A 230,686-nucleotide genomic window follows, 5' to 3' on the forward strand; every position below is an offset into this window, starting at 1 on the left:
GCGATGGCAATGTCTACCAGATCCCGCTGGAAGACCTCTATTCGCGCACCGAACTGCAGAACCTCAACCTGATCTCTGACGATTCGATCTTTGTCGACACCGACTATGACCTGGACCGCGCCGAGCGTTACTTTGCCCAGCAGATCGCCCTGCGCGAGACCGTGCTGGAAGGTCGCCAGACCGCCCTGCAGGAACTGAACACCGCCGTCACCCTGCGCCGCGACGATCTGAATGAACGCCGCGACAATTTCGTCCAGTCCATCGAGCTGGATGCCGTCGACCGCGACTATGTCTACCTGTCCGGCGAAGTGCGCACTCAGGGCCGCTATGCCCTGCCGTTCAACCAGACCGCCACCCTGGCCGACGCGCTCTTTGACACAGGCGGCGGTGTGGCCAAGGAAACCGGCGACGCCTCCGAGGTTTACGTCCTGCGCGCCGCAAACGACCCCCGCGAACTCGGTGCCGTCACCGCATGGCACCTCGACACCCGAAACGCCGCGCATCTCACACTCGCCGCACAGTTCCAACTGCGATCAAACGACATCATCTTCATCGCAGAAAACCCCGTCACAAAATGGGGCAGAACAATCTCTCAAATCACTCCTTCACTCATAACAACACCCATAAACGCAGCCGTGAATTAAGACCGCCTTCACGTCTTTCAAAAGTTCATCAGACACCAAAAACACGATTACGGTCACACCTGGTATGTGCACCGTGTTTAAACAAGGAACAGTGGTATGAAGATTGCAATTGCCGGGATTGGGTATGTTGGCTTGTCCAACGCAGTGCTGCTGGCGCAAAACCACGACGTTGTTGCGCTGGATGTGTCCGCGGATCGCGTGGACATGGTCAATCGGCGCGAAAGCCCGATCCAGGATGCCGATATCACTGATTTCCTGACCAACCGAGCGCTGAGCCTGACCGCCACCACTGATGCCGAAGCCGCGTTTGATGGGGCGGATTTTGTCGTTGTGGCTACCCCGACCAACTATGATCCACGCAGCAATTATTTTGACACCAGCTCGGTCGATGCGGTGATTGAACAGGTCACCAGGCTGAACCCCGATGCGGTCATCGTGATCAAATCCACCATCCCCGTGGGCTTCGTCACCAATGCCCGCGCGCAGTTTGACACCGACAACGTGATCTTCTCGCCGGAGTTTCTGCGCGAGGGTCAGGCGCTGTACGACAACCTGCATCCCAGCCGGATCATCGTCGGCGAACGCTCTGACAGGGCCAAAGCCATTGCCGATCTGCTGCTGGAAGGCGCTGTAACCAAGGATGCGCCGGTGCTGTTCACCGACCCGGACGAGGCCGAGGCGATCAAACTGTTCGCCAATACCTATCTTGCAATGCGCGTGGCCTTTTTTAACGAGCTCGACAGCTATTCGTTGGCCGGGGGGATGGATTCGCGCCAGATCATCGAAGGGGTCAGCCTGGACCCGCGGATCGGCGCGCATTACAACAACCCCTCCTTCGGCTATGGCGGCTATTGCCTGCCCAAGGATACCAAACAGCTGCTGGCCAATTACAACCATGTACCGCAAAACCTGATCCGCGCCATCGTCGATGCCAATCGCACCCGTAAGGATTTCCTCAGCGACCAGATCCTGATGAAAGGGCCGAAAACAGTCGGCATCTACCGGCTGGTAATGAAAGAGGGCAGCGACAATTTCCGCCAGAGCTCGGTTCAGGGCATCATGAAACGGATCAAAGCCAAGGGTATTCAGGTCATCGTCTATGAGCCGGCACTAACTGAAGACCATTTCTTTCACTCGCCAGTGATCAGCGATCTTACGGCATTCAAGCAGCAGGCCGACCTGATCGTCGCTAACCGGCTTTCCGACGAAATACGCGATGTCAGCGCCAAGGTCTTCACCCGTGACTTATTTGGTGCCGATTGAGAGTGCAAAGAATACCTTTTGAATACAAAAAACCCTCCGCCTGAATTCCAGCGAAAGGGCCGGGGCGCTGTAGAGATTTGTTGTCTTAGGCCAATAAAAAAGCATGAATGCCCGACGCCATTGCACCTCTGTCAAGTACACGCGCTGCGCCAAACCGCATCATTCACCTCGACACGAAACGCTGGTCCACTATTCTGTGCAACAGGGTCGTGCGAAACGTTCTGTTAAGCCTGAGATGGGAAGGACATCAAGAAAATATCAACGGCCAGATACAGCAGATTGCAATGCATCGTTGTAAATTTCGACGACTATCCTTTCATCGAACACCGTTTCCGCAATTTGTCGAGACCGTGCACCCATCCTGTTTTTCTCGTCGTCGTCGAGTTCCAGGAAATTCCTCATGGCGTCCGCCAAGGATTCTATCGATCTGGGCGCGCAAAGAAATCCGCTATTTCCGTGATCAACTACGTCTTTGCAGCCTGGCTGGGTCGTCGTAATGATCGGTCGTCCCATTGCTGCGGCCTCAAGTAGCGATCGGGGCGTACCTTCGCGATAGAAAGAAGGCAATACGACGCAATCAGCGGATGCGACAACTGGGCGAACGTCCTTGACCGCCTGATGGTATTCGACAACGCCATCATTCGTCAGGGCGTTGATTTCAGGTTCATCCAATCCGCCAGCTTTGCCGCCTCCGTATGGGCCGAGAAGCACAAATCGTGCGTCGGGAAAATCTGGCGCAATCGCGCGCGCAGCCTCAACGAATTCGATGACCCCTTTTTCACGCAGCATTCGTGCAACAAGCGTGAAGCATCGGCTTTGACCGGTCCCAGGCAAAGGGGTCGCCGAAAATGCCTTAAGATCCACACCGGATCCAGGTAAAAGACAGGCCTGTTCCCGTGCAATTAGCTTGTTGTCGACAAAAGTGGCCATGTCCTCGGGGTTCTGCAGAAACACCCGCGGACAACGTCGGAAAGCCGTACGGTAGAGGAATTTGACAACCCGGGACAGCAGAGTGTCGTTGTCAAAGACGCTTCCAAGGCCGGTCACGTTTGGCAGAAAGGGAATACCCAACATCCGGGCCGAAAGAGCGCCATAGATATTAGGCTTAATGGTATAGCCCAAAATGGCATCGGGCCGGTGCTGGCGGATGATCCCAAAGACCCTTGCCAATAGCGCGAATTCGGCAGGAACTGAGGTGCCGGTAGCGCTCATTTTCAGGTCCACAAACCGGACGCCCATCTGCTGAAAATCCTGGGTGTAATCGTCCCGGGGTGCCACCGCGATCAGGTCATGCCCCTGTGCGACCAGCTCGCGGATCAGGGTCCCCCGGAAGTTGATCAGTTTGAAACTGGAATTGGCGAGAAGGAGGATTTTCATTAGAAGCCGACCATTTTGTAAGGCACCCAGAAGTTCTGAGCCAGGTCGCTTTTTGCGAGCCAGTAAACCTGTGTGAACATTAGATAAGAGACTATGAGAAGGGCCACGGCAGCACGTGCTACTGCTCCGTAAAACATTGTAACAAAATACGAAAAGAAAAAAATCTGAACCGGCAAAAAGTACTTCCCGATCCGGTCAACTACAACAGTTGATGGTGACAGTGGCATCGCAACAAAACAAATGACCGCTGCCCACGCCATTAATACCAGGACTTTTCGTAATTGAGGGCTGATATTGAGCCTATTTTGGATCACCAAAAAACCTGCTGCTGGCAAGGCATTCAAAAAAAGGCGCAAAAGTGCTCCACGCGAACCCGCCTCTGACTCGAGGTACCTAGAAGAATAAATATCCAACCTATCTGACAGCATGTATTGGATGACAATAGCTGCGATGGCCAAGAAGGTGGGATAGAGTAAAGCTCGGTTCTTTGACACGAGGACAACTCCAAATCCCATAAGAATAATAGCCGTGCGATGAAAAAGGGCAGCCAGAACGATGCAAGCGAGAAAAGTCCAGACTTTCCGGCGGTCAAGATACGCGAGCCCAATTAGGATAATCCCCAAGGCAGTGGCTTGCCTGACGTGATCCATTGCCATCACAGTCACAATATGCGGCATAGTTGCCGCTACGGCGATCCAAGGGTAGGGCGTTCGCAATGCGAACATCACAATCCCAACGGCCAAAACGATGGCGCAAAACAAAAAAACGCCGGCAATTCCAAAACCGATTTGGTACGATAACCAGTTTATCAGAGAGTATCCAAGATCGGTTACTCCGACAGCTTGGATGAAGGGTTCGTCTGAGATTACCTCGTAGAGGTAATTGTATTGCACCCAATCTTTGCCGACTTCAAACCGCAGGCCGATGAAAAGGCTTAAAACCATCCCAAAGAAGACAAGCATCGCCAAGCCTACTTGGGATGGTCTTCGGCCCAAAGCGGAAATAACTCCACCTGTGTACGCAATGGAGCTAACTGCAAAGTAAGCGAACATGGGCGGTTAATCTGCCTGTAAAGATGTTAAAGTATTTGGCATGATGCGTTTTCAGGCCAGTGACCGCGATTGAATGACCTCGCCAAGCCGCCGGTCCCCATGTTCGGGCTGGAATTTTTCGGCACCGTTTCCAGGGAAGAAAGTCATTTCTCCCAGTTTCAGGCCTTCTGGCATAAAATAGAAGTCTACCCGCACGAAGCCAAAACCACTCGACAATTCTCGCGCGGTTTCCAGCGCCTCGGACAGTTGGTCGGGCGCAGACATGACCTCGGGTTTGCGGGGATAGCACATAGAATAGTCCATGAGCTGCCAATTCGTCGAATAGAGTTGCCGGGTATGTTCGGTATAGCGCCCGTGGTCGACCTGAATGGCGAAAGGTTCTCCTCCGGCGCAAAAGAACTTGAAATCCTTGGGTGGATTGCCGGTTTCATCGCGCAAAAGCGGCTCGACTATGATTCGTTTCGGGATGCCTTTGTAGTTCGGCTCACGGCTGCGCTGATAGTAGTCTTCCTGAAGCCAAGCGCGAAAGGTTTGCAAATCCTCTGGGCAGAAAGCCACGCCCGCCTCGGCGGTTCGAATGATGGCTTCGCCGCTACCATGGGTCGATTTCGCGATGACTTCGCCCTCGAAGTGGAACGCCGCGATTTCTTCGACGCTATCGAAAACACCAATGGTTGGAACAACGAGATGCTCCATCCCCAGTTCTGCCAACCACTCTTTGACCTGCGCCTTTTCAGTGATGCGACGCGCCAGATTCAGATCACCCCTGAACGCCCATTTCTGTGCCAGGATATGTTCATTGAAGGTTTTTGGCCGGCGGATATTCGGGAAATAGCCCAAACGCTTGCGGGCGTTCAGCACGGACAGCGCATTGTCCCAGATATGTCCGGTCGGGATGTAGTTTTGTAGCTTCATCGGATCAACCGCTTGTAGGAGTAGTGTGCAGGGTTCTGCTTGAAAAAGCCCAGAATGACAAATTCCAAGTGCGGCAAGCCAGCAGACGCAGACCCAAAGACCACAAGACTATGGCACCTGAGGTCGCAAGGGCGGCACCGGTCATGCCGAGCAGAGGAATAAGGGTCAGATTGGCGATCACGGAACAGACGCCGGCCCCGGCGAAAATACAGGCGGTCGTGCGTTGGTGACCCTGCATATAAAGGGCCTGCATCGTTGCCCCATTGGCCGCGACCGCCAGATTGGCTGCACAAAGGATCAGCATGATCGGGTAGCCGGGCAAGTATTCAGGACCCGCCAGAATACTGATGATCTGTTCCCCCCACACAGTCAGACCGACCAAAGCGGATCCGCCAAACCCCAGAGAAAACAAAACGCTCTTGCGCAGGTACCCCGAGACGTTCTCTGATGTGCTGTTGCCGTCTGCGGCGGCGAGGTAGGGCGCGTATAAATGCCCGATGGCCTGCACCCCGAAAGTGACCAGAACGGCGGCTTGCGCTGCTATGCGATAGATGCCGGCCTCGGCCTCACCCGCCAGAATGCCCAGTAGAATGACGTCGATCTGCCGATTGAAAACCAACAATCCGGTCACAAGTGCAAACGGAGCTACATGCGCTATCCAGTCTGCGTCGCTCATCTGGCTGGCCTTAGCAGCCAAACCGCGAAGATCGTTCCGGATCAGAAACAAGCTGAGAAAACAGGTGGTCGCAGCTGAGGCCACATAAAACCCTGTTGCGATGCGCCAGTTCTGGAATTGAGAAACTGACTCAAAGGCAATTGTCAGCCCCAGCACCAACAGCGGAATTAAAATGGTGCCAACCAGAATGGCAGAGTTTGGCCGGAAACTGCCGCGCATGACGCCTTCCGCCAGACCGATGGCGCATAGAAACGGCAGCGCGAATGAGAAGCAGGCAACGCTGGTAAGAAATGCCTCACTGCCCGGCTGCAGCCAAACTGCAACCCAAAGCCCAGCAATCAGAAGGCCCGAATAAAGCGCAGAAAGCCGAAAGCCGGCTACCAGCAGACCACCCGCCAGACGCGGATCGCTGTCCTGCCGGGCGATTGCGACGTGTTTGGTAACAAGGGTCGAGGCACCATTTTTGATTGGAATGACCAGCAAAGTGATGGTCGCAAGCCCAAACGCAAACACTCCGAATTGCATCGGCCCCAACAGACGGGCCAGTACAATTGTCATGGTTGCGCCAATCAGCGCCTCAAGCCCCTTTAGGCCAAGGACAATGAGCCCTCGTCGTGCCTTGAGGATACGGGAGATCAATTTTTGGGCACCTGATAGTAGTCGCAATACCAGTCGACAAAGCGGGCAACACCGTCTTTGATATCCGTTTTTGGGGTATAGCCGGTCAAGTTCCGGAGAAGGGTGGCCTCTGCCCAGGTGGCCGGAACATCGCCAGGTTGCATGTCCATATAGTTGCGCACGGCCTTGCGCCCGACGGCTGTTTCAATGGCGTCGATGAAATCGGTGAGCTGCTCGGACTTCGAGTTTCCAATGTTGATAACGCGATGGGGCGCGACTGGTGACAGACTATCGCCCTGCCTGATGTCAGAGCTGTCGGCCGGGCGTTCTGGAGCCGTATCAAGCAACAGACGAATGGCTTCGACCAGATCTTCGACATACGTAAAGTCGCGCTTCATGTTGCCGTGGTTGTAGACGTCGATTGGATTGCCTTCGAATATCGCCTTGACGAATTTGAACAACGCCATGTCAGGCCGACCCCAGGGGCCATAGACAGTAAAGAACCGGAACATGGTAATTGGCAAATCAAATAGATGCGAATAGGAATGGGCCATATTCTCATTTGACTTCTTGGTTGCCGCATAAAACGACATCTGGTGATCGGCGCGTTGCGTTTCCTGATATGGCATCTCTGTATTTGCGCCATAGGCTGAAGATGTTGATGCAAGCAACATGTGACGCGGCGGATATGCGCGCGCTGCTTCCAGAATCTCAAACGTTCCGATCAGGTTGCTCTCCAGATAAGAACGTGGATTTTCAATAGAATATCGCACTCCGGCCTGAGCCGCGAGGTGAACGACATAGTCAGGAGTATACGTACGGAATAGTTCAAGAACGAGGCCGGGATCTTCAAGTTTGCCGATTACCGGAATAAAGTTATTTCCGTTAAGCGCCTGTGCCAGCAAATTGTGGCGATCTTTTTTCAGAGCAACGTCATAATAGTCGCTCAGGCAATCCAATCCTACAACGCGGTAGCCTTGCGCTAAAAGGAGGTTGCAAAGGTGGTATCCGATAAAGCCAGCTGATCCAGTCACAAGAACAGTTTGCACGCGTGCTACCTTTCAAAAAATTGCAATTCAAACATCTTTGATCAAGTCATCGGCCAATCCCTTGCCGACGGCGTCCGCATGCCCTTTAGCCATGCATCTGTCAATGCCAAGATGGATGTTGTTTTGAAACATTCAGCCTGAAATTGGACGACCTGTCGCTCAATTCTCGTATTACTTTCGAAGCGCCAGCGAACAACGTGCCTGCAAGGGTCTAGACTAGTCGACGCCACGCCGCTGATCCGATGAAAGCGTAACGCTATTGGGTATCGGCCGCGCTTGAATGTGTGGCCAGGATGATCTTTGAGCCGGCGCACTTCATTGATACGCAGCTTCTAACGAATCTCTGCATTGTGGCAACGCTTCAGGCACTTGTGCGGTTGCACCGTCCAGGCGCGACGGGCCTGATTCACAAATGTGATAAGTCCGTCGCTAGCAAGGAAGCTTATGTGCGTCACGCTGATGCTTTCGATTTCACCTCAAGAAACTTCGTCAAAGACGCGGTTTCTGGTTCGGACAACCCACGATCGATAATGCCATACGCATAAAGGCGCGTGCTACCTGGTAGTTCCCTGTGTCCTGCGCCGATTGTCTGCCCTCTTATGATCGTTATGCCCGCCTCATTTGCCCAAAATTCAGTAACGTCCGATCCTAGGTCAGGCAGGGTGACACCAAGCCCGCCGGCAATCTGATCGAAGGAGAAATACCACAAATCTCGCTGGCCAGCTTCGATAATGTCGTACTGATTGTCGCGTTGTTGGTAGGGGGTCACAATTGTTCCCGCCTCGTGCTGCGGCCGCCAGACGTCCACCACACGCGCTGTCGCACCGGCCCACGTGCTGATGTTGTATGATGTTAAAACGTCTCCTGAAACGGCTCCGCTAATCTGCTGCCAATCGCCGTTGAACATGTGGGTGAATTCACCACCCCCACTTAAACGGCACCGGAGTGTTTCACCGGAAACGCCCTTGACCCACATACTCCCGACGTAGGTGCCCGACGGGAGGTCCAGCGGCTGCGAAAAAATCTGGTTTTCAGCGCTAAAGGTCAGGCGCGCAGCGGTCCAGGTGCCATCGGGCGCGATTGTAGCGTTCGCCTCAATTGTATTCGCCCCCGAACCGGAGCCGCCAAAAGCGAAACCAGAAAGATCAGAAGTTCCATTCAGGTTCTGACGCAACCCGCTTGCCGGATGCCGCGCAAGCGTAGGGGTGTTTGCACCACTTACTGTTTCGACCGCGTGATAGCCATGCCCGCTTTTGTCGACCGCATTGGCAACTGGCTGCCCCGCGCCTGTCACGGGCACTGTGCCCGCCGCATCCTGGAACAATGTACGCAGATCAGAGGGGTCGAACCAAACCCTTGGGTTCAAGCCGCCGATCCCACGTTGGTTTTTTTGCATTGCAAGCGATGTGATGCCGAGACCAATCTCAATCATTTTCTTCAACCTTTCGAATGGCGCCACCCGGTCGTTTTATCAATTGTTCGACGTAGCCCGGACCAGTCTCGCAAGTGCTTTCGCTTTGGAACATGTTCATGCGTCTCCATATTTTTGCTTATTGCGATACCGCAGATTGGGCCTGGGCGCGGACACCTGAGTTTTTTGAGGATAGAATTTTGGAACTCTGGTGCTTTGTGATACCCAGCCGCACTTGATGAAGTTGCATGGTCTTCGGGCTCCAGTTCTGGAATTGATTTACTTGGCACCGGAGAAGATTGTCGAAGTTCGTTAACTTCATGTTAGGCAACAGTTCGGCTTAACAACCAAAGACATGCGACACATCATTGATACCGGCGTAGCGTGGTTTGCTATCCTCGGAACGTCGGTCTGGGCAGGGTTGTTACAGCCGATACATCATCGCCTGGAAGCTTTGTACGACGATAAAGGCCGAGGATGACGAGATCTTGTCCGCCATTGGTCCGAGGACAATGGTCGAGTGATGCATTGGGGATCTGTTGCAAAGTTCCTTATTGAACGAAGAGCTGGCACCGAACCCGCGACTTACGATATCGCATTTCAAGTTGGGAAGTAGCGCCATCGCCGCCCCTGCAACAAAACCGCATACCAGAAAAAAACCAACTTCGTTGTTCTCGTCCTTAACCTCGCCTGATTGCCGTTATTAGGATGTATGGACGCGGAAAACCGCAAGCCTCTTTAGACACAGAACCTGAATGCTCACGTCTTGAGGGCGCACTTCGGTCTTAACTGCAGCAGGTCGCGAAACGCATATTCCGGACGTTCACAGTCCAGTGTCAGATGGCCGAAGCGCGGACAATGCTGCCATTGGAGGCTGCAGATTCAATGAATTTTCACTGCCCAAATCCGCGATCGGCAAACACATGCAAACAAACAACTACTGTCGCGTCTCTTTTCGTATCAACTCGCGGTCAATAGCTGGGCCGTTTTTCTGATGAGTCTGAAGGTCCGTCCAAGTCCAGAACCGTGGGGTCGATGTTGCGCTTGTTTGCGCTCATCTTGACAGACTTCCGCATGGCCTCACTTCGCCGAAGCAATCGTCGGAAACGCACTTCGTCGAGTACAAGCAGTGTCGAGGGTGATAACGCCCGCACGCTAACGCGACGGGGCTGTTTCGACAGCATAGCCAATTGCCCAAACATTTCGCCACGACCCAACCGAGACGTATGCCTGCCAAACTCCACTTCGACCGCCCCGGAAGCGATGAAAAACACACTCCGGGCGAATTCATCTTTGGAAATAATAGTATCGCCCGCGTTGGCATGTCGTGTCCGCAGCGCTCTGCTGAGTTTCCGCAGTGAAGCTTTGTCGAGATCAGAAAAGAGCGGAAACTGCCGGACCAGATCCCGCCCTTTGAGCGCGATGTCCAGCACTGGACGCCCTTCAGACATAGCACGTCGGGCCGCCACTTCCTGCATCAATACCGAATACAGCTCTTCACCCACCAAGCCGTCTTCGCGCATGACCGTGTATTCGCGCTCTTCCAGTCGCAGCGCCGTCCGCCGGATAAACCGCCGCTCCAGCTTTTCGGCATAGCCAGGATACTGTAGCCGCAGACCGTCAAGCGCGGTTTCAACCGCATCGAAACGACGCGCCAACAAATCATCAAGCAGTTCCGCAACCCGGCGGCCGTGGATGCGGCGTATGCGGCCACGGACGAACCCATCAAGATCCTTCAGGATTAGGCGCTGCATGAGCAACCTTTCAAACCGATCCGTTGTAAGACGTGTGAGCGGGAACGAGATTCGAAGGCGGTTGTTCAAAAACACGGCGATCCGAAAAGACTTGCCGTAAACGACGGAGCGGTTGGATGCGCGATGATACCCAATCCGCCCTCCGGTCCGTGCCCCTTCGATGAGCCGATCAGTGTCAGACAGAATCTTCTCACTCAGAACCGACGACATGGTGCGCTCTCGCATCCGGGCCAAGACCGAGTCCCGCTCGGCACCGGCCAGCGCAATAAGGCCAAGCGTAATCCTGTCACGATCAAGAATCTCTGCGCTGTCTTCGGCGTCCCTAACAGCCTCGTCGAGGCGTTCACTGAACCTTTTGGCTTCGTTTCTGACGATTTCGTGGTTCAAGTCGTAGTTTTCTGCCGTGCGGGCCACGTCTTCGCGAACGGATTGCAAGGCAACCGCAACCACCTGACGCGATAGCGCCGTATCAAGCGGAGAGAGCTTGTCGAGCCCTAGTTTTGTGATCACCGTGCGCAAGGTTGTTCCCTGAACAACCAGTGTGAACAGCGTAAACCCAGTGGCCAGAATGCCGACCAGGCGCTTGGTCTCGAGCGGGATATGCGTGCTTTCCGTGACTGCCAGTGCCAGCGCCAGTGTCACGGCACCCCGCAGCCCACCCCACAGCATCGCGGTGCGATAGGGGCGTTCAACTGCTGGCGACACGCCGATTGTCGTAAGTAGGGGCAACAAGCCAAACAGAACCGCTGCCCGCGCCAGCGTTGCAGCGAGAACCACCACAGCCAACAGGCCAAGGTCAGACGGCTGCACCCCTTCCAACAATCTCGGTATCAACAGTGCTGCAAGAATAAAGATCAGCGCCCCGGCCCAATGCGCCAGAAGGTCCCATACCTCTTGCAAATTTGCCCATGCAACCGGCGACAATCGACCGGGGCCGGTTAGGTTGAGCGTAAGGCCTGCAGCCACCACAGCGATGACACCCGAAGCCCCAACGCTTTGTTCTGCAACGATATAGGCAAGATACGGCAACGCAACCGAGATTGAAACCTGTGCCATTTCCCAGCGATCTACGAAGGCCATAAGCCAAACAGTCATGCGCGCTGTGAGCAAACCGGTCAGTACTCCGCCCACGATCAACAGCGGAAATTGCCCCAAGGCTTCACTCAGTAAAGGGTTGGGTCTTCCGAGCATGACAAAGCTCATGAATAGTCCAAAAAGCGCGATGGCTGCGGCATCGTTAAGAAGGCTTTCGCCTTCGATAATTCGCGAAAGCCTGCGTGGTGCGGAAATCGATCTAAAAATGCTGACAACCGCCGAGGGATCTGTCGTCGACACTATAGACCCGATCAAGAGGCAAGCGACCAGCGGTAGCGTACTTACCCAACTCAGCGCGTAGCCAATGGAAAGTGTCGCTACAATCACTGCGACAATGGCCATCATCAGGATAGGCATCCAGTCGTCCAGCATCCTGCGAAGGTTCATGCCGAGTGTCGCTTGAAAAAGCAGCGTTGGCAGGAAAACGTAGAGGAATACGTCAGATCGTATCGGCAGATCAATGATCGCCTGCGCCCCCGGGTTCAGCGCATCCGTTAGATCAGTGTCGAGAAAAAATGTCGCGCCAAGCCCGATCACTATTCCCAGGAGCGCGAGAATAACGCTGAAAGGCAGGCGCAACCGCGCGGCCAATGGTTCCGCCACGCCGATTACTACAAAGAGAGAAGTTATGATGGTCGTAATAACGACGATGTCCATAAACAATGTCTAACTGAGAACTTGAATTTATGGAATCCAACTTTTTTGGACTTGATCGCCCTCACGGGCTCCTAGGTTCAATGTAAGCCGTCTGGGCGCCAACCCGCCCGTAGCTGACAGACCATCCAGCCTCTCTCAGCAGCGCAGCAAACCTGTGATAGCCACATCGGCCGCATTGTCGGGCCAATTCGATCATGTCGCAAACCAGGCGGTCTTCGTCTGCGCGAAAAACGAACAATAATAGTCATATATCTCCGACAAGAGCTCTCTTCCTTTGGGTGACATTCTCCTGGCCCATCTCCTAACGGTTTACTGCCTTTCGGAGCGGTGCAGCAAACGCCTTGGGGGCCGATCCTGCCGATGAAGATCAGCCGTTAGACAATCTGGCTGCGCCAGTCTGTGCGTCTGGCGAAGGCGCTTTGATCCTCAGACGACCCCATGTTCGGTTACTTGCAGCGGATGAGATTCCGCCCAATCGGCAAGAAAGGCGGACATCTCGGGAGCAGTTGCGAATTGTGAGGCCTTACGCGGAAGTGCCACACCGTTCTCGAGCGCCAGGCGCGCGCATTCGATGTGGTGGCGATGTGCCTTTTGCGGACAGTGTTCGGACCCGTGAATGATCGTGGAAAGCAGTGTCCCTCCATAAGCATTTGTGTGGTCAAGGTCCGGGTTCTGGCCAAGAAAATAGGACATGACTTCGGGCATACCCTCCCAACCGGCAAGGTGCAGGGGCGGCATGCCCATCTCGTCCGGCAGATTTGGGTCCAGGCCAATGTCGACCAGGCGCTGCATGTGGGGCAGGGTTCCTTCGCGCCAGACAAGGCGGCACAGGAGAAATTTCATCTCTTCCGACAGGGCGTTTGTGTCGATCTGATCGTCCACCTTTGAGGTGGCGTCCGCTGCCCGGGCAAGTTGCTCTTCGGTCGATGTCAACTGCGTGGATGCACCTGCCGCTTCCAGAACTGACGCGACATCCCGGTTTCCGAATATGCGGGCAAAGGCATAGGGCGTGTGGCCGCGACTGACAGCATTTGGGTTTGCGCCGTGGTTCAGCAAAAGCTGCGCGATCTCACCCGAAGCCAACCGCCGGGCCGCCTGATGCAAGGCGGGGATTACCAAGGAAGGTTCACCCGACGGATGAGGGTTTATGCCTTCGTTGGGATCAGCACCGTGTTCCAGCAACAGCCGAACAGCATCGGTGCTGTTGAAGTCAATCGCTCTGGGCAATGCATTTGTGCCCTTCGGGTTTGCCCCATGTTCCAGCAACAAACGAAGACCTTGGGTATGACCGAGTTCGGTGGAATGATAGAGGGATTCATTGTCGTCAGGATTTGCCCCATGTTCCAACAACCACCTGGCCAAAGCCATGTTGTCTGCATGGCCGATGGCCCCGTAAAGCGCGGACAAGCGGTGATCTGTCTCGGGGTCTAAGGCAAAACTGTCATTCACATCGGCGCCGTGTTCGACAAGCAATTCCGCCATGGCGAGCATCTCGGGTTCTTTTTCAGGCTCTGTCTTGATGTATCTCGAAAATGCCAGATGGCACATTGGTCTTCGCGGCGGGTATTCGCGCGTTGCGGCACCGGCATCCCGCTCTAGGATCTTGCGCATCGCGGATACGTCATAGAGCGCGACGAGAAGAGGCACCTGACCGTCGGCGAGGTCGGGCTCATCCGCAAGCAGATGTGCGATCGTCTCGTTTGAGCCGTTATACAGCGCCCAACGTAGCCGTCCCTGTTTCTGCGCGCGATCCATGCCTTGCGTTTCAACGGCAAGTTTCAGTGCCGGCCACGAGGCGTAACCAGTCTCTCGCGCAATGACATGCAGACAATCGGCGTGCTTGTAGACCCCGTTTGCGGGGGGTGCGACAATTCCGTGTACGCGCAGCATTGCGCCTTTGTCGCCTTCCGTCAGAGCTTTGCCCAAAGCCTTGGCATCACGGCGCAGTTGATCGAGTGATTTGGTCATCGGTCTTCCCTCCACTGCCCGACGGTCCGCTAATCCGGGCTGAGAAACCGATGTGGTTTTCACACATTTTGTGCGAGGTGCCGATGACAGCTTTCCGCGGACCAGGGGGCCGCCTCGAAACGGCCTGTGGCCACAGTAGCTATTGCGAACATGTCTCGCAAGCGGGATCACTCTGGCTATATTAGCGCAACGAATGGCTGCCATATGGCTTGCGACTGCAGCATTTTGGTTTGCAAATAGCTGTCGGGTTTTAGCTAGCCGTCACGGTACAACCAGTCGATTCTTGAGAGCGTCTTTGGGACTAGCGCCAAGTGTTTGCCGAAACATGTAGCTGAACGCGCTCGTCGACTCATATCCCATGTCGAACGCAACCGAAGTTACACTTGCACCCGAAGCAAGCAGCGAGACGGCATGCAAGACCCGAGCGTGTCGCAACCATTTCGACGGTGGCATACCTGTTTCAGCAATGAAAAGTCGTTCGATGGTCTTTCGACTTGCAGGTATATCTGACAGCCATTCCACCACCGAACGAACACTACCAGGATCATCAAGGGCAGCTTGAGCGGCGCTCTGAAGGCGAGCGTCTTTGGGCAAAACCAGAGTGAGCGGCACGTCTTTCGCGGCGAGCATCTCGTGTCTGAGAAGGGTATGCAGCGCTGCGTTGTGATTGGCCGTACGTGTATTTGTGGCCTCTGGCATCGCGGCAACAAACAGTTCATTTAGAAGCGGCGTCATTGCCACGACCCGGCAGTCTGGTCCAAGTCGCTCTGCCTCGTCGCGATTGACATCAACGTAGTGCATTATGTTGTTCGACCCGTACCTCATCCAGTGTTGCAGATCCGGAGGAACCCACATCGCCATGGCCGGACTAAGAAGCAGGACGCGGTCAGGGGTTCCCACGTACATCGAGCCTGACGCCGCAGAGATGATTTGACCAAAATCGTGGCAATGCCAATCGTAGCTTTCGCCGGACGCTGGCCTGATCGTCTCACCAAGAAATCGGGGGCGATCCTGTTGGAAAATTCCGCTGTCCGTCATTGACGAATCCTCGATGATAACTGGCTCGCTTTCGACAGACAGACATACCACGATTGGCTAGATATCGCCAATCCATCGGGCCTTGGGTGCGATGTGTCGATCTGAACGGAAAAGCAACCATGACTAACCGAACCTTGATGGCCTGGTTCGCCGTGGGCCACTTTGCGAACGATTGGCCAATTGCAGCGCTGTGGCTGATCGTGCCCGCTGCCGGGCTTGCAATGACCCTTTCGCCTGCCGAAGTCGGTTTGCTTTTCACGCTGCTCAGTGTTGGTGGAGCGCTGGCCTATGTGCCTGCAGGTCTGCTGGCGGACCGTGCCCTTAGCCCGCGCTACCTTCTTGTCGGCACCTTCTTCTGGGTTGCTATCGGATACGCCCTTGCGGCACTGGCCCCGGGCTTTTGGAGCTTGGCCGTGCTTTTGGCGATTGCGGGGATGGGCAACGCGGCTTGGCATCCAATTGCGACTGGTGTGCTGACGCGCACCAACAGGAAAACGCGCGCTCGTGCCCTGGGTATACATGCGGTAGGCGGCTCGGTCGCCGAAGTCTTGGCTCCACTGACGGTTGGGCTACTTTTATCTACCGTCGATTGGCGTGTCGCTCTGACCGTTTCGGTGCTGCCGACAGTATTTGTCGGTCTTTGCTTTGTGATTGTGGTTCAGGCAATCCCACCTGAAAAAAGTCCGCGTGTGAACCGACAAGAGCTTACAGAGCTGGTGCGGACGTGGCGCAGCCGAAACGGGTTGCGCATCGTCGCAACTGTTTCACTCTATAACATGGCGCTGATCGGATTGCTGAGCATGATGCCGCTCTATCTGGCGACGGCTCATGGCTTTGCACCAGGAACCATCGGGATCGCTTTTGCAGCCATTCTGGTAACCGGTGCGCTGGCTCAGCCGTGGGTTGGATCGATTTCCGACAGGTTCGGCCGCATGCCGGTACTTGCTAGCGGCAATGGGCTTGGGGCATTTTCAATTGCGACACTGACGTTCGACCCTCCGTTCTGGTTCATGATTGCCATGATGGCGGTCGGGGTCGCGTCGCTGGACGCAGTTCGAGCGGCAATGCTAGCAGCCGCCGTAGATCACTCTGATCGCAGTGAAAGCACGACGTTGGGTTTCGCGTTTGCCCTTTTGGATGGGGTAGGTGCGCTTGGTGCGGTGTTGGCAGGAGTGGTAGCGGGCTTCTCTTGGGGCGCTATGTTTGGCCTCTGCGCCGCCCTTGCAATCGGTGCAGCCATTCTGAGTGCTAGAGGCTTTTGCAGATCCGGCAAACCCGCCCTGGTCACGCCTACCACAAGACACGGCATGACCATCAAAGAAGCCAAAGCTGAGCATGCTCGGCGGTATTGGTTCATCTAGGCAAACAGCTTGGCTGCGCAAAGTATGATGAGACGAAGTTCGAAACTATGTCCGCCTTTGGAGGAACTCAGACGATGATTGCATATATTTCAGTGGGCGCTGATGACATGAAACTTGCGGAACGCTTTTACTCTGCATTCTTGCCCGATCTCGGGTATCATTTGGAGTATTATCACGGTGATCTGAGCTTTGCGCTGCCTGCGAAATCGGGACATGCAGCAAACCAGCCGGAGTTCTACGTGAAGTCCCCCTTCAATGGGTTGTCGGCTTCGGCGGGGAACGGGACAATGGTCGCCTTCCAGGCACGCAATCAACAACAGGTTCGTGACCTACATTCCGCAGCAATCGCGGCGGGAGGGTCCGACGAAGGCGCGCCTGGCTTCCGAGAATACTACGGGCCGAACTTCTTCGTCGGATACCTGCGCGACCCTCAAGGCAACAAGATCGCATTATTCTCCAGCGATCCGAGCGAAGCGGAACGCAATGGATGACAGAGACCCTTTGGGCACGAGGGAGGCCTGAATGCTGTTCAGTGCCTTTTGCCATGGCCTGAATAACGGGACTTGACCTGCAAGACTCGACGGGCCTTTTCCACAATCGGCAGATCGATCATCTTGTTGCCCAGTGATACCGCGCCCAAACCATCAGACATCGATCTTTCGTAGGCGTCGACTATCCTTTTTGCCTGCGTTGCGGCATCGTCTGACGGAGTGAAGGCGGAATTTAGCGGATTGATTTGCGACGGGTGGATCGCGAAGCCACCTTCAAAACCCAGTTTTGCCGATCTTTCCGCGGTTTCGCTAAAGCTGCCGATATCATGGTATTGCGCGATACTTCCGGCATATCCCAACGGGATTATGCCTGCAGACCGGGCTGCTGTCACAACCTGTTGGCTTGGAAATAGCAGCCCGTCCCATTCAGGCTCCATACCCATTTCCAGGCAAAAGTCTTCGGTCCCCAGATTCAGGGCAACCAGATTTTCATGGGCTGCAGCTATGGCGGGTGCATTCAGCAGCCCTTTGGGGTTTTCGATCAAAGCGATGAGGGGCAGGTCACCACACCCTGCAGATCGACCGAAGTCGGCAACTTCTTTTACAAATTCAGGGTCTTCCACCTTGGGCAGGATCAGCACATCAGCACCAGCATCAATGGCTGCTTTCAGGTCTTCCTCGAGCAGCGGGTCGGCGTTGTTCACCCGTACCGCTACTGACTTTTCACATGTGTGAAGGTATCTCGCAGCGCCACGCAGCGATTGACGCGCCTTTTCCTTCTGTGAGGGGGGCACAGCGTCCTCAAGGTCCAAGATGACGACATCTGCCTCGGTCTTTGCGGCCTTGGCAACGAAGGCCTCGACATGAGCCGGAATGTAGAGCAGCGATCTGAACGCGCGATAGATCATTCTGCGCATGCCATCATTGCGGGCGATACCTGATCGAGCAATCCGGTATCCATGAGAGGCGTATCGCCATCTGCCGAGAGATACGCCTTGGCCAGTTCGATTGAGCAACCGCAGGCAACGACCTTTCGCATCAAATCGTCCTCGGCCATGGGCAATGTCGCGCCACCAGGAACAAAGGTCATTTCTTCGCTGATTACCCGACCGCTCTTAAGGCCGATGGTTATCCGTTCCGGGGTTGTTGGGCCAATATCACTCGTATCGCCTTTTGGCAGATCGTAAAGATCCAAATCAATCGATGCGGCAAGTTCCCGACGTGCGGGATTGTTGAACCCTTCTGCCATGAAGTCTTTCGGTGTTACCCGACCTTCAAGCAAACCAACCGCGATGCAGTACCGGACCGAAAAGCGTGCTTCGGCATCGTTGTTGGGCACACCAAAGCCTGCGACACGGTGGAAGGGGGCGGGCATGCGGACCTTGATCGATGCGATGTCACTTGGCCGCTGAATGTGTTTGCTCAGTTCAATCGCACCGTGGATGGGGCGCTGGGTGTAGGCGCAACTGGGCCAGAGCTTGCGGATGACCGGGTATTGCTTAACAGCTTGCCCCAGCTCCATCGTTTTCATCATTTCACGAAATCCTATGGATTCCGGGGTGCCGTACACTTTGGTAAAGCCAAACTCGGAATCCCAAAGGTTGCAGTTTCCCGTGGCATCCGCGCGGCCCAGCAATGCCGCACGCAGCCCGGCCTCGGCTGCCAATCCGGTGTGAAGCGCCTTGGCGTCATAGCCGATCTGGGTCAGCAGGCCGGACGATGACGATGCCGCAAGCGCCATAGCGTTGGACATCTGACGCGCCGACAATCCAAGTGCTTTCGAGACGGCTGCCGCAGTTCCAATCGGCCCCAGTGTGGATGTTGAATGCCATCCAATGTCGTAATGGCCATATCCCAGCGCCTTGCCCATCCATATGATGGTCTCGTACCCCACAATCCAGGCGTCGCTGATCTGGTCAATCGTCATCGGCACCTTGTGCGCAAGGCTCAGAAGCGCGCTAAGCACCGGTGCGCTGGCGTGGCTTGATCCCGACAGTTCGTAGTCGTCGAAATCCAGCGCTGCAGCCCGCGCGCCATTGGCCAGCGCCGCACCGGTGATCGAGAGCATCTCTCCACCGCCGACTGGAGGGACCGAGCCCTGTCTCAGGCCAAACAACATTGCATCGGACGCCGCAACTGCCTGCCGTTCTGGGGTGCCCAAAACCATGCAGGACAACGTATCGATGAGCGTGAAACGCGCTTGTTCTCTTACGTATTCGTCAACGCCAAGATCGGCCTGAGTGGCCCATTCCGCGAGCCGCTCAGAAAAGTTTAGCACATTGGGTTTTGCCATGGCTTGATCCGCCTCGAGTTTCAGTTGCATGGGCTCAGACCTTAAAATGTTGCTGTGGCCTGCATGGCTTTGGCCCCGTCATGTCGGCGGGCCCAAAGTTGCATGGTGTCGTTTTTGCAGGTGCCCTCAAGATGGAAGGGGTCCATCCCAGCCAAAGGGGCCAGTCCACGGAATTCGAATGTTCTAGGTGCCTGACCTACGGTGCGCTGGGCAAGGTCGATCAGCAGAGTCGCGGTGAGCGGCCCATGAAAGACCAAACCGTCATACCCTTCGACCGAGCGCGCATAGTCTACGTCATAATGGACGCGGTGCCCGTTGAAGGTCAGCGCCGAATAGCGGAACAGCATCACCTGCGACGGCGATACCATTTCCGAGACTTCGGCGTTGCTCGGTGCCGGGGCAGGGACGGGTTTGGGTGCATCAGGATGCGGGTCTTCCCGATAAACGATGTCGTGCTCTTCGGTCAGGGCAAGCGTGCCGTCCTCGAGAAAAAGCTCATGCAGAACCGTTACAAAACACAAGGCCCCGGTGCGACCACTCTTTTCGGCTATGTGTTTGATAGTCGAACGTTTCTTAGCGCGACTGCCCAGTGGAATGGGGGCCTTGAACGCGAACCTGCCACCCGCCCACATCCGGCGGGGCAGGGCGACCGGAGGCAGAAAGCCGCCTTTCTTTGGGTGACCATCACGACCCAATTCGCCAAGTGGCTTTGCTTCGAGAAAATACAGCCAATGCCACAGCGGTGGCAGTATGTCCCCTGACTGCAATGTCGGCTCGCGGCCAATCGTGGCTTGCATGAATCGCGCAGGTTCAGTGCGCAATGTGTCGGAATGGGCTTCTGAGCGCCCGATCCAAGAGTTTACTTTTTGCAACATCTGTACGGAACCTCTTCCCTCGGTCAGGAGAACTCTGCGCGCAACGCTGCGCCGTGTTGGTCGATTGCAGGGGCCGCGCCGAGCGGGCTGGTTTCTTCGATATCCAACCAACGGATCGGAGGAGCCGGGATCGCGATAGTTTCGTTCCCTTCGGTCGTCACATCCCGGCGCCGCAAGGCTGGGTGGTCGCCCAGTTCAGCGACGCTGTTGACAGCACCGTATGCGATGTTCGCCGTAGCCAGCCGTGCACGGAATTCCTGCAGGGTCAATTCGCGGGAAACCCCCGAGATTAAGTCCTCCAGAGCGTCGCGGTTGGCGACCCTGTCGTTATTTGAGGCAAACCGCGTGTCCGAGCCCGCCGTGTTCGATCGCAGCACTTCCTGGCAGAACCGTTGCCATTCACGTTCATTTTGAATTGCGATCAGCGTCAGACCGCCATCGCTGGTTTCAAACGCGCCATAAGGGGCCATGCTGGGATGGCGCAGGCCAACTCGCTTGGGGGCACCTTTGCCATATTCGCTGTGGATCAGGGGGACGCTCATCCAGTCGGCTGCGACGTCGAACAACGAAACGGCCAGTGCTGCACCTTCACCTGTCATTTCCCGGCGCATCAGCGCCTCGAGGACCGCCGCGTGACAGGTCATGCCGGCCCCAATATCGCAGATGGACACACCGATCCGCCCCATTTCATCCACACCGCCGCTGATCCCGGTGAGGCCGGACTCGGCCTGGATCAGAAAATCATAAGCCTTGAGGCGCTTGACCGCATCGCTTTCCCCATACCCTGTGATGTCAACGGTGACGAGATGGGGGTATTTCTTACGCAACTCTGTGGCGCCAAACCCGGCGCGCGCCATGGCACCCGGAGCAAGGTTCTGAATGAACACGTCAGCCTGTGCAATGATCCGCTCCAACAGTGCAGCATCCTCGGCAGTTCGGAAATCAAGGGCCAGTGATTCCTTCCCCTGATTGGTCCATGCAAAATATGAGCTGGTTCCGTTGGCAGCGTCGTCATATCCACGAGCGAAGTCGCCTTCTGCGCGTTCTATCTTGATCACGCGCGCTCCGGCTTCGGCCAACCGCGCAGTGCAAAGTGGTGCGGCCAGTGCCTGTTCGATCGAGACCACAAGAATGTCTTTTAACGGTTTCATTTGGTGCCCTTACCTCGGCCATTGCCAGTTGAGGGTAGAGACTCAATTCTCGAAAGAAAATTTATTGATTATGTGTTTTTTGTTTAGGTATTTTTAACAGTATGGCGACTCACAAACTCCCTCCACTACACGCGCTCCATGTGTTTGAAACCGTAGCCCGACTTGGGGGTGTGCGGGCCGCGGCCGCTGAATTGAACGTTACTCCGCCTGCTGTCAGTCACCAGTTGGACAAGCTTGAAGGATACCTTGGTGCGCCCTTGTTTATTCGCCGAGGACGCAATCTGGTTCTGACAGAAGGGGCGCATGACTATCTGACCGAAATCCGCCCGGGCCTTGAGGCGATAGGGCGCGCGACTTCTGTTGCCACGCAGCGATCGCAGCGCGAGGTTTTGACAATTGCCGCGCCCCCGACGTTGACGACAATGTGGTTGATGCCCAAGCTGCACAGTTTTTCCAGCCTCTACCCGGACTACGATATTCGCCTTTTGGACAGGATGACATTCAATCCGGACGAGCGTGGCGTTGATGTCGCCATTGAATATCGTTTTGAGGCCGATCCGGATTTGGTGTCGGTGCAAGTTCTGCCGGATGAACTCGTCGCTTTGACCAGCACCAATTATGCCGAAAGGTTTGGAATTCGCAGCGTAGAGGACCTGAAGGGTGCGACGCTGATTGAAACCGAAAGACGTCTGACATCTTGGAAAAAGGTGTTGGCCGGGCAGTCGTGGCTGCGGCGTCAGCGGTTCTTTTCGGTCAGTTATTCCCTGCATGCCTTTGAAGCTGCGGCACGCGGGATCGGCGTGGCGCTTGGCAATCGGGCCAATGCTGAACGAATGTTGGCAGAAGGTCTTTTGTGCATTCCATTCGAGCTGCCGCCTGAAACGGTTCCTCCCGCGCCACGCTACTTTCTGAGTGCGGTGTCCCATCGCCAACGCCAGCCTAGGGTGCGCGCATTTTGGGATTGGCTCGTTGAAGAGGCGGCGCTTTGATCTGAGTTTCAACCATCGAATGCGCCGGACCATTTTCAACCGTGCTTTGCTGCGACAAATCGGTCGGCCGTTGGGCGTTCACCAAATCTTTTCCGATAGGCCTTTGAAAAATTGTCGATGCTGGAAAACCCTGTTGCAACAGCAACATCAATGATCGACAGGTCGGTTCCTTGCAATAGAACCCGCGCGCGGTCCAGCCGAAGGTTGCGGTAATATCGGGATGGGCTGGTATTCAAGTGTTTGTTGAACAAACGTTCGATCTGCCGCCTCGATATCTTTTCATCTTCAAGAAGTTCATCGACCGGGAGTGGATCCTGCAATGAGTGCTCCATCTTCTTGAGGATGTTCAGGAAAGCGGGGTTTCGCGTTCCGATCATTTTCGACAGTGTTTGACGCTGCGACCTGGTTCTGTGGCAGTCAAAGTCGTGCACGCAATGATCCGCGGCCTTCTGAGCCGTGGCATTGTCAAAATCGGCTTCGATAACAGAAAGCGTTAAGTCGAGGCTTGCCGTGCCCCCAGCGCTTGAGGCCACATTTGCATCGGGCAGAACTCGGGCTGACAGGCAATCCAGTCTCGGAAACATCTCTTCAAAAACCGGGGCCAAGGACCAATGCAATGTCATTTGGGCTTCGTTTGTCAGACCCGCACGCGCCAAGGTGAATGCGCCGGTCCCAATCGCTGCGAGTCGACCACCAAATCTTGAGTGCCGACGCAGCCATTGCAATGTTTCCGGACGGGCGTCTAGGTATCCTGTGTTCCCGGAACATATGACGACGTAATCCGAATGCCGCGTGGCGCAAAGGCCAGTCTGCGCAGGGATGTCAATTCCGTTGGAACAGGTCACAGGCTCACCGGTCTCGGTTATGACCGACCATGTATAGGCCGTTATTCCTGTCACGGTATTGGTCGTCCGCAAGGGTTCTATTGCTGCGGAGAAGTCGAGCATGTTTGAGCCCGGAAGCAGCAGAAAATAAAAGTGACGCTTCTGGGCAGTGATTTCAGAATGCCCGGCAGCGCTTGGGTTTTCGCCCCCCCGGCACCGGGTGATGGGTTTAGACTCAAGATACATACGCTGCCGTGCCTTTCCTCAGACTTTAAGAAGTGATTTGAGATCGGTTTCGGTATCCGCGACCATCTCGGGGTGCGGGGATTTTCCGGATTCGATCAGCCGTTTCGCGACCATGTAGGCGCGCGGGTCGTTCATCGCGTCAGCGGCGATAAGCTGCGCATCGCGGTAGTACCAGACAGACGACGCTCCGTCGTCACCCTGACGCGATACGATCTGATCATAGCCAGTATTCAATCCTGCGATCTGCAACTTGACGTGATACTGATCCGACCAGAACCAGGGTTTCGCCTTGTAAGGTTTAGAGGCGCCCATGATGTTTTCGGCAACAGCCTCGGCCTGATCAATGGCATTGCCGACACTTTCCAAACGGATCTGATCGTTCCCGTGGGGAAACGTCGCACAATCTCCCGCAGCCCAGATACACGGGTTCGAGGTGCGGCCCCACGCATCGGTTTTGATCCCGTTTTCGACAGCAACCCCGGCTGCTTCGGCAAGTACCGTATTCGGAGTGATACCAATTCCGAAAACAACAAAATCCGCAGGGATCATGTCACCATTGGCAAGTTCGACACCGTCCGCGTGGTCCTCTCCGGTGACGCGCGCGATCTTGGTATCTTCAAGAATTCGGACGTTGTTGGCACCGTGCAGCTCGCGGAAAAACTGGGCGGTTTCCGAGGCCGCAACGCGTTGCAAAATGCGTGGCGCGGCTTCGATCAGAGTGACATCCAGATCCAACTTCGCCGCAACAGCAGCAACTTCTAGACCGATGTAGCCCCCGCCTATGATGACAATCTTTCGACCTGGTTTGAATTCCGGTGCGATTGCGTCAATATCGGCGATCCCACGGATCGTAAAGGTGCCGGGCAGGGTGCCACCCATGCTCGCGGGCAAACGATTGGGGGTTGAGCCGGTCGCGAGGACCAGGTGCTCAAAGGCCAGAGTTTGAGCGCCGCAGACAAGTGTCTGATCGTCCGCAGAAATGTCCGTTACCCGCTGGTTCAGGTGCAAGTCAATCTGATGCTCATCAAAGAAACTCTCGGGCCTCAGGAACAAGCGGTCCCGAGGCAACTCGCCCAACAAATACGCTTTGGACAGGGGCGGGCGCTGATAGGGCGGGTGCGCCTCCTCCCCGATCAGGGCGATTGGCCTGTCATAACCCAGATTGCGCAGTTTAACAGCGGCAGAGCAACCAGCTTGCCCCGCCCCCACAACAATGACGGCATAATTGGTCATATCATTGACCTCACACTCAAACACATTCGCGGTCTGCGATGTCGAGGGTCCGATCCAGGATTTCCAGACCCGTCATCAGATCCTCTTCGCTGATGTTCAGCGGCGGGGTCAGGCGAACGACGTTCGAGTAGAACGACAGATACAGCCCCTCATTCATCGCAAAGCCCATCATATCCGACATTGGTTTTGCATCCGGGCCTTTCGCGGCAAACGGAACCAGCGGCTCGCGCGTTTCGCGGTTCTTGACCAGTTCAATGCCGTTGAACATGCCCTTGCCGCGGATGTCACCGATGCTGGGGTGCTTTTCGGCCATCTTAGCCAACTCAGCCCGCATCTTCTCACCCATGGCGGAGGCATTCTCCAACGCGCCTTCGTCCTGCATGGCGCGGATCGCGGCGATGCCCGAGGCGCAGGCCAGCGGGTGACCGGCGTAGGTCAGACCGCCCGGCATCGGGGTGTCGCGCAGCCAGTTGTGCAGCTCGGTCGAGACCGACATCGTACCCAGCGGAACATAGCCAGAGTTGATGCCTTTGGCGCTGGTGATGATGTCGGGCTGCACGCCCCAGTGATCAACCGCGAACCACTTGCCGGTCCGGCCAAAGCCTGCCATGACCTCGTCCGCGATCAGCAGGATGCCGTATTTCTCGCAGGTTTCCTTGATCGACTGCAGATACCCATCCGGGGGAACGATGATGCCGTTGGTGCCCACGATCGGCTCCAGAATGACGGCGGCCACTGTGTTGGGGTTTTCGTACATCAGGATCTCTTCCAGATGCGGGCCACCCTGTGCCACCGGGCATTTGGCCGGGTCGGTGTGACCGGTCGGCAAGCGATAGACGTATGGGTCCAGCATCCGCACCACGCCGGGCATATCAGCGCGGGTCAGGTGGTGGCGCGGGTCGCCTGTCAGCGATAGCGTGCCACCAGTTGCCCCGTGATACGAGCGATAGCGTGCGACGATCTTGGTCCTGCCCGTATAGTGCCGCGCCAGCCGGATCGCGGTTTCGTTCGCCGCCGAACCGCCGGTGGTGAAGAATGTTGAGGTGATGTTCTCGGGCGTGATCTCATTCATGATCGCCGCCATTTCCGAGCGCACATCCGAGCCCATCGCCGGGCCGATGTAACAAAGCTTGTCGGCCTGATCCTTGATCGCCTGAACGATCTTGGGGTGCTGGTGCCCCATATTGGCGTTCACCAGCTGGCTTTGAAAGTCCAGATAGCGTTTGCTATCGCTGTCCCAGAACCAGCTGCCTTGCGCGCCTGTGATGACACGTGGGCGGCTGCCTTGTTTCGACCAGCTTTGCAGATAGTGATCTGCATGCACGTCTTTGACCCATTCGGGATCATGTGAGGGGTAGGCGTTGCTAAAATCTTCCATAACAGGTCTCTCGGCGGGCTGGGGGTTGGATCAATCGATAACGGTGACGGGCTGGCCCAAAGCATCGGCATCGGGCGTTACACCCAAACCGGGCCCTTCGGGCGGAGTGATGCGACCGTTCTCGCGCACGGGGCCATCTGGGGCCAGGCGCGGGCCGACATAGTGGCTCAGGTCGCAGGTGTTCATGATGCCACGCGCAGGCGTAGAGGCGGCCAGATGCAGCAATGCAGCGGTGGTGATGTCACTGCCCCAAGTGTCCTCGATGCACATCTGGGTGCCCAGCGTCAGGCATAGATCCCGGATCTGCCGCATTGCTGACAGACCGCCCATTTTGGACAGTTTCAGCGCCGCGGCCTGCATGCATCCGGCCTGATGTCCGGCGATGATCGACGCAATGTCATTCGCGTTTTCGTCAATCTTCATCGGAAGGCCGGTGGCGCGCTGGACATGGGCGCATTCCTCAAGCGTGGCGCACGGCTGTTCCAGCATGACATCCAGATGGGCTGCGGCGCGACCAACCCGGATCGCGGTCAGCGCATCACTGCCGCAGTTCCAGTCGCCATAGACCAGCGGGCCTGGACCTACGGCTTCACGCACCTTGGCAAACCGTTCGACATCCGTTTGCCAGTCGCCATCAGCGCCCAGCTTGACCTGGAACTGACGCATCCCCTTTTCGTAAGCCTCACGCGCCATGCGGGCCATCTCGTCTGGGGCCACGCAGGTGATCGAGTGATAAAGCGGCATGTCTTTGACCTGCCGCCCACCCAGCAGACGATGCACCGGCAAACCGGCTGCATGCCCGGTCAGGTCCCATAGCGCCATATCAATCGCGGATTTTGCGTAGCCATGGCCGTGAAGATACCTGTTGGCCTGCTCCATGACAGTTTCCGGCCCTACCGGATCAGCACCGATCAGCACCGGAGCAAGTTCCGCAACGGCGGGGATCACGCCCTTGGCATAGGCGGGCAGGTAATGCGGGATCGGGCACACCTCGCCCCAGCCGGACAAACCTGTATCCGTGTCGAGACGCAAAACCACCGAGGTGGTCGTATCGCAGGTTTTCCCATCTGCCATGTAATAGGTTTCATGGCTGGTCAGCGGGACTTCCCACGCGGCAATGCGGGTAATCTTCATGGCTTCACCACAATGTTTCCGACATGTTTTTTCTGCATGAACGCCTCTTGCGCCTGTGCCAGGTCAGAAAGCGGGTATGTCTCAGCAAGAAGGGGTTTGAGCGCGCCGGTTTCGATCATCCCCACCACGCGCTGCATCGTGCCGGCCGGGCAGATCGTGGCGCCGGTCAGTTGCAGGTCCTTGTAGACAAGCTGGCGCAGATCGAACTCGGCCATCTGACCTGCGATACAGCCCGACGTGGAGTAACGCCCGCCCTGCCGCAGCGCGTTGATCAGCGGCATGAACATCGGTGCCCCAACCACATCCAGCGCGATGTCCACCGGACCGCCTGCCGCATCCCGAATGGCCGCTTCCAGATCGGGGGTGTTGCGGTCGATCACATGGGTCGCGCCCAAATCATGCAGCAGATCAGCCTTGGACGGGCTGGCAATCGCGATCACCTTGCACCCGCGCAGTCGGCACAGTTGGATCGCGGCCGATCCTACACCGCCCGAGGCCCCGGTGATCACCACGACCTCGCCCGGGCGCGGCGCGGTGCGCTGCACCAGGTTTTCCGCCGTTGTATAAGCGCAAGGAAAGGTGGCCAATTCCTCGTCGCTCAGGTCGCTGTTCACCGGCACCGCGTTGGCGGCGCGTACTTTGGTGTACTCGGCATAACCGCCATCCGCCTCGGACCCGAAATAGCCCGAGTTTTCAGGGTTCAGCCAATCCCCGTGGCTCAGCAGCCAAGGATCTATCATTACGCGTTCACCAATGCGCACGGGATCAACCCCTTCGCCGACGGCTACGACTTCACCGGCCACATCCGCGCCCTGGATGACCGGAAAGTTTAATGAACCGCTGCCCCAGGTACCATCGTCGCCGCTGGCTTCGTCAAAGCCTTCTGCGGCTCCGCTGCCCAGATCGGCATCGACCTTTTTGGAGTACCAAGCCGTGCGTGTATTGATGTCGGTATTGTTCAGACCACAGGCCCCGACTTTGATCAGTACCTCGCCCTTTTCGGGTGTCGGTGTGGGCATGTCACGGTATTCCAGCATGTCCAACCCGCCATGACCATTCAGTACAACGGCTTTCATCGTTTCGGGGATCATCCGGTCAGAATCCTGATCTGAGTTGTCTGTATTTGGCGGCGGGCACCCGATCAGATGCCCGCCGGTCTTAGCTTATGCCGGGACCGCGGCAGGCGCGTCGGTGCGCGGCAGTTTGCTCTGCGGGTCGTAGGCGGCTTCGCCCAGGATGCGACCCTTGCGGGGTTCACCTGCGACGATCACTTCGATCTCCTGACCCGGCACATTGGCGTGCGGCTTAATGTAAGCAAAGGCCAGGATCTTGCCGACGGTATGACCATAAGCGACCGACGCTGTCGCGCCGACAACTTCGCCGTTCACCTTGATCGCTTCGCCGCCATGACCGTCCTCGATCCCGTCGGGTTCGATTTCCAGATAGGCGCAGACCCAAGGCATCTGGCCTTTTTCGGCCTGTTCCGCACTGACGCGCGTGGCTTCGACGCCCAGATACTCTTTGTCCAGCTTGAAGAAGCGGCCCACATTTGCCTCAGGCAGCGTGACCTCGTTGGTCAACTCGCCCGCGCCGGGGAAGGCTTTCTCCATCCGCATCGCGTTCATGGCGAAGGAACCGTAGTTGACGATGCCATGTGGCTCGCCTGCGGCCCACAGAGCGTTGTAGACATCCACACAGGCCTCATCTGGCATGTGGAATTCCCAACCCAGTTCACCGGCATAGGACATGCGGAACGCCCAGACCTTGTGACCGGCAACGGTGATTTCCTGCGCCGACAGCCAGCGGAAACCGGCGTTGGACAGATCCGCATCGGTGCATTGCGCCAGAACATCGCGCGATTTCGGACCGTTCAGCGACAGGGCCGACCAGCCAGCGGACAGGGGCGTGATGGTCACGTTCTCATCCGCACGGTTGTGGTTCAGGTGATCCAGCAGACGCTGTTCGAAGAAGGCCGCGCAGACCAGGTAGAAGCGGTCATCCGCCATCCGGACCAGTGTGGTCTCCAATTCGATCCGACCCCGGCGGTTCAGCATGTGGGTCAGCGTGATCGAACCGGTTTTCTGCGGCATCTTGTTCGCAGTCAGACGATCCAGCAGTGCGTAAGCGTCCGGGCCCGAAACCTCGACCTTGGTGAAGGCGGTCACATCCATGATGCCAACGCTGTCGCGGACGGCTTTGACCTCGGCACCAACCACGTCATGCACCACGTTGCGGCGGAAACTGTAATGGTCGCGCTGCTCGACCCCTTCAGGCGCAAACCAGCGGGGGCGTTCGAAGCCGTAGACTTCTTCGTAGACCGCGCCTTTGTCTTTGAGGATTTCGTACAGCGGCGACGGCTTGATCGGGCGACCTTCCAGACGGTTGAAATGCGGGAAGGGAATCTCGTGGCGCAGTTTGTAGTCTTCATGCGCCTTGATGACCTGCCAGTCTTTCTTGGCATAGGCACCAAAGCGGCGCGGGTCGTAGTCGCGCATCGAAATGTCAGCCGCTCCGTAGACCATCCACTTGGCCAGCTCGCGGGTCAGGCCGGGGCCCCAACCGATACCGATTTGGGTACCACAGCAGCACCAGTAGTTCTTGACGCCCGGAGCCGGGCCAACCATCGGGTTGCCATCCGGCGGGTGGCTGATTGCGCCGTGCACTTCGCGGGTGATGCCCAGCTCGGCAAAGATCGGCATCCGCTCCAGCGAGTTTTCCAGCCAGGGCATGACGCGGTCATAATCGGCCTCGAACAGCCAGTTCTCGTATTCCCAGGGGCATTCGTCATGCCAGACCGAGTTCGAGTTCTCTTTTTCGTAAATCCCGATCAGACCCTTTTTCTGCTCCATCCGGATATAGCCCGAGACCTGTTTGTCATCACGGATCACCGGCAGTTCGGTGTCCAGATCCTGAAACTCAGGGACATTCTCGGTCACGAAGTAATGGTGCGTCATCGAGGTCATCGGCAGTTGCAGGCCGGACCATTCGCCCATCTGGCGCGCATAGGTGCCGCCTGCATTGACGACGTGTTCGCAAACAACCGTGCCTTTTTCGGTCTCGACAACCCACTCACCTGCATCGTTCTGGGTGATGTTGGTGGCGCGGCAGTGACGGAAGATCTTCACGCCTTTCTGACGCGCACCAGTGGCCATCGCCATGGTCACGTTCGAGGGGTCCACATGACCATCATCCGGGGTGTACAGAGCGCCCAGAACGCCGTCCAGATTATAGAACGGGTGCTTTTCGGCGATAAACTCCAGCCCAACCAGTTCGATGTTGAAGCCCAGCGACCGACCCACCGACAGGGTGTGGCGCAGCCAGTCCATCTCATCCTCGGTATAGGCCAGACGGAACGAACCGCAGCCATGCCAGGTGACGGCTTGGCCGGTCTCTTCCTCAAGCGTCTTGGAATACAGGCCGATGTTGTAGTCCACCATGCGTCCCAACCCGTAGGAGCTGGTGGAATGGGTGATCTGACCGGCTGCGTGCCAGGTCGAGCCGCTGGTCAGTTCGGCCTTTTCCAAAAGGATGGTCTCATCCCCCCAGCCTTCATGGCCCAGGTGGTAAGCTAGACCACACCCCATGACGCCACCACCGACGATGACGACCTTGGCGCGTTCGGGCAGTTCTTTTTTGGACATCGCAAAAATTCCTGTTCGAGAGTCGCAGATTTCTGTGGACTTCCTAATGCTACAAATGTACCAGCGTCAATAATTAATGGCACAAATGTACATACCGAGATTCACAATGAATGGTACAGATGTTTCAAGCGAGGTTCTGGAGCGCCTGACCGAAGAGCTTGCTGTTTTGACGCCAGAAGCGCGCAAAGCCGCACGCTACGTTCTGGAAAACCCAAGAGAAGTCGGTGTTTCAACAGTTCGTGAGATCGCAGAGGCGGCTCGGGTCAAGCCAAACACGGTTGTGCGCATGGCGCGGCAGATAGGGTTTGAAGGGTACGGTGACTTCCGTGAACCATTTCGGGATGACATTCGCCGAAATGATGTTTCTTTTCCCGATCGCGCCCGTTGGTTGCAGGGAATCAGACACTCGGGGGATCTCGGGGGGCTTTATGCAGATTTGCTGGGCGCAGCCATTCGAAATATCGAAGAAACATTTGCTGAAATTGATGCAGATCAGCTTCAATCTGCTGCGGAGGCCGTTTGGTCTGCGCGATCCGTTTATACACTGGGTGTTGGCGTCAACAATTCAAACGCTTCGAACTTCACCTACCTTGCCCGCACGGGTATGACCGATTTTCACGCGATACCTCGGCCAGGCTCCACGGCCACTGATGACTTGGCCTGGGCGGATCAGCGGGACGTTCTGATCGCGATCACTTGCCGCCCTTACCGAACTGAGGTCGTAGAGGCGGTAAATACAGCGCGAAAGCAAGGCGTGACCGTAGTTGGAATCTCTGACTCGCCCGCGAGCCCTATCATTCTGCCGGCACAGCACAGCTTTGTTCTGTCGGTGGATACGCCGCAATTCTTCCCTTCATCCGTGTCCACAATTGCCTTGCTGGAAACGCTGCTTAGTTTCATCGTCGCAGTGTCCAGTGATGAGATCGTCGAGCGGGTCGAGAAGTTTCACAAACGCCGTCATCAGCTTGGCCTTTATCAGGAGGAACAAATATGAATGCCCCGCTGACCCATTCGCTGGACGCCAGCTACTACACCGATCCTGAAATCTTTGAAAAAGAGATGAACGGCCTTCTGATGCGGACCTGGCAATATGCGGGTCACGCCAATGATATCCCCAATGTCGGGGACTATTTCGCATTCGAAATCGCGGGTCAGAACCTGTTTGCCATTCGTGGCCGCGACAATGTTGTCCGTACCTTCTACAACGTGTGCCAGCACCGCGCGCATGAAATGGTCACAGGCACCGGCAACACCCGCGTGGTGGTGTGCCCCTACCACCAGTGGTCTTATGAACTGACCGGCGGTTTGCGCGCAGGCCCCAACGTCAAGAACGTACCTGGTTTTCAACGCGAAAAGATCTGCCTGACCGAGGTCCGTACCGAAGACTTCCTGGGTTTCATCTTTGTTAATCTCGACAAGGATGCCGCGCCAATGGACGAATGGTATCCGGGCGTACGCGAGGAAATCGCAGAATTTGTGCCTCATATCGATACGTTGGCGCCGCTGGAATGGGTCGAGATTCCCGAAAATTGCAATTGGAAAGTGTCGATCGAGAACTATTCCGAATGCTACCACTGCCCGTCGAACCACCCCACATTTGCCGAAGGGGTCGTCAAACCAGAAACCTATGACATTCAGCCCGATGCAGGCGGTGGCTATGTGCTGCGCCACACCACCGAATGTCAGGCGCTGGACAAGATGACCTATCCGGTCGATCTGGACAGCAACGAGCACGCGGGCGACTACCAGTCGTGGTTCCTGTGGCCCATGTTCTCGTTCCAGTGCTACCCGGGCAACGTCCTGAACACATATCATTGGCGCGCAAACACCGTGGACACCTGCACCGTTTGGCGTGGCTGGTACACCGAAGGTGGCTATGAAAGCGACGTGATCCGAGGGTTGGCCGTGCAGGACCGCCAGACCACGGTCGAGGAAGACATTCGCCTTGTTGAATCTGTCCATCGTGGTCTGAAATCCAAAGGTTATGTTCCGGGCCCGTTGGTTCTGGACCCCGCCTGTGGCGTCATGAGCGAGCATTCCGTTGCCAAGCTTCAGCAATGGATGCGTGAGGCTGTGGAATAAAACCAACCAAACAAACCAATTTTACCTCGGAGGGTAAATCTTACCCACCGAAGCCTTGGAGATGCGCGACATGCAAGACGTGAAGCCGTATTGGCAGAATTACGTGGACGGCACTTGGATCGACGGCGGTGCTGGCCGGCTCGATGTGTTGAACCCGGGGACAGGCGAAAAGCTGGCCGAACAGGCTTTGGCGGATGCCGGTGACGTGGATCGTGCCGTCATGGCCGCACGACGGGTTCACCTGTCCGGGGCCCTTAGCGATCTGCGCCCTGTGGAACGAGGCCGAATGGTTCAGGCCATAGGCCGCTACCTGCTCGATAACATAGACGAGATTGCCACGGTCCTGACCTTGGAACAGGGTAAACCCCTTTGGGAAGCACGCGTTGAGATCGAAGGCGCGGCCCGGTACTTCGAATATTATGGCAATCAGGCAGAAACGGTCGAAGGGCGGTCCATCCCGCTTGGCGCCAACTACTTCGATTTTACCACCTACGAACCATACGGGGTTTCGGCACAAATCATCCCTTGGAACTACCCGGTTGAAATGACTGCGCGTTCCCTGTCGGCTGCGCTGGCGACCGGCAATACCGTAGTGATCAAGACCCCGGAACTGACACCGCTGACCAATGCCTGGTTTGCCCACGCGGCCGAAGCCGTTGGCCTGCCCAATGGGGCCGTCAACATTCTGTGTGGTCTGGGCCACGAAGCAGGCGCGGCGCTGTCGGCGCATCCGCATGTCAATCAGATTGTCTTTACCGGGTCGGTGCCTACCGGCGTGGCGATTGCAAGTGCGGCCGCGCGCAATGTGGTTCCATGTGTTTTAGAGCTTGGCGGGAAGTCTGCGGCCATCGTGCATGATGATGCGGATCTGGAGGCTTTTGAAAATGATGTGCGTTGGGGCATCTATTTCAACGCTGGTCAGGTGTGTTCGGCCATGAGCCGTGTAATCGTACACGAGAGCCGCCATGACGAGTTGGTGGAGCGAATCTCGAACGTCGCAAGCAATCTCTCGGTCGGTCCTGGCATCGAGCGCGGTGAATTTGGCCCGAATATGGGTTCGATGGTCAGCGAGGCACAGCGTGACCGAGGGGCTGGTATGGTGTCTGAGGCGATTGCCGCCGGGGCAACAGCGGCCACAGGTGGGCGCAAAATGAACATCCCTGGTGCTTTCCTGGAGCCCACCATACTGACCAACGTCACCCCAGACATGAACATCGCGAACGAAGAAGCCTTCGCACCCGTTCTTTCGGTTCTGAAGTTCCGTGACGATGCTCAGGCGGTCGAGATCGCAAACGGCACGCCCTACGGGCTTGTTGGCGGTGTGTTCACCCGTGACATCGACCGCGCCACACAGGCCGCACGGCAACTCCGCGCCGGCCAGGTTTTCGTCAACGAATGGTACGCAGGTGGCGTTGAAACACCGTTCGGTGGCTACGGAAAATCCGGCTACGGGCGTGAAAAGGGGCGGGAGGCGCTCTGGAACTATGTCCAGACAAAAAACGTAGCCATTCGGCTGCGCAGCTAATCCAACAATTTTGACAAAACACGGGGACATCCATTGTCCATGAAACCATCGGTAACGGAGTTGTCGATCAAGACGGCAGAAAGTGGCTTCTACCGAGGTTTCACGAAAGATGTGGCGATCACCGCCAAAGTATTGATTGGTGCACTTGTCGTCTGGGCTGTGGCCTTTCCAGACAATGCCGCCGCGGTTCTGTCGGGAATGAACTCGTTGATCCTGGCATCGTGCAATTTCTGGTACGTCTATGTGATGGCCTTCTTCTTCGTGACCTGCATCGTCCTGGCGGTGTTGCCGGTTTCAGGTCGCATGAAGCTGGGGCGTCCCGAGGATAAATCGGAATTTTCAAGGTTCTCGTGGTTCTCGATGATGTTTGGGGCAGGGATTGGAATCGGTATGCTGACATACGCAACCGGTGAGCCGATTTTTCACTTTCAGACCAACCCTGACATCATCCTGGGCCTGGCCGAAGGGTCAAGTGAAGAGGCCGTGCACTTGGCCTATAAATGGTCGTTCTCGCACTGGGGGCTGCATGCTTGGACCAGCTACTCGAACGTTGGTCTGTCGCTTGCCTTTTTCCTGTTCTTCGGGTCGACCTTCTTCGGCTTGCAGGCTCTTTTCGTCGGCATTTTCGACTACCTTGTGGGAACACCCGCATTGTTGTTTACCGTTTGGAGCAGCGGCGGAGTAGAAGGATCTGTATCTAGCCAGCTGGCCGGATGGCAAGGTAGCTGGACTGTCTTCTACTGGGCGTGGTGGATCGCATTTGCGCCGTTCGTCGGTGTGTTCCTCGCGCGCATTTCCAAGGGCAGAACCATCCGCGAATACGTGCTGGGCGCAGCCATCGTGCCTTCGGTGATATACTTTGTCTGGTTCGCTCTGGTGGGCGGAACTGCGATTGATCTGGAACTTTCCGGTGTTGCGGACAATGCGATCATCGGCACCGGCTTGTCGGACCAGTTGTTCGCTACGCTTTCAGTCATGCTGAGTGAAACCATGGCATGGATCTTTGCGATCATGGTGGTCGTTTTGTTGCTTACTAATCTGGTGACGTCGGCTGAGTCGGCTGTTCTGATTATCAACACCATAAACGCAGCTGGCGATGAGGGTCCCAAAGCACGGCCCCACATCCTGTTCTGGGGCGCAGCTTTGGCGTTGGTCGTGGGCGCGTTGCTTATGATTGGCGGCCTCGGCGCAATTCAGACCGCAATGATCATCGGTGCCCTGCCGTTCAACGCCGTCATGGTGCTGATGGGCGTGTCGGTCCTCAAAGCAATCTGGCGGGATAGCCAACGCGAAAAAATGTGCCTACCAGTCTTCGACGAAGAAAACGCCGATGCAGTCCCCGTGGAATAGTCAATCAACTCGGGTCGGTTACGGTTTCAGCCGGCCCGTTTATCAATGGAGAGAAAGATGGACGACAACCTTTTCGAACATGGCCTGAAGCAGCGTAAATCAACGCTGGGCGCTGAATATGTCGAGAAAAACCTGGCGGCGGCGGATGGCTTTACCCGTCCGTTTCAGGAAGCGATGACCGCATGGTGCTGGGGTTTTGGTTGGGGTGATAACACCATCGATCACAAAACCCGCTCGATGATGAACCTGGCCATGCTCGGTGCGCTTGGGAAAATGCATGAATGGGAAATTCACTGCAAAGGCGCGTTGAACAACGGCGTTACCAAGGAAGAAATCCAGTCGATCATTCACGTGATCGGAATTTACTGCGGCGTACCGCAGTCCCTGGAGTGTTTCCGCGTTGCGCGCAAAGTGCTTGAAGAGCGCGACCTGCTTTAATCCCGTTTCGACGAAACGACCGATTGGTGATCCCGAGAGTGTTTCGGGATCACTGCACTTAAAACAGCCCGTTTCTCTTCGTCATTTGTCTCGGCCTGGTCCTCGGTTTTCTGAATATAGCAGTGGACCAGTTCAGGCGGGGGACACACTGTATTTTTGTTGATCTATTTTGCCAGCTAACATAGTGAAAATCGAATAATTGCAAAGTGGATAACGTTCTTGAGCGTCTGCATAGTGGCGCGACATTAACTTAAGTATCCTTTGCAGTTATAAGCATCAAATTCCCGTAAAGAAGCCGAAAAACCACTCTGTAAGAGTTGATTTTTCAACTTTGACAACCTAAATCCTGCACACTCACGGAATGAGGGCGATATGGATATCTGGTTTTTTGTCGGTCTCGGCTTACTGCTCTGGGCTCTGAGGGATTTGATTGCAGGCTCGACATATCTGTTGGAGCGAGTCACTCGCTCGGAAAATCCGGGAAAATACTGGTTTGGTGTGATGCTCTGGTTGGTTGTTGCGCTCGCAGTAGTGTTTCTTTCGCCAACCACTAACTACCTACTCTACTACTGACGCGGATTGCGGGATTGCCTCAGGCTCAGAGCGAACTATCCCCCAAAGATATCATCCATCGCCGGACAGTCTTGTAAAACGCATCAATCCCGCGCTGCAAAAGCGTCTCTGTGACTTTGCGCAAACGTCAGACTGCAGCGGGCGTACGGCCACTTCGTGTGTGCAATGATCTTATGGGGAAATCGGTGGCGCTTGTAACTGATTACAATGACGTCATCGATACCACCAACGTCAATTTACGGGCACAGGCTTCCGAACCACTGTCAACGCAGCAAACCGGCGCGTTCGCCAATTGAGCGCAAAAATATGCAAAACGACCACGTTAACTAGCGCTATTCAAAAGGAAAACTGTCCAGCCGTTCAGCCCCGGATTCAGTGACCAGAACCTGGGTTTCAAGCTTGACGCTTTCCGAGCCTTCTTCGGCGATAAGGCTTTCGACACAGACAACTTGGCCTGGCTCAAAACAACCTGTCATGGCACCGGGCCCCCAATCTAAATGCAAAGGAACCACAGGCCATTCATCAGCCATGCCAACGCCATGGACCGCCAGTGAATAACGGTAGGGAACATGGCGCTCGGGAATGCGCCAGCTTTTGGTGTTGAATTCATCAAAACTTACGCCGGGGCGCACCAAGTCCAGATTGTGATGAATCTGTTCAAGCGCGGTATCGTAGAGTCGTCTTTGCTGATCATTCATCTTGCCGTAGCCGCAGATCCATGAACGCGAAAGGTCTGCGCAATAGCCGTAGGGGCCGATCATGTCTGTATCGAACGAGATCATTTCGCCCGCCTGACACACGCGGTCCGAACACTCCTGATACCAGGGGTTCGTGCGCGGGCCGCAGGTGAGAAGTTTGGTTTCCAACCAGTCTCCGCCAGAGCGGGCGTTCTCGAAGTGCAGATGTGCCCAAAGTTCGCGCTCGGTGACGCCGGGGTGGGAGTGGTCGTAGATCCGTGCCATGCCTGCCTCGCAGACGCGGATTGTCCAGCGCATCAATTCGATCTCGTCGGCAGATTTGATCGACCGGGCCATTTCTGTCAGTTGCGTGCCTTCGACATATGTAAGTCCTCGCGCCTCAAGCGCATGAACACCGCTGCCATTTAGCGTGTCACAGGCGATGCGCGTGTTCCCGCCGCCATGTTCCCGGATCAGATCGGCAATCTCATCGGCCCAAGTCTCGGTCGCGGCACCAACTTTGTCGCCCGAAGCCATGAACATCCAAGTCTTGGAGACACGGATTTCATCTATGCCCGGCAGGCCCTCGCTTTGGTGCAGGCAGCCCTTGAATTCGAACATGATCGCCGGCCCGCCGGCAAGGATAAGCGCATAGCGCATAGGGTTGTGCAACGTCCAGACCTGCATGTTCGAGCAGTCAAAAGCATAGCGGATATTGCACGGATCATAGAGCAGCAGCGCTGCACAGTCTGACCGGTTCAGAGCGTCGCGCAAGCGACCCAGACGATAGGCGCGTGCACGATCAAGAACATCATCGCTGACGGGACTCTTTAGCGGTTTCTCTGCGCCCTCGGCGTTCAGATAAGTGAGCTTGCGATCATCCTTGAAGGCAGTGTCCAAGCTCATGCAGCACGTCCGTAAAAGCCTATACGTTCCTGCTCTGAGAACTGCACGCCGGGGCGTTCATAATAGGAAAAGACAGCGATGATCCGATCCTGATCACCCTGCACAGGGGTAACGCGGTGCGCAGTGTTCTTGCCCTTGAAGATATTCAGGGTACCCGGCTCCAGCACGATGCGCGTGGGGGTACGGCGCCCCTCTAGCAGGTCGGCCACACCGTCGTAGTTCGGGTCATCGTCGCTGCGCAAGTCTTGATCATACTCAAAATCACCGCCAACTTCTGGTGCTTGCAGCAGTAGAGTTGTGGTGAACTCAGATCGGTCGAAATGCCAGTTCAGCGCCTGTCCTTCGTGATACCCCATGACGTTTACGCGCGCCAACGGGTCCTGCATGGTAAAGAGTTTGGGTTTGCCCATAACAGCGGCCAGGAATTGCGCGAAGGGAGCCCATTCATAGAGCCGGATCACAGCGGTTTCGCCCATCTGATCGGCGCAGATTGTTCGGTTTGACGTCTCAAACTCGGTCAGCGCGGGATGATCTGCAGGCAGGTCTCCGATCTCTTTTTTGAAATAGATGTTGTGTTTGCGCGCATGTGTGAATGAGCCATCTGCCAGTACCGGTTTCAGTTCGGCCACGGCCTTGGTCAGTGCATCAGCGTTGATAAACCCTGCCAGGTTGAACAGGCCATCCTCGGCCAGCTTGGATTTGCAGTCCTCAAGTAGGGCAAGCCAGCCTGTGCTGCCAGGTTGATCCAAGGGGTAATCTTGCAGATTGATCAGATCGCGCATTACAGTCCTCCTCTTGCCTGGCAACAGGGTTATGTTGCGTGCTCTGTCCAATCAACAGTATTTCTATTTATGATGGATAAGGAAATCTTAAGGTTGCACCATGAAGCTCAACGCCCCCATGAACGCTCTCAAAGCCTTTGAAGCTGCGGCTAGAACCGGGTCATTCACCGCGGCCGCGGCCGAACTGGGTGTGAGTTCGCCAGCCGTCAGCCAACAGGTAAAGCTGCTGGAAGACTTTTGGCAGCAAGCGTTGTTCATTCGCCAGGGCAACCGGCTGTCGTTAACGGATGCGGGGCAAACAGCTTATCCGCAGCTTGCCCAGGCCATGGCCAGCCTGGCGGCCCTATCGGCGAAAATGCAAAGCGAGCAGATCAGAAAAACCCGACTGGTGCTGAGCGCGCCTCATTCGGTGGTGGAAACCTGGCTGCCTGGCAAACTTGCACCGCTGATGCGTGCAGAGGAATACACGCCCATTGATGTGCGTGTGGATGAAGACCCAATCGACTTTGCCCGCGATAAAATCGATATGAGGATATTCTTTGGCCATGATCTGTACGGCGACTTTCAGGTCCACAGTCTTTTCGCAGATCACCTGATCGCAGTTGCCAGTCCGGATTTCATCCGCCAATTCGGCGCGCATCTGCAGGATATGCCGGATAAATTTCTGATCCACACCCATTGGGGCAGTGGGTTTACTTCATCCCCGAATTGGGAAGCCGCGTTGCCTGTCGGTAAAACCATCAATCGCGATCTGGGTATGTCGGTGCGCACCAGCAGCGTCGCGTTGGTTTTTGCACGCCATGGCTTTGGCGTAGCATTGGTCCCGGCGGCAATGGCGGCTGATGATCTATATGCGGAAAGGCTTGTGCAATTGGACAGCCCTTACTTGGAATTGCCACGTAGCTATCGTTTGGCTTACCCAAAACGACTGCAGTCCCACCCGACAATTGTGCGCGTGCTGGGTGCTTTGTCACACTGGGCGGACCAATCGAAGCGATAGACACTCCTTTCGTTCACTATGTCTCCGCAGCTGCGATTTCGGAACCACAAGCAGCGCTTGGCGGCCATTCTGGTTAGGTTCGAACCTATTTTGCCTTGTCAGATCTGCAGGTTTGGAAGATGTCTGTCGAGTGGGTGGGATGATCAAATGACACGCAGTGCCAACTTCAATGAAACAACGGCAATCGATGTAGAACTCGCTGGTGACATTCTTCGGGTGGCTATTGCCGGGTTGCCCGAAATTGCGTCACGCAACGCAACGAAGGCCCTGGCGGAACTGCGTTTGAATCATGAACCGTTTCGGGACTTTCTGAATTTACCGCCGAATGGAAACCCTCGCATCAATTCCTGCCTCCTGTATCCACCATTTGAACCGAGCGCGGACGGCACGCTTTTTCTGGCCTCCCGTTTTGCCTACGCACCGTATGCCGGAACCGCGCTTATGGCTGCGGCAACGGTTCTTGCAGAAATGCGGAACTTGAAAAGAGCCGCTGGTCAATGTCGCGTTAAGTTACTGACCGCACACGGTGTGATGAGTGTTGAACTAAACCGGACAGGCAATTTCGTTACGCAAGCCAAATGGTTTACGGCCCCTCCTGTGATGTTGATCGCCGAAGCGGAATTGCTCATGAACGCAGGTGATGCAATCCCGGTCTCGTTGGTGGATGCGGGCCTGCCATATTTGATTGTGGGTGCAGACGAGATGGGTTTGTCGCTGGGTGATTATTCCAGCCTGTCAAACGCGGCAATCGAGCTGAGCGCGGCAGCCGGCAAGCAGTACCCTCTGTCCCGATTAGGCAATGTCGAGAGTTACGACACCTACTTGGTCATGTTCTTTTCCCAAATCGCGGACGATCACATCAAAACTGTTTGGGTTTCCGACAAAGGGGAGGTTGCCAATTCAGCGGGCGGCACTGGTGCTCTGTCCGTTCTGGCGGCGTGTGAAAACAGTGGAAGGGTGGCCCCGGGACAATCAACCCGTGTCGAAGCGCCGGGCGGTGTTTTCGAGTGCCAGATTGAAGGGGCCCAAGCCACGGTCGCTTCGGACGTTAGGATCATTGCAGAACATAAATTTCGATTGGGTCATCCAACGCTGTGTCAGTGATATTGCCAAGGTCCGCTCGGCCCACTTCGCGTTGGATGCTGAGGAAAGAACTTGCTGGGCACACCTAAAGAACGACAATGCAGAGTCGCCGTTCACGTGAGCAGCCTTATCGCGCCGGTCCAATTGGATTGCTAATGCATCATCGCCCTGGTTTGTTTTGCATTTGGTGCATTCCGACCCATCAGTCGTAGAATTCGTTATCCTTTAGCGCGCTTAAATGCCCCTTCTTCCTGGTCCCGGTTCTGAGTTGTCGAGTTCTCACGATAAAGAGCATCCAAACGAAGCCCAATGGTTTCTGGAACCAAGCTTCCGGCACGACGAAGCCCATCAAAGCGGGCGCGCATGTTCCGCTTTTTGGCAACCTGATGGGGTTGGGTCTTGTTCATGAATTCAATATCGACCGGCCCGCCATCTTCAAGAAACCCGGCCGCCGTCGCAGCCTCCAACAACTCGGCCCCGCGCCGTGTACGTGCAATGATCGAATTGGTGCCCGGGTCTGTGGCCGAGGCTTCTCGGTCCGGCGAAGCGGCGGGCCAAGTGTCTGCCGCTGCGATGTCGGCCCCTTCACCGATGCCATCCGGACAGATCTTGCAGCGAAATGGCAGCGACCAGCTGCTTTCATCTTCCCCCCAAAAATCGAGGTAATGAAAATCCCGTCGCGTCCCATCCGTCGTTTCAATCGTGGTGGGCCCCGGGCAACCGCGCCCGCGGTATCGCAGAGAGGAAACCTGGTTCCGGTCAATTCCGTTATCGGACAGGAAACGTCCCATTGCCTCATCGGGCATAAACCCGCCGCAGACCGGGGTCAGCATATAGCGGATCAGCCGGTCAACTCTGGCGTCCTGATGCGCAAGGTTGCGGATGGCGTTTAGATCGCAGGGCTTTGCCACTACGGCAAATGGTTGTTCACGGTCCAAAGCCGCAATCAGATTGATCAGCGGGGCCGTGGGGCCATAACGGGATCCGGCCCCTGCCATAACCTCATCAACTGTCCCGGAAATCGTGGCTGCCCCAAAGCTTGGCGCATCCTCGGATGCCTTGACATGCAGAACAAAGGCGACCCGGCCGGATTTTAGCAGGAAACGGGCGAGCGCTGTTAGCACCCCACCCGTTGACCCTTCGAAGCGAACCTCGGGCTCGCCAGCCCAGCCAAGCGTGAGGCTGTGATAAGGGCCCCAGACCAAGTCGTGATAGGGCGCAGCCGAAATCTCAGCTTCGGGGATCGCCTCACATCGGGTGCCCGGGCAGGTGGCATAAACGAGATCAACGTCAGCCTCATCTAACGTGGACTGAATGCGGGGTCTCAGCTCACCACTTTCATCCTTGTTTATACGTACCTTTTCAGGGCCCAGGAGCGAGGCGCACAGCCCGCACCCGATGCATAACCCATCCGTTACAATCCGTTCAAAACGCGCGTTGGTATCCGTGGCGGTCATCTGTTCCATGTAAACTTGTTCGTTAAGTTGGGTTCAACTGTCCCCACGCAATGAAGGCGCCATTGCGATAGTCCGGCTTTCCAAACGTGAATTCGCTGTTGTCCGGATTGGTGACGCGGCCACCTGCTGCGGCCAGAACCGCGTGGCCTGCGCCGGTATCCCATTCCATGGTCGGACCAAACCGGGGATAGACATCCGCCTCGCCCGCCGCCACCAGGCAGAATTTGAGCGAAGACCCGATTGAAGTGGTCTGGTCGATGCCGTGATCGTTCAGCCAGGCGTCCGTTTCCGCATCGCGGTGAGAGGCGCTGGCGACAGCGACAGGGCCAGAGTACGGAACATCGCGGACGCGGATTGGTCGAGACACGCCTCCACTGGATTCTTCGGCTTGCTGACCGACCACGCCGACAAACATCCGGTCCAGCGCTGGCGCATAGACGATCCCGAACACCGGTCGGCCCTTGTCAATCAGCGCGATATTCACCGTGAAACTGCCCTTTCCATCGCGTTTCAGAAACTCTTTGGTTCCGTCCAGCGGATCGACCAGAAAAAACGTCTCGGGGGCGGCCAGTGCATGACTGGCCGCGTTTTCCTCTGAGATGACAGTGACGCTTGGGGCGGCGGCGTGAAGCGCGGGGAGAATTATCGCCTCCGCCGCCGCGTCCGCTTCTGTGACCGGAGAGCCATCGCCCTTGAATTCGGCCTCAGCGGGTTTTTCATAGACCTCCATGATCTTGGCACCAGCTTCGCGGGCAACGGGGATCAAAGCAGCCTTTAGTGCGTCAAAGTCCATAGCTTGTCCTTTCACCAGTTGCCCGAGATCAGGCCCATTTGTTCCAGCTTCAGGATCACCTGATGGGCGCAATTATCCACGTCGGTGCCTTGTGTCTCGATGCGAAGTTCCGGGTTTTCAGGCACATCATAGGGGTCAGAGATGCCGGTGAATTCCTTGATCTTGCCTTCACGGGCCAGCTTGTACAGCCCCTTGCGGTCGCGTCGCTCACATTCCTCAATGCTGGTGGCAACGTGAATCTCGACAAAGGCACCAAAGGCTTGGATGTCTTCGCGCACGGCGCGACGAGTCGTAGCATAGGGTGCGATAGGCGCGCAGATGGCGATTCCACCATTCTTGGTGATCTCACTGGCCACATACCCGATACGGCGGATGTTCAGGTCGCGATGCTCTTTCGAGAAACCCAGTTCGGAGCTGAGGTTCTTACGCACCAGATCGCCATCCAACAGGGTCACGGGACGCCCGCCCATCTCCATCAGCTTGACCATCAGCGCGTTGGCGATGGTGGATTTGCCGCTGCCCGAGAAGCCGGTGAAGAACACGGTGAAGCCTTGTTCAGCCCGAGGCGGTTTGGTCTTGCGCAACTCGGCGACCACTTCGGGGAAGCTGAACCATTCCGGGATTTCCAGACCTTCGGCCAAACGGCGGCGCAGTTCGGTCCCCGAGATATTCAGGATAGTCACCTTGTCCTTGTCTGCGATCTCGTCATTGGGTTCGTACTGGGCGCGTTCCTGCACATACACCATGTGCTTGAAGTCGACCATTTCACAACCGATCTCGCCCTGATGCGCACGGTACATTTCTTGTGCGTCGTAAGGACCGTAGAAGTCCTCACCCTGGCTGTTTTTGCCCGGGCCCGCGTGGTCGCGACCGACGATAAAGTGCGTACAGCCGTGATTGGCACGGATCAGCCCATGCCAGACTGCCTCGCGGGGGCCAGCCATCCGCATGGCCAGGTTCAAAAGACTCATCGAGGTGGTCGAGGCCGGGTATTTGTCCAGCACCGCCTCGTAACAGCGCACGCGCGTAAAATGGTCTACGTCACCCGGTTTGGTCAGGCCTACAACCGGATGGATCAGCAGGTTGGCTTGCGCCTCTTTGGCGGCGCGGAAGGTGAGTTCCTGATGCGCGCGGTGCAGCGGGTTGCGCGTTTGGAAGGCAACAACTTTCTGCCAACCGACTTTGCGGAAATAAGCGCGCAACTCGTTTGGTGTATCTCGCCGTGCTTTGAAATCGTAGTGCACGGGTGTCTGGATGCCGGTCACCGGGCCACCCAGATAAACCTTGCCAGCAACATTGTGCAGGTAGTTGACGGCCGGGTGAGCCTGATCATCGGCGCCAAACACCTTCTCGGCTTCACGCGCCTTGTCCGGGGTCCAGCGGTCAGTCACGGTCATGGTCGCCAGAATGACGCCTTCCTGATCGCGCAGGGCAATGTCCTGACCCAGCTCGATGCTATCGGCAAAGTCTTCGCTGACATCCAAGGTGATCGGCATCGGCCAAAGAGTGCCGTCAGCCAAACGCATGTTTTCGACCACGCCATCATAATCGGCCTCGGTCAGGAAGCCTTTCAGCGGGTTAAACCCGCCATTCATAAGCAGTTCCAGATCGCAGATCTGACGCGGGCTCAGGTCATGGCTGGTCAACTCGGCTGCTTCGAGCTTCAGCTTCGCGGCCGACTCAAAGGATACATAAAGCTCTGGGATCGGGCCATAAGGCATCACTTTAGCAGGGCGCGGAACCGCCGCTGTTTTGACTTGTTTGTTCATTTTGCAATCTTCTCAGACAGTTTCCGACACGCGGATGCGGTGCTTGTACAGGTGGTCGTAGTGGGGTTTCATCCGGCGGTGCACACGGCGCACGCGTTCGGGGGCATCGGCCACTTCGATATATTTGCGTTTCTGAGGTTTAAGACCGGTCGACTGGGCCAGGTTGGCATGGAAAGATCCACCGTCCCACCAGCTGTGCTCGGACGGGTCGCCACCAGCTTCCCATGTCAGCGCCTCTTCTATGAAGGGGATGCCGACAGAAGCGCAGAACGCTGCAGTGACACCCTTGGGGTCTTCCAGCAAATCGTCGCTGTCGATAACCGGGGGCGTTTTGCCGCCGTCCAGCGCAGTCAAAAGGTCAAAGAGCGCGCGCTGTTCGGGGAAGCCGACCTCAAGCTCATCAAAATCCGGCCACTTGTTGTACATCGACGAAATGGTCTTGGCGGGGTCACGGATCAGGAACGCATGGGTGAAATGCGACAGGAATTCCGGATTCCACATGTGGTTGATGTAGTGGGGGAAGTCCTTGATAAAAACCGGGCCTTTTTCAGCGCGCGCTTTGATGTCGTCCCACACGCTTTCCAGGGTCAGGCCGGGGGTCGTGACCTCCCCCTCTTTGAAACGCGGCCACATCGGGTCCTCGCCTTGGTACCAGGCTTCGCCAAAGGGCTCATGCAGACAATCCAGATCACCGCGCTGGCGCATCATCCATTCAAACGCGGTCGAGGTGGAACGGGGAATCCCCCAAACAGCTACAATCTTGTGCATGTCTTATTCTTTCAGTGAAGAGAGCAGGCTGCCCTGCTGGGTTTCCGGGGCCAGGCCTAGGGTTTTGAAAATGCGCCAGTAGAGCGCGGTGTCATGACCGATGACCGGCTTGCCGAGGCGTTCTTCCAGCTCGAATTCATAGTGAACCGGGCGCTGGGCGATTCCGTCGGACGGGCGGCGATAGTTGCTCATCCCGTTGATCAGATAGGCATCTACGTCAGGGGCTTTGTCGGCGGTGTAGTCGAAGGATTTGTAAATCAGCTCTTCGTCAAAGCACCAAATGCATTCATCGACCGCTTCCTGACTGTCGAACCACCCTTGGTTGAAAAAGTTTCCGGCCCAGACCACATCAAACCCGGCTTCTTTCAGAAAACCCACGGTGCCCTGATACCAGGTGTCTCTGTGGTAGCAGGCGTTGAGTGCGACCTTCTCGACATTCTGATCGCGGAGCGCCTCGACCATGGCATAGCCTGCCATATGGAATGGGGTTTCGTATTTGTCGCTGAGCATCTCGCAGTGCTGGCGGATGCCTTCAACGCCCAAACCGCTGGCATGGACCCAGTTCGATCCGACCTGCCCGCAGACATCGGCACCGTTGTTGGCCATACACTCCATAAAGTCTTCGAGCATGCCGAAGTTCTTTTTGCGCTGATCCAGCCGATGGGCATAGTCCGGCACATGCAGCATCCAGCCATGCGCGCCCACGCTGCGCGGGGCCATGCGCAGGAAATCGGACGGGGCCGCATCAAAATCATGCGGAGGGCAGGTAAACCCTACTTGGTGGGGGAAAAGTTTGACCTTGGTATCGGCCCATTTCGGGGGCTTCGTATAGTCTTTCACGGCTTACCCTATCAGCTTCAGGATTCGAGTTCTGCAGGTGAAGATGGCGGCGAAGGCATGCTTTTTCCATTGCTTTCACGTGCTCACAGCCATATCAAAAATGATATGGTAAATCGCAGATACAGTATCCCGTCGCTAAGCTCGCTTGTCGCATTCGAAGCGGTTGCTCGGCTGAGGGGCTTTGCGCGTGCCGCAGAAGAGTTGAATACATCGCAACCGGCAATCAGCCGCCATATCCGAAATTTGGAGATCAGGTATGGTGTCGCGTTCTTTCATCGCGACAAGAGTCCCGTAACGCTTACCTCCAAGGGCAGTCAGTTCTACGCCGGAGTCGTCCAGGGCTTTGATGCATTGCAAAGCGCGGTCCAAGAATTGAAACAAGTAGACAATCGGGTCACGCTGGTTTGTTCGCACTCTGTCTCGCACCTGTTGTTGATGCCTCGATACGGCGATCTTCGGAACGCTTTGGGAAATGAGGCCGAACTGCGGGTCATGACGGCTGAATACAACCTGGTTCAGGCTGCTATCGATTCCGGTGGCGATATTGTGTTCGGGTATTCAGAAACAGCGCCCGATACGGAACATGTAGTGGTTTGCGCAGAGCAGATCAAACCGGTTGGCACGCCTGAAATGGTCCAGCAAGCAGTCGACGCTTTGTCGGGAAAATGTGAAGCGCCACCCCTTCTTAGGCTGCAAAAGGAAAACTATGGCTGGATGGACTGGATGGACTGGTGGCGGGCGCATCCAGAATATGCTGATTGGCCGATTTCTGAAGAGTTCGACAGTTATGTCTATCTGTTGGAAGCCGCAGCTTCGGGTAAGGGATTGGGTTTGGGATGGCGAAGCTTCGTCGACCCCTATCTAGCGCGTGGCGATTTGGTAGAGATGCCCGTTGAGTGGCATTCGACATCCACAAAGGTCTATGCTCGGCTAACGCATTTTGGACAAAAAAACCTTGCGGCAAAGAAATGCCTGTCTTTGTTGGCCAATCTTCAATGAAGGTGATCGCGAAACCTATCTGGTGGTTCAGCGTGAAAACAATTCACAAAAAACCGAAAATAATGGAATTGAGCTAATAATGTGCCCTTCATAAGATGCGCGGGAAAAGACATCACTGGGGACGCGCTCATGCGGCGAACACGAACAAAACGGGCGGCAACATCCGCCACGCCACAGATGACGTTGCCGCCGGTTGGTGGCCGTTTCATGCCGCTGGACGACAACAAGCTGACGCATATCACTGATACGGCCTTCGACATTCTCGAACGGATTGGTGTGTCAGGCGCGCCGGACGATATTCGCAAACTGGCGCTGGAAAACGGGGCGACTTCGCGGGAAGACGGGCGCATTACTTTCCCGCGTGCCTTGGTCGAGGATGTGATCGCCAAAGCTTGCAAACGAGTTGAACTGCCGGGATTTGTCCGCGATCACGGCATCGAGATCGGTGGAGGTCGAGTGCATATCGGAACCGGTGGTGCCGCCGTCCAGATTCTGGATGCTGCGACGAACACGTTTCGAGACAGCACCCTGCAGGACCTCTATGGCCTGATGCGGATTGTGGATGCCAGTGACAGCATCCATTACTCCCTACGTCCGGTGGTGGCACGCGACTTGGAAGACCCTCTGACGCTGGATATCAACACCGCCTTCGCGGCAATGAAGGCGACCTCGAAACCCATTGGCACCAGTTTTTTTGAACCGGCCAACGTTGCGCCGGTGATCAAAATGTTTGATGAGGCTCTGGGCGGTGAGGGGGCGTTTCGGGCGCAGCCTTTCTGTTTTGCATCGGTCTGTCATGTGGTGCCGCCGCTGACTTTGGCCGAAGAAGCATGTGGCGTGATGCAGGAATGTGTACGCTTGGGGATGCCGTTGCAAATCTGTTCGGCAGCACAGGCGGGCGCAACCAGCCCCGCCTCACTGGCGGGGGCTTTGGCGCAAGGGCTGGCCGAGTCGCTGGCCGGTTTGGTTCTGGTCAACATGATGCAACCTGGATTTCCGTGCATCCTTGCCTTCCTGCCTTTCATTTCCGATCTGCGCACCGGCGCCATGACCGGCGGCTCGGGCGAGGCTGCGGTAGCCAATGCCGCCGCCGCGCAATTGCTGCTGAATCTGGGTCTGCCTTCGACCGTTTCGGCGGGGATGACCGATGCCAAGACAGCAGACGCCCAATCGGGTTACGAGAAAGGCTATACCATCGCGCTGGCCGCGCAGGGTGGGGCGGATATGATCAACCTGTCCGTGGGAATGCTTGGGTCGATCATGGCCGCCAGTAAAGAGGCGCTGGTCATCGACAACGATATGTGCGGGGCAATTCTGCGCACCGTGCGCGGGGTCGAAATGTTCGAAGGTTCCATCGACCTGGGTATCATCGAAGAGGTTGTGACCGGTGAAGGCCATTTCCTTGGCACAGCCCAGACACTGGACCTGATGACCAAGGAATATGTCTACCCCTCGCTTGGCGACCGTCAGAGCGTCAACGACTGGCTGGAAAGCGGGGCGCAAACGGTCTGGGACCGCGCCATCGCCCGTGTTGCCGAGATCGAGGCGCAGCCCGCTCCGTCCCACCTGCCTGCCGAGGTCGAGGCCGCCCTGCGCACCCGTCTGCCCATTCATCTGCCTGAATTCCCGAAAGACTGAACCCATGAAAAGCCAAGCCAAAGTTGTGATCATCGGGGGCGGTGCGGTTGGTGTCTCGACCCTCTACCATCTGGCCAAAGCCGGTGTGACCGACACCCTGCTGATCGAAAAGAACGAGTTGACCAGCGGCTCGACCTGGCACGCGGCGGGCAATATCCCGACCTATGCCAATAGCTGGGGAGGGATGCGTGCGGGCAACTATGCGTGGCGGCTGTATAAGGACCTGGCCGAACAGGTCGATTACCCGATTACCTACCGCCACACAGGTGCCTTCTGGCCCGCCCATACGCCGGAACGCATGGACCTGTTCCGCCACCTCGTCGGAATCTCGAAGGGCTTGGGCTATGACATGGCGATGCTCACCCCGTCTGAATTGGACGAGATGCATCCCTATTTCCGTTCGGGCGACAGCATCATCGGCGGGATTTTCGACCCCTATGAGGGCGACGTTGACCCCTCGCAACTGACCCAGGCGCTGGCCAAAGGCGCGCGGGATCAGGGCGCGGCGATCGCGCGGTTTACCACGGTCACCGGCATCAGACGCCGCGCTTCCGGCGAGTGGGAGGTGCAGACCGACAAGGGCGACGTACTCTGTGACATCGTGATCAACGCCGGAGGCTATTATGGTCGGCAGGTTGGCGAGATGGTCGGTCAAAAATTGCCCGTAGTCACGCTGGAGCACCAATACCTGGTCACCGAAAGCCTGCCCGAGCTTGAGGCCAACCCCGAGAACTTCCCGCTCATCCGTGACCCGGACATCATGTATTACCTGCGGCGCGAGCGGAACGGCTTGCTGCTGGGGTCCTACGGCCATGAAGGTCGCCCGGCGTGGCTGGACGGGATGCCGGATTGCTTTGCCAACCAGCTTTATCCCGACAGCGTCGATGACATTGCCGAAATCCTCGAAGCCGCGCTGGAACACGTCCCGCTGCTGGGCGAGGCGGGTGTCAGTCGCTTTGTAAACGGACCGATCCCCTACAGCCCGGATGGCGCGCCGCTCTGCGGTCCGGCTTTCGGCCTGCCGAACTTCTACCACGCCTGCTGTTTTCCGGTTGGTATCACCCATTCGGCGGCTGCCGCGAAAACCCTGGCCGAATGGATCACCGAGGGCGAAACCGAATGGGACATGTCCTTCTGGGATCCACGCCGCTTTGGCGAAGAGTGGGCGACGTTCGACTACACCGTCAAACGGTCCAGCGAACTGTACGAGCATCAGTACGCGATCCCTTACCCCCACCGGCTATGGAAATCAGGCCGACCCGTGCAGACCACGCCGCTCTACGAAACGCTAAAGACTAAAGGAGCGGTGTTCGGGCAGGTCGCTGGCTGGGAACGTGCGTTCTGGTTCCAGACTGATGCGGTGAAAGATAATGGCCAGCTCAGCTTTCACCATGAAGTCTGGCACGACGCGGTCAGGGCGGAATGTGAGGGTGTGCGCGACAATGTCGGCGTGATGGATCACGGCGGTTTTACCCGGTACGAGGTCGAAGGACCGAAAGCCACCGAGTTCCTCAACAACGTGTTCTGCGGCGCGATGCCGTCGGTTGACCGGGTCAAACTGTCCTACATGTTGACGCCCAAGGGCAAGATCTGGTCGGAAGCCACGATTGCGCGGTTGGATGAGAACAAATACCTGCTCTGCGGCCCCACGCTGGCCGATCAACGTGACCATGACTGGATGTCCCGGTTCCTGCCAGACGAGGGCGTGACCCTGACCCGCGGCTCTGACTTTGACGCGGCCTTGATGGTCATGGGGCCGAAATCCCGCGATGTGCTGCAACCGCTGACCAAGGACGACCTGTCCAAGGAAAATGCACCGTGGATGTCTGTTCGTGAAATCACCATTGCCGGCGCTCCGGTGATCGCCCTTCGCGTGTCCTATGTGGGCGAGCTGGGCTGGGAACTGCATACGCGCAGTGACGATCTGGTCAGTGTTTACAACGCCGTCATGGAGCAAGGCGCGGCTCACGGTATTGTCGAATTCGGCTCCTACGGGCTGAATGCCATGCGGTTAGAGAAAGGTTACCACGGCTGGGGTGCGGATTTTGGTATCGAATACACCGCCTTTGACGCCGGGCTGGATCGCTTTGTCAGCAAGAAGAAAGACAGCTTTGTCGGGCGCGAGGCGTTTTTGGCGCAAGCCGAGCAGCCGAAGGATTATCACTTCACCGCCTTCGTTCTGGACGGCCACGGCGCAGACGCCCTGTCCTCGGACCCAATCTGCCGGGATGGCAAGCCGGTGGGTTATGTAAGCTCGGGTGGCACCGGGTTCCGCATCGGCAAGCGCATTGCCTTGGGCTATTTGACCGAAGCGGCGCAGCCCGGTGATATGTACCAGATCGAAGTGCTGGGCGTGCCCGTCAACGCGACCGTGTCGACGGTGCCGTTCTACGATCCTGAAAACGACCGCTTGCGGGGGTAAAACTATGGCGAAACCCCTTCCGACCGATGTGCAAGTGGCCATCATCGGTGGCGGCATTGTCGGCTGTGCTACCGCTTACCATCTCGCCAAAGCGGGCTGGTCCGTTGCCCTGTTCGAGCGCAAGAAACTGACCTCGGGCACCACGTGGCACGCCGCCGGGCTGGTCAGCGAAACGCAAGGTGTGCCGGTCATGTCGGCGCTGGCAAAATATGGCCTCGACCTGATGGACAGCCTTGAGGATGAGACTGGCCAGAACACCGGCTTCAAACGCAACGGCTCGATGACCGTGGCGCTGACCGAGGCGCGGATGGAGGAACTGCGCCGCAAGGTCGACTATGCCCATGGCTGCGGATTGCGCGCGGAAGTGATCAGCCTGACCGAGGCACAGGACCGCTGGCCGCTATTGTCCGTTGAGGGCGCAAAGGGCGCGTTCTGGTTCCCTGGCGACGGCTACACCAACCCGATCGACACCACGATGGCTCTGGCCAAGGGCGCACGGATGAACGGTGCGCAGATATTCGAAGACACCAAAGTCACCCGCGTCGTCATCGAAGGCGGGCGCGCGGTCGGCGTGGAAACCGCCGAAGGTTTGGTCCGCGCCGACCATGTGGTCAACGCCACCGGCATGTGGGCGCGAGAATTCGGCCTGACCCACGGGGTGCAGATCCCGCTGCACTACACCAACCACTACTACGTGGTCACTGACCCGATTGAAGGCGTGACCTGTGACTTGCCCGTCCTGCGGGTGATGGATGAATACGCCTATTACAAAGAAGACGCAGGCAAGCTACTGATTGGCTGCTCTGAACCCAACGCGACCCCTTGGCTGCCTAAGGATGGCCTGCCCGAGACGTTCGAGTTCGATGAGCTGCCCTGCGATGAAGAACACCTCTATCCCATTCTCGAAGCCGCGATGGAGAGGGTTCCGGTTCTGGCAGAATCGGGCATTCGCAAGTTCTTTAATGGGCCGGAATGCTTTACCCCGGACGCCAAGCACTATTTGGGGCCTGTGCCTGATGTGACGGGCTATTGGGTCGCCGCCGGGTTCAATTCGACCGGTATCCAGAACGGCCCTGGTGCAGGCAAGGTACTGGCCGAATGGATCATGGCCGGTCATATGACCATGGACCTGACCGATGTGGACAGCCGCCGTATCGTGCCTGGCCTGAACGCGCGCAGCTATACCGCGACCAAGGCCGCCGAGACGCTGGGTCATGCCTATGCAATGCACTGGCCGTACTTACGCAAAACGCAGGCGCGCGGTTTGCGCCGCACCCCTTACTACGCCCACCTGCGTGACGCGGGCGCACAATTCGGCAGTGCCAATGGCTGGGAGCGTCCCCTCTACTATGGGCGCGAGATGACCGACGGGTTCGGGCGCGAGCCGTGGTTCGACGATTGGCAGGCCGAGCATCAGGCGCTGCGCATTGATCTGGGCTGCATCGACCTGACTTTTGGGCGGTTTATCGTCGACGGACAGGATGCCGAGGCGCAGATGCAGCGGCTTTGCGGGGCCAATATGGCCGTCGCGCCAGGTGCTTTGGTCTATACCCACATGTTCAACCCGCAGGGCAGGATCGAGGCGGATGTGACCGTCGCGCGCCTTACTGCAACCCGGTACATGGTCATGGCCTCGGCCGGGGCGGAGCCGCAGGTAGAATACTGGTTAAAGTCGCAGCTGACGGGCACAGGCGTTTCTGTGGTCAACGTCACGTCTTCCGAGGCCACGCTGGCCCTGATGGGACCGCGCGCAAGGGATTTCCTTGCCGGTCTGACGGATGCGAACCTATCGAATGAGGGGTTCCCGTTCGGCACTTGGCAAGCGCTGCATGTGGGTCACGCGCCGGTCAGAGCGCAGCGGATCACCTATGTGGGTGAACTTGGGTGGGAACTGCATGTCCCCGCAGAGTTTGCCCAACAAGTGTATGAGACGATCATGGCCGCCCCAGATGCCCCACGTCTGTGCGGCGGCATGGCTGTGGATTCGTGCCGGATTGAAAAGGGCTTTCGTCATTGGGGCCACGACATCGGCCCGCATGACAGCCCGGTTGACAGCGGCCTGACATTTGCTTGCGATTTTGCGACCGAGTTCACCGGCAAAGCCGCCATTGAAACCCGCAAATCCGCGGGGGCTACAAGCCGGTTGCTGTCTTTCCGGTTGGAAGACCCAGATGCGCTGGTTTTTGGAAAAGAGCCTATCTTGTGCGATGGCCAGATCGTCGGCCGGCTGACCTCGGCCAGCTATGGCTGGACTGTTGGGGCTGCGATTGGCATGGGCTATGTCACACGCCCCGAAGGGATGGCGATCAAAGACCTTGCCACGCGCAGCTATCAAATTACGGTCGCTGGAAAACCCATCGCAGCAACGGCTAGCCTGCGCCCACTTTACGACCCCGGAAACGAAAGGATGCGCGGATAAAGAACCGCGCATCCCAAAGCTCAACGCTTGACAGCCCTGGGGTCAGCCGTCCTGACCCAGCTCTTTCACGGCAGCCAGAAGGCGCGCGATTTCCTGTTCAGTGTTGTAGTGGCAGAACGAGATACGGATACAATCCGGCAGGCCCAGCGGTGTGAGCACATTGCCTGAATAATGGTCGGCTTTGCGCACATGGGTGCGAATGCCCTGCGCGTTCAGGGTTGCGACCACATCCTCGGATGAATGACCATCAACAACGATCGACACCAGCCCTTCGCGTGCGGGGTTGTCCTCTCCGGCCAGAATGGTGACATGTTCCATATCGCGCAGACCCGGCAAGTTTCCTGTTCCGTTAATGGCCGTGTCTGTCAGGTGGGTCTCATAGGCGTGAATGGCACGGCCAGCGGCCTCGATCCGTTTGCGGGGGTCGGCTTCTTCCGAGACCTCGCCGCCCAGCCAGTCGAAATACGAAATCACATCCGAGACGGTGGCGTAGGACCCCGTGTCGCGGGTGCCAAATTCCCAACCCGTCGCAGGGGCATCAATCAGCATGTCGTGCGGAACAGCACTCAGCTTGTCAGAAATCCACGCAATGCCGTAACCGTGGCGCGAGAAGACCTTGTAGGGCGAGATCGCATAGCCATCGACATTGTAGGCGTCCAGGTCCAGCTGCCCGTGCGCGGCGTGCTGGATGCCATCGACGATGATCATACAATCCGGCGCCACCGCCCGGATAGCTGCCGAGATCGCGGCAACATCCATGCCCATTCCGGTAACGGGCGAAGCGTGCAGGATCGTGGCCACGGCCACATCCGGTGTCATCAATGCGGCGTAGTCTTCGGGCGTAACCAGGCCAGTGTCGTTGTCATGCGCAACATTCACATAGTCCAGCCCGGCAATCTCAGCCCATCGGCGCGCGGCGCTGCGGGTGGCGGGGTGTTCGATGGACGAACCGATCACCTTTGCCCCTTTTGGCGCGGCCAGACAGGCCGTGCGGATCAGTCGGAACAGCAACTCGGTCCCGCTTTCGCCGGCAAAGAATTGACCGCTTGAGGCGTTCATGAAAACAGCCAAATCCTGCTTTGCCTTGTTGATCACATTCTGTGTGCCCTGGCCCGCTGGATTGACGCGGCCCGGATTGTCGGGGATCGCCGCGTAAAAAGCCGATGTCTCGGCAACGGATTTCAGCGTCAGCGCGCCACCGGCGTTTTCAAAGAAGATACGTTCGCCTTGAAACGGGCAGCTGTCGACATGGGCGAACCGGTCGCGAATGGCGTCGATAAGGGCAGGGTTGTCTTGAATCATGGGTCTGTCCTGTGAGTTGTCAGAGCGCGCGGCTGACGACCGAGCGGCAAAGCTCGGCCACCGCAATCTGGCTTTGGCGGGGGAACCCATCGACATTATCATCGACGAGCCCGTGGGTTGAATTGATCAGGCCGTTGGCGACCATCGTGTCCAGCAGCAGGCCTTCACGCTCGGGTGTATGCAGCAATTTGGCATCGGCTGCGCGAGCAGCCATCGCGGCCGCGATCGCCGTGCAGCCCCAGTTCGAGCACGCCGCTGTCACCAGCACATCACAACTGGTCACAGCGCCGATCCCGCCGCCGCAACCGCATTGGCATTTGTCCCCGTAGGGGACATGCGCCTTCACGTGGTCCGCGACCTTGCCCATCCCGATCTCATTGCCGCCATCACCGACAGCGACGACCGGGATGCCGCGTTCGAGCGCCAGATCGAACAGGAAATCGACGCGCGCGCGGCCCATGCCGTAGTCAATCCCACGCATCGAGTGATACACGCCGAATTCATTGCGCCCAACCCGTTCGGTCGAGAACAAAAGATCGGGGTTCAACTCAGCCAGTAGAGTTTCGGCTTGCGCCTGCCCACCTGCGTCATCGGTCGCGTATGGCAACATAACGATCGTGGCGAGGCTCTTGTCAGACTTCGCAATCGCCGCCTGTTCCAGCGTGACCGGAAACAGGCCCGCAGCCTGACAGGTGTTCTGGATGGCGGGCAGCAGTGTTTCTTCGCACAGCATCACGCAGGTCACGTTGCGCGCCAGCACCAGCGCCCGTGCAATCGCCGCCGCGCCCGACGGCCCATCGTTTTCGCCCAAATCCGGTGTGATCCACGCGCGCGAGACCGAACCGGTGGTCAAAACAACGGTCCCGCCTTCGGGCACTGCCATCAACGCATCCGCTGCAGCCCCAACCAATGACCGACCCTCAAGCGTGCGTGCGGCTTCGAACAGGTGCTCGACGCCGCGTTCACCCATATCAATGTTCACAAGCTGGTCCAGCCGGTTGTCCAGCCGAGTGATCAAAGCCGTATCGGCCATTCACGTGTCTCCAAACAGTGTTGCCGCAAACCATGTCTTGTCGTGTAAATGTCGCGCGGTCTGGCGCATTGCCGACATCAAACAGTCAGCCACCGCCATTGCGCCACCCGCGCGCGCAACGGCACCCGATGTCGGTTTGAGCCGGATCGAGACGCGCCCGCCGGGCTGGCCGTGGGTGTTGACCGTGACAATTCCTTTGTCCCGCAGCATAAGCATGCCGACAGCCGCGGTCACTTCGGCGGGCACCAGTTCAGAGCTGCCCACCCCGGCCATGCCCAGAACAACCTCCATCGCGTCCTGTTCGTCGATCTTCGGACCCAGAGCGGAGCGCGTCACGCGGTTCGCCCCCAAAGCTGCTTCCAACGCGTCGGACAGGTCCTGACCATCCTGCGCTTCTTGGATCAGCAAATCCGGTGTGAAGCTTTGCAAGCTTCGCATCGCACCAACGGCCACGGGTGCGCGCGCTTCTATCCCAAGTTCGCTGGCCTTGGCTTGTACCGGGATCAGGGCTGCATGTTCTCCACATAGAACACCGGCACGCGGCCCGGTGAGTCCGGCCTTGTCCGCATTCGTGATCACCAGATCGGCGCCGAATGACAGTGACGCGCCGCCGTCATGCAAAACCGGACGGAACCGCGCGCCATAGGCATCGTCCAGAAAAGTCACGCAGCCTGCTGAATTGCCTGCGGCTACGGCATCGCGCATCAGATCGTCATCCAGCATCGCCAGCTCGGACGTTACGGGCGTAACAACCATAAGCGCAGGCTGATCTTCGGCCAGGACCCTTTGGACACCCGTCAGGTCATGAACTTCGCGCACCTCAACACCTGCCAACCTAGCGCCGCGCGTGACCGAAGCATGACTGCGATCGCCTGCGGGCACCAGCGACAGCACCGGTCGGCCGCCCGCATGGGCAAGAACCGTTGCCACGATCCCGGCGCTGGTGCGGTTGACCACTGCTGCCGCCTCGTGCCCTTGTCCGCCCAGATGCGCGATGGCGACCTGACGCAGCTCTTCCCCGAACAGGCCCGGACCGATCCATTCTTCGCACAGCAGGCTCAGATCGTCTGGTGAGGCCGGATAAAAGCGCAGGTTGCCGGTGCAGATGGCGATCTTGTCAATGCCTTCCCGGGCGACGAAATCCGCCGCAACGCGACCTGCCTGGGCCAGGCGACTCACCTCATCCGCCGAACCCTGCAAAAGTGACCCCCGGGCATATCCCACGCCCGGGTCGATGGCATTCCCAAAGCGGTCGGTGCTCACGCGCCACCCTCGATATTGATGGTGACGCATTTGCGGTAGGTATAGGCCTCCAGCGCGCCCTCAATCGAGTATTCGCTGCCCATTCCGGATTGCTTGGTTCCGCCATAGGACATGCCGGGAATCTGTCCTCCGCCCTGGTTGACCTGAATCCACCCCGCATCAATGGCCCGTGTCAGGCGGGTGATGCGGCTGACGTCGTGGGTGAACAGGAAGGCGGCCAGCCCGTAGTGAGTGTCATTGGCCATGGCGATCACCTCTTCTTCGGTCTCGAAGGGGATGGCGACCATGACCGGGCCAAACACCTCTTCGCGGGCGATGCGCCAGTTGTTGTCGACGCCGGTGATGATGGTCGGGTTGGGACAAAAGCCAGCCGGATCTTCAGTAGGTGTTTCGCCGATCAGGAAGGTCGCGCCTTCAGCCTCGGCCTCGGCCACATAGGCGCGGATTTCGCCATAGCGCTCGGCGTTGACCACAGCGCCCATATCGACATCGGGGTCCAACGCATCGCCCACTTTCAGAGCCGCAGATTTCTCGGCCACTTTGGGCATCAATTCGTCCCAGATGCCCTTGTGCACAAACAAGCGCGACCCGGCGGTGCAGCTTTGGCCCTGCCGCATGAAACGCATCGCATTGGCCACCTGCTGCGCGGTGCTGTCCAGACGGCCATCGGCAATGGCGTCCGGGAAGACGATGGTCGGGGATTTGCCGCCCAGTTCCAGCGTCAGCTTGGCAATGCGATCAGCCGTAGCCTTTCCGATCAGCTTGCCCACCTCGCTCGACCCGGTGAAGGACACTTTGTCAACGCCGGGATGCGAAGCCAGCGCAGCGCCTGCCTCTTCCCCCAGTCCGGTCACTACGTTGAACACGCCCGGCGGGAACAGATCCTCGGCCAGTTCGGCCAGTTTCAGGATTGCAAGCGGCGCGTCCTCGGCGGGTTTCAGCACCAGGCAATTGCCGGTCGCCAAAGCCATCGAAATCTTCACTGCCCCAAGTTGCAAGGGAGAGTTCCACGGGATGATCGAGCCCACCACACCATGCGGCTCGCGCGTCGAATAACTGAACAGACCCGGGCCAAGCGGCAGGGTTTCGCCCTTCTGCTCGACCGCGACACCACCGTAGTATTTCAGCACCCCGGCAGCCCCCATCGCCTCACCGCGCGACTGGGTCTTGATGGCGTTGCCGGATTCAGCAGCCAGTACACGCGCGACCTCTTCGGCGTTTTCTTCCAAACGACGCCCGAGTTCCGACAACAGCTTGCCGCGCTCGCTCGCCGCCAGGGCGCGCCACGCTGGCAGTGCGGCACGGGCGGCTGCGACAGCCAAGTCGACCTCGGTTGACGTGCCGCGTCCGACCTCGCAGATGGGCGCACGGCGCGAGGGGTTCTCGACCACCAGCCGACCTTCGGGCCAGTGCCAGGCCCCGTTGATGTAACTTCCGGCCAAACCCGCGTCGGGCAGTTTCGGTTCCAGGTGTGTCGTCATCCCTGTTCTCCTTGGCAGGTAAGGGCATTCCAGAAATAAGGTGCGCCGCCTAAAGAGGGGGAAACGGCGGCGCCAGGATCGGCTGAGAGCTTGGGTCCGGCCCCGTAAAAGTGATCAGATCTTGGCGCGAACCATGGCCCAAGCGTCATCCAAAGCACCCTTGAACCGCTCGGTGGCGATGTCGATCTCATCTTCGTTGATGATCAGCGGCGGCATAAAGCTTATCCGGTCGCCGATCGCCCGCAGATACAAGCCCCGATCATGCGCAATGTTCTGCACAAGCTCGCCCACTTTCCAAGAGGGATCGAACGGTTCACGGGTTCTTGCGTCTTTCATCAGCTCAAAACCACAGAACAGACCGACGCCGCGCACCTCAGCAACCAGCGGATGATCGGCCAGAGCGTGGCATTTTTCCAGAAACCGGGTTGAGACCTTGCGGACGTGGCCCACCAAGTCGATCTCATTATAGATGTCCAGCGCCTCGAGCCCTACGGCGGCTCCCACCGGGTGACCTGCATAGGTATAGCCGTGACCAAAGGTGCCGACTTCGTCCGAGTTTTTCATCATGTCGGCATACATTTCGTCCTTGAACATCAAGGCCGAGATCGGGAAGAACGCCGCGGACAGGGCTTTGGCGCAAGAGATCATGTCAGGTTCCAGCCCCCAGGTCTGTGATCCCCACATATTGCCCGTGCGCCCAAAGCCACAGACGACCTCGTCAGCCAGAAACTTGATGTCATACTTGCGCAAAACGGCCTGCATTTCACACCAGTAGCCTTCGGGCGGCATCAGCGCGCCGCCGCCGGAAATGGCCGGTTCGGCGAAAAAGGCCGCCACGGTTTCGGGGCCTTCGGCAAGGATCAGCTCTTCGAACTTTGCTGCCATCCGGGCCGAGAACTCTTCTTCGCTCTCGCCGTCGATGTGAGAGCGGTAATAGTTCGGCAGCTCGGTGTGCTTGAACTCGGGCAGTGGCAGGCCGAATTTGGCGTGCATATGCGGCTGACCCGACAGCGAAACCGTGGCCACCGTATTGCCGTGATAGCCGCGCACCCGGCCGATGATCTTGCGGCGGTTCGGTTCGCCCTTGGCGGTGTTCGTGTACCACAAGAGCTTGATCGCGGTGTCATTGGCCTCGGACCCCGAGCATTGGAACATCACCCGGTTCATGTTCCCCGGCGCCATGCCGATCAGCCTTTCCCCCAGCTCCGCCACGCGCGGGTGTGAGCGGTTGTAGAAGGTCGGCGCAAAAGGCAGTACGTCCATCTGCCGTTTCGCAGCATTCGAGAGACGTTCGTTGTGGTACCCCAGCGAGACACAGCCTAAACCGGAAAACCCATCAATGATTTCACGGCCTTCGCTGTCATAGATAAACACCCCTTTGCCGTGGGTGATCATGGTCGGGCCATTTTCGGAATGTTGGCGCAAATTCGATTGTGGATGTACGTGATGTGCCTTGTCCTGTTCGATCGCACGGCGGGCGTCAACGTTCATAAGGGATGCTCCGGATGAAAACCTAGGGCGATTTCACATTTATATTGACTGAATTTCAATTTCGAAGTTTTTTCGATTTGTTGAATTTTCTTCAGGCTAAAATCCCATGAAACCCCTGCTGGATCTCCGCCATCTGCAATTGATTCAGGCCGTGATCGAAACCGGTCGGATCACCGATGCCGCCAAGAAACTGGGGGTCACGCCCTCGGCGCTGTCCCACCGTCTGCGAGAGGCGGAACGCAGGTTAGATGTGCCTCTGTTCACCCGGATGCACAAGAAACTGCGCCGCACCCCCGCGGCAGATTACATGGCGGTGGTCGCCGAGCGGATTCTGAGCGACCTCAGCCGCGCCGAAGAGGATGTGCGCCGCATGAACGCCAATGTGCAGCATGTGGTGCGCCTATCGGTCGAAGCCTATAGCAACTATCGCTGGTTGCCGTCCTTCATCAAATTCATGAAGTCGCGGACCGACGGGATTGATATCCAAATTATGGCCGGTGCGCGCAGTGATCCTGTCACCGGGCTGCTGAACCGCCATCTGGACATCGCGATTATGTCAGGGACTGTCGCGCAAGCCGGGCTGAGCAGCCTGCATTTGTTCGAAGACCCTCTGCTTTATATCATGCCACCCACGCACAGGCTGGCGGGGCGGGAATATGTCGAAGGCAGCGACATCGTGGGCGAACCCTTTATAACATATACAAAAGTCCCTCAGCCGGACCGGGAATTCGCGCTTCTGTTCCGCCCCACCGACAGCTATCCGAAATGGGCCGCAACTGTTGAATTGCCCGAGGCAATTGTTGAGCTGGTCGCATCGGATTTGGGTACCAGCGTTTTGTCCAACTGGGCGCTGCAATCGGCGTTGAATGAGGGACGCATAGTCGCCGCAGGTGTAACCAAAGATGGAATTTCGGTTCCCTGGCGGGCTGTTCTGCGCACGGAAGACGTCGAAGAGGACGACCCTATCCACCAGGTCGCCAAATTGCTTGCCGAATGGTGTAACCTCCCCGGTAACGGGTTTCATGTTGTGTAAGGACACAGCCTGTGGCCGCGCAGTGTTGCGAAATATAGTGTCTTCGCTGAGAATTGCGGGAGTTACCGCGCCAGTCATGTGAATTCCCAACCTTCATGAATTCCTTCGAACAAGGACGATCCTTGCGCCCAGTTAGGGGGCAAACGTCGCAATCTGAGTTTTCCTGACTTGTTCACTCATCCAGGTTGGCCTAGACAATTCTTCTTGCTCATAAGAACCTGTGGGCGATTGAAAAACAGGGAGACGATTGGATGAAACTGATTGCTGGCACGGCTCTGGCCTTGATGTTGTCGACAACTTCGGTGCTTGCGGCCGGTGATGGAACCTGCGCCAAGGGCAAGACCCTGAACGACGGCACTTTGACAATCGCCACGGGGAATCCGGCCTATTACCCATGGGTTATGAACGATGCACCAGAAAGCGGTGAAGGGTTCGAAGCCGCGGTTGCATACGCTATCGCTGAGAAAATGGGTTTCAGCCAGGACAACGTGTCCTGGGTGCGCACAAGCTTTGATGAGGCGATTCAGCCCGGCGCGAAGAACTTTGATTTCAACATGCAGCAATACTCGATCACTCCGGAACGTGAAGAGATGGTCGACTTCAGCTTGCCTTATTACACGTCTGCAATGGCTGTGCTGACCACACAGAATGTGGTTGACGGAGGCGCGCAGGCGACGCTGGACAGTCTCAAGGGGCTGAAATGGGGCGGAGTGGCCACGACGACTGCGATCCCGATGTTGAAAGACATCATCCAACCAACGGATGAGCCGCTTTTGTACAACGACAACGCCGATGTGAACGCGGCCATCATGGCCGGTCAGATCGATGCGGCGATTTACGATCTGCCCACGGCTCTCTATCTGTCGGCGGTGGTTGTTGAAGGGGGCACGCTGTTAGGCCAGTTCCCACCAGAGCAATCGGATAGCCCGGATCAGTTCGGCCTGTTGATGGAACAGGGCAACCCGTTGAAAGAATGCGTTGACGCCGCCATCACTGAGCTGACCGAAAGCGGTGAGTTGGCCGCGATTGAAGCGCAGTGGCTGTCCGAAGCAACCGGCGTTCCGGTTATCGAGTAAATGGACAAATCGTCGGTGCAAAACGGGCCCGTTGAACACGCGGCCTCGGCGCCTACGCGTCGTGAGCTGTACGAGGCCGGCGTTCGGCGACGTTCCAACCGCATCGCGCTGATCTCGACGGTCAGCGTGGTGTTGGCCCTGATCGTCCTCGTTCCGCTTGCCCCTGGGTGGGACGCCGTTCAGCGAGCGTTTTTCAACGGCAAGGTCTTTGTTGCGACCTTCCCTGGACTACTTGAGGCTTTTCTTCTGAACGTGATGATCTTTGCCTGGTCGGCTCCTTTGATCGCGATCGTGGGGCTGGCCATCGCACTGTGTCGCGACACCCGCGCACCGGCGTTGTTTCCGCTGCGGTTGTTTGGAATTGCCTATACTGACGTTTTCCGCGGCCTTCCCGTGGTTTTGGTCATCTATATCATCGGTTTTGGTATCCCCGGATTGGGACTGCCGCGGCCATGGAACAGCCCATACATCTGGGGCACTCTCGCGCTGGTTCTTGTGTATTCGGCCTATGTGGCCGAAGTGATCCGTTCGGGCATCGACTCGATCCACAAATCGCAAAGATCTGCCGCAGCTTCACTGGGGCTTAGTGACCGGGACACCATGCGTTATGTGGTTCTGCCGCAGGCCATTCGGAATGTCGTTCCGGCCAACATGAACCTGTTCATCGCCTTGCAAAAAGATGTGGCTCTTTTGTCCTTTATCGGCCCGGTCGAGGTGTTTCGTCAGGCCGGTGTCTACAAGTCTCTTTACGCCAATTTCACCCCATATGTGGGGGCGGCTTTGATTTTCCTGATCCTGACCATTCCGGCGACACGATATGCGGATTACCTCATGAACAAACAGAACAAGGCGCGCACATGACGGCAAAGCTTTCGCTGCGCGGCGTGCGCAAGCGGTTCGATGATCACGAGGTTTGCAAGGGCATCGACCTTGATGTGGCCGAGGGCGAGATGGTGTGCCTGATCGGGGCATCCGGTTCGGGTAAGTCCACGCTTTTGCGCTGCATGAACCTGCTTGAGCCGATCGATGACGGGACAATCTGGCTGGACGGTAAGGACATCTCTGAACCCGGTCTGGACCCGCAGCCGGTGCGTCAGCAGATTGGCATCGTGTTCCAAAGCTACAATCTGTTTCCCCACATGACGGCGGTCGAGAATGTCATGCTTGCCCCCCGCCGGGTACGAGGTCTGAGCAGAGACGATCTGAGGCCGAGGGTCACGGAATTGTTCACACGCTTTGGCCTTGGCGAGCGGATGGAGCACTACCCCGATCAGCTGTCAGGCGGCCAGCAGCAGCGGGTGGCAATTATCCGAGCGCTGGCGATGGAGCCTCAGATCATGCTGTTCGACGAAATCACCAGCGCGCTGGATCCCGAATTGGTAGGCGAGGTGCTGGATGTGCTGCGCGACCTGCGTCAACAGGGCATGACCATGGTCCTGGCAACGCACGAGATGGGCTTTGCCCGAGAGCTGGCGGACAAGGTTTGCTTCCTGGATGCTGGCCGTATTCTGGAACAAGGCCCGCCCGAGGTTCTTTTTGCAGAACCCCGCGAGGCGCGCACCAAGGCCTTCCTGTCTCGTGTGCTCTGACCGCCTGGTACGGCGGGGGCTCGATTTCGATAAAGCCCTGACGTAGCGGGAAGTCGCAGACCTAGGATCAGGATGGGATACTCTGCCGCAGGGCGCGCTGTCGCAGGGTATCTTCAACCGGTGATTTCCAAGTCTATCTGTCCTTCAAACACAAGGAATACAGGTGTGAGATGGACGCGTTTATGCTGTCTCGAATTCAATTCGGGGCGAATATTTCCTTTCATATTCTCTTCCCCACGATCACCATCGCGCTGGGGTGGGTGCTGCTGTTTTTCAAGCTGCGCTTCAACGCGACAAAAGACCATAAGTGGATGGGCGCCTATCGCTTTTGGGTCAAGGTCTTTGCCCTGTCCTTTGCCATGGGCGTTGTGTCGGGGATTACCATGTCCTTCCAGTTCGGCACCAACTGGCCCGGATTCATGGAGGCCGTGGGCAACATTGCCGGACCGCTGCTGGCCTACGAGATTTTGACTGCGTTTTTCCTTGAGGCGGTGTTCCTGGGTATCATGCTGTTCGGGTTTTCCAGGGTACCCAACTGGTTGCACACGACGGCAACCTTTTTGGTCGCTTTCGGGACCACGATGTCTGCGTTTTGGATTCTGGTACTTAACAGCTGGATGCACACGCCCGCAGGGTTCGAAATGCGGGATGGAGTGGCCTTTGCCACTGATTGGTGGGCAATCATTTTCAACCCGTCTATGCCATATCGCCTGACGCATATGCTGCTGGCCAGCGGCCTGACGGTGGCCTTCCTGATCCTTGGTTTCTCGGCCTTCCGCTGGCTGATTGGGGATCGTCGCCCGGATGTGCGGGCGACCTTCAGAACGGCGGCCTGGATGGGTGCTTTGCTGATCCCGGCGCAGATTTACATGGGCGATCTGCACGGCCTGAACACGCTGGAGCATCAGCCCCAGAAAGTGGCCGCGATGGAAGGCAACTGGGATACCAAATCCAATGTTCCGCTGCTTCTTTTTGCCATTCCGGACGAAGAGGCCCGAGAAAACCTGTACGAGGTCAGCGTGCCCAACCTCGCGTCGATCATTCTGACTCACAAGGCCGATGGGGTTGTGCAGGGTCTGAATGACTTTGTGGCCGAGGATGGCACCGCTCTGCACCCGCCGGTCCTACCCGTCTTTTGGTCGTTCCGTATCATGGTTGGCACAGGTGTCGCCATGTTGCTGCTGAGTTGGTCCGCGTTGTGGTTCATGCGGCGCGGTCGGGGGCCGGGTGGCGTGCCAAAGGTGATGAAAATCATCCTTGTGCCTATGGCTTTTTCGGGTTGGGTGGCGACGCTGGCCGGTTGGTACACGACAGAGATCGGACGCCAGCCCTGGCTTGTGCAGGGTGTGTTAACCACCGAGCAAGCGGTTGCTGATGTACCAGCGCCGATGGTGGCAACCAGTCTGACGGCCTATCTGCTGGTCTACGTCTTTCTGCTGACGGCTTACATCGGAGTGCTGTTCTATCTGGCGCGAAAGGCAGCCGATACGGACAATTCTGACGACCGTAAACCAACGCCCGCGCCGAAAGGCGCAAAGGCAATTCCGGCGGAGTAGACATGATGGAATTATTTGGAAACCCTGCTCATTGGCTGCCGCTGACCTTTGCGATGCTGATGGGGTTGTCGATCCTGGTTTATGTTGTTCTGGATGGGTTCGATCTGGGCGTCGGCGTTCTGTTTCCCTTCGCGGATGATGCTGAGAAAGACCGGATGGTTGCTTCCATCGGGCCGTTTTGGGATGCGAATGAAACCTGGCTGGTCTTGGCTATCGGAATTCTACTGGTGGCTTTTCCAACGGCCCATGGGGTGATCCTGACCGCGCTGTATCTGCCGGTTGCGATCATGCTGATCGGCCTGATCCTGCGCGGTGTGGCGTTCGAATTCCGCGTCAAGGCGCCAGCGCACCACAAACACCTGTGGGACAAAGCCTTTTTTGCCGGATCGCTGATGACGGCGCTGGCGCAGGGTTTCATGCTGGGCAAGTACATCATGGGGTTAGACGGTGGGTTTGGAACATGGATCTTTGCCATGATTACGGCTGTGTTTCTGGCCGTTGGTTATTCTTTCATTGGTGCCTGCTGGATCATCCTGAAGACAGACAGCGTATTGCAGACAAAGGCCGTAAACTGGGCAAAAGGAGGGATCTGGGGCCTGATCATTGGCTTGATCGCCGTGTCGCTGGCCACGCCATGGGTTAGTCCGCGGATCTTTGACAAGTGGTTCACATTCCCCGAGTTTTTCCTATTGCTGCCTTTGCCCTTGATGTCGAGTGTCCTGATAGCACTGCTCTGGTATGCTCTGCGCCATCTGCCCACGCGGAATGACAGTTGGGCCTGGTTTCCATTCGCGGCCTCGGTCGTATTGTTTATGCTGGCGTTCTTCGGAATGGCCTACAGTTTCTATCCGTACGTAGTCCCCGATCAACTGACGATCTACGAGGCGGCCAGTGCGCCTGAAAGTCTGTTTATCATTCTGATTGGCTCGGTTTTTGTCCTGCCGATGATCGCGGGATACACGGTTTTGTCCTATACAATCTTCCGGGGGAAGGCGACGGAACTACGCTACGACTGAACTGGGTTTTGCCGCCCGGAAAGGCTGCGATCCCGCCGGAGTCTTCGGCGGATGGATGAGCGTTTAAACGAATTGCGGGTGCCATGTCGGTCAAGCATGGCACCCGCCTTTGATGTGAAATCGGTGCAGAACTTATTCCGCAGCGATGGCCTGCGCGTCATCGGACTGGCCTTTGAACCGGGTCCATGTCAGATCACCGCTGTAACGCCAGGCCAGCTTGCCCTCATCGTCCATTGCGATCAGGTGCAGCCAGCCGTTGTCGAACAGCTCACGGACACCGGGGTGCCGGGACAGGGTGTCGGACATGGCCTCGCGTGGGGCTTCGATGATCACGGACAACCGCAGCGGATCGTGCTGGAACGCGCTGCCGTCGTGAACGGATTGCCAGGGCAGACCCGCGCGGGGCGCGCCATTGTTGCCCTCCAGCACACCGACGCCCCCGACCACGTTGTGCAACAGCTTGTTGCCGCCGCCGAACAGGTTCGGCGCAACGGTCGAGCCGTAGTACTGCAGGCTGATCCAGCTGGCGACAACGACCGGAGCGGTCATGATCAATTCGAGAACGCCGAATTCACTATCGCGCCGCCAGTCGTAGTTGTGCAGGAAAGTCTGCCCGGACAGGTCTGATCCATCCGTACGACCGCGCGGAGCGGCAACAAAGGCGCGGCAGCCAGCCAGACCCCATTCGGGACGTGTCTCGGCCCAGTCGCGTGCCCGGCGCAGCACGTTTGTCGCATCTGACGCGCGCGGTAAACGCTGCATCCGTTCGGCGCGCGCAAGGCTGCCCGCCGCGTCCAGATGTTTGCGCAACTGAGCAACGCCCGGGGTCGACATGCCCATTGGCAAGTCTTGGTCGTACAGCGTGACCTCATCCGTGGTCGTATGGTGAAGCGCAGGCAGGAATATCGTATCCGACGGGATATCGATGCCTGCATCACGCAAGCCGTTCTGAACCTCACGATCATTCAACAGACCGGCCAGAAGGCGCGCGTTCACGTCGCCTGCATAGCCGCCGCACGCCCCGCATTGCAGCGCGCTTTCATGCGGGTTGTTGGTAACATGCGCTCCGTGGCCAGTCAGCATTACGATCTTGGCGAAATTGTCGGTCAACGACATCGCCGATAACACTGATTTCGCCATGTCCACGCGTGCCTCAAGGTCGATTGCCGGATCCATTTTGGGGGCGGGATCCGCCTTGCAGCTGTGGCTTAGACCCAACGAGTCCTTGACCAGTTTGCCCGCATAAAGCGGCCCGGTCGCCTCGACAAAGGCAAAGGACGACACAGCGGCAAGCTTGAATCGGCCCCATGCGCGTTTGGCCCGTGCTGTGTACCGACGATCCAGATCGGCCTTTTCGGGTTCGTCGGCGTGCGAGGTCACGCCGGCCTGCAACAGCACAGGCCCCCGCATTTCGGTTACGTCAGAACCCGCAGCTTTGTGCGCGCTGGCCAGACCGAAGAAACCGGCAAAGCCAATGGTTTCGATATTCGCATCCTGCGCTTCCAACGCCCGGCGGAACACTTCGGACCGGACGTCAATACAGAACGCCGCCTGTACATCCGCGCGCCCTTGCACCGTCCTTGGTTTGCCCTGACCCAGTTTTTCAGCCAGAACCCGCTGTTGTGCCCGTTCGCCTGCATCCTGAAGGATCGCATCGATCACAAAGTCCTTGGACGGGGTCACGGGTGCCCTGTGCGCCTCGACAACGTCGGCCCACCGCGCTGCGATCTGATCTTCGTACAGGTCGAACAAGGCCTCGTCGAAGACCATCCGCACGGCCAAAAGTTCCGTTACAGTACTGTCTTCTGCGCCGTTCAGTTCTGCCTGCCAAAGGTGGTAGCGCCCGTATTGCGCCCATCCGCCCAGCGTCATCAGCCAGCGGTGAAAGGCGGTAGAGGCCGCATCGGTGTCAACGGCCAACCGTTCCGAAGCGCGACCAATGGCGCGCCAGTGCGACCGGTTGGTCTCGGCGACGAAGGCGCAGAACCCTTTCAGGCCTTGAATCTCGGGTGTCAGATCGCGCGAGGCAAAGTCGCGCCAGGATTGGAACGCGCCGCCTGCTTTGGCTTGTTGCCACAACGCCTGACCCTGATCGAAATGACCAGCGGCCCAAACGCCGATCCGATCATCAATCAGACCGGGCCAGTCGATTCCGGATACATCTGCGGCTAGTTCTGCGACTGTCGGCAGGGCTTGAGGCTCTGACGTTTCGCTGTCCAGCGCGTTTTCTATGTCTTGCAATGTCGGCAAGGCGAAGGGTTCGTTCGATGCTGACAAGGCATCCATCAGGTCCGCTTCGATGATCTCGCCTGTGTTGATCCGGGCGGCCCAATGCGCGCGTGTCGGTGTGATCCGTTCGCCCCCGACGCGCGCCAGGCGGGCTGCAGTCACAGCAAGAGGTTCGCTGGTCTGGCCCAGAAACGGGTTCACAGCGACGCTTGCCGACAGTGGGAACAGCGGTGGAACAGCCTTGGCTGCGAGGTTGGCTTCGGTGACAAGTTCCAGCAGCGGAGCGGGGTAAGTTTCAAGTTTTGCAAACATCTGTGTTTTCCTCTCAGGCTGCGGACCGCTTGGACCAACCGTCCAGAAGCTTGTCGAAGATGGCATTGGCATAAAGGCCGTTTGTCAGGTGGACGCGCAGGCCTGCGGCGGCCGGATGCGAGGCCCAGAGCGGGAAGGTCGATTGGGCCACGGCAACACAGCCAAAGCTGATCAGCGCGAGGACGATCAAGGCCCATTCCAGCGGTCCGGGGCTTGGCGTTGCCGGAAGTGTGCCCGCGGTCAGATGCTGCGCGATCACTTGCAGTGCGAAATAGCTGACTGAGGTTACCAGCGCGTAGATCACTGTACGCTGCATCAACTCACGCGGGGCCGAGTCTGCAAAGCCTTGGGCCAGCAGGTAGGCCACGCCGAAAATCAGGATGACACCCAAGGCAATCGCCTGAACCGATTTACCGTCGAAGCCGACCAAGGTGCCGACGATCCCGTAAATCACAATCGAAGTGACAAAGGCCTGCAGAACGTTCCGGGCGCTTGGAACGGCGATTGGACCGGGCCGGCGGATCGCAGCGACGTTGCGCACAGCTTCACCGGCGCTGAGGAAGGCATGCGCCTTATACAGCGAGTGGGCCACGATGTGCAGCAGGGCAAGCGGGAACAAGGCCAAGCCACACTGCATGACCATGAAACCCATCTGCGCGATGGTTGACCAGGCCAGAGAGGTCTTCACCGCAGGTTGGGTCAGCATGACAAGACCCCCAAACAGAGCGGTAAATCCACCCAGCATCACCAGCAGCGCCATAACACCCGGAGCCAGCAGCATCACATCTGCGAACCGGATCAACAGGAACCCGCCCGCATTGATTACACCCGCATGCAGCAGGGCCGATACTGGGGTAGGGGCCTCCATCACTTCTGTCAGCCAGCCGTGCAGTGGGAACTGTGCCGATGCAAGAACGGCCGAGATGGCGATCAGCAGGGCCGCACCCATTGTCAGCCATGTTGGTTCGGCCGTATTCAGGATCGTTTTGATGTCGGTTGTACCCGTGGATGCGATCAACAGGACGATGGCTGCGGCCAGGGAACCTTCGCTCATCCGGGCGACAAGAGCTTTCTTACGCGCTGCACGCCGGGCTGTCGCGCGTTCGGGATAGAATAGAAGCAGTCTGTTCAGTGACAGGCTGGTCAGAGTCCACGCCAGGAACAGCTGAGCAAGGTTGCCGGACATCACCAGCAGCAAGACCGCCGCGAGGGTCGCGGACATCCAACCGGTAAAAGCGCTCTGGCGGTCTTCTCCGTCCATGTAGGTTTTTGAATAGCGCAGGACGACCCAGCCAATAAAGCTGACCAGAACCAGCATGATCGCGCTGACAGCATCCAGTCGCACGGACAGGCCCACTCCGAACACCCCGACCAGCGCCGACGTGCCCGATCCGTTAACGACAACCAATGCAGCCGCCAGAGCTGAGACTGCAAAAGCCGCAAACGCAGCTGCCTCGGTGATTGCGGGGATGTTGCCGGGGTATTTTCCGAGGTTCCGCGTCGCCAGATACGCCGCAGCGATCAGGATCAGCGGGCCCAGAAGCGGTAGAAAGAGATAAGCCATATTCAGGTTCCTTGCGTGTCTTGGGCCAAAGCCTTTGGACGCAGATAGGGCAGAAGGCCTGCCAATAAAAATTCATTGTTTGTGGCTTATAGTTCTACTAAATAGAATGAATGCCGCTCAACTATCATCATCTGAGGTATTTCTGGGCCGTCGCGCATGACGGAAACCTGACGCGCACTGCGCAGCGGTTGAATCTGTCCCAGTCCGCGCTGTCGGTTCAGATCAAACAGCTGGAGGAACGGTTGGGTCACCCGCTGTTCGAACGACGCGGCCGTCAGTTGCACCTGACCGAGGCAGGGCGCATTGCGCTGGACCATGCGGACGCGATTTTCTCGACAGGTCAAGAACTTGTGGCCACCCTGACCGGCACTATGCAAACCCGCAAAGCCCTGCGGGTCGGAGCCTTGGCAACGCTGTCGCGCAATTTTCAGATTGGGTTTCTAAGGCCGATTTTGTCCCGTCTGGATGTCGAAGTGATCCTGCGCTCTGGCAGTCCGACCGAGTTGTTGGAGGGCCTGGAGGCCCTGAACCTTGATCTGGTTCTGATGAACCGTCCGCCGCCGGATGACAGCCTGACGCCCTATGAGACGCACCATATTGGTGAGCAGGACGTCAGCATTGTCGGCACCCCAAAACGCCTGGAAACCGACCTGCCGATCCAAGAGTTGCTGGCCGAGCAGCCCTTCATCCTGCCGACGACAGACAGCAGTGTGCGCACAGCGTTTGATGCCATGGCAAGCCGCTATTCCGTACGTCCTCAAATCGCGGCCGAAGTGGACGATATGGCCATGATGCGCCTTTTGGCGCGCGAGGACATCGGGCTGGCGCTGGTGGCACCCATCGTTGTGACGGATGAGTTGAACTCTGGCCGGTTGAAAGAGGCCAAGGAACATCCGCGCATCAAGGAAAGTTTCTATGCCATCACTCTGCGTCGCCGGTTTCCAAACCCGCTGGTTCAGGAGATCATTGAACAGAACTCTGAGTCTGCATTTTTGTCGTGAAATCAATTCGGCGGACGGCTTGGATTTGGAGTAGCGGGACCTACCCTACATGGCATGACCTCTGACCCGAATAGACAACCCGCATTGATCGTTGTGCTGGGCGATCAGCTTTCAACAGACAGTGCCGCTCTGCGCGCCGGGTCTGCAGATCTCGACATGGTTCTGATGGCCGAAGTGATGGATGAGGCGCAGTATGTGCGCCATCACAAGAAAAAGATCGCGTTTGTTTTCTCGGCCATGCGCCATTTCGCGGCCCAGCTTGAAGCGGCCGGGTGGCAGGTCAGGTATGTGCGGCTGGACGATCCCGCCAACACGCACAGTCTGACTGGCGAAATCGAGCGCGCCAAACACGACCTAAACATCTCTCGTGCTGTTGTGACAGAACCCGGCGAGTACCGATTGGCGCAGGCGTTTTCGGGTTGCGAGGGTTTGCACGTGCTTCCCGATGACCGGTTTATCGCCAGCCATCATGAGTTTCGGCAATGGGCGGAAGGTCGAAAGCAGTTGCGGATGGAATATTTCTACCGCGAGATGCGCCGCAAAACCGGGCTTTTGATGTCCGGGGACACACCAGAAGGCGGGCGGTGGAACTTTGACGCTGAAAACCGAAAGCCCCCCAAATCCGATCTTTTCATGCCGCGACCTTTGGAGACCGAACCGGACGAAATCACCCAAGAGGTTCTGACCCTTGTCGAAGCGAAATTCGCGGATCACTTCGGGACCCTGACCCCATTCTGGTTCGCCGTGACGCGACAGGGCGCGTTGGCCGCGCTGGACCATTTTGTTGATGTCGCGCTGCCCCAGTTTGGTGATTATCAGGACGCGATGCTGAGCGATGAGCCATTTCTGTACCACTCGGTCCTGGCTCAGTACCTGAATGCGGGCCTGTTGTCGCCGCTTGAGATTTGTCGGCGCGTTGAACGAGCTTACTATGATGGTGACGCGCCGCTGAACGCGGTCGAGGGGTATATTCGCCAGATCATCGGCTGGCGCGAATTTGTGCGCGGTATCTATTGGCTGCGGATGCCGGGCTACATTCAGGAGAATTACCTTGGAGCAAAACGTCCGCTGCCTGCTTTCTATTGGACCGCAGATACGGACATGGCCTGCATGGCAGCAGCCATCACCCAGACACGCGACGAGGCTTATGCGCATCACATCCAACGGTTGATGGTCACCGGCAACTTTGCCTTGTTGGCCGGGATCGACCCGGTCGAGGTGCACGAGTGGTATCTGGCGGTCTACGCAGACGCTTACGAATGGGTCGAAGCGCCAAATGTGATCGGCATGAGCCAGTTTGCCGATGGCGGTTTGTTGGGGTCCAAGCCCTATGCAGCCAGTGGGAGCTACATCAACAAGATGTCCGATCATTGCGCGGCGTGTCGGTACGACGTGAAGCAAAAGACGGGCGAGGATGCCTGTCCGTTCAACCCGCTATATTGGGACTTTATGGTGCGTAACGCGGACCAGTTACGCGGCAATCCGCGTCTTGGGCATTCCTATCGGACCTGGGATCGGATGACCGAGGGCAAACAGCAGGACTATCTGGACAGTGCCCAAAAGGTGCTGGCGCGGCTTTAGCCCGTGAGACCAAGATCCCGCAACAGCCTTGGGATTTGTTTCTTCAATCCAAAGAAGCCGCGTGTTGCATGGGGCCAAACCAGATTGTCATAGGCCCGCCTGACGCGAATGAGCTCGATACCCTCGGACATCAAAACAGGCTCTGCGGCGTCCAAATGCGAGCGGACCAGCCCAATCGGCGCATATGGGGTTACAATCCTGCGGACACCGGTTCGTGCAGCCGCCTCGACCAGCGGCTGGCCCCAATTGTCGCTGGTGATTGGCTTTTGCCCCCAGTCATCCAAGGCAAATTCTAAGCCGCTGGCAGCGAAGTCAGTCGCCAGAAAGCCGCCGCTGGGCGACAGCAAACCTAACGCACCGTCCGGGGCATGCGGCATCAGTGCCGCGCCGCACAGGTCTTCGGCGGTGAGCAGCAGCAAGTATGGCCCCTCTGGTGGAGCGACTGATGCGGGGATAGACCTCAGCGGATGGTCCTGGGGCTCGGTTAATGGTTCGGCCACAGAGGCCAGCCCTGTGGGCTGAAATCGACCATTTGTGTATTTGGCGATGTTGTCTGGCCGGGCCAGATAGGTCTTGCCCTTGGTATGCAGCCCGGCGACCCAACGCCAACTGAGAGTGTTTGAGGCGGGATCTCCATCCAGCAGATGGTGTAAAAAGAATTCGGCACCCAATTGCCAAGGCAGGCGCAGAGTAAAGATCCAGATCGAGGCAAACCACATGCGCGTGTGATTGTGCAGATACCCGGTTTCCCGCAACTCATGGGTCCAAGCGTCAAAGCAATCAATCCCTGTTCGACCCGCTAGGGCATCCTGGTAATCTTGGCCAACGGAGTGGCGAGCATTGTCCAACCCACTCAGATAGGCGGTCCATACGCTGGGATGCTGTTCCAACCAGCCTTTAAAGTAGCCGCGCCAAAAGACCTCTTGCAGGAATTTCTCGCAGGCCGCGGGGCTGTGCCGCGCCAACGCCGCTGTCAGCACCTCTTGTTCCGTCACCAGACGGTGCCTGATCCAGGGCGATAAGGCCGAAATGTTGCCGCGGTTTCCCGGCCCAAAATCATAATTGCGTTTGGTCGCGTAAGCGCGCCCCGTTTGCGGCGCAAACTGGCTGAGGCGCGCGAGACCTGCCGCTCGGGTCGGAGCCCACTCCACGGGCTGCGGGACCGGTTCAAGGCCGGGCAGGGAAGGGGTATTCATAGCGCGCGCCTGCACCGGTCCGAGCAATAGCGAACCTCGTCCCAGACCTTTTCCCATTTTTTGCGCCAACTGAACGGGCGTCCACAAGCAGCGCAGATCTTGGTGGGTAACTCGGATTTCTTTCTCATACGCAGTTTTCAGCCCTCCAACGGTAGCGAGAGTTGCGCCGATTGCACGGTTTTGTTCGGTTTGCGTGACCGACGTTTGCGGCTGCCATGTTTCGACTGGATGTTCGCCGCTTCGGACCGGAACTCAGGACTGCGACGAACAGCCCAAATCTGCGCGCGCGCATGTTTTGCGGCCTCAAGATGGTCAAACACGCGCTCGGGATAGCGTTTGCCGATCACGTCGCTGGCATTGGGTGCAGCCCACGGCTCTTGCATGAAAGGATCGGCGATGTCCGCAAGCTCGGGTACCCAACGGCGTGTGAACGCACCAGTTGGGTCCTGATCCTTGCCTTGCTTTACGGGGTTATAGATACGCACCGCGTTGATCCCCGTGGTGCCCGACTGCATTTGGACCTGGCTCCAATGGATGCCGGGCTCGTAGTCGGTGAACAAACGCGCCAAAACCAGACCGGGCGCGCGCCAGTCCAGCCAAAGGTGATAGCTGGCCGTCGACATCACCATGGCGCGCATCCTGAAGTTCAGCCAGCCGGTGGCATGAAGCGATCGCATGCACGCATCCAGAAACGGATAGCCTGTCTGGCCGCTGGACCACGCCGTCAGCCGGATGCTATCCGGCTGTTCCGGGCGCAGCCCGTCATACATCCGGTGCATGTTTTCAAACTCGATCCGCGGGTCGTCCTCCAGCTTTTGGATGAAGTGGCAATGCCAGTGCAGCCGACCGGTGAAGGACCGGAGTGACTTGCGCCAGTTGCTTTGTCCCGCGCTCAGGTTTCGTCGTCGAAGCTCGGTTGCTTGAGAGACCTCTCTCATCGAAAGCGCCCCCCATGCCAGATAGGGCGATACGCGCGAGCACGCAGTTGCGCCCTCGAACGGAGAGGACATTGCCCGCTGATAATGCTCACCGCGTTGATTCAGAAAGGTTTCCAAAAAAGCTACCCCGGCGGAGCGCCCACCAGTCTGACGATCCGTGCACAGGTCGTTCTCTAGCCCCAGATCAGTGACAGTCGGCAGCCGCCCCAACCCCAAGTCCAAAGCATCAAGCGTGGGTTTAAGCGCGGCAGGTTGTGCCATGAACTTGTCCCAGCGCTGCGCCCAACCGTTACGCGTGGACATGCGCCGAATAACCCCGTGGTTTTGAAACTCGTGCCATGAGATGCCATTGGCTTGGCACCACGTCGCGACCCGCTGATCGCGCTGATAGGTCCAGCCATTTCCCGTCTCTTCATGGGACCAAAGAGCCGTGAGGTGTCCGGCCTGCCGCAGCTCGGCCAGGATTTCGACAGCTTCACCTAGACGGATCACCAAGGGCTGGCCAAGATAGGCCAGATCCTGACGCAGTTCAATCAGCGTTTCAGACACAAACTGCCAATGCCGGGCAGACATATCCGGTTGCTGCCAAAGCTCTGGCTCAACAATATACAAGGGCAGCACGGGTCCGCATTGCGCGGCATGCGCTAAGGCCGCGTTGTCCTGCGTGCGGAGATCTCTTTTGAACCAGACGACCTGCATAGGCTTCCAATTGGGAAGTTTCCGTTGTCAGGATGAACCTAGGTCTGACCGCGAATTCGGCCAGTCGTGGCTTTGCCAAACGTTTCTGATCGGCACTGATCAAAGTGGGTTTTGAGCACCCACGTAGTAAGACAGTTTGCCTTGTTCATCGAACAGAGGCCGAATGCGCAGGCGGTTCATGAATGGGTCCCCGGATTTTCGGTAGTTCAGGATGTCGATCGAAAAAACAGTCTTTGCGGCCAGCGCCGCGCGAATGGCCTGAATTGCCTGCGGATCAGTATCTGGCCCCTGTAAAAAACGGCAGTTTCGACCCAGAGACTCCTCGGGCGTGTATCCGGTGTGCGTTTCGAATTCTTCGCTGACATAAATCATCGGGTTGTCGGTGCGTGCGGGGTTGGTGATGACAACGCTCATCCTGCGTTCATCCTCTTGCAGCATCGCGACCAGTTCTGCCTCTGTCGGCACGGATATTGACATGGTGTCCTCTCACATGCGGCTCTGAAACAATGACCTAACAATAGTGCAGATCTTTGGGATTTCCGGTGCGCGGTGCTGCAAAGCCGCACGGAACGCTCGCCTAAGGTCGATCAAAGGCTATGTATACCGTGTGGGCGATGTCTAGTGCGGTGGCAAAAATGCTTGAGGACAAAAGAAAAGATCTGGTCGCGGAAAAGCAAAAAGAGCTGTTGGAACGGCTTGTCATAGAACTGAGCCGAACCCGTGGCGAGTTGTATTACCAGTCCACCAGTGAGGTCGCAGCGCAGCTGGAACGCCATATTCAAAGTGGGGCGAACCTTTTGGACGTGGAAAAGGACCTGATCGGTGAGCTCAGTCGGCGGGATATTGAGATAATCCTGAGTCTGGGCAGATAGGTTCGCGTCTGGCGTCGAGTCGATTTAGGGGCTCTGCCAACGGTTGTTGATGGGGTGGTGAAGTAAACCTGAAAGCAACAATTGTCCCTAATGCGGAAACAAATTATTTCAATTGGTGGCGCCGAATTCAGCGAGCACATTGTTTGGGCATCGTGAAAATCCCCTGTTTTTCAAAGGGGTGACCGTCCGTTTTTTGGCCAATTAACCGCAAGGCGCGGTCTTGGTGTGTTCTAACTCAGCCAAGAGTCGACAGGCACCCAAGCATCGCATACGGTTAACACAGTCTTTTATTGTTTTTGACGACGTATTTCGCCTGGGGGGGTGTGCAGCAAATATCGTAGAGCACTTGGTCTGGCTGCATTGAATTTACGCCATGTGCTGCAATCGCCCCTTTGGACGGTGTGAGGGGTTGTTATGTTAAGTGGTTCTGCCGTCCGTGCACTTGGTACATTAGATTTCGATCCCAAGCTGGACCTTTATCAGAGCTTTCTGCGCGTTTGTGAAATTGTGCCTGAGACGGTCGCCCTGATGGGCGATGGTCGGCAATACACCTACGCAGAAATGGTGCGTGCCGCAGACAGGATCGCCGCGCATCTGATCAATCGGGGTGTCGTACCCGGCGACAACGTGGTCATGATCACTGACCGAACGCCCGAAGCGATCCTGACCATGTGCGGCATCATGCGAGCGGGCGGCACCTATGTGCCTCTGGACCCGGCCTACGATTCCAAACAGTTGGGGTATGTAGTCGGGGATTCAAAACCTTCGGCTATCTTGTGGGAAGATCCATATGGGGACCTTGCGACCGATCTGGCGGGGACCACAATTCCACAGCTTAAAATATCGGACGTTTTGAAGAACGATGTCGCAACCCCGCAGGTATTTCCTGTGCGAACCGGGGAAGATGCCTGTTACATCATGTACACCTCGGGGTCGACAGGACAGCCAAAAGGCGTGGTTCTGCCCCACAAGGCCATATCGCGTCTGGGATACGACCAACCGACAGGTCAGATGAAGCCGGGGGACATCTCGTTGGCGAACTCGACCATAGCCTGCGATGTCTCGACCTGGGAAATCTGGGTGCCATTGCTGAACGGCGGGTCCGTGGCAGTCGTGACCGAGCCAAAGCCCGTGTTGGACGCTTTGGCCGAAACGATTGTCCGGTACGATGTCAATGTAGCCTATTTCTATACCGGTTTGTCGCATCTGATGATCGAACACCACCTTGGGGCGCTGAAAGGCTTACGTCAGTTCGGAGCCGGCGGCGATGTTCTGTCCCCATCCCATGTGCGTCGGTTGATGGAAGCATATCCCGATATAGAGGTCGTCAACGGGTACGGACCGACTGAGAACTCGGTTTTCACGACGATGCATCTGGTGACGGCCGACGATCTGAAAGGAGGGTCCATTCCGATCGGTCTGCCAACGGGTCATTGTGAGTGCTTTGTTGTCGACGAAAACTACAACGAACTTCCGATCGGAACGGTCGGGCAACTGGTTGCGGCAGGGCCGGGGGTCGCCTCGGAGTATCTCAACAAACCTGATCGCACGGCCGAGTCCTTTATCCCGGATCCGCGACAAGGTCATAGCGGTCAGGTTTACCTGACGGGCGATCTGGCTCGCTGTCGCGAGGACGGCGTTTACGAGTTTCTTGGGCGGGTCGACCGGCAAGTCAAGATCGGCGGCCGCCGGATCGAACTCGATGAAATCGAACATTATCTGCGCGAAATCCCAATGTTGGTCGACGCGGCGGTTGCGCTGGTTGTCGCCAAAACAGGGGAAAAACGGATCGCGGCCTTCCTGAAACCCGCGGGCGAAATGCCGACGGATCACCGAGTTTTTATCCGTGATGTTATGGCCGAACTGGGCAAGGTACTGCCGGAGGGATGCCTGCCGCGGGTGAACCGCGTTTTGGCCGATTTTCCCCTAACCGTGAACAGCAAGATTGACCGCAAGGCGCTGGTGCGCAGCGTTGAGGCACCTGAAAGCGACAGCACTCCCGATACTGTAGTGGTCTTCCGTTCGAAGCGAAAGAAACGAAGTGCCGCCGAGGTTTTTGGAGTTCTGTCCAAAGTCTATGATGAGCATCTGGGTTGTGGACCGCTAGACAAAACCGCAACCTTCTTCGAAGCAGGCGGCACATCGTTGCAACTTATCAGCGCGCATGCCGAGGTTATGAAACGGCTGGGACTGATCTTTGACATAAGCCTTGTGTTCGAAACACCGCGACTGGGACCATTGTCGCAAGCCATTGCCGAACTGGCAGTCGACGCACCGGTGGAAACCTCATTAGAAGTGCGCAGACCGGCGGCAGTTGAGGAAACTGCAACTCAGCCTGATCTGCCCGAAGGTGCAATCGCCATCGTTGGAATGGCGGCCAAGCTTCCGGGTGCGGACTCGTTGGAAACATTCTGGCAGCACATCCAGAACGGCGACAACTTGATCCGTCCATTCACGTCAGAAGAGCTTGAGGACGGGTTTTCCGAGGCGGACCGGTCCAAGGACAGCTATGTCCCCGTGCGCCCCGGCCTGCCGGATGCGGGCATGTTCGATGCCAAGTTCTTTGGCATGCACGCCCGTGAGGCCGCCGTGACCGACCCTCAGGCACGCGTCTTCATGGAGATTTGCTATAACGCGCTGGAAGACAGTGGGCATGATCCGTGGCGCATGCAGGGGACTGTCGGGGTCTATGCCGGGTGTTCGATGAACACATACCTGATCCACAATGTTCTGGGGGACCGCAAAACCTCGGATGCGTTTACTTCGAATTACCAAACCGGAAAATTCTCGGAAATGACGGGCAATCTTAGCGATTGTCTGGCCACCCGTGTGTCCTACAAACTGGACCTCAAAGGTCCGGCGATGACGGTTCTGACGGCCTGTTCCAGTTCGTTGACCGCGATATCTCAGGCAATAACGGCGCTGCGGTCAGGCCAATGCGACATGGCCCTTGCCGGAGGGGTGTCGATCACCTTCCCGCAGAACCGTGGGTACATCACGCAAGAGGGCGGGCTTGCCTCGGATGACGGCACGTGCCGCCCGTTTGATACGCAAGCCAGTGGTACGGTCTTTGGGCACGGCGCTGGTGTCGTGGCGTTGCGGCGGCTGAAGGATGCCATTGCGGACGGTGATCACATCCATGCGGTGATCCGCGGCTGCGGCATCAACAACGACGGGGCCGAAAAGATCTCGTACACCGCGCCCACGGTTGTGGGGCAGGCAGATGCCATTCGCCGTGCGCATGAGGACGCGAGGGTTTCCGCGGACACAGTTTCTTATGTGGAGTGCCACGGAACGGCGACTCCGCTGGGTGATCCGATTGAGATCAAGGGATTGCGGCAGGCCTTTGGGGATGTGTCGCCCGATGGCGGCTGTGCGCTTGGATCGGTCAAGGGCAATATCGGCCATCTGGATGCGGCCGCCGGGGTCGTTGGCGTGATAAAAACCGCGCTGATGCTGACCCACAGATCAATCCCACCCGTGGCCAACTTTGACAGCTTGAACCCACGAATTGAGTTGGATGGCTCGGGGTTCAGGGTTCCGAATACCGGTTCGAACTGGGTGTCCGACGGTCCGTTGCGGGCAGGTGTCAGCTCGTTCGGGGTTGGTGGGACCAATGTGCATCTGGTGATGGAAGAGGCACCGGATACGCCGTGTGACGCCCCTCTCAAATCGGTTCAGGCCATTGTTCTGTCCGCCAAGACGCCAGAAGCGTTGGCCGAGATGCAGGACCAATTGGCCGACGCGTTGGAGCAATCCAATGCGTCTGAACTGGCAGACGTGGCCTTTACGTTGCAGGACGGTCGGGCAGAGTTCGATTTTCGCCAGGCCGTTGCCGGAACGGACAAGGCCGAGGTTGCCAAAACCCTGCGCGCGGCTCCGGCTGTTCGTAAACCCGCCATGCAGGGTGATCCGGCGGTGGCGTTCATGTTCCCGGGGCAGGGGTCTCAGTATCCCGGAATGGGCAGTGGCCTTTATCGTTCAGAGCCAGAGTTTGCCCGCTGGATCGATCAGGGCGCGGAAATCCTGCGCCCCGTGCTTGGGTTGGACGTCAAGACCATGCTGTGCTTTGGCGACCCCAGCGACCAAGATCTGGCCCGAGCTTTGCGAGAAACGCGGTTGACGCAACCAGCGCTATTCCTGACCCAATATGCCTGCGCACGTCTTTGGATGACGCGCGGCGTGACCCCGGCGGCCATGATCGGGCATTCGGTGGGCGAGTTTACGGCGGCCGCCCTCGGCGGGGTCATGGATTTTGAAACCGGCCTGTCGATCATCTCAAAACGCGGGCAATTGATGCAGGATCAGCCTGAGGGCGCAATGCTGTCAGTGCGTGCGCCGATTGAAGTGCTTGAGGGCCATCTGGATGGCAGTGTTGACGTTGCTGCGCGCAATGCGCCGCGTCTGAATGTGCTGGCCGGTGACTTTGACGCCATTGCCGCGATGGAAGAACGGCTCAAGGCCGCTGACATTCCAGTCACGCGATTGCATACGTCCCATGCTTTCCATTCGCGCATGATGGACCCGGTTTGCAGCGCGCTAGAGGCTGAAATTGCGAAAACGCCCCTGAAGCCCACGGAAATTCCCTATGTCAGCTGTGTGACCGGGAACTGGGTGACTGAGGATGAGTGCACTAATCCTGCCTATTGGGCCAAACAGGCGCGCGCCGCGGTCAACTTTGGTGAAGCGGTTTCCAAACTTGTGACAGATGATCCCATCGCCTTGCTCGAGGTCGGTGCTGGTAACACGCTTTCGGCTTTCAGCACACAAACACTGCCCCGTGACGCATCGGTTGCGATTGTGCAATCTCTGCCGGACCACACGCGCGCCCAGACGGATGAGGTGGCGATGGCCACCGCAATGGGGCGATTGTGGAGCAGCGGCGTGGCCGTCGATTGGGCCAAACTGGGCCCTCGCGGCAACAGGCGCGTGCCACTGCCGACCTATCCGTTCCAACGCAAATTGCATTGGGTGGATGCACCTGAGCGCTCTGATGCGGGCGCGCAGTCCATCACGGATGCTGAACCTGCATTTGCCACAAACCCTGTTTCCAGTGCCAATGAGATAATACCAATGCCTGCACCTACACCCGCAGAACCGGTCGAACGCAAACCGCGTCTGACCACCGAGATTCTGGCTGTTCTGAGTGATGTCTCAGGCGAAGATCTGAGGCCCGACGATGCCGGGGCCACGTTCCTGGAGCTTGGATTTGATTCACTCTTTCTTGGTCAAGTCACCCAACGTCTGAACGCTGACTATGGGGTCGATCTGACGTTCCGCCAATTGCTGTCCAACTATCCAACGACCGCGGCTTTGGTCGCCTATCTGGATGAGGCCTTGCCGCCTGAACCGGTGGTTGCACCAGAACCCGCCCCTCAAGCCGCTTCGGCTGCGGCAATTCCTCAGACGCCACCAATTGCAGCGGCAAATGTCCCGACGTCGACTGATGGCTCGGTCGCCTCGGTTCTGCAGGCTCAGGTGGCAGCGATGCAGACGCTTTTTGAAAAACAGCTTCAGGTTCTGTCCGGTGCGCAGCCCGCAGTCTCGAATGCCCCAATGGTCGATCCCACGCCAGCGCCTCAAGCCCCGGCTAAAGAGTCGTCAGAGCCGAAGGTGAAAAACGGGTTCTCCATTGGCCGGGCAACCAATGCGTCCGGTGGGGATTTGACGGCGGAACAATTGGCGTTCGCAAAGGATCTGTCGGCCCGATACAGCGCACGGCATGCCAAATCCAAAGACTACGTCCAGACCTACCGGCACGTTATGGCAGACCCCCGCACCGCTGCCGGGTTCCGGGCTGAGTGGAAAGAACTGGTTTTCCCTGTTGTCTGTGATCGTTCAAAAGGTTCCCGCCTCTGGGATATTGATGGGAATGAGTTCATCGACCTGGTCAATGGATATGGGCAGACGGCCTTTGGGCATTCACCGGATTTCATCGTTGAGGCCGTCAGCAAGCAGATGGAACGCGGCTTTGCCATTGGACCGCAAAGTGATCTTGCTGGTCCGGTTGCCGAACGGTTCGCTCGGCTTGTAGGTCACGACAGGGCAACGTTCTGCAACACCGGGTCCGAGGCGGTGATGGCCGCCATGCGACTGGCCCGCGCGGTCACCGGTCGGGAACGGATTGTCGTGTTTGGGAACGACTATCACGGCCAGTTCGACGAAGTGCTGGTTAAAGGCAAAACTCGGGGTGGCGATAATCCGGCGGCCTTGCCGATTGCGCCGGGCATTCCGCGATCAAGCCTGTCCAACATGGTCGTGCTGCCCTATGGCGCGGACGAAAGCGCTGCGTGGATTAGGGAGAACATCGACTACATCGCTGCGGTCATCGTTGAGCCTGTGCAAAGCCGCCACCCGAACCTGCGACCACAGGATTTTGTGCGGGAACTGCGTGAGATCACCCGCGCGGGTGATGTCGCTTTGGTGTTCGACGAAGTTGTCACCGGTTTCCGTGTCGGCCCGCGCGGGATGCAGGGCGTTTGGGACATCGATGCCGACTTGGCGACTTATGGCAAGGTGATCGGTGGTGGCATGCCCATTGGCATGCTGGCCGGAACCAACCGGTTCATGGATGCGCTGGACGGTGGCATGTGGCACTACGGCGATGACTCGGTGCCCGAGGCGTCTCCGACCTTTTTTGCAGGAACCTTTGTGCGCCACCCACTGGTAGTGGCAGCGGTTGATGCAACATTGGCCCATATCGAAGAGCACGGAACCGACCTGTGGGAGGGCACCGCTGAGCGTACGGCCAAGGCCGTTGGCCAGATGAATGACATTCTTGAAGCCCGTGGTTTGCCGCGACTGCTAGAGAGCTACTCCAGCTGGTTCGTCCCGAACCTTATGGACTATGATCCTAACGCGGCGCTGTTCTTCCCGCTGATGCGAATGGCGGGTATCCACGTGCAGATTGGGTATCCCTGCATCTTCACCACCGCCCACTCGGATCAGGATTTTGCAGCCGTTGTGGCGGCGTTTGAAACCTGTATCGATACGCTCAGGTCCGTGGGGATTCTTATTGGTGAAGGCCAAGTGGCTCCGGCAGATCCAGAGCCGATCCCGGAGACGCCAACACATGCCATTCCATTGACCGAAGCGCAGCGCGAAGTGTGGATGACCAGCCAGCTCGGCGCGCGGGCCTCGTGCAGCTTTAACGAAAGCGTGTCCTTGCATCTCAAAGGCCCGCTGGATGTAGAGGCGCTTCAGCGTGCTTTGAACAAGGTGATCGAGCGGCACGATGGTTTGCGCATGGTCTTTGCCAAATCTGGCGAGACGTTTGATATCCTCGCGCCATACGAACTGCAGCTGGGATCTCATGACCTTACTGCGCAGGCTGACCCCGGCGATGCGCTGGACGCGCTATTGCAGCAGGATGCGGCGACAGAGATAGATTTGATTGCCGGACCGCCGCTGCGCGCCTTCCTAGCTCGCACAGCGCCGGACGTGCACGTGCTGGTGATCAATGCGCATCATATCGTCTGTGATGGCTGGTCCTACAACGTGCTGACCTCGGATCTGGCTGCGTTTTATGCACAAGAGGTTACAGGCGCGCCAGCCGATCTGCCACCCGCGCCGTCCTTTGCAGACTACGCGATGACTCAGGCGGAAAAAACGGTGCCAGCCGATACCCGGACGTATTGGCAGGCGCAATTTGCAGAACCCGTTGAGTTGCCCGAAATCCCGACCGACCGGCCCCGTCCAGCGATCAAAACCTTTGCTGGTTCCACCTGCACGGCATTTATCCCCGCTGAGGTTGCACAGGGCGCTCGCAGGGCGGGGGCCGCGCAGGGGTGCACATTGTTTTCGACGCTGTTTGCGTCGTTGCAAATCGTGTTCGCACGTCTGACGGGTTCGCATGATCTGGTTCTGGGTGTGCCGACTGGCGGGCAGGCATTGCTGGATGACAGTGATATGGTGGGACATTGCGTGAATTTTCTGCCCATCCGCACAGATCAAGACCCATCGGCATCAGCGGCCGAATTTCTGGCGCAGGTCAGTGATCGCGTTATGAACGCGTTTGACCATCAGGATTATACCTACGGAACGCTGGTGCGGGATTTGGACATTGAACGTACACTGAATCGTCTTCCGCTGACGGAGATTCAGTTCAATCTTGAACGGCTGGGCGAAGCGATTGAGATGGGCCCGCTGACGGCGACTGTGACGCCAAATCCCAAAACGGCCGTCAATTTCGACCTGTTCTTCAATGTGATCGAACGCAGCGACGGGCTTCGTGTGGACGTGGATTACAATACCGATGTCTATGATGAAGACACCGTTCAGCGCTGGATCGGCTATTTCGAAACCGTCCTGACCGAGCTTGCCGCGGATACGGCACGGCCTGTTTCAGCAATTCCAATTCAGCCCGCGGAAGAACGCGACTGGATGTTAGAGACAGTCAATCAGACAGAAGAAGAACTGCCGCGAACCCAGACGTTGCATGAGCTGATCTCTAGGACGATGAAAGCGCAACGTGATGCCATTGCGGTCGAGGATAACGTGGTGCGGCTTACATATGCCGAACTGGATATGATGAGTGATGCAATTGCCGCCGATATCCAGGCGCATGTACCCGGCTCGGGCGGGCGTGTCGCGGTGGCAATGGAACGCTCGGTTCGGTGTCTGGCGTCTTTGCTCGGTGTGCTCAAAAGTGGCAACGCCTACGTCCCCATTGATCCGGCGCAACCCGCATCGCGGCTGCGAATGATCCTTGAGACTGCCGACGTGTCGGCCATCCTGCACGACCGGGACCAACTGCCCGAGTTTGCGCAGGGCCTTGGTTTGACCGAGCTTCAGGTTGATCAGATCAAGATGGGCGGCATTCCGGCTCTGATCCGAGATCAGGATGACCCGAGCGCATATGTGATCTTTACTTCCGGATCGACCGGAACGCCCAAAGGGGTTGAGATCGGTCACCGCGCTGTCATCAATTTGCTGACGTCGATGGCGCATGAGCCGGGCTTTGAACAAGGGTCGGTGATGCTGTCCGTGACCACCACGATGTTCGATATTTCGGTGTTGGAGCTGTTCTTGCCGCTGTTGCAGGGCGGGCGGGTTGTCATTGCATCGCAAGAAGACGTACTGGGTGGTTTCCGGTTGGTTGAACGCCTCAAACGCGGGGATGTAACGCATATCCAGGCCACTCCCACACTGTGGTCCATGCTGCTGGAGGCGGGTCTGGAACCCGGCACGGGGCTGACCCTGCTTGCAGGAGGAGAGCCGCTACCATCGGATTTGGCTGAAAGACTTTTGGCGCATGGTGCTGAACTTTGGAATGTCTACGGGCCGACCGAAACGACAATCTGGTCAGCGATTGTGCAAGTTCACCCTGACGAGCCGATTACGATAGGCCACCCGATCGCCAACACCCAATTGCATGTCCTTGGACCAGACAATGCGCTTCTGCCGATCGGTGCCGTGGGTGAGCTAAACATCGGCGGCGCGGGGCTGGCCAAAGGGTATTTCCGCCGCGATGACCTGACCCAAGCTGCGTTCAGAGACGTGATGCTGAACGGACAGTCCCAACGACTGTACAAAACCGGCGATCTGGCGCGCCGTCTGGCCGATGGAACGATTCAGGTTCTGGGCCGCAATGACGGCCAGATCAAACTGCGCGGGTTCCGCATCGAACTGGGCGAAATCGAAACTGCCATGCGCGCTGTGCCCGGTGTTCAGGCCGCCGCCGCCGCGTTGCGCCCGTCGCCGCGCGGGGATACGCAACTGGTTGGCTATGTGGTGGCCGAACCGGGCAATAACCCCAAGCCTGAACAGTTGGCGACCGCCTTGGCGGACCGTTTGCCAAACTACATGGTGCCTGCGGCCTGGGTCTTCCTGCGCAGCCTGCCCAAGACCGGAAATGACAAGCTGGACCGCAAAGCACTGCCCGACCCGGATGTGAAAGCGACGGTAACGGCGCTGTACACGGAACCGGCCACGCCGACAGAGACGAAGATGGCCGAGATCTGGGAAGAGGCGTTGGGCATGGAAAGTGTCTCTACCTCGCAGACGCTTTTTGCCTTGGGGGCCGACTCGTTGACTGTGTTCCGAATAGCGGCCCGCATGATGGATGCGGATCTGAATATCGAGGCGCGGCATCTGCTGGAATACCCGTCGATCGCGCGTCTTGCTGCTTTTGTGGATAGCCGTGGCGAAGATGACAGCGGTCCGCGCAAGCCGTCGCTGAAATCCTATCGGCGTGGTGCACGAAGAGGACTTTGATCCGACATTGGGTTAGGAACCTAAGGCCCCGAGATTTGGATCCGCCGTGTTGTAAAACCATCCCCTTTGGGCCCGGCCGGCGCGACCTCAAAGTCAACGGTATCGCCCGGCTGCAGATCAAGCGTGATCTCGTTCAGGGTATAGCGCTCCGGCGTTATATCAGCCTCAGTCAGGACGGCATCCTTGTGTCGGATCACTAGTAGGGAAGACTCGGTCTGAGGCGAAGCCTGCCACCAGCCGCGGATACTATGCGGCCCGCTTGTTTCGGCTGTGAACCGTTCGATGACGCTATAGGGCTTGCCATCGAACCGCGCCGTCGTGATGCCGTCGTTGTTAATGCTAAGCGGCGAAAGGTCCGGCGCTCCGCGATAACTGGGCCAACGCCAATCGATGATTTCCAAGGGCGCGATCCCAACGTCGGGCCGCCGAGCAAAATAGCTCCAGGGTGGCAGGTTGAACTGGTATTGCGTGTCGGCAAGGTTGCCCGGAGACGTCAAGCTCACCGTCAGACCTTCACCGGTGATAACGACCGGAGTGTCGGTCAGCGCGGCAATTGGCTCAACCGGACGGCCCCATGCGTCTAAGTACTCAGCAGAGCCAGTAACCTCGATTTCTGCACCGCTGCCCCAGACAACAAAGCGGTTTCCGCCGTCCCCGAACTCATAGATATGGGCAGTGTCGAGTGTGTCGCGCGCGATAGGGCGTCCGAATGGAAGCAGGGTGTTTTGCAACAGTTCAAACGCATCCGCAGCCGGCTTTCGGTTCCGGGCGTTTTCGTCCAGCAACCCCATATTGGGCCACCATTCCTCATCCAGCAGCGCGTACCAATAGGCATCTACGATGCCTGCCGCGCCAAGTTGTGTCACCATTTTCATCATGTAATCCGGTGCATCGTCGGGATCGTCGAACCAATGCCCGAATTCGGTGACGTATAACGGCCGCACGCCGCCAAACTCCTCCATCAGGTCTGTCAGGCGGCTGAGTTCGATCAGTAGGGTGTCAGGGTTGTCGCGGTAGGGATGAACCGAGATCGCATCGCACGCGTCCAACCCACCGTGTTCAAAAAAGGCGCGATAAAACCCGATCGCAATCGTGTTGAGCCCGGCGCACATGATCCAGGCATCCGGGTGATCCTGATCCAGCTGATCCCGGATGGCGCGGACCAGGGCCGCGAAGTAAAATGGCGGATCCTCGGTGAATGGTCCCCCGACGAAATCATCAGCATTCACTTCATTGCCGACTTCGATCTGCACGTTGTCGACGCCGTATTGGCTGAAGATTGCGCTGATCCAGGCGGCCATTGCTGCGCGGCCTTCGTCGCTGTGTGGAGTGTCGCCGTTGTCATAAAGCGGATTAGTGTCTGTGATCACGATCAAAGGGGTCATGCCCTGCTGAATGATCGGCAACATGTACTTGTCGGCTATATCAAAGTTGTAGACGCCCGGCTCTTTTTCCGCCGTGGCCCAACCTATTTCATCGCGTAAAAAAGTGGCCCCAAAATCCCGCGCCTTACGGATCGAAGCATTTGACCATCCCTGTTCCATATGCGTCTGGACGCCCAGATTGAAAGGCCGGTCTTCGGCCAGCGCCGGACTGATCAGTAGTGTACCGCAGATCAGGGCCCGCCAGTTCATTCCGCCCCGCTCCAGTCCATGACGATCTGGTCGCCGGCAACGCTCAGGTGGTGCATGCCGCTAACACCGGGCCTGTCTTCTGGGGTGAACTGCCGGATTAGGCGTTCTTCGTATCCGGTCTCATCCAGCCGCAGGATTTCCATGATGTTGAGACCATAGCCGTAGACGCCGTGGCTGTTGTTTTGCGACGGCCGAAACAGCCGGTTTCCCTGTCGGATCACTGCCCCCGCGTTTCTTGCGGAGGCAGATCCAAAGACCACGGGGTTGTCTGGATGCGGTTTTATCTGAGTCAGGTCCGGGCCATCGATTTCGAACAGGTACAATTCGCTGGAGTGGTCCTGGAAGGCATAGTGGTCCGACAGGTTCGTCAACAACCACCAACGATCATTGTCGTCGCGGAAGAGGCTGGATTCAGCCAGATGCTGCCCTTCAAACGCGGTCGCGTGCAGCTCCCACTTGTCCGGGAACCGTGTCGCGCGCCAAATCTCAAGCCGCCGTGCGGCCTGAGTCTCGGGCATCATGTAGATGGCGTCGCCGTCCCGAAACACGAAGGGGTAAGACAAGTGATAGGGGCGCTTTAGCGCGGTTGTGGGGTGTTCCAGATGATCCCCGTTCAGGTGTGCAACTTCGATCCAACCGTCGTGATTGTCTGCGTTCATCGCCTCATAAAACACCCAATGCTGCCCTTCATGTTCGAACAGGAACGGGTCTGCCATGACAAATGCGGATCTGGACAGCGCAGTCGCCTTTCCGGGGTGAAACCCTGAAATCGAACCCTTGCTGCGGCCCAATTGCCAAAAATCCCGGGCTTTACCCGATCTCGCCAGGCGTTCGGTGCGAAGCTTGTCGGTCACAACCGAGACAAAATTCTGCGCATATGCCCAGGCCGAGTCGAACTCGGGCTTCAGGCTGGGGGCGGTCAGCTCGTTGCAGTTGACCAACGTCTGGTCTTGCGCCAATCCCGCCAAAGCGTGGGCCAGGAACAGAACCGATTTCTCGGCCACAAACGCGCCGGTCAGAACAGCGCCCGGCTTGCGGTTGTAGCTGGTCTCGCGCCACACGCACGGCGCAGGGTTCTCGTAGGACCGGGTGAGAATGCTCACGCCAATTCGCGGGGCCCGCGCCGCATCTTTGGCCATCGCAGCGTTGAACGGGTCGGCCATTCCGCCAAATGTCAGGGAACATTCAGCCAGAACAATCTGCGCAAGCTGGTATTCCGTTAGGGACACAGAACCAAGAGACAGCGCGATATCGGCGCGTCTTTCAGTGAACGGCAATGAGGTCAGATAGTCCTCGGCAGGCTGAGTGTCATAGGGCAGTATCCGGTGGGCCGCTGCCAAATGTTCGACAAGCTTTACACAGCGCGTCAGCAGCGTGCCCGGGGGGTCTTGCCTTTCGTCCCCACCGATGATCTGGCCGGTGATTTCAAAACGCTCATCGCGGCGCAACCGGTCAATCAGAAGGGCCTGCCAGTCCATCAGGCGCAAGCCTTCCGGGGGCGTCACAAATGCGATCCGCAGCTGTTCAACCGGCACGGCCGCTCTCCACCCGAGCTGCTTTGGCGTCCAACACCCGGGAAATTCGGTCAAACCCGGACCGCATCAAAGAGTCGCCGTGCCAGCCATTCACTGGGTAAACGGCCGTGTCTGCGGCCAGCAACTCGGACCACCCCAATACACCATCTTTTGGTGTCATAGCCTGCGAGCGTGTCACGAACAGAACGACCTCGCCATCATAAGGTGCAAACTGGTAGGTGCGGGTCAGGTTGACCAACACATCAACCGTGTCGTCGACCAGTTCGGCGGTGGCGGTCTTGGAGGATGCCAAATTCATAGGTGCCAGCAACCGGCGCGCCAAGTTGTACTGGCTCAACAGGTCGGCTGTCCCGATCTCACCGCGCCATCTGAGGCCCAGGTAGTAGCGCAGCCTGCGCATTCGGATTGTCCATTTGTCCCGCCCACGCTGGAAACCGGAAAACTTGTAGATCGCGCCCGGAGCCCAAGTGTCAATCATGGCAACACAGCGCACGGATTCCCCTAGGTTTTGCAGATGCTGGGCCAGTCGCAGCGCCACGCGCCCATCCACACATAGCCCGCAAAGCATGATCTCGCGCCCGCCATAGTGGTTTTGGACATGCCGGGCGGCCTGTTCAATTGCTGGGTCAAAACCGGTGTTTCGCAGCATGTCCAACTGCGCCCGGGTCGCAATGCCCACATTTGCGACAGCGCAGTCCGAGTATACCTCGGTGCCCAGAGCATGATAGAGAAAGGGCTGGTTCACTGTCAGTAGGACAGGCGCGGTATCCGAGGCAGGTTTGAGTTCGGCCATGTCCCAGATGTTCTGGGCCGGTGGTTCAACCTCGGGCGTCGGCACGGGTTCTGCCGTGCTTAGCATGGCTGTAAGCCCGTCCAGTGTTGGATCGTTCAGAAAGGCATGCAGGCTGGGTCGTGTTCCAAACATCTCACCTACGCGGGACAGCATTTGCAGCGCCAGAACAGAATAACCACCCAGATCAAAGAAGTCTCCGTCAACCTGATCGACCGGCAGCGCCAGAAGTTCGGCCCAGAGCATCGCCAGCTGCGGTCTCGTCGTGCTTGGAGGAAGAACCGGTTTTGCAACCGCAGTGGCGGGGTCGAGTTTCAGCGGATCAGCCAGGCTTTCCGGCGGCCGGGTCGGCGCGATACTGGAAATCGGTGCCGGATCTCTGCGCATCAGGGCTTGGAACACCTCAAGCAACACATCGGAAAAAGCCCGAACGGTTTCGGTGTCCAACAAATTGGCATTGTAGTCGATCACCATACGCCAGCCAGAGTTGCGGCCCACGATGTTTACATTGAGATCATACAGCGTGCCGGGAGAGTGGGATTGAACCGAAACCAGTTCGATGTCGCCATAAGCCCTTTCGTTCAGAAACGCGCGTTGTAGGTTGAACATGATCGACACCAGGGGAATCCTCAGAGGGTTCCGCGGCGGGTTCAAGACCTGCACCAGTTTGTCAAACGGTAGCGTCTGATGTGCGAGCCCGCCATTGACGACATCGCGGGCAACCCGGCTGTGGTCGGTCAGTGATCCGGCAGGGTCCACATCCAAACGCATGACCAGCGGGTTGGTAAAGATCCCGATCAACGGCTCAAGATCAACCTCGGTGCGACCGGCGACCTGAATGGCAAAGCTGATGTCACTGCGCCCGGAAAACCGTTCGAGTGCTGCGCTAAAGGCTGCAACACCCAATGCAAAGACCGAGGTCTCCAATTCTTTTGCGGTTTCGGCCAGTTGCGTTTCGAAGTCACCGGGTAAGTCTGCGGCCAGTGACCGGTGATCAGGTTCGGCTGGGACGCGCGGGCGGTCGAGCGGGAGCTCAAAATACTCCATCCCGCTGAGCGTCTTTTTCCAATATTCTTTTTCCTCATCCATGGCACCGCTTGCCTCGTAATCGGCAAGCCACATGGAATAGTCGCCATATTGTAGGGCAAGCTCGGGCAGGTCGGGGTCGGTTCCGGCCATCAGCGCCTCGAGGTGCGTTCCCAGTTCGTGACCCAGCACCCCTATCGAGAACCCGTCGAACACACTGTTGTGGACGGAAATCAGCAATGCTGCGCGTTCAGATTCGATCGGCACCATCGCAACACGAAACAAACATGGCCGCGACAGGTCAAATGGTTCCTCAGAGTGTGCAATGGCAATCGAGTCTATCCGCGCGGCGCGATCTTTTTCGGGAACTTTGCGAATGTCGACAAGATCAAGTTTGAAATCCACGTGGGCGACAACTTCTTGCAGGGGGTCGCCGTCTTTTTCGATGAACCGTGTGCGCAGAATTTCATGGCGGTCCACGATTTTCTGGAAGGCCGCCTGCACAAGGTCACTTGTCACCGGCCCATGCACTTCCCACCGAACCGCGAGATTCAATCCCTTGTTGCCGGGATGAATCTGTTCCATGAACCAGCATCGTTTCTGGGTTACAGACGTTGGAAACGTTCCAATAACTTGCTGCTGTTGCAATGCCTTCATCAATAAACACTCCGCAGTCCCCATTGCCCCGGACTCGGAAAAAAAATGTTGCAGGCGTTAGCTGGGCAAATCTTCCGGCACGCTGCGAACAGGGCAAATGCGGTCACTCATAACTGGTTGCAAGTTTCCCCGCGGGGGTCGCACGAGTCAAACAAAACAAGCGAAATTGCCGCCGATAAGTCATCACAATTGGACAGTCAGAGCGGGTCGGGGAATTTTTCACCGGGAAAACGACCCTGACAGAACGAGATAAATCGCTATCATGAATGTGTTGTTATTTAGTTGTAAGCGATTCGATGAGTTGGCTTGAGGGTTTTGGGTGCGTCGCAGCGCTGAAGGTCGTATGCGGCATTTGCGTGGTTTCCATTTTTGCCATCGCAACAATGGTTTCGGGCGATGCCCAGGCCACAACACCGGACGGCTATCTGATCCATGTGGGCGACGAGCTTGAGCTTGATATCCTTGACGACAACGATCCACCGCAACGCTTTACCGTAGGGCGCGATGGCGAAGTCCAATTGCCATTCATCGGCGGCCTGCAGGTTGCGTCCGTTGCTGTGGGTGAGGCGCGGGATCTGATACACCGCACCTATGTCGAACGCGAAATTTTCGTGAACCCTTCGATTGAGCTTTCTATCGCCAGTTTCCGTCCAATCTCGGTCCTGGGTGATGTGCGGGACCCGGGCAACTTTGATTACCAGCCGTTCATGACGGCCGAACAGGCTGTCGGAATGGCCGGCGGACCGTCGATATCCGCGAACAACGAAGAGGCCCGCGTGTTAGAGCGGCGCAATCTGAAAGGCATGCTGAACAGTCTGGAATACGATCTGGCGCTGGTGGCTGCCCAGTATGCCCGTGCGCAGGCATTGCTGAAAGGCGAAGACAGCCTGAGCTGGTCAAACCTGCCTGCCGATCTGCGCCCCGGTGTGAACCGTGAATTGTTTGACGAGCATAAGCCGAGCGAAGATCAGGTTATTGCGATTGAGTCCCGCAACGCGACAACGCAGCGGGAATCTCTGACGCAGGCGTTGGCCGAGGCGGACAATCAGATCGCCATTCTTCGCGAGCGGGAAACGGTTCAGCGCCAGATTGTCGACGTGTCCAAGCGAGAGCTGGACAGAATGTTCGATCTGGCGGGTCGCGGGCTGATCCCAAAGTTCGATGTCCGACGCTTTGAGCTGAGCGTGTCGCGTGCGGAAAGTGATTTGCTGGATCAGCGTGAGAGACAGTCTGAAGCCATGATGGAGCAAGCGACGCTGAAGGGGCGCCTGTCGCAATTCGACTCGGATCTTGAACAGCGCCGCCTGACCGAGACGCAGAGTTACTGGAATGAGATCAACAAGCTGATTTCCAATCGGGAGTCGATCGAAGATCGTCTTTCGCTGCTGGATCAGTGGGTCGCTGCCGCGTCTGGTTTAGAGACAGAGGTACTGTTGGAGTACCAGGTTCGGCGGCGGGAAAGTGATGGCGTCCAAAACCTGCGTCTCAAGCCGCATGACGAGCTGGCACCGGGCGATATGTTGGTCGTTGTGATGAAGCCCCCGGAAATGCTGGGAGAGTCGCAATGAACCTGCGCCGCAACCCGACGCATTCCACGGCACACGAGGCTGAACCGCACACCAAGGCTGATCCGGGTTCGCTTACGTACCAGCCAATTGATGCGATGTACCTGTTCTCAATCCTGCGGGTGAACGCACGTCTCATTGCGGGGGTCGCCATCGGATGCGTGATTGCAATGTACATCTACCTGCTGTTCGTGCCGTCGGTCTACACGGCCTATTCACAGGTCATTCTGGACACGCGCGAAGAGAGCATCTCGCCGGCAGAAGAGGTTGTTTCGGACCTCAGTATCAACAGCTCGGTTCTTGCGGGTGAGGTTGTGACCATCCGATCAAATGTCCTGGTCGGCAAAGTCGTCGATCAGCTGGGTCTGTTGGAACACCCACAATACGATCCGCGTCTGCCACGCCGCGAAAACCTGTTTTCGTGGGCGAAACGGGTGGTTCGTGGGGGGGAGCCGACGCATGTCATTGCCGCGACCATGTCTGATGACATGTTGCGGTCACTGGTGATTGATGAGATGCGCAAGGATCTGACGGTCAAGCAGATCGGCGTGTCCTATGCGATCGGGATCAGCTTCAAGAACACCAATCCCGTTCTGGCTGCGGATGTCGCCAATGCCATCGCGAACCAGTACATCGAAGGCCAGCTGGACGCCAAATTGGATGCCACCTTGCGGGCGAATTCCTGGTTGTCGGACAGGTTGGCCGAACTGAGCGGGCAACTGGAAGCTGCCGATGCGGCGGTTGTCGATTTCAAGGCGGACATGATCGACATCGCGGACGGGAACGAGGAGAACATCAACCAGTTGCTGGCCGAGCTGAACACCCAACTGGTCGGAAGTGCCACTGAACGGGCCGATGCCGAGGTGCGGCTGACTCAGGTCGAGGCGCTGCGGACCGATGGTGGATTGCAGGCGGTGTCGGACGTGGTGACCTCGCCGCTTTTGGAAACATTGATCCGGCAACGGGCCGAGCTGACAGCCACGCAGGCGCAACTTGCCAGCACATTGGGGCGAAAGCACCCCGACATGGTGCGTATCGCCGCGCAGATCAAAAATATCGACCGCACAATAGATTCCGAGCTGCAGCGTCGCGTCGAAGAGATGCGCGGGGATGTTATCGTGACCACGAACCGCGAAAACGCGCTACGCGAACAGATTGCGGTGGTCTCGGAACGTGCGGACTCGCTGGCCAAAGCTTCAGTACGTTTGGGCCAGCTTGAGCGTACGGCAAATGCCACGCGGCTGGTTTATGAGAACTTTCTGTCGCGCTTCAAGGAAACCAGTGCGCAGGCAGATTTTCAATTGCCCGAGGCTCGGGTGATTGGGCGCGCCGAGGTGCCAACGGTGCCATCCGGCCCACGCAAGACGCTCCATATCATCGTTGCCTTTGTGGTCGGCTTGTCTGGTGCAATTGGGTTTGTCTTCTTGCGCAATCTTATCCGGGCACCGATCAACACGGCCAACGAGCTTCAGGATCTGACCCACCGCCGAAATCTGGCGCTACTTCCTTATGTTCGTCATTTCGGTCACAAGTACAAATGGTTGCGCCGCGAGATTGCGGGGACCGAACATTCGTCCTTTATGGAGAACGTAAGAACCATCCGCACCAGCCTGTTTGCGCTTGGCAAAGCGCGCCAGCCCAAGGTGATCATGGTGACCTCGTCTGTGCCGGCCGAGGGGAAGTCATCGTTGTGTTGTGCGTTGGCGCGGACGATCAGCGCGACAAATTCTTCGGTTTTGCTGCTGGACGCCGATCTGCGTCACCCCGATGTGCGTAAGGCTTTGGCCCTGCCTTCAGATGGCGCCTGTCTGGTCAGTTATCTGAACGGCGAAGAAAAGCTTAAGCAGTTGCCGGTCCGTTCAGAGTTGGCGGGCGCTGATGTCATCTCACCTTCGGTCGAAAGCGTGAATGCCGCCGATCTGCTGTCCTCGAACCAATTCACTGGACTGCTGAACCGGATGAGCGCGCGTTATGACGTGGTGGTCGTCAATGCGCCTCCGGTTCTCTACCTGTCGGATGCGGTTCTGCTGACCAAGCACGCTGATACGACGATCCTTGCGGTACGCAGTGGCAAGACACCAGCCAAGGTTGTCAGCAACTCGATTGCGCGGCTGGAAGAAGGCGGCCAGCCGGTCTTTGGCACCGTGATGACAATGGTCCGCCGCGGGGATGCGGCAGCCCGCGATTTGGGCGGCTATTCGTACAAGTACAACTATTGAAGCGTGTGAGTGAATTGGTGCTGTCATGAAAGTCGCCATTGTTCACTATTGGCTGGTTGGAATGCGCGGTGGCGAACGTGTGTTGGAAGAGCTGGTAAAACTCTATCCGCAGGCGGATCTGTTCACCCATGTTGCGGATCGTGAAAAGCTGTCGGACCTGCTGCAAGACCGACCCATCCACGAAACGTTCGTTTCCCGGCTTCCTGGCGCGCGGCGGCACTACCAAAAATATCTGGGCTTTATGCCACGCGCTCTCGAAGAGTTGGATTTGTCAGGTTATGACCTGATCATCTCGTCAGAAAGCGGCCCGGCCAAAGGGGTGATCCCGCCTCCGGGCACGCCGCATATCTGTTACACGCACTCGCCTATGCGATACATCTGGGACCAGTATGGCGCGTATCGTGACCGGTTGTCCTGGCCTGGGCGGCTTTACTTTTCGCATCTCGCACACCGTCTGCGAATTTGGGATGTCTCCTCGGCCGCCCGCGTCGATCAGTTCGTGGCCAATTCGAGTTTTGTTGCCCAACGTATTCACAGCTATTACCACCGCGACGCGCAGGTGGTGCATCCTCCGGTCGATCTGGATGCCTTCCGTTTGCCCAAACAACCGACGGAGCGAACGCACTATCTTTTTGTCTCGGAACTGGTGCCTTACAAAAAGGCAGATTTGGTGATCGGGGCGTTTCGTGGGTTGGATCACAAGCTATTGGTCGTCGGAGATGGCGAACAGCGGCCCGAACTGGAACGAAATCTACCGCCCAATGTGCACCTTTTGGGTCGCGTTCCGGGTAGCGACCTGCCGGGCCTGTACCAATCTGCCAAGGCGCTGATTTTCCCGGCCGAAGAGGACTTTGGCATTGTCCCGGTCGAAGCTATGGCTTGCGGTACACCGGTGCTGGCCTATGGGCGCGGAGGGGTTCGAGACAGCGTTATAGACGGGCGCACAGGTCTGTTTTTTGAGGATCAGACGACGCAATCCATTCGGGATGCGATCGACAGGTTCGAAGCTGTTGATTTCGACGCGACAGACATCAGCACCCACGCAAGCGGCTTTGGCGCGGACCGGTTCCGCCGGGAGTTCTCTGGCGTCGTTGATCAAGTGCTGAGCGGGTTGCGACACCAAAAATAGACGACGCATTCTGCCCTCGCACTATCGACTTGCCCTGCGGTTCGCCTTTAGGTTTGGGACGTTAAGCAAGGAGAGCGCGCGTGCCCCGGATTGATCTTTGGCAATGGTCTCTGGACGTGCCCGAACAGGACATCCCGAAAGTTTCAAAACCTCTGTCCGACGACGAAATGAAACGCGCGGATCGGTTCGTGAAACCGGTCGACAGGCGTAGGTATATTGTGGGCCGATCCCGTCTGCGCGGTATTCTGGGACAGTACTTGGACCTTCCTGCCGAAGCTGTTTCATTTGACTATGGCCCTCATGGCAAACCCATGTTGGCGGATGGCCCCGGATTCAACCTTAGCCACTCTGGCGGGCGTGCGGTTCTGGCGGTCAATAAAGACGGCGATCTAGGGCTTGATATCGAAAAGGTTCGGCCCATCGAGGATGCCGTCGCAAAGCATAACTTTTCACCCGCTGAATACGCCGAACTGTCCGGGTTGCCAAAAGCAGATTGGTTGACCGGTTTCTTTCGGTGCTGGACGAGAAAAGAGGCGGTATTGAAGAAGTTGGGGCACGGGCTCTACATGCCGCTCGACTCGTTCGACGTGACTGTTTTACCCAATGCGTCGCCTTGTTTGACGCGGATTGAAGGCGACAACCCGGCGCGTTGGTCGCTGGTTCATCTCGACCTTGGACCAGGTTGGATCGGCGCGCTGGCATTGCGCGATGCTTTTGGTCCTGTCCAGCTTCGTTGGCGCGAAGCTGACGAACTAGGCTAGTCAGTCGCGGCGCTGAAGGAAGTACCCTTTACTGGTGCTGGGCCCTAGTCCGGGATGTGTTGAGATCACGTGGCTGAGCGACGGAATCTCCCATTGATCGCGGATCAAATATCCCATGTCCGATAGGCTGAGCTCGAATTCAGCCTTGTTTCGTATTTGATAGGGAACGCGCCGAGGGCCGATCTTTTCTAAGGTCACGACAGTAGGCCCTTCCCGCGTGGCGACTTTGTTCAACAGGATGTGTTTTGGCGGTGCTTTCAGTTTGCCGACAAGTTGGGCCAAGGGGATGTCCAAGTATTGCAACAAACCTGACGCCAGAAGCAAATCAACGGGCCCGACCTGAGCGAGGTCATCCTGAAAAACGATCTCTGACGGCAGGTCCTCGGTCTGTTGCGCCGCGCGGGCCAGCCTGACTGTTGTTGGCAGGTCGTAGACTGTCCAGTTCACGCGTTCGAGCTGGCACAACTCGCGAAAAGCGGTGTATTTTGTGCCAAGATGTCCGCCGGCATCCAGCACATGCATATTGTCGCGTTGTATGGTCTTAAGCCAAAACATGACCGGATAGTCCCAGACGGTCTTTCGGCTCATGAAATCGACGTTCACTTCGGCTACGTCTTCGTGGTCGTACCCGCCGCGTCCTGCATTGTGCATCGCGGTGGCGTAGTCGGGGTAGGCTCCGATCATCGCTGGGGGGCGAATGCCCGTCGCCATCAGGTGCGCCCAAGCTGCCGAGGCTGGATGGCCGATATGCCGTTCCAACAGCCCAAGCCCGCCCTTTATCTTTTGCCTGAAAGCCATCGCGCGATCGCCCGTTCCAAAATGCACACACATAGGGCTGACACTTTGCCAAGCCCACACCAAACCAATGCGATCAAGTTACGGCCAATCTTCGTTTACGGAAACAACCACAACAAGTTTGGCGCGAGGTGCCCACGGTAAAGAAACAAAACCTGAAATTCGCTGGTATAGTTTCGAAGTGGATGACGGCGCAGCGCAGCAGGTGGCGTGGAGTATTGGAGTGAATTCGTAAACTTTGACCTATTCAAACGCTCACGGTTCTATTGGCTGGGGCCGAGAGAAGTTTTTCCTTGATCTGCGGCGTCACAGGCGGTGATGCTGGGTCATCTGATCAATGAATTGTTGAAGCAGACCGATTTCTACACTGTTTCGCGCACAAGCGGTGCAGAAAAACAGTGAGTGAGGACTGAAATGGCTGTTTATCCCGCAGCAGCCGCATTCTTGTTGTTGTGGCTGTGGCTCAGCGTCAAAAATGCCGACAATGGCGTCGTGATGGCCATTGCGATGATCCCGTTTGGCATGTTCGCTGCCGTTGTTGTGGGTGATCTATCTATCCTTATGGCCAATCTTTTGGCTGTTCTCTCAATTTCGCTGCTTGTAGTGCGCAGGGCGGTTCGAACCGCGCCCGGTGCGTTGTTCGGGTTGCCGCCCTCGGGGCTCTACTTGTTGGTCTTCGCGCTGTACTCGGTCTTTTCTGCCATTGTGTTGGTTCGGTTGTTCGAAGGGAACTTCTCGGTCTTTCCCATGACAGTGACGTTTGTCGGCCCGCAGGTCAGTATTTTCTTTAGTTCGGTCATGCTGCCGCTACAGCCCTCAAATTCGAATATCGCGCAAGCGATCTATATCCTGCTGTCGGCCGCATTTTTCCTTTCACTTGTCGCAGTCGCCAGACGGCGCGGGGTTGCGTTTGCCGAGACTGGATTGGTCTGGGCTGCCGCGCTGAACGCCATTTTGGGATTGCTGGACTTTTTGCAGGCGGACATGGTGCTCGGCCTGGTCCGCACAGCGGATTACGCTTTGCTGAACGAACACCTGATCGGGCAATTCAGCCGCGTTATTGGCGGCTATTCCGAGGCATCAGGTTACGGTGCGGCCTCGTCCGCGTTTTTTGCCTATTTCGCGATGTCCTATCTGATCGTTCGCAAGAACAGTCACGGGATTTTGGCCATTACCAATTTGATCGGTGCGTTGATGGCGTTGTCTAGCACGGGTGTTGTGGCAGTCGCGGGTGCCACATTCTTCGTTCTGCTGCATTTCAGGGTGTTCCTTGGCTTCAGCATGTCACGCGTTTTCGGACATGTTCTGGTGCTTGTGCTGTCGGTGTTGGCGATTTTCGTTAGCGTGTCACTCCTGGTCCCGACCGTGGCAAACAGCGTTTCGGATGTATTGGACCAGCTTATCTATTCCAAGCTTGATACATTGTCCGGACGCGAGCGCGGCGCATGGTCGGCCGCCGCGTTTGACGCATTTGTTCAGACTTGGGGGCTGGGGGCAGGCGTGGGGTCCTTGCGCGGCAACGGGCTGGCTTCGGTGCTATTGGGCAGTGTTGGGGTTCCTGGTACTGTGGCTTTTGTGCTGTTCCTTCTGAGCGCACTTGGCCCGCCCATCCGCGGTGCGGATCACGAGGCATTGCGCCTGTACTGCGCTGGCCGGGTCTGCGCGTTGACATTGTTGACGGCCATGCTGGTGTCGGCCACGACCCCGGACCCGGGTTTGTTTCTTATGGCTGCGACCGCAATTTGCGTCGCCGCTCGGGAACGGGTCTTTGCGCAGTCGGCCGCAAAACGGATCAATCCGGCAAAACTGTCATCGGGTCGTATCTAAGGGTGGTGATTCTACAATGCTGTGACAGTGCCCATTTTAGCGACGGAACTGTTTCCTTTAGTGCGACAGATTGATTGAAAGCCCCAAGTTACCCACAGGCAGGGCGGAGTTTTCAAAAAAAGTTGCGACGTCGGCGGGGAATCTTCTATACACTAAGTTTATTGACTTCCTTCTGCGGACCATCGTTTTTTGGGACGCAGTCGTATGTATAGTGTTAGCGATTGGCTGTGTTATGGAATCTGATTTTCGTCGGGGGGCGGGCATTGATGCGCCGCAATCCCGAAGTTCAAACTCAGACATACAGCACAAAAATGGGGATGGTTGGTACGGCGTCGCAAAATCGTTGTTCGACCGAATTTTTGCGTTCTCTGCGCTTGTGTTTTTTGCGCCTTTTATTGCGCTGATTTCCGTGTTGATCCTGATCACGGACGGTGCACCGGTGTTCTTTGCCCATAGACGTGTTGGGCGCGACGGGCGTCAGTTCAATTGCCTGAAATTCCGAACCATGGCGCGGGATGCCGAACGGCGCCTGGAACATATCCTTGAAACCGACTCTGACGCCAAGGCGCAATGGGAAGCCCAACAGAAGCTGGATGATGATCCGCGCATCACCACGATTGGAGAGTTCTTTCGCAAAACCAGTCTGGATGAACTGCCGCAGTTCTGGAATGTGATTAAGGGCGAAATGTCTGTTGTCGGTCCTCGTCCGATCGTTGCATCCGAGGCATCACATTACGGGGAACATTACGACGACTACCTGTCCGTCAAACCGGGCATCACCGGCCACTGGCAGGTCAATGGACGCAGCAAGACGACTTATGCAGAACGGGTCGAGATGGATGTCGACTATGTGCGCAATCGGTCCTTTGCACGCGACATCGCGATCATCTTCAAGACGATCAAAGTGATCGTTATGGGCGATGGGGCCCAGTGACCAACTGATCGCCTGGATCAGAAGAAAAGAAACAGACCGACAACCAACCAGAAAAGGAGACAACCACCGATCACCAGCCGCCTCAGTAGTTTTGGCGAGGCAGATTCAATCAGGTTAGCAAGGTTGAAGCGCAATGTTTTACTCTCGTGAGCGAGTGTCATTTGCTGTGCTCGATTTTTGTTATTCATGATTGTCTCCACGGCTACGCGGAGTTGGTTTTCCTGTCAATATCGCAGGTTTTCCGGGCTGTTTTTCGGCAAAAGTATGTCCAACCGAGGTTAGCCATATGCGTTTGAACGTTTTCATTTTATCAACAGTATCCCCCGACAAATTACTGTCGGACTTTCCAAGATCAGTACGTAACCTGTTGGGGCGTTGTCATATTTTTCGCCCCGGCATTTTCCCGAGCGGTGCATTCGGTTATCTTGTTTTGCAACGTATCAGGTCACTTTCGCATCGATGCCACTCACCTAATTCACTTTGCGTGTATGGCAAGCAAGCTTTGCCACCCCAGCGGGTTTTTGCTGCCAATCGCCGATCACAAATGCGTGCTGGTGGTCAGACAGGGCTGCTATGACCCGGGGCAAACCCAGTCGCGTCGTCATTCTGAGCGACTTTTCCAAGGTGCACGGCGGGGCGTCGAAATTGGCGGTTCTGCAGGCCGAGTTGCTTTCCAAACGGCGAATTGCCGTGACCTTCTTTTGTGGCGACGAAGGTGATCAAATGCCAGCGGGGGTCTCGCTTGAGGCCTTAGGCGGGCAACGTCTGCTGGATCAAAGTGCCGTTTCAGCCGCCGCATCCGGGATTTGGAACCGGGAAGCAGAACAGCGCCTGACCGACTGGATTTCTCGGAATGACGACCCCGATACGATCTATCATGTGCACGGGTATCATCAAACTTTGTCGCCGTCAGTGCTGCGGCCGCTTCTGCGAGTCAAACAGCGCACAGTGATGCACGCCCATGATTACTTCCTAAGTTGCCCCAACGGTGCATTCTTTGATTTTCGGGACCGTAAGACCTGCACGCGCAGGGCCATGTCACCAGCTTGTCTTGCGCGCAATTGCGACAAGCGAAACTATGGACAAAAGCTGTGGCGCGTTTCGCGACAGGCGGTTCAGAACCGCGCCCGCGGCAAGCTATTGCCCGAAGTGACAACGGTGCTGATCCATCGCGATATGGAACACCGCCTGTTTCCAGGCGGCGCATCCGGCCCTGTCGTTGCACTCCCAAACCCGGTCGAGCCTTTGTTGCCCGAACCGGTGATCAGCCAGAAGAATAACGAATTTCTCTATGTCGGAGATGTCCACGCTTACAAAGGCGTTTTTCTGTTGGCCGAAGCGGGGCGACAGGCGGGCGTCAAATTGCGTTTTGTTGGTGATGGTGAAGACCTGGAGCAGTTGAAAACCACCTATCCCGAGCATCGTTTTGACGGGTGGCAGGATCAAAAAGGGTTGCGCCGCGCCATGAAAGAAGCGCGGATGCTCGTGGCCCCGACGCTCGGCCCGGAGCCTTTTGGTCTGGCCCCGGTCGAAGCCCTGCTGTGCGACATTCCGGTTCTCGCCTCAGATAGCCTATTGCTCAGTAGAGACATCTGCATGAAGAAAATGGGTGCAAGCTTTATTGCCGGGGATGTCGGTGCGTTGGGGGCGGCGTTGGTTGATCTGTCGATGGACGATGACAAGATCGCGCAGATGGCCTCCAACGCACGCCCCGGTGGGCGTGCCCTTTCATTGTCGCCGGTGGCATGGTGCCAGGCACTGCTGGGTTTGTATCGAACAATCCTGCAGGGTTTGGAAGGCGGCTCCAAGCCGGAACAAAATTATGCAAATGTCGCATCTTAAAGCTCTGATGTTGCCCCGAGATGTTCCATGTCGAAGGGCTCCTTTCCGGCCCGAAAGGGGACGGCGATGACAGAGACCCCCAAACAAAAGGAAACCGTTTTGCAGGGCGGGATTTGGACCATGCTGTCCAAGATCTTTACCCAGCTCACGCAATTCGCGATTTTCATGGTCGCGGTGCGGTTGATGACACCCGCCGAATTCGGCGTCTTCGCATTGGCCGCTGCGGTCATCGTCATCCTGACGCAGGTTTCTACGGCGGGCTGGCCGGAATACATCATGCAATGGCACGGGGACAGGGCGCGCATACGTGAAACACTTTGCGTCGCAATGATCTGTGGATTTGTCATTGCAGTGATCGGGGTGTTTGGCGGTGGTTTTGCCGCGACGCTGTTCTCTGATCCCGCTGTTGGACCGTTGGTTCAAATACTGTCGATCAGCGTGTTTTTCACCTCAGTTGGTGCAGCCTATAACGGAGTGATGGTCTGGCAGAACCGATTGTCCGGGGCGGCGTTGGTGACGCTTTTGGCCGATCTGGCAAATCTGATCGTAGCGATTTGGGCTTTGCTACAGGGCTATGGGGTTTTGGCGTTGGCCTGGGGCCGCCTGGTCAGCGCCGTGATCTGGAGCGCAAGCGGAGCCGTGGTCAGCAGAACAAAGCCCGTGATGGTCCACCCCGATACGCTGGCTGACTCGGCGGCGTTTTCGTGGAAGATCATCCTTACCCGTGTTGTGGTGAATATCCGCATCTACGCCGCGACGCTGATCATTGGTGGCTTCCTTGGGGCGACATCTGTCGGGTACTTTCGTGCCGCGCAACGCATCGTCGCGGCCTTCGAAGAAATTGTAAGCGAGCCGACACGCATTTTGTCGTGGAACCTGTTCCGCCGCAGCCGTGATGCGCAGGGCGGTTCAGTTGGGTTTGGCGCTGTCGCGCTACGGTTCTTCCCTGTGCTTTACTATGGGGCTGTCCCGCTGTTTGTCGGTGTGATCCTCATGGCCGACACATTGACGGCTGGTATTCTCGGACCCGGATGGGAGCCCGCGACACCTGTGCTGCGCATCCTTGCCGTCGCCGCTTTGATCCGTTGTAGCGGCCATGCCAGCCTTGCGATCCTTACGCTGGCTGGCCAGGTCTGGCTATTGCCGTGGGTTACAGCGCTGTATTCGGGAATCGCGATCGCAGCAGTTCTTGCTGCGGCGTCATTTGGGATCGCCGCAATCGCCATGGCCGAAGTTGTCGCCGCGACCATCGCCTTTGTGATCAATGCCGTCATCATGAAACGCTACGCAGGGATCGCTTGGCAAATCATTCTGCTCAAGACATGGGCCGTTTTGCCTGCAGTGGCCTTGGCTTGTATACCGGTGATCCTGGCAGACATGTTCAGCCTGTTGTCAGGGGTCAATGACCTGATCCGGTTCATTGTACTGGGGCTATGTATGATGGTCGTTTTTGTGCCCGCCATTCTTGTTCTGGACAAATCCCTTCGTGCCATGCTGCGGAACAGAAGGGGTCCGGGCGCGCCGTCTGCCAAGACAACATAGCGTTCGGCTTGAACCTTGTCTCAGCGGCCCAATTCTGTATGTGTTTGTCGAATGCTAGCACGTGCCGAGAACCAGAAATCGCAGCAAATCTCCTTTGAGATCTTTGTGCAGGCAGAGTTTTCGTATCTGGAGCTGTCGTCGATCATTGCCGTGCTTCAGACAGCGAACGATGTCTTGAACCGGGATCTTTTCCAATGGCAGATTACCTCGGATACTCCCGGTTTCGTGTCCAGTTGTTCCGACTTGATCGTGCGCGCCGCCCCGGCGATTTCCGATCAGTACCTAAGTGATTGCCTGTGCGTGGTCGGTGGCCAGTTGGGGGACATCGGCGCGTGGTTGCGGCGTGTGCGGGCCATGCAGAAACTCAAACGACCCGCCGCCCTGTTTTCAGATGCAGCGCGCGAATACATCAAGGCAACCGCACCTCAATCCGGGCCAGTTACGGCGCATTGGCGCGATATCGGCGTGCTGCGCGAGGTCGGGGATTTCCCGACACTTTCGGACAACCTGGTCGCGCGCAACGGTACGGTGCTGACATGTGCCGGAGCCGCGCATACCGCCGAGGCTGTTATCGGTATTCTGTCTGAAGTACTTGAGCCACAGGACCGAGCCGAGCTTGCATGCCAGATGATACTCAATGACGTGCGCGGTCACGCACAAGAGCAGCCAAAGGGTCTAAGCGCCAATCCGAACTTTTTGGAAAAACGGCTGCAGAACGCCATCCGCATTATGGAAGAGAATACCGAGCACCCTTTGCCAACCGCCACTCTGGCGCGGCGCGTGGGCGTCTCGACCCGTCAGTTGGAACGACAGTTCATGCTGCATTTGAGCACGTCTCCGGGCAAGTTTTACAGGAAAATCCGATTGAAAAAGGCGCTGACGCTGGTCTCGCATTCACAAATGCCAATCATCGATATCGCGATCGCCTGTGGGTTTTCCTCGACTTCGACGCTGTCGCAAACATTCAAGGCCGAGTACGGAAAGACACCAAACCAATTGCGCCGGACCGAGTGACTTGCGCGGCGGCGTTTCACAGAGCTTCGGTTGCGTCCTGCGGTGCAGGTTCCGTTGGCCCGTCTGTCAGTTTGTACAGCCGCACCTTGCCAGAGCGCCCTTTGAGCGGGAACGTGCCGCAATCCTCCAGATCAAAAGATGACCCAATCTGCTGGGCCGTCGCTTCACTGATCAATATCTTGGTTTGTTCGTCGCCGGGCAGTTCTCCGGCCAGGGGTTCAATGCGGGCGCAAGTGTTCACAGTATCGCCGATCACCGTATAATTTGTTCTTTCTGTCGCCCCGATGTTACCTACAATCAGGGGGCCAGTATGAACCGCGATCTTGACGCCATAGGTCACCCCGGCTTGGCCCATGGCCTGTCTGATTTTCAGCGCCGTCCGGCACGCCCGTTCAGCGTGGTCCACCTGTTCCTGCGGAGCACCCCAAAACGCCATCGCAGCATCGCCAATATACTTGTCGAGGGTGCCGCCTTCGGTTTGAATGCACCGGTTCAGGATTTCAAAATGACGGTTCAGCATGTCTGCCGTGGCTTGCGGCGTCATGGCCTCGGACGCTGGGGTGAACCCGACAATGTCTGCAAACATCACGGTCAGCTCGACCTCTCGCGGTTGCACGAGGTTGGGGTCGTCGGTGGTCAGCAATTGCCGTACCAGCGCCCGCGGCAAGTAGGTTTCAAACCATCGCAACCCATCCAGCATCTTGTTGAAGGCCACGGCCTGAAGGTTTAGTTCAGCAACCCGAGATGGGGGAAGATAGTCGATCTGATCCAGATGCAGTTCACTGATCTTGATAGCTTCTTCAGTGGATCTGTGAATGGGCGCGGCAAGTCTCTTTGCCAGTAGTAATGCGGCAATGACGGACGCCAATAGTAGCCCGCCACTGACAAGCGCTGCGTCGCTGAGCCGGGACCATTGGTTGCTCCAATCACTTAATGGCGAATACTGACCGATCACCCAGGGTTCTGCGCCGAAGTCATGAACAGTGCTGGTCAAGACCAGATGCTCGCCATCTGCTCGTTCGACAACAAAACCATCAAAAGACGCGTCAATGCCCTGAAACTCGGGGGCTTGTGTCAGCATCTGAGAAATCACCGCATCATCCAGAGCGGCGACTGAATGCAACGGCGCGTCGGCGTTCAACCCATAGCCCGTCAGGTCCAGCAGTTTCGGGTGAGCCAGAACGCGGTTCTTGCCGTACAGTATGAAACCGGTTGCCCCGTATTTCCCGCCCAGCTCATTTATGAGACCCGAGAAGTGATGCACTGTAGACGACACAAGGATCGCCCCGAGGAACGTGCCGTCCCGGTACGCGGGTATGGTCGCCGAAATGTGCGTGCGTCCCTGGTCGAAGAAAGGTTCGTTCCAGAACAGCTGATCATAGTCTTTTATGTCTTCCAGATACCTCAGCGTCCCTGCCGCCGGGGCTTGGCTAGTTGAGACAAAAGAGGGTCCGTCGGGTTCGGTCACATGCGTGGTGATAAACAGGCTTCCGTCCGGGTAGACGATGGCAAGGTCGCTCAGATAGGGGGCTGAGGCTGCGACGCCCTTGAAATACGCTTTCAGAAAATCGGTGTCCGACAGGTCAACCTCGCCCGATCTTGCGTCTTCCTCCAGGGATTTGGCCAATTCCTCGATCGGGGTTGTAAGGCTGAAGACATTGTCCTGAATCGACTCGACAATCATCGCGGCAGAGGTGTTCAGCAGTTCGGTGGTGTTCCGCACGTTTGCGTAAGTCGACACCAATAGCACCGCGCCCGCCGACAGCGCGACCAAGCCGCCGATGGTCAGTGCCAGCAGAACGGAAATTCTGATCTTTAATCCAGAGCCCGAACTCGTGCGTTCGCGCGCGACAGTATTGGAGCGCCCTAAGTCTATGTCTCTGCTGGCCATGATTGAACACTATTTGGCTTGCTGGTTCGTTTCAACGCAGACATGGCCATTGCTCGACCCGTTCCCGCCAAGGCGCACCGAAGGGCAGGTCCGTTGTTCTACGAGCCGAGATAGGCGCGCAGGCTTGGCGGAGGGTTTTCGAACAATGTCTCAGTCTGAGCGGGCGCGTGTACCACCTCGTCCGAGACAAGTATAGTCTGATCGGCAATGCGGCGTGCATCCTGCGGATCGTGGCTGACCATCAACAGGGTCGTGTCGGTCTCGGCCACAAGACCTGCGACCAAATCCAGCATTTCAGCCTTGAGTGCTGGCCCCAGAGCGGCAAAGGGCTCGTCCAAAAGCAAAAGCGCGCGGCGTTGGACCAAAACGCGGGCCAGTGCAACGCGGCTTTGCTGTCCGCCAGACAGTTCTGACGGTCGGCGGTCTCCAAGGCCGGGCAGGGCAACCCGGTCAAGTGCGGATAGAACCTGTGACTCTTCTTCGGTTGTTAAACGCCTGTTTGGACGCAGACCCAAAGCGACGTTCTGTGCTGCCGTAAGGTGAGGAAACAGGTTGCCGTCCTGAAACAACATCGCCAAAGGACGCTGACCCGGGTGCAGATTGGAAATGCGCGCGCCGTTCCATACGATCTGGCCTTGTTTGAGGTCCCGAAACCCGGCGACAGTTTCCAGAAGGGTGGATTTACCTGCACCAGAGGGGCCGATAATCGCCACCTTGGCGCCGGTTTCGATCTCGATGTCTGCGCTCAGGGTGAAAGATCCGTTTTCGATCACGCAGCGATCAAGCTTCAGCATGCCAGCGGCCTCCTCGATCCAACAGCCAGAACGCGCCCATTGACAGAAACAGCAGCAATAGCGCGCCCCCAGCAGCAGCTTGCATCTGATAGGCTCCCATCAGGCGATAGATTTGCAAGGGTAGGGTTGCAATCTGTGGATCGGCAAACAGAGCGATCACACCAAGGTCTCCCATCGACAGTGCTGCCCCAAGTCCGGCGGCAAAACCGATCTGAGGGCGCATGCGCGGCAACAGAACGCGGCGGAGAAACGTCCATTTCCCCATGTTGAGTGACAAGGCCAGACGTCCGTGTCTGGCCGTGATGTCCTTTGCAGCAGGCACCAGAATACGCAAGGCAAAGGGCAGGGCCATCGCGGCATTCACCAAGGCGGTAACGGGCAAGGCCAGAGTGGTTGGGTTGGCGATAGGGCGGATCAGGATGAACAGGCCGGTGCCAATAACCAGAGGTGACGCGGCCAGCCCAAGGATCCCGCTCAACTCGACCAGCCCGTACCGGCCGCTTGCAACAGCGGTGGCCATGGGCAGGGCCAGCATCAATAAAATGAGCGTGCTGGCTGCTGCAACAAGGACAGAGGTGAGCGCTGCGCGAAGTACCAATGCGGGCATATCAAACACGCCCGCCAGTCCAGAGATTGCGACCGACGCCAAGGGCAGCAGCAGAAACGCCGCAGCTGCCGAAATCCAAAATACGTCTAGCGCGGGTGCGCCGCCGTCCCAGCGCCGCAAAGCGCGGTCAAGGCCGGCGCCAAACCCGTCGCCGCGCGAAAACCTCAACGCGGCCAGGGCTGCCGCAGCGGTCAAAGCCAACTGCAGGGCCGACAAAAGCGCGGCGCGGCCAAGGTCGAAATCGTAAGTGAATGCCTGATAAATCGCCAGTTCAATTGTGGTTGCCCGGGGCCCTCCGCCCAAGGTGAGGGCAACGGCGAAACTGGTCAGGCAAATCGCGAAGATTACGGCGACAACACCCGGCAAAGCCCGTTTGAGCATCGGCAACTCGATCAGGCGGAACATCGCCATGCCGTTGCAACCAAGCTGGGCCGCCAGTCGAAAGCGCTCGGCGGGGATCTCTTGCCAAGCCTGCAGCACAAGGCGCGTGGCCAGAGGAAGGTTGAAAAACACGTGGGCCAGAACAACCCCATGCAAGCCGTAGATCCGAATGGGCGGCAGGCCGAAAAGGCCCAGTAGGTCAGAAATCCATCCCGATCGGCCGAAGACCTGCAACAGACCGAGGATGGCAACGATGACAGGAAGGATGAACGGCGCGCCCAGAAGGGCAATCAACGCGCGGCGACCAGGGAACCGCCGACGGGCCAAAGCACGCGCGACCGGTACCGCCAAGGCTACGCTGAACAAAGCGGACAGGACGGCCTGGGTCAGCGTGAACCGCAGTGCAGCCCAATCGGCGGGGCTGAACCCGCCGCTTGTCTCGGCGCGCAGGGCAACCGCGGCAAGCGTGCCCAGGATCAGCGCAGCGACCAGCGCCGCTGCACCGATACCCGGCCATGCGCTTACTGGCTTAGCGCGTTCTGCCATTCCGCGAGGGCCTCATCACGCACTGCGGCGGCTTCATCGGGTGAGAACAGCAGGGACTTGGCAGGCACGGTCAGGGTGTCGAACCCCTCGGGCAGGCCGTCCGCCGGGGTAACGGCGGGGTACATCCAGTTGGTCGTCGGGATGATCTGCTGGAACGCGTCTGTCACCATGAAATTCAGGAATTGGTCGGCCAGTTCAGGTTGGTCTGTCGCGGCCAGCTTTGCTGCCACTTCGACCTGCAAATAGTTGCCTTCGTCAAAGGCAGCAGCTGCTTTGCTAGCATCTTCTTCAGCGATCAGGTGATAGGCCGGAGACGTGGTGTAGCTGAGAACCATTTCGGACTCGCCTTCCAGAAACAGGCCATATGCTTCGGACCAGCCTTTGGTGACGGTCACGATGTTATCGGCCAGACCCGCCCAGATCTTGGGCGCTTCGTCGCCATAGGCTGCTTTGACCCACATCAGCAGGCCCAGCCCGGGTGTGGATGAGCGGGGGTCCTGGATAATGATCTTTGTGTCACTGTCGGCCAAATCGCGGAAATTGGTGGGCGCGGTGGCGTCAGCGTTGTGGACAAAGGCAAAGTAGCCCCAGTCATAGGGCGTAAAGGTGTCGTCCGACCACTCGATCGGCAGCGCGAAATCGGTCGAAACCGAGTTGGGCGCGAACAATCCGGTTTCCTTTGCCGCCGTGATCAGGTTGGTATCCAGACCCAGAACCACATCGGCATCCGAGTTTTCGCCTTCAAGCCGGATACGCGATAGCAAGGCCGCGCCGTCTTCAACGCCCACAAGGTTCAGCTCGCATTCGCACACGGCTTCGAACGCTTCTTTGACCTGCGGGCCGGGGCCCCAGTCAGATACAAAGCTGTCATAGGTGTAAACGGTCAGCTGAGGTTTGTCGGCGGCGATGGCCGACGTTGCACTCAGAATTCCCGCAGCAATCAGCAGATGTTTCATGTCATCCTCCATTGCGGCGAGAGGGCAAGGATGGATGAAACCGAAACCCTTCCCTCCGCCGGTTCTAGCCGGTTCAGGTTCTACGGGTTCGCCAAAGGCATCTCAGCGCGGCAGGCCGCGCACCCCGAGGTAAAGGTGTCACTAGGAGGGATTGGTGCGAAAGACAACCATATTCGGCAACATGGAGGCGATCCGGGGCCCTCTGAACCAATTGGATGCATGGTTCAGAGGGCTATACGATCAGAAGTAGCGCAGCCAGATATACACGTTCGCGATCATCAGGGTCAGGATCATGATCGGGAATGCGATTTTGGCAAATGCGATAAAGCCGATGGGTTGTTTGGCCTTTTCCGCGAATGCAGCCACGGTCAGGTTGGCGCTTGCCCCCAGCAGGGTGCCGTTGCCACCCAGACAAGCCCCAAGTGCCAGCGACCACCACAACGGCTCAATCGCGTCCTTGCCGCCAAAGGTGTCGGCGGTGGACTCGATCAGCGGGATCATTGTTGCGACAAACGGAATGTTATCCAGAATGGCCGACAGGATGCCGGAGGCCCAGAAGATGAAAAACGCGGTCCACATCATATCGCCCTGGGTAAGCTCCAGCACTTTTTCTCCGAAGAAGGCTAGAAGCCCGACGTGCTCGACCCCGGCAACAATGACAAACAGGCCGCCGAAGAAAAAGATCGTGACCCATTCCACCTCACCAAAGATGTGGTGCACGGACTCGGTCTGTTCTTCACCGTGCTGATGACCGTAGGCCAGCAGCATCAGCAGGCCGGCACCGGCCAGTGCCGAGGTGCCCGGCTGAATGCCGTAGCTGTGCCCCAAGGTGAAGCCAAGCAAGACCAGTGCCAGAACAGATAGGGATTTGATCATCAAAGGCACATCGGTCACCGCTTCGGATTCGTTGAATCCCATGATCCGTTCACTGGCCGATTTCGGAATTCTGGCAAGTTCCTTGCGGTTCATCAGATAGATAATGCCGGTCAGAACAACCAGACAAATGGCAGAAATGGGGGCCAGGTTCACCACAAATTGGTTGAAGCTCAGCCCAGCGGCCGAGCCGATGATGATGTTGGGCGGGTCACCAATCAGGGTGGCGGTGCCGCCAACGTTCGACGCGAGGATTTCGGCAATAAAGAACGGAAAGACCCGCGTTTCCAGCGCTTCGGTGATCAGCAGCGTGATCGGAGCAATCAGCAACACGGTGGTCACGTTGTCCAACAGCGCCGAGAATACAGCTGTGATCAGGGTCAACATGATCAGAATGCCGGTTGGATTTGCCTTCACCGATTTTGCAGCCTTGATCGCTACGTACTGGAAGAGGCCACATTTACTGGTGATCCCCACGATCACCATCATGCCGATCAGCAGGGCCAGAGTGTTGGAATCAACCCCGGCCACCGCCTGCTCTTGGTTGATGATGCCGAACAGGACCATCAGCGATGCGCCCAGCATTGCCAGAATGGCGCGGTTGACCTTTTCAGTGATCAGGACCGCATAGACCAGGATCAGAATGCCTGTTGCGACCCAAAGGGGATCGATTCCCAATAGTTGTGGAACAGAGAGAGTGGCCTCTCCGTGTGACGTCGAATGCGTTGCCAAGGTTTTAGTCCGGTTTGTAGGGGGTTAGCTGAGAGCGCGATCCAGAAGCGAGTTGGCGCTGACTGTGCCAACAAAACGGTTGGTTTCGGGCTCAACAAGGATCACGTGCCGTTTGTATTTGTAGATCAGGAAGATGCCCTCCATGACAGGCGTGTCGGGGGCAGCCACGGGGATGTTCGAGGGCCTCGACATGTTGTCGCGGACCTTCTCGGTCTTGAGCCTATCCAGCTGCTGTTCGAAATCGTCCCGCGTCAGGTTCATAAAGCTCAGCGATTCGATGGCGACGCGCGATGCATCATCATTCAAGCCAATGGTTGCGGCCTTCGGCAGGATCAGTTTCAGCAATGTCGGCGCGGTGAATACCCCAACATAGGTTCCGTCGGAGTCGACCACCGGCAAAAACCGGGCGCGACTGCGGCGTATGATGTTGAAGGCTGTGGCGACGCTTTCGTCGGGCAGAATGGTCTTTTGTACCTCTGGCGGTACCATTACGTCATAGCAGGTCAGGCCCATGCTTTTCCTCTGACTTCGCGTGGCGTCAGGTGGGGAACCACCAAAAAAGCCACAGAAAAACGCCCTGCCGAGGCCGGTTCAAGCCTGTTTGAGCGAATCAAAATTTGTAGATGCGCACTGATTCCATCGCCGGTCGGAATTGACCAGCCCTGATTCGAGATTAGGTCGCGATTCCCCTACGCGAAGTCGCCCACAGAAGTGGCTTACTGTCTTTGCAAGAAGTCCGGGCCACCCCTGTGGCGGGGAAAGCCGTAGCCGTTCACGAAAACCACATCGATGTCGCCGGGTCGGGCGGCAACGCCCTCATCAAGAATTGCCAAGCCTTCTTGCGCCAGTGCTTCCATGCAGCGCGACGCAATCTGTTCTTCGCTCAGCTTGCCTGGGGTCACTCCGTAGTCACGGGCAGTATCGGCAATCAAGTCCAATACCATTTGGTCTGTGGCTGCCCCGTCCGGGCTGTAAGAGTAGAAACCGGCCCCAGATTTGCGACCTTTGCGACCAGCCTCAACCAACGCATCGTGCACTTTGAAAGCATAAGGGTGGACCCTGTCACCGGGCAGGGATTTTCGCATCAGATAGCCCACATCAATTCCTGACAGATCAAGCACCTGAAACGGCCCCATGGCCATTCCGAAATTGCGCAGCGCTTGATCTACGATCTCAGGCGACCCTGTTTCCAAAAGAAGAAGCCCGGCCGCTTTCTGGTAGCTTTGATACATTCGGTTTCCGATGAAGCCGTGGCAATTGCCTGCGATGACGCCGGTTTTGCCCAGTTTCTTCATCATTTGTGCCAAGGTCGCCAGAACCCATGGCGCAACTTGATCGGTGCGCACGATCTCGACCAGTTTCATTACATGCGCGGGGCTGAAAAAGTGCAGGCCAGCAACTTGATCGGGCCTGTCCGTGGCGTTCGCAATTGTGCTGACGTCCAGATAGGACGTGTTCGTTGCTAATATCGCCGATGGCTTGCAGGCCTTGTCGAGCCGGGCAAAGATTTCTTTCTTTACCTCCAGCAGCTCAACGGCGGCTTCTATGACCAGATCGACATCAGCCAGATCCGCATAGTCGGTCGTTGGGTGCACCAAGGGTAAAATCTCGGCAGCCCGCCCTTGCGTCAGCTTTCCACGTTTAACGCTTTGCGAAAGGTTTTCGCGAATGCGGTCGATACCTGTAGCGGCAGCCTCGGCTGAGATTTCGACCAACGTGACGGAAATCCCATTTGTGGCAAAGAATTGAGCGATTCCCGCGCCCATAGTGCCTGCGCCGATTACGCCGACCGACACAATCTGGCGGGCCACAGACGGATCAACGCCTTCGATCTTCGCACTGGCGCGTTCGGCTGCAAATATATGGCGCAAGGCTTTGGACTGCGGGCTTTTGCGCAGTTTCAGCGACAACGCGCGTTCCGTCGCCTTTCCCGCATCCACATCTGTTCCGGTTGCTGCCTCGATCGCATCAATGACAGCCAGGGGCGCATCCAGCCCGCGTTTGCGTTTGGCACACTTCGCGCGCCACTGGTCAAACAGGTCATGGGAAAAGCTGTCTGGCGCAATGGCCTGGTTCAGCTTGCGCGCAGTCTGACCCTGGGCGACAATTTTCCGGGCAAACTCAATGGCGTCTGGTTCCAGATCGTCAACGATCTGGTCGATTAACCCTGTAGAGAGCGCCGCTTCGGTCCCGACCGGTTTGCCTTCAACCGCCATGTTCAAAGCTGGCTCAACGCCGATAAGCCGGGGCAGCCGTTGGGTGCCGCCCGCACCGGGGACAAAGCCAAGATTAACTTCGGGCAGGCCGAACCGGGTGCCGGGAACGGCGACGCGATGGGAACAGGACAGCGCTATCTCAAGCCCACCGCCCAAGGCCTGACCATGAATTGCTGCGACCAGTGGTTTCGAGCAACGCTCGATAGTGTCGGTCAGATCGTTCAGATGCGGGGGCAGCGGGGGCTTTCCCAGTTCAGAGATATCGGCCCCGGCCATGAACGTGCGGCCAGCGCACAAGATGACTGCAGCCTTTACCTCGGTGTCTGCCTCGATTGCAGAAACGGCATCTTCCAGACCTTGCCGAACAGCTTGTGAAATTGCATTCACCGGAGGGTTGTCGACCCGAATGACCGCAATCGCGCCATGCTTTGTAGTGGTTGTCACAGTCATGGCCGCCCCCGGTAATGTTGTTGTGGCTGAGGCTCTCACTAGCTCTTTTTCGGGGCAATCAAAAATATGATGTTGTGATGCAGTCTATCGATTTTTTGTATGGGGCGTCTCTGCAGAGCATAACAAAATCAGATGGCGTGCAGAGGTAAATAGTATTTTCCGAGATTTGTTCAGAGCCCTAACCTTGCCGAAACTGACCACAGCTGCGCGCATCTCGTTTTGCGCTCTTGGCCCTATGCAAGGAAGTTGCAATGAACCTTGGCTACCTCGTGACCCGATCCGCCCTGTACTGGGGCGATCGCATCGCTTTGAAAGATGAACGCGTTACCCTGACTTATGCGCAGGTGGACGAAAGGACCAACCGCCTGGCTTCTGCTCTGGCTGAGCTTGGTTTGATCAAGGGGGATCGCGTTGCCGTGCTTGCGTGGAACCGAGTGGAAATCGCCGAGGCGGAAGTTGCTTTGCTGAAAGGCGGCTATACCCGGGTTCCAATCAACGCGCGCCTGTCCGAGGACGAGGTTGTGCATGTCTGTGCCGACAGTCAGGTCAAAGTGCTGATCACGGATGAGGCCCATCTGGTCGCTGCACAAAAAGCGCTGGCCACGAACCCGGGTCTGCAAACGTTGCTGATCATGGGCGAGGGCAACAGCTACGAGGACGCGCTGCGCGACGCTGATCCGGCACCCTTCTGTGCCGAAGTTTCGCCCGATGACATCATGGTGCACCACTACACGTCCGGGTCTTCTGGCGTGCTAAAGGCTGCGATGCATTCGTTGCGCAACCGCCGGGCAATCCTGCGCAAGATCACATTCCGGTCGCGCCTGTACCCGGATCAGCCTGAAACCTTTCTGCATGTCGGTCCGATCACCCACGTGTCGGGCATGGCACTAATGCCGCTGCTGGCGCAGGGCCATACGAATATCATCCTTTCGCGGTTTGACGTGGACACTTACCTTTCGACGCTTCAGCGCGAAAAGGTGACACAGACCTACCTGGTCCCGACCATGATCAACCGCATCCTGGCTGCACCGAACCGAGGCGACTATGACCTCTCTTCTCTGAAACTGCTTCGGTACGGTGCAGCCCCTATTTCTCCGGCGCGCCTGCGTGAGGCGGTCGCATTCTTCGGCCCAATCCTGAACCAAGGTTACGGCGCAGGCGAGGTCTGTTCCTCGGTCACACTGTTGACGGAGGAAGACCACAGGCTCGCCATGACCACGCGGCCCGAGCTGTTCAGCTCGTGTGGGCGGGCGCTGTTTGATACCGAGGTATTCGTTGTCGATGATGAGGGTAACGAAATGCCCAATGGGCAAGCCGGTGAGTTGGTCGTGCGCGGCGAAGACGTCATGCAGGGCTACCACAATGCCCCTGAATTGACCGAACCGGTTTTGAAGAACGGCTGTTATCATACTGGCGACATCGCTTACATCGACGAAACTGGCTATATCTTTATCGTTGACCGCAAGAAGGACATGATCGTCACTGGTGGGTTCAACGTTTACCCCAATGAGGTCGAGCACGCCCTGTTCGAACGGCCCGAGGTATTCGAAGCCTGCGTTGTGGGTGTGCCGGATTCAGATCTGGGCGAGGCAGTCAAAGCCGTTGTGGTTCCGCGCGACGGGGTCAACGTGGATGCTGACGCCTTGATTGCGCATTGCGTCGACAAGCTGGGCAAGTTCAAAAAGCCGCACTCGGTTGATATTGTTGCTGAACTTCCCAAAAATGATGCGGGAAAAATTCTGCGTCGGCAAGTGCGAGACTCGTATTGGGCGGGTTCGGATCGGAAGGTGTGATGATGGGCTTGAACAGAGCGACAACCGGATTGGAGACTGCCGCTTTTGCCGAGCTTCGCGGCAAGGTGAACGACCTTTTGTACAATGAAATGATCCCGTTCGAGAAAGACAACGGGCTGACGCACGAAACTCGGTTCGAGCGTGCGCAGTTGGAAGAATGGTGGAAACGCTCGCGCGAGCTGGGAATCTATGGCTGCAACTTGCCGGAAGAGTACGGCGGTCTGGGTTTGTCCATCGACCAGCTATGCACGCTGAAAGAGGACGCCACCCGCTCGAACGCCGCGCTTTATGGGTGTGTTCTGGGCGAAAACGGTGGCCCGATGCGGATCGGCTATATCATCACACAAGCCTCAGACGAGCAAAACGAAGAGTTCTTTTATCCCGCTGCGCGGGGCGAGCGGGCAGGGTGCTTTGCCCTAAGCGAACCCAATGCAGGATCAGACGCCACGCGCATTCAAACACGGGCCGTTAAAGATGGAGATGATTACATCATCAACGGTCACAAGCGCTATATCACCGCGTCTCGAACTGCTGATTTTGCCATCGTTATGTGTGTCACGGACCCGGATGCGGGAACGGACGGAGTGACGGCGTTTCTGGTCGACGCGAACTCGCCCGGGTACCGGATCGAGGGGCATTACCTGCCGATGTCAGGGCAGCATATCGACAATGACATTATCTTGGAAAACGTGCGCGTCCCGGCGCGAAACATCCTTGGTGGGTTGGGCCGAGGGTTCAAGCTGGGCATGGAGCGGATCAACATCAACCGTCTGTTGCAATGCCCGACAATGTTGGGTCACGCGCAGTTTGCACTGGAACAGGCAGTGGATTATGCGAACCGTCGGGTGCAGTTCAATCGACCGATCGCTAACTTCCAGGCGATCCAGCATATGCTTGCAGATATGAAGACTGCCAACTACGCCGCTCATTCGATGATTCATGCCGCCGCAGCCAAAGCAGATCGGGGCGAGAACATCCGATCTGAGGCGTCGATGTGCAAGGTTTTCGTGGCCGAGAATGCATTTCAGGTGGCCGATAAAGCCATCCAGATCCACGGCGCTACCGGTATGACCAAAAACCACCCGGTCGAGTGGGTCTTCCGCCGCCTGCGCATGTTCCGCGTGCTGACCGGCAGTTCAGAAATTCAGCGCAACACCATCGGCAAGGGCATCCAGAAAGCGTGGCAGAAAGCCAACCCGGAGGCAGCAGAATGACGAACGACTGGTCCTTTTTGAATGGTATGCGCATCATCGACCTGTCGCGCCTTTTGCCCGGCCCTTTTGCAACACAATCGCTTGCGGACCTGGGTGCTGAGGTTATCAAGATCGAAGAGCCCAAGCACGGTGATCCGGGCCGTTTTTTGGGCAAGGATATGTTCGCACGCTTGAACCGGAACAAGATGTCGCTGACGCTGGACCTGAAATCTGATGAAGGGAAGGCGGTGCTGACTGACTTGCTAAAGAGCGCAGACGCGGTGATCGAGAGCTTTCGGCCGGGCGTCATGGATCGCCTCGGTTTTGGATACGAAGCGGTCAAAGCGATGAATCCGGCGATTGTGTATTGCTCGTTGTCCGGCTTTGGACAGACCGGCCCCTATCGTCATCGTGCCGGTCATGACATCGATTTTCTGGCCCTGTCGGGCTATTTCGCGGTGCCGTCGCAGGTGAATGACAGGCTTGCGCGGCCCAAGGTGCGGCTGTCGGATTATGCGGGGGCGATGTATGGGGCGTTGTCCATGGCTGTGGCGATGGCCTCGGCCAAGATCAGCGGCAAAGGTCAGTATCTGGATGTGGCGATCACGGACGCTATGGCCAATTGGTCGTCGCCTCTTGTCCGCATAGCGCATGACCTGTGTCAGGGCGATCCTGACCAAATGTCTTTTGTGATGCCCGACAACGATATCTTTGAAACCAAGGACGGCAAGCACATTGCCATTGGGTTGTTCGAAAACAAGTTCTGGGTTCTGTTGGCCGACATGATGGGTGACGAGTTCCCCTATCTCCGGCGCGAGGATTTCGCCACCAACCGCCTGCGGAACAATCAAAAACACGCGGTTCATAGCATGATGTCTGAGATGTTCGCGGCCAAAACCCTAGAGGAGTGGGAGGTGCTGTTTCGCCCAACCGACCTGCCTTGGGCGGTCGTCTACGAAGATATGCGCCTGTTCGAGGATCCGCATCTGAACGAGCGTGGCATGTTCGGTGAACTGGGCGAAGGCGAAAACAAAACCTATCAGGCCGGGTATCCGACCAAGTTTTCTGCCGGGCTGGACGAGTTCCGATTGCCGCCTCCGCAAAAAGGGCAGAATACGGATGAAATTCTGAAAGGTCTTGGCCATAGCGAGGCCGCCATTCAGGCAATGCGCGATGCGGGGGTGATCTGATGGCCGAAGCATTTATCTGCGACGCGGTGCGCACACCCATCGGGCGCTATGGTGGAGCCTTGTCATCGGTTCGCGCTGACGATCTGGGGGCGATCCCGATCAAGGCGTTGATGCAACGGAATACAGGCGTCGATTGGGCCGCCGTTGATGACGTTTTGTTTGGCTGTGCCAATCAGGCGGGAGAAGACAACCGCAACGTGGCGCGTATGTCGTCACTCTTGGCGGGATTGCCGGAGTGTGTGTCAGGCACGACCTTGAACAGGCTCTGTGGATCAGGTTTGGATGCGGTCTCCTACGGCGCTCGTGCAATCCGGTCAGGCGATGCCGATCTGATCATTGCGGGTGGTGTCGAAAGCATGAGCCGTGCTCCTTTCGTGATGCCCAAAGCCACTTCCGCGTTCAGCCGGGCCAACGAAGTGCATGACACCACCATTGGTTGGCGGTTCGTGAACAAACAGATGGAGGCGCAGTACGGCGTCGACTCGATGCCCGAGACGGCCGAAAATTTAGCGGCCGACTTCAATATTAGCCGAGAAGATCAGGACCAGTTCGCCTTGAGATCCCAGCAACGCGCGGCAAAGGCGCAGTCGGAAGGTGTCTTTGCCCAAGAGATCTGCGCCGTGGAGATCCCTCAGCGCAAGGGTGACCCCAAGGTAGTTGAAAGCGACGAACATCTGCGGCCAGACACGACAATCGAAGCTCTGGCCAAATTGCGGGCGCCGTTCCGCGACGGAGGGAGCGTGACAGCAGGGAATGCTTCGGGTGTCAATGACGGTGCAGCGGCGCTGATCATCGCGTCCGAAGAGGCCGCACGCCGTCATGGCCTGACGCCTCGGGTGCGCGTCGTCGCCGGTGCAACCGCAGGTGTCCCGCCGCGGATCATGGGGTTCGGGCCAGCACCTGCCACGCAAAGGCTATTGGACCGAACGGGCATGAAGATCGAACAGATCGATGTGGTCGAGTTGAATGAGGCATTTGCGGCGCAGGCGCTGGCCGTGACCCGCGCTTTGGGTCTGCCGGATGATGCTGCGCAGGTGAACCCCAACGGTGGGGCTATCGCTTTGGGCCATCCGTTGGGAATGTCTGGTGCGCGACTGGCGTTAACTGCCACGGCTCAGCTGACGCGCACAGGCGCTCGGTACGCGTTGTGTACAATGTGCATTGGCGTGGGTCAGGGAATTTCGGTCCTGTTGGAAAGGGTTTGACCAAAAATCAAACGCCTCGGAAACAGGCGGGTTCCGCCGACCTCTCAGCGGTCGGCGGAACACCTATTGGCCCCTCAAGAAACGGCCATTAAGCTATACCTAAATCCGATGGGCCGAATACTTTTATAGTATTTCTGTAATTGCCGGGCGCTTTGTACCTTCCAAAAAGATCAAATCGGCGGAATCGACTCCGTCGCAAATCTGGGAGGATTTCTTCGTGTTTCAACTAAGCAAAATCAAGTCCGCCGTCGCAGGTGTTGCGCTGTCTATGACCGCTTCGATTGCGTTCGCGGCCGACTTTCCTGAACGTCCGATCGACCTCATCGTGGGCTTCAAGGCCGGTGGTGGCACCGACACCTATGCGCGTGCACTTGCAAGTGCCGCTGATGCTCACCTGGGTGGTCAACCGGTCGTTGTTGTCAACAAGCCGGGTGGCGGCGGTCTGGTCGGCGGACGCTTTGTGGCAGACCAACCGCCCACTGGCTATACACTGTATCTGGCTTCGGCAGGATCGATGGTTCTGAAGAACCTGATCAAACCACAGGTCGTGTCGGCCAAAGACTTTAAAATGGTCGGCACAATTGGTGAACTGACAGCCGGTATCTTTGTGCCCGCCAGCTCTCCGATCCAGTCCCTGGATGAGTTGATCGAGGCGGGTAAATCGGCCGATACCAAGATGCGTTGGGGTCACACGGGCCGTGGCAATGTCTGGCATGTTGCGGGATTGGGTGTTCTGAACCCGAACGAAGTTGCCGCCAAGGATGTGCCGTTCAAGGGTGGTTCGGGCGTACGCGCGGCCCTTGCCAGCTCTGAGGTGGATTTTGGCATAATGGGCGCGCATCTGGGCCGTGGGTTTGAAGACGACGTGCGCCTGCTGGCCGTTCTGGCAAATGATCGCCATCCGGCAGCTCCTGATGCGCCTACCGCAAAAGAGTTGGGTGTCGATTTCGTTCCCGTGTCCTCGTCCATGATTGTGATGGCACCGGCGCGGACCTCTGACGAAGTCGTGGCTCAGCTGTCGGACGCAATTGTCGCGATTACACAGGATGAAGGCTATGTCGACACTCTTTCGACCGCCGGTCTGCCGACGTCCAGCGTGAGCGGTCCGGATACTGCAGTCGCTCTGACCGCCTCCGAGGCCGAGTGGGCGAAACTCCTGGAATCCATGGAATGAGCACGGAAATCGAAAACGAAGTGGTGCGCAAAACTGCGCGCCACAACATTTTTGCGGGGCTCGCCCTGGGCGCAATTGCAGCTTTCTTTTTCTGGAAATCCTTCGCGATCTCGCTGGATTTCGTTGATGAGGAAGGCATCGGGCCGCGGTTCTTCCCCCAAGCGATCTGTATGGCGCTGGGTTTGATCGGAGCGACGATGGTTGTCTTTGGGTTGCGAGAGCAAATCGCGCCTGCAGACAAATCCACCTTTGAAGCAAAGCGCTTCTTTGCGGATGCGGTGCCGTTGTTTCTGCTGGGTTTGGCTTACGTATGGATGTTCGGGGCCTTTGGCTACGTCACAGCGTGTTTCGTCCTGTTGCTGGTCGCAGCCGTTCTGTTTGCGGTACGGGGACCTGCGCTGATCCTTTTGCCCGTCTGTGCCACGGCCGCGTTGTATCTTCTGTTCTTCAAATTGATGACAGTCTTCGAGCCTGCCGCGACAATCTTCAACCCGCTGTCCCTGTTTGGGCTGAAGTGAGGTAAGCGAAAATGGAACTTCTTCACGGCTTCTACACAATCTTCACGACGCCCGAGACGCTGATGTTCGTCGTTCTGGGCGCTTTTCTGGGCGTGATCGTTGGCGCGGTGCCGGGCCTGACAGCTTCGGCCGCGATCGCAATGCTTGTGCCCATTACCTACTACATCGACCCACTGTCAGCGTTGGCGTTTTTGTACGTGATCGGAAAAGCCGGGCGCTTTGGAGGGTCGATATCGGCAATCCTGTTCAACACGCCCGGAACAACGGCGGCCGCGGCCACAGTGATTGATGGCCATGCCCTGACCAAGAAAGGCAAAGCCGGCAAAGCGCTCAAGACTGCGACCGTTGCATCGGTCATTGGCGACTTTATCGGCGAGTTGATCCTGATCTTTGGTGCGTTGACCATTGCGCAACTGACGCGAGAATTGGGCCCGCCAGATTACTTTGCCATCTATGTCTGTGCTTTCCTGATCATCGGTTCGGTCATCTCGGACTCGGTCCTCAAAGGTATCGCCTCGACCCTGTTTGGCGCGACGCTGGCGATGATCGGTTTGGATCCGATCACATCCGAGCCGCGCTATGACTTTGGAATGGTCGAGCTATACAATGGCTTGTCCCTTGTTCCATTGCTGATCGGCTTGTTCGTGATCTCCGAGGTGTTCTCGCAGATATTCCCTGCCCGTAAAGGGCAAGCGCATCATGATGAGATCCAGGCGAAAAGCCCCGACGACGACCGTTTGAGCTGGGAAGAGATCAAGCGCTGCCTGCCCTTTATCGGTCGCGGATCGGCTATTGGATCGATGGTTGGACTTATTCCCGGTGTGGGGTCGGCGGTTGCGTGTTTTGTGGCTTACGGGTCATCCAAGGCGAAGGCCAAAAACAAGGATGAATGGGGCAAGGGCGCGATTGAAGGCGTCGCCGCCCCCGAAGCGGCCAACAACGCCGTGTCCGGTCCTTCCATGATCCCGCTTCTGGCTTTGGGTGTTCCGGGTTCGACCATTGCAGCGATGCTGATGGGAGTTTTCCTGATTCATGGGATTCAGGTTGGCCCCAAAATCTTTGAGACCTCGGGAGATGTGGTTTATGGCCTGTTCGCGGCGGGTCTGACGGGAATCCTGCTCTATGGTCTGATCGGATGGTTTGGCGGTCCGTTGATCGGTCGCGTGATCGATAGGATCCCGCAGCGCCTGATCTACCCGACGATCCTGGCGGTCGCTCTGATCTCGGCCTATACCGCACGGTCGTCGATGTTCGACGTGGTGATCGCCTGCATCTTTGGCCTGATCGGGTACTTCATGCGGACCCTGAACTTTAGCCCCGCCGCAACGATCATCGCCTTTGTTCTGGCACCCGGCGCGGAACAGGCACTGCGTCAGTCAGTTCTTCTGACGGATGACGGGTTCGGTATCTTCCTGACCCGCCCGGTGGCGCTGGTGTTCTTTGCCATTCCGCTGGTCGCCATCGGTATCCGCATTGTCGCGCGCTTCCGGGCGTCGAAGCAAACAGCCGAATTATCCGCCTAACGCAGTAACACCGGGCGCTGCGGCGCTCGGTACCCCTAACAGTGTGAGTGAAATGCTGGATCAAACATCTACATCACTTGCCGGATTTCTAAAGTCCCTTTCCGAGTCCGGCTTTCAGGGCGATATCGAAAAGGATACAGCGTCGTGTCTGGTGGCTGCCACGGATAACAGCATTTATCGCCTGTTGCCCGACGCGATCCTGTTCCCAAAGAACAGCGGTGATGTTCAGCTTGCGGCCGATCTTGCCGCGCAACAGGGAATTGCGTTGACGGCAAGGGGCGGCGGTACTGGAACCAACGGGCAATCGCTGAATACCGGTGTTGTTCTGGATACTTCTCGGCATATGACCGAGATCCTGTCGCTCGACTTGGATGCGGGCACGGTCACGGTGCAGCCCGGCGTCGTCCTGGATCAATTGAACACCTTCCTCAAACCGCATGGCGTTTTCTTTGCCCCGACCGTATCCACGTCGTCCCGCGCAACGTTGGGTGGGATGTTTGCGACAGACGCCAGCGGAAAAGGAAGCCGGATTTATGGCCGCATGTCTGATCACGTTCTGGCCGCGGATCTGGTTCTGGCCAACGGGCGCACCGTCTCTATCACCACTCATGGTTCCAACGACGAAGACCTGCACCAAATGGGTGCAGAATTGCATCGCGCACTGACGGAACGCGCCTTTGAGATCGCCCGTCATTACCCGAAACTCAATCGCGGGCTGACCGGATATAATCTGGATCAGGCACGCACTCAGACGGGCGATCTCAATTTCATCAAGTTGCTTGCGGGGTCCGAAGGGACGCTGGCGCTGACGACACAGCTGACGTTACGCGTGACCCGTTTGCCAAAGCAGCGGGCGCTGACAGTTCTTGCCTTTGAAGATTGTGTCAGTGCGTTGCGCCACGTGCCACATCTGGTCGAATCCGACCCTGCTGCAATCGAATTTCTGGACGACAAGATACTGAAGCTGGCCGCCGCGTCCCCAATGTGGAGCGAATTGGAAGGCGTACTGGGCAGTATCAACAATGCCGGGGGTTTCTTGTTCGTCGAGTTTACGGGTGAAACTCAGGCTGACATTCAGCAAGGTCACAAAACGCTGGACCAGGTTTTGGCCCGAAACCGCATCCCGGTCATTGCGAAGGTTGCGACTGCCGAGGCCTCTGAGATCTCGGCACTGTGGGAGCTGCGGAAGCGCTCGGTCGGGCTGTTGGCGGCTGTTGAAACACAACGGATCGGATTGCCCTTCGTCGAAGACGCGGCTGTTCCGCCTGAAAACCTCGCGCAGTTTGTATCCGAATTCAGCACGCTTCTGGATGGGTTTGGATTGTCTTACGGGATGTTCGGTCATGCGGATGTGGGCTGCGTCCATGTTCGCCCGATGCTGAACATGCGCGTGCCCGAGGATCGCGATTTGATCCGTCAGGTCTCGGACGCGGTATCCGATCTGTGCCAACGCCACGGAGGGTTGATTTGGGGCGAACACGGCAAAGGCGTTCGGGGCGAATATGTCGAACGATATGTCGGCTCCGAGTTGTACGGGATCATGCGTCAGATCAAGGCGTGGTTCGATCCCGATAATCGGATGAACCCGGGCAAACTGGTGACAGCGCAAGGTAGTGACTTGACCGTCATGAAGATCGACGCGGTACCTTTCCGGGGCGCGCTGGACGCTGAAATCGATCCGGTCGCCAGCGCGGCTTATGAGCGCGCGATTGCGTGTAACGGAAACGGGGCATGCCATAACTGGGCACCGGATGATCCAATGTGCCCCTCATTCAAGGTGACGCGCGACAAGACGCAGGCCCCAAAAGGACGGGCTACCCTGTTTCGAGAATGGGCTCGGATGAAATCCACCGGGCAGGACGTCGTTGAGGTGGAAAGGGCGCTGAAACGTAGTCTGGACACCTGCTTGTCGTGTAAGTCTTGTTCCGGCCAATGCCCTGTGCGGGTCGATATTCCGGCGATGAAATCGGCCTTTCTGAACAGTTATTACCAGACACATGCGCGGACCTTGCGGGATCGCTTGTTACGCCGAATGGAGCATTTGTCCCTGCGTGCACGACGTTTTCCGGGCCTGATGAATCTGGCTCAGAGCAACCCGCTTGGTCGGTTGGTTTTGTCCCGGATGTTTGGTCTGACCGATGTCCCGACGTTTTCCACCACCATTGCCGAGCGTGCAGTGCTGCGCGCGGGCGGAACAGTCATCGCACCGGGAACACAAGTGCAAAACTGGGGCGCGCGGCCCGTATTTTTGGTCCTCGACAGCTTTACAGGTGTTTTCGAAACGCAAGTGGTCGGGATGGCGACGCAACTATTGGTGCAGCTTGGCTTTGATGTTTGGGCAACTGGGCCTCTTGCCAACGGTAAGGCGCAGCAGGTCCGCGGATATGAGCAGGATTTTGAACTTCAGCGCCAGCGCACAACCCGCGTGCTGGAAGGGGTCGCGCGGCAGGGGGTCGCCATGGTCAGTCTGGAACCGGCGGTTACTGATCTTTTCAGCAAGGAATACCAGCGTGGTGCTCAAGCTGAGTTCCAAATTCACTCGCTGGATCGGTTTTTATTCGACAACCTGGCAGACTTGCCCGCACTGCCAGAGAGCGAGCAGCGCTTTGCGCTTTTGTCTCATTGCACAGAGAAAACTGCAGACCCAGCCACGGTGCGGCGGTGGGTGGAAGTCTTTGCGCGCTTTGGCCTGACGCTCGCGCCGGTCTCGACCGGGTGCTGTGGTATGGCGGGACTGTTCGGCCACGAGGTTGAACATCAGGACATGTCCCGTGACCTGTTCGACCTGTCTTGGCGCGGCGCCGTGGCTGCCCAGGGGCGCATCCCACTGGCCACCGGGTTTTCCTGTCGATCCCAGGTCAAACGCTTTGGTGACAAACCGATCTCTCATCCTGTGTCGGCCCTGCTGGCGCAACTGAAAACCAAGAACTCCTGAAGAGGGCAAGATGAAACCTACGAACATGATCGTGCTGATGTCTGACGAACACGCTTCCAACATCATGGGCTGCGCGGGTCATCCGTTCATTCAGACGCCCAATCTGGATCGTCTGGCCGCGCAAGGCACCCGGTTCGACAGCGCATATACCAACGCGCCGATCTGCGTGCCGGCACGCGCTAGTTTCGCCACCGGGAAATATGGTCACCAAACGGGACATTGGGACAACGCGACGCCATACACGGGCGAGCCCAAATCATGGGGGCATTACCTGCAGGAAAACGGCAATCCCGTGGGTTCGATCGGTAAGCTGCACTATCGCAATGAAAGTGATCCGGTCGGTCTGGATTTCCAGCAGATTCCGATGCACCTGGTGAACGGAGTTGGCGATGTTTTGGGCTGTGTCCGCGAGCCACTGCCGCGCCGCTGGAAAGCGCGTGATCTTGCCGACAGTGCAGGGCCGGGTGAGACGACGTACACCAATTACGACCGCAACATCACTGAAGCGGCCTGCGAATGGATTGCCCAACGTGGTCAGGAAGGTGTGCCCGAAAAACCCTGGACTGTTTTCATCTCAATGGTCGCGCCGCACTTTCCGCTGACTGCCCCACAGCAGTTCTATGACCTATACAAGGACGTGGACCTGAAGCCGTCGAAACCGGCCAGCGAGAACGACCACCCATGGCTCAAGGCGCTGCGGCATTGCTTTGTCTATGACAACTTCAACGATGAACGCACCTGCGCGGCCCTGACGGGGTACTTTGGCCTTGTCAGCTTTATGGATACCAATGTGGGTCGCATACTGGACGCGGTCGATGCTGCGGGCCTGACCGAAACAACACGGATCGTCTACGTCAGCGACCACGGCGACAACATGGGTGAGCGTGGTATGTGGGGCAAGTCCAATATGTACGAAGAGGCAGCGGCCGTTCCGATGATCCTAAGCGGCCCTGATGTCCCCGCGGGTCATGTTTGCAAAACACCGGTGTCGCTGGCTGATGTCTTTCCGACCGTTCTGGATTGTGCCGGATTGAACGCAAAAGACTCGGAATTGCCGGGTCGTTCGCTGATCCGCATCGCGGCCGAGGCGGATTCAGCCGACCGCGTCGTGTTTTCGGAATACCATGCGGCGGGTGCGGCTTCGGGCGCGTTCATGATCCGAAAAGGCAAGTGGAAGTACATCTACTATGTCGGCATGGAGCCGCAATTGTTCGATCTTGAAGCTGACCCGGAAGAGGTCAATGACCTTGGAACAACGCCCACACATCAGGCCGTGCGGGAAGAGCTGCACGCCGAGTTGCTCCGGATTTGTGACCCCGTTGAGGTTGATCGCCAGGCCAAGGCGGATCAGGCTGCCATCATCTCGGCCAATGGTGGGGTTGAGGCCGTCCTTGAACGTGGCGGCTTTGGCGCGACACCTGCGCCTGGCGCAAATGCGGACTTTGTTGCGTCGAAAGCCGAACAATGACCCAAGCGCCGGATCGCCATATCCCGGTTTGCGAAGCGGCCGACCCAGCGCCTTATGCACCGGGGTTCGCCTTGCCGCCGCTGGCCTGCGATTGTCATGCGCATGTTTTTGGCCCGCTGCCGGATTGGCCGCTTGTGCCCGACCGCCTTTACACACCACCGGATGCTTTGCTCGGTTCATATCAGGATTTGCTGAAGAAGCTTGGGTTTGAGCGCGCAGTCATCGTTCAGCCCAGCGTTTATGGTACGGACAATCGGGCAACGCTGCGCGCGGTGACCGAGCAGCCCGATCGCATGCGCGCTGTGGTGGTTGTCGATGGCACGGTGCAAGAAGACCAGTTGCTGGTGATGCATGCGCAGGGTGCCCGTGGCGTGCGGGCCAATCTTCTGTTCAGCGGCGATCAGGCCATGCAGGACGTGCGCCGCATAGCTGATCGGATCGCGCCGTTGGGCTGGCATCTGCAGGTATTGCTGGATGTCTCGACCTTTCCCGACCTCTATGACTTTTTCAGTTCGCTGCCGGTTCCGACCGTGTTCGATCACATGGGGCACTTCCCTGCGGGCAAAGGGGTCAATGAACCTGGATTTCAGGCGCTATTGGCCTTGATGCAAAACGGCAAGGCATGGGCGAAGCTGTCCGGCGCGTACCGGATTACTGCAGAGCAGATGCCGCCCTACAAGGATGTGACGCCGATTGCGCGCGCTCTGATTGCCGCAAATCCGGATCAGGTTGTATTTGGCACCGACTGGCCGCACCCGCATATCCCGGTACCAATGCCCAATGATGGTGCCTTGCTGGATCAGCTTCAGGATTGGGCTCCGGACACGCAACAGCGCGCGACTATACTGAGTGACAATCCCGCAAGGCTTTACGGGTTCTGATCAGCTGTTTTTTCGGCGACCAGTTCGCCCCGGATAACGCCATCCTCGAAAAGCTCGTGGCAAATCTCTAGCATCTCCTGCCGGACGGCCCGTGTGGCCGCGTTCAGGGGTTGGTTCTTGGGCCAGGCGAGGTAAATGTCCCGCGTGAGCTCTGGTTTCACAAGGCGCTGTGCCTTGATTTCCCCGCGTCGCCATTGCGTATCAAATGAGGGCCAGGGCAGAACACCATAGGTCACACCGCTGCGGATGTAGCTGATCCGCAAGCGAGTGGATTCCGTGGTCACCCGCAAGTTGAGGGTCTTTCCCTTTTTCTGCGCGACCTCTTCGACCATTTCGCGCACCGCATGCGACCGCTGGCTGAGCACCAGTGGCACGGAAAACAATTGATCTACGTTGACCGTTTCTGTGCCATCGCTGGCTGCGTCCTGATCACGTCTGCGGGACACCAGAAACAGAGGTTCAGAGTATAAATGCAGGTACTCGGCCTTGGGGCTCTGGTCACGGGTGGCCAGAATGCCCAGATCGACCCGGCTGTTTTCGATCATCTCTTTGACGCTCAGGCCCAGCTCTTCCATGATCCGCAGTTCGACCTCTGGGTATTTGTCGGCAATCCGCTCCAACAGTTTGGGGGCGACGTGGACACCCAGCATCGGCGGGACCACGATCGAGACTTCGCCGCGCGGGGTATCAGCCTCTTTGCGGACATCGTCGGCGGCTTGCTTTAACTGCGCAACGATTTTCCGTGCGTGATGATACAGCACCTCACCCGCTTTGGTGGGTTTGACACCACGCGAAGACCGCACCAGCAGGTCGGTGGTCAATTCCACTTCGAGGTTGGCAATGTGCTGGCTGAGCGCCGGTTGAGCAATGCGCAACACCCGAGCAGCGCTTGAGACGCTGCCTTGATCCACGATCGCGATAAAGTAACGAAGCTGCCGAATATTCATCCTTACCCCGGACTCGTTCTCAGTAGCTGAAACTATATCCTGACCTGTTGTAGAAGAATATCCGATAACTGATTACCTCAGATCAATGGCAAAGGACGACCGTAGCTGAGCGGCCCAAACGCCCTCGATTTGGGTAACGACCCAAAGCGAAGGGAAGGCCACCAAAGGTGCACCTTCCTTGTCAAACCGGTTGACCATTACGTCCAGATGCACCTTTTCGGGACTGGTTTGCAGCGGCTTCAGGTGTCCCCATTCGGTATGGCCCCATTCGTCGCCCGCACGGTTGTAAAAGTCATCCATGTAGCTGTCCGGGGTCTCCCATGTTTTCATGGTGTTTCCAGCCAAACGAAAATGCGGAAAATGCAGCGTCTTTGCGATGGCTTTGGGATCGCGCGCATTCAGTGCAGTCAAGTGGCTTTCCATTACCGAAAGTGCAGCTTGGACGGCGTGGTTGTGCATCTTGAAAATCCCCTCGGCGCGCATGAGCCTGAAACGCAGGGCGGGTTGGCTCATTGTTATCCCGTCAGTTTATGGGGTCCGTGCCCATCCCGGAAATAGCAACTTTCTGTTGCAGGCATCGCTTTTTCTTATGACTGATTTGCGCCTGATCCACATCAGAACGCGTGCGTTTGACCTGGGTAATCCAGTTATTTGGCGTTCAAACTGGGCTCGGCCTGGCCGCGTGCGGCTTAGCCGTAGTTGGGCGCCCTTTTCTGCAGTTTGGCTGCAACGCTTTCGGCAAAATCCGCCGATTGCAATTGTTCTGCAAAGTCTTGAATCTCTGCACTCATATGCCCAGCGATTTCTTCCCGCTGACGACGGATCAGCGCCTTGGATTTCTTTAGCGCGGCTGGGGATGAACCAGCAATCTGCGCCGCGATCTGCTGAGCACTTGCCGCAAGCTCATCATCGGCAAACACACGGGCGACCAGCCCATGGTTCAGCGCCTCTGCAGCCGTAAGGACCCGACCGGCCAGCAGAACATCATTGGCAACCGCCATTCCAACAGAAGCAGGCAACAGCATCGAAGACCCTGCCTCGGGCACCAAACCCAGTTGAACGAACGGAGCGCTGAAGGTGGCGCTTTCTCCTGCATAGACCAGATCGCAATGCAACAGCATTGTCAGGCCAACCCCGATGGCGCCGCCGTTGACTGCGGCAATCAGCGGTTTGGGGCAATCACGGATAGCATTAAGGAACCGAACGATCGGGTTTTCGCCGCTTCCCAAGGGGATGCCGCCCGCCATGAAGTCCTGCAGGTCATTGCCAGCAGTGAACATGTCCCCGGACCCGGTGATCACCAACGCGCGGGCTTCGTCTGAGCGTCCATAGTCCTCAATGGCTTCTGCAATCGCCGTGTACATCGCAAACGTGATCGCATTTTTCTTTTCCTCACGGGAAATGGTGACCGTCGTGACGCGATCCTGCGTGTTGATGATGATGTTGTCGGTCATGAGGTAAGTCCTTGGGGCTCTAGCGGAAGTTTCCCGCTTCGATGTTGTGGTGTGGGATTGTCGCTGGCGGGCGTTCAATCCATGGCCCGGTTCAGGACCGCTTGCTAAATTTCGTATGCGTGCAGCCTATCATCGTCAAGAAATCACGCCGATGACCTCACGTCGCAATTCCTGCGGGGCAGCGTGCGTCGGTGTCATCCAGCTGTCGCTTGTATTAAAACTCTACCGCTCCGCCCTCGCATTTTGTGTGCGAGCACAGTGCTGGATCACATATTCGTTGTCGAAAGAGGAGATTTTCCTACGTACACCCCGGCGATATTGCCTTTTTGCACGCGAGGCAGCCGCGAATTGGTTCCGGTGATCAATCAGGCCAAGGCCAATAAGGCAGCTTTCGGGAACGCACCGGGCGGATTGTATTTGATGGCAAAAACGGGGCTGAGCTGTTGCTCCGCGTCGTCAGGAATCTCGGCAGGTTCTAAGCGGCCTGCGCCAAAACACGACATAAATTAGGTGCCGGGAACGACCGCACTCGTCAAGCGTTGTTCCCGGCAAGGTTCAGCCCGTTCCTGATATCCAAACCAAACGGGCTGATCGATTACGTCACAGGCATTCGGACAGGTTCGTCGCGATGTTGCGGATTACCTGAGGGTACAAGGTCGGACCAGTTTCCAGGTCAGAGCCCAACGGGTCAATTACAGCTGTGTTCGCCTCGGTGCCTTCCATGACGGTTGCAACCAGACCGGGGTTGAATTGCGGCTCGGACAGGACGCAGTTGATCCCTTCCTCACGAATCCGGCCCTGAATCTCAGCGATACGGGCTGGGCTTGGGTCCGATGCATCGCTTAACGAAATCGCGCCGGATGCCGGAAAGTCAAAGGCGTTTTCAAAGTACTGATAGGCGTCGTGGAACACGATGAAGTTGCCACCGCGCACCGGGTCCAGAGTTGCGGCGACCTCGGCGGACAGGGCGGCCATCTCTTCGCGCGCAGCTGCGGCGTTTGCGAAATAGGCCCCCGCGTTGTCCGGGTCCGCTGCGGAAAGTTGTGCGGCAATCACGTTCAGCCACGCGCCTGCATTCTCAGGCGACAGCCAGGCGTGGGGATCATGTTCCCCATGGGCGTGACCGTGGTGATCATCATGACCGGCATGATCGTCGTGATCTGCATGGTCGTCGTGATCATGGTCGTCACCCTCGGCGTGATCATCGTGGCCATGATCATCCTTGTGATCGTGGTCTTCGCCTTCGGCATGTTCGTCACCGTGGTCGTGATCGTCGTGATCCGCGTGGTCGTGGTCTTTGTCTTCTGCGTGGTCATGGTCGTCGTGACCTTCGCCCTCGGCGTGTTCATCATGCCCGTGATCGTCATGCCCGTGATCGTCATGATCGTCGCCTTCGGCATGGTCCTCATCGCCGTGGTCATGCGCTTCGAACAGCGCTCCTTCGCGGAAATCCAGCAGAACAGTGCCATCGGATTCAAGCAAGGCCGTAACTGTTGCGCCGTCGCTTAGCGTTTCGATCGCGCCTTCCATCCAGGGGGTCAGATCTTCACCAACCCAGAACACCAGATCCGCGTCCTGCAGTGCTGCCGCCTCAGAGGGTCGCAGGTTGTATTCATGTGGCGACGCACCGGGCTGTACGATCAGGTTCGGTGTGCCGACACCTTCCATCACGCGCGCCACCAGTGAATGTACCGGTGCAATATCAACTGCGACGTTCGGCACATCAGCCATAGCTGTGCCACCCAACAACGCAGCTGTGATCGAAACAGGAAGAAGCTTTCTGGACATCTAACCCTCTGTGTGATTTTATAACGTTGCGAGCGGCATACATGATATGGAATAACATGACAAGTGAGACGACCCATGCGACTTCTGACGACACCGGCCTTGTCGGCTTCCAGAAGCATGATCACACGAATTGTGTCGAAAGCAGCCTGGCCATTGCTGAGACCCGGTGCAAAGCGGAAGGTCTGCGCCTGACGCCCGTGCGTCGCAAGGTGTTGGAGATGCTGTTGCAGGAACATCGCGCCCTTGGGGCCTATGCGATCCTTGATCGGTTGCGTGACGCCGGGTTCGGCTCGCAGCCGCCGGTTGCTTATCGCGCGTTGGATTTTCTGGTCGAGAACGGGTTTGTCCACAAGATCGAACGCCTGAACGCCTTTGTGGCCTGTTCGCATCCGGGCGCATCGCATTCCCCGGCTTTCATGATCTGCAGAAAGTGTGACGCCGTGGCCGAGGCGCATTCCACCCCGGCCAAAGGCGCGTTGGGTGCCGCAGCACGGGCCGTGGGTTTCGAGATCGAACGGACCGTTGTAGAAGCCGAAGGTGTTTGCCCCGACTGCACCGAAAAGGCGTAGAAATGAACCTGATTACCGTAGAAGACCTCAGCGTAAGCTATGGGGCCAATACTGTGTTGCAACGTGTCAGCATGGGGGTCGAGCCCGGTGAGATCGTGACCATTGTCGGCCCGAACGGATCCGGCAAGACAAGTCTGTTGCGTGCAATCATTGGCGCGACCAAGCCATCGGCTGGGAAAGTGACGCGCAAGCCGGGTCTGAAAATCGGTTATGTCCCGCAAAAACTGCATATCGACCCAACTCTGCCGATTACGGTCGAACGCTTTATGCGACTGACACATCGCGCGTCGCAAAAAGACTGTGCGGATGCTTTGGAATCCGCCGGAGTGCCAGATTTGCTCAAACGGCAGATGTCGCAGTTGTCGGGTGGACAGTTCCAGCGCGTGCTGCTGGCGCGGGCTTTGATCAATCGTCCCGAAATCCTGCTGCTGGACGAGGCAACCCAAGGGCTGGACCAGCCCGGTTCGGCTGCGTTTTACCGTCAGATTGAAGCGGTCCGTCAAGAGACAGGCTGCGCCATTATCATGATCAGCCACGAACTCCACGTGGTGATGAGCGCGTCGGACCGGGTAATTTGCCTGAACGGTCACGTCTGTTGCGAAGGATCGCCGGCGGTCGTGGCGTCGGCTCCCGAATACCGGGCACTGTTTGGCACCGGCACAGGTGGCGCGCTGGCTCTTTACCGGCACGATCATGATCATGACCACGATCATCATCACGGTGCAAACCCTCAGGAAGCGGCTGAATAATGCTTGATGATTTTATGACCCGAGCCACGCTGGCAGGCGTGGGTGTCGCCTTTGCCGCCGCGCCTTTGGGCTGCTTTGTCGTGTGGCGCCGGATGGCGTATTTTGGGGATGCGACGGCGCATGCCGCAATTCTGGGGGTGGCGCTTTCGTTGACCCTTCAGATGCCCATCTTTCCGGGTGCTCTGGCGATTGCGCTGGTGATGGCACTGACTGTGACGCTGTTGAGTGGCCGAGGGTACGCGATGGACACGTTGCTTGGCGTTATGGCGCATTCGGCGCTGGCTTTTGGCCTTGTCGCGGTTTCATTCCTGTCCGGTATTCGCATCGATTTGATGGCCTATCTTTTCGGCGACATTCTTTCCGTATCTCGTTCGGATCTGATCGTAATCTGGGGCGGCGCTGCCTTGGTCGTTGCCTTGATTGCATGGCGATGGTCGCAGTTGTTGACGGCGACTCTGAATGAAGAACTGGCCTATGCCAGCGGGTTCGACCCCAAGCGCGAGCAGTTGATCCTGACGCTGGCCCTGGCGATTACGGTGGCTGTTGCAATCAAAGTCGTCGGAATTTTGCTGATCGCAGCAATGCTGATCATACCGGCAGCGGCCGCGCGCAGTCTGGCGCGATCACCGGAATCGATGGCTCTGATCGCGGCCGCGATAGGCGCAACGTCGGCCGTCGCTGGGTTGAGAGGGGCTTACATCTTTGACACGCCCGCAGGCCCGTCCATCGTCTGCGTCGCCGCCATTCTGTTTGCCTGTTTCAGCTTGATTGGCTGGCAGCGCCAGACCAGGATTTGACGTCTCATTGATGTCCGCGCTCTTGAGGCGGCAGGGCGATGTTGCCCAGACCCTCGCCTGTTCAAGGTCCATAGCGGCCTAAAGCCCCCAGTTGTGAAATGCCTGCAAAGGGAAACGCGGGTTGGGGGTGTTTTCTTCCGAGAAAGACATCTGAAAGTTCTCATTGCGACAGGGCTTGGTCAGGCAGGCGCACCTTCCAGCGCCGTGGTCGCTAAAGGCTGCCGTGTTTTGATCCGACCCATCATGTCTCTTTTGCGACATGGAAGCGTCGGCAAGTGACAAAAATGGCCATCTGGGGCTGCTACCTTGAAGGCTGTGAAAAGCACTAAATCAGATCCGGCACGGGGGCAGACAAAACATGGCACGGGATAGACGTGGGGGCGGGCGACGGGGAAAATCCGGGCGCAGCACAGCCGGTATCGATCAGCTGCCATGGCAGCAAATTCGCAACGAGTACCCCCCGTTCGAGTTACTGAACCCCGAGCAGATGGATCAGTTGCACGCCACATCCATCCGGATCCTGTCCGAGGCGGGCATCCGAGTAATGGGCGATAACGTGATCGACCTGTTCGAACGCGCCGGCGCAATTGTTGACCGGGGCACCAAAACCATCCGCATAGATGAAAGCCTTGTTTCCGAAGCGCTGAAAATAGTGCCGCGCGAATTCACCCTGACGTCGCGAAATCGGACCAAGCAGATTACATTGGGCGGCAATCACGTGAACTTTGGGCTAGTTGCAGGGCCTCCGAATGTTCATGACTGCATCAATGGTCGCCGTCAGGGGAACTATGAGGATTATTGCAACTTCATTCGGCTGGCACATCATTTCAACGCGATCCACCTGATTGGAAATCAGGTGATGGCCCCGATCGAGATGCCCGCCAACAACCGCCATCTCGATACCTACAACGCCAATTTGACCTACAGTGACCTGAGTTTTCACTGCACCGCTATCGGTCGCGGCCGGGCAATGGACGGCATCAACATGATGGCCATTTCGCGCGGTCAAACACCCGAAGAGATGCAGGGCGATCCGGGTGTGATCACCATTATTTCGGTTAATTCGCCTCGTTTGTTCGATGATGCGATGGGGGACGGGCTGATTGCGATGGCCGAATACGGCCAGCCTGTGACCGTGACACCTTTTACACTGATGGGGGCGATGACGCCCGTGACTCTGCCGGCCGCATTGGCACAGCAAAATGCCGAAGCGCTGTTCGGGGTGGTTTTAACCCAACTTGTCAATCCAGGTGCGCCGGTTATGTACGGGTCGTTCACGTCGAACGTGGACATGAAATCTGGCGCTCCGGCCTTTGGGACGCCGGAAAACGCCAAGGCCAATATCGTCGGTGGTCAATTGGCGCGGCGCTATGGGATTCCCTACCGGACCTCAAATGCCAACGCGTCGAACGTGGTGGACCTGCAGGCCGCATATGAAACGATGATGGCCACCTGGGGTGCTGTTTTGGGTGGGGCCAATATTGTCTACCATGCCGCGGGTTGGTTGGAAGGCGGTCTGACAGCGTCTTACGAGAAATTCATCATGGATGTAGAAATCATCCAGAACATGATGGAATTTCTCAAGCCTATGAAGTTTGACGCCGAAGAACTGGGTCTGGACACCATCAAATCGGTGCCGACCGGCGGTCATTTCTTTGGCACTGAGCACACGATGGCCCGGTACGAGACCGCGTTCTACAGCCCTATGCTGTCTGACTGGCAGAACTATGAAAACTGGGAAGCAGCGGGCGCAAAAGATGCGCTGCACCGGGCGACCGATCTATGGCAGCAGGCCCTGCGTGAGTATCAGGCACCAGAAATGGACGCAGCCATTCGTGAAGAGCTGGATGCTTACATCGCAAAACGCCGCGAAGAGATTGGCAGCGGTGAACCCTAGAGCACGATCGGGGCAGCTATGCCCCGTCATTTGTCACAGTTTGTCGAACAGCCGTCCCGGCAAAGCGGCGTGACGCGGGAGGTTCAGGGCTTCTACCAGCCCGAACATCATGGCCTGGTTCGAAGTGATCACAGGTTTGTCCAATGCGGCCTCGATACGTTCGATCGCCTCAACCGAACGCATGTCCGTACAGCTGAGCACGATCGCCTGCGCATTTGGATGATCGGCCTGACAGGCTAGGTCAAACACTTCGTCGGGGGTCAGCTCGCCCTGACCATAGTTGCCCAACTCTCGGCCCACATCAGCGCATTTGACGGTTTCGATACCATTTCGAGCCATGAAGTCGATGGCCTGAGCATTGATCTCGCCCAGATAGGGGGATGAAAAACCGACCTGTGTTGCACCAATCGCTTTGATTCCGGCAATCAGAGCGCCAGCAGCGGTAAGGGATACCGCACCGGAACCGGCCTTGATTTGCTCTGCCAGATCCGCGTCAAAGCCGGGGCCGTGCGTCAGAGTGGCCGAGGTGCAGCCATACAGGACCACATCCGGACGCACGCCTGAGATCATCCGCAGGTCATGGCTGATATCCGAGGTACCCAGACCCGCCATTTGATCCGAGCCCGGAATTTCGTCCACGTCATACCCGCCTATGCGCTGGAAATGGACCGTGGTGTTCGGCGGTCTCATCAACTCCAGATCCGGCTCCAGGTTCGTGTTGGTGAAGGGTACCAGAACACCGATTTTGGCCGCGGTTCGTGTTTCGGTCATCTCGACACTCCTTCCAGGGCGGTCAGGCAACGATCCATGATTGGGCCTGTGCAGATCGTGGCCCTTAAGCAATCGCTCAGGCCATAGCCTCCCATGCCGCGCATCAGCAGGTTGTCGGCGCGCAACGCCGCATCGGCGCTTTGCGCCTGCTTGGCAGAAGAGAAGCGAATTAGCACAAAGTTGGTGTGGCTTGCGGGAACCGTTAACCCCAATGCCCGGCACCCTTCGGCAAAACCATCGCGGATTTCTGCAGTTTGGGCTACGACGTTCTGCATATGCGCCTGATCCCGCATCGCGGCCGCAGCTGCGGCTTGGGCGGCGATGGAGATGTTGTTTGGATTAAGCAGCTTGCGCAACTCACCAGCGATTTCGGGCGGAAAGTACCCCCAACCGACGCGCGCACCGGCCAGTCCATAAGCCTTGGAAAAGGTACGCATGATCACAGTGTCGCCACGATTGGCCAATGTAAAAATCTCGGTCGGGTCGTGTGTGTGGTCGCAGAATTCGGCGTAAGCCTGATCAACCACCAAAAGCACATCTGCGGGTAGTCTGTCCCGCAGTCGCGTGATGTCCGAGTTCGGGATCAGTGTGCCGGTGGGGTTGCCGGGATTGCAGACAAAGATGATCCGCGTGCTAGGTGTTAACGCGTTGAGGATATCGTCAACCGAGACGGTCAGATCGACTTCGCGGGCTTTGACGTAGTCGGCCTGTACCTGCGCCGCCGCCGAGGCGACAAAGGCGTATCCGTAGTCTGTGCCCAGCACCCGGTCGCCCGGTCCGGCATAGGCGCGGATCAGACAGCCGATCAGCTCCATCGACCCGGCCCCGCAGAGAATTTGCGCCGGGTTCAGCCCGTGCACCTCAGCGATGGCGGCGCGCAACTCGGGCCATTCCGGGTCAGGGTAGAGCGGCAGATCAGCCATTGCCGCCTGTCCCGCTGCAATGGCCTTGGGGCTTGCCGGAAAAGCACTTTCGTTTTGCGCCAGCGAGATCGTGTTCTCGTCACCCAGATCGGCGAGCGCATAGGCCGCCATCGAACCTACGTGGGGAACGGGGCGGATCATGAGACACCTCCGTAGGATTTCGCGCCTGCGGTACTGATCAACCCACGTTTGAGGTCCAGCGCAATAGCTTTGGGATCACGCTCGGCCGGGTCGCCAAAGCCGCCACCGCCGGGCGTTTCAAAGATCAGATAGTCACCGGGTTCGACGCGCAGTTCACCTTTCCCGGGAATGTCGCTTTCTCCGTCTCGGAATCGAATGCGCCCAGGCGCGCCGGGCTGTCCGCCCATTCGACCAAGAGCGGGGAACTTCAGACGTTCGACCGACAGGAAAACAAGGAAGGGTGCACCATTGGCCGAGGTCATCTCGATCCGCTGACCCAGCCCACCGCGGTACTTGCCCGCTCCGCCGGAATCGGGGCGCAGCTCGCGTCGCCAGATGGTGACCGGGGCCACGCTTTCGGTTATCTCGACCTGTGATCCGAACACGCCCGAAGGGTAGGCGGTGGCTGACAGGCCATCCGCGTGAGGCCGCGCGCCGGTGCCCCCGTTATGGACCGGTTCAACGGCAAACTCGCGCCCGCCGTCACGGGCCACTTCGGGTGCGTGGCGCATCGGCAGGTCGAACATGCAAGAGGCACCCTCGGCTGGGACCTCATCGGGCAGGGCCTGATGCAGGCATCCCAAAACCAGATCGGGCGTCACTTGTCCCAAGGTGTGCCGCATTGCCACCGGCACGGGCCGCTGCGCGTTCAGGATACAGCCTTTTGGTCCGTCCACGGTGAAAGGTTCCAGCGATCCCGCGTTGTTGGGAATGTCCGAGCCAACAATGCATCGCAGGGCAAAGACGGTGTAGGCTGTCGCATAATTCAGCGGTACGTTGATGCCTTTGCGCGAACAGCCCGATGTCCCGCTGAAATCCACATGCATGCCCTGTTTGCTGACAGTCAGGGTTGCATGCAATTCCAGCTCGTTCTCATAGCCGTCCATCTTCAGCATGTTTTTATACGTGCCCTCTGGTACCTCGGCGATGGCCTCAAGCGTGCCGCGGCGGGACGTTTCGATGATATAGCTGCCCAACGCATCAAGATCTTCGATGCCGAATTCCTCCATCATATCCAGCAGACGGTTCACTCCGGCCTCGCAGCAGGCGATCAGAGCGTAGATATCGCCTTCATTCGCAATCGGTTCGCGGCTGTTGGCGCGGACGATATCCAGAAGTAGGGAGTTTGGCACACCTTCTTCGACGAGTTTGCAAGGTGGGATCAGCAGGCCCTCGTCATAGATGTCTGAGCCTTCGGGGCCCATGCCCAACCCGCCAAGGTCCACCAAATGCGAGGTGCATGAGGTAAAGCCGATGACCTTGCCGTTTTTGAACGCTGGCATCATCAGCAGGAAATCGTTCAGGTGCCCTGAAGCCAGCCATGGGTCATTGGTCATGTAGATATCGCCCGGCTTCATGGTTTGAACCGGGAACCGGTCGCGCAAGTGCATCACCGCTTCGGCCATGGTGTTGATATGGCCGGGTGTGCCGGTGACCGCTTGTGCCAGCATTCGGCCAGAGGCGTCGAAAATCCCGGCTGAGATATCACCGCATTCGCGTACAATGGGTGAGAATGCGGCGCGGATCAGGGTTTGGCCTTGTTCCTCGACCACCGCAAGAAGGCGGTTCCACATCACTTGTAGGCGGGCGGCAGATATGTCGGCGGTCATTATGCGCCTCCTTTCTGGTCCTGAATCAGGACAAGGTTTCCAATGGCATCCACATGTGCCGAGAAATCGGCCGAAACCAAAGTGGTGGTTTGCGGTTCCGTGATCAGCGCCGGTCCGCAGACACGGTCGCCGGGGTTCAGGGCGTCGCGTGGCACGAAACCGGCCTGTTTTTTTTGGCCATCTACATCACATAGGATCGGGCGGGTCTGGTTTGGGGTGATCGTTGTCAAAGTCGGTGTTTCCGGCAATTCAGGCACATCTGCATCCGGCGTGGCGACGCGGACGGCCCAGTTCAGGATCTCGATCTGCATCCCCGGCACGGGGCGTGAGAACTGCTTGCGGTACTCTGCCTCAAAAGCGGTGATCAGCGGTTGGATATCTTCTGCCGTCAGGTCGCGATCGGGCAGGGCGATCTCGATCTCGTGGCCCTGGCCGTTGTAACGCATGAAGGCTGTGCGCTGCGTCTCGGTAGGCGCGTCACCAGCACCTTGGGCCACGACGTCGCTGGCTTCGGCGATCATGTCAGCAAACAGGGTATTGATCCCGTCCAGGTCTAGCGTTTCCAGCAGGGAATAACGGGATCGGACAATCTCAAAACTGACCGAAGCGAACAGGAAGCCAACCGCAGATCCGACCCCCGGGTTGGGCGGGATCACGATGCGGCTGACCCCAGCGGATCGGGCAACCCGGCTGGCATGTAGTGGGCCATTTCCGCCAAAAGCGATCATCGTGCGCGGTCCAAGGTCTTTACCCGATTCCACAGCATGCATTCGACCCGCGCTGGCCATGCTTTCGTCGACAATGCGGCTGACGCCATCCGCCGCCCCTGTGGCATCGGTTTCCAACCTGGCACCGATGACCCGGCCAAGCGCGGCTTTGGATGCCTTGGGGTCGATCTTGATAAACCCTTCGGCAAACGTGTCGGGCACGATGTATCCTAGGGTGATGTCGCTGTCGGTTACCGTTGGTTCGGTGCCGCCCCGACCAAAGGCCACGGGGCCGGGTTCTGACCCGGCGGATTTGGGGCCTACGGTCAGCCGCCCCAACCTGTCTACCCCGGCGATTGAGCCGCCACCCGCACCGATTTCGATCATCTCAATCACGGGGATACGCACCGGCATGCCCGATCCTTTGATGAAGCGCGCCGCCCTGGCAATTTCGAACTGACGTGACGTTTGGGGTCGTGCATTGTCGATCAGACAGAGTTTTGCGGTGGTGCCGCCAACGTCGAAAGACAACACCTCGCCAATCCCCGCGCGCGCTGCGATGCGCGCGGCCAGAATAGCCCCTCCGGCAGGGCCGCTTTCGACCAACCGGATCGGAAAGCGCGAGGCGGTCTGTACAGTGCACATACCACCCCCCGCTGTCATCATCAGGATCGGACAGTTCACGCCAGCGGCCTGGAACTGCGCCTCAAAGCGCGCCAGATAGCTTTCCATCAGCGGCTGGATATAGGCATTGGCGACCGTTGTGCACAGCCGGTCGAATTCGCGCGCTTCCGGGCTGACATCTGAAGAAATCGAGACGGTCAGGTTGGGGCGTTTTTCGACCAGAACGTCACGCAGCCTGCGTTCATGCGATGGGTTGGCATAGGCATGCATCAGGCAGATCGCAACGGCATCAGCTTCGCTGGCGTCCAGATCGGCCAACAGCGTCGCGATTGCATCGTCTTCCAGCGGAATCAGCACACTGCCGTCAGCCGCCATACGCTCACGAAGGGTGAGCGCCCGTTCGCGCGGCACCAACAGGTCAGGCTTTTCAAGGTTGATGTCATATTGCGCGTAGCGCCGTTCATAGGCGATTTCGAGGATATCACGGAACCCTTCCGTCGTTACGGTCGCAACTGTGGCCCCACGCCGTTCGATCAGCGCATTGGTCGCCAGTGTCGTGCCGTGGATGAACCCGGTCACCTCGCTCAATGCGCGACCTGATTGATCCATGACGCGCCGAGCGCCTTCCATCGCGCCATCGGCGGGGTTCCGGTGGGTTGTGAGGGTCTTGGTCGAGGCCAGAATGGTCTCATCCCCGGAAACGAGAACCGTATCGGTGAAAGTGCCGCCAATATCAATGGCCAGGCGCAAAGGTTGCGATGTCATGAAACTGTCCGAATTGTCTGTTGTCTAAGCAGAAAGCAAAGGGCGCACGTCCCCAGCAATCAACCACTGACGACGAGGTCACAACCGGTTGCGCGACGATCCAAACGAATGGGCGAGCTGGTCCTGTTCATGCCATCAGTATCACCAGCGCTATTTGGCCGCTCAAGTTAATTTGCGACCTCTTGGCCTGTATGCGACAGAAAGTTCACGCGTTCACCTGCGTGGCCTGTAAGTTACAATGATTTGGCAGCGCGTTTCTCAGCCGAAGTTTCGGCCAGAACCCCGTCCATGATCAGCGCCTTCAGGCTGGTCCTAACCTCGCTTTCCGGGAATTTGCCAATGCTCCAATGCCGCAAGGACCAGACGTTACAGAGGAAATACAGATAGTTGGCCATCAGTTCGGTATTCATGGGGCGAAACACTTTCTGTTCGACCCCTTTGTCCAGAATACCTTTCCAGCGCCCCATGAAGTCACGTTCCATGTCGAACACCCGTGCACGATTTTCCGCGGACATGGACCGTGTTTCGGAATAGACAAGATTGATATATCGGCGATTTTCGCCGATGTAGTCGATGTACCGGTCGACCGCTTTTTCAAGGTTCTGTTCTGCGGGCCCGGTGAAAAGCTCTCCGGTATCGAAAAAGTCGATGATATCCTGCATGCACATGGTGGTGATCAGGTGCAGAATGTCGTCCTTATCCTTGATGTACTTGTACATCAGTGGGACGGACAGGCCGGATGCCTTGGCGATCTCGCGCATAGAGGCGTTGCCGAACCCGTGCTTTGCAATCACGGTGCAAGCGCCCTCGAAGATTTGACGCCGCCGTTCCTCGGCGGTGTCGGACAGGGGGCGCTCGGGTTTTTCGACCTGCGTCGTTTTTGTTGAGTCCGCCGGTTCCGTGTCGACCGAGAACGTACAAGTCACTTCCATCAGGGCCACGGTATCGCCCGGTTTGCCCCCGGCCTGAACGATCGAAACCCGATACGAGGTCAGCGGCGAATCCTCGGGTGACATTCGGACAGCCTGTGCCTCTATCTGACCTTTTCCGGGGGCTGCCAAATTCGTAGCCGAGGTGTTGATCAAAACCGGGTGCGGAGTGTCGCCAAGGCGTTTTAATTCGTCCCGTGCCGCATCAATCGCCAAGGCTAGGCACACACCATCAAGTTGTGATTTCTGAATGAATTCATCGACTTGTGCTGCGGAATATAAAAACACCCGGACTGCCCCTTGCTTCTTTACGTTGCGGTAAAATGTTGAAATCCCAGTGCCTTGTCCAGTTGGAAATCGTCGCAGCCATGCCGCGACGTAGGGAAACGTATTTCTGGGCTTGACGCTTTCGGTACCTGCATGACAATGTTAGTGAACGTTCAGTAACACTTTGGGAGGATGCCCGCATGAAGTTCAAGATTCTCGCCATTCCGTTCGCGCGCCAGCATGGCGAGGATACCCAGCTTGCCGGGCGTGATCCTGCGCGGTTCAACAAGATGATGCACACGTTGCGAGATCAGATGGTTCTTGCCGAAGAGCTTGGCTATGACGGGTTCTGCCTGACCGAACACCACATGCAGGTCGAAGGGGTGGAATGCACCACCAACCCGTTGTTTTGGAACATGTACATTGCCCAGCACACCAAGAACTTCAAAGTAGGTCAGCTGGGGATGAACCTGACCGCGATGAATCCGATCAAAACGGCCGAAGACATCGCGATGCTGGACCACATGACTGGCGGTCGTGTCTTTGCGGGATTCTCGCGCGGGAACACGCCGCGTTGGACGGCGACCATGGGTCAGCATCTGGACATCACTTCGGCTGAATCCGACAAGTCCGAAGCCGATCAGCGCAACCGCCGCGCGCTGTACGAAAACTGGCGACTGATCAAGTCGCTGTGGACCGATGAACTGACAGAACATCAGGGTGAGTTCTGGAACTTCCCGTCGAATGTCGAATGGGAATTCAACCCGACAAAACTGTGGGGCGGAGACAATCCGGTCGACGAAAACAAAATCCTGCGCAAGTCGGGCATCGTTCCGCGCCCGCTGCAGAAACCGCACCCGAAAGTCTATGCGCCGTTCTCGTATTCGATGGAAACCGCCAAGTTCTGGTCCTCGGAAGGGGCCAAGATGGTGTCTTTCGTGACGGCTGACAAAGAAGAATTCATGCCGGTGATCCTGGAAAACTGTCTGCATGCTGCCCATGAAAACGGGCTGACGCATACCACCAACAATGACGTTCTGGCCCTTGGCGCACATCTGATGATGGGCAAGACGCCTGCGAAAACCAAGCAGTACCGCGAGATGTTCGACAAGCTGTGGTTCTCGGCCTACGACGCTCCGCCTTACCACGTGCCGTTGGGTCGTGTTTGGGATGGTTCGCGTCAGCAGGTACTGGATCAGGTCGGCGAATTGGCCGAACGCTATCAGATCGACGAGTTCTTCGTCTGGCACCACGTGAACTACTTTGGCGACGAGATCGAGCAGGAAGCCCTGATCGAGTTTGCTGAAGGCGTCATCAAACCTCTCAATGGTTAAGGGGAAAGATCATGTTCGACCTGCATGAGGTCCATCGGCTGTCGCCAATCGAAGACATAATCGCGGATTGCGCGCAGGGCCGCATGGTCATTCTTGTCGACGATGAAAACCGCGAAAACGAGGGAGATCTGGTGATCCCTGCCGTTTGCGCGGATGCGGCTGCCGTGAACTTCATGGCACGGTTTGGCCGGGGCCTGATCTGCATGGCGATTACTTCGGAACGGGCCGAGCAGTTCGATCTTGGACCCATGGCAGCGTTGAACACAGATCCACACCACACCGCATTCACCATTTCGGTGGATGCGAAAGAGGGCACCACCACTGGCATTTCGGCCAGCGATAGGGCCCGCACCATTGCCCTGCTGGCATCTGATATGGGGTCTTCTGCAGACCTGGTTTCACCCGGTCACCTTTTCCCGTTGGTCGCCAAGCCGCACGGCGTGCTCGAGCGCGAGGGCCATACCGAGGCGGCGGTTGATCTGGCCCGTTTGTCGGGGCAGGGCGATGCGGGTGTGATCTGCGAGATCATGAATGACGACGGTGAAATGGCGCGCTTGCCGGATCTGTTGGAATTCGGTGCCCGCCACGGCCTGAAGGTCGGCACAATCGAAGACCTCAAACGCCACCGCCAGGCTTTGCTTGCCAGCAAAGCGGCATGACTCAGACGCCACTTGCGTCTCAAGACACTTACGACCGAGGACACTCAATGACCGCATTCGCCGAAATCGAAGCCCTGATGCAGGCCTATATCGAAAACCTGCATGATGGAGACATCAGCAAGGTAGACCAGATGTTCTTGCCGGAATGTGACCTGACCTGCGCCAACGAGAACGGCAGCTATATTCACATGACGCTGGACAAGTACAAAGAGGTCATTGGCGGACGCGAAAGCCCCAAGTCCAAGGGCTATCCGGTTTATGGCCACACGATCTCGATCGACCAGTCCGGCCCCAACACGGCCATGGTCAAGATCGATTGCGCCGTGCAGCCGCGCTACTTCGTCGATTACCTGTCATTGGTCCGCACCGGTGACGGCTGGAGGATCGCCGCCAAGGTCTATTACGTCCAACGGACCGAAGCCTGATCCCAACCTATCCATTTACGGTGCGCGCATGACGGCCCCCTATTCGCAACTCTCCGCGCTTGCCATGGTGCAGGCCTATGCCCGGCTGGACTTGTCCCCGTTCGAGGTGACGCAGGCCGCGTTGGACAGGATTGACGCGGTTAACCCGCAGATCAACGCGATATACTACATTGATGCCGAGCGCGCGCTTGAGGCTGCTAGGCAGTCTGAGCAGCGTTGGCACGACAATGCTCCGATGGGGCCATTGGACGGTGTCCCCACAACGGTCAAGGATGCGTTGGATTGTATCGGCATGCCCGCCCATCGCGGTTCGGCGGCCGGGGCAGTGTCGATCAGTACCACAGATCACCCCACAGTTGCGCGGATGCGCGAGGCCGGGTCGGTCATCCTCGGCAAGAATACCATGTGCGACTACGGTATTCTGGCCGGCGGCGTCAGTTCGAAACATGGTGTCACGCGAAACCCCTGGGATTTGAAACGTACAACCGGCGCGTCCTCTTCAGGTGCGTCAGCGAGCGTCGCCGCGGGGATCGAGCCGGTCTCGATCGGGACCGATATCGTTGGTTCGATCCGTCTGCCGGCCTCATATTGCGGGTTGGCGGGTTTGAAGCCCAGCCAGGGCCGCGTCCCTTACTACGTTTGCAACAGCCCGGCGATCACAGCGGGGCCTTTGGCGCGGAACTTCAGCGACGTAGCGCTTCATATGAATGTCCTGACCGGAGAGGACGTTCGCGATTTCGCCGCCTTGGCCCGCGATGATGTGAACTACGTATCCCGCCTGAGACGCGCTGACTATGACAAGCTGTCCGTTTTGGTCATTCCCGAACTGGGGCTGGGTGAACCCGTCGCCGAGGACGTTCGCAAAGCAGTGAACGAGGTTGCACAGGTGCTGCGGGACCTGGGCGTTCAGGTGACGTCCATGGACAAGGCTCCGTTCAGTCGTTCGGATTGGGAACCCGCTGAGGCGTTTTACAAAATTCGAACCCTGTCCGAGTTGTTGCGCCAACCGGAAAATGAGCAGGACAAAACGCCGTATATCCGCGATTGGACCGCGGACGGGCGCACTTTGTCAGCGGTCGAGCACCAGCGCAATTTCGACCACACGCAAGCCTTGCGCGAGCGCGCGCTGGCATTGATCGACGGGTACGATTTCATCCTGCTGCCATCGACACCTGACACGGCCTTTGCTGCAGAATTGCCGGGGTCGAACCCGGCCAAACCGTTTGAAAGCTGGGCGAATACGTTCCTGTTCAACCTGACAGAACAACCCGCATCCAGCATTCCGACGGGGTTGGACCGAAATGGTCTGCCAATCGGTGTTCAACTGGTCGGCAAACGTTTCGACGATCTGGGCGTTTTGCAGATGTCGTGGCGGATTGAACAGGAAATCGGAGCAATGCCGCCTGCATCTTTGTGATCCGTACGAAGTTGCAGCACTAAAATATTTGGGAGGCAAAATGAGCGTAGAAACAAAAACAATCCCCGGGCAAATCATGACCATGCCGCTGACAGTGACCAGCATTTTCCGTCATGGCATGCGCGCGCATCCCGAGGCGCAGATTGTCTGGCGCAACTCGGACATGACCATAGATCGGTACAGCTTTGCCGACATGGGGCGGCGGACCCAGCAACTGGCCCATGCGTTGACCGAACTGGGTGTCGGGCCCGGCGACCGCGTGGCAACGCTGGCCTGGAACAACAACCGGCATCTGGAACTCTATTACGCGCTGGCCTGTATCGGAGCGATTTGCCACACGATCAACCCGCGCCTGCACCCCGACCAGATCGCGTTTATCGTCAACGACGCCGAAGACACGCATATGTTCTTCGACACCACGTTCGCTCCGCTGATTGATGCAGTGTCGGGGCGTTGTCCGACCATCAAAGGATGGTACAGCCTGACCGGCCCGGATCAGGTGCCACAGATGGCAACGCCGGTCAGTGACTACGAAAGCCTGATCTTGGGCAAACCGGACGTTTATGACTGGCCCGAGCTGGACGAAAACGCCGCGATGGCGCTGTGCTATACCTCTGGCACCACCGGTAATCCCAAGGGCGTCCTGTATTCCCATCGCGGAACGGTGTTGCACGCAATGGGTGTGTCGGGCGGCGAATGGTTGGCCTTGACCGCGCGTGAGGCGGTGCTGCCTGTAGTGCCGATGTTCCACGCCTGCGCGTGGGGTCTGCCCTATGCCTGCATCATGAACGGATCGAAACTGGTTCTGCCAGGGCCGGGGATGGAACCAGCGCCTCTGCAGGAGCTGATGGACAACGAAGAGGTCACCATGATCTCGGGCGTGCCGACGGTTTGGCTGGGCCTGTACGAATATCTCGACCAGCGCGTCGAGCGGCTGAAGACCGTCAAACGCGCGATGATGGGCGGCTCGGCTGCACCGCTGTCATTGATCGAAAAAATCGAGAAGGGTCACAAGACCGAAGTCGTTCACGGATGGGGTATGACCGAACTGTCGCCGGTCGGATCGCTGGCCATGCTCAAATGGGGCGAGGATAAATTGCCCATCGACGAGCAGTTGCAGATCAAGACCAAACAGGGCCGGGCGCTGTACGGCGTTGAGATGCGCATCGTCAACGATGACGGCGATTTGCTGCCCCATGATGGCATCGCCGCTGGTATGTTGCAGGTGCGGGGTCACTGGGTGGCCAGCAGCTATTGGGGTGGGGTAGGGGTCGATGCGTTCACCGAGGACGGCTGGTTTTCAACCGGTGATGTTGCCGCGATTGATCCAAAAGGGTTCCTGCGCCTGACCGACCGAACCAAAGATGTCGTCAAATCGGGGGGTGAATGGATTTCCTCGATCGATCTGGAAAACATCGCCATGAGCCACCCGGACGTGCTTGAGGCCGCCTGTATCGCCGCCAAACACCGCAAATGGGACGAGCGCCCGCTGATCGTTGCGGTCAAGCGCGAGGGCTCGGATGTCAGCCGCGAGGATATTCTGGCGCTCTATGACGGTCAGATCGCCAAGTGGTGGACGCCCGACGATGTGGTGTTCCAGGCCGAACTTCCTCACACCGCAACCGGCAAAGTTTCCAAGCTGCATCTGCGTGAGCATTACGCCGACTACAAGCTTCCCACCGACACTTAAATCTCCCCCTTCAAGGATCACAATCATGCGTTCTGCAGTAATCGTTTCGACCGCCCGTTCCCCTATTGGCAAAGCTTTTCGCGGCGCCTTCAATGATACGCATCCCGCTGTCTACGGCGGCCATGCCGTAGCCGAAGCGGTCGAGCGGGCAGGGGTTGATCCCGCCGAGATTGAGGATGTGATCATCGGCAACGCCGTGCCCGAAGGCGCAAACGGCGGCAATCTGGGCCGCCAGGTTGCCATGCGCGCGGGTCTGCCCGTCACCGCGTCGGGTCAGACCATCAACCGGTTTTGTTCTTCGGGTCTTGAAGCTCTGACACGCGCCTGTTCGCGGGTCATGGTAGATGGCTGTAGCGTAGTTGTTGGCGGCGGTGCCGAAAGCATCTCGTTGGTGATGGGTCGTGACAACACGTACCGTCTGAAAGAAGACTGGATCGAGCAGAACATCCGCGGTTTCTACGACCCGATGATCAAGACCGCTGACACGGTAGCCGAACGTTATGGCATCAGCCGTGAGGCGCAGGATGCGTTTGCTCTGCAATCGCAGCAACGGACGGCTGCCGCGCAGGCCGCCGGAAAGTTCGACGATGAGATCGTTCCGATCACGGTCACGAAGGCGAACAAGAACAAGGAAACCGGCGAGATCACTTATGAAGAGGTCACGCTGACCCAAGACGAATGCAACCGTCCGTCCACCACGCTGGAAAGTCTGGCTGGACTGGCCCCGGTGATGGGTGACGAAAAATGGATCACCGCCGGTAACGCCTCGCAACTGTCCGACGGCGGCTCGGCTCAGGTTGTGATGGAAGAGAAGCTGGCCGAAAAACGGGGTCTCGAGCCTCTGGGCCGCTATGTCGGTTATGTCGTTGCCGGGTGTGAGCCCGATGAGATGGGCATTGGCCCGGTTTATGCGGTCCCGAAACTGCTGGAGCGCAATGGCCTGAAAATGGACGGTATCGGCCTGTGGGAACTGAACGAGGCATTCGCGTCGCAGGCGCTTTATTGTCGTGACAAGCTGGGCATCCCGAATGAGATCCTGAACGTCGATGGCGGCGCGATTTCTGTGGGTCACCCCTATGGCATGTCGGGCACCCGTATGGTCGGCCATGCTCTGATCGAAGGTAAGAAACGCGGTGCGAAATACATCGTTGCAACAATGTGCATCGGCGGTGGTATGGGCGCAGCTGGCCTGTTCGAGGTGCTGTAAATGGGCACCATCAACAAAGTCGCCGTCGTCGGCTCGGGTGTGATGGGGGCGGGCATTGCCGCCCATTTCGCCAACGCAGGTGCCGAGGTCGTCCTGCTGGACATCGTGCCCAAGGACGCCGAAGACCGTTCGATGCTGGCCAAGGGTGCCATCGCGCGCATGACCAAAGGCCGCGCGCCGCAACTGGCCGATCCGGCCTTTGCGTCTCGGTTGACGGCGGGCAATCTTGAGGATGATCTGGATCAGCTGCGCAATTGCGACTGGGTGGTCGAGGTCGTTCTGGAAGACCTTGCGATCAAGCATGCGCTTTATGCCAAGATCGCGCCCTACCTACGCGACGACGCGCTGCTCAGCTCGAACACCTCGACCATTCCGCTGGCCGATCTGGTTGGCCCGCTGGATGAGAACCTGCGCAAACGTTTCGTGATTGTGCATTTCTTCAACCCCCCGCGCTACATGCGCCTGATCGAGCTGGTCACCGGGCCGGATACCGATCTGGAGGCAGCCGAACGCGCCCGTGCCTTCAGCGACGAGCGTTTGGGCAAGACGGTTGTGCCATGTAACGACCGCCCCGGCTTCATCGCCAACCGTCTGGGCGGTCTGTGGATGAACGCCGCCGCGCGCGAGGCTGTGGCGCGTGGCATCACGGTTGAAGAAGCTGACACAGTGCTGGCCCGCCCCTTTGGCGTGCCCGGTACAGGTGTCTTTGCGCTGATGGACCTGATCGGGATCGACCTGATGGGAAAATCGCGCCTGTCGATGCGCAACCTGCTCGAGGCCGACGACCCGCAGCAGATCCATACCGACGGGCTGGAGCTGTTCGACAATATGGCCGCCAAGGGACTTACCGGTCGCAAGGCGGGCGCCGGCTTCTACAAGCGCAGCAAGGATGAGAACGGCAAGACCGTGGCGCAGGTGGTGGACCTGTCCTCGCTTGAGTACCGCACACAAGTCAAAGGGCCGGACCTGGCCAAGACGTTCGGCGTCGAATTCATCGATCTGGCGGGCGACCGTTTGGCCGACTATGCCTGGTCCGTGATGGGGCCGACCCTTTCCTACGCGGCCTATTGCGTGCCTGAGATTACCGCCAACCCGGCGGATATCGATGCAGCGATGGAGCTGGGATACAACTGGCGCATGGGTCCGTTCAAAATGATCGACAAGTTCGGCGCGGACAAGATCGTGGCCCGTTTGAAGGCCGAAGGTCAGGATGTTCCGCCACTGCTGGCTCTGGCTGCAGAACGCGGTGGGATCTATTCCGGCAATGGACTGGATCGTAAGGTTCTGCTGCCCTCGGGTGAACAGGCCGACGTGCCGCGCGGACCGGGTGTGATCTTTGCATCCGATCTGACAGATGCGCCTGTGTTCGAAACCGACGCAGTTGTTTTGCGCGATATGGGCGATGGTGTCGCTCTGCTGACAATTACGGTGCCGAATGCGGCTTTGGACGATCAGGTGATGACCAGTGTCAGCGAGGCGCTGGACGTTGTTGGCCGGGATTTTAAAGCGATGGTCATCGGCTCGGACGGAAACCACTTTTCGGTCGGTGCGAACCTGAAAAAGGCGCTGGACCGCGCCGATGCCGGTGAGCTGGATCTGGTCGAAGGGCAATTGGCCATCGGTCAGGCCACGATGCGCAAAATCAAATACGCGCCGTTCCCGGTTGTTTCGGCAGCGTGCGGTTTGGCCCTTGGTGGTGGCTGTGAAATCCTGATGCATTCGGATCGGGTTATGGTCGCGTTGGAAAGCAACATTGGTTTGGTCGAGGCCAATGTCGGCCTGCTGCCCGCTTGGGGTGGAACGACTGCTTTGCTGCTACGCAAGACGGCCGAGCTGGGCGATGCTGTCAAAGGAGCCGAGGCCGCGTTTGACGTGATTTCGGTGGCGCTGATGACCGGCTCTGCGCCGATGGCGCGGCATGCGGGCTATCTGCGCCCGACCGATGGCGTTGTCATGAACCGCGACCGCTTGTTGGCCGAGGCCAAGGCGGCGGCGCTGGCTTTGGCGGACGGTTATCAGGCACCGAAAAAGGCCGAGATCACGCTGGATGCCGCAGCCATCAAGGCTGCGCTGGAACCCAAGCTGGCCGCGTTGGCGGAGGCCATGCCCGACGCGCCCTACACGGTCGAGATCGCCCGTGAAACGGCGCAAGTCCTGGCCGGTGGCGACGGGGGCGTAATGGACGAAGTTGCGCTGCACAAGCTGGAAGCCGAAGGCATGATGCGTCTGATCCGTCAGGACAAGACGATCGAGCGGATGCGCCACACCATAAAAACTGGCAAGCCGCTGAAAAACTGAGGGAAATTGACATGGACTATCAACTCCCCCAGCGGGATATAACGTTTTTGCTGGATGAGGTCCTGGACCTCGACAAAACGTTGGCACTGCCGGGGTATGAGCATTGCGACAAGGATACATTTTTTGCGGTCGTTGACGCGATCAACGGTTTTGTGCGCGACAACCTTGCCACTTGTAACGAGGCGGGCGACAGCCCAGGCGCGCGGCTTGAGGGCGGTCAGGTCTATGCTGCCCCCGGCTTTGGCGAGGCCTACAAGGTGTTCTGTGAAGACGGTTGGAACGCGCTGGCTCTGGAAGAGGAATTTGGCGGCCAGCAATTGCCTTTTGTACTGCATGCGGCAATGCGCGAGGGTATGGCGGGTACCAATCTGGCCTTCGCTCTGATCCACGAGCTTAATTTCGGCGTCGTCGAGGCGCTTATGGCCTATGGCTCGGACGCACAGAAGGCGGTTTACTGCCCGCAACTGACTTCCGGGAACTGGGCCGGGACCATGAACCTGACCGAGCCGCATTGCGGCACCGATCTGGGTCTGATCCGCACCAAGGCCGTCCGCAATGATGACGGATCGTATGCCATCACCGGCAACAAGATCTTCATCACCTGGGGCGATCACGACATGTCGGAAAACGTCGCCCACCTGATCCTGGCTCGGGTCGAGGGTGCCCAGCCCGGCCCGCGTGGTCTGTCGCTGTTTCTGGCGCCGAAATACTTGCTGGACGCGGACAATAACACAACCGATCAGCGCAACACGATCACCATCGCCGGGATCGAGAACAAGATGGGTATCCACGGCTCACCCACCTGCGCCATCTCGTTCGAAGACACCAAAGCCTGGATCGTCGGTGAAGAGGGCAAAGGCCTGGCCGCGATGTTCGTCATGATGAACGCCGCGCGTCTGTCGGTTGGTCTGCAAGGGTTGGGCGTGGCCGAAGCGGCAGTTCAGACCGCGACGACCTACGCCCATGAACGCCTGCAAGGTCGCGGGGACGGAGAGCCGATGAATCCGAACGGACCGGCGGACCCTTTGATTGCCCATGCCGACGTGCGTCGTCGGCTGCTCACAGCGCAAGGTGAAATGGATGCCGCCCGCGCGCTGGCCTATTTTGGCGCTGGCTTGCTGGACGAGGCGCACCGCGCCGATACCGCTGATCAGCGTAAAGAGGCCGACGCGCGCGTATCGCTGCTGACGCCGGTTATCAAATCCTATCTGTCCGACATGGGATCGCGCATGGCGAACGAGGCTGTGCAGATGCATGGCGGCCATGGTTTCGTCAAGGATTATGGCGTTGAACAACTGGTGCGTGACGTTCGGATCACCGAGATTTACGAAGGCACAAACGCCGTTCAGGCCCGCGATCTGGTGATGCGCAAAGTGCGCGGCGACAACGGGGCGGTCATCAAAGGGTTTATCGCCGATATGCTGGACGAAGCGGGACGGCTGGACGCGGACCTTTCTGACATCGAGCAGAACCTGCGCGACGCTGCAACCCGTCTTGGACGCTCGACCGACTGGGTTTTAGGAACGCCTCAGGGCGATGTTCTGTCCGGCGCATGCGACTATCTGGAGATCGTGGCGCTGAGCCTTTCGGCCTGGATGTCCGCCCGGATTGCGCGGGTTGCCAAAGCGGCCGCCGGTGCGCAATCGGCTGACTACTACTCGGATCGCGTGGATGCTGCGCGGGCCTTTATGGCACGGGCCTTGCCGCGCGCCATAAGTCACGAACTGATCATGCAGGCCGGTGAACCCGGTGTTGTATCTCGGGCTGATCGCTGTCTGTAACCTCTCCTCCTTCTACACAGACAGCGGCACAGAAGGGCGTCCCGGAAACTGGGCGCCCTTTTTGCATTTTTTGATACAAATCAAATTTCGGAGCCAAGCCAGTTGCTAATATGAGTGAACGATAGCTCAATTAAAGCAAGCAGATGAAGACTCATATCCTTGTGCAGCCCATCACCACGGCCACACCGATCTGACCGTCGGCAACACTCTGGTGCTGGGTGGGCATCTGACGATTGGCTCGACCGAAGCGCAGTCCGACCAGCACTATCGCGATTTCGAAGAGCTATTCAATTTCGCCTACAACGCGCCGCCCTATCACGTGCCCATGGGTCGTGTCTGGAAGGGCACCGTGAAACAGGTGATCGACCAGGTGGGTGCCCTGAAAGAGAAAAACAACACCGAGGAATTCGTGGTTTGGCACCATGTCGGGTACTTCACCCAGGAAGAAGAGCTTGAGATGTTGGATAACTACGCCAAGGTCATCAAGGCGTTTTCGTGACCAAGTGCAGAGACAGGGGCCTTGGCCCCTTTCTCTTTTTTCAGCAAAACGCGTCGCTGCGCTGAACCGAGAACGCCAGTTCCGGGTGCGATCGGATCACACTCCATTCCGGCGCACGGGTAAATCCGGGAGTTCTGAGAACAAGGGACAGCACGGCATCCTCTTCGGAATACAGAAGGTTGAGGTGCAACAGGCGTTGAATTGCATCGCGAACGGCGTCCCGCCCAAAGGCGGGTTTCAACCGGTCCTCCAGTTGGGTGCGGCCTGCAATTGTTGGAGTTTGTTCGAGAACCGCGATTTCAACCGCCGAAAGCTCGTGCTTTAAGGGCTGATCCGGGTCGCGCGTATCCACCACGACGCCGCCGTCCAGATACAATTCAGCAGCGTTTACATCGTTTTGCCAGATCGCCAAAGCATCTAGGGTAGGTGCGGCGCGATCATGGGCCGCCGATTGATCCCCATCCACAATATCAAAGTGATAGGCGTATTGCGCGAGATCCTCGTTTGCCACGTCGAAGATATAGCCATAGGGTTTTGCCGGACGAACCTGAATACCATAGGCCTCGGGATAGTCGAAATAGGGGCTGAACCGATCCGCCCGCACCGGCCCGATCGACCCTGGGGCTTGCAGATGGTGCAACTGCGGTATCAGCTTCGCCATGTGATGAAAACCTTCAGGGTCTTCGCCGGGGAAACCATAGAGAAAACACCACTCGACGAACACACCCGCCTCAGCGCAAAGCTTCAGGGTTTGAATGTTCTGGATGCCGGAAACGCCCTTTCGCATGTGGGCGAGCGTTTTGGTGTCGAACGTTTCGATTCCGGGTTGAACCTTGCGAACGCCCCCATTGGCCAATGACGCGATCACTGTCGGTGACAGGTTGGATTTAACCTCGTAATGCATCAGAAACGGGCGTTCGTCCTGCGCAAGTTTGGGGATCAACGTTCTAAGGTATCGGTGGTCCAGGATGTTGTCGACGACGACCAGATCAGGGCCATAAAGGTCCGCCAATTCGCTGAATTCGGCAAAAGCTCGCTCGGGCGACTTGCTGCGATATGTCATCGACTGGCCATTCAGGCCACAGAAAGTGCAGTGATGCTTTGCCCCCCACCAACACCCGCGCGAGGTCTCGATCGTTGCCGATGGCGGGAACAAATCCAGCAAACCGGGAGTGTTATGAAAGCGATCAAAAAACGAGGAAAAGTCCGGCACCGGCAACGCATCCAGATCAGTAACCAACGGCGCTTTTGCATCCTCGAGTGATCGGGTTTTGTGCGTTTGGGTCAGAATGCCCGGTGTTTCGGGCAGATCATGGCGAGATTGCAATTTGCTCAGAAACTCGGGGAACGCGTCGTCCCCTTCGCCGATACAAACGGCGTCCAGTTCGGGATGCGCTTTCAGCAGGGTTTGCCCCAGCGGCCCTTCGCAATTTGCGCCGCCCATCACGATCACCACATCGTCCGACCTTTGCCGTAGGGCCTTGGCGATCGCCAATGACGACATAACCTGCTGGAAAGAAGAGGTAATGCCAACCACAGTGGGATTGTCCCGCAGGACGTCCTCGGCGCATTGGTCGACAAAGTCTTTGGTCGCTTTGCGGGCGGAAATGGCATCCTGCATTACGGTCAGCCATTCCACGCCAGACACGTGGTCCGCCAAAACCGTCGTCAGGTATTCAAAAGCAACGGCCTCATTGCGTGGGTAGATCAGGTCGCTGAACACCCACTCGCCCAGAAGGGCCTGATAGAACCTGCCATCGGACAGCAGCGAATACCTGTCCAGCCCGATTGCTTCGGCAAAGTCAAAGCTAAAAAACTTTTCGGTGGTCGACGCGCCCGCCCTTCGGGCCAGTTGCGCCAACAAGGCCAGCCCCAGCCCCGGATGTTGAAGCGATGAAAACGGCATGGAAACCAAGCACAGGCGGTGATGGTCTGCGCTTGGGTTCTTAGGCTGGCTTAACGCCGCTTCGCTCATTTCGCGTCAGGCGCAGCGAGGCCGGATTACGCCGTCCGAAGATTCTTCGTATGCTTTTCTGATATCATCCATCGCGGCCTGTATGTCGGAACCACCTTCAAGGACCTTGCCGATGGAACTCAATAGCTCGCGGGCGTTATCGTCGTCTTCGACAGAGACGCCCAGACGTTTAACAACTTCCTCGGGATCTTGGACAAAGGCTTGCCGGAAAGACTCATCCAGAACACCTCGCCCGATGATTGTCTGGACATCCTCAAGCGTCAGGCCGTGTTTATGCTTTTTGCTCACGATCATACCTCTTTAAAAATGTATCTTTAGGCGTAATTCATTTATGATGGCGTTTCAACGAATTTGACACGCTAAGTTTACTGGAAATTGGTTCGTCCCAACCTGCAACATGCTTTTACGGACTGGCAAAAATTACATTCAAACGGCATACTCATTTCGAAACGGGAACGCGAAAGTATGATAGGCAACGTTCAGATCGAACCGACAGAGCGCAAGATGTGCACTGTCATGTTCGTCGATATTGTCAAATCAACCATGATGATCGGCTCGCTGGATCCCGAAGATGCCATTGATCAGGTTGGGCCAGCGATCGAGTTGATCATGTCAACTTGCGAGAGTAATGGCGCGACAACGCTTTTTACCGGCGACGGTGCGCTGGCTGTGTTTGGATCGCCCCATGCGGACGAAGATCATGCGATCAAGGCAATCGCGAGCGCGCGCAAAATCATTCAGCGCCTTTCCGAGATGGACGGCAAACAACCCGACGTCCGAATTGGTTTGCATTGCGGCGAGCTGTTAGTCGGACATTTGCAGCACACGCTAGGAGAAGAACAGGCCTTTCTGGGTCCGGTGATGAATATCGCGGGTACCATTGAAAGCCGCGCCCGGCACAATGTCGTGACCGTGTCCGGCGCTGTGATCGAGCATGCGGGCGGGATATTCGAGCATGAGCGCGTCGGAGAGCTGGTGCTCGACAATCTGGCCGAGCCGATCGGGCTGTATGAAATTCAGGCGCGCAAGGATCAGGCTTCTCGTTGGCATTCCCGTGTGCGTCGGGGGCGATCTCCGTTTGTGGGCCGGGCCGGAGAGCTGGAGCAGCTGCTGAGCGCGTGGAACAGCGCGATAGGCGGGCAAGGCAACGCCGCGTTGTTGATCGGCACCGCCGGGATTGGCAAATCCAGATTGTTGCACGAGTTCGCCGACAAGATCCTTCTGGGCAGATATCAGGCGATCGAGTTCAACTGTATCTCGCTTGATCAGGATGCTGCGTATTTGCCGATCACGCGTGCAATCACATCGCATCTTCAGCATTCGGCTTCAGGATTGGATGTCTCGTTAGAAGCCCAACTGTCCGAACTGCTGGGCGACGCACCGGATTTGGATGATGCCACGCGTCACGCACTGTTTTCCTTGTTCACCGGCGTTCAGACCTCGGTAGAACCTTCCGCTGCTGATCCTATGCGCCGCAGAAGGCTACTGGTCGATGCTCTGGCGCGGATCATTCTGGCGTTGGATTCCGAAGACCCCTTGTTGTTGATCATCGAGGACCTGCACTGGGCAGACAAGGGCACACTGGATGTCGTGCACGCATTGCTTGATCAGGTTTCTTCAACGCGAACGCTGATCCTTCTGACCTCGCGGAACGCCGACTTTGTTTCGACCGACCCGAAGCCTTTGCTGGATGTCATCCACGTATCCCCGCTGGAAACTGCAGCATGCAGGGATCTGATCAGGTTGTTGCTGGACGATGCCAGCGTCAACAAGATGGTCGCGGCGTATATCGAAGACCTAAGTGATCGAACGCCACTTTTCGTCGAAGAGTTTGTCTACAATATCCGCGAACGTTTGCCCGAAGAGAACTATCTGCACAAACTGCCGGAAATACTGGATGACATCGACATTCCGGCCAGGGTTCAGCCTTTGATTGCTGCGCGTATCGACGCCTTGGAACCCGAAGATCGACGGGCGCTGCAAATCGTGGCTGTGGGTGGCCTGCAATGGAACCACCAGGTTCTGCTGCGCACTCTGAGCGGACAATTTCAAAATGCGCAGGAGCGGATCCAAAGCTTGATCGAGCAAGGGCTGCTGGAGTTTGCCACAGGTGATCGATCGCAGACGATCCGTTTCAGCCACGCCTTGATGCAAAAGGTCGGCTATCGCAGCATTCCCAGATTGCGCCGCACAAAACACCACCGCGCGATTTACGAGACCCTGTACGGCGGTGGATACACAGACAATCTGGATCTTATGCAGTCAGTTGCGCGGCACGCAGACGGGGGTGAGCTTTGGTTGGAAGCGGCGAAATCCTACAATCATTGCGGCCATCTTTCAGTCAAGTTGTTCTCGTTCGACGCGGCGGTGTCTTTCTTTGAGCATGCATTGCGCTGCATCGGCAAAATCCGCCACGAAACGGACGAACTCCACGTGGCCAGGCTGGGCTTGAGGTCCCGCCAGGGGCTGCGCGTTTCACTGGTGGCCAGTGGCGACTTTGAGCGCATCCTGACCATTTCACGCGAAGCTGAAGAGCTGTGTCAGAAGATCGGAGATACGGCTGCGCGCATTGCTTCTCAGATCGATCAGGGGATCATGATGACGGTCCTTTCGGACGTGCGAGAGGCCACGCGTGTCTCGCGGTTCGCGTTGGTCAATGCCGAGGCGTGCGGGGACACGATGTTGCAGGCCAAGGCCGCTTTTGCCCTGGCGCAAGCCGCCTGGTTCAACGGTGATTACGTCGGCGCGGCTTCGGCGATTGATCGTCATGTTGATCTGTTCGCGGAAACATTCCGAACCGAGGATATTGGGACGACCGGTTCGATCTCGGTTCTGGGGTTGGCGACACGAGCCAATGCACACAGCATGGCTGGGCGTTTTGAAGCTGCCGAAGACGATATCAGTACGTCGCTCGCGGTCGCCGAGGAAACAGGTAAGGCCTATGACTTGTGTTTTGCGCTGGTGGCTAAGGGTATCAAGTGCTGCGTGCAAAGCCGGCTGGACAGCGGTATCGCAGCGCTGCGAAGAGCGCTTCGCACTGCAGAGTATGCGGGACTGGACGTTCTGTGTTGTTTCGCTGCAGCGCCACTGGCCCGAATGTTGGCGCAAAAACACCAGTTCACTGAAGCAAGGACCATTTTGAACAAGGGTCTTTCCCTTGCTCAGCTGATGAAAATGGATGCGTTTGAGGCTTGGCTACTGACGGCCGAGGTGCAGGTTCTGCTGGAAGAAGGCCGCCGCCTAGAGGCCGAAGAGCTATCGGTTGACCTTTTGGACCTGTGCAGGCGCAACGGCTATTTCGGCTTTCGGGAAGAGCTCAAGGCGATCATGAAATCACCGAGCTATATTCGGCACTAAAGCACATTCATTCCAAATGTGTTTGAGGGGCAAGTGCCCCCCAACTTGATCTTTTTTACAGTGCAGCTTCGCTGCCCAGAACGGTTGTGAACTCGTTCGAGAACGTGCCGCCGTTGCCGTGGGCAATCGCGATATTCACGTCTTTGATCTGACGATCGCCGCCGTCGCCTCTGATTTGCGTTGCCGCTTCGATCAGACAGAACAGACCATACATACCGGGGTGTACACAGCTGAGGCCGCCGCCATTGGTGTTCACTGGCAGCGAGCCACCGGGCGCGATGTTGCCATCAGCAACAAAAGCACCGGCCTCACCCTTTTTCACAAAGCCCATGTCTTCGAGGAACAGCAGCGTGTTGATGGTGAAGGCGTCATACAGTTCGACCACGTCCACGTCCTTGGTGGTGACACCGGCCATCTCAAATGCGCGCTTCGAGCTTTCAGCGGCACAGGTGGTGGTCAGGGCAGGGGCCTGGCTGATTTCGCGATGGGAAATGGCGTTGCCGCCACCCAGGAAATATGCAGGCTTTTCCTGATAGTCCTTGGCGCGGTCTGCCGAGGTTACGATTATCGCCGCGCCACCATCCGACATCAGGCAGCAATCCAGAACCGCAAGCGGATCGGCAACCATGGGTGAGTTCAGATAGTCTTCCATCATCAGCTCATCCCGCATTGTCGCGTCGGGATTCAGCTGCGCCCATTTCCGGGCAGAGATGGCAACATGGCCAAAATGCTCTTTGGGCACGTTGAACTCGTGCATATAGCGCTGCGTGGTGAAGGCGTAGCCCGGGACCGGCACCATCGGCTCGTAAGCGCGTTCCCATTGCGGGGTTTCGATCAACCCATTGAGATCACGCGCAGATTTTGCGTTCGAGCCGTAACTGATCAGAACGTTCTTACACAGGCCCGCCTGAATCGCCATGGTCGCTTCGACCAGATAAGACATGAACGAAGACCCGCCCACCATGTCCGAGTTCGCCCAAGTCGGTTTGATGCCCAGATACTCGGCAATCGAGAGGGTCGGGAAGAAGTGATAGAACGTTCCACCGCAGACGCCGTCGATCTCGGACAGGTCCATGCCGGCATCGGCCAGCGCGTTTTGCGTGGCTTTTGCGATCAGTTCCATAGGTGAAGTGTTGGGCGTTTTGCCAAGCCCCCAATAGCCTTTGCCGACGATTGCGGATTTGCCGCGAAGTGCATGTGCCATGATTGAATTCCTTATTCCGCGGGCTTGAAGAGCACGGCAGCTTCGCCGGATTTTGCGTTGGGGCCGAAATCGGGGGTCATCACGACGGCCTGTACTTTCATGCCGATGGTTATCGCCTCGTTATCCACATCGATGATCCGGCTGAACATGCGCGGGCCTTCATCCAGATCAATAAGAACGTTGTTGATGTCGCCGCCGAATTTTGCCGGTCGCCGGATGATGGTCGAGGCATAGACAGTACCTTTGCCGCTGGCTTCAACCCATTCCAGATCGTCTGCGCCTGTGGTTGGAGACAGCGCGCGGGGGTAGAAGTTATATTCGCCCGTCGTTTTGGATCGCTGGATCAGGAACTTCCCGGCGGCCAGACCGGCGCGAAACGCCGCGTCGGCCTGAGGGCTGGCTTCGGGGAGGATAAAGTCGGTCATTTGTCGTCCTTGGTTTTCAGGCGGCAAAGATTGCCGCAGGATGTGTGGGTTCTGGATTGAGGATGCGTTGGCGCAGCAGTCCGGCCTCTGGCAGGATGCGCGATCGGACATGAGCAGCGGCCGCGCGCAGCAGTTCGGGCTCGGGCGCTGCATCCGCAGCAGCTTCCATGTCGGCCCAGACACGGCCGAAATAGACCAGCCCGGTCAGACGCATGTAGTCGGCGACCGAGGGGCCGATGTCCGTGGTGCTCTGCATGACCCGGGTAGCAGCCTTCCAGGCGTCAATCGCATCGGCCAGCTCCATCGAACTGGGCCCGTTTTCAACCAGGTCGGCGAAGGCGTCCGCCGCCGCGCCGCCATTGGCGCGGATCGCGCGGCGGGCAATTCCCGTCGCGAGAACCCCGTTCGTACCCTCATAAATCGCCATGATGCGGCTATCGCGCATGATCTGCTCAACACGGTATTCCTTGCAGAACCCGTAGCCGCCGTGGATTTGTACGGCCTGGCTTGAGGCGGCATTCACGGCGTCCGTGGCAAAGGCCTTGCAGGTGGGTGTCAAAATATCCAGCAAAGCCTGATCGGCCCCCAGATCCATATCGACGAACGTCCGGTAAACCATCGCCCGACAGCCCATTGCATAGGCATAGATATCCAGCAACATACGCTGCACGTCGCCATGTTCTGTGATCAGCGAGACACCTTTGGCCGTTGTGCCTTGCCGGCGACCTGTCGCATGCGTCCGGGCGCGCTGAAAGGCGACGTCCATCTGACCTACGGCCTGTAAGGCAACATCCAGCCGCTCGGCATTCATCATGGTGAACATTGCGGCAAGGCCTTTGCCTTCTTCGCCCAGCAACTCGCCCCGTGCGGCGTCAAACGCCATCTGGCAGGTTGGTGAGGCGTGCATGCCCATCTTCTCTTCGATACGTACCGTCTGGACCGTGTTGCGCGTCCCGTCTGGCAGGACAGCAGGGCAGGCAAAAAGACTGAGGCCCCGCATCCCCGGAGCCGCATCAGGTGCGCGCGCCAGAACCAGATGCAGGATGTTATCGGTATAGTCGTGATCGCCGCCGGAGATGAAGATCTTGGTGCCGCTCAGGGCATACCCGTTGTCGTCCGGTGTGGCGGTTGTTTTGATCCGACCCAGATCCGACCCCGCATCCGGTTCGGTCAGGCACATGGTCGCCATCCACTCGCCCGACACCAACGGCGGCAGCAATCGCGCCTTTTGGTCGTCGTTGCCCGACGCGCTGATGGTCCGGATACAACCCTGCGCCAAACTCAAAACCATTTCGTACGAGATACAAGCGCCCGCCAACATGTCCGCCAGAACCGCGCCCAGAATATGGGGCAGCTCTTGCCCGCCATAGGGTTCAGGCGCACACAGTCCTGGCCATCCTGCCTCGGAATAACGCTGATACGCGGCCACCATTTCAGGCGGCATACGAACCCGGCCGTTTTCCAATCGCGCGCCCTGATCCTCGCCGATCATGTCCAATGGCGCGATCTCGGTGTTGATAAAGCGGGCAAGGGCGGGGATCACGACCTCGGCCAGATCATCGTTCCAGTCGGGCAGGCGGTCGGGGCGTCCGATATGCTTCAGGACAAACGCAATCTCGGCCTCGGAGGCGGTATAGTCGATCATCAGGATGCCTTTCCGGACAGAATGACGTCTTCGGTCCCGGCATAAAGCCGGAGGACCGCGTCAACCCGCAGCTCTAACGCAAGGCGTTGGTTGATATAGCCTTTATCGGTGATTTCGTTTTTTTCGATCGATGGGGCGTCGCGTTCTATGCAAACACGTTTCACGCGCGTGGCGCTGCCGGTCTGTTTTGCGTTATAGGAGGCCAGCTTGTCGGCGATAAACGCCCGTACGGCGGGATCATCTGCATAGCCTTCCAGCGTGTCCTCTCGCCCGGTCAGCGCATTACACTCTTCAGCATTCAGAAACAGCAATGCGCCAATCTCGGTCCGGTCGTGGCCAGTGATGACCGCATCCGAGGCGATCGGGCTGAGGGCCTGCAGCAAGTTTACGCGCAGGTTACCCACAGCCACCCAGGTTCCTGTCATCAGTTTGAAATTCTCGGAAATCCGCCCGTCGAACACGATACCTTTGGACGGGTCATCCGGGTCTTGCAGCCGCCCGGCATCGCCGGTCAGGAAGTAGCCCTCTTCATCAAAAGCCTCGGCCGTTTTCTCGGGGTTGTTCAGGTAACCTGTTGTGACATGAAGCCCCCGGACACGCATTTCCAGCTTGCCGCCATTGGGCAGAAATTTGATCTCGGACCCCGGTCCTGGCACGCCGATCACACCAGCTTTGTTGATGGGGAAATGGACACACGTGGCCATCATCGCCTCGGTCAGACCCCAGGCGCTGACAAACGGGATTTTCTCGCCACGTTCCTGGAGGCCCAGTTGTTCCAGGCCTTCCCAAAGATGGTCCGGCAGTCCGGCACCCGAGAAAAAGATCAGGTCCAGTCGTTTGAAGAACGCGCTGCGCAGGGCCGGATCGTCGCGCAGGGCGGGCAGCAACATATCAAAGCCGCGCGGCACGTTGAAAAACAAAGACGGTGACACCTCGCGCACGTTGCGGATCGTCTTTTCGATCTCGCCCGGGACAGGTTTGCCGTCGTCGATGTAGAAACTGCCGCCGTTGCGCAGCATCATGTTGAAATTGAAGTTGCCACCGAACGTGTGGTTCCACGGCAGCCAGTCCACGATGACCGGTGGGGCGCTTTCCAGAAATGGCCAGGTTTTCACAACGGCCTCTTGCGTGGCCAGCATCATAGCCTGCGTAACGATGACCCCTTTGGGCATCCCAGTAGATCCCGAGGTGAACAGGATCTTGGCGATCGTGTCGTTGTTGACGGTGGCCCTTGCCTGATCCATGGCGTCGTCCGCCTTGGTTTGCACGGCCTGATCAAAAGTTTGCGCACCTGTGTCTGACAGCAGCTCGATGTTTTCTGAGGCCAGATAGTCAAAGGCCCGCTCATAGCCCACGGCATCATCGGCATAGGCCATCCCGGGGTTGGTCGTCTTGACGATATGGCGCAGCTTGGCCAGCGACTCGTCAAACAGCGAATAGGGGACGGAAACCGGCACCACCGGTATCCCGACATGCATGGCCGCGAGCATCAGCAGCCCGTGCCTTACCGAATTACCGGACAAAATCAGCAGGGGGCGGTCTTTGCTCAAGCCTTTGCTCAGGAAAAAGGCGGCCAATGCTTTGGTCTGTGCAAGGGTTTCAGAGTAGGTCACGCCGACCCAGCGATCGTCAGGTTTGCGTTCCGACAAAAATATTCGGTCCGGCGCGTTCACAGCCCAGCGGTCCAAATACTCGGACAAACAATCCACATTCATGTCCAGCGGATAGGAACTGCGCAAAACGAATGCGCCGTCACCCAGATCTTCGCGAAGCACACTGGCTGGCGCGAACTTTGGCGGGCGCGACAAGGCCGGTTCGCTTGGCTGGGCTGAAATGCTCATTTTCCTCTCCCTGTCATCTGGCCGGTTTATCTGCGGCACGATGCGAATTGCAAAATCAGGCTACCCAATTAATTGTTAGCGTGCAAATGTATTATTGATCGTTCACTAATGCTGAGCCAAAGGGGTAAGCCGCATCGCGTGGTGCCGCAAGAACATCGCGTGATTTCGTTGCGTTACCGCGCCTCGGCCAAACAGGGAGACAACAAATGAAAATTGAAAACGCGCCTGCAATTGTGACAGGTGGCGCCTCGGGGTTGGGATTTGCAACGGCGGAATTTCTTGCCGCGCGCGGCGCAAAAGTAGCCTTGTTTGATTTGCCGGGTGACAAACTGCACGAGGCGGCTGAACGCCTTGGGGCAGTCGCTGCACCCTGCGATGTGACCAGCGAGCCAGAGGTGCAAAATGCACTGGAAACTGCAATTTCTGCCAATGGGTTACCGCGTATCGTGGTAAACTGCGCTGGTGTTACGCATGGGGAAAGGATTGTTGGGCGCAACGGTCCTGCCTCGTTGGACGGGTTCGCACGGACTGTGCAAATCAATCTGATCGGGACCTTTAATGTGATGCGTCTTGCGGCTGAACGGATCATGCAAAACGATCCGCTGGAAGACAATGAGCGTGGAATCATCATCAACACAGCCTCAGCCGCAGCGTTCGAAGGACAGATCGGACAGGCAGCGTATTCTGCCTCAAAAGGTGGCGTGGCCAGCCTGACCCTGCCCGCCGCGCGAGAGTTTGCCCGTTCTGGCGTGCGAGTCATGGCCATTGCGCCAGGTATTTTTTCAACTCCAATGACGGATTTGCTGCCGCAAGAGATTCAGGACAGTCTGGGGGCCAAAGTGCCATTTCCTTCGCGTCTTGGTCAGCCTGCCGAATTCGCGCGGCTGGCTGGGCACATGATCGAAAACACCATGCTGAACGGAGAATGCGTGCGTCTGGACGGCGCGATCCGTCTGGAACCCAAGTAAGGCTTTGCAATGGAATACACACATATAACCCCGGAAACAGATGGTGCGGTCGGTATCCTGACACTGGACCGACCCGCCAAGTTCAACGCGATCAATCACGGGCTGCTGTTCGAGATCGAGCATTATCTTGACACCCTTCCCGATGAGATCGGCGCAGTGGTCATCCGCAGTTCCGGCCAGCATTTCTGCGCCGGGCTGGACCTGCTGGAACACTCGATGCGGGACGCCGCAGGGGCGATGCACGAATGCCGCCTGTGGCACCGGATTTTCGACAAGATCGAATACGGTCGGGTTCCGGTCGTTGCAGCGATGAACGGCGGCGTTCTGGGTGGTGGGATGGAACTGGCCATGACCGCTCATATCCGGGTGTCGCAGCAAAACACGTTCTATGAACTACCCGAAGGGCGGCGCGCGATTTTTGTCGGTGGCGGCGCAACCGTGCGCGTTGGCCGGATCATCGGAGCCAGCCGGATGATGGAAATGATGCTGACGGGCCGCCGCTACAGCTCGGACGAGGGGTTGCAGCTGGGGCTCGCGCATTATGTCGAGCCGGATGGAGCCGTGTTCGACAAGGCGATGGAACTGGCCCGGCGTGTGACCGAGAATGCGCCGCTGTCCAATTATATGATGATGCAGGCGATCACGCGCATCAACGACATGTCAGCCAGCGATGGGTTCTTTACTGAAAGTCTGGCAGCGGCGATTGCTCAATCGTCACCAGAAGCGCGAGCCGGGATGGAGGCATTTCTGAACAAGACGGGCAAGCGGGACAATCAATAAGTCCCGAGACACGCGGGATCCGGTGTGAGAGCATTTCACCGGATCCCGGTGTCGGGCGGGGCAAGGCCCCGGTTGGTCAATCGACAAAGGCGCGTTCGACCACGAAAGTTGCAGGTTTGTTGTTCGCGCCTTCTTCCAGACCGAACCCTTCCAGCGTGGCCTTGGTATCCTGCAGCATCGCCATCGAGCCGCAGATCATCCCGCGATCCGTCTCAGGTGAGATCGGCGGCAGGCCCAGATCATCGAACACCTTGCCGGATGCCATCAGGTCGGTGATCCGACCTTTGAACGGATAGTCCTCACGCGTGAGGGTGCAGTAGTGGCGTAGATTCTCCACCATGTCGCCCACCAGCGGATCGGATCTCAGCGCCGCGACCAGTTCCTTGCCATAGTCCAATTCGCCCTGTTCCCGACAGGTATGAGTCAGGATCACTTCGTCGAACTTGTCATAGGTTTCGGGGTCGCGGATCAGCGAGGCAAAGGGCGCAATGCCAGTGCCGGTCGAGAACATCCACAAGCGTTTTCCGGGCAGAAGTGCATCATTGACCAATGTGCCGGTGGGCTTTTTGCGCATCAAAACCGTGTCGCCTTCGCGGATTTTCTGCAGGTGTTCGGTCAGGGGTCCACCGGGAACCTTGATCGAATAGAACTCGATTTCCTCGTCCCAGCTGGGCGAGGCAATAGAATAGGCGCGGAACACGGGTTTTTCTGCATTCGGCAGGCCGATCATGACGAATTCGCCGGGCCGGAACCGGAACGAAGCTGGGCGCGTGATGCGGAACTTGAACAACCGTTCGGTGTAGTGTTGGACTTGCGTGACAGTCTCGGCAAACACCCCTGCGGGAATGGGAAATTCAGTTTTGTGCGTGGTATCCAGCGACATATCGTTCTCCTATTCTCCGGGGGCTTCCGACAACAGCGCCAGTTTGCCATCCTTGCCGTTCCAATCCTCTGCGTCGGGCATGGGGTCTTTCTTTTCGGTGATGACAGGCCAGATTTCAGCGAGCCTGCCGTTCAATTCGACCCATTTTTCCATACCGTTATCAGTGTCCGGGCGGATGGCGTCGGCGGGGCATTCGGGCTCGCAAACGCCACAGTCGATGCATTCATCCGGGTGGATGACCAGCGTGTTTTCGCCTTCGTAGAAACAGTCCACAGGGCAGACTTCCACGCAGTCCGTGAATTTACAGTTGATGCAGTTTTCGGTGACGACATAGGTCATAGAGTAGCCAACTTGTTAGTATACTAATGAGTATTATTGAAGTATCGCGCCTGTCAACATGTTTCTGTACGAATGAAAATTTCCCGTTTGGCGGTACTTGACCAAAAACCGTAACAAGTTAGTGTGCTAACAATATCCGTATTGCGTCGGGAGGGCGAAATGGCAGCAAAACTGGTCATCAAAAACATCGGGCTCATGCTATCAGGAAAGATGGAAGAGCCGATCCTGGAGGCCGATTGCCTGATCGCAATTGACGGGAAGATCGTTGAATGGGGATATGAAAAGGAACTGGATTGCGAAGGTGCAGATACAGTTGTGGATGCCAATGGCGTCACTCTGGCACCGGGCTTGATCGACAGTCATATCCACCCGGTCGTGGGGGATTACACGCCCCGTCAGCAGCAGCTTCATTGGATCGACTCCACTTTGCATGGCGGGGTTACAACGCTGATTTCGGCGGGTGAGGTTCACATGCCTGGCCGCCCCAAGGATGTTGTGGGCCTCAAGGCGATGGCGATCGCGGCGCAGCGTTGGTACGAGAACTTCCGCCCTTCGGGCGTCAAGGTTCATGCCGGTGCTCCGGTCATCGAACACGGGATGGTCGAAGAAGACTTTAAAGAGATGGCCGATGCTGGCGTCAAACTGCTGGGTGAGGTGGGTCTTGGCACCGTCAAGGACGGCAAGACTGCAAAGCAGATGGTGGACTGGGCGCGGAAATACGGCATGCAATCCACGATCCATACCGGTGGGCCCTCGATCCCAGGTTCGGGGCTGATCGACGCAGACATGGTTCTGGAAACCGGAACAGATGTCATCGGGCATATCAATGGCGGTCACTCGGCGCTGCCTGACGACCAGATCATGTGTCTGTGTGAAAGCTGCACCGCCGGCCTTGAGATCGTCCACAACGGCAACGAACGCGCCGCACTTTTGACGTTGAACACGGCGCGCGAGCTCAAGCAGATGGATCGGATCATTTTGGGCACTGATGGTCCGGCGGGCTCAGGCGTGCAGCCATTGGGTATCATGCGGATGGTGGCGATGCTGTCGGCATTGGGCAACGTGCCGGCCGAAATCGCATTCTGCTTTGCCAACGGCAACACATCGCGTCAGCGTGAGCTGGATACAGGCCTGATCGAAAAGGGGTATTGCGCCGATTTCGTCCTAATGGATCAGGCACAGCATGCGCCGGGTAAAAACCTTCTGGAATCCGTGCAACTGGGCAATTTGCCCGGTGTCGGTATGACGATCATCGATGGCGTTGTACGATCGGAACGCAGCCGCAATACGCCCCCTGCGACCCGATTGCCAAACGTTGAGAGCTGATACTATTACGTTCCGAACTGTCCCCCAATAGGCCAGTCCACCGGGGAGAATTTTGAGAGGTTCAGGCCATGAGCGCACCCTTGCAGGGTTTGAAAGTGATCGAACTGGCCCGCATTCTGGCCGGGCCTTGGATCGGGCAGACGTTGGCAGATCTTGGAGCCGAGGTGCTCAAGGTCGAAAGCCCCGACGGCGATGATACCCGCAAATGGGGCCCACCGTTCATTGAACGTGATGGAGATAAAACCGCCGCCTACTTCCACGCAGCCAACCGGGGCAAAGACAGTATCGCACTGGACTTCCGGGAAGAAGGCGACCGTGCCAAGCTGTTGGACCTGATCCGCGGCGCAGATGTTCTGATCGAGAACTTCAAAGTTGGCGGGTTGAAAAAATTTGGTCTGGATTATGAAAGCGTCAAGGACATCAATCCGGGGCTGGTCTATGCCTCTGTTACGGGCTTTGGGCAGGATGGCCCCTATGCCCATCGCGCGGGGTATGATTTTCTGATCCAGGGCATGAGCGGCATCATGGATCTGACCGGCGACCCGCAGGGTGAACCGCAAAAGATCGGCGTTGCCTTTGCCGATATCTTCACCGGTCTTTACGGGGTGATTGGCATTCAGGCAGCCTTGGCCGAGCGTGAACGCTCAGGTTTGGGGCAACATGTTGATCTGAGCTTGATGGACTGTATGACTGGCGTTCTGGCGAACCAGGCGATGAACTATCTGGCTTCGGGCCAATGTCCGACACGTCTGGGGAATGCGCATCCCAATATCGTTCCGTATCAGGTGTTTCCTGTGGCGGATGGCCATATCATCATCGCCTGCGGAAACGACCGCCAATATGCCACCTTGTGCGAAATTCTGGAGTTGCCCGAATTGATCAAAGATGCGCGGTACATTTGCAATGCGGACCGTGTGGCGCATCGTGCAGAGCTGACCGAAGTTCTGACGCAGGCCTGCCAGAAGTGGTCCAAGGCTGATTTATTGACAGCGCTTGAAAAACATGGGGTTCCGGGTGGTCCAATAAACTCGGTTCACGAGGCGCTGAACGACCCGCAGATCCAGCATCGCGGGATGCAGATCAACCCTGAAGGTGTGCCGGGTCTGCGCACACCTATACGGTTTTCGAGATCCGAGTTGAGCTTGGACAAAGCTTCGGCCAAACGGCCGGCTCGCTCATGATATTTTGCGCAGAATGCGGATCAGGTTGCGCTGTTCTGCGGTTGTCAGGGGCTTCAGCGTTTCACTGGTGATCTTCTGACCCACGTCTTTCATACGGCTCACCAAAGCTTCGCCTTCTGGTGAGAGAGAAATCAGCGTTCGACGCTTATCATCCGGGTCCGGTTCTACTAAGGTCAGCCCTTTTTGCCGCAGCCGGTCTACGACCCCTTTGATTGTCGCCACATCCATTGCGGCCAACCGCCCCAACCGGTTTTGCGAGCATTTGCCCAGTTCGGCGATGCGGATCAAAGCCGCGAATTGGGTAGGGGTCAGGCCTTCAATTGTATGCGACTGGAAAATCGACGCATGGCGCTGGTTTGCCAGCCGCAAAAGATAGCCGACCTGCTCGTCAAGCGCATAGCTCTCAATGGACTTCGTCATCAACCGTCCTGCCTGTTTAGATTGTTCGTACTATAGTAAACAAAAGCGCGACTCCCACAAGGCCTGCCGGTCAAACCGCAAGGTAAGTATTGGAAATCTCGGGATTGTTGTCGAGATCCGCAAAACTGCCTTCGAACCGCACCTCTCCTTTTTCGATGATGTAGGCACGATCCGACACGATCCGGGCAAAGTGCAGGTTTTGTTCGCTGATCAAAACCGACAGCCCTTCGCGTTTCAGCTCGGCGATCACGCGGGCCATTTGCTCAACGATGACAGGTGCGATGCCTTCTGAGGGTTCGTCCAACAAAACCAACTTGGGGTTGCCCATCAGGGTTCGCGCGATGGTCAACATCTGTTGTTCCCCACCGGACAGCTGCTTGCCCAGGTTCTTGCGCCGCTCTGCCAGGTTTGGGAACAGTTCAAACAGATGCTCTTGCGTCCACTCAGGGGCGTCGGGCCTGGGTGCCCGCCGTCCGACTTCAAGATTTTCCTCAATGGTCAGGTCGCCGAAGATCCGGCGGTCTTCTGGGACGTAGCCAAAGCCAAAGCGGCATATCACGTGGGGGGCATTGCCCTGTATTTCCCGGTCGGCATAGCGGATGGTGCCGTCGATGTGGCGCACCAACCCCATGATGGATTTCATTGTGGTCGATTTCCCTGCACCGTTTCGACCCATCAGGGCAACCACCTCGTTTTCACCCACGCTCAGCGAGATGCCGTTGAGGATTTGCGCGCGGCCATACCAGGCCTCAAGGTTCTGGACATCAAGCATGGGCGCTCTCCACTTCAAAGACGGTTCCACCGCCCAGATAGACTTCCTGGACCAGTGGGTTGGTCCGGATTTCCGATCCGGTGCCTTCAGCAATCAACTCACCGCGGTTGAGAACCAAAATTCGGTGCGCATGTGCGAATACAACGTCCATATCGTGTTCGGTGAACACGACACTGACGCCGCCCTTGGCCACGATTTCTGCCGTGAGGGCCATCAGGGCCAGACGTTCCGACGGGGCCATGCCTGCGGTTGGTTCATCCATCAGTAGAAGGGCGGGTTCGTGGGCCAGTGCGATCGCCAGCTCCAACCGCTTGAGGTCCCCATAGGCAAGCTCCGAACAGGCCCGGCCTGCCTGATCCTGCATCGAGACCAGCTCGAGCAGGGCCATTGCTTTGTTCACGTATAGTCGGGTTGCCCGCGTAAACAGATCGAACACCCGGCGGTGGTGCGAGATCAGGGCCATCTGGACGTTTTCCACAACGGTCATCGACAGGAATGTCGCTGTAATCTGGAACGTTCGACCAACCCCCATGCGCCAGATCTTGCGCGGGGGATGCCCGATCAAAGCTTGCCCGCGAAGTGAAACTGAACCTGAATTGGGCTTCAGATACCCGTTCAGCATATTGAAACACGTTGTTTTACCCGCACCGTTGGGACCGATGAGGGCCAGAAACTCGCCTTCTTTCAGGTCGAAATTCACATCCTTGACCGCTTGAACACCGCCAAAGGATTTGGACAGGTTGCGCACCTCCAGAACGTTGGTCATGCCCGACCTCCTTTCAGCACGCGCAGCAGACGCTGCACGCCGCCCGCGATCCCGTCAGGTGCCAGAAGCACGACGACCAGAATGATCGCTCCGAAGATAAAGCGCCAATAGTCCAGCCGTGTGACCCAATCCTCGATCAGGACAAAGGCTCCGGCTCCAAGGATTGGTCCGGCCAACGCGTGGATGCCGCCCAGCAGTACCATGATCAGGCCATCAATGCTGAGCGCGATGCTCAGGCTATCCGGAAAGACGCTGCCTTTCGAGAATGCAAAGACCACGCCCGCCAAACCGGCAAAACCACCGGCCAGCACAAAGCCCATCCATTGATGAAACCGTGTGTCGATGCCAATCGCTTCGGCCCGGGTCTGGCTGTCGCGGATGCCGCGCAGGATATACCCGAACGGAGAGAATGCGACCCGTCGCAGAGCCCAGATCCCACCGATGCACAGGACGAAGGCGATGTAGAAATAGACCTTGTCCGCGCTGGCCCATTTGGCTGGCCAGACGCCAAGGATGCCGTCATCCCCGCCGGTGAACTCCTGCCATTGAAAGGTGACGCCCCACAGGATTTGTGCCGCCGCAAGTGTCAGCATGGCAAGGTAGACACCGGACAATCGCACGCAGAACCAACCGAAAAACAGCGCGGCAAGGGCGGCGCAGATCGGGCCGAACAACATGGCAGAAATCATTCCCAACCCAAGGAACTTGACTGCCATCGCGGCGCCATAGGCTCCGACGCCGAAGTAAGCGGCGTGGCCGAAGCTGACCATCCCACCGACGCCCATCATAAAGTGCAAGGACACTGCAAACAGGGTTGCGACCATAACATCGACCATGAGGACCGAAGTGAAGTCGGCGGTGAACAGAGGGCTGAGCGCAAGAACCAGCAGCGCCGCAACCAGTACCATTGCAGACTTTTGATCCATCAGCGCCAGCGGTTGCTCGGGCTCTTCCGGCGCGCCTTTTTCGCTGCCGGGTTTGCCAAACAGGCCGTGCGGGCGGAAGATCAGGACAATCGCCATGATGATGAAGGGAAGAACGATCGAGATCTGAGGGAAGATCAGGATGGCAAAGGCGTTCAGGACCGAGATCAACACGGCTGCCACAAACGCGCCCGATACGCTGCCCATGCCGCCGATCACGACGACCACAAAGGCCTCGCCAATTATCGACAGGTCCATTTGCAACGAAACCGCTTCGCGCGGGATTTGGAGCGCGCCGCCCAATCCGGCCAGAAAGGAGCCCAGCACAAAGGCGGCCGAGAACAGCCAAGCCTGATTGACGCCAAGCGCTCCGACCATCTCTCGGTCCTGGGTTGCGGCGCGGACCAGAACGCCCCAGCGTGTTTTATGGAACAGCAACCAGATGGCCAGCAAAACAACCGGGCCAATGGCGATCAGGGCAAGATCGTATTCCGGGATCGGTTCGCCCATGATGCGAACGGCGCTATCCAGTCCTGGCGCGCGCGGCCCCAGCAAGTCCTCGGCGCCCCAAATGGCCAGGGTAGCATCCTGAAAGATCAGAACGACGCCAAACGTGGCGACCAGTTGGAACAGTTCGGGCGCGTGATAGATGCGTCGCAGGATGGTCAGTTCGATCGCAAGACCGATCAGCCCGACAATGGCAGCGGCCAGAATGACGCTGAACCAGAAGCCAAAGATACTGCCGCTCCAAAGTGTGACCAACGTATAGGCGAGGTACGCACCCACCATGTAGAATGACCCGTGGGCAAAATTCACGATCCGCGTGACGCCGAAGATGATCGAAAGACCTGAGGCGATCAGGAAAAGCGAAGACGCATTCGCCAGTCCGGTCAGAAGCTGTGCAAAATAGAACCCCATCGGGCCACCGTCCCTTTTTCGTTTTATGCGGCGGGGCATGAACTGCCCCGCCGGGTCGGCTCATTCCGCCGGACGCAGGGCCGCAGCCTCGTCTTCGCTGGGCAGGTAGTCCGCACCATCGGCATAGGCCCAGTCCACCATCACGGGCTTGCCATCAACCATGCCGGTCTTGCCCACATAGGCGCCCATGGTCGACTGATGATCCGCTGCACGGAACGTGAACGGCCCGGTTGGGCTGCTGTCGATAGCCAGCCCCTCCATGGCCGCCAGCAGGGCATCCGTATCGGTGGAGCCTGCCTTTTCCAAGGCTGCGGCAATGGCGAGGATCGAGTTATAGCCCACAATGGAACCGGTCTTGGGTGCTTCGCCGAATTTTTCGATATAGGCGTCGGCAAACGCCTTGTGCTCATCCGTGTCGATGTCGGTCGATGGATAACCGGTCACAATCCAACCCTCAGGCGCTTCGGCCCCCAGCGGGTCCAGATATTCGGGCTCACCCGTCAGCAGAGACACCACATCGCGGTCTTCGAACAGGAACCGTAGCGAGCCTTCGCGGACAAACTTCGCCAGATCACCCCCAAACGTCACATTGTAAATTGCATCGGGTTTAGAGGCTTCAAGCGCGCGAACGGTCGACCCGGCGTCGATCTTGAAGACCGGCGGCCATTGTTCTTCAACAAACTCCACGTCCGGGCGCAGCTTGGACAGTTCGGATTTGAACGCCTTCACAGCATCCTGACCATAGGCATAGTTCGGCGCGACTGTGGCCCACTTGACCGCGTCCAGCTTGGCCGCTTGTTCGGCCAGCATCGCGGCTTGCATATGGGTCGAGGGGCGCAGGCGATAGGTGTATTTGTTGCCCTTGGACCAGACGATAGCGTCAGACAGGGGTTCCGATGCCAGGAACAGAACCTCTTTCTGCTTGGCGAAGTCCGAGACCGCCAGACCGATATTGGACAGGAAGGTGCCAAAGATCAGAACAGCCCCGTCTTTCGAAACCAGCTCTTCGGCGATCCGGATAGCGGTCGCCGGGTCGCCGGTATCGTCACGGCTGATTACCTCAAGCTGTTTGCCATCGATCCCACCTGCGGTGTTGATTTGTTCAACGGCCAGCTGCCAGCCTTTTTTGTAAGGCTCGGTAAAGGCGGGCAGGCGGGTGTAGCTGTTGACTTCGCCCAACACGATTGTGTCTTGGGCAAAACTGGCCCCTGCCGAAATTCCGGCCAGAGGCAACGCCGCAAGCGCACCCAGGACCGTGCGTCTGATCAGATTCATATCAAATTCCTCCCAATGATCATTTTTCACGGCCAGTTATCCCGGCTTCTTAAAGTATTGTCAGCCCCAAAGAGCGCACCTTACGCATTCAGCGCAGGCCGTCCTTGCCTTCTGCCTCATCGGTGGTCAAACCGCCGACACGCGGCAACGGTCTGCCACTGTCTGTAACAGCAACCGCAACCATGATTTCGTTCGCGCGGGGTGCGTCGTTCAACTGCACCTCAATCCCATCAAAGTGGCTGCGCACATAGGCGGCGTCCTTGTGGCCCAGCGGCACGTCCAGAACCTGTCCGGGGCTGCCCATTTTTTTCGAAGAGGGCACCAGTGCGGCCCCTTTTTCGACCTCTTTGCGCAAGGGGGCACCGAGTTTGGGGTGCAGGATGGCGGCGGCATGTTCCAACTCGCCATTTTCTCCGACCATGGCCGATTTGCCATAGCTTTCGGCTTGTTCCGGGGTGATGCCAAGAGCCTCGACACAGCGGCGCCCCAGCAAAGCCCCCAGTTCGGCCCCTGTGTCCATCAACGGCGTCAGGTCTTCGACATATTGCCCGGCAAAGGGGTTCTCGATCACCGCAACGGCCACGGCCTTGCGGGTTGCAGGTGAGATCTCACGGCCCGCCTCAATATGGGTTTCTTCGATGTTGACGGCGATTTTGCGGATCTTTGTCATCGTAGACCGTCCTCTCCTTTGATGTCCCAGGCCTCTAGCCCTCCGGACCGGGAATGCACCCGCGGTCCGCTTGTCATGACCAGTGCAAATGCCAACTCGCCCGCGCGGGGGGCGTCGTTGCAACCGACCTCCATACTGTCGAAATGGCTGCGCACGTATGAGGCATTGATATGTGTGATCGGCACGTCCAGCCGCGCGCCAACACCGCCAACCTTCTTGGACGACGGCACAATCGCGTTGGCTGTGCCCAGCAACTGCCGCATCGCATAGCCGCCGGGGGCGTGCCACAGGGCACCATGCTCCAGCTCGCCACCTTCACCGACCAAAGAGCCCTTGCCATACCCTTCGACGTTCTCAGGCCCGCCCAGCATGTCGATCAGGGTTTGCGCAAGCTCCAGCCCCAGCGGTCTTAGGTCTTCCATGAAGCCCTGAATTTCAGGCTCATACCGGCCTGCAAACGGATTGGCGATCACGGCAAGCGCCGCCACACGTTGCAAGGGCTTTTCAGAGGCCGGCCCCCCCTCGTGATAAATCTCTTCAAGCGAAAAGAGTTTCTTTCGCAGGTGAACGTCAGGCATATTCTGAAACCTTTTGAGTGGAGGAGGTCACCAGTCGGGCGGCACCCGTTTGGCAGGATTGAGACCCAAGCGACAGGTGCGCAGCGGTGATCAACCCCCGCGCTTGCATGTCCTTGGCGATATTCAGGCCGCACGACAGGGCTTTTTCGATGTCCCCGGCCGAGAGCGGTCCGATTGAAACGGGTACAAGCAGCGCGGCCAGATCACTGTCATCGCGCAGCTCTTGGGCCGGTCGGCGGGCGATCGCGGGATGGCCTGGCAGATCGACCTCGTTTGCAATCAGCGTGGCGGCCACATCCGCCATTGCCGCCGTCCGGGCCAGTACGGTGACACTGTCTGCGATTCCGAGGCTCAGGCTGCGCCCGCCGCGACCGGACGTGGCGATGCCGCCGATCCCATCCCCAGCGGAAATAGCAATACGGCCAAGATCGTGCCCGTCAAGATCGCTCATGGCGAGGTGGAATTTCTGGCCCGGTCCCAAGTGCATGGCAATATCGCCACCGTTGTTGACCGAAGCGCGCACAAGCGGGGCAGCCTGCACCATTGCTGCCAAAACTTCATCTGCGACTGCACCCGCGACGGCGGCCATGCGAGTGACAAATACACTCGAATGCGGGCGCACTGCCGTATCCATGCGCCGTGCCACAGGCCCTAGCGGGTACGGACTGTCCGGAGCCATCGGCGTTTTCAATAGCGCAAGCTCGTCCACCAATCCCTGCAGTATGGTCTGGAACCGAGCCTTTGCCGCTTCAAAGGCGATCTCTCGCGCACCCTCCGCCTCGACGATCAGGTCGATGGGGCCATGTTGCAGGTGCAACCTGCGACCACACGGCAATATGGCGGATGAGGGATGCAACGGACGTTAAGCTCCTTTTGCCCAGCGGTAATTGGTTGATGCCATGGGATTCAGCTGGTTCTGGAACTGATCTACTTTGCGGGTCTCGCCCGAGACCACCTCAGCGACCGGCTTGATCTCATCCATATGCCCGCCCAGTGTGCCGTAGTCGCTGACGCGCATCGTGAACTCGATGGGGGCGACAAGTGCCGGGGTGGGCACGTATCCGAAAGAGCCTGTCGGCATGTCCATTACATCCACCATCACAGTGATGCCGCCGCCGGGCCAGACATAGGCCTCGGCCCCGCCGCAGGACACAAAGGTCAGCGAGTCCTTGACGGATTTCGTCAACCGCACGGGGTTTTCGGTAACGCCCGCCCGCAGGCTGCCGCCCGCGCCGCCCATGAAAAGGACCGAACAGACGGAAGGCTCACAGTTTTCAGCAATGAGTTCGGCCGATGCCTTAAGCGCTGCGGGTATTTCGGCCGCTTGCGGTCTTAGATCGGCGTTCAGCTCGAAATAGCCGTATTGTTCGCCCGTGGTCGACACCATCAGCAAGCTCATGCCTTCGCGAGCGAATTTCGGGTTGAAATCGCCCAGAATTTTGAGGGGGTCTTCGATGTCCGTACCGCCCCAGCCGGTGCCGGGTTCAGCCACCTGAAAGTAACGTCCGGGCGTGGATCGCCGCCCATTGATCTTGATCCCAGTAGGTTCGACATCCAGCATCTTGCCTGCCTGGTGTTCGGACAGAACGCCGGTGATGTGATCGTCCACAACAACCACGTCATCCACATGGTCGACCCATTGCTTGGCGAACATCCCGATCGTGGCCGACCCACAGCCGACCCGCATCAGCTTTTCTTCGACTCCGTTTATGATCGGCGCTTTCCCGGCCTGAACCACAACCGTGGTGTCGTGGCCTTCTTCTCCAATCACTATCTCTACAGCCTCGCGGTTGCATAACCGCAAAAGGGCGTCACAGGTCACGCGGCCCTCTTTCTTGGTGCCACCGGTCAGATGTTCAACGCCACCCAGCGACAGCATTTTCGAGCCGTATTCTGAGGTCATGACATGCCCGACAGGCTCACCATCCACTCGGACCACGTCGCGTTCGTGGCCGATATGGCGGTCCGTATCGATCTTCACCTTGACGCCGCAATACGAGAATATCCCTTCGGTCACGACGGTGACCATGTCTACGCCTTCGATGTCCTGACTGACGATGAAGGGGGCGGGCTTGTAGTCGGGATAGGTTGTTCCCGCTCCGACCGCAGTGACGAACGGGCGCGTCCCCTGCACGATATCGCCGTCCCAGTCCTCGGGGTCTTTGCCATCCTTCAGAAACGGAACAAGCCGCCCATCCTGTGCGCTTTCGATGATCGTCAGCGGGTCCAGCCGGACCAGATCACCCCCGTGATTGGCATAGCGATCACAGGCCCCGGCTTTGCCATCCGCGATGTAGCACATCACCGGGCAGGCGTCGCAGCGGATCTTCTCCGGCTGTGCGCGTTCAGTTGGCATCTGTTTGTTCCTTGATTGCCGCGCGTAGTTTGGCAGGTGTGGCCGGGCCTTGTGTCAGCCGGACGCCACAGGCGCGTTTGATTGCATTGAAAAGCGCCGGAGCGGTCGGGATCAGCACATGCTCTCCCAGACCTTTGGCGCCATAAGGGCCGTGGGCGTCTTCTTCCTCGATGATCAGGGTCTCGATCGGGGGGATGTCGCCGATGGTCGGGATCAAGTAGTCGTGCAGGTTCTCGGTGCGGCCGGGCAGGTATTCCTCCATCAATGCCATGCCTAGGCCCTGCGCAATGCCGCCCTGCACTTGACCCTCGACCAGCATCGGGTTGATGGCTTTGCCCACGTCATGCGCGGCCACAAACTTGATTGGCTTCACAGTCCCCAACTTGATGTCCACTTCGACCACGGCCAGATGCGCGGCATATCCGAATTGCGCGTACGGCACGCCCTGGCCGTTTTCGTCCAGCGGTTGCGTAGGCGGGTCATAGGTTTCTTCGGCGCGCAGGACATAGCCTTCGGCATCGGGGGTCAGCGCGGACAATTCAATGGTGTGGGTCTGTCCTTTGTCGCCCACGGTGATCGCCGCTGCATTCAGGGTGATCTTGGCATCCGGGCCAGCATTGACACGGGTGAGGATTTGCGCCCGCAACGCCTCACCCGACAAACGCGCAGCGTTGCCCGAAACATAGGTCTGGCGCGAGGCCGAGGTTTTGCCCGCGTCTGGCGTTACATCCGTATCCCCACCGATGATTTCTATTTGGCCAACCGGGACGCCAAGTGCGGTGGCAAAGATCTGAGTGATCACGGTGTTCGCGCCCTGGCCGATATCCATCGCGCCCTGGTGCAGCACCAATGTTCCATCCGCCCTGATGCCCGATTTGATAGTCGATGGATTGGGCAGCGAGGTGTTTCCGCACCCGTACCATCCTGCCGCCAATCCAACACCGCGTTTCAATATGTCGTTTTGGGCATTGAAAGCTGAGGCCGTGTCGTTTTCCTCGACCCATGCAGGGCGAAGCGCCTCGAGACAGGCGCGAATGCCGACGCCTTGGTCAAAGACCTGACCGCAAACTGTGGGCACGCCGCTTTCCAGAGCATTTCGGATGCGGAAATCCAATGGGTCGATATCCAGTTTGTCGGCCAGCTCGTCAAACAAGCTTTCCTGCGCGATCGCCGATTGCGGGACGCCAAAGCCGCGGAATGCGCCGGATGGAGGGCAATGCGTGTGAATGCCCTTAGCCTCTGCGCGGTAATCGGTAATTCTGTACGGCCCCGAAGCATGCACTGGCACCCGGTTGGCCACTGTCGGCCCCCAACTGGCATAAGCGCCAGTGTTAAACAGCCCGTCAAAGATCATCCCACTGATCGTGCCATCCCGTGTCGCCCCGATCCTGACCCGAAGGTCTGAGGGGTGGCGTTTGGTTGTGGACTGCATCGACTCCGTCCGCGAATAGGTCAGCCGCACCGGCTTGCCTGTTCTGAGCGCCGCCAGCGCCAGATAGGGTTGAACGGACACATCCAGTTTCGACCCGAACCCACCGCCGACGCCGGTTGGGATAATGCGAATCTGGTCGCGGGGCATTCCCAGTATGATCTCAAGCGCGTCCAGATCCATTACGGGGGCCTGCGTGCAGGCATGTACTTCGACCCGGCCATTGACCATCTCAGCGAAGCCTGCTTCGGGCTCGATATATCCGTGTTCGACAAAACCCGAACGAAAGTGACCTTCGACAACGAGATCGGCATCGGACAATGCCCTTTCTGGCGCGCCGCAGGTCACGAAACCGCCGCACATCACGTTGTTGTTGCGGTTTGGATGCAGTTGCGCGGCCTCGGGTGCCTGGGCATCATGCGATTCCAGCACAGCAGGCCGTTCGTCCCAGGTGACCGGGAACGTGGACGGGTCAAAGGCTGCAACAAAATCGGGCAGGGCGACGATGGCGGCAACTGCCTCGCCCCGGAACCGGGCCTCGGCTTCGGCAAACACCGGTTGATCCGCGAAATCCGGAATGACGCCAAAAACGTTCCGACCGGGAATATCCGCTGCAGTCAGAACGGCCTCGACACCCGGAATGTCTTTGGCCCATGCCTGCAGATCACCAAATCTAAAACCAGCGCGGTGATGGGGTGAGCGGATGACAAAGACTTCAAGCGTTCCGGCGGGGGCAACGTCATCGCCAAACTGTTCCGCACCGGTTACCTTGTCTTGCCCGTCGACGCGCCAGATACCCTCTCCGGCGTGGCCCTTTGTTTCCGTAGGCTGGGTGGCCGCACCGGCCGCAACAACTGCGTCTATGATCTTGCGATACCCGGTGCATCGGCACAATACCCCGCCAAGGGCATCCTGAACTTGTTCTTGGTCCGGCTGAGGCACTTCACGCAGCAGCGCGACCGCAGCGGTCAACATGCCCGGTGTGCAAATCCCACATTGCGCCGCGCCGTGGCTCTGAAAGCTGTCGGCCAGATGTTGGGCGATCCGATCTTCTTTAGTTAGCCCCGCGACCGTTTCCACCGACCGCCCGGCAGCTTGCTGCGCAGGCACAAGACACGCACAGACCGGAGCACCATCAAGCAACACCGTACACGCACCGCAATCGCCCGCATTGCAGCCGATCTTGACATCGCGGGTATCCAGCCGTTCGCGCAACATCTCCGACAGGCGTTCACCGGCGCGTGGAACAGCACTGACGGGAAGCCCATTCAGAGTGAACTGTGTCGTGATCTCGTCCGCGCGCTTATCCATGACGTTGGCTCGCCTCTTTGATGGCCCGCAGGCATTGTTCTGCAACGGCCTCAAGCCGGAATTCCGCGTCGCCACGCACGTCGTCAATCGGGCTGAGCGGCGCCAAATGACGGGGCGAGATTTCTACGGTTTCGGGGTTTTGCCCGATCAGTTCTGTTTCGAGATCTTCCAACCGTTGCGCAACAGCCGAGGCCGCGCCCACCGCGACCCGCGCATCCGAGATACGACCCTGCGCATCGATGTCGATAATGGCGGCCGTCATCGTGATTGAAATAACCAGATAGCGCCGCGCGCCCAGCTTTTCGAAGTGACCGATGGCCCCGTCTGGTGAGGCAGGCAGATAGATCGCGGTCACGATCTCATCGCTTATGCGCTGCGTCTGCCGTACGCCTGTGATGAAATCCGACAGCGGAACCTCGCGGAACCCGCGCGCAGAGCCGAGTTCAACGGACGCGTCAAGCGTCAACAGGGGGGGCACACCATCAGCGGCTGGCGAGGCATTACACAGGTTGCCGGCAATCGTGCCTCTGTTCTGTATCTGTAGGCTGCCCACTTCGAGAGCAGCCATTTGCAGTCCGCGAAACGCCTCGGGCAGCTCAGTCCGCGCAATATCCGTCCAGCTCGTCGCGGCCCCGATTTTCCAGCGGTTCTCACTGAATTCGATTCCCGAAAGACCGGCGATGCGAGTGACGTCCAGTATGTCAGTGTGCAGTTCATGACGGTGTCTGGACGGGAAAAAGTCAGTGCCACCAGCGACAACCGCCAGGTCATGGGTGGTCAGCAAATCGAACGCATCGTCAAGCGTGCTGGGCGTTAGATACCGCAAAGTGTTTCTTCCTGCAGAGAAATTTCTCGTTAGTACACTAATGGTATTACGCGACTAAAAAAAATGTCAACGATTTGTTTTACCGGATTTCTGTTGACGGTCGGCAGCAAGGCGAGTTCGGAGCAAGAGCGCCCTAACCTCAAGTTGCCATTTATTTTCAAAGGGAAATTCCGGTCTCCGTGATCATGACGGAGCAGTTTGAGCAAAGATTCATCACTCTGCGGGATTTGTTTTCACAGTGGGTCAGAAGTTTTCTGAATTTGCAGTAATTCGTTGACACACTAACAAACGCCCTTGAATATAGTGATCGATCACTCACCTTGATGTGGATCGATTGGCAGGCTGAAACCCACCGCCTGGTGTCAATAGGGAGGAAGAAATGAAAAGACTGAACTTTATGATGGCGACCGCGCTGGCTGCAGGTTTGATCGCAGGGGCCGCAGCAGCGCAAGAGAAAGTGCGAATCGCATTCATCGACCCGCTTTCCGGCCCATTCGCGACGACTGGCACGCAGGGGTTGTCCATCTATCGTCACACAATCAAAGAACTGGTGAACGAGCCCGGTGCGCTGCTGGATGGGCAGGCCGAGTTTGAAATGGTGCCTTTCGATAACAAGATCAGCGCCAAAGAATCCCTGATCCAGCTGCAGGTTGCGATGGACCAGGGTATTCGCATCATCGCGCAGGGCGCGTCATCCGGCGTCGCCAGCGCGTTGACCGAGGCCGTTGCCAAGCACAACCGGCGTAACCCGGATGACCCGGTCATCTTCCTCAACCACTCGGCCGTTGATCCGGCATTGACGAATGATAAATGCCAGTTCTGGCACTTCCGGTTCGACGCCAATGCAGACATCAAAATGGACGCGCTGACCGACGATATCGCTGCCAATCCTGAAATCAAAAAGGTCTATGTCATCGGGCAGGATTATTCCTTTGGTAAGGCGGTCGCGTCCGCTGCTCAGCGTTTCCTGAAAGAAAAACGTCCTGACATCGAAATCGTCGGAAACGAGTTGCACCCGATTGGGAAAGTCAAAGACTTTACACCATATGCGCGCAAAATCGTTGGTTCGGGCGCCGACGCCGTGATTACCGGCAACTGGGGCGGCGATATGGTTGGTCTGGGCAAGGCCGTGATGGGTGCTGGTTTTGATAAGCCGATTTACACTTATTACGGGGCAACATCGGGCATTACGGCCGCGTTCGGTGAAGAAGGCGATGGCATCGTCAAACTGGTCGGCGCTGGCCAGGTGAACCCGGCACCGTCTCCGGACGCACAGGCGTTTATCGAGTCTTTCTATGAAAGTTTCCCGGACCTGGACTTGGGGCAGCCTCAGATGGCGAATGTCGCGCCGATGCTGGCCGCCGCAATCAACGAAGTTGGAAATGCTTCCGATATCAAGGCGATCGCATATGCGCTTGAAGGTATGGAGCACGACGGCATCCTCACCGGCAAAACGGTCATGCGTGAAAGCGACCACCAGGCGATCCAAACGGTGACCGTTCAGGGCCAGACGCCGGGCGTCACGTTCGAGTATGACAAGTCAGGCCGTGGCATGAATGCCCAGACCATCGTCGAGATGGCGTCCAAGGACTCGGCCACGACATGCGAAATGAAGCGTCCATAACCCTTTGACACATCTTGCCGGGCCTCAGGCGACTGGCGGCCCGCAAGACCACCACTCTATAAATGCAGGGAGACAACTATGGCGCTGTTCCTCGTGAACGTGTTGGATGGGTTCGTCACCGGATTGCTGCTGTTCATGTTGTGCAGCGGTCTGACACTGATCTTTTCCATGATGGGCGTTCTGAACTTTGCCCATGCCAGTTTTTATATGCTGGGTGCTTACTTCGCCTATCAGATCAGCCTTGTTACAGGTTTCTGGGCGGGTTTGCTCATCGCGCCGCTTATTGTCGGGGTTATCGGAGCGCTGGTCGAGCGATACGGGTTGAGGCGTGTCCATAAATACGGCCACGTACCTGAACTGATCTTTACCTTTGGGCTGGCCTTGCTGATCGAAGAGACAATTCAGTTCTTCTGGGGCAAAAGCCAGCTGCCTTTCTCAGAGCCCGCAGCGCTTGATTTCGCGGCTTTTTCCATCGCTGGAAACGCCTTTCCTGCATACAAGGTTTTCATGATCGCGGTGGCCATGGGGATCTTCTTGACCTTGCTGTACATCCTGACCAAGACCCGCATCGGCATGACCATCCAGGCTGCGCTCAGCTATCCTGAGACCGTCCAGAACCTGGGCCATAACGTCCCGTTGGTCTTTATGTGTGTCTTCGGCGTCGGCACAGCGATGGCTGGCCTAGCCGGTGTGATCGCAGGTCCGGTGCTTGGGGTTTTCCCGGGTATGGCCGTGCAGCTAGGTTCGATTGTTTTCGTGACCATCGTTATCGGTGGGCTGGGGTCTCTCTGGGGGGCGCTTGTTGCCTCACTGATCATTGGTTGGATGCAGACCTTCGCCACCGCGTATAACGTGACGGCCGAACAGGTGCTGACCGCCATGGGCTTTACCAAGCCTGAACTGATCTGGGATCACCCGCTACAGGATCTGTGGACGCTGACCCTGCCGCAGCTGGGCCCGATCCTGCCTTATCTGTTGATGATCATCGTGCTCGTCCTGCGCCCGCAGGGACTGATGGGGAACCGTGAGTCATGAGTATTGCAAGCAAGACGCGTTTGACAGCGGGAACGGCACGGCTGATTACGCTTTCCAGCACGATGCCGTGGGCTTTTGCCATGCTGTTTCTGCTGTGCCTGCCATTTGTGTTTCAGACCAGTTCAGCGCTGACAATCATGAACCAGATGGCGATCACCATCGTCTTTGCGCTCAGCTACAACATGCTTCTGGGGCAGGGCGGGATGCTGTCTTTCGGCCACGCGGTTTATATGGGGCTGGGCGGGTTCTTTGCCATGCACGTCATGAACATGGTCGAGGATGGCCTTTGGCTGCCCCTGCCGCTGTTGCCGATTGTCGGCGGCCTGTTTGGTTTGCTGTTTGCGTTCATCATCGGCAGCTTTTCAACGCGGCGGGCGGGCACAGTGTTTGCGATGATCTCGCTGGGCGTCGGAGAGCTAATCGCGGCCTGCTCTGTTATCCTAGTCGTGTTCTTTGGAGGCGAAGAAGGGATTTCGGGCGACCGCACAATGGGGCCGCCGGTTTTCGGCTATGAGTTCCTGTCGCAGCAGGAAGTCTATTACCTGACGGTTTTTTGGCTGCTGCTGGCTACGCTGTTGATGTACCTGTTTTCGCGCACTCCGATTGGGCGAATTGCCAACGCGGTGCGCGATAACGAAGAACGGGCCGAGTTCCTGGGCTATTCCCAGCGCAACGTGCGTTGGATCTCCTTCTGTGCCTCGGGCTTTTTTGCGGGTGTCGCCGGATCTCTGTTCGCGATCAACTTTGAAATCCTGACCGAAGAAAACCTGAACCTCGCAACCTCGGGGTCGATCCTGCTGGTGACATTCATCGGAGGAGTCGGGTTCTTTGTGGGGCCAATTATTGGAGCCATCGTTTTTACCTTTCTGCAAACGGTTTTGGGTCTGCATACCGAACTTTGGGCGCTGTATCTCGGCATCCTGTTCGTTGGCTGTGTTATGTTCTTTCCGTCAGGGTTTGCCGGGTTGATCGCGATGCACCGCCGCCCGCTTGCCTTGGGTAAACTGAACCTGCTGTTCAAACCCTATCTCAAGGTCGCGCTCCCAGCGATCACCAGCGTTTTGTCACTGGCTGCGATACTGGAGATTCTCTTCCACAAGCGTCATGGGTACGGCGGCGATCATGAAATGGTGCTGTATGGCATCTCGTTTGACAGCACGGGCTACCACGCGCTGGTCATGGCGGCAGCGATTGCAGCGGTCTCACTCTTCCTTGTGTTCCGCCTATTGCCGGAAATCCGCGCGGCCTGGGACAATGCGAACCATGCGGAGGCCCAGGCATGAGCGTTCCTGCCATCGAGCTGAGAAACCTTGAGAAAAGCTTTGGTCTGGCCAAGATCATCCAAGGTGTGAACCTGCAGATTGCCAAAGGTGAACGCCATGCGGTCATTGGGCCGAACGGGGCCGGAAAATCGACCCTGTTCAACCTGATCACAGGTCGTTTCGCACCAACTTCGGGCGGCGTGTTTCTGCATGGCGAAGACGTCACTGGCATGAAGCCGTTCGAGATCAATCGACGCGGGCTGAGCCGGTCGTTCCAGATCACCAATATTTTCCCCAACATGACCGTGTTCGAGAACATTCGCTGCGGTTTGTTGTGGACGATGGGATATCGATACTCGTTCTGGCACATGATCGGACGGCAACAGGACGTGACCGAGAAGGCCGAGGAAATTCTGGCGCAGATCAATCTGACGCAACGCCGGAATGAACTGGCGGGGACGCTGGCCTATGCCGAGCAGCGCGCGCTTGAGATCGGAATCACGATCGCAGGCGGGGCCGACATCATCCTGCTGGACGAGCCCTGCGCCGGGATGAGCCATTCGGAAACCGACCTGATCGTGGACCTGATCCGCAACGTGACCGAGGACAAGACGCTGTTGATCGTAGAACATGACATGGGTGTGATCTTTGACCTGGCCGACAAGATCTCGGTCCTTGTTTATGGCGAAGTGATCGAATCCAGCACGCCGGACGTCGTGCGTGCCTCGGCAAAAGTGAAAGAAGCCTATTTGGGCGCAAGTTTGGAAGAGGAGGCGGTGTGATGCTTCAGGTCACCGACTTGCACGCCTACTACGGCAAAAGCCACATCCTTCAGGGCGTAAACCTTGAGGTGGGTGAGGGTGAGATTGTCTCGCTGCTGGGTCGCAACGGGGTGGGTCGATCCACCACCTGCAAGGCTATTATGGGCGAGGTCGCGCCGCATGGTTCGATCCAGTTCCGGGGCAAGGAAATCGCAGGGCGCAAGAGCTTTGAGATTGCTAAATCCGGTATCGGCTATGTGCCCGAGAACCGGGATATCTTTCCAGGTCTCACGACCCGGCAGAACCTGATGCTGGGCCTGAAGCCCGGTCAAAAGGATGGTGACGGGCGTTGGTGCATGGAAGATATGTTTGAGATGTTCCCGAACCTGCGCAATCGCGCAGACGTGGACGCTTCGGTCATGTCAGGCGGCGAAAAGCAGATGCTGACCATCTGTCGCGCGCTAATGGGTGACCCGGATTTCATCATGATCGACGAACCGACCGAGGGTCTGGCCCCCAAGATCGTCGAGCAGGTCGGCGACTTGCTGCTGCAGATCGCCGAGCGTGGTGTGTCAATTCTATTGGTTGAACAAAAGCTGACCATTGCCTTGCGGGTGACGCATCGGGTTTACGTTATGGGTCATGGCCACATGGTTTACGAGGGGACGCCCCAAGAGCTTAAGGAAAACGCAGCCATCCGTCAGGAATGGCTTGAGGTCTGACGATCCGCTTTCACCAATGAAAGAGGGAGCGCCCGAGAGCTCCCTCTTTTGTTTTCGACAGGCTTACTTTTTCAGGAAAGGACCCATAGTCTTAAAGAACTTCTCGCCATAGGGCGGGCGCACGGCCTTGAAGAAACCGTCCATGTTGATCTGCTTATAAACCGCTTTTGCATGGCTGAACCGCTTGAAGCCGTGCTCGCCGTGGTACGAGCCTATACCACTGGCGCCGACGCCGCCAAAGGGCAGGGACATTTGGGTCATGTGCATAATCGTGTCGTTCACCGTGGCTCCGCCTGAGATGGTGTCTTCCATCACTTTTTCCTGCTCGGCCTTGTCCTTGGCGAACACATAGGTCGCCAATGGGCGCGGGCGGGCATTGGCGAAGGCAATCGCATCGTCCAGCGAGTCATAGGGCATTATCGCGAGGATCGGGCCGAAGATTTCGTTCTGCATCAGTTCAAGATCTGGGTCCGCATCGATGACTAAAGTGGGAGGCAGAATTTTCTCATTCGAGGCCGAGAGGTCCTCGTTCGCGGGGTTCACTTCGACAATGCGTGCGCCTGCTGATCGTGCCTGATCTACCAAACCCTTCAGGCGATCGAATTGACGGTCTGTCACAATATGGGTGACGTCAGGGTTGCCAGAGAGGGTGGGGAAATACTCGGCAAACTTATCGGCCAGCGCAGTTGCAAAGTCTTCCATCTTTGCGCGCGGAACGAATACGTAGTCAGGTGCAAGGCAGACCTGACCGGCGTTGAAAATCTTGCCTGCAGCAATCCGGGCAACGGCAAGGTTCATATCGGCACTAGGGGCGACAATGGCTGGGTTCTTTCCTCCCAGTTCCAGTGTCGTCGGAACCATGTTATCGGCGGCGGCGCGCAGGATGTGCGGGGCGATGCTGGTGGCGCCCGTGAACAGTAAGTGGTCGAACGGCAAGCTGGTAAAGGCCTGCCCGACCTCGATCCCGCCGGTGGAGACGGTCACCTCATGTGGCGCGAACTTGGCTTCAAGCAGATTTTTCATCAGCTCTGAGGTGCGTGGCGTGAACTCTGATGGTTTCATCATTACCGAGTTGCCGGCGGCTATGGCTTCGGCCATTGGTCCGACGGACAGGATGATGGGAAAGTTCCACGGGCTGACGATCCCGATCACGCCCAGTGGTTGATACTGAATACGGGCGCGGGCACCAAACAATCCCAGCGGAAACTCTGGCTTTGCCTTTTCGGGGCGCATCCAGCGATCAAGGTTCTTGCGTGCATACTTGATCTCTTTCAGTGTTCCGACGATATCGGCTGCAATGGTCTCGTGGCGCGATCGGTTGCCAAAGTCAGCCGAGATCGCGTCAACGATTGCATCCTGATTGTCCACCATCAGATCGATCAGACGCGTCAGACGATCCTTTCGCTCTGCAGCGCTTGGCGCGCCATGGGCGGCATGATGGGCCTTTTGCATATCCAGAAGGTTCGAAAGTGTCTCGAATGACTGGGGATTTTGCTGGTTCACTGTGTGTCTCCTGCGGTCAAAACCGCCTTCCTGTTGATCGGTTTGCCTTCTTTGTTTCCTTGGCTTCAAGTGTGAAGACATTTTTTTCCATGTTTGCTGGCGGTGAAGTCTGCATTGACAATCGCTCTGCAACGTGGAAGGTAAGTGATCGTTCACTAATTAGCAAGAGCACAGTATGACCCTGACCACAGAAGACAGGTTCAAGACCGGCATGCAGTTGCTTGCTGCCTCGACAACGATCATCACCTCCGAATTCGAAGGCGCGCGTGCCGGTATGGCGGCGACGGCTGTTTGTTCGCTGACGGCGGATCCACCCGCACTGCTTGTATGCATAAACCGTACGGCGCGTACCTATGGCTATGTGATGGACAGTCGCCGATTTGCCGTGAACCTCGTGCCTGATGATTTGACGGAGGTCGTCGGAGCGTTCTCGTCGAAAATGGACAAGGAACAACAGTTCCAAGTCGCAGGAACCTGGATCAAAGGAGACTTGGACATCCCTGTCCTGCAAGAGGCGGTCGTGTCCTTCGAATGCGTTGTCGACAATTGGGCCAACACAAAAACCCACGCCGTCTTTTTTGGTATGGTCAAACAGGTTCACCTTAATCCTGAAAAATCCGCGCTGATCTATGGGCGCAAAGGGTTTCACAAGCTTACTCCGCTAGACGCGTGACGCTGATTTCGGGTGCCCGAAGCTGTCAGGGGCGGCCAATGCAAGAACCGAATTTTGCACGTCTTTAGGCCCTGAACGATAGCTTGCTGGCGATAGATCATTAACAAGAGAAACGACCTCCAGGGAGGAGAAATCAATGCCAACCCTTGGCCACCTTATCGATCGGAACGCCGACCGTTTTGGCGATCTGGATGCATATGTGGAACTGGACCGCCGTCGCAGCTGGCGCGATCTGGGTGCGCGTACCGATGCGCTGGCGTATGCGTTGCGCGGGCTGAGCATCCGTAAGGGCGATCGCGTAGGTGTTATCCTTTCCGACTGCATTGAAGTGGTCGAGACGATCGGGGCCTGCGCTAAGGCAGGAGCAATCCGGGTGGGTCTCAATTATCGTCTGGCACCCCGTGAAATAGGTGAGTTGATAGATGATTCCGGGACGGACGTTCTGTTCGTTCAGGACACAAAGATTGCCATTGCCCAAGAGGCGCTGACGTTCAGCACGCGCCAGCCCAAGTTGATCGGCATCGGAACGCATGAGCTTGAGTTGGATTTCGAAATACTGATTTCGACCGAGCTTGCCCGTGGCGCATTTGCACACACGCCGCATGAACAGTTGATGATTTGCTACACGACGGGTTCGACGGGGCTGCCGAAAGGCGCAATTTATCCGCACGAATTGATGATGGATTCGATGGCGGCTGTGGCTTTGGCAGAAGGGGCGGGTCCTGATGACGTATGGCTGCATGCCATGCCAGCGTCAGGTGTTCCGATCATGCATTTGTTGCGCAACCTGTTCCACGGCACCAAATGCGCGATCATTGGTGAGTGGAATGCCGAGACAGCATTGACATTGATTGACCGCGAACAGGCCACAATCTGCGTTTTGGTTCCGACAATGTTGAATGATCTGTTGTCATCGGGCCTGATCACGAAATTTAATTGTTCGTCCATTCGTCAGCTGGGGTATGGGTCTGCACCGATCCCACCGGCGACGGTGCGGGATGCGCTCAAGGCATTTGGATGTGAATTCCTGCAGATGTTCGGAACGACCGAACTGATGGGCATGGGCATGATGCTGACGGCAACCGATCACGAACGCGCGCTGAAAGACGGCCACAATTGTCTCGAAAGCGCGGGGCGGCCGTTGTACTACGTGGATGTCCGCGCCGTGGATGACGAGGGCAACGATCTGCCCGACGGAGAGGCGGGCGAATTGTTGATCCATTCGCCCTACGTGATTCCGGGCTATTGGAACCAGGCTGTGGAGTATTCGGAAACGGTACGCGACGGTTGGCTGCACACAGGGGACATTGCCGTGATCGACGCCGAGGGTTTTGTTCATCTGAAGGACCGTGCCAAGTTCCGCATCAAGTCCGGCGGTTACAATGTCTTTCCGGTGGAAGTCGAGAACTGCCTGGCCGAGCATGATGCCGTGGATGAAGTCAGCGTCGTCGGCCTGCCTGACCCGAAATGGGGCGACCGTATTCATGCGGTTGTCACGTTGAGCGCGGGATCGGTGGTGACCGGTGCGGAATTGCGTGAATACTGCCGGGGTAAGATCGCCAACTTCAAGATTCCGAAAGAGATCGAGATTTGGGAGGCCTTGCCCAAAGGACCGACCGGCAAGATCCAAAAACGTGAAGTTATCGACATTTGCAGCCGAACGAGCCAAAGCGGCGCAGCCTGATTGGTCTTTTGGCCCGGCCTTCTGTTGCCGGGTCAAAAGCTTTATTCAAAAAGTGCTTTGATCAAGAGCATGTGCCAACGCCCCTGGATGACGACCTCAACCTTCCATGCGGCGCATAACGGATCGCTGAAAGGATGTCAGCGGAGACCCGGCCCTTTGGCCGGGTGCTATTTTCCTTTTTGTCGATGTCGGGGAAGCATGGTTTTTTTAACGGAATCTCTCGCAGCGCGCCGTCCGGGCCAAAGGTCCAAGAATGGTAATGGAAAAGAATGGTCTTTCCGGTGTTGCCGCAGCCGCGGTGATATTGTCACCGGCGTTGGCGACTTTGGCTTCGGGCATTCGTTTCTGGGTTGCGACCTCTGGTATCTGGCTGGGATTTTGCGGTTTCGCGTCTCGCAATTGACTGGATGCAAATTTAATTGATACAAAATACCAATGAAATGAGCGTGCGCGTCACAAGTAAAACTGACATTCGGTCCATTGCGCCAGGGCACCGAACTCTGTCACCAGATTGGCTCAGTTGGAAAGTTGAGGCTCAGACGTTTACTGCAGCGGAGTCAGCGCGGCAGTCCCTCTTCGGGTTGGGCCTGAGTGGCCAGCCAATGCCGAAAGCTGCGCAAGGACGGATCGTCCGACTTGGTTTTTGGCCAAACCAGATAATAGGCGCCCATCATCTCGACCGCATCGGGAAAGGCTGCAATAAGTTTGCCGGTCGCCAGATCCTGTTCAATCAAATAGTTCGGCAGCAGCGCGACACCCAAACCATGCACCGCAGCCTGATTGATCGTGGTGTATTGGTCGTAAATCGTGCCCTGCAACGCCTCGGGATGGGGGGTTCCCATATGATCGAACCAATCCTGCCAGGCGCGCGGACGGGTTTGAATATGCAGCAAGGGGAGCTTCAGCAGGTCGCCAGGCGATTCCGGTGTTCCATTTGGCAGCAATGACGGTGCGCAAACTGGCAAAACGCTTTCGGCCCGAAGTAATAGCCGGTCTGTACCTGGCCAGTCCGGCTCACCAAAGTGTAGCGCTGCGTCAAAAGGTTCGTTCGTGAAACTGAAGGGGCGCAGGCGTGTGGACATATTGATCGTGATGTCCGGGTGTAGACGGGCGAACTCGGGCAGTCTGGGCACCAGCCATCGCATCCCAAATGTCGGCAGTATGGCGAGGTTCAGCGTACCACCGGCCGGTGCCACATGCAGCTTCAAGGAAGCCTGAGCAATCTGGTTCAACCCTTGACGGACCTCGGCCACATAATCTTGTGCCACCGGTGTCAGCAGCAGCCTCTTGCGATCGCGGCGGATCAGGTCGACGCCCAACTGGGCTTCTAGTGCCTGTAATTGTCGGCTTACTGCGCTTTGGGTCAGGGCAAGCTCGTCGGCGACCGCGGATGCCGAGCCCAGCCTGTCTAACGCTTCCAGCGCGCGAAGGGACGAGATTGAGGGGAAAAGGCGGCGAGGCGTTACCATCTATGCGATCTGCTCATGATTTTGGCCATCACTTTGCAGTTATTTGCGTTTTGTTCAAACACCAAATTATTCGCCAACGCCGTCGTGCTCAATACTCCCAGTCTTGCGCGTCATAAAACCATCCGTCCTTTTGCTGTCCGACCCAATATCCGACAGCGAAGAGTTCGGTCATGTATTCGGGGTCAAAGGGTTCGTCCGGCTTTGTTTGGAACTCTTTGGGGATGTACGTGATGTTTGCCTGAAATCCGTCTCGGTTTGCCAAAGCCAGAATGCTTTCAATGTTGCCCAGGCTTTGAGAGCGGATCAGCATTTCGAACGCGCGGCTTGCCACCGCTGTGGCATTTCCGGGCAACGGATCGAAGGTTGGTTCCAGTTTTTTGTTGTGGATCAGCCAGATGCGGTTCTTCTGGTTGCTTAGCCCTGCTTCGCGCAGCAGTTGGCGCATTTGTAAGTCATGCGGGTAGGCGAAAATCTCACGCGTTAGCCCGCCATCCACATGCAATTCTTCGCGCTGTACCTCGCCATTTGTGACGTCAATTGGCACGGGTTGAAATACGACAGGTATCGAGGCCGATGCCAGAATGACTTCCCGGATCAGATCCCGCGCTTTCGGTGTGTCGGATTGGGCGATCGCCCCGATGTTCCAAAGCACAGGTCGCTCGGCGTCGATATTGGTGGTTCCGATTAACAACTGGCGACCTTGTCTGTGCTGCTCTGCGATCTTTCTGATCAGATCATCCGTCAGTTCTTGACGGATTGCCTCTTGCAGCGGGGTCGCCCTCGTCAGAAAGCCGCGCCCAAAGATCGCGCCCGTCAGGTCCAGCCGGACGACGTCTCGCGTTGCCGTTTCGGTGTAGAACCGTTGTAAGCGGTCGTCATAGTCCGAGCCGAGAAAGGCAAAGGGTGCGATCAGCGCGCCGGTTGAGATACCAGTGACCACATCAAAGGACGGGCGCGTACCTATATCGCTCCACCCGTTAAGGACTCCGGCGCCATACGCCCCGTGTTGACCACCGTCCGACAGGGCGAGAATGTTAAGGCCGCGGCCTTTGGGAACCTGCGCCAGCGTTTTACGCGTTTCTTTGTTCAGTGAGGCCAACCGCTCGCGGTTGTCATCTTCAAAATACCGGCTTTCCGGTCGGGCACCGACTGGCTGAAAGGTTTCATAGTTTTCGGCCGTAGGTGTAAGGTTCGTCCGGTCATAGCTGGCGGCACAGGCGGTCAGAACCAGTGCGAGCGTAACAGACACGAAAATCTTGAACGAGGGCATAGCTGCGATCCGTATCGAAAGAGTTGCGGCTCTTTATCTGCACCCGAGCCACGTGTTGAGTCAGGATTGCCAGATCGCGAAGACCTATGATCGAAACCCCGGATCATGCGCAAGATGACACCGACGTGTGGTGACTGGCTTTGCAATCAAGCGCCGAGATGGCACAGGTTTCAGGAGGCAAAAACTGTCACTATTGACAGTTCCATTCTGTTTACCTATCTCGCTTCGAGGCATCGTTGCGGCCCAGCTTGTGCAAAAGACTGCATCTGGCGTCAAATTGATCAGTTTGCCAACCGTAAGTTCTACGGCCCAAGGAGGGGATAGCATGCCACAAATGTACCATGAGCTTCCCGTAGAAGCGTACACTTCGCAGGAATGGTTCGACCGCGAGCAGCGCGATATTTTTTCGAAAACCTGGCGTTTTGCGGGCTTTATGGAAGATGTGCCCGAACCCGGCCACTATATTTCGGTTCAGGCGGGGCTGAACAATCTGTTCATCGTGATGGGCCGTGATCGCAGGTTGCGGGCGTTTCACAATATTTGCCGGCATCGGGGCACACAATTGATCCGGGCTGTGGGCAAGACACAAAAGGCGCTGACCTGCCCGTATCATGACTGGACCTATGACCTTGAAGGCAACTTGGTCTCGGTACCGGATGAAGATCGCGAATACGGCTCGGTCGATAAGTCCTGTCTTGGTCTGAAACCGGCCTCGGTCGACATCTGGAAGGGCATGCTGTTTGTGCATCCTGACCCCAACGCAGGGTCGATCATGAAATGGTACGGCGATGTTGATGACAAGGTTGGCCCACATGTGCCCGAAGAGTTGATGGAACATGATGGCACTTCGAACACGTATGAGATCAAGGCAAACTGGAAGATCGTCATCGAGAATTATATTGATGTCTATCACCTGAGCCACCTGCATTCGAACACGTTGCAGATGTATGACCACGCCAAGGCCCAGTATGGCTGGTATGGGCCGCATTACATCTTTTGGGAACCGCCGGTCGAAGAGTTCGCAAAAGATCAGAACAAAAAGCTGCAGATGCCGCGGGTCGTGCCCGAAGATCAGAACGGAGCTTGGGTGCCGATGCTGTTTCCAGGGGTTGGAATCGGCGCGTCCGAAGACGTATGGAACGTTTTCATCGTCACGCCACTGGCGCCGGACAGAACGCGGATTCTGAACCGGACCCGCGTGGCCAATGCCTCAACCTGGGAGTTTACGCGACAAGCAAGCCGCTCGGCCTCCTTCTGGAACGGCTTCGAGATCAAAGGAAAATACGAGGGCGACGACGCCCATGACGAAAACGATCCGATGGCGTCTGGGGATTTTACGCAAGAAGACATCTATGCCTGCGAACAACAGCAAAAATCCCTGACCTCGCCCTATTTCGAGGTCGGTCCGGCCTCTGTGGGTGAAAGCCCCGTGGTGGAGCATCAAAGGGTGGTGCGCGATTGGTTGCAGGAAAAATGATTGGACCGAAAGACCGACTGTCCATAGCGACCTTGTTGCGGGTTTTCCGAGCCAAGATCGCGATGACCTGGGGCCTGACGCTTGTGGAAACGGCGTTGTTTGCCATGCTCCCGCTGCTGATCGGCTATTCGATCGATGGTTTGTCGAGTGGTGACTACACGTCGTTCGTCCATTTCGGAATCGCCATGGCACTGCTGTTGGTGGTCGGGATTGTGCGGCGTGTGTATGACACACGGGCGTACGGTACGATCCGGGTCAAACTGGGTGAGGCGCAGGCCAAGAGGGGTGCGTCCCTGGAGGTTTCGGTTCTGAACGCTCGTGTTCTTATGGGGCGGGAGTTGGTCGACTTTCTCGAAGGCGAAGCTCCGGAGTCGATGGGGGCGGCGGTACAGGTCGTTGTCTCAGTCGGTATCCTTCTGTCGTTCCACGGGGCGCTGGCAACGGCAGCGGGTACCGCCGCAGTCCTTATTTTGATCATCTTCGGTCTGTTTTCGCGTCGTTTCTTCCGTTTGAACGGGTTGCTCAACCAGCAGTCCGAGCGACAGGTGACGGCGTTGCAAGGTATGGACCTGAAGAAGATCGGCCAGCACTTTCTGAGACTGCGTTCGCACGAAGTTCGGCTGTCGGACGCTGAGGCGTTTGTGTACGGCGCGATTTTTGCCGTCTTGCTTAGTATGCTGGCCTTCAATCTTTGGTTCGCGGCAACACAAAGCGGCGCGACGGCAGGTCAAATTTTCTCGGTCGTTACCTATTCGTTTGAATTCGTACAATCAGTCGTCGTTTTGCCCATGGTTTTGCAAAGCCTCGCGCGCTTGTCCGAAATAACCGAGCGGATCAATGCTCCTGCAACAAAAGACGCTGCCAATGCTTGAAATGCCTGTCTCAAACATGCGTTGCAAATTAGATAACGTCACACATCATGCCCCATCTCTAGGCTCGAAATCTGGAGGCCCCCAATGACCAGAGACTTCCATCCGCTGACGGTGCGTGACGTTCGTGAGGAAATCGGCGGACAGGCCAAGTCCGTTATGTTCGACGTTCCGCCCCATTTGACGCAGGCCTTTGCGTGGCGAGCTGGACAGCATGTCACACTGCGCTTTCAGATCAAGGGCGAAGAGGTGCGCAGAAGCTACTCTATCTCTTCTTCGCCTGTGTCGGGTGATCCCCTGCGCATCACCGTCAAACGGGTGAAGAAAGGGTTGGTCAGCAACCACATCAATGACACGGTGCAGCCTGGCGATGTGATTTATGTGATGCCCCCGTTTGGCAGCTTTTGTCTGGACACGGACCCGACGGAGCGGCGTACGCATTACTTTCTTGGTGCGGGGAGCGGGATCACACCTCTGCACTCTATGCTTCAATCGGTTCTGTTGGCGGAACCGTGGTCTTTTGTGCATCTGGTCTATGGCAATGCAAACGCGGATAGTATCCTGTTCAAAGACGCGTTCGCGGAATACCAAGAGGGCTTCGCTGGTCGTCTTACCGTGCAGCACGTGCTGTCCAAGCCCTCGATGTGGTCCAGCTTCGACTACTGGCGACGGGGCAACATCGACAAGGACGCGGTTCAGGCATTCCTGGCCGAAAATCCGCCATATGCCCAAAATGCGCAGTACTACATCTGCGGCCCCGGAGGTATGAATGGGTCGGTGAAAGAGGCGTTGATGTTGTTGGACGTGCCTGCGAACCGGATCCATTTGGAAAGCTATAGTGGCGCGCCGGTCGCGGATGACGGCATCAAGGGTGTTAATGCAGTTGTGGACATTACCCTGAACGGCCAGCGGCAGTCCGTTGAGATAACGTCTGGACAAACGATTTTGCAAGCAGCCCAAAAGGCAGGGCTGGAACCTCCTTACTCGTGCCAGTCCGGTGTCTGCGGAGCGTGTCGTTGCAAGTTGAAGAAAGGTTCAGTTCATATGCGCGCACGAACTGCCTTGGATGACGCCGAAATCGCCAAAGGGGCTGTTCTGTCTTGTCAGGCTGTTGCTACTGCGGAAAAGGTGGCCGTCACCTACGATTGATCCACGTTTTCAGGGTTTGGATTCCAGGGTTTCCGCCAACTTCAGTGCGGCAAAGTAGGACGAATAAGCCCATGTCTTTGGGGGTTTAAGCGGAATGAACGCGTCCGTCGTGATGTACAGGTTAACGATGCCGTGGGCGACGATTTCACATGCCTGCCTGTCCGCTTTGGGGTGCGACGCAAAAACGATGTCCATAGCAACTTTGTAAAAAACGTCCATCGAATCCAGCAAAGGCTGGCGCAGTTCCGGATAAATCTCGACTGAATTGACCAGAGACTGGTAGCAGATGTTGATCCGTGGATCCAACTCACCTTCTGAATTGAACAGCGCTTCGATCAAACTCCTGACGCCGGGATGATCGGCCAGCGCCAGACGTAGCGCCTCACTTTGAGTGGTTAGCGTTTCGGCAATGTGGTTCCCAAGGGCCAGAACCATGGCTTTGCGGTTGCCAAGGTGGTGCCGGATCAGTGGTCGTTTCAGCCCGGCTGCAGCGGCGATATGTTCCAGCGTTGCCCCTTCAACGCCGTATGACACCACGCACGTCATGAACGCGTCCAGGACTTCTTTCTTCCGTTGATCTTGTACCGAAGGTCGACCCATGCGAATACTCTACTAGTTCTCAATTTCTTCAGGGTACCTTGTATTTGATAGATTGTCAATATGGACAATCTATATTGGTCTTTTGACGTTTGCGCTGATCAAATGACCTATAGCGTGATTGTCGTTCGATAATCCAGTCGGTTCGAAAGAGCGATACGTGTCGCCCGCGCGCCTGTCAGGCTGCACGAGCATTTGTTTCACTTCTGCAAGGCCAGCAGTTCGTCGAACTGGGCTTTATCCAACCGATAGAACATCAGTGCGATGACCGAGGCCATATACACCACAAGCGTCAGGCAGGCGTAGTTCCAGCCAAGGGCCCGCGTGACCTCGGCGGTCAGGTTTGATTGGTCCGGAGATTCCGGGAAGCCGACAAAAGCCAAAAATAGACCTGATGTCGCCAATCCGCCTGCGGTTCCGGCTTTGAGCACGAATGTGATGACCGAGGTAATGATCCCTTCGTTCTGAAAGCCGTTTTGGCTCATGCCCAGCTCGACAACGTCAGCGGTCATCGAGGTCAAAAGGGCTGTCGTCCAGACGATCAGGGTAATTTGCAAAATGCCGTGCGCGAAGAGCAGCCAGATCAAAAGCTCGGTTCCATTCGCAGGAAAAAACCCGATGTCGCGGAGCAGATAGGGTGCAGCGCCGACCACGGCCGAAAGGATCGACAGAACAATCGCGCTGGTCTTTTTGTCGCCGGATCGGGAAATCATCCTGATCGTTACGCCTCCGACGATCGCCCCGATCAGGTTGGCAACTAGGATCAACGAGATCTGATCGTTGTTCAACTCCCAGAAGAACGACGTCAGATAGGTCCACAGCGCAGCACCGATCCCAGCTCCCACAGCATAGATGGCCGAGCTGACGAAAATCGCTCGAAGGGCGGGAAGTTTGAAGGCAGAAATGGATTGTTTGAAGAACCCGGATGCGCTGTAGGTCGCGTCATGAGAGATATCCGTCATCCGATCCTGCCAGCGGCGCGTGCCCAGTGCAGTGATGGCGATGGCCAGGGCTAAAATAATAGCGCCAACGAGCCCGGCCTCTTGATACCCAGCTTGATTGAGGATGCCGTAGGGCATTGTATCCGTAGGCACGAGCCAGATCACATACATGGCGATGACCATAATCTGACCTGCGATCCAGCCGATCGAAACCTTCAGCCCCGACAACGTGGTCCGCCCGCCATAATCCTTGGTCAATTCCGGCACCATTGCGTTATGCGGCACGTCATACAGGGTCATTGCTGTGCGTAGCAAGATCGTGGTGATCAGCAGGAACCAGAACTGCTGCGTCTGGGTTGTCAGCGTCTCAGGCGGGTTCCAGATGAACCAGTACAGAAAGGCGATCGGGATAATCGCCAGGTAAATGAACGGGTGCCTTTTGCCACTGCGCGAACGTGTATTGTCCGATAGGTACCCGACCAGCGGGTCTGAAACAGCGTCAAATATTAGAGCGACCGACAGGGCAAACCCAACGACTTCTGCGGGCAGCCCGATAACCAGGTTGTAGTAGATCAGTAGGAAAAAGCTGAGCCCGTTCGTCAATATGCCATTGGCAACGCCGCCTAACCCGTAGAATAGCTGCATACGTGTCGACGGACTGTCGGTCCTGGTGTTCATATGTGTCCTCCCGTTATCCGAAGTCCTTTTTTGTTTGGGATCTCCGGATTGCGCTGGCGCGTTTCTTCGCGGCCTCTGTGCGCAGCCCACGGCACTTGTTTTGTTGTCAGTTTGAGTGCTCGTGGAAGGTGAGCCTGGTCGGAATAAGCCTGAGCCGGGCGCGCATTTGGTGAATTTTCTTGCTTTAGGTTTTGATCCGTCACTGCAGTGTCGGTTGATTGAGTGAGGTGAGCGTCCCTTTTTCGTATGCAGTTACGTCCGGAATGGATTTGGGTATTCTGGATCGCACGAAACTTGCACATTTATTGTCTATAATGACAATATTAGTCACATGAAGCCTGTACTATTTCAATACATTTGTGTTTTAGGCGCATCAAATGTTTCAAAGCACTACAAACCTGATCGAAATTATATGAGAAATGAAGTTGTGTTTGCCCCATCAGCCCAGCAAGACAAAGCCGGCATGGACAGACAAGGCCTGTGCCGGAAAGCAATTCCTGGTTTAATTGTCACATGCGAAAGCCTCGGCGCAGAACACTGCCGCGGTGTGACTTAGTCCACGCGGATCAACAGCTTGCCGGTATTTTCTCCGCGATAAAGCATCGCGATCGCGTCTGGCGCGGCATCTGCTCCGTTCAGGATGTGCTCATTGGCTGACAACTGGCCAGAGCGGACCCAATCCGCCAAATTCGCAATCGCTTCGGGAAACTGCGGTCTATAGTCAAAAGCAATAAAGCCTTGCATGCGGGCCCGAGCGACCAATAGTTGTCGGTGCACCCGGGGGCCCAACGGGATCGGGTCCCAATCGGCCAGCGCAGCTGTGCCACAGATTGCAATGCGTGCGCCCTGCGCCAGATTCGCCATAACCGCGTCCGAGATCGGCCCACAGGTGTTGTCGAAATAGCAATCGACCCCATCCGGGCAGGTGGTTCGAATGGCTTGGGCGACGTCCTGTTCTTTGTAGTTGATGGTCGCGTCATATCCGAACTTGTCTGCGCACAATTCCATCTTTTGTGTGCTGGAGGTAATGCCGACTGTCCGGCACCCTACTACTTTGGCGATCTGCCCAACCGCAGATCCAACGGCTCCGGCGGCGGTTGAGACTACAACAGTGTCGCCTGCCTTGGCCTGGCATATGTCGAGCAGGCCAAAATAGGCGGTTACGCCGTTCAGGCCCAAAATCCCCAGTGACATAGAGGGTGACAGATCCGTTTCGGTTACTTTTCTGTCGATATTCGATCCATCTGATACCGCATAGCGGCTCCAGCCTAGCATGCCTGAAACGAGCTCACCTTCCGCATAATCGGGGTTCCGTGACGCGACGACCTCACCCACCGCAAACCCACGCATGGGTGCGCCGATTTCGACCGGGGGCAGATAGTTGGGCGCATCATTGGCCCATCCCCTTTGCGCCGGATCAGCCGACCAAAAAGAGGTTTTGACCAATACTGATCCGTCCGGCAGTTCTGGCACAGGGTGATCTTGAACGGTGAAGTGTTCGGCTTGAGGGATACCTTTAGGGCGGCTGGACAGGATTACGCTGCGGTTGGTCAGTGTCATGACTGTTTCTCTCAATTGTTGTCCGGGTTGCCGTCGGGGCGGGGGTCTTTGTATCGGTTCAGATCCAACACACCGGCTTGAACGGGGTTGTTTGCTAAAAACATGGCCATAACCTGATCGCTTGTCTGCCAAAATTCAGGGCTTGTTCGGCGCAGGCCATATGTCTCGGCGAATTTTACCCAATCCACCTGTGAACGCACTTCTTTGGCAGCATTCACAAAAGGGTCCAGCTGATCCTGCCGGATCTTGAAGAAAAAATTCGGATAGCTTCCGACTATCCCTGGAAGGATTGACAGAACGTCTGCCTGTGGGTCCCGGCGATCTTCCTCATTGAACAAAAAGGCCACGTTGTAGTGGGCCTTGTCGTGGATCAAAGTGTAAAGCGTTGGCGGCTCATCCTCAGTTTCGACCAATAGAATCGAGGCATCCGGAAAAAACTGGACCCACTCACCAGTTTGATTTGCCAACGCGCGCAGTCTGGTCGGATCGTCATCAGAACAGGCGGGTTTTTTGCATCTGTTGATCGGATCGTTAATCGCCCACAGCCCGTTGCCGCGATTTAGCAACTCAAGAAGGAACTCCTGTTTGGGTGTGTCAGTTTCAAACTGGATGCCGGTTGGAAAGCTTGGGTCGACATAACGGCGGTGCCAATAGGTGTGCAGTTCGGCAAGGGTACCTTGATACCAGGTTTCATGCAGTGTTGGACGGACGTCAGGGGGCATAAAGAACAGAAACGTATCCTCGCTCTCCATTCTCAACTCGTCCATGTACAGCCGGGTCGAAAGCTGGTGCTCAACCCGGCCGAATACATCGTAGCCAGCGACCAGATCGTAATAGATGCGTTCAAAAACCGGAAAGTCGATGACCCAGGCGGTTTCGGGAATTCCGCCGTGGAACCCGGTCATGGCCGAGGCATTGTCGAAATGGCGAAAAACAGTAATCAGTGCTTGCGGATTGGTGCCGTCGCCGTCCCAGATGGCATCATAGCTGAACCCGGTCTCATGAACGGCGCTTTCGCGATACCGGGTCTCTCGAAATTCCAAGTATTTGACCTGATTTTCGTGCGACAAGCCTTGCAGGTCCCCCAAGACTCGACCATCCAGAGCTCCGACGGGCAGTTCCAGAAAGGCCGCGCTATCGGCGAGAAAGCTTGGGTCCGTAACGGACAGATCTGCGTCGGGATCCAGGAAACTGACCCAGAACCGGTCTTCGATCACATCAACAGCCGTTTCACCGTGACAGACCGGGCCTCGAATGAAGCTGCGCACAAAGAACAGAGCATCATCCAGCAGAAACTGGTAACGGCTGCGGGCCGGGATTTCTGCGAAGGTACTGAACGGGTTGCCGCCCTCATCCTCGCCATAGGACGGCAGGTTTTCCACGGTCCAAGTCGGGTCTAGGAACAGTTGGTGATAGCGCGCCATGCGTTCTGGGCCGAACGGGTAGACCAGGTGATCCTTGTGCACGATCGTTTCGTTAAACGGCTCAATCCGATAATAGAACGGTGCGGAACCGGGATCGTCGAACGGGCGTCGTGTGGCGATGATGTCTATCTCGGACCCAGGGGGGGTTGCAGATCGGACCAGCTGAAAAAACTGTCGCGGGTCTGTGCCCGGAAAGTGCAACCGGGCCAAAAACAGATGTTCGTAGATGTAACGGCTCATCAATTGGTTACGCGGGTCGGGCGAGTTCAAAAACTCTTCCCAAGATGCGATCTGCGCTTGGACCTCTTCCGATAATTCTGGCGTTGCCGCAGGCGTGGGGGCACCACTTTGCGCCCATGTCATCAACAGCTGATATTCGTTTTCGGAAAGCGGTGCGGCCGCATAGGGCATTCCCGCCTTGGGGTTCGACGCGCTGTATGTATCGAATTCCTGTGGCGTTGGGCAGGCCAACCGGCGATCCAGGGCGAGGCCAAGTTCCGGTGGGATCGGTACATTCGCAGCCAGCGGTTCTTGGCGCCCTAGGGTGAGGTAACGTTCCAGCAGCGACCCATCTTCATCCTTCTGATCGGACGACGGGAGAACCGAGAAAAACCCAAGCGCGCGCCACTCGGGAACAGTCTGTGCGTCAATGCCCAGCCGTGTCGGTTGTGCGTCGGTCAGTCGTTCGGTGTGATAGACCGCCTGCTTGCTGGCGCCACGCAGCAGGCCATCGGGCGACGTCAGTTTGAGCTGGCAGGGCGCATCATAGCAACTGTGACAGACCACGCAGCGATGGTTCAGGATGTCTTGGACATCTGCCCATGGGGCGCTTTGGTCCTCATCCGTGTTGGAATCCGACTGAGCAGCGGCTTGATCAAGAACCGGAAACCCAAACACGGCCACAAGGGCATAGGCCAAAAGACGCCTGTTTCGTAGTGTTCGCAGCATGGATGCCCCCTGATTTGGATGATCAGAAAACGCGCAACATCGCGTCCAGTTCAAAGCTATGTCCGGTTTATACTACTGATTTCAGAGCACTTGTCGCGCTGTGTTTTTTGCCGATACAGGCAGTGTGCGTTTGTCGCAGTGTCACATGCGATAAAATCGATGTATTGAGGTTCAAGTTCACCAGAAAACGTTTTGATCAGGGATTTCCGACTATGGACGCGTCATGGATTGATCGATTTAAAGGGCTCAGCCAGCTGCCACCTGACATCCGGGATGAGCTTGAAGCAGGCAGCCAGATCGTCAGCGTTTCGGCAGGCACGCAAGTTTTTGCGCCGGGGCAGACGGCGGACAACCTGCTGTTGCTGCTGGACGGGACAATCCGCGTTCAGCAAAAGTCGGAAACAGGGCGGGAAGTGTTTCTGTATCGCGTCCACGCAGGCGAAAGCTGTGTGCTGACCACGGCATGTATGCTGGCGTTCGAGGACTACTCGGCCGACGGGATTGCCGAAACGGATGTGCGCGCGGTAGCGATTCCGCGTACGACATTTGACGATCTGGTCGCAAAATCATCCGTTTTTCGCACATTCGTTTTCGCGGCCTATTCGCGCAGGATTTCGGATCTGTTTGCGCTGATTGATGACATCGTGTTTCGGCGCATGGATGTCCGGCTCGCGTCCCGTTTGCTGGAGCTGTCGGACGCGCACAGTGTTGTTCATGCGACCCATGCAGTGCTTGGCAATGAGCTCGGCACCGCGCGAGAGGTCGTTTCGCGCACGTTGTCGGAATTCCACCGCAGGGGTTGGATCGAACAGTCCCGTGGTGAAGTTCATCTGACGGATCGTGCGGCGCTCGAGCATATGGTCCGATCATCTGGCATGCATTTTTAAAAAAATCCGGGTTTGGTGACCAAGTCACCAAAGGTTGCAGGACCGTCATGGCAAGAACGCTTCATCGCATCTTGATGGAGTGAATCGTGACAACGAATATGGGAAAATTTGACCGGGCCGCGCGCATCGCTGTCGCGGGTGTTTTGGTGTTCCTGGCCTTCAGTAGTGGGCTTTTGGCATCGGGCTTATTGTTTTGGGTCGCGCTGGCCATCGCGGCGATTTTCACCCTGACTGCCCTGGTGGGCAATTGCCCGATCTACAGTGTGATTGGCCTGAAAACCTGCCGCAATTGTGGGTGACAGACCAGCGCTAGCGCCTTGGCCTGTAACTGGAGGAGACATTCGATATGACAGATTACCCCGTGAACCTTGAGACAAAGCCGGTCGTTCAGGCCTTTTTTGATGAGGCAACGAACACCATCAGCTATATTGTCAAGGACCCAACATCGCCCGCCTGTGCGATTGTTGATAGCGTCATGGATATCGACTATGCGGCCGGCCGTATCACATATGATCACGCGGATGAGCTGATCCGGCAGATACAGGACCAGGGCCTGAGGCTGGAGTGGATCATCGAAACCCATGTCCACGCCGACCACCTGTCTGCCGCTCCTTACATTCAGGAAAAGCTGGGTGGTAAAATTGGCATCGGGTCCAAGATCATGGTGGTGCAGGACACATTCGGTAAAGTGTTCAACGAAGGCACCGAGTTCCAGCGTGATGGGTCGCAGTTCGATGCCCTGTTCGACGATGGTGACACCTACATGGTCGGAAATATGCAGGCCTTTGCCATGTATACGCCCGGTCATACTCCGGCCTGTATGGTTCATGTGATGGGTGACGCGGCCTTTGTTGGGGATACGCTGTTCATGCCTGATGGCGGCTCTGCGCGTGCAGATTTCCCGGGGGGTGATGCGGGCACGCTGTATGACTCGATTCAAAAGGTTCTGGCCCTGCCGGACGAGACACGTTTGTTCATGTGTCATGACTATGGGCCCAATGGCCGCGACATTGCGTGGCAAACCACGGTAGCCGAGGAGAAGGCGCAAAACATCCATGTCGGCGGCGGCAAGACAAAGGAAGAGTTCGTCAAGTTCCGGACAGAACGTGACGCGGTTCTGGATATGCCCAAGCTCATTATCCCTTCGCTGCAGGTCAATATGCGCGCGGGCGAGGTGCCGACCGATGGTGACGGCAACCCGATGCTCAAAGTCCCAGTAAACACTCTTTGATCTCGGAGGGCAGAGATATGGATCTCAGGAAAATCACACCGCAATTCACGGTCAGCCCGCAGATTTCGATTGAGGATATTGCGGTTATAGCCGCCAACGGATACCGGGCCATACTTTGCAACCGTCCAGATGGAGAGGCCCCCGACCAGCCGTCTTTCGAAGAGATCGAGGCCGCAGCCAAAGCGGTCGGCCTCGAAGCGCGATATGTCCCTATCCAAAGCGGGATGGTGAAAGATGACGATGTGCATGCGTTCGGGGTTGCCCTGCAAGACTTGCCGAAACCAGTTCTGGCCTATTGCCGCACCGGTACACGGTCGGTCACCTTGTGGTCGTTCTTTGAGGCCCCGACGCGCCCTATGGCCGAAATCCTCTCGGCGACTGCGACGGCCGGGTACGACATGAAGGGGGTCGCGCGCCGGATTGCCAACGGGGGCAAGACGCCAACGGACACCGGTGACGCCCATTTCGACGTGGTCATTGTCGGCGGTGGTGCAGGCGGCATTTCGGTTGCCGCAAGTCTGAGATCGCGCAAACCTGACCTGAACATCGCAGTAATAGACCCGGCTGATATTCACTATTACCAACCGGGATGGACGATGGTAGGCGGCGGCATTTTTGATGCGCAAACCACCGCAAGAACCATGGGCAGCTTGATCCCAAAGGGAGTGCATTGGCTCAAGTCAGCAGTGGCGGCGTTCGAGCCCGAAAACAACGCGGTGATCCTGGATGGGTGCCGGGTTGTGAAGTATGACCGTCTGGTAGTCTGCCCGGGCCTCAAGCTGGATTGGGGTGCGGTCGAAGGGTTGGAGGAGACTCTGGGCCGAAACGGAGTCACCTCGAATTACCGCTACGATCTGGCACCCTATACTTGGCAATTGGTACAGCAGATGCAACGCGGTCGGGCCGTTTTTACCCAACCGCCGATGCCAATCAAATGCGCGGGCGCTCCGCAGAAGGCAATGTATCTGTCTGGTGATGCGTGGTTTCGCAGCGGAGCGCTAAAGGATATCGATATTCAGTTCATGAATGCGGGCGGGGTGCTGTTTGGCGTCAAGGACTATGTCCCTGCTCTTGAGGCTTATGTCGAAAAGTATGGGGCCGCGTTGAACTTCTTCCACAATCTGGTCGCAGTGGATGGGCCGGCCAAAACAGCCCGTTTCGAAATCGCCAAACCGGAAGCCGATAAGGAAAGTGTCGAGGTCGAGTTTGACATGATGCATGTCTGCCCACCCCAGACAGCGCCGGATTTCATCCGCGTATCGCCCTTGGCGGATGTGGCAGGATGGGTCGATGTGGATCAATCAACGCTGCGCCACAAAAGCTATGACAACATCTGGTCTCTGGGCGATGTCATGAACGCACCGAATGCCAAAACCGCCGCAGCGGCGCGGAAACAAGCTCCAACAGTGGCGGAAAATATCGCCGCTGATATCGAGGGGCGGTCTGCACTGGCACAATATGATGGGTATGGATCGTGCCCATTGACAGTCGAGCGCGGCAAGATCGTATTGGCCGAATTTGGCTATGGCGGAGCTTTGAAGCCCAGCTTCCCTTCTTTCCTGATCGATGGCACCAAACCCTCGCGCCTTGCATGGCTATTGAAGGAAAGACTGCTGCCGCCGATCTACTGGCAAGCAATGCTGCGCGGTAAAGAGTGGCTGGCCAAGCCCGAAAAGCTGACAGTAGCCGCGGACTGAACATGAACGCACCCCAAAAGGCATTGCGCCGCTATGTTCCCATTCTGGATTGGGGGCGGACCTACACAAAATCGGCTCTGTCGAACGACCTGATTGCCGCAGTGATCGTAACGATCATGTTGATCCCGCAATCGCTGGCTTATGCTTTGCTGGCAGGGCTGCCGCCAGAGGCGGGTCTTTACGCCTCGATCGTGCCGATCTTGTTGTATGCCATCTTTGGCACAAGTCGTTCCTTGGCCGTCGGTCCGGTCGCGGTTGTGTCATTGTTGACGGCATCGGCCGTAGGGCAGGTGGCCGAGCAGGGGACGGCAGGATATGCCGTGGCGGCTCTGACACTGGCATTCATGTCTGGTGGGTTTTTGATGCTGATGGGCGTCCTGCGCCTTGGGTTGCTTGCGAATTTCCTCAGCCATCCGGTGATCGCCGGGTTCATCACCGCATCGGGTATCCTCATCGCCACCAGTCAACTCAAGCACATTCTCGGGATCGATGCCCACGGGCACACGCTGCCCGAGATGGTGATGTCGATCCTGTCTCATTTGCCTCAGTTGAACTGGATTACGGTCACAATCGGCGTCTTTGCAACGATGTTCTTGTTTTGGGTTCGCGTGTCACTAAAACCCACGCTTCGTGCGCTGCGAGTGCCTGCGCTGCTCGCTGATGTTTTGACAAAGGCGGGGCCCGTTGCCGCTGTTGTCGCAACCACGGTTTGCGTCTGGGCTTTTGATCTGGCCGGACAGGGAGTCAAAATCGTGGGTTCCGTCCCGCAAAGCTTGCCGCCCCTGACGATGCCGGGATTTTCGCTGGATCTTGTGAACGCGCTGCTGGTGCCAGCCATCCTGATCTCGGTCATCGGTTTTGTCGAAAGCGTGTCGGTGGCGCAAACGCTGGCGGCCAAGAAACGTCAGAGAATTGATCCGGATCAGGAGTTGATTGGTCTGGGTGCTGCCAATCTTGGTGCGGCCTTTACCGGAGGGTATCCGGTGACCGGTGGCTTTGCGCGGTCTGTCGTGAACTTCGATGCGGGCGCCGAAACACCCGCGGCAGGCGCATTCACGGCGATTGGTTTGGCCATCGCGGCCATGGCGCTGACACCGCTGGTCTACTTCCTTCCCAATGCGACGCTGGCGGCAACAATCATTGTCGCCGTGCTGGGCCTTGTTGATCTGTCGATCCTGAAAAAGACCTGGGACTATTCGCGCGCCGACTTTGCCGCCGTCGCGGCAACGATCGTGCTGACCCTCGGGCTAGGGGTCGAAGTGGGTGTAGCTTCTGGTGTTGTACTGTCCGTCGTGCTGCATCTTTACAAGACATCAAAGCCGCATGTGGCCGAGGTTGGATTGGTGCCGGACACTCAGCATTTCCGCAATATCCTTCGTCATGATGTGTTGAGCGATCCAACTGTTGTGACACTGCGCGTTGACGAAAGTCTGTACTTTGTGAATGCGCGCTTTCTTGAGGATTTGGTGCAGAACCGCGTGACGGATGGCAGCACGGTTCGACATGTCGTTTTAATGTTCTCAGCTGTGAATGAGGTCGACTTTTCGGCCTTGGAAAGCCTCGAGACGATCAACCGCCGACTAGCCGATATGTGCATCGGGTTGCACCTGTCCGAGGTAAAAGGCCCTGTGATGGACCGACTAACGCGGTCGCACTTTCTTGAGGAACTGAACGGACACGTGTTCCTGTCGCAATATGATGCGTGGATCAGGCTTTCACCTTCCACCACGCCAGATGTTGCGGCATAACTCGGGGTCAAAAACGTCGTTGCAGGATGCCCAAGAGCGGATGGGTCCCCGTCCGCCCGATCATTCAATTGCGGTCCAGCCTCAGACCGTTGCGCCCTTGATACGAATGGCCGACCCCAGGCTGCCCGCACAGAGGCCAATGACAACTGCGATCAACAGTTCAAACGTATTGACCTCGGCAAATGATCCATGGGCAAAGATCACGGTTTGCAGCAACGCGACAATGCCCCCCATCAATGCACCCAGCCAGACGCGACGTGTCATCATGCCCAAAGCCAGCCCAAGGATTCCCGGCAGGCTGATGATGTTGGCTCCGACTGTTCCCAGAAATTCCAGCATATCGTGTCCCTTTTAATCTGCGCGCGAGGTCAGGAATGACTTGATGTCGTCGCCGTCTGTTGCAGCGTGGTGTTGCAGCTGACTTGGTGTCTTTCCGGCCAGAGTTTCGATGACTTCCTGATAGCGTTCTTGATGGCCCGGTGGCAGGCTGTGGGCAATGCCTTGGTGGCAATCGATGCAGGTCATGTTTTCGTCGATGGCGCGCTGGTGCTCCGAGGCGGCGCGCGCCTCTTGCAGCGTAAAGTCCATATAGTCGAAGTTGTGACAGTTGCGGCATTCGCGGCTGTCAGACGCCTTCATCTTTTTCCAGACGGCCGTCGCCATGCTCAGACGATGCTCTTCGTATTTTTCGGGCGTGCTGATCGTCCCGACAAGCTCGTGATAGACGTCCTTGACCGCCATGATCTTGGCTTTGATCTTGTGGTTCCATTCGTGCGGCACGTGGCAATCGGAACAGATGGCCCGCACACCCGAGTGGTTGTTGTAGTGGATCGTTTCACGGTATTCGCCGAGGTTGGTTTCCATCGTATGGCAGGAAACGCAGAATTCTTCGGTGTTGGTCAGCTCAAGCGTCCAGTGGAACCCGCCCCAGAACAGGATGCCGGCCAAAAATCCCGCGAGGATCAGAAAGCCAGAGCTAAATGCAACCGCGGGCGTCCAGATCCAGTTCCAGAGGCGGCCAATCCAACCGCGCTTTTCAGGGGAGTCTGCCATGTCGGTGCTCCTTTCAATCTTGCGTTGGATTAATTGCCCGAGGACGGCTGAAAGACGTTTTCAACCAATGGCGGCGCGTCGGCTTGCGGAACGTGGCACTGGTTGCAGAAATAGCGGGTGCCCGCGATGTGATCCAATTCGTTGCCATCGCGATCCAGATAGTGGGTCATCGAAAGGGTCGGTGCGTTGCGTTCCCCGGCCTTGGTCCAATCGTGACAGGACAGGCACTGGTTTGTGCGTGTGTCGATCTGGTATTGCTCGATCGAATGTGGGATCAACGGCGGCTGCTGGCGGTAATTGCGCTGCATGCGTCCTTCGACGTTCTTGTGAACTTTATTAAGGGGGATAAGCTCATCCACTTCGGCCCCGCGCAGGGTTTCGACATTGGCAGATTGCGCAAGAGCGAACCCGCCCAAGAGTAATACGGGAATAAGGGCTAAAAGGCCTGTACGGATTGGCTTGTTCATCTTGGCACTCCCTTAGATAGGTCTGGCTTCGCGCGGATCGGGCGCGGGAACTGGATCGGAAGGCTCGGCGATCTGGTCGTCGAACCGGTGAGTAAATCTGAAGACGTCAACAGCGCAGACGTCGATGCAACGCCCACATGTGGTGCAGTCGGGGGACAGGATCAGGGGCGTTGATCCCGATTTGCCTTTCAGTGCGGGCGAGATGACCTGATTTTCGGGGCAAACTGCATAGCAATCCATGCAGTCATCGCAGGCCGCACGGTTTGCGGCGCTGACCCTCAGCAGGCCCTTTGCACCAATCAGCCCATAGAAGGCGCCGACCGGGCAGATGTGACCGCACCAACCGTGGCGGGCCACAAAAACATCGAAGACAAAGATCGCCACAATCATGGCCCATACGAACCCTGCGCCGAAGATCAGACCGCGGTGTAACATGGTGATCGGGTTAACCAATTCCCACGCAATCACGCCCGTCGCGCCCGAGACGATCAGCACAGTGGCCAATATCCAAAGGCGCGTGCCGCGCTTGGGTTGCCAACCCTTCGGCAGGTCAAGTCGTCTGTGAAGCCAGTTGGCCGCATCGGTGACCGGGTTGATTGGGCAGACCCACGAGCAATAGATGCGCCCACCGATCAGAGCGTATGCGACCAGAACGATCAATCCACCGATCAGCGCGGTCATCTCGGGCCAGTGCCCAGCTACCACGCTTTGCAGCAGGATCAGCGGGTCCGTTAGTGGCAATACGCCCAGTGTCAGAGACCCGGCAAGAGTGCCCTGAACGATCCAAACTCCGAACCACGGCCCCATCAGGAACAGGACAAGAAAGCAAACCTGGCTTGCTCGACGCAACAACAGGTATTTGTGGGCGCGCACCCAGCCTTTCTCGTCGATAGCCTCTTGACCGACCGGGATTTGTGTGCGGGCGCTCATTGTCCGGCCCCCGGCAAATTATAAGTGGGCGCGAAGCCGCCGGGTGTGGTCAGGTTGTCTGTGCCTGGTCCGGGCAGGCGGTCGGGCAAGTCGATGATACCTTCGACGAGGGGGCCGCCTTTGGCCTCTTTCTCTTCCCAGCCCCTGCGGTAGTGATCGGCGCTGCTACCCCGCGCCAGACGGGCAGGCAGAACCTTGATGGCCGCCTCGGGCAAGACACAGCTTTTCTCGCACATGCCGCAGCCCGTGCAGCGATCGGCGTGAACGGTCGGGATGAACATCGCATGATGGCCCGAGCGTTCGTTGTGGGCCGTTTCCAGCGTAATCGCCTCGTCAATCACCGGGCAAACCCGGTAACAGACGTCGCAGCGCAGCCCGAGGAAGTTCAGGCAGTTTTCCTGATCGACCAGAACAGCGACACCCATCTTGGCGTCGTCAATATCATCGAGATCTGGATCAAGCGCGCCAGTAGGGCATGCGGCCACGCAAGGGATGTCGTCACACATTTCGCACGGCACGTCGCGCGCGGTGAAATAGGGTGTTCCGGTTGCCACCGCATCCGACCCCAATTCTGCCAGTTTCAGCGTGTCGTAGGGACAGTCCCGAACGCACAGCCCGCAGCGGATGCATGCCGATAGAAACTCCTTTTCGGGTAGTGCGCCGGGGGGGCGCAATGCCTCGGCCGGCAATGCGCGGGCGTCGCGGGCAAGCCAGGCCAGCAATGACCCGGCGACCACGCAGCCACCCGTCGCCCGCGCCGCATCCTGCAGGAAGCGACGCCTTTGCGGCGAAAGGGGTTTACCTTCGAAGGGCATGGGGACGACCTTTGCCTCGCTAGTCCGTTACGCGCGCTCGACCTTGCAGGCGCATTTCTTGTAGTCGGTCTCTTTCGACAACGGGCAGGTTGCGTCCAGCGTCAGCTTGTTGGTCAACTGGTGCTCGTCGAACCAAGGCATAAAGACCAACCCGCGCGGTACCTTGTTGCGACCGCGGGTCTCGACCCGGCTGGTAACCTCGCCCCGGCGGGTGGACAGAACGATCTCCTGCCCGCGGCGCAAACCGCGATCCTTTGCGTCCTCTGGATGCATGTAGACGACAGCGGACGGATAAGCGCGGTGCAGTTCCGGAACGCGGCGTGTCATCGAGCCAGAATGCCAGTGCTCGAGCACGCGACCAGTGGACAGCCACAGATCGTACTCGTCATCCGGAACCTCAGCAGCTGGTTCATAAGGCGCAAAGATGATCTTGGCCTTGCCGTCTTTGTGGCCGTAGAACTTCACGCCCGCGCCTTCGGGCACGTAAGGATCGAAGCCTTCGCGGAAACGATAGAGCGTTTCTTTGCCGTCGACGACCGGCCAGCGCATGCCGCGGGCTTCGTGGTACATCTCGAACGGGGCCAGATCGTGTGCGTGGCCGCGACCGAAATCGGCGTATTCTTCGAACAGCCCTTTCTGCACATAGAAGCCGAAGTGTTCGGCATCGTCGTTATGGAACCCTTCTGCCGTTTCGGACAGCGGGAACTGATCGACCTTGCCGTTGGCATAAAGCACGTCGAACATTGTCTTACCACGGTGCTCGGGCATTTTGGCCAGCAGTTCCTCGCCCCAGACCTCTTCGACGGTGAAGCGCTTGGAAAACTCCATCAATTGCCACAGGTCGGATTTTGCTTCACCCGGTGCCTGTACCTGCTGCCGCCAGAATTGAGTGCGGCGTTCTGCGTTGCCGTAGGCACCTTCCTTTTCAACCCACATGGCGGTGGGCAGGATCAGGTCCGCGGAGACGGCGGTGACCGTCGGGTAAGGGTCGGACACGGTGATGAAGTTGTCCGGGTTGCGATAGCCGGGATAGCCTTCTTCGTTGATATTGGGCGCGGCCTGCATGTTGTTGTTGCATTGCACCCAGTAAGCGTTCAGGTCGCCATCCTTCAACTTGCGGTGCTGTAGCACGGCGTGGAAGCCGGGCTTGGGCGGAATGGTGCCCTCGGGGATGTTCCATGCGGTTTCGCAAATCTTGCGGTGCTCATCATTGGCCACGACCATGTCAGCAGGCAGGCGGTGGGCAAAGGTGCCAACCTCACGCGCGGTGCCGCAGGCCGAGGGCTGGCCGGTCAGCGAGAAGGGCGAGTTGCCGGGTTCGGAGATTTTACCAACCAGAAGGTGCACGTTGTACATCAGCGAATTCACCCACGATCCACGGGTGTGCTGGTTGAAACCCATCGTCCAAAGGCTCATGACCTTGCGGGTCGGGTCGGCATATTGTTGCGCGAGTTTCTCGAGCTTTTCAGCCGGAACACCGGACAGTTCCGAAGTATACTCCAGCGTGTAGGGCGCAACCGCTTCGGCGTATTCCTCAAAGCTGATTGTTTCGAGTTTACCTGAGTCCGGGTTCTCGGCCTCTTGTTGCAATGGGTTGGTCTCACGCAGGCCATAGCCGATGTCGGTCGCGGTCTTTGTGATGTTCACGTGGTTGCGGACGAAGTATTCGTTCACCGCGTTGTTTTGGATAATGTAATTGGCGATGTAGTTCAGGATCGCCAGATCGGTCTGCGGTTCAAACACGATACCATTGTCGGCCAGTTCGAAGGAGCGGTGTTCAAAGGTCGACAGAACGTGCACCTCACAACCCGGCTTTGTCAGGCGCGTATCGGTCAGGCGCGACCACAGGATCGGGTGCATTTCGGCCATGTTCGAGCCCCACAGCACAAAGGTGTCCGCGTGCTCGAGGTCGTCATAACAGCCCATCGGCTCATCAATGCCAAAGGTGCGCATAAAGCCCACCACGGCCGAGGCCATGCAGTGGCGCGCGTTGGGGTCAATGTTGTTCGATCGGAAACCTGCCTTCATCAACTTGGAGGCAGCGTAGCCTTCCCAGACGGTCCACTGACCGGACCCGAACATGCCGACGCTGGTCGGACCTTTCTTGGCCAGAGCCTCTTTCCACTTGGCGGCCATGATATCAAAAGCCTCGTCCCAGCTGACGGGCTCGAACTCGCCATTCTTGTCGTATTCGCCATTGGTTTTGCGCAGCAAAGGTGTCGTCAGGCGGTCCTTGCCATACATGATTTTGGACAGGAAATAGCCCTTGATGCAGTTCAGGCCCCGGTTCACAGGCGCATCAGGGTCGCCTTGAGTTGCGACAACGCGACCATCTTTTGTGCCAACAAGAACGGAACAACCAGTGCCACAGAAACGGCACGCGGCCTTGTCCCAGCGGATATCTGGCACACCAACCTGGGCACTGGCCTGACCAGCCGCAAGCGGGATGCCGGCAGCTGACGCCGTTGCTGCGGCTGCTGAGGCCTTTAGAAAAGTCCGACGAGATTCAGAATGTGTCATTGCTTGGGCCTCCGGCTGGTGGTTGGGCTTGGGGCATCGGGCTGCGGATCGGCATCCGCGAGATCCTCGAAATGATGATAGGTAAGAGTCAGTGAGATCACGCCCGGAATTTGGTGCAGTTCCATGATGGTTTCGGACGCAAGTCGGGTAGGGGTGTCCTCGACAACGACAACGAAACGCCCATCTTCCGTTTCGGCGTGTATCTCGACACCTTGTGTATCGTTCATCGCGCGCGCTGCGGCGCTGGCGTGGTCAGGGGCGACATGGGCAAGGCAACCGCAGATGTTCATTGAAGGGCTTCCATTTGAGCTTCGGGTTGACGTTCAAGGGCAATTGCGTCGGCAGGGCACAGGCCTGGGCAAATCCCGCACCCGTTGCACAGGGCGGCGTCCAGCCTGGGTTCTGCGCGCCCCCCGGTCAGCAGTGTGAATCGGATCGCGTTTTGTTCGCAGTTGTCCTGGCAAATGCGGCAGCTTACCCCGTTCATGGACAGACAACTCTCGGGCTTCAGCGCAGCCCGCCACGGCCAGTCAGACAGGCGGTCGATGTTTAGTGCATCCGTTGGGCAGGTCTGCGCGCAATCTCCGCAGAATGTGCAGGGGTCATCGGTGGGTTGAAATCGGGGGAAGCCATCAGCACCAATGGCGATTACATCTTCGGGGCAAACCTCTGCGCAGTCACCGCATCTTGTACACAACTGGGGAAAGCTATGATCAATCGCACCCGGAGGTCTGGCAATTGGACCAGCCTCTTGTCGAATCCTAGCGCTTAGAAACGCGCGTCGGCTGGTCATTTGTTGCATTGCATGCGACCTGGCTACACTCGATTCCTGTCATCAAGTGTATCGCATACCGCGATCCACATAGGATTTTTTTGATTCAGGTCAATTTCGTGCCTAAAAAATAGGCTTATTGAGAAAATACTTATTCATATAAGTGATTTGTTCCAGTCAACGACGCGGCCGCGCGGTTCGGATCAAAAGGATAAATACAAAAACGGACCCCAGCGATGTGGTCACGATCCCGACCGGCAGCTCCTGCGGCGCAAGTAGAAGGCGGCTCAGAATATCAGAGCCGGTCAGCAATGCGGCACCGACCACGGCAGCAGTTGGGACAAGCTGACGGTGTAGCGGGCCGGCAATCCCTCGTGCGATATGGGGGACCATCAACCCAACAAATCCAATGACCCCGGCAACCGAGACAAAGACCGCTGTCGCAAGCGCCGCCACGAAGAACATTCGAAACCGCAGGCCCTGTACCGGCACACCAAGGGTGCTGGCTGTCAGATCTCCGGTCAGCAGGGCGTCCAGCCACCGGCTGCGGTACATGGCGTAGGCCAGGATCAATGCCAGACCGGCGATGACCAAGGGGAAGGTTTCCCACCGGGCAAGGCCCAGACCGCCCAGCATCCAAAAGATCACCGAATGCGCAGCACGGCTGTCGCCCGCGAAAATGAGGTAGTTGGTGATCGCAGAAAACAAAAACGACACCGCCAGCCCGGCCAGGATCAGTTTTTCAGGCGCGCTGGTGCGCAGTCCATGAACAAGTGCCAACACAATCCCCGAGGCGACAAGACCGCCGCAAAACGCAGCAAGGGGGAGGGTCCAAAAGCCCAGCACATCCCCAGTTACCGTAATTACAAAAACAGCACCCGCCGCTGCGCCAGAGGACAGGCCGAACAGAAAGGGGTCAGCCAGATCGTTGCGCGTCGTCGTTTGCAAGACCACACCGACGATCCCCAATCCCGCACCAATCACGGCGGCGAACAACGCGCGCGGCAGGCGCAGGTCAAACACGATTCGGTGGAGTGGGGACATCTCTCCGTCAACCAAACCGGTTCCAAGCAGGACACCGGTCAGCGCATCCGCGGCAGGGATTGAGGTGGTTCCGTAGACAGTCGAAATCAGCAAGAGGGCGGCCAAAACAGCCGCCCCCAGCAAAAGTGTCAGGCCCAGTCGGCCCATATCAGTTCAGGCCCGGGTGCATGGCCTCGGCCATTTTCGCAATCGCTTCGATGTTTGCCGGTCCGGGGGTCAGCTCCTCATAGCGCAGACCGATCCAGCGTTCGTTTTTGACCGCGTCTGTCTGAGACATCACCGGATGTTCTTGCAGGAACTTGAACGTGTCCGCGGCTCCGTTGCCGGTCTGGTAGTCCAGAAGAACAAGGAATTCGGGGTTCGAGGCGGCGACGGCCTCCCACGAGGTGCGGCCCCAGCTGGTATCCATGTCGTGGGTGACGTTCTCACCACCTGCGGCTGCGATCATTGCGTCAGGGATGGCAAATTTGCCAGCGGTAAACGGCGCGTCGGCAGGGCCATCCAACAGGAAAACGCGCGGTTTCGCCAGATCGGCAGTCTTTGCCTCGATGGCCGCCAATTGTTCTTTCCAGCCGTCGACCAGCGCGTTGGCCTTATCTTCGACATGCATCACCGTGCCCAGACGCAGGACGTCATTGAACAACAGGTCCATGCTGGCCTCGGGGCGGTTTTTGTCCAGATGAACGCAGCTTTCGGTCAGGATCATCGTCTTGATGCCAAACGGCTCAAGCGTGTCCGGGGTCACATCGCCGCCGGGCTTCATGCCATAGTACCAACCGGCAAAGAACAGGTCAGGCTCGACCGCGACCAGATTTTCCACGGTCGGGTATTTCGGGGCCAGCTCGGGGATGTCACCGCGCAGCGTATCGAATTCTGGGCTGGTCTTGTACCAACCGGTGATGCCGGTGAGGCCGACGATATTGTCCTGCAGACCCAGCGCAAAAGCCATGTCGGTCATGTTCATGTCGTGGACGACCAGCCGCTCGGGCTGTGTTTCAAAGACCAGGGGTTCACCGCAATTGTCGACAGTGATCTCGTGCGCCGTCGCAGTGGTGGCCAAGCCGCCAATCAGGGCTGCGTACCAAAATGTGTTTTTCATGCTCGGTTCCTTAATTTGAGCGTTTGGTTCTTCGGATATCCAGCGCCGGGATCACGCGGCCTTCGTGTTGAAAGCACAGGTAGTCGACACCAAAAGTTTCACGGACCCGTTCTGGGGTCAGAACGTCGGGCACCAGTCCAAATCCGGTCAGGTGCGCGGATTTCATCAAGGCGACATGAGTGGCGAATTCCGGGATCATGACCAGATCGTGGACGATCATGACCACCGTGATGCCAAGCTCAGCCACCAGCGACAGCATCCGGCCTTTGGCGTCCGGGTCGAGGTGGTTGGTGGGCTCGTCCAGAAAAAGCAGGGACGGGTTCTGCGCCAGTGCCCGCGCAATATGCGCGCGCTGGCGTTCGCCGCCTGACAGCACGCCCATTCGCTTGTCTTCCAGGGTGCTCAGGCCGGTCAGTTGCAGAATGCGGTCCAGTTCTGCGGCATGCTCATTGGCAGATCGATCTGCTCGGATCGGAATTTGACCCAGCGCCACATAGTCCCGCAGGAACAAGCGTCCGTCAGGCGTTTCCTGCTGACCAACGACTGCAATCATGCGCGCGCGATCCACGGCAGATAGTTGCCTCAGACTGCGCCCTTTCAAAAGGACGTCGCCCAGCACGATCTCTTCGATCCCACACAGCAGATTGAGCAATGTCGTTTTGCCCGCCCCGTTTGGACCGGCAATCGCCAGGATCGCGCCCTCTTCCAGATCGAAATTGATGTCTTTCAACAGGATGTCGCCGTTCAGCGCGTAGTATTCCAGCCCGTGCGCTTCAAGGAAAGTCATAGGCTGTCCTCCTGCGGGATCCGCGGTAGTCGTGCGAGCGTTTTGTCGTACAACGCGCGCGGTCGTTGGGTCGCGTTTGTCCAGCCATCTTCGGTGTCGCGGTACTGGCCGGCAAATTCAACCAAAGCCTCCACGTCCTGGTCTGACAGGATGTCACCGAACAGGTATTGCGCTTTGCCTTCTGCCTGAAAGCCAACAGTCGTGGGCCGTTCGCAGCCTGCCATGCAGTTCACCCTGCGAATTTCAAAGTCAGCAGGTAGCTTCTGCGCAAGCGCTTGGTGCATTGCTTCTGCACGAATATCACCTTCGCAGGTTTCACAGATAAGTAGAAAATGATCGGGTTTAATTTGCATTTCTCGCTCCGCTTACCGCCGAGTCGAGCGAAATGCAATGTTATAACGTCTCAGACGTTTCATATCGCCTCCTTCCAGGACGCCCCGCCCTGGGTTGGTTGAACACTTGATGGCAGGTCTCCTGACTTGCGGGTCATGGCTTGGCCAACCTTCCCGGCCCTTTTGGCCAGTGGATATTTTGGCGTCGCTTACCGCTTACAGTTGCGGGGGCAGTCACGGACTTGGCGCCTGTCGGCAACCTCACCGTATTCCCTTTTCATCCCTTGGCGAACCAGAGGGAACCATCGTGGATGATGAGTGCCTGAGTTCAGAATTTGGGTCAAGAATAAACCTGCGTGCGCCAGGACACGCCTGCGCGATGCGGTCTGCCGCATCAGTGTCACAGACCTCTGCTAGGCCATGTGACGCGGTATCACAGGCGTGGTTGTATCGGGGCTAACCAATTGTCATTCGCAAAGAACTTGAATACGCTGCAGCGCAGAAAAGCTGGAAGTCGAGGAAAGTGATCAACACGATCCAGGGCCAGAGACCTGGCCACGAGCATTGACATCATCATTCAAAAACCAAAGCCAAACATCATGAAGATTGAAGAAAACCGAACATATTCGCAGGTCAAAGTCGGCGACACGGCGCAGGTTACTCGTTTGTGCACGGTGGATGATCTGTACGCCTTTGCCTCGGCCTCGGGGGATCACAATCCGTTGCATTTGGCGGTCTATGACGGTGACGGTGACGGCCGCCCTGAGGCCGTAGCACCCGCCCTTTGGCCTGCCGGTCTGGTCGCTGCAGTGATTGGAAACATCCTGCCGGGCGCGGGGACGCAAACGCGCCGCGCAGACCTAAGCTTTCACGCGCCGGTTCTTGCGGGCGAGGAACTGACAGCCTTTGTTTCGGTACTGGACAAGCGTGAAGACGGTGATGTGACCTTGTCAGCCGAAGTGCGTCGGATCGGGGATGATGCATTGATCCTGAGTGGGACGGTTCAGGTCACTCCGCCCACCCAGCATTTGACCTTCGACTCGGTCGAAGTGCCGGGACTCATCGTGCAAAGGCACCAGCATTTCGATGCCCTTCTGGAAAAAGCGCGGCCATTGGATCCGATGCCGACCGCCGTCGTTGCACCGGAAGAGCCGAACTCGCTGGGTGGGGCATTGCTGGCGCAGGCCAACAGCATCATTACGCCGATACTGGTGGGCGACCCTGCCAAGATCACCGCTGCCGCGGTCGAGCTTGGTGCAGACCTTTCCGGGGTAGAAATCGTTGCCGCGCAAAGCCACGATGTGGCCGCCCATATCGCCGTCGATTTGGTGGTTGAAGGAAAGGCCCGGATGCTGATGAAAGGGCATTTGCATACGGATGTCCTATTGCGCGCTGCGCTTCGCCGGGAAAAGGGGCTCAGAACCGGGCGGCGTCTGTCGCATGTGTTTGTCATGGACGTTCCGGGCATGTCACGGCCGATCATGGTCACCGATGCTGCCGTGAATATCGCACCCGACCTTGAGACCAAAGCCGACATTGTTCAAAACGCAATCCATCTGGCGCACTCGATTGGTATCGGTCTGCCCAAGGTGGGCGTCCTGTCGGCGGTTGAAACGATCAACCCACATATGCCCTCATCCGTGGATGCCGCTTTACTGTCAAAAATGGCGGAACGCGGTCAGATCACCGGCGGGATCGTTGACGGGCCGCTGGCCATGGACAACGCCGTCGACCTGAATGCGGCGCGGACCAAGGGCATCACATCCGAGGTCGCCGGTGTCGCAGATATCCTGGTGGTTCCGAATATCGAGGCGGGTAATATGGTTGCCAAGCAACTGACCTATATTTCGCATGCCGAAGCTGCTGGTGTCGTTGTTGGCGCGGCTGCACCTATCATCCTGACCTCGCGCGCGGATGATGACGCATCAAGGCTGGCCTCTTGTGCGGTCGCGGCACTCCATGCACTGGAAAACAAGGATGAATTCCGTGGCTGAGCATGTTCTGGCCCTGAATGCCGGGTCTTCATCTTTGAAGTTTGCATTGTATGAATTGCTGGAAGATCGCCGCCCCAGCATGCGATGGCGCGGTCAGATCGAACGACTGGGCGATGCTCCGCGCCTGTTGGCGCAGTCGGCAGGGGGCCGGTCGGTTGACCGGCAACTGTCCGGCACAAAAACACATGATGAGGCCATAAATGCGTTTCTCGAGCTAACCCGCGAATATCTTCCAGACGTTCAGGTTCGGGCTGTCGGTCACCGGGTCGTGCATGGCGGGCCGGTCTATTCGGAACCGGTGGTGGTGGATGAGCGGGTGATTGACACTCTCAGCGGATTTATTCCGTTTGCGCCGTTGCACCAGCCCTACAGCCTTGCCGGGATCCGGGCGGCCAGCGCGGCCTTTCCGGGAACGACTCAGGTCGCGTGTTTTGATACCGCCTTTCACCGCACGCACCCGTGGGTGAATGACACCTTCGCTCTGCCTCAGAGCTTTTACGACAAGGGTGTGCGCAGGTATGGTTTCCACGGGTTGAGCTATGATTACGTTTCGCAAAAGCTAAAGGAAATCGCGCCTGGTCTCTATGACGGGCGCGTTGTTATTGCGCATCTTGGGAATGGCGCGTCGATGTGTGCGGTATCCGGCGGGCGCGCGGTCGCCTCAACCATGGGTTCCTCGGCGTTGGACGGTTTGCCGATGGGAACGCGCAGCGGGCAGCTTGATCCCGGCGTGGTGCTTTACATGATGCAACAAGAAGGGATGTCGGCTGACGAAATCGCCGAGACGTTGTATCGGAAATCCGGCCTGTTGGGGCTGTCCGGGATGTCCTCGGACATGCGCACCTTGCTGGCCGCCGACACGCCCGAAGCGCGAAGAGCAATTGACTACTATGTCTTCCGTATCCGCCGAGAGTTGGGGGCGTTATCTGCGGCGCTGGAAGGCATCGACGCTTTGGTCTTCACCGGTGGCATCGGCGAAAATGCGGCCCGTATCCGTCAGATGGTGTGCGAAGGCATGCGCTGGATCGGGATTGAGATGGACCCCAACCGAAACGCTGACAATGGCACGGTTCTGTCCACAGATTTCAGCCGCGTTCGCATTCTGGCCATTCCGACGAACGAAGAGATGGTAATAGCCCGCGCAGCGGCCAGGTTGAGCTAGGTCCTGTCAATCCGATTTGTTGCGTCCCTGTCGTGCGTATTTGAGGACGATCCTGAGAACCGTACTAATAATGTCCGGGGACAAAACGCCGATTGGGTCCCGCCGCAGGCCCTCGAGCGTTTTGCGCGCTTCGGCCATGTTTTCGCTGACCTCGTCCTCGATGTCTTGCAGTGCAAGGTCCCGTAATTCGATAACTGCAGACGTATCGCTGTCGGCGGACATTGAATTGGCGACCACGGCAAGCAGAACTGCCAGGATCAGGTTAGTCCCGGCCATGATCATTGCGGCTGAGGATTTGGTCATTGTCTCGGCCAGCCAGAAGAAACCGGCCACGTTCAGCATGATGATGGCCAGCCCGACGGCGAGTCCAGCGGCGGCAAACAGTCCCGTGCGCTTGGCAGCAACCGCCAGTTGCCGACGAGCGATCAGCCGTTCAGCGCGTAGGATGGTCGAAATGTTGCGAGAAATGCGACTCATATGCGGGCTCCTACCGGGAACGTCCTAGAAGATAACCAACCGCAAAGATGCCAAGGGCGAAGAGGATCGGCTTTTTGTGCGGAAACTCCTCTAGCTCGGTCATGACATCCTCAAGTTGCGCGGACCATGCTTCAAGGTTTTCTACCAAACCTTCGGGTTCTATGTCTGCCTCTTGAGATTCGTTTGCAGTCTGCTCTTTGGCTTGTTCGGCCAACTGGCGGCGCAGGTCTGCCACTTCGGCCTCTAGCTGTGCTTTGGTTACCATTCCTGTCGTCCCTTGAAGGCCGCGTAGCATTAGGTGTGCGACTTTTTCCTTTGTCACACACCATGTTACTTCGATCTTTTGCGTTCGGGAAAGGGGGGTACGCCGAATTAGGTTTCAAACCGTCGCCTGGCACCAGACGCAGTCGTGATCGGACAGGGGCGTCCCTTCGTCGGAAATCGAGGTTAAAACGCCCGTGTCACGGCAAGTCAAATCGCGACCGGCAAGCCAATCCAGCTTCATCACTCGGTCGGGGTGAGGCGTGATCAGGCTGGGGCGTGTGGTTGTTCCCGGCGCAGTAAAGGCCCACGAATATCCACGCTCTTCGGCCAGTGTGAACAACGTTTCCCGCTGCCAGTTAAAATCCGGCGGCAGATGGTTGCCGGTGTTCAGATCCCCGCCAATCATTACAGGCAAACCCGGGGCAAAAGCGTCGATTGCGTCCATCAGGCAATCGAACTGCTGATGTCGGTGGGCCGCGTCTGCATTGCTTTCCAAATGGGTCGAGACGAAACAAATAGGCCCTTTGACCCCCGGAACGATTGCGGCGATAGCGTTGCGACCGCCGACGCGCGGCTGATCGGGGTCCGCGGCACCTGCGTCGGCAGAGAACCAGTGGCCATGGTCATCCAGTCGGATCAGAGCCGTGCGTTCAAACGGGACGGAAGACAGGATTGCATTGCCGTGCCAGCCAAGCGTGTTGAAGCTGTCGGCGCAGAATGCGCGCTCGGTCGGGCCACCAAGATCAAGCTCATGAAACTCCACTCCGAACGCGTAGGCCATGCCCAGCTCAGCGGCGACCACTTCGGTGGTATGTCGCTGAGCCGTACGAGCCATACCGTGGTCGACCTCGGACAGCAGCACGACATCCGGTGATAATTTTGACAGATGAGCCGCCGTCGCCTCGGGAAACAGACAGCGTTCCACGTTCCACGCGGCAACGGTGAAGTCTTCGGCCAGCTGCTCGGTTCTGGCTGCGCCGCCCAATTGCACGGCGTTCATCGCAGGAAGCTCTGCAAGCAACTTTCGATGAGATTGCGCAGTGCGAGGGGCGGCAAGAATGCTGCCCCGCTGATCGTCCGTGACGGCGGGAAATTCTGTAACAGTATGTGTAATCACAGTTTTTGTCCCGTGGCCTTGTCGAACAGCCGCAGTGCTTCAGGCTTGAGGGTTATGCGTGTTTCGCCGGTCTCTGCGGTGTCGTCCTTGCCAATCATCACGGTAAATGGTTGATCAGCGATCGCGCCATGCAGCAGGCGATGGGCGCCCAGCTCTTCCAGAATGTCCACGCGGAAGGTGACGCTACCCCGATCGTCCAGAACCACATCCTCGGGCCGGATACCCATGGTAACCGAACCAGCATACGTCTCGGGCACGGGCAACAGCTGGTCATAGCCGTTGATCCGAACCTGGCCCTGACCCATTTCGGCCTCGATCAGGTTCATCGGTGGTGCCCCCATGAAGGAGGCGACGAAGGTTGAGGCCGGGTTGTGATAGATCTCGGACGGAGTGCCGATCTGTTCGATTTTACCCGCGTTCAGAACTATAATACGGTCTGCCATGGTCATCGCTTCGACCTGATCGTGGGTCACGTAGACTGCCGTAGTTCCAAGCCGACGTTGCAGGGCTTTGATCTCGATCCGCATTTGATTGCGCAGCTTGGCGTCAAGGTTCGACAGCGGCTCATCAAACAGGAAAAGCGCCGGGTCCCGTACGACAGCCCGCCCCATAGCGACGCGCTGGCGTTGACCGCCCGACAGCTGGGCTGGTTTGCGGTCCAGATACTCGGCCAGATTCAGCATCTTGGCGGCGTCTTCGACCTTGGCCGCAATCTCGGCCGTCGGGGTGCCGCGGTTTTTCAAACCGTAGCCGATGTTCTTGCGAACCGTCATATGCGGATACAAAGCGTAGTTCTGAAAGACCATCGCGATGTCCCGATCCGCGGGGTCCACATCGTTGACCACCCGGTCGCCGATCTTCAGCGTCCCTTCGGTGATATCCTCCAGCCCTGCTATCATTCGCAGCAGTGTGGACTTGCCACAGCCCGAGGGGCCGACCAGAACGACGAACTCGCCGTCCTGAATGGTGAAACTGGTGGTCTCAACCGCCTGAAAGCCGTTGGGATAGACCTTGCGGATGCCCTCTAATGAAACCTGAGCCATGCGCGTATTCCTTATTTGTCGGATTCTGTGAGGCCCTTGACGAACCAGTTCTGGAAAAAGACGACGATTGCCACCGGTGGGATCATCGCAACGATCGCCAGCGCCAAGGCCTGTCCATGTTCCGGGATCTGACTGTCGGTATAGGACAGCACGATCTGCTTGATGCCCCGGACCAAAGTGAAAAAGCTCTCGTCCGTGGTGATCAGCGTTGGCCATAGGTACTGGTTCCAGCCAAAGACAAACATGATGATGAAGATCGCTGCGATCATCGTTCGGCTAAGCGGGACAAGGATGTCGATGAAGAACTTCCACGGACCTGCGCCGTCAATCCGGGCGGCCTCGGCCAGTTCCTCGGGGACGGACATGAAGAACTGACGGAAGAAAAACGTTCCCGTCGCCGAAGCGATCAGCGGGACGATCAGGCCGGTATAGGTGTTCGTCAGGCCGAGCTTCTGGATCGCTTCGTAGGACGGCAGGATGCGCACCTCGAGCGGTAGCAGCAGGGTGGTGAAGATCACCCAAAAAGCCAGCGTAGCAAAGCGCAGGCGGAAATAGACGATGGCATAGGCGGCCATCATCGAGATAACGATTTTGCCCACCGCAAAACCGATGCCCAAAATGAACGAGTTCATCAGCATCAGCGTGCCGTCGACCGTCTGGGTAAAGCCGCCCTTTTCGAACATTGCGGCGTTGAAGTTCTTGCCCAGATCGTCGCCCAGCGTCAGTTGCAGCCCTTCGCGGTGGATCGTCACGGCATCATGGCTTGCCGTAGTCAGTGCCAGGAGGGGGGGCAACATCATCAGTAGTGAGCCCAAGATCAGGACGGTGTGATCTCCGATCGTCGCCCATTTGATCTTGCGGCGGGGGCGGGTGACTGCGGGTGTTTCAAGGGTTGTATCAGCCATTCTCAGCCCCCTCAGGTATAGTGAATCCGGCGTTCAACCAGCCGGAACTGAAAGACGGTCAGGATCAGGACAAGCACCATCAGAACAACGGACTGCGCCGAAGAACCGCCCAGATCGTTGCCGCGGAACCCGTCCAGATAGACCTTGTAGACCAGTGTCATCGGGTTGTTGCCGGGCTCGCCTTTCATCAGCGCGTCAATGATGCCGAACGTATCAAACAGGGCGTAGGTGATGTTGATGATCAGCAGGAAAAACGCGGTCGGGGCCAGCAACGGGAAAGTCACCTGCCAGAACCGTCCGGTGGCCGATCGATTGTCGATCATCGCCGCCTCGCGCACCGAGCGCGGGATGGATTGCAAGCCGGACAGAAAGAATATGAAGTTCACCGGGATTTGCTTCCACACAGCAACAATTACCATTGCTGTCGCGGTGGCGTTATAGTCCACGCCCAGTTTGAAGTCCCATCCAAACATCTGAAAGAACTTGGTCATCGGACCGGTGCTTTGATCGAAAAACAGGATACCCAGAAACCCGGCAACCGGTGGTGCGATGGCGTACACCCACATCAGCAACGTGCGATAGGTTTTGGCCCCGCGGATAACCTTGTCGGCTTTGACCGCAAGCAGCAGCGCGATGGCCAAAGACAGGAAAGTAACCAATACTGAATAGATGATCGTGAAACCCGCCACCCGCTTATACTGATCATTGCCCAGCAAGGATGTGTAGTTTTCACCCCCCACAAAGGTCGAGCCAAACCCAAACGGGTCTTGCAGATAGAATGAGGATTGCAAAGCCCATCCTGCGGGCCAGTAGAAGAAGATTGCGATGATCATCAATTGCGGCATCAAGAGTGCCACAGGAAGCCAGATAGTGTCGAAGCCCGCGCGTTTCATGAGTGGTCCATTGCGAGAAAAGAGTGATGGCCGCGCTCAAAAAGCGCGACCATCCTGGGGGTGATCCGGGGCTTAGCCCTGGGTCTTGGAGAAACGTGACAGCAGAGCGTTCGCTTCGGCCTCAATGGTCTTGAACGCGGTTTCCACGTCAGTTTCACCGGTCAGGATACGGCCATACTCGCGGTTCATGATGTCGCGGATCTGAACGTAGAAACCCATGCGGTAACCTTTGGTGTTCTCGCCAGCTTTGTCCTGCAGTTGGTTGACGCCAACTTCGGCAGCAGGGAAGCGGTCATAATGGCCGTCTTTCTTGGCAACTTCATAAGCCGCTTCAGTGATCGGCACATAGCCGGTTTCCTGATGCCAGAAGTACTGAGTCTCGGGCGCGGTCAGGAAATCGAAGAAGGCCGCTGTCGCTTTGTTTTCGTCGTCCGACTTGCCGGACATGGCGAACAGAGCAGCACCGCCGATGAAGGTTTGGGTCGGCTCTGCGACGACAGCTTCCCAATAGGGCAGTTCGGTCGCGCTGAATTCAAAGGGCAGGTCTTTTTGCAGCAGACCACCGAAAGAGCCCGACGAGCCCAGCCACATGGCAACCTTGCCTTCTTCAAACGGTTTGGCGTTATCGCCCCAACCGGTGCCGTACCATTC

General features: G+C 57.5%; 182 protein-coding genes, 3 pseudogenes and 2 riboswitches (1 of these 187 cut by a window edge). Of the genes and pseudogenes, 81 read left to right on the forward strand and 104 right to left on the reverse strand.

The window, feature by feature from the left end:
- Together J7416_RS12495 and J7416_RS12500 are read left to right on the forward strand one after the other, a co-directional pair.
- Positions 1 to 644, forward strand: a pseudogene (locus J7416_RS12495) (sugar transporter); the annotation flags it as partial.
- A gap of 96 nt (positions 645 to 740) precedes the next feature.
- Positions 741 to 1,907, forward strand: coding sequence for a nucleotide sugar dehydrogenase (locus J7416_RS12500; protein ID WP_209225095.1), 1,167 nt, complete (start codon positions 741 to 743; stop codon positions 1,905 to 1,907).
- 258 nt (positions 1,908 to 2,165) lie between these two features.
- Here J7416_RS12500 and J7416_RS12505 read toward each other — a convergent pair whose 3' ends face one another.
- The 10 genes and pseudogenes from J7416_RS12505 to J7416_RS12545 form a co-directional block, all read right to left on the reverse strand.
- A complete protein-coding gene (locus J7416_RS12505) occupies positions 2,166 to 3,284 on the reverse strand; it encodes a glycosyltransferase family 4 protein (RefSeq protein WP_209225096.1) in 1,119 nt (372 codons plus the stop codon).
- Entirely contained in the window at positions 3,284 to 4,246 is a 963-nt protein-coding gene (locus J7416_RS12510) for an EpsG family protein (protein ID WP_247744272.1), read from the reverse strand. Before J7416_RS12510 ends, J7416_RS12505 begins: the two co-directional genes overlap by 1 nt.
- Before the next feature lie 141 nt (positions 4,247 to 4,387).
- Complete coding sequence (locus J7416_RS12515) at positions 4,388 to 5,251, reverse strand: ATP-grasp fold amidoligase family protein (protein WP_209225098.1); 864 nt, start codon at positions 5,249 to 5,251, stop codon at positions 4,388 to 4,390.
- Between the two features lie 4 nt (positions 5,252 to 5,255).
- On the reverse strand, positions 5,256 to 6,566 hold the full coding sequence (locus J7416_RS12520; RefSeq protein ID WP_209225099.1) for an oligosaccharide flippase family protein: 1,311 nt from the start codon (positions 6,564 to 6,566) through the stop codon (positions 5,256 to 5,258).
- The gene (locus J7416_RS12525; RefSeq protein ID WP_209225100.1) at positions 6,563 to 7,594 is read right to left on the reverse strand and encodes an NAD-dependent epimerase/dehydratase family protein; all 1,032 of its coding nucleotides are present in this window, start codon (positions 7,592 to 7,594) and stop codon (positions 6,563 to 6,565) included. The genes J7416_RS12520 and J7416_RS12525 overlap by 4 nt, the downstream gene beginning before the upstream one ends.
- A gap of 451 nt (positions 7,595 to 8,045) precedes the next feature.
- Positions 8,046 to 8,888, reverse strand: coding sequence for a hypothetical protein (locus J7416_RS12530; protein ID WP_209225101.1), 843 nt, complete (start codon positions 8,886 to 8,888; stop codon positions 8,046 to 8,048).
- Positions 8,889 to 9,976: 1,088 nt separating this feature from the next.
- Positions 9,977 to 12,511 carry a cation:proton antiporter gene (locus tag J7416_RS12535; RefSeq protein WP_209225102.1) on the reverse strand — a complete coding sequence of 845 codons (2,535 nt, stop codon included), beginning with the start codon at positions 12,509 to 12,511 and terminating at the stop codon, positions 9,977 to 9,979.
- Positions 12,512 to 12,611: 100 nt separating this feature from the next.
- Positions 12,612 to 12,809, reverse strand: a pseudogene (locus J7416_RS22640) (hypothetical protein); the annotation flags it as partial.
- A gap of 128 nt (positions 12,810 to 12,937) precedes the next feature.
- The gene (locus J7416_RS12540; protein ID WP_209225103.1) at positions 12,938 to 14,479 is read right to left on the reverse strand and encodes an ankyrin repeat domain-containing protein; all 1,542 of its coding nucleotides are present in this window, start codon (positions 14,477 to 14,479) and stop codon (positions 12,938 to 12,940) included.
- A 261-nt stretch (positions 14,480 to 14,740) separates the two neighbouring features.
- The gene (locus tag J7416_RS12545) at positions 14,741 to 15,517 is read right to left on the reverse strand and encodes a helix-turn-helix transcriptional regulator (RefSeq protein ID WP_209225104.1); all 777 of its coding nucleotides are present in this window, start codon (positions 15,515 to 15,517) and stop codon (positions 14,741 to 14,743) included.
- Positions 15,518 to 15,636: 119 nt separating this feature from the next.
- Between J7416_RS12545 and J7416_RS12550 the strand changes: the two genes are divergently transcribed.
- Both J7416_RS12550 and J7416_RS12555 read left to right on the forward strand, forming a co-directional pair.
- Complete coding sequence (locus tag J7416_RS12550) at positions 15,637 to 16,878, forward strand: MFS transporter (protein WP_209225105.1); 1,242 nt, start codon at positions 15,637 to 15,639, stop codon at positions 16,876 to 16,878.
- 74 nt (positions 16,879 to 16,952) lie between these two features.
- The gene (locus J7416_RS12555; RefSeq protein ID WP_209225793.1) at positions 16,953 to 17,369 is read left to right on the forward strand and encodes a VOC family protein; all 417 of its coding nucleotides are present in this window, start codon (positions 16,953 to 16,955) and stop codon (positions 17,367 to 17,369) included.
- 38 nt (positions 17,370 to 17,407) lie between these two features.
- On the opposite strand, the gene J7416_RS12560 is transcribed toward J7416_RS12555, so the two are convergent.
- The 4 genes from J7416_RS12560 to J7416_RS12575 are packed head-to-tail and all read right to left on the reverse strand — an operon-like array spanning position 17,408 to position 21,688.
- Positions 17,408 to 18,286: a CoA ester lyase gene (locus J7416_RS12560; RefSeq protein WP_209225106.1), complete on the reverse strand. Its 879-nt coding sequence runs from the start codon at positions 18,284 to 18,286 to the stop codon at positions 17,408 to 17,410.
- A complete protein-coding gene (locus J7416_RS12565) occupies positions 18,274 to 19,692 on the reverse strand; it encodes an MmgE/PrpD family protein (protein ID WP_209225107.1) in 1,419 nt (472 codons plus the stop codon). The genes J7416_RS12560 and J7416_RS12565 overlap by 13 nt, the downstream gene beginning before the upstream one ends.
- Before the next feature lie 11 nt (positions 19,693 to 19,703).
- The gene (locus J7416_RS12570; protein WP_209225108.1) at positions 19,704 to 20,537 is read right to left on the reverse strand and encodes a MaoC family dehydratase N-terminal domain-containing protein; all 834 of its coding nucleotides are present in this window, start codon (positions 20,535 to 20,537) and stop codon (positions 19,704 to 19,706) included.
- Between the two features lie 23 nt (positions 20,538 to 20,560).
- Positions 20,561 to 21,688, reverse strand: a complete 1,128-nt coding sequence (locus J7416_RS12575; protein WP_209225109.1) for a CaiB/BaiF CoA-transferase family protein — start codon at positions 21,686 to 21,688, stop codon at positions 20,561 to 20,563.
- Positions 21,689 to 21,789: 101 nt separating this feature from the next.
- Here J7416_RS12575 and J7416_RS12580 point away from each other — a divergent pair, with 101 nt between their 5' ends.
- Complete coding sequence (locus J7416_RS12580) at positions 21,790 to 22,677, forward strand: LysR substrate-binding domain-containing protein (protein WP_247744273.1); 888 nt, start codon at positions 21,790 to 21,792, stop codon at positions 22,675 to 22,677.
- 35 nt (positions 22,678 to 22,712) lie between these two features.
- Here J7416_RS12580 and J7416_RS12585 read toward each other — a convergent pair whose 3' ends face one another.
- The 6 genes from J7416_RS12585 to J7416_RS12610 all read right to left on the reverse strand — a co-directional run bounded on the left by J7416_RS12585 (position 22,713) and on the right by J7416_RS12610 (position 31,133).
- Positions 22,713 to 23,747: a GlxA family transcriptional regulator gene (locus J7416_RS12585; RefSeq protein WP_280636846.1), complete on the reverse strand. Its 1,035-nt coding sequence runs from the start codon at positions 23,745 to 23,747 to the stop codon at positions 22,713 to 22,715.
- A gap of 18 nt (positions 23,748 to 23,765) precedes the next feature.
- Positions 23,766 to 24,980: an FAD-dependent oxidoreductase gene (locus J7416_RS12590; protein WP_209225112.1), complete on the reverse strand. Its 1,215-nt coding sequence runs from the start codon at positions 24,978 to 24,980 to the stop codon at positions 23,766 to 23,768.
- Positions 24,981 to 24,996: 16 nt separating this feature from the next.
- On the reverse strand, positions 24,997 to 26,358 hold the full coding sequence (locus J7416_RS12595) for an aminotransferase class III-fold pyridoxal phosphate-dependent enzyme (RefSeq protein WP_209225113.1): 1,362 nt from the start codon (positions 26,356 to 26,358) through the stop codon (positions 24,997 to 24,999).
- Between the two features lie 30 nt (positions 26,359 to 26,388).
- Complete coding sequence (locus tag J7416_RS12600) at positions 26,389 to 27,492, reverse strand: mandelate racemase/muconate lactonizing enzyme family protein (protein ID WP_209225114.1); 1,104 nt, start codon at positions 27,490 to 27,492, stop codon at positions 26,389 to 26,391.
- Positions 27,489 to 28,583 carry an alcohol dehydrogenase family protein gene (locus J7416_RS12605; protein ID WP_209225115.1) on the reverse strand — a complete coding sequence of 365 codons (1,095 nt, stop codon included), beginning with the start codon at positions 28,581 to 28,583 and terminating at the stop codon, positions 27,489 to 27,491. The genes J7416_RS12600 and J7416_RS12605 overlap by 4 nt, the downstream gene beginning before the upstream one ends.
- A 72-nt stretch (positions 28,584 to 28,655) precedes the next feature.
- Positions 28,656 to 31,133, reverse strand: a complete 2,478-nt coding sequence (locus tag J7416_RS12610; protein WP_209225116.1) for an FAD-dependent oxidoreductase — start codon at positions 31,131 to 31,133, stop codon at positions 28,656 to 28,658.
- Between the two features lie 106 nt (positions 31,134 to 31,239).
- On the opposite strand from J7416_RS12610, the gene J7416_RS12615 reads away from it, so the two are divergent.
- The 6 genes from J7416_RS12615 (at position 31,240) to J7416_RS12640 (ending at position 37,101) form a co-directional block, all read left to right on the forward strand.
- Positions 31,240 to 32,127 (forward strand): MurR/RpiR family transcriptional regulator, encoded by an 888-nt coding sequence (locus tag J7416_RS12615; protein ID WP_209225117.1) that lies wholly within the window; start codon positions 31,240 to 31,242, stop codon positions 32,125 to 32,127.
- Entirely contained in the window at positions 32,124 to 33,215 is a 1,092-nt protein-coding gene (locus J7416_RS12620; protein WP_209225118.1) for an aromatic ring-hydroxylating dioxygenase subunit alpha, read from the forward strand. The genes J7416_RS12615 and J7416_RS12620 overlap by 4 nt, the downstream gene beginning before the upstream one ends.
- A 70-nt stretch (positions 33,216 to 33,285) precedes the next feature.
- Positions 33,286 to 34,740 (forward strand): aldehyde dehydrogenase family protein, encoded by a 1,455-nt coding sequence (locus tag J7416_RS12625; RefSeq protein ID WP_209225119.1) that lies wholly within the window; start codon positions 33,286 to 33,288, stop codon positions 34,738 to 34,740.
- Positions 34,741 to 34,773: 33 nt separating this feature from the next.
- Complete coding sequence (locus tag J7416_RS12630) at positions 34,774 to 36,090, forward strand: BCCT family transporter (protein WP_209225120.1); 1,317 nt, start codon at positions 34,774 to 34,776, stop codon at positions 36,088 to 36,090.
- Positions 36,091 to 36,147: 57 nt separating this feature from the next.
- Positions 36,148 to 36,528 (forward strand): carboxymuconolactone decarboxylase family protein, encoded by a 381-nt coding sequence (locus J7416_RS12635; RefSeq protein WP_209225121.1) that lies wholly within the window; start codon positions 36,148 to 36,150, stop codon positions 36,526 to 36,528.
- A gap of 372 nt (positions 36,529 to 36,900) precedes the next feature.
- A complete protein-coding gene (locus J7416_RS12640) occupies positions 36,901 to 37,101 on the forward strand; it encodes a hypothetical protein (RefSeq protein ID WP_209225122.1) in 201 nt (66 codons plus the stop codon).
- Positions 37,102 to 37,433: 332 nt separating this feature from the next.
- Here J7416_RS12640 and J7416_RS12645 read toward each other — a convergent pair whose 3' ends face one another.
- Together J7416_RS12645 and J7416_RS12650 are read right to left on the reverse strand one after the other, a co-directional pair.
- A complete protein-coding gene (locus J7416_RS12645) occupies positions 37,434 to 38,684 on the reverse strand; it encodes a Xaa-Pro peptidase family protein (protein ID WP_209225123.1) in 1,251 nt (416 codons plus the stop codon).
- Positions 38,681 to 39,466: a 2OG-Fe(II) oxygenase gene (locus tag J7416_RS12650; RefSeq protein ID WP_209225124.1), complete on the reverse strand. Its 786-nt coding sequence runs from the start codon at positions 39,464 to 39,466 to the stop codon at positions 38,681 to 38,683. The genes J7416_RS12645 and J7416_RS12650 overlap by 4 nt, the downstream gene beginning before the upstream one ends.
- A gap of 100 nt (positions 39,467 to 39,566) precedes the next feature.
- On the opposite strand from J7416_RS12650, the gene J7416_RS12655 reads away from it, so the two are divergent.
- Positions 39,567 to 40,466 (forward strand): LysR family transcriptional regulator, encoded by a 900-nt coding sequence (locus J7416_RS12655; protein WP_209225125.1) that lies wholly within the window; start codon positions 39,567 to 39,569, stop codon positions 40,464 to 40,466.
- Between the two features lie 57 nt (positions 40,467 to 40,523).
- Positions 40,524 to 41,570, forward strand: coding sequence for a proline racemase family protein (locus J7416_RS12660; protein WP_209225126.1), 1,047 nt, complete (start codon positions 40,524 to 40,526; stop codon positions 41,568 to 41,570).
- Positions 41,571 to 41,767: 197 nt separating this feature from the next.
- Here J7416_RS12660 and J7416_RS12665 read toward each other — a convergent pair whose 3' ends face one another.
- Genes J7416_RS12665 through J7416_RS12685 form a run of 5 tightly spaced genes read right to left on the reverse strand, consistent with a single transcriptional unit; the run spans position 41,768 to position 47,056 of the window.
- Entirely contained in the window at positions 41,768 to 43,015 is a 1,248-nt protein-coding gene (locus J7416_RS12665; RefSeq protein ID WP_209225127.1) for a Coenzyme F420 hydrogenase/dehydrogenase, beta subunit C-terminal domain, read from the reverse strand.
- A 13-nt stretch (positions 43,016 to 43,028) separates the two neighbouring features.
- On the reverse strand, positions 43,029 to 43,799 hold the full coding sequence (gene cysQ, locus J7416_RS12670; RefSeq protein ID WP_209225128.1) for a 3'(2'),5'-bisphosphate nucleotidase CysQ: 771 nt from the start codon (positions 43,797 to 43,799) through the stop codon (positions 43,029 to 43,031).
- An 11-nt stretch (positions 43,800 to 43,810) separates the two neighbouring features.
- Positions 43,811 to 45,568: a bifunctional sulfate adenylyltransferase/adenylylsulfate kinase gene (locus tag J7416_RS12675; protein WP_247744274.1), complete on the reverse strand. Its 1,758-nt coding sequence runs from the start codon at positions 45,566 to 45,568 to the stop codon at positions 43,811 to 43,813.
- Positions 45,569 to 45,580: 12 nt separating this feature from the next.
- Complete coding sequence (locus J7416_RS12680; protein ID WP_209225129.1) at positions 45,581 to 46,336, reverse strand: sulfotransferase family protein; 756 nt, start codon at positions 46,334 to 46,336, stop codon at positions 45,581 to 45,583.
- A gap of 3 nt (positions 46,337 to 46,339) precedes the next feature.
- A complete protein-coding gene (locus J7416_RS12685) occupies positions 46,340 to 47,056 on the reverse strand; it encodes a hypothetical protein (protein WP_247744275.1) in 717 nt (238 codons plus the stop codon).
- Between J7416_RS12685 and J7416_RS12690 the strand changes: the two genes are divergently transcribed.
- The 4 genes from J7416_RS12690 (at position 47,030) to J7416_RS12705 (ending at position 54,654) form a co-directional block, all read left to right on the forward strand.
- Positions 47,030 to 48,175, forward strand: a complete 1,146-nt coding sequence (locus tag J7416_RS12690) for a LysR family transcriptional regulator (protein WP_247744276.1) — start codon at positions 47,030 to 47,032, stop codon at positions 48,173 to 48,175. The two genes, J7416_RS12685 and J7416_RS12690, sit on opposite strands and share 27 nt — an antisense overlap.
- Positions 48,176 to 48,304: 129 nt before the next feature.
- Positions 48,305 to 49,813 (forward strand): trimethylamine methyltransferase family protein, encoded by a 1,509-nt coding sequence (locus J7416_RS12695; RefSeq protein ID WP_209225132.1) that lies wholly within the window; start codon positions 48,305 to 48,307, stop codon positions 49,811 to 49,813.
- Between the two features lie 4 nt (positions 49,814 to 49,817).
- Positions 49,818 to 52,235, forward strand: a complete 2,418-nt coding sequence (locus tag J7416_RS12700; RefSeq protein WP_209225133.1) for an FAD-dependent oxidoreductase — start codon at positions 49,818 to 49,820, stop codon at positions 52,233 to 52,235.
- A 4-nt stretch (positions 52,236 to 52,239) separates the two neighbouring features.
- Positions 52,240 to 54,654: an FAD-dependent oxidoreductase gene (locus J7416_RS12705; RefSeq protein ID WP_209225134.1), complete on the forward strand. Its 2,415-nt coding sequence runs from the start codon at positions 52,240 to 52,242 to the stop codon at positions 54,652 to 54,654.
- Positions 54,655 to 54,696: 42 nt separating this feature from the next.
- On the opposite strand, the gene J7416_RS12710 is transcribed toward J7416_RS12705, so the two are convergent.
- The 5 genes from J7416_RS12710 to J7416_RS12730 form a co-directional block, all read right to left on the reverse strand.
- Entirely contained in the window at positions 54,697 to 55,956 is a 1,260-nt protein-coding gene (locus J7416_RS12710; RefSeq protein WP_209225135.1) for an aminotransferase class V-fold PLP-dependent enzyme, read from the reverse strand.
- A 19-nt stretch (positions 55,957 to 55,975) separates the two neighbouring features.
- On the reverse strand, positions 55,976 to 56,989 hold the full coding sequence (locus J7416_RS12715; protein ID WP_209225136.1) for a glutamate cyclase domain-containing protein: 1,014 nt from the start codon (positions 56,987 to 56,989) through the stop codon (positions 55,976 to 55,978).
- Positions 56,990 to 58,252 (reverse strand): hypothetical protein, encoded by a 1,263-nt coding sequence (locus J7416_RS12720; RefSeq protein ID WP_209225137.1) that lies wholly within the window; start codon positions 58,250 to 58,252, stop codon positions 56,990 to 56,992. It abuts the gene before it with no gap.
- Positions 58,249 to 59,733 (reverse strand): aldehyde dehydrogenase family protein, encoded by a 1,485-nt coding sequence (locus tag J7416_RS12725; protein WP_209225138.1) that lies wholly within the window; start codon positions 59,731 to 59,733, stop codon positions 58,249 to 58,251. The genes J7416_RS12720 and J7416_RS12725 overlap by 4 nt, the downstream gene beginning before the upstream one ends.
- 114 nt (positions 59,734 to 59,847) lie before the next feature.
- Positions 59,848 to 61,224 (reverse strand): aminotransferase, encoded by a 1,377-nt coding sequence (locus tag J7416_RS12730; RefSeq protein WP_209225139.1) that lies wholly within the window; start codon positions 61,222 to 61,224, stop codon positions 59,848 to 59,850.
- A 106-nt stretch (positions 61,225 to 61,330) separates the two neighbouring features.
- On the opposite strand from J7416_RS12730, the gene J7416_RS12735 reads away from it, so the two are divergent.
- The 6 genes from J7416_RS12735 (at position 61,331) to J7416_RS12760 (ending at position 67,494) form a co-directional block, all read left to right on the forward strand.
- A complete protein-coding gene (locus tag J7416_RS12735) occupies positions 61,331 to 62,257 on the forward strand; it encodes a LysR family transcriptional regulator (RefSeq protein WP_209225140.1) in 927 nt (308 codons plus the stop codon).
- Positions 62,258 to 62,508: 251 nt separating this feature from the next.
- Positions 62,509 to 63,333 (forward strand): ABC transporter substrate-binding protein, encoded by an 825-nt coding sequence (locus J7416_RS12740; protein ID WP_209225141.1) that lies wholly within the window; start codon positions 62,509 to 62,511, stop codon positions 63,331 to 63,333.
- Complete coding sequence (locus J7416_RS12745; RefSeq protein WP_209225142.1) at positions 63,334 to 64,194, forward strand: amino acid ABC transporter permease; 861 nt, start codon at positions 63,334 to 63,336, stop codon at positions 64,192 to 64,194. It begins immediately after the preceding gene.
- Positions 64,191 to 64,922 (forward strand): amino acid ABC transporter ATP-binding protein, encoded by a 732-nt coding sequence (locus tag J7416_RS12750; RefSeq protein WP_209225143.1) that lies wholly within the window; start codon positions 64,191 to 64,193, stop codon positions 64,920 to 64,922. Before J7416_RS12745 ends, J7416_RS12750 begins: the two co-directional genes overlap by 4 nt.
- 170 nt (positions 64,923 to 65,092) lie before the next feature.
- Positions 65,093 to 66,478 carry a cytochrome ubiquinol oxidase subunit I gene (locus J7416_RS12755; protein ID WP_209225144.1) on the forward strand — a complete coding sequence of 462 codons (1,386 nt, stop codon included), beginning with the start codon at positions 65,093 to 65,095 and terminating at the stop codon, positions 66,476 to 66,478.
- A gap of 5 nt (positions 66,479 to 66,483) precedes the next feature.
- Positions 66,484 to 67,494: a cytochrome d ubiquinol oxidase subunit II gene (locus tag J7416_RS12760; protein ID WP_209225797.1), complete on the forward strand. Its 1,011-nt coding sequence runs from the start codon at positions 66,484 to 66,486 to the stop codon at positions 67,492 to 67,494.
- A gap of 132 nt (positions 67,495 to 67,626) precedes the next feature.
- Here J7416_RS12760 and J7416_RS12765 read toward each other — a convergent pair whose 3' ends face one another.
- Positions 67,627 to 70,035: a DUF2309 domain-containing protein gene (locus J7416_RS12765; RefSeq protein ID WP_209225145.1), complete on the reverse strand. Its 2,409-nt coding sequence runs from the start codon at positions 70,033 to 70,035 to the stop codon at positions 67,627 to 67,629.
- Positions 70,036 to 70,048: 13 nt separating this feature from the next.
- Entirely contained in the window at positions 70,049 to 71,599 is a 1,551-nt protein-coding gene (locus J7416_RS12770) for a proton-conducting transporter membrane subunit (RefSeq protein ID WP_209225146.1), read from the reverse strand.
- 110 nt (positions 71,600 to 71,709) lie between these two features.
- Here J7416_RS12770 and J7416_RS12775 point away from each other — a divergent pair, with 110 nt between their 5' ends.
- Both J7416_RS12775 and J7416_RS12780 read left to right on the forward strand, forming a co-directional pair.
- Complete coding sequence (locus J7416_RS12775) at positions 71,710 to 72,600, forward strand: LysR family transcriptional regulator (RefSeq protein ID WP_209225147.1); 891 nt, start codon at positions 71,710 to 71,712, stop codon at positions 72,598 to 72,600.
- A gap of 54 nt (positions 72,601 to 72,654) precedes the next feature.
- Positions 72,655 to 74,181: a cryptochrome/photolyase family protein gene (locus J7416_RS12780; protein WP_209225148.1), complete on the forward strand. Its 1,527-nt coding sequence runs from the start codon at positions 72,655 to 72,657 to the stop codon at positions 74,179 to 74,181.
- On the opposite strand, the gene J7416_RS12785 is transcribed toward J7416_RS12780, so the two are convergent.
- From J7416_RS12785 to J7416_RS12800, 4 genes are all read right to left on the reverse strand, one after another.
- A complete protein-coding gene (locus J7416_RS12785) occupies positions 74,178 to 75,377 on the reverse strand; it encodes an FAD-binding domain-containing protein (protein ID WP_209225149.1) in 1,200 nt (399 codons plus the stop codon). The genes J7416_RS12780 and J7416_RS12785 overlap by 4 nt on opposite strands.
- A complete protein-coding gene (locus J7416_RS12790) occupies positions 75,374 to 75,505 on the reverse strand; it encodes a DUF2256 domain-containing protein (protein ID WP_209225150.1) in 132 nt (43 codons plus the stop codon). Before J7416_RS12790 ends, J7416_RS12785 begins: the two co-directional genes overlap by 4 nt.
- A gap of 9 nt (positions 75,506 to 75,514) precedes the next feature.
- Positions 75,515 to 77,014 carry a deoxyribodipyrimidine photo-lyase gene (locus J7416_RS12795; protein ID WP_209225151.1) on the reverse strand — a complete coding sequence of 500 codons (1,500 nt, stop codon included), beginning with the start codon at positions 77,012 to 77,014 and terminating at the stop codon, positions 75,515 to 75,517.
- Positions 77,015 to 77,113: 99 nt separating this feature from the next.
- Positions 77,114 to 77,491, reverse strand: a complete 378-nt coding sequence (locus J7416_RS12800) for a PAS domain-containing protein (RefSeq protein ID WP_209225152.1) — start codon at positions 77,489 to 77,491, stop codon at positions 77,114 to 77,116.
- Between the two features lie 158 nt (positions 77,492 to 77,649).
- Here J7416_RS12800 and J7416_RS12805 point away from each other — a divergent pair, with 158 nt between their 5' ends.
- Together J7416_RS12805 and J7416_RS12810 are read left to right on the forward strand one after the other, a co-directional pair.
- Complete coding sequence (locus tag J7416_RS12805) at positions 77,650 to 77,886, forward strand: hypothetical protein (protein WP_209225153.1); 237 nt, start codon at positions 77,650 to 77,652, stop codon at positions 77,884 to 77,886.
- 414 nt (positions 77,887 to 78,300) lie between these two features.
- Positions 78,301 to 88,101, forward strand: coding sequence for a non-ribosomal peptide synthetase/type I polyketide synthase (locus J7416_RS12810; RefSeq protein WP_209225154.1), 9,801 nt, complete (start codon positions 78,301 to 78,303; stop codon positions 88,099 to 88,101).
- A gap of 20 nt (positions 88,102 to 88,121) precedes the next feature.
- Here the strand turns inward: J7416_RS12810 and J7416_RS12815 are convergent, their stop codons facing one another.
- The 3 genes from J7416_RS12815 to J7416_RS12825 are packed head-to-tail and all read right to left on the reverse strand — an operon-like array spanning position 88,122 to position 93,767.
- On the reverse strand, positions 88,122 to 89,735 hold the full coding sequence (locus J7416_RS12815; protein ID WP_209225155.1) for a hypothetical protein: 1,614 nt from the start codon (positions 89,733 to 89,735) through the stop codon (positions 88,122 to 88,124).
- Positions 89,732 to 91,270, reverse strand: a complete 1,539-nt coding sequence (locus tag J7416_RS12820) for a hypothetical protein (protein WP_209225156.1) — start codon at positions 91,268 to 91,270, stop codon at positions 89,732 to 89,734. Before J7416_RS12820 ends, J7416_RS12815 begins: the two co-directional genes overlap by 4 nt.
- On the reverse strand, positions 91,260 to 93,767 hold the full coding sequence (locus J7416_RS12825; protein ID WP_348540269.1) for a condensation domain-containing protein: 2,508 nt from the start codon (positions 93,765 to 93,767) through the stop codon (positions 91,260 to 91,262). Before J7416_RS12825 ends, J7416_RS12820 begins: the two co-directional genes overlap by 11 nt.
- 272 nt (positions 93,768 to 94,039) lie before the next feature.
- On the opposite strand from J7416_RS12825, the gene J7416_RS12830 reads away from it, so the two are divergent.
- From J7416_RS12830 to J7416_RS12845, 4 genes are all read left to right on the forward strand, one after another.
- Positions 94,040 to 95,311, forward strand: a complete 1,272-nt coding sequence (locus J7416_RS12830) for a polysaccharide biosynthesis/export family protein (protein WP_209225158.1) — start codon at positions 94,040 to 94,042, stop codon at positions 95,309 to 95,311.
- Positions 95,308 to 97,527, forward strand: a complete 2,220-nt coding sequence (locus J7416_RS12835; protein ID WP_209225159.1) for a polysaccharide biosynthesis tyrosine autokinase — start codon at positions 95,308 to 95,310, stop codon at positions 97,525 to 97,527. The genes J7416_RS12830 and J7416_RS12835 overlap by 4 nt, the downstream gene beginning before the upstream one ends.
- 25 nt (positions 97,528 to 97,552) lie before the next feature.
- Positions 97,553 to 98,656, forward strand: coding sequence for a glycosyltransferase (locus J7416_RS12840; protein ID WP_209225160.1), 1,104 nt, complete (start codon positions 97,553 to 97,555; stop codon positions 98,654 to 98,656).
- 80 nt (positions 98,657 to 98,736) lie between these two features.
- Entirely contained in the window at positions 98,737 to 99,417 is a 681-nt protein-coding gene (locus tag J7416_RS12845) for a 4'-phosphopantetheinyl transferase superfamily protein (protein WP_209225161.1), read from the forward strand.
- Here the strand turns inward: J7416_RS12845 and J7416_RS12850 are convergent, their stop codons facing one another.
- Positions 99,418 to 100,215, reverse strand: a complete 798-nt coding sequence (locus J7416_RS12850) for a methyltransferase, TIGR04325 family (RefSeq protein ID WP_209225162.1) — start codon at positions 100,213 to 100,215, stop codon at positions 99,418 to 99,420.
- Between the two features lie 411 nt (positions 100,216 to 100,626).
- Here J7416_RS12850 and J7416_RS12855 point away from each other — a divergent pair, with 411 nt between their 5' ends.
- Both J7416_RS12855 and J7416_RS12860 read left to right on the forward strand, forming a co-directional pair.
- A complete protein-coding gene (locus J7416_RS12855) occupies positions 100,627 to 102,039 on the forward strand; it encodes a hypothetical protein (protein WP_209225163.1) in 1,413 nt (470 codons plus the stop codon).
- A gap of 232 nt (positions 102,040 to 102,271) precedes the next feature.
- A complete protein-coding gene (locus J7416_RS12860; protein WP_209225164.1) occupies positions 102,272 to 102,973 on the forward strand; it encodes a sugar transferase in 702 nt (233 codons plus the stop codon).
- A gap of 17 nt (positions 102,974 to 102,990) precedes the next feature.
- Here J7416_RS12860 and J7416_RS12865 read toward each other — a convergent pair whose 3' ends face one another.
- Positions 102,991 to 103,161, reverse strand: a complete 171-nt coding sequence (locus J7416_RS12865) for a hypothetical protein (protein WP_209225165.1) — start codon at positions 103,159 to 103,161, stop codon at positions 102,991 to 102,993.
- Between the two features lie 385 nt (positions 103,162 to 103,546).
- Here J7416_RS12865 and J7416_RS12870 point away from each other — a divergent pair, with 385 nt between their 5' ends.
- From J7416_RS12870 to J7416_RS12880, 3 genes are all read left to right on the forward strand, one after another.
- The gene (locus J7416_RS12870) at positions 103,547 to 104,815 is read left to right on the forward strand and encodes a glycosyltransferase family 4 protein (RefSeq protein WP_209225166.1); all 1,269 of its coding nucleotides are present in this window, start codon (positions 103,547 to 103,549) and stop codon (positions 104,813 to 104,815) included.
- A 66-nt stretch (positions 104,816 to 104,881) separates the two neighbouring features.
- Positions 104,882 to 106,357, forward strand: coding sequence for an oligosaccharide flippase family protein (locus J7416_RS12875; RefSeq protein ID WP_209225167.1), 1,476 nt, complete (start codon positions 104,882 to 104,884; stop codon positions 106,355 to 106,357).
- A gap of 51 nt (positions 106,358 to 106,408) precedes the next feature.
- Positions 106,409 to 107,371 carry a helix-turn-helix domain-containing protein gene (locus tag J7416_RS12880; protein ID WP_209225168.1) on the forward strand — a complete coding sequence of 321 codons (963 nt, stop codon included), beginning with the start codon at positions 106,409 to 106,411 and terminating at the stop codon, positions 107,369 to 107,371.
- Between the two features lie 16 nt (positions 107,372 to 107,387).
- On the opposite strand, the gene J7416_RS12885 is transcribed toward J7416_RS12880, so the two are convergent.
- From J7416_RS12885 to J7416_RS12915, 7 genes are all read right to left on the reverse strand, one after another.
- Positions 107,388 to 109,262: an adenylate/guanylate cyclase domain-containing protein gene (locus tag J7416_RS12885; protein WP_209225169.1), complete on the reverse strand. Its 1,875-nt coding sequence runs from the start codon at positions 109,260 to 109,262 to the stop codon at positions 107,388 to 107,390.
- Between the two features lie 98 nt (positions 109,263 to 109,360).
- Positions 109,361 to 110,056 (reverse strand): ATP-binding cassette domain-containing protein, encoded by a 696-nt coding sequence (locus J7416_RS12890; RefSeq protein ID WP_209225170.1) that lies wholly within the window; start codon positions 110,054 to 110,056, stop codon positions 109,361 to 109,363.
- A complete protein-coding gene (locus J7416_RS12895; protein ID WP_209225171.1) occupies positions 110,043 to 111,590 on the reverse strand; it encodes a thiamine/thiamine pyrophosphate ABC transporter permease ThiP in 1,548 nt (515 codons plus the stop codon). Before J7416_RS12895 ends, J7416_RS12890 begins: the two co-directional genes overlap by 14 nt.
- A complete protein-coding gene (gene thiB, locus J7416_RS12900; protein ID WP_209225172.1) occupies positions 111,566 to 112,546 on the reverse strand; it encodes a thiamine ABC transporter substrate binding subunit in 981 nt (326 codons plus the stop codon). The genes J7416_RS12895 and thiB overlap by 25 nt, the downstream gene beginning before the upstream one ends.
- A gap of 33 nt (positions 112,547 to 112,579) precedes the next feature.
- Positions 112,580 to 112,683, reverse strand: a riboswitch (TPP riboswitch).
- A 103-nt stretch (positions 112,684 to 112,786) separates the two neighbouring features.
- Positions 112,787 to 114,151, reverse strand: a complete 1,365-nt coding sequence (locus tag J7416_RS12905; protein WP_209225173.1) for an ArsB/NhaD family transporter — start codon at positions 114,149 to 114,151, stop codon at positions 112,787 to 112,789.
- A 24-nt stretch (positions 114,152 to 114,175) separates the two neighbouring features.
- Positions 114,176 to 114,664, reverse strand: a complete 489-nt coding sequence (locus J7416_RS12910) for a CBS domain-containing protein (protein WP_209225175.1) — start codon at positions 114,662 to 114,664, stop codon at positions 114,176 to 114,178.
- Between the two features lie 203 nt (positions 114,665 to 114,867).
- Positions 114,868 to 116,817 (reverse strand): 3-hydroxyacyl-CoA dehydrogenase NAD-binding domain-containing protein, encoded by a 1,950-nt coding sequence (locus J7416_RS12915; RefSeq protein ID WP_209225177.1) that lies wholly within the window; start codon positions 116,815 to 116,817, stop codon positions 114,868 to 114,870.
- A 251-nt stretch (positions 116,818 to 117,068) separates the two neighbouring features.
- On the opposite strand from J7416_RS12915, the gene J7416_RS12920 reads away from it, so the two are divergent.
- The 10 genes from J7416_RS12920 to J7416_RS12965 all read left to right on the forward strand — a co-directional run bounded on the left by J7416_RS12920 (position 117,069) and on the right by J7416_RS12965 (position 130,697).
- Positions 117,069 to 118,610: an AMP-binding protein gene (locus J7416_RS12920; RefSeq protein WP_209225179.1), complete on the forward strand. Its 1,542-nt coding sequence runs from the start codon at positions 117,069 to 117,071 to the stop codon at positions 118,608 to 118,610.
- The gene (locus J7416_RS12925) at positions 118,610 to 119,824 is read left to right on the forward strand and encodes an acyl-CoA dehydrogenase family protein (protein ID WP_209225181.1); all 1,215 of its coding nucleotides are present in this window, start codon (positions 118,610 to 118,612) and stop codon (positions 119,822 to 119,824) included. The genes J7416_RS12920 and J7416_RS12925 overlap by 1 nt, the downstream gene beginning before the upstream one ends.
- Complete coding sequence (locus tag J7416_RS12930; protein WP_209225183.1) at positions 119,821 to 120,993, forward strand: CaiB/BaiF CoA-transferase family protein; 1,173 nt, start codon at positions 119,821 to 119,823, stop codon at positions 120,991 to 120,993. The genes J7416_RS12925 and J7416_RS12930 overlap by 4 nt, the downstream gene beginning before the upstream one ends.
- Complete coding sequence (gene pcaF / locus J7416_RS12935) at positions 120,993 to 122,198, forward strand: 3-oxoadipyl-CoA thiolase (RefSeq protein ID WP_209225184.1); 1,206 nt, start codon at positions 120,993 to 120,995, stop codon at positions 122,196 to 122,198. The genes J7416_RS12930 and pcaF overlap by 1 nt, the downstream gene beginning before the upstream one ends.
- 217 nt (positions 122,199 to 122,415) lie before the next feature.
- The gene (locus tag J7416_RS12940) at positions 122,416 to 123,372 is read left to right on the forward strand and encodes a tripartite tricarboxylate transporter substrate binding protein (protein WP_209225186.1); all 957 of its coding nucleotides are present in this window, start codon (positions 122,416 to 122,418) and stop codon (positions 123,370 to 123,372) included.
- The gene (locus tag J7416_RS12945) at positions 123,369 to 123,890 is read left to right on the forward strand and encodes a tripartite tricarboxylate transporter TctB family protein (protein ID WP_209225188.1); all 522 of its coding nucleotides are present in this window, start codon (positions 123,369 to 123,371) and stop codon (positions 123,888 to 123,890) included. Before J7416_RS12940 ends, J7416_RS12945 begins: the two co-directional genes overlap by 4 nt.
- Positions 123,891 to 123,901: 11 nt before the next feature.
- Positions 123,902 to 125,413 carry a tripartite tricarboxylate transporter permease gene (locus tag J7416_RS12950; RefSeq protein ID WP_209225189.1) on the forward strand — a complete coding sequence of 504 codons (1,512 nt, stop codon included), beginning with the start codon at positions 123,902 to 123,904 and terminating at the stop codon, positions 125,411 to 125,413.
- A gap of 52 nt (positions 125,414 to 125,465) precedes the next feature.
- Positions 125,466 to 128,348, forward strand: coding sequence for an FAD-binding and (Fe-S)-binding domain-containing protein (locus J7416_RS12955; RefSeq protein WP_209225191.1), 2,883 nt, complete (start codon positions 125,466 to 125,468; stop codon positions 128,346 to 128,348).
- A gap of 10 nt (positions 128,349 to 128,358) precedes the next feature.
- Positions 128,359 to 129,816, forward strand: a complete 1,458-nt coding sequence (locus J7416_RS12960; RefSeq protein WP_209225193.1) for a sulfatase-like hydrolase/transferase — start codon at positions 128,359 to 128,361, stop codon at positions 129,814 to 129,816.
- Positions 129,813 to 130,697 carry an amidohydrolase family protein gene (locus J7416_RS12965; protein WP_209225194.1) on the forward strand — a complete coding sequence of 295 codons (885 nt, stop codon included), beginning with the start codon at positions 129,813 to 129,815 and terminating at the stop codon, positions 130,695 to 130,697. Before J7416_RS12960 ends, J7416_RS12965 begins: the two co-directional genes overlap by 4 nt.
- Here the strand turns inward: J7416_RS12965 and J7416_RS12970 are convergent.
- The 4 genes from J7416_RS12970 to J7416_RS12985 all read right to left on the reverse strand — a co-directional run bounded on the left by J7416_RS12970 (position 130,685) and on the right by J7416_RS12985 (position 134,886).
- Positions 130,685 to 131,644, reverse strand: coding sequence for a LysR family transcriptional regulator (locus tag J7416_RS12970; protein ID WP_209225196.1), 960 nt, complete (start codon positions 131,642 to 131,644; stop codon positions 130,685 to 130,687). The two genes, J7416_RS12965 and J7416_RS12970, sit on opposite strands and share 13 nt — an antisense overlap.
- Before the next feature lie 72 nt (positions 131,645 to 131,716).
- Positions 131,717 to 132,157: a hypothetical protein gene (locus J7416_RS12975; protein WP_209225198.1), complete on the reverse strand. Its 441-nt coding sequence runs from the start codon at positions 132,155 to 132,157 to the stop codon at positions 131,717 to 131,719.
- Positions 132,158 to 132,333: 176 nt separating this feature from the next.
- Complete coding sequence (locus J7416_RS12980) at positions 132,334 to 133,098, reverse strand: enoyl-CoA hydratase-related protein (RefSeq protein WP_209225199.1); 765 nt, start codon at positions 133,096 to 133,098, stop codon at positions 132,334 to 132,336.
- Between the two features lie 600 nt (positions 133,099 to 133,698).
- Positions 133,699 to 134,886, reverse strand: coding sequence for a zinc ABC transporter substrate-binding protein (locus J7416_RS12985; protein ID WP_209225201.1), 1,188 nt, complete (start codon positions 134,884 to 134,886; stop codon positions 133,699 to 133,701).
- A gap of 56 nt (positions 134,887 to 134,942) precedes the next feature.
- On the opposite strand from J7416_RS12985, the gene J7416_RS12990 reads away from it, so the two are divergent.
- The 4 genes from J7416_RS12990 (at position 134,943) to J7416_RS13005 (ending at position 138,898) form a co-directional block, all read left to right on the forward strand.
- Positions 134,943 to 135,455, forward strand: a complete 513-nt coding sequence (locus J7416_RS12990; RefSeq protein ID WP_209225203.1) for a Fur family transcriptional regulator — start codon at positions 134,943 to 134,945, stop codon at positions 135,453 to 135,455.
- A 2-nt stretch (positions 135,456 to 135,457) separates the two neighbouring features.
- Positions 135,458 to 136,204 (forward strand): metal ABC transporter ATP-binding protein, encoded by a 747-nt coding sequence (locus J7416_RS12995; protein ID WP_209225204.1) that lies wholly within the window; start codon positions 135,458 to 135,460, stop codon positions 136,202 to 136,204.
- Complete coding sequence (locus J7416_RS13000) at positions 136,204 to 137,001, forward strand: iron chelate uptake ABC transporter family permease subunit (protein WP_170464880.1); 798 nt, start codon at positions 136,204 to 136,206, stop codon at positions 136,999 to 137,001. The genes J7416_RS12995 and J7416_RS13000 overlap by 1 nt, the downstream gene beginning before the upstream one ends.
- Positions 137,002 to 137,359: 358 nt before the next feature.
- The gene (locus tag J7416_RS13005) at positions 137,360 to 138,898 is read left to right on the forward strand and encodes a trimethylamine methyltransferase family protein (protein ID WP_209225206.1); all 1,539 of its coding nucleotides are present in this window, start codon (positions 137,360 to 137,362) and stop codon (positions 138,896 to 138,898) included.
- Positions 138,899 to 138,931: 33 nt separating this feature from the next.
- Here J7416_RS13005 and J7416_RS13010 read toward each other — a convergent pair whose 3' ends face one another.
- The 5 genes from J7416_RS13010 to J7416_RS22645 form a co-directional block, all read right to left on the reverse strand.
- Positions 138,932 to 139,669, reverse strand: a complete 738-nt coding sequence (locus J7416_RS13010) for an Asp/Glu racemase (protein ID WP_209225207.1) — start codon at positions 139,667 to 139,669, stop codon at positions 138,932 to 138,934.
- Positions 139,666 to 140,733: a histidinol-phosphate transaminase gene (locus J7416_RS13015; protein ID WP_209225209.1), complete on the reverse strand. Its 1,068-nt coding sequence runs from the start codon at positions 140,731 to 140,733 to the stop codon at positions 139,666 to 139,668. Before J7416_RS13015 ends, J7416_RS13010 begins: the two co-directional genes overlap by 4 nt.
- Positions 140,730 to 142,382 (reverse strand): hydantoinase B/oxoprolinase family protein, encoded by a 1,653-nt coding sequence (locus tag J7416_RS13020; protein WP_209225211.1) that lies wholly within the window; start codon positions 142,380 to 142,382, stop codon positions 140,730 to 140,732. The genes J7416_RS13015 and J7416_RS13020 overlap by 4 nt, the downstream gene beginning before the upstream one ends.
- Complete coding sequence (locus tag J7416_RS13025) at positions 142,382 to 144,478, reverse strand: hydantoinase/oxoprolinase family protein (protein ID WP_209225212.1); 2,097 nt, start codon at positions 144,476 to 144,478, stop codon at positions 142,382 to 142,384. Before J7416_RS13025 ends, J7416_RS13020 begins: the two co-directional genes overlap by 1 nt.
- 233 nt (positions 144,479 to 144,711) lie before the next feature.
- Positions 144,712 to 145,695, reverse strand: coding sequence for a TetR/AcrR family transcriptional regulator (locus J7416_RS22645; protein ID WP_209225214.1), 984 nt, complete (start codon positions 145,693 to 145,695; stop codon positions 144,712 to 144,714).
- Positions 145,696 to 145,874: 179 nt separating this feature from the next.
- Here J7416_RS22645 and J7416_RS13035 point away from each other — a divergent pair, with 179 nt between their 5' ends.
- The 9 genes and pseudogenes from J7416_RS13035 (at position 145,875) to J7416_RS13075 (ending at position 156,984) form a co-directional block, all read left to right on the forward strand.
- Positions 145,875 to 147,008, forward strand: a complete 1,134-nt coding sequence (locus J7416_RS13035; protein ID WP_209225216.1) for an LLM class flavin-dependent oxidoreductase — start codon at positions 145,875 to 145,877, stop codon at positions 147,006 to 147,008.
- A gap of 11 nt (positions 147,009 to 147,019) precedes the next feature.
- Positions 147,020 to 147,625 (forward strand): annotated as a pseudogene (ribB, locus tag J7416_RS13040) (3,4-dihydroxy-2-butanone-4-phosphate synthase); the annotation flags it as partial.
- A gap of 89 nt (positions 147,626 to 147,714) precedes the next feature.
- Complete coding sequence (locus J7416_RS13045) at positions 147,715 to 148,092, forward strand: nuclear transport factor 2 family protein (protein WP_209225219.1); 378 nt, start codon at positions 147,715 to 147,717, stop codon at positions 148,090 to 148,092.
- 28 nt (positions 148,093 to 148,120) lie between these two features.
- Entirely contained in the window at positions 148,121 to 149,509 is a 1,389-nt protein-coding gene (locus J7416_RS13050) for an amidase family protein (RefSeq protein ID WP_209225221.1), read from the forward strand.
- Between the two features lie 40 nt (positions 149,510 to 149,549).
- On the forward strand, positions 149,550 to 151,199 hold the full coding sequence (locus tag J7416_RS13055; RefSeq protein ID WP_209225223.1) for a long-chain-fatty-acid--CoA ligase: 1,650 nt from the start codon (positions 149,550 to 149,552) through the stop codon (positions 151,197 to 151,199).
- 25 nt (positions 151,200 to 151,224) lie between these two features.
- On the forward strand, positions 151,225 to 152,406 hold the full coding sequence (locus J7416_RS13060; RefSeq protein ID WP_209225225.1) for an acetyl-CoA C-acyltransferase: 1,182 nt from the start codon (positions 151,225 to 151,227) through the stop codon (positions 152,404 to 152,406).
- Positions 152,407 to 154,704, forward strand: a complete 2,298-nt coding sequence (locus J7416_RS13065; protein ID WP_209225226.1) for a 3-hydroxyacyl-CoA dehydrogenase/enoyl-CoA hydratase family protein — start codon at positions 152,407 to 152,409, stop codon at positions 154,702 to 154,704.
- A gap of 11 nt (positions 154,705 to 154,715) precedes the next feature.
- The gene (locus tag J7416_RS13070) at positions 154,716 to 156,485 is read left to right on the forward strand and encodes an acyl-CoA dehydrogenase (RefSeq protein WP_209225228.1); all 1,770 of its coding nucleotides are present in this window, start codon (positions 154,716 to 154,718) and stop codon (positions 156,483 to 156,485) included.
- Between the two features lie 211 nt (positions 156,486 to 156,696).
- Entirely contained in the window at positions 156,697 to 156,984 is a 288-nt protein-coding gene (locus J7416_RS13075) for a hypothetical protein (RefSeq protein WP_209225230.1), read from the forward strand.
- A 40-nt stretch (positions 156,985 to 157,024) separates the two neighbouring features.
- On the opposite strand, the gene J7416_RS13080 is transcribed toward J7416_RS13075, so the two are convergent.
- Positions 157,025 to 158,959 carry a RiPP maturation radical SAM C-methyltransferase gene (locus J7416_RS13080; protein WP_209225231.1) on the reverse strand — a complete coding sequence of 645 codons (1,935 nt, stop codon included), beginning with the start codon at positions 158,957 to 158,959 and terminating at the stop codon, positions 157,025 to 157,027.
- A gap of 6 nt (positions 158,960 to 158,965) precedes the next feature.
- Positions 158,966 to 159,247 carry a hypothetical protein gene (locus tag J7416_RS13085; protein ID WP_209225233.1) on the reverse strand — a complete coding sequence of 94 codons (282 nt, stop codon included), beginning with the start codon at positions 159,245 to 159,247 and terminating at the stop codon, positions 158,966 to 158,968.
- A gap of 177 nt (positions 159,248 to 159,424) precedes the next feature.
- Between J7416_RS13085 and J7416_RS13090 the strand changes: the two genes are divergently transcribed.
- A complete protein-coding gene (locus tag J7416_RS13090) occupies positions 159,425 to 162,316 on the forward strand; it encodes an adenylate/guanylate cyclase domain-containing protein (RefSeq protein ID WP_209225235.1) in 2,892 nt (963 codons plus the stop codon).
- A 55-nt stretch (positions 162,317 to 162,371) separates the two neighbouring features.
- Here the strand turns inward: J7416_RS13090 and J7416_RS13095 are convergent, their stop codons facing one another.
- The 4 genes from J7416_RS13095 to J7416_RS13110 are packed head-to-tail and all read right to left on the reverse strand — an operon-like array spanning position 162,372 to position 167,431.
- A complete protein-coding gene (locus J7416_RS13095; protein ID WP_209225237.1) occupies positions 162,372 to 163,520 on the reverse strand; it encodes an acetyl-CoA acetyltransferase in 1,149 nt (382 codons plus the stop codon).
- Positions 163,521 to 163,531: 11 nt separating this feature from the next.
- Complete coding sequence (locus J7416_RS13100) at positions 163,532 to 163,945, reverse strand: OB-fold domain-containing protein (protein WP_209225239.1); 414 nt, start codon at positions 163,943 to 163,945, stop codon at positions 163,532 to 163,534.
- A 16-nt stretch (positions 163,946 to 163,961) separates the two neighbouring features.
- Entirely contained in the window at positions 163,962 to 165,590 is a 1,629-nt protein-coding gene (locus J7416_RS13105) for an acyl-CoA dehydrogenase family protein (RefSeq protein WP_209225241.1), read from the reverse strand.
- Positions 165,590 to 167,431, reverse strand: a complete 1,842-nt coding sequence (locus J7416_RS13110) for a feruloyl-CoA synthase (RefSeq protein ID WP_209225243.1) — start codon at positions 167,429 to 167,431, stop codon at positions 165,590 to 165,592. Before J7416_RS13110 ends, J7416_RS13105 begins: the two co-directional genes overlap by 1 nt.
- A gap of 206 nt (positions 167,432 to 167,637) precedes the next feature.
- Here J7416_RS13110 and J7416_RS13115 point away from each other — a divergent pair, with 206 nt between their 5' ends.
- Both J7416_RS13115 and J7416_RS13120 read left to right on the forward strand, forming a co-directional pair.
- The gene (locus J7416_RS13115) at positions 167,638 to 168,399 is read left to right on the forward strand and encodes an SDR family NAD(P)-dependent oxidoreductase (RefSeq protein ID WP_209225245.1); all 762 of its coding nucleotides are present in this window, start codon (positions 167,638 to 167,640) and stop codon (positions 168,397 to 168,399) included.
- A 9-nt stretch (positions 168,400 to 168,408) separates the two neighbouring features.
- Positions 168,409 to 169,179 (forward strand): crotonase/enoyl-CoA hydratase family protein, encoded by a 771-nt coding sequence (locus J7416_RS13120; protein WP_209225247.1) that lies wholly within the window; start codon positions 168,409 to 168,411, stop codon positions 169,177 to 169,179.
- A gap of 76 nt (positions 169,180 to 169,255) precedes the next feature.
- Here the strand turns inward: J7416_RS13120 and J7416_RS13125 are convergent, their stop codons facing one another.
- Together J7416_RS13125 and fdxA are read right to left on the reverse strand one after the other, a co-directional pair.
- Positions 169,256 to 170,062 carry a ferredoxin--NADP reductase gene (locus J7416_RS13125; protein ID WP_209225249.1) on the reverse strand — a complete coding sequence of 269 codons (807 nt, stop codon included), beginning with the start codon at positions 170,060 to 170,062 and terminating at the stop codon, positions 169,256 to 169,258.
- 9 nt (positions 170,063 to 170,071) lie between these two features.
- The gene (fdxA, locus tag J7416_RS13130) at positions 170,072 to 170,401 is read right to left on the reverse strand and encodes a ferredoxin FdxA (protein ID WP_209225251.1); all 330 of its coding nucleotides are present in this window, start codon (positions 170,399 to 170,401) and stop codon (positions 170,072 to 170,074) included.
- Between the two features lie 159 nt (positions 170,402 to 170,560).
- Here fdxA and J7416_RS13135 point away from each other — a divergent pair, with 159 nt between their 5' ends.
- Both J7416_RS13135 and J7416_RS13140 read left to right on the forward strand, forming a co-directional pair.
- A complete protein-coding gene (locus J7416_RS13135; RefSeq protein WP_209225253.1) occupies positions 170,561 to 171,727 on the forward strand; it encodes an amidohydrolase family protein in 1,167 nt (388 codons plus the stop codon).
- A gap of 68 nt (positions 171,728 to 171,795) precedes the next feature.
- Complete coding sequence (locus J7416_RS13140; RefSeq protein WP_209225255.1) at positions 171,796 to 172,908, forward strand: CaiB/BaiF CoA-transferase family protein; 1,113 nt, start codon at positions 171,796 to 171,798, stop codon at positions 172,906 to 172,908.
- Here the strand turns inward: J7416_RS13140 and J7416_RS13145 are convergent.
- From J7416_RS13145 to J7416_RS13195, 11 genes are all read right to left on the reverse strand, one after another.
- Positions 172,903 to 173,328 (reverse strand): MarR family transcriptional regulator, encoded by a 426-nt coding sequence (locus J7416_RS13145; protein ID WP_209225257.1) that lies wholly within the window; start codon positions 173,326 to 173,328, stop codon positions 172,903 to 172,905. The genes J7416_RS13140 and J7416_RS13145 overlap by 6 nt on opposite strands.
- A gap of 70 nt (positions 173,329 to 173,398) precedes the next feature.
- Positions 173,399 to 174,100 carry an ABC transporter ATP-binding protein gene (locus J7416_RS13150; RefSeq protein ID WP_209225259.1) on the reverse strand — a complete coding sequence of 234 codons (702 nt, stop codon included), beginning with the start codon at positions 174,098 to 174,100 and terminating at the stop codon, positions 173,399 to 173,401.
- Positions 174,093 to 174,866 carry an ABC transporter ATP-binding protein gene (locus J7416_RS13155; RefSeq protein WP_209225261.1) on the reverse strand — a complete coding sequence of 258 codons (774 nt, stop codon included), beginning with the start codon at positions 174,864 to 174,866 and terminating at the stop codon, positions 174,093 to 174,095. Before J7416_RS13155 ends, J7416_RS13150 begins: the two co-directional genes overlap by 8 nt.
- A complete protein-coding gene (locus J7416_RS13160) occupies positions 174,863 to 176,746 on the reverse strand; it encodes an ABC transporter permease (protein WP_348540270.1) in 1,884 nt (627 codons plus the stop codon). Before J7416_RS13160 ends, J7416_RS13155 begins: the two co-directional genes overlap by 4 nt.
- Before the next feature lie 21 nt (positions 176,747 to 176,767).
- Positions 176,768 to 177,982, reverse strand: coding sequence for an ABC transporter substrate-binding protein (locus J7416_RS13165; protein ID WP_209225263.1), 1,215 nt, complete (start codon positions 177,980 to 177,982; stop codon positions 176,768 to 176,770).
- Between the two features lie 88 nt (positions 177,983 to 178,070).
- Positions 178,071 to 178,652, reverse strand: coding sequence for an amino acid synthesis family protein (locus tag J7416_RS13170; protein WP_209225265.1), 582 nt, complete (start codon positions 178,650 to 178,652; stop codon positions 178,071 to 178,073).
- Entirely contained in the window at positions 178,649 to 179,230 is a 582-nt protein-coding gene (locus J7416_RS13175) for an amino acid synthesis family protein (protein ID WP_209225266.1), read from the reverse strand. The genes J7416_RS13170 and J7416_RS13175 overlap by 4 nt, the downstream gene beginning before the upstream one ends.
- Positions 179,223 to 180,086 carry a UPF0280 family protein gene (locus J7416_RS13180; protein WP_209225268.1) on the reverse strand — a complete coding sequence of 288 codons (864 nt, stop codon included), beginning with the start codon at positions 180,084 to 180,086 and terminating at the stop codon, positions 179,223 to 179,225. The genes J7416_RS13175 and J7416_RS13180 overlap by 8 nt, the downstream gene beginning before the upstream one ends.
- A 6-nt stretch (positions 180,087 to 180,092) precedes the next feature.
- Complete coding sequence (locus J7416_RS13185) at positions 180,093 to 181,586, reverse strand: 6-hydroxynicotinate reductase (RefSeq protein WP_209225270.1); 1,494 nt, start codon at positions 181,584 to 181,586, stop codon at positions 180,093 to 180,095.
- Positions 181,576 to 184,326, reverse strand: coding sequence for a molybdopterin cofactor-binding domain-containing protein (locus J7416_RS13190; protein ID WP_209225272.1), 2,751 nt, complete (start codon positions 184,324 to 184,326; stop codon positions 181,576 to 181,578). Before J7416_RS13190 ends, J7416_RS13185 begins: the two co-directional genes overlap by 11 nt.
- Positions 184,319 to 185,152, reverse strand: a complete 834-nt coding sequence (locus J7416_RS13195) for an FAD binding domain-containing protein (protein ID WP_209225274.1) — start codon at positions 185,150 to 185,152, stop codon at positions 184,319 to 184,321. Before J7416_RS13195 ends, J7416_RS13190 begins: the two co-directional genes overlap by 8 nt.
- A gap of 379 nt (positions 185,153 to 185,531) precedes the next feature.
- Here J7416_RS13195 and J7416_RS13200 point away from each other — a divergent pair, with 379 nt between their 5' ends.
- The 5 genes from J7416_RS13200 (at position 185,532) to J7416_RS13220 (ending at position 190,556) form a co-directional block, all read left to right on the forward strand.
- Positions 185,532 to 186,776: a branched-chain amino acid ABC transporter substrate-binding protein gene (locus J7416_RS13200; protein WP_209225276.1), complete on the forward strand. Its 1,245-nt coding sequence runs from the start codon at positions 185,532 to 185,534 to the stop codon at positions 186,774 to 186,776.
- Positions 186,777 to 186,854: 78 nt separating this feature from the next.
- On the forward strand, positions 186,855 to 187,811 hold the full coding sequence (locus tag J7416_RS13205; RefSeq protein WP_209225278.1) for a branched-chain amino acid ABC transporter permease: 957 nt from the start codon (positions 186,855 to 186,857) through the stop codon (positions 187,809 to 187,811).
- The gene (locus tag J7416_RS13210) at positions 187,808 to 189,094 is read left to right on the forward strand and encodes a branched-chain amino acid ABC transporter permease (RefSeq protein WP_209225280.1); all 1,287 of its coding nucleotides are present in this window, start codon (positions 187,808 to 187,810) and stop codon (positions 189,092 to 189,094) included. Before J7416_RS13205 ends, J7416_RS13210 begins: the two co-directional genes overlap by 4 nt.
- The gene (locus J7416_RS13215) at positions 189,091 to 189,855 is read left to right on the forward strand and encodes an ABC transporter ATP-binding protein (RefSeq protein WP_209225282.1); all 765 of its coding nucleotides are present in this window, start codon (positions 189,091 to 189,093) and stop codon (positions 189,853 to 189,855) included. The genes J7416_RS13210 and J7416_RS13215 overlap by 4 nt, the downstream gene beginning before the upstream one ends.
- The gene (locus J7416_RS13220) at positions 189,855 to 190,556 is read left to right on the forward strand and encodes an ABC transporter ATP-binding protein (protein WP_209225284.1); all 702 of its coding nucleotides are present in this window, start codon (positions 189,855 to 189,857) and stop codon (positions 190,554 to 190,556) included. Before J7416_RS13215 ends, J7416_RS13220 begins: the two co-directional genes overlap by 1 nt.
- A gap of 63 nt (positions 190,557 to 190,619) precedes the next feature.
- On the opposite strand, the gene J7416_RS13225 is transcribed toward J7416_RS13220, so the two are convergent.
- On the reverse strand, positions 190,620 to 192,059 hold the full coding sequence (locus tag J7416_RS13225) for a coniferyl aldehyde dehydrogenase (RefSeq protein ID WP_209225286.1): 1,440 nt from the start codon (positions 192,057 to 192,059) through the stop codon (positions 190,620 to 190,622).
- A gap of 175 nt (positions 192,060 to 192,234) precedes the next feature.
- Here J7416_RS13225 and J7416_RS13230 point away from each other — a divergent pair, with 175 nt between their 5' ends.
- On the forward strand, positions 192,235 to 192,732 hold the full coding sequence (locus J7416_RS13230) for a flavin reductase family protein (protein WP_209225289.1): 498 nt from the start codon (positions 192,235 to 192,237) through the stop codon (positions 192,730 to 192,732).
- A gap of 136 nt (positions 192,733 to 192,868) precedes the next feature.
- A complete protein-coding gene (locus J7416_RS13235) occupies positions 192,869 to 194,416 on the forward strand; it encodes an AMP-binding protein (protein WP_209225291.1) in 1,548 nt (515 codons plus the stop codon).
- 557 nt (positions 194,417 to 194,973) lie between these two features.
- On the opposite strand, the gene J7416_RS13240 is transcribed toward J7416_RS13235, so the two are convergent.
- Entirely contained in the window at positions 194,974 to 195,885 is a 912-nt protein-coding gene (locus J7416_RS13240; protein ID WP_209225293.1) for a LysR substrate-binding domain-containing protein, read from the reverse strand.
- Between the two features lie 88 nt (positions 195,886 to 195,973).
- Positions 195,974 to 197,155: a patatin-like phospholipase family protein gene (locus J7416_RS13245; protein ID WP_209225295.1), complete on the reverse strand. Its 1,182-nt coding sequence runs from the start codon at positions 197,153 to 197,155 to the stop codon at positions 195,974 to 195,976.
- Positions 197,156 to 197,480: 325 nt separating this feature from the next.
- On the opposite strand from J7416_RS13245, the gene J7416_RS13250 reads away from it, so the two are divergent.
- The 3 genes from J7416_RS13250 to J7416_RS13260 all read left to right on the forward strand — a co-directional run bounded on the left by J7416_RS13250 (position 197,481) and on the right by J7416_RS13260 (position 200,650).
- Positions 197,481 to 198,632 (forward strand): aromatic ring-hydroxylating dioxygenase subunit alpha, encoded by a 1,152-nt coding sequence (locus tag J7416_RS13250; RefSeq protein WP_209225297.1) that lies wholly within the window; start codon positions 197,481 to 197,483, stop codon positions 198,630 to 198,632.
- A complete protein-coding gene (locus J7416_RS13255; protein ID WP_209225299.1) occupies positions 198,629 to 199,504 on the forward strand; it encodes an ABC transporter six-transmembrane domain-containing protein in 876 nt (291 codons plus the stop codon). The genes J7416_RS13250 and J7416_RS13255 overlap by 4 nt, the downstream gene beginning before the upstream one ends.
- Before the next feature lie 84 nt (positions 199,505 to 199,588).
- The gene (locus J7416_RS13260; protein ID WP_209225301.1) at positions 199,589 to 200,650 is read left to right on the forward strand and encodes a ferredoxin--NADP reductase; all 1,062 of its coding nucleotides are present in this window, start codon (positions 199,589 to 199,591) and stop codon (positions 200,648 to 200,650) included.
- Between the two features lie 9 nt (positions 200,651 to 200,659).
- On the opposite strand, the gene J7416_RS13265 is transcribed toward J7416_RS13260, so the two are convergent.
- From J7416_RS13265 to J7416_RS13280, 4 genes are all read right to left on the reverse strand, one after another.
- On the reverse strand, positions 200,660 to 201,250 hold the full coding sequence (locus J7416_RS13265; RefSeq protein ID WP_209225303.1) for a TetR/AcrR family transcriptional regulator: 591 nt from the start codon (positions 201,248 to 201,250) through the stop codon (positions 200,660 to 200,662).
- Positions 201,251 to 201,447: 197 nt separating this feature from the next.
- Positions 201,448 to 202,866, reverse strand: coding sequence for an MFS transporter (locus J7416_RS13270; RefSeq protein WP_209225305.1), 1,419 nt, complete (start codon positions 202,864 to 202,866; stop codon positions 201,448 to 201,450).
- A 552-nt stretch (positions 202,867 to 203,418) separates the two neighbouring features.
- Complete coding sequence (locus J7416_RS13275) at positions 203,419 to 204,426, reverse strand: NADP-dependent oxidoreductase (RefSeq protein WP_209225307.1); 1,008 nt, start codon at positions 204,424 to 204,426, stop codon at positions 203,419 to 203,421.
- Between the two features lie 11 nt (positions 204,427 to 204,437).
- Positions 204,438 to 206,798, reverse strand: coding sequence for a fatty acid cis/trans isomerase (locus J7416_RS13280; RefSeq protein ID WP_209225309.1), 2,361 nt, complete (start codon positions 206,796 to 206,798; stop codon positions 204,438 to 204,440).
- Between the two features lie 212 nt (positions 206,799 to 207,010).
- Here J7416_RS13280 and J7416_RS13285 point away from each other — a divergent pair, with 212 nt between their 5' ends.
- From J7416_RS13285 to sulP, 5 genes are all read left to right on the forward strand, one after another.
- Positions 207,011 to 207,685: a Crp/Fnr family transcriptional regulator gene (locus tag J7416_RS13285; RefSeq protein ID WP_209225311.1), complete on the forward strand. Its 675-nt coding sequence runs from the start codon at positions 207,011 to 207,013 to the stop codon at positions 207,683 to 207,685.
- A gap of 86 nt (positions 207,686 to 207,771) precedes the next feature.
- A complete protein-coding gene (locus J7416_RS13290; RefSeq protein ID WP_348540271.1) occupies positions 207,772 to 207,984 on the forward strand; it encodes a DUF2892 domain-containing protein in 213 nt (70 codons plus the stop codon).
- Between the two features lie 47 nt (positions 207,985 to 208,031).
- Positions 208,032 to 208,916 (forward strand): MBL fold metallo-hydrolase, encoded by an 885-nt coding sequence (locus J7416_RS13295; protein ID WP_209225313.1) that lies wholly within the window; start codon positions 208,032 to 208,034, stop codon positions 208,914 to 208,916.
- A 17-nt stretch (positions 208,917 to 208,933) separates the two neighbouring features.
- Positions 208,934 to 210,613, forward strand: coding sequence for a bifunctional protein tyrosine phosphatase family protein/NAD(P)/FAD-dependent oxidoreductase (locus J7416_RS13300; protein ID WP_209225314.1), 1,680 nt, complete (start codon positions 208,934 to 208,936; stop codon positions 210,611 to 210,613).
- Between the two features lie 2 nt (positions 210,614 to 210,615).
- Positions 210,616 to 212,361: a sulfate permease gene (gene sulP, locus J7416_RS13305; protein ID WP_209225316.1), complete on the forward strand. Its 1,746-nt coding sequence runs from the start codon at positions 210,616 to 210,618 to the stop codon at positions 212,359 to 212,361.
- 81 nt (positions 212,362 to 212,442) lie between these two features.
- Here sulP and J7416_RS13310 read toward each other — a convergent pair whose 3' ends face one another.
- The 12 genes from J7416_RS13310 to J7416_RS13365 form a co-directional block, all read right to left on the reverse strand.
- Positions 212,443 to 212,700: a hypothetical protein gene (locus J7416_RS13310; protein ID WP_209225318.1), complete on the reverse strand. Its 258-nt coding sequence runs from the start codon at positions 212,698 to 212,700 to the stop codon at positions 212,443 to 212,445.
- 12 nt (positions 212,701 to 212,712) lie between these two features.
- Positions 212,713 to 213,414 carry a NapC/NirT family cytochrome c gene (locus tag J7416_RS13315; protein WP_209225320.1) on the reverse strand — a complete coding sequence of 234 codons (702 nt, stop codon included), beginning with the start codon at positions 213,412 to 213,414 and terminating at the stop codon, positions 212,713 to 212,715.
- A gap of 29 nt (positions 213,415 to 213,443) precedes the next feature.
- Positions 213,444 to 213,881, reverse strand: coding sequence for a nitrate reductase cytochrome c-type subunit (locus tag J7416_RS13320; RefSeq protein ID WP_209225322.1), 438 nt, complete (start codon positions 213,879 to 213,881; stop codon positions 213,444 to 213,446).
- 12 nt (positions 213,882 to 213,893) lie between these two features.
- The gene (gene napH, locus J7416_RS13325) at positions 213,894 to 214,811 is read right to left on the reverse strand and encodes a quinol dehydrogenase ferredoxin subunit NapH (protein WP_209225324.1); all 918 of its coding nucleotides are present in this window, start codon (positions 214,809 to 214,811) and stop codon (positions 213,894 to 213,896) included.
- Entirely contained in the window at positions 214,808 to 215,626 is an 819-nt protein-coding gene (gene napG / locus J7416_RS13330) for a ferredoxin-type protein NapG (RefSeq protein WP_209225326.1), read from the reverse strand. The genes napH and napG overlap by 4 nt, the downstream gene beginning before the upstream one ends.
- Before the next feature lie 27 nt (positions 215,627 to 215,653).
- Complete coding sequence (gene napA, locus J7416_RS13335) at positions 215,654 to 218,146, reverse strand: nitrate reductase catalytic subunit NapA (protein WP_209225328.1); 2,493 nt, start codon at positions 218,144 to 218,146, stop codon at positions 215,654 to 215,656.
- Positions 218,143 to 218,436, reverse strand: coding sequence for a chaperone NapD (locus J7416_RS13340; protein ID WP_209225330.1), 294 nt, complete (start codon positions 218,434 to 218,436; stop codon positions 218,143 to 218,145). The genes napA and J7416_RS13340 overlap by 4 nt, the downstream gene beginning before the upstream one ends.
- Positions 218,433 to 218,948, reverse strand: a complete 516-nt coding sequence (locus J7416_RS13345) for a ferredoxin-type protein NapF (RefSeq protein ID WP_209225332.1) — start codon at positions 218,946 to 218,948, stop codon at positions 218,433 to 218,435. Before J7416_RS13345 ends, J7416_RS13340 begins: the two co-directional genes overlap by 4 nt.
- 147 nt (positions 218,949 to 219,095) lie before the next feature.
- A complete protein-coding gene (locus tag J7416_RS13350) occupies positions 219,096 to 220,109 on the reverse strand; it encodes an iron ABC transporter permease (protein ID WP_209225334.1) in 1,014 nt (337 codons plus the stop codon).
- 1 nt (position 220,110) lies between these two features.
- On the reverse strand, positions 220,111 to 221,061 hold the full coding sequence (locus J7416_RS13355; protein ID WP_209225336.1) for an ABC transporter substrate-binding protein: 951 nt from the start codon (positions 221,059 to 221,061) through the stop codon (positions 220,111 to 220,113).
- Between the two features lie 10 nt (positions 221,062 to 221,071).
- Positions 221,072 to 221,848: an ABC transporter ATP-binding protein gene (locus J7416_RS13360; RefSeq protein WP_209225338.1), complete on the reverse strand. Its 777-nt coding sequence runs from the start codon at positions 221,846 to 221,848 to the stop codon at positions 221,072 to 221,074.
- On the reverse strand, positions 221,845 to 222,201 hold the full coding sequence (locus J7416_RS13365) for a DUF1636 family protein (protein ID WP_209225340.1): 357 nt from the start codon (positions 222,199 to 222,201) through the stop codon (positions 221,845 to 221,847). The genes J7416_RS13360 and J7416_RS13365 overlap by 4 nt, the downstream gene beginning before the upstream one ends.
- A 93-nt stretch (positions 222,202 to 222,294) precedes the next feature.
- Positions 222,295 to 222,502: riboswitch (cobalamin riboswitch) on the reverse strand.
- A 277-nt stretch (positions 222,503 to 222,779) separates the two neighbouring features.
- Here J7416_RS13365 and J7416_RS13370 point away from each other — a divergent pair.
- Both J7416_RS13370 and J7416_RS13375 read left to right on the forward strand, forming a co-directional pair.
- Entirely contained in the window at positions 222,780 to 224,174 is a 1,395-nt protein-coding gene (locus J7416_RS13370; protein WP_209225342.1) for a bifunctional enoyl-CoA hydratase/phosphate acetyltransferase, read from the forward strand.
- Positions 224,167 to 225,336, forward strand: coding sequence for an acetate/propionate family kinase (locus tag J7416_RS13375; RefSeq protein WP_348540272.1), 1,170 nt, complete (start codon positions 224,167 to 224,169; stop codon positions 225,334 to 225,336). The genes J7416_RS13370 and J7416_RS13375 overlap by 8 nt, the downstream gene beginning before the upstream one ends.
- Positions 225,337 to 225,342: 6 nt before the next feature.
- Here the strand turns inward: J7416_RS13375 and J7416_RS13380 are convergent, their stop codons facing one another.
- From J7416_RS13380 to J7416_RS13410, 7 genes are all read right to left on the reverse strand, one after another.
- Positions 225,343 to 225,813 (reverse strand): phage holin family protein, encoded by a 471-nt coding sequence (locus J7416_RS13380; protein ID WP_209225346.1) that lies wholly within the window; start codon positions 225,811 to 225,813, stop codon positions 225,343 to 225,345.
- Between the two features lie 10 nt (positions 225,814 to 225,823).
- Positions 225,824 to 226,078, reverse strand: coding sequence for a hypothetical protein (locus tag J7416_RS13385; protein ID WP_209225348.1), 255 nt, complete (start codon positions 226,076 to 226,078; stop codon positions 225,824 to 225,826).
- Between the two features lie 114 nt (positions 226,079 to 226,192).
- Positions 226,193 to 227,077 (reverse strand): endonuclease/exonuclease/phosphatase family protein, encoded by an 885-nt coding sequence (locus tag J7416_RS13390; RefSeq protein ID WP_247744279.1) that lies wholly within the window; start codon positions 227,075 to 227,077, stop codon positions 226,193 to 226,195.
- Between the two features lie 113 nt (positions 227,078 to 227,190).
- On the reverse strand, positions 227,191 to 228,237 hold the full coding sequence (gene ugpC, locus J7416_RS13395) for a sn-glycerol-3-phosphate ABC transporter ATP-binding protein UgpC (protein ID WP_209225352.1): 1,047 nt from the start codon (positions 228,235 to 228,237) through the stop codon (positions 227,191 to 227,193).
- An 11-nt stretch (positions 228,238 to 228,248) separates the two neighbouring features.
- Entirely contained in the window at positions 228,249 to 229,142 is an 894-nt protein-coding gene (ugpE, locus tag J7416_RS13400) for a sn-glycerol-3-phosphate ABC transporter permease UgpE (protein WP_209225354.1), read from the reverse strand.
- An 11-nt stretch (positions 229,143 to 229,153) separates the two neighbouring features.
- Positions 229,154 to 230,035 (reverse strand): ABC transporter permease subunit, encoded by an 882-nt coding sequence (locus J7416_RS13405; protein ID WP_170423624.1) that lies wholly within the window; start codon positions 230,033 to 230,035, stop codon positions 229,154 to 229,156.
- Positions 230,036 to 230,107: 72 nt separating this feature from the next.
- A protein-coding gene (locus tag J7416_RS13410; protein WP_209225356.1) for an extracellular solute-binding protein crosses the window boundary here: on the reverse strand, positions 230,108 to 230,686 show its 3' end. Its footprint extends 726 nt past the window's final position; only the last 579 of its 1,305 coding nucleotides appear in the window; its start codon lies off the right edge, out of view — the gene reads right to left on this strand; the stop codon is at positions 230,108 to 230,110.

Source organism: Ruegeria sp. R14_0, assembly GCF_017743975.1.
Taxonomy (GTDB): Bacteria; Pseudomonadota; Alphaproteobacteria; order Rhodobacterales; family Rhodobacteraceae; genus Ruegeria.

Bases quoted from the DNA above. Each gene is read 5' to 3' on its own strand.
- J7416_RS12500 (WP_209225095.1), top strand. From the start codon at position 741: ATGAAGATTGCAATTGCCGGGATTGGGTATGTTGGCTTGTCCAACGCA.
- J7416_RS12505 (WP_209225096.1), bottom strand. From the start codon at position 3,284: ATGAAAATCCTCCTTCTCGCCAATTCCAGTTTCAAACTGATCAACTTC.
- J7416_RS12510 (WP_247744272.1), bottom strand. From the start codon at position 4,246: ATGCTTGTCTTCTTTGGGATGGTTTTAAGCCTTTTCATCGGCCTGCGG.
- J7416_RS12515 (WP_209225098.1), bottom strand. From the start codon at position 5,251: ATGAAGCTACAAAACTACATCCCGACCGGACATATCTGGGACAATGCG.
- J7416_RS12535 (WP_209225102.1), bottom strand. From the start codon at position 12,511: ATGGACATCGTCGTTATTACGACCATCATAACTTCTCTCTTTGTAGTA.
- J7416_RS12540 (WP_209225103.1), bottom strand. From the start codon at position 14,479: ATGACCAAATCACTCGATCAACTGCGCCGTGATGCCAAGGCTTTGGGC.
- J7416_RS12545 (WP_209225104.1), bottom strand. From the start codon at position 15,517: ATGACGGACAGCGGAATTTTCCAACAGGATCGCCCCCGATTTCTTGGT.
- J7416_RS12550 (WP_209225105.1), top strand. From the start codon at position 15,637: ATGACTAACCGAACCTTGATGGCCTGGTTCGCCGTGGGCCACTTTGCG.
- J7416_RS12555 (WP_209225793.1), top strand. From the start codon at position 16,953: ATGATTGCATATATTTCAGTGGGCGCTGATGACATGAAACTTGCGGAA.
- J7416_RS12560 (WP_209225106.1), bottom strand. From the start codon at position 18,286: ATGCGCAGAATGATCTATCGCGCGTTCAGATCGCTGCTCTACATTCCG.
- J7416_RS12565 (WP_209225107.1), bottom strand. From the start codon at position 19,692: ATGCAACTGAAACTCGAGGCGGATCAAGCCATGGCAAAACCCAATGTG.
- J7416_RS12570 (WP_209225108.1), bottom strand. From the start codon at position 20,537: ATGTTGCAAAAAGTAAACTCTTGGATCGGGCGCTCAGAAGCCCATTCC.
- J7416_RS12575 (WP_209225109.1), bottom strand. From the start codon at position 21,688: ATGAAACCGTTAAAAGACATTCTTGTGGTCTCGATCGAACAGGCACTG.
- J7416_RS12580 (WP_247744273.1), top strand. From the start codon at position 21,790: ATGGCGACTCACAAACTCCCTCCACTACACGCGCTCCATGTGTTTGAA.
- J7416_RS12585 (WP_280636846.1), bottom strand. From the start codon at position 23,747: ATGTATCTTGAGTCTAAACCCATCACCCGGTGCCGGGGGGGCGAAAAC.
- J7416_RS12590 (WP_209225112.1), bottom strand. From the start codon at position 24,980: ATGACCAATTATGCCGTCATTGTTGTGGGGGCGGGGCAAGCTGGTTGC.
- J7416_RS12595 (WP_209225113.1), bottom strand. From the start codon at position 26,358: ATGGAAGATTTTAGCAACGCCTACCCCTCACATGATCCCGAATGGGTC.
- J7416_RS12600 (WP_209225114.1), bottom strand. From the start codon at position 27,492: ATGAAGATTACCCGCATTGCCGCGTGGGAAGTCCCGCTGACCAGCCAT.
- J7416_RS12605 (WP_209225115.1), bottom strand. From the start codon at position 28,583: ATGATCCCCGAAACGATGAAAGCCGTTGTACTGAATGGTCATGGCGGG.
- J7416_RS12610 (WP_209225116.1), bottom strand. From the start codon at position 31,133: ATGTCCAAAAAAGAACTGCCCGAACGCGCCAAGGTCGTCATCGTCGGT.
- J7416_RS12615 (WP_209225117.1), top strand. From the start codon at position 31,240: ATGAATGGTACAGATGTTTCAAGCGAGGTTCTGGAGCGCCTGACCGAA.
- J7416_RS12620 (WP_209225118.1), top strand. From the start codon at position 32,124: ATGAATGCCCCGCTGACCCATTCGCTGGACGCCAGCTACTACACCGAT.
- J7416_RS12625 (WP_209225119.1), top strand. From the start codon at position 33,286: ATGCAAGACGTGAAGCCGTATTGGCAGAATTACGTGGACGGCACTTGG.
- J7416_RS12635 (WP_209225121.1), top strand. From the start codon at position 36,148: ATGGACGACAACCTTTTCGAACATGGCCTGAAGCAGCGTAAATCAACG.
- J7416_RS12640 (WP_209225122.1), top strand. From the start codon at position 36,901: ATGGATATCTGGTTTTTTGTCGGTCTCGGCTTACTGCTCTGGGCTCTG.
- J7416_RS12645 (WP_209225123.1), bottom strand. From the start codon at position 38,684: ATGAGCTTGGACACTGCCTTCAAGGATGATCGCAAGCTCACTTATCTG.
- J7416_RS12650 (WP_209225124.1), bottom strand. From the start codon at position 39,466: ATGCGCGATCTGATCAATCTGCAAGATTACCCCTTGGATCAACCTGGC.
- J7416_RS12655 (WP_209225125.1), top strand. From the start codon at position 39,567: ATGAAGCTCAACGCCCCCATGAACGCTCTCAAAGCCTTTGAAGCTGCG.
- J7416_RS12665 (WP_209225127.1), bottom strand. From the start codon at position 43,015: ATGGAACAGATGACCGCCACGGATACCAACGCGCGTTTTGAACGGATT.
- cysQ (WP_209225128.1), bottom strand. From the start codon at position 43,799: ATGGACTTTGACGCACTAAAGGCTGCTTTGATCCCCGTTGCCCGCGAA.
- J7416_RS12675 (WP_247744274.1), bottom strand. From the start codon at position 45,568: ATGAACAAACAAGTCAAAACAGCGGCGGTTCCGCGCCCTGCTAAAGTG.
- J7416_RS12680 (WP_209225129.1), bottom strand. From the start codon at position 46,336: ATGCACAAGATTGTAGCTGTTTGGGGGATTCCCCGTTCCACCTCGACC.
- J7416_RS12690 (WP_247744276.1), top strand. From the start codon at position 47,030: ATGCGCGCCCACGCTGCGCGGGGCCATGCGCAGGAAATCGGACGGGGC.
- J7416_RS12685 (WP_247744275.1), bottom strand. From the start codon at position 47,056: ATGGCCCCGCGCAGCGTGGGCGCGCATGGCTGGATGCTGCATGTGCCG.
- J7416_RS12695 (WP_209225132.1), top strand. From the start codon at position 48,305: ATGCGGCGAACACGAACAAAACGGGCGGCAACATCCGCCACGCCACAG.
- J7416_RS12700 (WP_209225133.1), top strand. From the start codon at position 49,818: ATGAAAAGCCAAGCCAAAGTTGTGATCATCGGGGGCGGTGCGGTTGGT.
- J7416_RS12705 (WP_209225134.1), top strand. From the start codon at position 52,240: ATGGCGAAACCCCTTCCGACCGATGTGCAAGTGGCCATCATCGGTGGC.
- J7416_RS12710 (WP_209225135.1), bottom strand. From the start codon at position 55,956: ATGATTCAAGACAACCCTGCCCTTATCGACGCCATTCGCGACCGGTTC.
- J7416_RS12715 (WP_209225136.1), bottom strand. From the start codon at position 56,989: ATGGCCGATACGGCTTTGATCACTCGGCTGGACAACCGGCTGGACCAG.
- J7416_RS12725 (WP_209225138.1), bottom strand. From the start codon at position 59,733: ATGACGACACACCTGGAACCGAAACTGCCCGACGCGGGTTTGGCCGGA.
- J7416_RS12730 (WP_209225139.1), bottom strand. From the start codon at position 61,224: ATGAACGTTGACGCCCGCCGTGCGATCGAACAGGACAAGGCACATCAC.
- J7416_RS12735 (WP_209225140.1), top strand. From the start codon at position 61,331: ATGAAACCCCTGCTGGATCTCCGCCATCTGCAATTGATTCAGGCCGTG.
- J7416_RS12740 (WP_209225141.1), top strand. From the start codon at position 62,509: ATGAAACTGATTGCTGGCACGGCTCTGGCCTTGATGTTGTCGACAACT.
- J7416_RS12745 (WP_209225142.1), top strand. From the start codon at position 63,334: ATGGACAAATCGTCGGTGCAAAACGGGCCCGTTGAACACGCGGCCTCG.
- J7416_RS12750 (WP_209225143.1), top strand. From the start codon at position 64,191: ATGACGGCAAAGCTTTCGCTGCGCGGCGTGCGCAAGCGGTTCGATGAT.
- J7416_RS12755 (WP_209225144.1), top strand. From the start codon at position 65,093: ATGGACGCGTTTATGCTGTCTCGAATTCAATTCGGGGCGAATATTTCC.
- J7416_RS12760 (WP_209225797.1), top strand. From the start codon at position 66,484: ATGGAATTATTTGGAAACCCTGCTCATTGGCTGCCGCTGACCTTTGCG.
- J7416_RS12765 (WP_209225145.1), bottom strand. From the start codon at position 70,035: ATGTTTGCAAAACTTGAAACTTACCCCGCTCCGCTGCTGGAACTTGTC.
- J7416_RS12770 (WP_209225146.1), bottom strand. From the start codon at position 71,599: ATGGCTTATCTCTTTCTACCGCTTCTGGGCCCGCTGATCCTGATCGCT.
- J7416_RS12775 (WP_209225147.1), top strand. From the start codon at position 71,710: ATGCCGCTCAACTATCATCATCTGAGGTATTTCTGGGCCGTCGCGCAT.
- J7416_RS12780 (WP_209225148.1), top strand. From the start codon at position 72,655: ATGACCTCTGACCCGAATAGACAACCCGCATTGATCGTTGTGCTGGGC.
- J7416_RS12785 (WP_209225149.1), bottom strand. From the start codon at position 75,377: ATGAATACCCCTTCCCTGCCCGGCCTTGAACCGGTCCCGCAGCCCGTG.
- J7416_RS12790 (WP_209225150.1), bottom strand. From the start codon at position 75,505: ATGAGAAAGAAATCCGAGTTACCCACCAAGATCTGCGCTGCTTGTGGA.
- J7416_RS12795 (WP_209225151.1), bottom strand. From the start codon at position 77,014: ATGCAGGTCGTCTGGTTCAAAAGAGATCTCCGCACGCAGGACAACGCG.
- J7416_RS12800 (WP_209225152.1), bottom strand. From the start codon at position 77,491: ATGTCAATATCCGTGCCGACAGAGGCAGAACTGGTCGCGATGCTGCAA.
- J7416_RS12805 (WP_209225153.1), top strand. From the start codon at position 77,650: ATGCTTGAGGACAAAAGAAAAGATCTGGTCGCGGAAAAGCAAAAAGAG.
- J7416_RS12810 (WP_209225154.1), top strand. From the start codon at position 78,301: ATGTTAAGTGGTTCTGCCGTCCGTGCACTTGGTACATTAGATTTCGAT.
- J7416_RS12815 (WP_209225155.1), bottom strand. From the start codon at position 89,735: ATGAACTGGCGGGCCCTGATCTGCGGTACACTACTGATCAGTCCGGCG.
- J7416_RS12825 (WP_348540269.1), bottom strand. From the start codon at position 93,767: ATGGGGACTGCGGAGTGTTTATTGATGAAGGCATTGCAACAGCAGCAA.
- J7416_RS12830 (WP_209225158.1), top strand. From the start codon at position 94,040: ATGAGTTGGCTTGAGGGTTTTGGGTGCGTCGCAGCGCTGAAGGTCGTA.
- J7416_RS12835 (WP_209225159.1), top strand. From the start codon at position 95,308: ATGAACCTGCGCCGCAACCCGACGCATTCCACGGCACACGAGGCTGAA.
- J7416_RS12840 (WP_209225160.1), top strand. From the start codon at position 97,553: ATGAAAGTCGCCATTGTTCACTATTGGCTGGTTGGAATGCGCGGTGGC.
- J7416_RS12850 (WP_209225162.1), bottom strand. From the start codon at position 100,215: ATGGCTTTCAGGCAAAAGATAAAGGGCGGGCTTGGGCTGTTGGAACGG.
- J7416_RS12855 (WP_209225163.1), top strand. From the start codon at position 100,627: ATGGCTGTTTATCCCGCAGCAGCCGCATTCTTGTTGTTGTGGCTGTGG.
- J7416_RS12860 (WP_209225164.1), top strand. From the start codon at position 102,272: ATGGAATCTGATTTTCGTCGGGGGGCGGGCATTGATGCGCCGCAATCC.
- J7416_RS12865 (WP_209225165.1), bottom strand. From the start codon at position 103,161: ATGAATAACAAAAATCGAGCACAGCAAATGACACTCGCTCACGAGAGT.
- J7416_RS12870 (WP_209225166.1), top strand. From the start codon at position 103,547: ATGACCCGGGGCAAACCCAGTCGCGTCGTCATTCTGAGCGACTTTTCC.
- J7416_RS12875 (WP_209225167.1), top strand. From the start codon at position 104,882: ATGACAGAGACCCCCAAACAAAAGGAAACCGTTTTGCAGGGCGGGATT.
- J7416_RS12880 (WP_209225168.1), top strand. From the start codon at position 106,409: ATGCTAGCACGTGCCGAGAACCAGAAATCGCAGCAAATCTCCTTTGAG.
- J7416_RS12885 (WP_209225169.1), bottom strand. From the start codon at position 109,262: ATGGCCAGCAGAGACATAGACTTAGGGCGCTCCAATACTGTCGCGCGC.
- J7416_RS12890 (WP_209225170.1), bottom strand. From the start codon at position 110,056: ATGCTGAAGCTTGATCGCTGCGTGATCGAAAACGGATCTTTCACCCTG.
- J7416_RS12895 (WP_209225171.1), bottom strand. From the start codon at position 111,590: ATGGCAGAACGCGCTAAGCCAGTAAGCGCATGGCCGGGTATCGGTGCA.
- thiB (WP_209225172.1), bottom strand. From the start codon at position 112,546: ATGAAACATCTGCTGATTGCTGCGGGAATTCTGAGTGCAACGTCGGCC.
- J7416_RS12910 (WP_209225175.1), bottom strand. From the start codon at position 114,664: ATGGGCCTGACCTGCTATGACGTAATGGTACCGCCAGAGGTACAAAAG.
- J7416_RS12915 (WP_209225177.1), bottom strand. From the start codon at position 116,817: ATGACTGTGACAACCACTACAAAGCATGGCGCGATTGCGGTCATTCGG.
- J7416_RS12920 (WP_209225179.1), top strand. From the start codon at position 117,069: ATGAACCTTGGCTACCTCGTGACCCGATCCGCCCTGTACTGGGGCGAT.
- J7416_RS12925 (WP_209225181.1), top strand. From the start codon at position 118,610: ATGATGGGCTTGAACAGAGCGACAACCGGATTGGAGACTGCCGCTTTT.
- J7416_RS12930 (WP_209225183.1), top strand. From the start codon at position 119,821: ATGACGAACGACTGGTCCTTTTTGAATGGTATGCGCATCATCGACCTG.
- pcaF (WP_209225184.1), top strand. From the start codon at position 120,993: ATGGCCGAAGCATTTATCTGCGACGCGGTGCGCACACCCATCGGGCGC.
- J7416_RS12945 (WP_209225188.1), top strand. From the start codon at position 123,369: ATGAGCACGGAAATCGAAAACGAAGTGGTGCGCAAAACTGCGCGCCAC.
- J7416_RS12950 (WP_209225189.1), top strand. From the start codon at position 123,902: ATGGAACTTCTTCACGGCTTCTACACAATCTTCACGACGCCCGAGACG.
- J7416_RS12955 (WP_209225191.1), top strand. From the start codon at position 125,466: ATGCTGGATCAAACATCTACATCACTTGCCGGATTTCTAAAGTCCCTT.
- J7416_RS12960 (WP_209225193.1), top strand. From the start codon at position 128,359: ATGAAACCTACGAACATGATCGTGCTGATGTCTGACGAACACGCTTCC.
- J7416_RS12965 (WP_209225194.1), top strand. From the start codon at position 129,813: ATGACCCAAGCGCCGGATCGCCATATCCCGGTTTGCGAAGCGGCCGAC.
- J7416_RS12970 (WP_209225196.1), bottom strand. From the start codon at position 131,644: ATGAATATTCGGCAGCTTCGTTACTTTATCGCGATCGTGGATCAAGGC.
- J7416_RS12975 (WP_209225198.1), bottom strand. From the start codon at position 132,157: ATGAGCCAACCCGCCCTGCGTTTCAGGCTCATGCGCGCCGAGGGGATT.
- J7416_RS12980 (WP_209225199.1), bottom strand. From the start codon at position 133,098: ATGACCGACAACATCATCATCAACACGCAGGATCGCGTCACGACGGTC.
- J7416_RS12985 (WP_209225201.1), bottom strand. From the start codon at position 134,886: ATGTCCAGAAAGCTTCTTCCTGTTTCGATCACAGCTGCGTTGTTGGGT.
- J7416_RS12990 (WP_209225203.1), top strand. From the start codon at position 134,943: ATGACAAGTGAGACGACCCATGCGACTTCTGACGACACCGGCCTTGTC.
- J7416_RS12995 (WP_209225204.1), top strand. From the start codon at position 135,458: ATGAACCTGATTACCGTAGAAGACCTCAGCGTAAGCTATGGGGCCAAT.
- J7416_RS13000 (WP_170464880.1), top strand. From the start codon at position 136,204: ATGCTTGATGATTTTATGACCCGAGCCACGCTGGCAGGCGTGGGTGTC.
- J7416_RS13005 (WP_209225206.1), top strand. From the start codon at position 137,360: ATGGCACGGGATAGACGTGGGGGCGGGCGACGGGGAAAATCCGGGCGC.
- J7416_RS13010 (WP_209225207.1), bottom strand. From the start codon at position 139,669: ATGACCGAAACACGAACCGCGGCCAAAATCGGTGTTCTGGTACCCTTC.
- J7416_RS13015 (WP_209225209.1), bottom strand. From the start codon at position 140,733: ATGATCCGCCCCGTTCCCCACGTAGGTTCGATGGCGGCCTATGCGCTC.
- J7416_RS13020 (WP_209225211.1), bottom strand. From the start codon at position 142,382: ATGACCGCCGACATATCTGCCGCCCGCCTACAAGTGATGTGGAACCGC.
- J7416_RS13025 (WP_209225212.1), bottom strand. From the start codon at position 144,478: ATGACATCGCAACCTTTGCGCCTGGCCATTGATATTGGCGGCACTTTC.
- J7416_RS13035 (WP_209225216.1), top strand. From the start codon at position 145,875: ATGAAGTTCAAGATTCTCGCCATTCCGTTCGCGCGCCAGCATGGCGAG.
- J7416_RS13045 (WP_209225219.1), top strand. From the start codon at position 147,715: ATGACCGCATTCGCCGAAATCGAAGCCCTGATGCAGGCCTATATCGAA.
- J7416_RS13050 (WP_209225221.1), top strand. From the start codon at position 148,121: ATGACGGCCCCCTATTCGCAACTCTCCGCGCTTGCCATGGTGCAGGCC.
- J7416_RS13055 (WP_209225223.1), top strand. From the start codon at position 149,550: ATGAGCGTAGAAACAAAAACAATCCCCGGGCAAATCATGACCATGCCG.
- J7416_RS13060 (WP_209225225.1), top strand. From the start codon at position 151,225: ATGCGTTCTGCAGTAATCGTTTCGACCGCCCGTTCCCCTATTGGCAAA.
- J7416_RS13065 (WP_209225226.1), top strand. From the start codon at position 152,407: ATGGGCACCATCAACAAAGTCGCCGTCGTCGGCTCGGGTGTGATGGGG.
- J7416_RS13070 (WP_209225228.1), top strand. From the start codon at position 154,716: ATGGACTATCAACTCCCCCAGCGGGATATAACGTTTTTGCTGGATGAG.
- J7416_RS13080 (WP_209225231.1), bottom strand. From the start codon at position 158,959: ATGAGCGAAGCGGCGTTAAGCCAGCCTAAGAACCCAAGCGCAGACCAT.
- J7416_RS13090 (WP_209225235.1), top strand. From the start codon at position 159,425: ATGATAGGCAACGTTCAGATCGAACCGACAGAGCGCAAGATGTGCACT.
- J7416_RS13095 (WP_209225237.1), bottom strand. From the start codon at position 163,520: ATGGCACATGCACTTCGCGGCAAATCCGCAATCGTCGGCAAAGGCTAT.
- J7416_RS13100 (WP_209225239.1), bottom strand. From the start codon at position 163,945: ATGACCGACTTTATCCTCCCCGAAGCCAGCCCTCAGGCCGACGCGGCG.
- J7416_RS13105 (WP_209225241.1), bottom strand. From the start codon at position 165,590: ATGATCGACTATACCGCCTCCGAGGCCGAGATTGCGTTTGTCCTGAAG.
- J7416_RS13110 (WP_209225243.1), bottom strand. From the start codon at position 167,431: ATGAGCATTTCAGCCCAGCCAAGCGAACCGGCCTTGTCGCGCCCGCCA.
- J7416_RS13115 (WP_209225245.1), top strand. From the start codon at position 167,638: ATGAAAATTGAAAACGCGCCTGCAATTGTGACAGGTGGCGCCTCGGGG.
- J7416_RS13120 (WP_209225247.1), top strand. From the start codon at position 168,409: ATGGAATACACACATATAACCCCGGAAACAGATGGTGCGGTCGGTATC.
- J7416_RS13125 (WP_209225249.1), bottom strand. From the start codon at position 170,062: ATGTCGCTGGATACCACGCACAAAACTGAATTTCCCATTCCCGCAGGG.
- fdxA (WP_209225251.1), bottom strand. From the start codon at position 170,401: ATGACCTATGTCGTCACCGAAAACTGCATCAACTGTAAATTCACGGAC.
- J7416_RS13135 (WP_209225253.1), top strand. From the start codon at position 170,561: ATGGCAGCAAAACTGGTCATCAAAAACATCGGGCTCATGCTATCAGGA.
- J7416_RS13140 (WP_209225255.1), top strand. From the start codon at position 171,796: ATGAGCGCACCCTTGCAGGGTTTGAAAGTGATCGAACTGGCCCGCATT.
- J7416_RS13145 (WP_209225257.1), bottom strand. From the start codon at position 173,328: ATGACGAAGTCCATTGAGAGCTATGCGCTTGACGAGCAGGTCGGCTAT.
- J7416_RS13150 (WP_209225259.1), bottom strand. From the start codon at position 174,100: ATGCTTGATGTCCAGAACCTTGAGGCCTGGTATGGCCGCGCGCAAATC.
- J7416_RS13155 (WP_209225261.1), bottom strand. From the start codon at position 174,866: ATGACCAACGTTCTGGAGGTGCGCAACCTGTCCAAATCCTTTGGCGGT.
- J7416_RS13160 (WP_348540270.1), bottom strand. From the start codon at position 176,746: ATGCCCCGCCGCATAAAACGAAAAAGGGACGGTGGCCCGATGGGGTTC.
- J7416_RS13165 (WP_209225263.1), bottom strand. From the start codon at position 177,982: ATGAATCTGATCAGACGCACGGTCCTGGGTGCGCTTGCGGCGTTGCCT.
- J7416_RS13170 (WP_209225265.1), bottom strand. From the start codon at position 178,652: ATGACAAAGATCCGCAAAATCGCCGTCAACATCGAAGAAACCCATATT.
- J7416_RS13175 (WP_209225266.1), bottom strand. From the start codon at position 179,230: ATGCCTGACGTTCACCTGCGAAAGAAACTCTTTTCGCTTGAAGAGATT.
- J7416_RS13185 (WP_209225270.1), bottom strand. From the start codon at position 181,586: ATGCCAACTGAACGCGCACAGCCGGAGAAGATCCGCTGCGACGCCTGC.
- J7416_RS13190 (WP_209225272.1), bottom strand. From the start codon at position 184,326: ATGGATAAGCGCGCGGACGAGATCACGACACAGTTCACTCTGAATGGG.
- J7416_RS13200 (WP_209225276.1), top strand. From the start codon at position 185,532: ATGAAAAGACTGAACTTTATGATGGCGACCGCGCTGGCTGCAGGTTTG.
- J7416_RS13205 (WP_209225278.1), top strand. From the start codon at position 186,855: ATGGCGCTGTTCCTCGTGAACGTGTTGGATGGGTTCGTCACCGGATTG.
- J7416_RS13210 (WP_209225280.1), top strand. From the start codon at position 187,808: ATGAGTATTGCAAGCAAGACGCGTTTGACAGCGGGAACGGCACGGCTG.
- J7416_RS13215 (WP_209225282.1), top strand. From the start codon at position 189,091: ATGAGCGTTCCTGCCATCGAGCTGAGAAACCTTGAGAAAAGCTTTGGT.
- J7416_RS13220 (WP_209225284.1), top strand. From the start codon at position 189,855: ATGCTTCAGGTCACCGACTTGCACGCCTACTACGGCAAAAGCCACATC.
- J7416_RS13230 (WP_209225289.1), top strand. From the start codon at position 192,235: ATGACCCTGACCACAGAAGACAGGTTCAAGACCGGCATGCAGTTGCTT.
- J7416_RS13235 (WP_209225291.1), top strand. From the start codon at position 192,869: ATGCCAACCCTTGGCCACCTTATCGATCGGAACGCCGACCGTTTTGGC.
- J7416_RS13240 (WP_209225293.1), bottom strand. From the start codon at position 195,885: ATGGTAACGCCTCGCCGCCTTTTCCCCTCAATCTCGTCCCTTCGCGCG.
- J7416_RS13245 (WP_209225295.1), bottom strand. From the start codon at position 197,155: ATGCCCTCGTTCAAGATTTTCGTGTCTGTTACGCTCGCACTGGTTCTG.
- J7416_RS13250 (WP_209225297.1), top strand. From the start codon at position 197,481: ATGCCACAAATGTACCATGAGCTTCCCGTAGAAGCGTACACTTCGCAG.
- J7416_RS13255 (WP_209225299.1), top strand. From the start codon at position 198,629: ATGATTGGACCGAAAGACCGACTGTCCATAGCGACCTTGTTGCGGGTT.
- J7416_RS13260 (WP_209225301.1), top strand. From the start codon at position 199,589: ATGACCAGAGACTTCCATCCGCTGACGGTGCGTGACGTTCGTGAGGAA.
- J7416_RS13265 (WP_209225303.1), bottom strand. From the start codon at position 201,250: ATGGGTCGACCTTCGGTACAAGATCAACGGAAGAAAGAAGTCCTGGAC.
- J7416_RS13270 (WP_209225305.1), bottom strand. From the start codon at position 202,866: ATGAACACCAGGACCGACAGTCCGTCGACACGTATGCAGCTATTCTAC.
- J7416_RS13275 (WP_209225307.1), bottom strand. From the start codon at position 204,426: ATGACACTGACCAACCGCAGCGTAATCCTGTCCAGCCGCCCTAAAGGT.
- J7416_RS13280 (WP_209225309.1), bottom strand. From the start codon at position 206,798: ATGCTGCGAACACTACGAAACAGGCGTCTTTTGGCCTATGCCCTTGTG.
- J7416_RS13285 (WP_209225311.1), top strand. From the start codon at position 207,011: ATGGACGCGTCATGGATTGATCGATTTAAAGGGCTCAGCCAGCTGCCA.
- J7416_RS13295 (WP_209225313.1), top strand. From the start codon at position 208,032: ATGACAGATTACCCCGTGAACCTTGAGACAAAGCCGGTCGTTCAGGCC.
- J7416_RS13300 (WP_209225314.1), top strand. From the start codon at position 208,934: ATGGATCTCAGGAAAATCACACCGCAATTCACGGTCAGCCCGCAGATT.
- sulP (WP_209225316.1), top strand. From the start codon at position 210,616: ATGAACGCACCCCAAAAGGCATTGCGCCGCTATGTTCCCATTCTGGAT.
- J7416_RS13310 (WP_209225318.1), bottom strand. From the start codon at position 212,700: ATGCTGGAATTTCTGGGAACAGTCGGAGCCAACATCATCAGCCTGCCG.
- J7416_RS13315 (WP_209225320.1), bottom strand. From the start codon at position 213,414: ATGGCAGACTCCCCTGAAAAGCGCGGTTGGATTGGCCGCCTCTGGAAC.
- J7416_RS13320 (WP_209225322.1), bottom strand. From the start codon at position 213,881: ATGAACAAGCCAATCCGTACAGGCCTTTTAGCCCTTATTCCCGTATTA.
- napH (WP_209225324.1), bottom strand. From the start codon at position 214,811: ATGAGCGCCCGCACACAAATCCCGGTCGGTCAAGAGGCTATCGACGAG.
- napG (WP_209225326.1), bottom strand. From the start codon at position 215,626: ATGCCCTTCGAAGGTAAACCCCTTTCGCCGCAAAGGCGTCGCTTCCTG.
- napA (WP_209225328.1), bottom strand. From the start codon at position 218,146: ATGACACATTCTGAATCTCGTCGGACTTTTCTAAAGGCCTCAGCAGCC.
- J7416_RS13340 (WP_209225330.1), bottom strand. From the start codon at position 218,436: ATGAACATCTGCGGTTGCCTTGCCCATGTCGCCCCTGACCACGCCAGC.
- J7416_RS13345 (WP_209225332.1), bottom strand. From the start codon at position 218,948: ATGCAACAAATGACCAGCCGACGCGCGTTTCTAAGCGCTAGGATTCGA.
- J7416_RS13350 (WP_209225334.1), bottom strand. From the start codon at position 220,109: ATGGGCCGACTGGGCCTGACACTTTTGCTGGGGGCGGCTGTTTTGGCC.
- J7416_RS13355 (WP_209225336.1), bottom strand. From the start codon at position 221,061: ATGAAAAACACATTTTGGTACGCAGCCCTGATTGGCGGCTTGGCCACC.
- J7416_RS13360 (WP_209225338.1), bottom strand. From the start codon at position 221,848: ATGACTTTCCTTGAAGCGCACGGGCTGGAATACTACGCGCTGAACGGC.
- J7416_RS13365 (WP_209225340.1), bottom strand. From the start codon at position 222,201: ATGCAAATTAAACCCGATCATTTTCTACTTATCTGTGAAACCTGCGAA.
- J7416_RS13370 (WP_209225342.1), top strand. From the start codon at position 222,780: ATGAAGATTGAAGAAAACCGAACATATTCGCAGGTCAAAGTCGGCGAC.
- J7416_RS13380 (WP_209225346.1), bottom strand. From the start codon at position 225,813: ATGAGTCGCATTTCTCGCAACATTTCGACCATCCTACGCGCTGAACGG.
- J7416_RS13385 (WP_209225348.1), bottom strand. From the start codon at position 226,078: ATGGTAACCAAAGCACAGCTAGAGGCCGAAGTGGCAGACCTGCGCCGC.
- J7416_RS13390 (WP_247744279.1), bottom strand. From the start codon at position 227,077: ATGAACGCCGTGCAATTGGGCGGCGCAGCCAGAACCGAGCAGCTGGCC.
- ugpC (WP_209225352.1), bottom strand. From the start codon at position 228,237: ATGGCTCAGGTTTCATTAGAGGGCATCCGCAAGGTCTATCCCAACGGC.
- ugpE (WP_209225354.1), bottom strand. From the start codon at position 229,142: ATGGCTGATACAACCCTTGAAACACCCGCAGTCACCCGCCCCCGCCGC.
- J7416_RS13405 (WP_170423624.1), bottom strand. From the start codon at position 230,035: ATGAAACGCGCGGGCTTCGACACTATCTGGCTTCCTGTGGCACTCTTG.